Origin of the sequence: Providencia sp. PROV272 (assembly GCF_049901975.1) — a bacterium.
Lineage (GTDB): Bacteria > Pseudomonadota > Gammaproteobacteria > Enterobacterales > Enterobacteriaceae > Providencia > Providencia stuartii.
This window is the reverse complement of record NZ_CP096291.1, coordinates 1,614,801-1,845,486: the sequence shown is the minus strand read 5'-3', so window position 1 is coordinate 1,845,486 and position 230,686 is coordinate 1,614,801. Positions and strand designations below refer to the sequence as shown.

The 230,686-nt window shown below is 41.5% G+C and carries 204 protein-coding genes, 13 tRNA genes and 4 pseudogenes (2 of these 221 only partly in view); 79 read left to right on the top strand and 142 right to left on the bottom strand.

The window, feature by feature from the left end:
* Nucleotides 1–475: the 3' portion of a dimethyl sulfoxide reductase anchor subunit family protein gene (locus M1E93_RS08300; protein ID WP_004920946.1), read on the top strand. It extends 302 nt beyond the left edge of the window; only the last 475 of its 777 coding nucleotides appear in the window; its start codon lies beyond the left edge, outside the window; the stop codon is at nucleotides 473–475.
* Nucleotides 476–1,249: 774 nt separating this feature from the next.
* Here M1E93_RS08300 and M1E93_RS08295 read toward each other — a convergent pair.
* Nucleotides 1,250–1,792: a DUF924 family protein gene (locus M1E93_RS08295; RefSeq protein WP_004920950.1), complete on the bottom strand. Its 543-nt coding sequence runs from the start codon at nucleotides 1,790–1,792 to the stop codon at nucleotides 1,250–1,252.
* Nucleotides 1,793–2,486: 694 nt separating this feature from the next.
* On the opposite strand from M1E93_RS08295, the gene fumC reads away from it, so the two are divergent.
* Both fumC and M1E93_RS08285 read left to right on the top strand, forming a co-directional pair.
* Nucleotides 2,487–3,938 carry a class II fumarate hydratase gene (gene fumC, locus M1E93_RS08290; RefSeq protein ID WP_053110985.1) on the top strand — a complete coding sequence of 484 codons (1,452 nt, stop codon included), beginning with the start codon at nucleotides 2,487–2,489 and terminating at the stop codon, nucleotides 3,936–3,938.
* A 665-nt stretch (nucleotides 3,939–4,603) separates the two neighbouring features.
* Entirely contained in the window at nucleotides 4,604–4,873 is a 270-nt protein-coding gene (locus M1E93_RS08285) for a hypothetical protein (RefSeq protein WP_014656212.1), read from the top strand.
* Between the two features lie 44 nt (nucleotides 4,874–4,917).
* Here M1E93_RS08285 and M1E93_RS08280 read toward each other — a convergent pair whose 3' ends face one another.
* The 5 genes from M1E93_RS08280 to M1E93_RS08260 are packed head-to-tail and all read right to left on the bottom strand — an operon-like array spanning nucleotide 4,918 to nucleotide 11,097.
* Nucleotides 4,918–6,657, bottom strand: coding sequence for an acetyl/propionyl/methylcrotonyl-CoA carboxylase subunit alpha (locus M1E93_RS08280; RefSeq protein WP_104873648.1), 1,740 nt, complete (start codon nucleotides 6,655–6,657; stop codon nucleotides 4,918–4,920).
* Entirely contained in the window at nucleotides 6,650–8,257 is a 1,608-nt protein-coding gene (locus tag M1E93_RS08275) for a 5-oxoprolinase/urea amidolyase family protein (protein WP_104873558.1), read from the bottom strand. Before M1E93_RS08275 ends, M1E93_RS08280 begins: the two co-directional genes overlap by 8 nt.
* A 9-nt stretch (nucleotides 8,258–8,266) precedes the next feature.
* On the bottom strand, nucleotides 8,267–9,073 hold the full coding sequence (locus M1E93_RS08270) for a putative hydro-lyase (protein WP_004920961.1): 807 nt from the start codon (nucleotides 9,071–9,073) through the stop codon (nucleotides 8,267–8,269).
* Nucleotides 9,070–9,843 (bottom strand): LamB/YcsF family protein, encoded by a 774-nt coding sequence (locus M1E93_RS08265; protein ID WP_060561101.1) that lies wholly within the window; start codon nucleotides 9,841–9,843, stop codon nucleotides 9,070–9,072. The genes M1E93_RS08270 and M1E93_RS08265 overlap by 4 nt, the downstream gene beginning before the upstream one ends.
* A 15-nt stretch (nucleotides 9,844–9,858) precedes the next feature.
* A complete protein-coding gene (locus tag M1E93_RS08260; RefSeq protein WP_014656216.1) occupies nucleotides 9,859–11,097 on the bottom strand; it encodes an NRAMP family divalent metal transporter in 1,239 nt (412 codons plus the stop codon).
* Nucleotides 11,098–11,483: 386 nt separating this feature from the next.
* Between M1E93_RS08260 and M1E93_RS08255 the strand changes: the two genes are divergently transcribed.
* The 4 genes from M1E93_RS08255 to M1E93_RS08240 all read left to right on the top strand — a co-directional run bounded on the left by M1E93_RS08255 (nucleotide 11,484) and on the right by M1E93_RS08240 (nucleotide 16,046).
* Nucleotides 11,484–12,146: a GntR family transcriptional regulator gene (locus M1E93_RS08255; protein ID WP_104873559.1), complete on the top strand. Its 663-nt coding sequence runs from the start codon at nucleotides 11,484–11,486 to the stop codon at nucleotides 12,144–12,146.
* A gap of 589 nt (nucleotides 12,147–12,735) precedes the next feature.
* A complete protein-coding gene (locus M1E93_RS08250; protein ID WP_426207264.1) occupies nucleotides 12,736–13,212 on the top strand; it encodes a pentapeptide repeat-containing protein in 477 nt (158 codons plus the stop codon).
* Nucleotides 13,213–13,260: 48 nt separating this feature from the next.
* Entirely contained in the window at nucleotides 13,261–14,208 is a 948-nt protein-coding gene (locus tag M1E93_RS08245) for an IS30 family transposase (RefSeq protein ID WP_140035165.1), read from the top strand.
* A gap of 890 nt (nucleotides 14,209–15,098) precedes the next feature.
* On the top strand, nucleotides 15,099–16,046 hold the full coding sequence (locus M1E93_RS08240) for an IS30 family transposase (protein WP_140035165.1): 948 nt from the start codon (nucleotides 15,099–15,101) through the stop codon (nucleotides 16,044–16,046).
* Here the strand turns inward: M1E93_RS08240 and M1E93_RS08235 are convergent.
* Together M1E93_RS08235 and M1E93_RS08230 are read right to left on the bottom strand one after the other, a co-directional pair.
* Nucleotides 16,000–16,548 carry a hypothetical protein gene (locus tag M1E93_RS08235; protein WP_426207263.1) on the bottom strand — a complete coding sequence of 183 codons (549 nt, stop codon included), beginning with the start codon at nucleotides 16,546–16,548 and terminating at the stop codon, nucleotides 16,000–16,002. The genes M1E93_RS08240 and M1E93_RS08235 overlap by 47 nt on opposite strands.
* A 148-nt stretch (nucleotides 16,549–16,696) precedes the next feature.
* Nucleotides 16,697–17,263 carry a DUF3828 domain-containing protein gene (locus tag M1E93_RS08230; protein ID WP_232006106.1) on the bottom strand — a complete coding sequence of 189 codons (567 nt, stop codon included), beginning with the start codon at nucleotides 17,261–17,263 and terminating at the stop codon, nucleotides 16,697–16,699.
* A 645-nt stretch (nucleotides 17,264–17,908) separates the two neighbouring features.
* Between M1E93_RS08230 and gltP the strand changes: the two genes are divergently transcribed.
* Together gltP and M1E93_RS08220 are read left to right on the top strand one after the other, a co-directional pair.
* Nucleotides 17,909–19,216 carry a glutamate/aspartate:proton symporter GltP gene (gltP, locus tag M1E93_RS08225; RefSeq protein WP_004920976.1) on the top strand — a complete coding sequence of 436 codons (1,308 nt, stop codon included), beginning with the start codon at nucleotides 17,909–17,911 and terminating at the stop codon, nucleotides 19,214–19,216.
* A 441-nt stretch (nucleotides 19,217–19,657) separates the two neighbouring features.
* Nucleotides 19,658–20,236, top strand: a complete 579-nt coding sequence (locus M1E93_RS08220) for a glycoside hydrolase family 6 protein (RefSeq protein WP_426207262.1) — start codon at nucleotides 19,658–19,660, stop codon at nucleotides 20,234–20,236.
* Here the strand turns inward: M1E93_RS08220 and M1E93_RS08215 are convergent.
* Nucleotides 20,190–21,137, bottom strand: coding sequence for an IS30 family transposase (locus tag M1E93_RS08215; RefSeq protein ID WP_140035165.1), 948 nt, complete (start codon nucleotides 21,135–21,137; stop codon nucleotides 20,190–20,192). The two genes, M1E93_RS08220 and M1E93_RS08215, sit on opposite strands and share 47 nt — an antisense overlap.
* 69 nt (nucleotides 21,138–21,206) lie before the next feature.
* On the opposite strand from M1E93_RS08215, the gene M1E93_RS08210 reads away from it, so the two are divergent.
* Nucleotides 21,207–21,692, top strand: a complete 486-nt coding sequence (locus M1E93_RS08210) for a glycoside hydrolase family 6 protein (RefSeq protein ID WP_426207261.1) — start codon at nucleotides 21,207–21,209, stop codon at nucleotides 21,690–21,692.
* Nucleotides 21,693–22,254: 562 nt separating this feature from the next.
* Here M1E93_RS08210 and M1E93_RS08205 read toward each other — a convergent pair.
* Nucleotides 22,255–22,920: a hypothetical protein gene (locus M1E93_RS08205; protein ID WP_014656221.1), complete on the bottom strand. Its 666-nt coding sequence runs from the start codon at nucleotides 22,918–22,920 to the stop codon at nucleotides 22,255–22,257.
* Nucleotides 22,921–23,354: 434 nt separating this feature from the next.
* Here M1E93_RS08205 and M1E93_RS08200 point away from each other — a divergent pair, with 434 nt between their 5' ends.
* A complete protein-coding gene (locus tag M1E93_RS08200; RefSeq protein WP_004920986.1) occupies nucleotides 23,355–23,828 on the top strand; it encodes a hypothetical protein in 474 nt (157 codons plus the stop codon).
* A 367-nt stretch (nucleotides 23,829–24,195) separates the two neighbouring features.
* Here M1E93_RS08200 and M1E93_RS08195 read toward each other — a convergent pair whose 3' ends face one another.
* The 20 genes from M1E93_RS08195 to M1E93_RS08100 all read right to left on the bottom strand — a co-directional run bounded on the left by M1E93_RS08195 (nucleotide 24,196) and on the right by M1E93_RS08100 (nucleotide 38,437).
* Nucleotides 24,196–24,813, bottom strand: a complete 618-nt coding sequence (locus M1E93_RS08195; RefSeq protein WP_104873562.1) for a tail fiber assembly protein — start codon at nucleotides 24,811–24,813, stop codon at nucleotides 24,196–24,198.
* Nucleotides 24,813–26,303: a tail fiber protein gene (locus M1E93_RS08190; protein ID WP_104873563.1), complete on the bottom strand. Its 1,491-nt coding sequence runs from the start codon at nucleotides 26,301–26,303 to the stop codon at nucleotides 24,813–24,815. The genes M1E93_RS08195 and M1E93_RS08190 overlap by 1 nt, the downstream gene beginning before the upstream one ends.
* The gene (locus M1E93_RS08185; protein WP_104873564.1) at nucleotides 26,290–26,946 is read right to left on the bottom strand and encodes a DUF2612 domain-containing protein; all 657 of its coding nucleotides are present in this window, start codon (nucleotides 26,944–26,946) and stop codon (nucleotides 26,290–26,292) included. The genes M1E93_RS08190 and M1E93_RS08185 overlap by 14 nt, the downstream gene beginning before the upstream one ends.
* A complete protein-coding gene (locus M1E93_RS08180; RefSeq protein WP_426207260.1) occupies nucleotides 26,939–27,079 on the bottom strand; it encodes a hypothetical protein in 141 nt (46 codons plus the stop codon). The genes M1E93_RS08185 and M1E93_RS08180 overlap by 8 nt, the downstream gene beginning before the upstream one ends.
* A 38-nt stretch (nucleotides 27,080–27,117) precedes the next feature.
* Entirely contained in the window at nucleotides 27,118–28,062 is a 945-nt protein-coding gene (locus M1E93_RS08175) for a baseplate J/gp47 family protein (RefSeq protein ID WP_426207259.1), read from the bottom strand.
* Nucleotides 28,046–28,408: a hypothetical protein gene (locus M1E93_RS08170; RefSeq protein ID WP_004920995.1), complete on the bottom strand. Its 363-nt coding sequence runs from the start codon at nucleotides 28,406–28,408 to the stop codon at nucleotides 28,046–28,048. The genes M1E93_RS08175 and M1E93_RS08170 overlap by 17 nt, the downstream gene beginning before the upstream one ends.
* Nucleotides 28,408–29,064: a Gp138 family membrane-puncturing spike protein gene (locus M1E93_RS08165; protein WP_014656228.1), complete on the bottom strand. Its 657-nt coding sequence runs from the start codon at nucleotides 29,062–29,064 to the stop codon at nucleotides 28,408–28,410. The genes M1E93_RS08170 and M1E93_RS08165 overlap by 1 nt, the downstream gene beginning before the upstream one ends.
* Entirely contained in the window at nucleotides 29,061–29,885 is an 825-nt protein-coding gene (locus M1E93_RS08160; protein WP_040133272.1) for a phage protein, read from the bottom strand. Before M1E93_RS08160 ends, M1E93_RS08165 begins: the two co-directional genes overlap by 4 nt.
* Nucleotides 29,860–30,198, bottom strand: coding sequence for a phage baseplate plug family protein (locus M1E93_RS08155; RefSeq protein WP_036940883.1), 339 nt, complete (start codon nucleotides 30,196–30,198; stop codon nucleotides 29,860–29,862). Before M1E93_RS08155 ends, M1E93_RS08160 begins: the two co-directional genes overlap by 26 nt.
* Nucleotides 30,195–30,926: a phage baseplate protein gene (locus M1E93_RS08150; RefSeq protein ID WP_053110979.1), complete on the bottom strand. Its 732-nt coding sequence runs from the start codon at nucleotides 30,924–30,926 to the stop codon at nucleotides 30,195–30,197. Before M1E93_RS08150 ends, M1E93_RS08155 begins: the two co-directional genes overlap by 4 nt.
* 82 nt (nucleotides 30,927–31,008) lie before the next feature.
* On the bottom strand, nucleotides 31,009–32,793 hold the full coding sequence (locus M1E93_RS08145) for a hypothetical protein (protein ID WP_104873565.1): 1,785 nt from the start codon (nucleotides 32,791–32,793) through the stop codon (nucleotides 31,009–31,011).
* A gap of 144 nt (nucleotides 32,794–32,937) precedes the next feature.
* Entirely contained in the window at nucleotides 32,938–33,330 is a 393-nt protein-coding gene (locus M1E93_RS08140; protein WP_004921014.1) for a phage tail assembly chaperone, read from the bottom strand.
* Entirely contained in the window at nucleotides 33,330–33,764 is a 435-nt protein-coding gene (locus M1E93_RS08135) for a phage protein (RefSeq protein WP_004921015.1), read from the bottom strand. The genes M1E93_RS08140 and M1E93_RS08135 overlap by 1 nt, the downstream gene beginning before the upstream one ends.
* 9 nt (nucleotides 33,765–33,773) lie before the next feature.
* Nucleotides 33,774–35,285, bottom strand: a complete 1,512-nt coding sequence (locus tag M1E93_RS08130) for a DUF3383 domain-containing protein (RefSeq protein ID WP_040133275.1) — start codon at nucleotides 35,283–35,285, stop codon at nucleotides 33,774–33,776.
* Entirely contained in the window at nucleotides 35,282–35,782 is a 501-nt protein-coding gene (locus M1E93_RS08125; protein WP_014656235.1) for a phage neck terminator protein, read from the bottom strand. Before M1E93_RS08125 ends, M1E93_RS08130 begins: the two co-directional genes overlap by 4 nt.
* 98 nt (nucleotides 35,783–35,880) lie before the next feature.
* A complete protein-coding gene (lysC, locus tag M1E93_RS08120; RefSeq protein ID WP_104873566.1) occupies nucleotides 35,881–36,060 on the bottom strand; it encodes an Rz1-like lysis system protein LysC in 180 nt (59 codons plus the stop codon).
* Nucleotides 36,032–36,343, bottom strand: a complete 312-nt coding sequence (locus M1E93_RS08115; RefSeq protein WP_014656237.1) for a hypothetical protein — start codon at nucleotides 36,341–36,343, stop codon at nucleotides 36,032–36,034. The genes lysC and M1E93_RS08115 overlap by 29 nt, the downstream gene beginning before the upstream one ends.
* Nucleotides 36,344–36,405: 62 nt before the next feature.
* Nucleotides 36,406–36,801, bottom strand: coding sequence for a M15 family metallopeptidase (locus tag M1E93_RS08110; RefSeq protein WP_004921025.1), 396 nt, complete (start codon nucleotides 36,799–36,801; stop codon nucleotides 36,406–36,408).
* Nucleotides 36,801–37,142 (bottom strand): phage holin family protein, encoded by a 342-nt coding sequence (locus tag M1E93_RS08105; protein WP_014656238.1) that lies wholly within the window; start codon nucleotides 37,140–37,142, stop codon nucleotides 36,801–36,803. The genes M1E93_RS08110 and M1E93_RS08105 overlap by 1 nt, the downstream gene beginning before the upstream one ends.
* A gap of 860 nt (nucleotides 37,143–38,002) precedes the next feature.
* On the bottom strand, nucleotides 38,003–38,437 hold the full coding sequence (locus M1E93_RS08100; RefSeq protein ID WP_040133276.1) for an antiterminator Q family protein: 435 nt from the start codon (nucleotides 38,435–38,437) through the stop codon (nucleotides 38,003–38,005).
* A gap of 205 nt (nucleotides 38,438–38,642) precedes the next feature.
* Here M1E93_RS08100 and M1E93_RS08095 point away from each other — a divergent pair, with 205 nt between their 5' ends.
* From M1E93_RS08095 to M1E93_RS08070, 6 genes are all read left to right on the top strand, one after another.
* Nucleotides 38,643–39,266: a LexA family protein gene (locus M1E93_RS08095; protein WP_004921030.1), complete on the top strand. Its 624-nt coding sequence runs from the start codon at nucleotides 38,643–38,645 to the stop codon at nucleotides 39,264–39,266.
* A gap of 367 nt (nucleotides 39,267–39,633) precedes the next feature.
* Entirely contained in the window at nucleotides 39,634–40,311 is a 678-nt protein-coding gene (locus M1E93_RS08090) for a hypothetical protein (protein ID WP_041705003.1), read from the top strand.
* Between the two features lie 53 nt (nucleotides 40,312–40,364).
* Nucleotides 40,365–40,607, top strand: coding sequence for an ANR family transcriptional regulator (locus tag M1E93_RS08085; protein WP_004921036.1), 243 nt, complete (start codon nucleotides 40,365–40,367; stop codon nucleotides 40,605–40,607).
* A 272-nt stretch (nucleotides 40,608–40,879) separates the two neighbouring features.
* Nucleotides 40,880–41,125 carry a hypothetical protein gene (locus M1E93_RS08080; RefSeq protein WP_104873569.1) on the top strand — a complete coding sequence of 82 codons (246 nt, stop codon included), beginning with the start codon at nucleotides 40,880–40,882 and terminating at the stop codon, nucleotides 41,123–41,125.
* Nucleotides 41,126–41,194: 69 nt separating this feature from the next.
* A complete protein-coding gene (locus M1E93_RS08075) occupies nucleotides 41,195–41,572 on the top strand; it encodes a hypothetical protein (protein WP_014656241.1) in 378 nt (125 codons plus the stop codon).
* Nucleotides 41,573–41,891: 319 nt separating this feature from the next.
* The gene (locus M1E93_RS08070; RefSeq protein ID WP_225829657.1) at nucleotides 41,892–42,269 is read left to right on the top strand and encodes a hypothetical protein; all 378 of its coding nucleotides are present in this window, start codon (nucleotides 41,892–41,894) and stop codon (nucleotides 42,267–42,269) included.
* Between the two features lie 244 nt (nucleotides 42,270–42,513).
* On the opposite strand, the gene M1E93_RS08065 is transcribed toward M1E93_RS08070, so the two are convergent.
* The 6 genes and pseudogenes from M1E93_RS08065 to M1E93_RS08040 all read right to left on the bottom strand — a co-directional run bounded on the left by M1E93_RS08065 (nucleotide 42,514) and on the right by M1E93_RS08040 (nucleotide 46,258).
* Nucleotides 42,514–42,987 carry a hypothetical protein gene (locus tag M1E93_RS08065; protein WP_230084764.1) on the bottom strand — a complete coding sequence of 158 codons (474 nt, stop codon included), beginning with the start codon at nucleotides 42,985–42,987 and terminating at the stop codon, nucleotides 42,514–42,516.
* Between the two features lie 482 nt (nucleotides 42,988–43,469).
* Nucleotides 43,470–43,805 carry a hypothetical protein gene (locus M1E93_RS08060; RefSeq protein WP_014656243.1) on the bottom strand — a complete coding sequence of 112 codons (336 nt, stop codon included), beginning with the start codon at nucleotides 43,803–43,805 and terminating at the stop codon, nucleotides 43,470–43,472.
* Between the two features lie 150 nt (nucleotides 43,806–43,955).
* Nucleotides 43,956–44,705: a hypothetical protein gene (locus tag M1E93_RS08055; RefSeq protein ID WP_014656244.1), complete on the bottom strand. Its 750-nt coding sequence runs from the start codon at nucleotides 44,703–44,705 to the stop codon at nucleotides 43,956–43,958.
* Nucleotides 44,706–45,042: 337 nt separating this feature from the next.
* Nucleotides 45,043–45,285, bottom strand: a pseudogene (locus M1E93_RS08050) (integrase core domain-containing protein); the annotation flags it as partial.
* Nucleotides 45,286–45,431: 146 nt separating this feature from the next.
* Nucleotides 45,432–45,758: a hypothetical protein gene (locus M1E93_RS08045; protein WP_040133280.1), complete on the bottom strand. Its 327-nt coding sequence runs from the start codon at nucleotides 45,756–45,758 to the stop codon at nucleotides 45,432–45,434.
* A gap of 122 nt (nucleotides 45,759–45,880) precedes the next feature.
* Complete coding sequence (locus M1E93_RS08040; protein WP_255532014.1) at nucleotides 45,881–46,258, bottom strand: phage antirepressor KilAC domain-containing protein; 378 nt, start codon at nucleotides 46,256–46,258, stop codon at nucleotides 45,881–45,883.
* A 267-nt stretch (nucleotides 46,259–46,525) separates the two neighbouring features.
* Here M1E93_RS08040 and M1E93_RS08035 point away from each other — a divergent pair.
* A pseudogene (locus tag M1E93_RS08035) lies at nucleotides 46,526–46,771 on the top strand (hypothetical protein); the annotation flags it as partial.
* A 61-nt stretch (nucleotides 46,772–46,832) separates the two neighbouring features.
* Here the strand turns inward: M1E93_RS08035 and M1E93_RS08030 are convergent.
* A tRNA-Thr gene (locus tag M1E93_RS08030) sits at nucleotides 46,833–46,908 on the bottom strand.
* Between the two features lie 5 nt (nucleotides 46,909–46,913).
* Nucleotides 46,914–47,001 (bottom strand) — tRNA-Ser (locus tag M1E93_RS08025).
* A 215-nt stretch (nucleotides 47,002–47,216) separates the two neighbouring features.
* Between M1E93_RS08025 and rcsD the strand changes: the two genes are divergently transcribed.
* Both rcsD and rcsB read left to right on the top strand, forming a co-directional pair.
* Nucleotides 47,217–49,928: a phosphotransferase RcsD gene (gene rcsD, locus M1E93_RS08020; protein ID WP_104873571.1), complete on the top strand. Its 2,712-nt coding sequence runs from the start codon at nucleotides 47,217–47,219 to the stop codon at nucleotides 49,926–49,928.
* 1 nt (nucleotide 49,929) lies between these two features.
* The gene (rcsB, locus tag M1E93_RS08015; protein ID WP_426207258.1) at nucleotides 49,930–50,580 is read left to right on the top strand and encodes a response regulator transcription factor RcsB; all 651 of its coding nucleotides are present in this window, start codon (nucleotides 49,930–49,932) and stop codon (nucleotides 50,578–50,580) included.
* Between the two features lie 78 nt (nucleotides 50,581–50,658).
* Here rcsB and rcsC read toward each other — a convergent pair whose 3' ends face one another.
* Nucleotides 50,659–53,439: a two-component system sensor histidine kinase RcsC gene (gene rcsC, locus M1E93_RS08010; protein WP_420372098.1), complete on the bottom strand. Its 2,781-nt coding sequence runs from the start codon at nucleotides 53,437–53,439 to the stop codon at nucleotides 50,659–50,661.
* A gap of 192 nt (nucleotides 53,440–53,631) precedes the next feature.
* A complete protein-coding gene (gene gyrA / locus M1E93_RS08005; RefSeq protein WP_426207257.1) occupies nucleotides 53,632–56,235 on the bottom strand; it encodes a DNA topoisomerase (ATP-hydrolyzing) subunit A in 2,604 nt (867 codons plus the stop codon).
* 243 nt (nucleotides 56,236–56,478) lie between these two features.
* On the opposite strand from gyrA, the gene ubiG reads away from it, so the two are divergent.
* The 4 genes from ubiG to yfaE all read left to right on the top strand — a co-directional run bounded on the left by ubiG (nucleotide 56,479) and on the right by yfaE (nucleotide 61,242).
* On the top strand, nucleotides 56,479–57,201 hold the full coding sequence (gene ubiG, locus M1E93_RS08000; RefSeq protein ID WP_004921073.1) for a bifunctional 2-polyprenyl-6-hydroxyphenol methylase/3-demethylubiquinol 3-O-methyltransferase UbiG: 723 nt from the start codon (nucleotides 56,479–56,481) through the stop codon (nucleotides 57,199–57,201).
* Nucleotides 57,202–57,536: 335 nt separating this feature from the next.
* Nucleotides 57,537–59,828: a class 1a ribonucleoside-diphosphate reductase subunit alpha gene (nrdA, locus tag M1E93_RS07995; RefSeq protein WP_004921074.1), complete on the top strand. Its 2,292-nt coding sequence runs from the start codon at nucleotides 57,537–57,539 to the stop codon at nucleotides 59,826–59,828.
* A gap of 11 nt (nucleotides 59,829–59,839) precedes the next feature.
* Nucleotides 59,840–60,976 (top strand): class Ia ribonucleoside-diphosphate reductase subunit beta, encoded by a 1,137-nt coding sequence (nrdB, locus tag M1E93_RS07990; protein ID WP_004921075.1) that lies wholly within the window; start codon nucleotides 59,840–59,842, stop codon nucleotides 60,974–60,976.
* 2 nt (nucleotides 60,977–60,978) lie between these two features.
* Nucleotides 60,979–61,242 carry a class I ribonucleotide reductase maintenance protein YfaE gene (yfaE, locus tag M1E93_RS07985; RefSeq protein WP_014656251.1) on the top strand — a complete coding sequence of 88 codons (264 nt, stop codon included), beginning with the start codon at nucleotides 60,979–60,981 and terminating at the stop codon, nucleotides 61,240–61,242.
* 62 nt (nucleotides 61,243–61,304) lie between these two features.
* Here the strand turns inward: yfaE and M1E93_RS07980 are convergent, their stop codons facing one another.
* Nucleotides 61,305–62,645: an anaerobic C4-dicarboxylate transporter gene (locus M1E93_RS07980; protein WP_004921077.1), complete on the bottom strand. Its 1,341-nt coding sequence runs from the start codon at nucleotides 62,643–62,645 to the stop codon at nucleotides 61,305–61,307.
* A 486-nt stretch (nucleotides 62,646–63,131) separates the two neighbouring features.
* Between M1E93_RS07980 and tyrP the strand changes: the two genes are divergently transcribed.
* Nucleotides 63,132–64,292, top strand: a complete 1,161-nt coding sequence (tyrP, locus tag M1E93_RS07975; RefSeq protein ID WP_230084765.1) for a tyrosine transporter TyrP — start codon at nucleotides 63,132–63,134, stop codon at nucleotides 64,290–64,292.
* Nucleotides 64,293–64,433: 141 nt separating this feature from the next.
* Here the strand turns inward: tyrP and M1E93_RS07970 are convergent, their stop codons facing one another.
* Entirely contained in the window at nucleotides 64,434–64,982 is a 549-nt protein-coding gene (locus M1E93_RS07970) for a YfaZ family outer membrane protein (protein WP_004921080.1), read from the bottom strand.
* Between the two features lie 298 nt (nucleotides 64,983–65,280).
* On the opposite strand from M1E93_RS07970, the gene M1E93_RS07965 reads away from it, so the two are divergent.
* Nucleotides 65,281–66,720, top strand: coding sequence for a catalase (locus M1E93_RS07965; protein WP_004921082.1), 1,440 nt, complete (start codon nucleotides 65,281–65,283; stop codon nucleotides 66,718–66,720).
* 153 nt (nucleotides 66,721–66,873) lie between these two features.
* On the opposite strand, the gene menE is transcribed toward M1E93_RS07965, so the two are convergent.
* From menE to M1E93_RS07930, 7 genes are all read right to left on the bottom strand, one after another.
* A complete protein-coding gene (menE, locus tag M1E93_RS07960; protein ID WP_104873572.1) occupies nucleotides 66,874–68,310 on the bottom strand; it encodes an o-succinylbenzoate--CoA ligase in 1,437 nt (478 codons plus the stop codon).
* On the bottom strand, nucleotides 68,298–69,269 hold the full coding sequence (gene menC / locus M1E93_RS07955; RefSeq protein ID WP_040133286.1) for an o-succinylbenzoate synthase: 972 nt from the start codon (nucleotides 69,267–69,269) through the stop codon (nucleotides 68,298–68,300). Before menC ends, menE begins: the two co-directional genes overlap by 13 nt.
* A complete protein-coding gene (gene menB, locus M1E93_RS07950) occupies nucleotides 69,269–70,126 on the bottom strand; it encodes a 1,4-dihydroxy-2-naphthoyl-CoA synthase (RefSeq protein WP_004921088.1) in 858 nt (285 codons plus the stop codon). The genes menC and menB overlap by 1 nt, the downstream gene beginning before the upstream one ends.
* 12 nt (nucleotides 70,127–70,138) lie before the next feature.
* Complete coding sequence (gene menH / locus M1E93_RS07945) at nucleotides 70,139–70,903, bottom strand: 2-succinyl-6-hydroxy-2,4-cyclohexadiene-1-carboxylate synthase (protein ID WP_014656254.1); 765 nt, start codon at nucleotides 70,901–70,903, stop codon at nucleotides 70,139–70,141.
* Nucleotides 70,903–72,576, bottom strand: a complete 1,674-nt coding sequence (gene menD, locus M1E93_RS07940) for a 2-succinyl-5-enolpyruvyl-6-hydroxy-3-cyclohexene-1-carboxylic-acid synthase (RefSeq protein WP_014656255.1) — start codon at nucleotides 72,574–72,576, stop codon at nucleotides 70,903–70,905. The genes menH and menD overlap by 1 nt, the downstream gene beginning before the upstream one ends.
* Before the next feature lie 119 nt (nucleotides 72,577–72,695).
* Entirely contained in the window at nucleotides 72,696–74,027 is a 1,332-nt protein-coding gene (locus M1E93_RS07935; protein ID WP_104873573.1) for an isochorismate synthase, read from the bottom strand.
* A 266-nt stretch (nucleotides 74,028–74,293) separates the two neighbouring features.
* Nucleotides 74,294–75,241, bottom strand: coding sequence for an IS30 family transposase (locus M1E93_RS07930; RefSeq protein ID WP_140035165.1), 948 nt, complete (start codon nucleotides 75,239–75,241; stop codon nucleotides 74,294–74,296).
* A gap of 670 nt (nucleotides 75,242–75,911) precedes the next feature.
* Between M1E93_RS07930 and M1E93_RS07925 the strand changes: the two genes are divergently transcribed.
* Nucleotides 75,912–76,901 (top strand): alpha-xenorhabdolysin family binary toxin subunit A, encoded by a 990-nt coding sequence (locus M1E93_RS07925; RefSeq protein ID WP_426207256.1) that lies wholly within the window; start codon nucleotides 75,912–75,914, stop codon nucleotides 76,899–76,901.
* Here the strand turns inward: M1E93_RS07925 and M1E93_RS07920 are convergent.
* Nucleotides 76,884–77,829: pseudogene (locus tag M1E93_RS07920) on the bottom strand (IS30 family transposase). The gene M1E93_RS07925 and the pseudogene M1E93_RS07920 sit on opposite strands and share 18 nt — an antisense overlap.
* 377 nt (nucleotides 77,830–78,206) lie before the next feature.
* Here M1E93_RS07920 and M1E93_RS07915 point away from each other — a divergent pair.
* Nucleotides 78,207–79,214, top strand: coding sequence for an alpha-xenorhabdolysin family binary toxin subunit B (locus tag M1E93_RS07915; RefSeq protein WP_426207255.1), 1,008 nt, complete (start codon nucleotides 78,207–78,209; stop codon nucleotides 79,212–79,214).
* A 53-nt stretch (nucleotides 79,215–79,267) separates the two neighbouring features.
* On the opposite strand, the gene nuoN is transcribed toward M1E93_RS07915, so the two are convergent.
* From nuoN to M1E93_RS07845, 14 genes are all read right to left on the bottom strand, one after another.
* A complete protein-coding gene (gene nuoN, locus M1E93_RS07910) occupies nucleotides 79,268–80,731 on the bottom strand; it encodes an NADH-quinone oxidoreductase subunit NuoN (RefSeq protein ID WP_104873576.1) in 1,464 nt (487 codons plus the stop codon).
* 6 nt (nucleotides 80,732–80,737) lie between these two features.
* Nucleotides 80,738–82,258 carry an NADH-quinone oxidoreductase subunit M gene (gene nuoM, locus M1E93_RS07905; protein WP_004921104.1) on the bottom strand — a complete coding sequence of 507 codons (1,521 nt, stop codon included), beginning with the start codon at nucleotides 82,256–82,258 and terminating at the stop codon, nucleotides 80,738–80,740.
* A 19-nt stretch (nucleotides 82,259–82,277) separates the two neighbouring features.
* Nucleotides 82,278–84,134, bottom strand: coding sequence for an NADH-quinone oxidoreductase subunit L (gene nuoL, locus M1E93_RS07900; RefSeq protein ID WP_014656259.1), 1,857 nt, complete (start codon nucleotides 84,132–84,134; stop codon nucleotides 82,278–82,280).
* A complete protein-coding gene (nuoK, locus tag M1E93_RS07895) occupies nucleotides 84,131–84,433 on the bottom strand; it encodes an NADH-quinone oxidoreductase subunit NuoK (protein WP_004921109.1) in 303 nt (100 codons plus the stop codon). Before nuoK ends, nuoL begins: the two co-directional genes overlap by 4 nt.
* A complete protein-coding gene (nuoJ, locus tag M1E93_RS07890) occupies nucleotides 84,433–84,978 on the bottom strand; it encodes an NADH-quinone oxidoreductase subunit J (RefSeq protein ID WP_004921110.1) in 546 nt (181 codons plus the stop codon). The genes nuoK and nuoJ overlap by 1 nt, the downstream gene beginning before the upstream one ends.
* A 12-nt stretch (nucleotides 84,979–84,990) precedes the next feature.
* Nucleotides 84,991–85,533 (bottom strand): NADH-quinone oxidoreductase subunit NuoI, encoded by a 543-nt coding sequence (gene nuoI, locus M1E93_RS07885; RefSeq protein WP_004921112.1) that lies wholly within the window; start codon nucleotides 85,531–85,533, stop codon nucleotides 84,991–84,993.
* A gap of 14 nt (nucleotides 85,534–85,547) precedes the next feature.
* Nucleotides 85,548–86,525: an NADH-quinone oxidoreductase subunit NuoH gene (gene nuoH, locus M1E93_RS07880; RefSeq protein WP_014656260.1), complete on the bottom strand. Its 978-nt coding sequence runs from the start codon at nucleotides 86,523–86,525 to the stop codon at nucleotides 85,548–85,550.
* A complete protein-coding gene (nuoG, locus tag M1E93_RS07875; RefSeq protein WP_071821155.1) occupies nucleotides 86,525–89,257 on the bottom strand; it encodes an NADH-quinone oxidoreductase subunit NuoG in 2,733 nt (910 codons plus the stop codon). Before nuoG ends, nuoH begins: the two co-directional genes overlap by 1 nt.
* Nucleotides 89,258–89,347: 90 nt before the next feature.
* The gene (nuoF, locus tag M1E93_RS07870) at nucleotides 89,348–90,706 is read right to left on the bottom strand and encodes an NADH-quinone oxidoreductase subunit NuoF (RefSeq protein ID WP_004921121.1); all 1,359 of its coding nucleotides are present in this window, start codon (nucleotides 90,704–90,706) and stop codon (nucleotides 89,348–89,350) included.
* Nucleotides 90,703–91,245: an NADH-quinone oxidoreductase subunit NuoE gene (gene nuoE / locus M1E93_RS07865; RefSeq protein WP_004921124.1), complete on the bottom strand. Its 543-nt coding sequence runs from the start codon at nucleotides 91,243–91,245 to the stop codon at nucleotides 90,703–90,705. The genes nuoF and nuoE overlap by 4 nt, the downstream gene beginning before the upstream one ends.
* Before the next feature lie 2 nt (nucleotides 91,246–91,247).
* Nucleotides 91,248–93,047 carry an NADH-quinone oxidoreductase subunit C/D gene (gene nuoC, locus M1E93_RS07860; RefSeq protein WP_004921126.1) on the bottom strand — a complete coding sequence of 600 codons (1,800 nt, stop codon included), beginning with the start codon at nucleotides 93,045–93,047 and terminating at the stop codon, nucleotides 91,248–91,250.
* A 73-nt stretch (nucleotides 93,048–93,120) separates the two neighbouring features.
* Nucleotides 93,121–93,795, bottom strand: coding sequence for a NuoB/complex I 20 kDa subunit family protein (locus M1E93_RS07855; protein ID WP_004921127.1), 675 nt, complete (start codon nucleotides 93,793–93,795; stop codon nucleotides 93,121–93,123).
* 18 nt (nucleotides 93,796–93,813) lie between these two features.
* A complete protein-coding gene (locus M1E93_RS07850) occupies nucleotides 93,814–94,257 on the bottom strand; it encodes an NADH-quinone oxidoreductase subunit A (protein ID WP_014656263.1) in 444 nt (147 codons plus the stop codon).
* Nucleotides 94,258–95,004: 747 nt separating this feature from the next.
* Nucleotides 95,005–95,934 carry a LysR family transcriptional regulator gene (locus tag M1E93_RS07845; RefSeq protein ID WP_014656264.1) on the bottom strand — a complete coding sequence of 310 codons (930 nt, stop codon included), beginning with the start codon at nucleotides 95,932–95,934 and terminating at the stop codon, nucleotides 95,005–95,007.
* A 772-nt stretch (nucleotides 95,935–96,706) separates the two neighbouring features.
* On the opposite strand from M1E93_RS07845, the gene M1E93_RS07840 reads away from it, so the two are divergent.
* Nucleotides 96,707–97,921: a pyridoxal phosphate-dependent aminotransferase gene (locus M1E93_RS07840; protein ID WP_014656265.1), complete on the top strand. Its 1,215-nt coding sequence runs from the start codon at nucleotides 96,707–96,709 to the stop codon at nucleotides 97,919–97,921.
* Between the two features lie 527 nt (nucleotides 97,922–98,448).
* On the opposite strand, the gene M1E93_RS07835 is transcribed toward M1E93_RS07840, so the two are convergent.
* Entirely contained in the window at nucleotides 98,449–98,808 is a 360-nt protein-coding gene (locus M1E93_RS07835) for a hypothetical protein (RefSeq protein WP_004921139.1), read from the bottom strand.
* A 212-nt stretch (nucleotides 98,809–99,020) separates the two neighbouring features.
* Here M1E93_RS07835 and yfbR point away from each other — a divergent pair, with 212 nt between their 5' ends.
* Nucleotides 99,021–99,602 (top strand): 5'-deoxynucleotidase, encoded by a 582-nt coding sequence (gene yfbR / locus M1E93_RS07830; RefSeq protein WP_014656266.1) that lies wholly within the window; start codon nucleotides 99,021–99,023, stop codon nucleotides 99,600–99,602.
* A gap of 337 nt (nucleotides 99,603–99,939) precedes the next feature.
* Here the strand turns inward: yfbR and M1E93_RS07825 are convergent, their stop codons facing one another.
* The 4 genes from M1E93_RS07825 to yfbV form a co-directional block, all read right to left on the bottom strand.
* Nucleotides 99,940–101,769: an SLC13 family permease gene (locus M1E93_RS07825; RefSeq protein WP_014656267.1), complete on the bottom strand. Its 1,830-nt coding sequence runs from the start codon at nucleotides 101,767–101,769 to the stop codon at nucleotides 99,940–99,942.
* Between the two features lie 87 nt (nucleotides 101,770–101,856).
* On the bottom strand, nucleotides 101,857–102,531 hold the full coding sequence (locus M1E93_RS07820; RefSeq protein ID WP_014656268.1) for a sugar phosphatase: 675 nt from the start codon (nucleotides 102,529–102,531) through the stop codon (nucleotides 101,857–101,859).
* Between the two features lie 20 nt (nucleotides 102,532–102,551).
* A complete protein-coding gene (locus M1E93_RS07815) occupies nucleotides 102,552–103,046 on the bottom strand; it encodes a YfbU family protein (RefSeq protein WP_014656269.1) in 495 nt (164 codons plus the stop codon).
* Nucleotides 103,047–103,173: 127 nt separating this feature from the next.
* On the bottom strand, nucleotides 103,174–103,629 hold the full coding sequence (yfbV, locus tag M1E93_RS07810; protein WP_004921149.1) for a terminus macrodomain insulation protein YfbV: 456 nt from the start codon (nucleotides 103,627–103,629) through the stop codon (nucleotides 103,174–103,176).
* A 603-nt stretch (nucleotides 103,630–104,232) separates the two neighbouring features.
* On the opposite strand from yfbV, the gene ackA reads away from it, so the two are divergent.
* The 4 genes from ackA (at nucleotide 104,233) to M1E93_RS07790 (ending at nucleotide 109,006) form a co-directional block, all read left to right on the top strand.
* Nucleotides 104,233–105,435: an acetate kinase gene (gene ackA / locus M1E93_RS07805; RefSeq protein WP_426207254.1), complete on the top strand. Its 1,203-nt coding sequence runs from the start codon at nucleotides 104,233–104,235 to the stop codon at nucleotides 105,433–105,435.
* Nucleotides 105,436–105,517: 82 nt separating this feature from the next.
* The gene (gene pta, locus M1E93_RS07800) at nucleotides 105,518–107,662 is read left to right on the top strand and encodes a phosphate acetyltransferase (RefSeq protein WP_014656270.1); all 2,145 of its coding nucleotides are present in this window, start codon (nucleotides 105,518–105,520) and stop codon (nucleotides 107,660–107,662) included.
* 190 nt (nucleotides 107,663–107,852) lie between these two features.
* Nucleotides 107,853–108,089: a hypothetical protein gene (locus M1E93_RS07795; RefSeq protein ID WP_014656271.1), complete on the top strand. Its 237-nt coding sequence runs from the start codon at nucleotides 107,853–107,855 to the stop codon at nucleotides 108,087–108,089.
* 2 nt (nucleotides 108,090–108,091) lie between these two features.
* Nucleotides 108,092–109,006 carry a hypothetical protein gene (locus M1E93_RS07790; protein WP_426207253.1) on the top strand — a complete coding sequence of 305 codons (915 nt, stop codon included), beginning with the start codon at nucleotides 108,092–108,094 and terminating at the stop codon, nucleotides 109,004–109,006.
* Between the two features lie 119 nt (nucleotides 109,007–109,125).
* Here the strand turns inward: M1E93_RS07790 and M1E93_RS07785 are convergent, their stop codons facing one another.
* From M1E93_RS07785 to yfcD, 4 genes are all read right to left on the bottom strand, one after another.
* Nucleotides 109,126–110,580 (bottom strand): sodium:solute symporter family protein, encoded by a 1,455-nt coding sequence (locus M1E93_RS07785; protein ID WP_060561123.1) that lies wholly within the window; start codon nucleotides 110,578–110,580, stop codon nucleotides 109,126–109,128.
* Nucleotides 110,577–110,774 (bottom strand): DUF3311 domain-containing protein, encoded by a 198-nt coding sequence (locus M1E93_RS07780; protein WP_004921159.1) that lies wholly within the window; start codon nucleotides 110,772–110,774, stop codon nucleotides 110,577–110,579. The genes M1E93_RS07785 and M1E93_RS07780 overlap by 4 nt, the downstream gene beginning before the upstream one ends.
* 18 nt (nucleotides 110,775–110,792) lie before the next feature.
* On the bottom strand, nucleotides 110,793–112,028 hold the full coding sequence (locus M1E93_RS07775) for a M24 family metallopeptidase (protein WP_004921161.1): 1,236 nt from the start codon (nucleotides 112,026–112,028) through the stop codon (nucleotides 110,793–110,795).
* Between the two features lie 203 nt (nucleotides 112,029–112,231).
* Nucleotides 112,232–112,774, bottom strand: a complete 543-nt coding sequence (gene yfcD / locus M1E93_RS07770; protein ID WP_004921163.1) for an NUDIX hydrolase YfcD — start codon at nucleotides 112,772–112,774, stop codon at nucleotides 112,232–112,234.
* Between the two features lie 298 nt (nucleotides 112,775–113,072).
* Between yfcD and M1E93_RS07765 the strand changes: the two genes are divergently transcribed.
* Complete coding sequence (locus tag M1E93_RS07765; protein ID WP_004921167.1) at nucleotides 113,073–113,990, top strand: TIGR01777 family oxidoreductase; 918 nt, start codon at nucleotides 113,073–113,075, stop codon at nucleotides 113,988–113,990.
* A gap of 85 nt (nucleotides 113,991–114,075) precedes the next feature.
* On the opposite strand, the gene M1E93_RS07760 is transcribed toward M1E93_RS07765, so the two are convergent.
* Complete coding sequence (locus M1E93_RS07760) at nucleotides 114,076–114,648, bottom strand: UbiX family flavin prenyltransferase (protein ID WP_004921169.1); 573 nt, start codon at nucleotides 114,646–114,648, stop codon at nucleotides 114,076–114,078.
* Between the two features lie 73 nt (nucleotides 114,649–114,721).
* On the bottom strand, nucleotides 114,722–115,546 hold the full coding sequence (locus tag M1E93_RS07755) for a YwqG family protein (protein WP_004921171.1): 825 nt from the start codon (nucleotides 115,544–115,546) through the stop codon (nucleotides 114,722–114,724).
* A gap of 103 nt (nucleotides 115,547–115,649) precedes the next feature.
* On the opposite strand from M1E93_RS07755, the gene M1E93_RS07750 reads away from it, so the two are divergent.
* The 8 genes and pseudogenes from M1E93_RS07750 to M1E93_RS07715 all read left to right on the top strand — a co-directional run bounded on the left by M1E93_RS07750 (nucleotide 115,650) and on the right by M1E93_RS07715 (nucleotide 120,282).
* Nucleotides 115,650–115,832, top strand: coding sequence for a hypothetical protein (locus M1E93_RS07750; RefSeq protein ID WP_040133295.1), 183 nt, complete (start codon nucleotides 115,650–115,652; stop codon nucleotides 115,830–115,832).
* Between the two features lie 329 nt (nucleotides 115,833–116,161).
* Nucleotides 116,162–116,536: a hypothetical protein gene (locus M1E93_RS07745; protein ID WP_104873578.1), complete on the top strand. Its 375-nt coding sequence runs from the start codon at nucleotides 116,162–116,164 to the stop codon at nucleotides 116,534–116,536.
* Between the two features lie 249 nt (nucleotides 116,537–116,785).
* Nucleotides 116,786–117,591, top strand: a pseudogene (locus M1E93_RS07740) (IS5 family transposase).
* Between the two features lie 206 nt (nucleotides 117,592–117,797).
* Nucleotides 117,798–118,118 carry a hypothetical protein gene (locus M1E93_RS07735; protein ID WP_239543063.1) on the top strand — a complete coding sequence of 107 codons (321 nt, stop codon included), beginning with the start codon at nucleotides 117,798–117,800 and terminating at the stop codon, nucleotides 118,116–118,118.
* Entirely contained in the window at nucleotides 118,118–118,264 is a 147-nt protein-coding gene (locus M1E93_RS07730; protein ID WP_232626190.1) for a hypothetical protein, read from the top strand. Before M1E93_RS07735 ends, M1E93_RS07730 begins: the two co-directional genes overlap by 1 nt.
* 251 nt (nucleotides 118,265–118,515) lie before the next feature.
* A complete protein-coding gene (locus M1E93_RS07725; protein WP_104873580.1) occupies nucleotides 118,516–119,310 on the top strand; it encodes a hypothetical protein in 795 nt (264 codons plus the stop codon).
* A gap of 121 nt (nucleotides 119,311–119,431) precedes the next feature.
* Nucleotides 119,432–119,725, top strand: a complete 294-nt coding sequence (locus tag M1E93_RS07720) for a DUF1240 domain-containing protein (protein WP_174822185.1) — start codon at nucleotides 119,432–119,434, stop codon at nucleotides 119,723–119,725.
* Nucleotides 119,726–119,886: 161 nt separating this feature from the next.
* The gene (locus tag M1E93_RS07715) at nucleotides 119,887–120,282 is read left to right on the top strand and encodes a hypothetical protein (protein WP_426207252.1); all 396 of its coding nucleotides are present in this window, start codon (nucleotides 119,887–119,889) and stop codon (nucleotides 120,280–120,282) included.
* On the opposite strand, the gene M1E93_RS07710 is transcribed toward M1E93_RS07715, so the two are convergent.
* Nucleotides 120,279–121,226 carry an IS30 family transposase gene (locus tag M1E93_RS07710; protein ID WP_140035165.1) on the bottom strand — a complete coding sequence of 316 codons (948 nt, stop codon included), beginning with the start codon at nucleotides 121,224–121,226 and terminating at the stop codon, nucleotides 120,279–120,281. The genes M1E93_RS07715 and M1E93_RS07710 overlap by 4 nt on opposite strands.
* 137 nt (nucleotides 121,227–121,363) lie before the next feature.
* Between M1E93_RS07710 and M1E93_RS07705 the strand changes: the two genes are divergently transcribed.
* Nucleotides 121,364–121,510, top strand: a complete 147-nt coding sequence (locus M1E93_RS07705) for a hypothetical protein (RefSeq protein ID WP_426207251.1) — start codon at nucleotides 121,364–121,366, stop codon at nucleotides 121,508–121,510.
* Between the two features lie 138 nt (nucleotides 121,511–121,648).
* Here the strand turns inward: M1E93_RS07705 and purF are convergent, their stop codons facing one another.
* From purF to M1E93_RS07655, 10 genes are all read right to left on the bottom strand, one after another.
* The gene (gene purF / locus M1E93_RS07700; RefSeq protein ID WP_036940930.1) at nucleotides 121,649–123,166 is read right to left on the bottom strand and encodes an amidophosphoribosyltransferase; all 1,518 of its coding nucleotides are present in this window, start codon (nucleotides 123,164–123,166) and stop codon (nucleotides 121,649–121,651) included.
* 14 nt (nucleotides 123,167–123,180) lie between these two features.
* Nucleotides 123,181–123,684: a colicin V production protein gene (gene cvpA / locus M1E93_RS07695; protein WP_004921179.1), complete on the bottom strand. Its 504-nt coding sequence runs from the start codon at nucleotides 123,682–123,684 to the stop codon at nucleotides 123,181–123,183.
* Between the two features lie 179 nt (nucleotides 123,685–123,863).
* A complete protein-coding gene (gene dedD / locus M1E93_RS07690) occupies nucleotides 123,864–124,544 on the bottom strand; it encodes a cell division protein DedD (RefSeq protein ID WP_004921181.1) in 681 nt (226 codons plus the stop codon).
* A 5-nt stretch (nucleotides 124,545–124,549) separates the two neighbouring features.
* Nucleotides 124,550–125,839 (bottom strand): bifunctional tetrahydrofolate synthase/dihydrofolate synthase, encoded by a 1,290-nt coding sequence (gene folC / locus M1E93_RS07685; protein WP_183124486.1) that lies wholly within the window; start codon nucleotides 125,837–125,839, stop codon nucleotides 124,550–124,552.
* Nucleotides 125,832–126,815: an acetyl-CoA carboxylase, carboxyltransferase subunit beta gene (gene accD / locus M1E93_RS07680; RefSeq protein WP_036943936.1), complete on the bottom strand. Its 984-nt coding sequence runs from the start codon at nucleotides 126,813–126,815 to the stop codon at nucleotides 125,832–125,834. The genes folC and accD overlap by 8 nt, the downstream gene beginning before the upstream one ends.
* Nucleotides 126,816–126,974: 159 nt before the next feature.
* Entirely contained in the window at nucleotides 126,975–127,661 is a 687-nt protein-coding gene (locus tag M1E93_RS07675) for a DedA family protein (RefSeq protein WP_036943938.1), read from the bottom strand.
* 128 nt (nucleotides 127,662–127,789) lie between these two features.
* Nucleotides 127,790–128,605, bottom strand: coding sequence for a tRNA pseudouridine(38-40) synthase TruA (gene truA, locus M1E93_RS07670; RefSeq protein ID WP_004921188.1), 816 nt, complete (start codon nucleotides 128,603–128,605; stop codon nucleotides 127,790–127,792).
* A complete protein-coding gene (locus M1E93_RS07665; RefSeq protein ID WP_014656277.1) occupies nucleotides 128,605–129,615 on the bottom strand; it encodes an aspartate-semialdehyde dehydrogenase in 1,011 nt (336 codons plus the stop codon). Before M1E93_RS07665 ends, truA begins: the two co-directional genes overlap by 1 nt.
* 100 nt (nucleotides 129,616–129,715) lie before the next feature.
* Nucleotides 129,716–130,846 carry a 4-phosphoerythronate dehydrogenase PdxB gene (gene pdxB, locus M1E93_RS07660; protein ID WP_040133500.1) on the bottom strand — a complete coding sequence of 377 codons (1,131 nt, stop codon included), beginning with the start codon at nucleotides 130,844–130,846 and terminating at the stop codon, nucleotides 129,716–129,718.
* A 132-nt stretch (nucleotides 130,847–130,978) separates the two neighbouring features.
* Nucleotides 130,979–131,770 (bottom strand): AraC family transcriptional regulator, encoded by a 792-nt coding sequence (locus M1E93_RS07655; RefSeq protein ID WP_004921194.1) that lies wholly within the window; start codon nucleotides 131,768–131,770, stop codon nucleotides 130,979–130,981.
* Between the two features lie 99 nt (nucleotides 131,771–131,869).
* Here M1E93_RS07655 and M1E93_RS07650 point away from each other — a divergent pair, with 99 nt between their 5' ends.
* The 4 genes from M1E93_RS07650 (at nucleotide 131,870) to M1E93_RS07635 (ending at nucleotide 137,609) form a co-directional block, all read left to right on the top strand.
* Nucleotides 131,870–132,799: a DMT family transporter gene (locus M1E93_RS07650; protein ID WP_014656279.1), complete on the top strand. Its 930-nt coding sequence runs from the start codon at nucleotides 131,870–131,872 to the stop codon at nucleotides 132,797–132,799.
* Nucleotides 132,800–133,192: 393 nt separating this feature from the next.
* Entirely contained in the window at nucleotides 133,193–133,597 is a 405-nt protein-coding gene (locus tag M1E93_RS07645; protein ID WP_426207250.1) for an SEL1-like repeat protein, read from the top strand.
* Nucleotides 133,598–133,686: 89 nt separating this feature from the next.
* Nucleotides 133,687–134,634 carry an IS30 family transposase gene (locus M1E93_RS07640; protein WP_140035165.1) on the top strand — a complete coding sequence of 316 codons (948 nt, stop codon included), beginning with the start codon at nucleotides 133,687–133,689 and terminating at the stop codon, nucleotides 134,632–134,634.
* The gene (locus M1E93_RS07635; protein ID WP_426207249.1) at nucleotides 134,577–137,609 is read left to right on the top strand and encodes an SEL1-like repeat protein; all 3,033 of its coding nucleotides are present in this window, start codon (nucleotides 134,577–134,579) and stop codon (nucleotides 137,607–137,609) included. Before M1E93_RS07640 ends, M1E93_RS07635 begins: the two co-directional genes overlap by 58 nt.
* Nucleotides 137,610–137,667: 58 nt before the next feature.
* Here M1E93_RS07635 and M1E93_RS07630 read toward each other — a convergent pair whose 3' ends face one another.
* Together M1E93_RS07630 and tctD are read right to left on the bottom strand one after the other, a co-directional pair.
* Complete coding sequence (locus tag M1E93_RS07630) at nucleotides 137,668–139,086, bottom strand: sensor histidine kinase (protein WP_014656281.1); 1,419 nt, start codon at nucleotides 139,084–139,086, stop codon at nucleotides 137,668–137,670.
* Complete coding sequence (gene tctD, locus M1E93_RS07625) at nucleotides 139,083–139,751, bottom strand: transcriptional regulator TctD (RefSeq protein ID WP_004921202.1); 669 nt, start codon at nucleotides 139,749–139,751, stop codon at nucleotides 139,083–139,085. The genes M1E93_RS07630 and tctD overlap by 4 nt, the downstream gene beginning before the upstream one ends.
* A gap of 291 nt (nucleotides 139,752–140,042) precedes the next feature.
* On the opposite strand from tctD, the gene M1E93_RS07620 reads away from it, so the two are divergent.
* From M1E93_RS07620 to M1E93_RS07605, 4 genes are all read left to right on the top strand, one after another.
* Nucleotides 140,043–141,017, top strand: coding sequence for a Bug family tripartite tricarboxylate transporter substrate binding protein (locus M1E93_RS07620; RefSeq protein WP_004921205.1), 975 nt, complete (start codon nucleotides 140,043–140,045; stop codon nucleotides 141,015–141,017).
* Between the two features lie 12 nt (nucleotides 141,018–141,029).
* On the top strand, nucleotides 141,030–141,461 hold the full coding sequence (locus M1E93_RS07615; RefSeq protein WP_004921207.1) for a tripartite tricarboxylate transporter TctB family protein: 432 nt from the start codon (nucleotides 141,030–141,032) through the stop codon (nucleotides 141,459–141,461).
* A 10-nt stretch (nucleotides 141,462–141,471) separates the two neighbouring features.
* Complete coding sequence (locus M1E93_RS07610; RefSeq protein ID WP_004921210.1) at nucleotides 141,472–142,989, top strand: tripartite tricarboxylate transporter permease; 1,518 nt, start codon at nucleotides 141,472–141,474, stop codon at nucleotides 142,987–142,989.
* A 177-nt stretch (nucleotides 142,990–143,166) separates the two neighbouring features.
* Nucleotides 143,167–143,610, top strand: a complete 444-nt coding sequence (locus tag M1E93_RS07605) for a hypothetical protein (protein ID WP_060561129.1) — start codon at nucleotides 143,167–143,169, stop codon at nucleotides 143,608–143,610.
* A 59-nt stretch (nucleotides 143,611–143,669) separates the two neighbouring features.
* Here M1E93_RS07605 and fabB read toward each other — a convergent pair whose 3' ends face one another.
* Nucleotides 143,670–144,884: a beta-ketoacyl-ACP synthase I gene (gene fabB / locus M1E93_RS07600; RefSeq protein ID WP_060561130.1), complete on the bottom strand. Its 1,215-nt coding sequence runs from the start codon at nucleotides 144,882–144,884 to the stop codon at nucleotides 143,670–143,672.
* A gap of 204 nt (nucleotides 144,885–145,088) precedes the next feature.
* Here fabB and mnmC point away from each other — a divergent pair, with 204 nt between their 5' ends.
* Complete coding sequence (gene mnmC / locus M1E93_RS07595; RefSeq protein WP_426207248.1) at nucleotides 145,089–147,143, top strand: bifunctional tRNA (5-methylaminomethyl-2-thiouridine)(34)-methyltransferase MnmD/FAD-dependent 5-carboxymethylaminomethyl-2-thiouridine(34) oxidoreductase MnmC; 2,055 nt, start codon at nucleotides 145,089–145,091, stop codon at nucleotides 147,141–147,143.
* Between the two features lie 135 nt (nucleotides 147,144–147,278).
* Here mnmC and M1E93_RS07590 read toward each other — a convergent pair whose 3' ends face one another.
* The 12 genes from M1E93_RS07590 to hutI all read right to left on the bottom strand — a co-directional run bounded on the left by M1E93_RS07590 (nucleotide 147,279) and on the right by hutI (nucleotide 160,612).
* Nucleotides 147,279–147,803 (bottom strand): GNAT family N-acetyltransferase, encoded by a 525-nt coding sequence (locus tag M1E93_RS07590; protein WP_104873584.1) that lies wholly within the window; start codon nucleotides 147,801–147,803, stop codon nucleotides 147,279–147,281.
* Nucleotides 147,804–147,861: 58 nt separating this feature from the next.
* Nucleotides 147,862–148,134: a YfcL family protein gene (locus M1E93_RS07585; RefSeq protein WP_004921219.1), complete on the bottom strand. Its 273-nt coding sequence runs from the start codon at nucleotides 148,132–148,134 to the stop codon at nucleotides 147,862–147,864.
* 29 nt (nucleotides 148,135–148,163) lie between these two features.
* Nucleotides 148,164–148,712 (bottom strand): elongation factor P hydroxylase, encoded by a 549-nt coding sequence (locus M1E93_RS07580; RefSeq protein WP_004921221.1) that lies wholly within the window; start codon nucleotides 148,710–148,712, stop codon nucleotides 148,164–148,166.
* A gap of 16 nt (nucleotides 148,713–148,728) precedes the next feature.
* On the bottom strand, nucleotides 148,729–149,532 hold the full coding sequence (locus tag M1E93_RS07575) for a TSUP family transporter (RefSeq protein WP_014656286.1): 804 nt from the start codon (nucleotides 149,530–149,532) through the stop codon (nucleotides 148,729–148,731).
* A 170-nt stretch (nucleotides 149,533–149,702) separates the two neighbouring features.
* Nucleotides 149,703–150,800 (bottom strand): chorismate synthase, encoded by a 1,098-nt coding sequence (gene aroC / locus M1E93_RS07570; RefSeq protein ID WP_104873585.1) that lies wholly within the window; start codon nucleotides 150,798–150,800, stop codon nucleotides 149,703–149,705.
* Between the two features lie 74 nt (nucleotides 150,801–150,874).
* Nucleotides 150,875–151,807 carry a 50S ribosomal protein L3 N(5)-glutamine methyltransferase gene (prmB, locus tag M1E93_RS07565; RefSeq protein ID WP_004921227.1) on the bottom strand — a complete coding sequence of 311 codons (933 nt, stop codon included), beginning with the start codon at nucleotides 151,805–151,807 and terminating at the stop codon, nucleotides 150,875–150,877.
* A gap of 161 nt (nucleotides 151,808–151,968) precedes the next feature.
* Nucleotides 151,969–153,366 carry an amino acid permease gene (locus M1E93_RS07560; RefSeq protein WP_014656287.1) on the bottom strand — a complete coding sequence of 466 codons (1,398 nt, stop codon included), beginning with the start codon at nucleotides 153,364–153,366 and terminating at the stop codon, nucleotides 151,969–151,971.
* Nucleotides 153,367–153,572: 206 nt separating this feature from the next.
* Nucleotides 153,573–155,105 (bottom strand): histidine ammonia-lyase, encoded by a 1,533-nt coding sequence (hutH, locus tag M1E93_RS07555; protein WP_104873586.1) that lies wholly within the window; start codon nucleotides 155,103–155,105, stop codon nucleotides 153,573–153,575.
* A 12-nt stretch (nucleotides 155,106–155,117) separates the two neighbouring features.
* Nucleotides 155,118–156,803 carry a urocanate hydratase gene (gene hutU, locus M1E93_RS07550; RefSeq protein WP_004921233.1) on the bottom strand — a complete coding sequence of 562 codons (1,686 nt, stop codon included), beginning with the start codon at nucleotides 156,801–156,803 and terminating at the stop codon, nucleotides 155,118–155,120.
* Nucleotides 156,804–157,183: 380 nt separating this feature from the next.
* Nucleotides 157,184–157,927 (bottom strand): histidine utilization repressor, encoded by a 744-nt coding sequence (gene hutC / locus M1E93_RS07545; protein ID WP_004921235.1) that lies wholly within the window; start codon nucleotides 157,925–157,927, stop codon nucleotides 157,184–157,186.
* Nucleotides 157,928–158,171: 244 nt separating this feature from the next.
* Nucleotides 158,172–159,119 carry an IS30 family transposase gene (locus tag M1E93_RS07540; protein WP_140035165.1) on the bottom strand — a complete coding sequence of 316 codons (948 nt, stop codon included), beginning with the start codon at nucleotides 159,117–159,119 and terminating at the stop codon, nucleotides 158,172–158,174.
* A 254-nt stretch (nucleotides 159,120–159,373) separates the two neighbouring features.
* Nucleotides 159,374–160,612 (bottom strand): imidazolonepropionase, encoded by a 1,239-nt coding sequence (hutI, locus tag M1E93_RS07535; protein WP_014656290.1) that lies wholly within the window; start codon nucleotides 160,610–160,612, stop codon nucleotides 159,374–159,376.
* Nucleotides 160,613–160,855: 243 nt separating this feature from the next.
* Here hutI and smrB point away from each other — a divergent pair, with 243 nt between their 5' ends.
* Nucleotides 160,856–161,398, top strand: coding sequence for an endonuclease SmrB (gene smrB / locus M1E93_RS07530; protein WP_004921238.1), 543 nt, complete (start codon nucleotides 160,856–160,858; stop codon nucleotides 161,396–161,398).
* 97 nt (nucleotides 161,399–161,495) lie between these two features.
* Here smrB and sixA read toward each other — a convergent pair whose 3' ends face one another.
* The 4 genes from sixA to M1E93_RS07510 form a co-directional block, all read right to left on the bottom strand.
* Nucleotides 161,496–161,981 carry a phosphohistidine phosphatase SixA gene (sixA, locus tag M1E93_RS07525; protein ID WP_004921240.1) on the bottom strand — a complete coding sequence of 162 codons (486 nt, stop codon included), beginning with the start codon at nucleotides 161,979–161,981 and terminating at the stop codon, nucleotides 161,496–161,498.
* 424 nt (nucleotides 161,982–162,405) lie between these two features.
* The gene (gene fadJ / locus M1E93_RS07520; RefSeq protein WP_004921242.1) at nucleotides 162,406–164,595 is read right to left on the bottom strand and encodes a fatty acid oxidation complex subunit alpha FadJ; all 2,190 of its coding nucleotides are present in this window, start codon (nucleotides 164,593–164,595) and stop codon (nucleotides 162,406–162,408) included.
* Nucleotides 164,595–165,914 carry an acetyl-CoA C-acyltransferase FadI gene (gene fadI / locus M1E93_RS07515; protein ID WP_004921245.1) on the bottom strand — a complete coding sequence of 440 codons (1,320 nt, stop codon included), beginning with the start codon at nucleotides 165,912–165,914 and terminating at the stop codon, nucleotides 164,595–164,597. The genes fadJ and fadI overlap by 1 nt, the downstream gene beginning before the upstream one ends.
* A gap of 386 nt (nucleotides 165,915–166,300) precedes the next feature.
* Nucleotides 166,301–166,597 (bottom strand): YfcZ/YiiS family protein, encoded by a 297-nt coding sequence (locus M1E93_RS07510; RefSeq protein WP_004921249.1) that lies wholly within the window; start codon nucleotides 166,595–166,597, stop codon nucleotides 166,301–166,303.
* A gap of 352 nt (nucleotides 166,598–166,949) precedes the next feature.
* Between M1E93_RS07510 and fadL the strand changes: the two genes are divergently transcribed.
* Entirely contained in the window at nucleotides 166,950–168,290 is a 1,341-nt protein-coding gene (gene fadL / locus M1E93_RS07505; RefSeq protein ID WP_426207247.1) for a long-chain fatty acid transporter FadL, read from the top strand.
* A 918-nt stretch (nucleotides 168,291–169,208) separates the two neighbouring features.
* On the opposite strand, the gene mlaA is transcribed toward fadL, so the two are convergent.
* On the bottom strand, nucleotides 169,209–169,961 hold the full coding sequence (gene mlaA, locus M1E93_RS07500) for a phospholipid-binding lipoprotein MlaA (protein WP_014656294.1): 753 nt from the start codon (nucleotides 169,959–169,961) through the stop codon (nucleotides 169,209–169,211).
* Between the two features lie 557 nt (nucleotides 169,962–170,518).
* Here mlaA and M1E93_RS07495 point away from each other — a divergent pair.
* From M1E93_RS07495 to M1E93_RS07465, 7 genes are all read left to right on the top strand, one after another.
* Nucleotides 170,519–170,593 (top strand) — tRNA-Arg (locus M1E93_RS07495).
* A gap of 175 nt (nucleotides 170,594–170,768) precedes the next feature.
* Nucleotides 170,769–171,032, top strand: coding sequence for a hypothetical protein (locus M1E93_RS07490; protein WP_426207246.1), 264 nt, complete (start codon nucleotides 170,769–170,771; stop codon nucleotides 171,030–171,032).
* A gap of 507 nt (nucleotides 171,033–171,539) precedes the next feature.
* Entirely contained in the window at nucleotides 171,540–171,752 is a 213-nt protein-coding gene (locus M1E93_RS07485) for a HEAT repeat domain-containing protein (protein WP_104873590.1), read from the top strand.
* Between the two features lie 1,494 nt (nucleotides 171,753–173,246).
* Nucleotides 173,247–174,479 (top strand): YjgN family protein, encoded by a 1,233-nt coding sequence (locus M1E93_RS07480; RefSeq protein WP_004921259.1) that lies wholly within the window; start codon nucleotides 173,247–173,249, stop codon nucleotides 174,477–174,479.
* Nucleotides 174,480–174,484: 5 nt separating this feature from the next.
* Nucleotides 174,485–175,516, top strand: a complete 1,032-nt coding sequence (locus M1E93_RS07475; RefSeq protein WP_426207245.1) for a M48 family metallopeptidase — start codon at nucleotides 174,485–174,487, stop codon at nucleotides 175,514–175,516.
* Between the two features lie 346 nt (nucleotides 175,517–175,862).
* Nucleotides 175,863–177,176: an NAD(P)/FAD-dependent oxidoreductase gene (locus M1E93_RS07470; protein WP_426207244.1), complete on the top strand. Its 1,314-nt coding sequence runs from the start codon at nucleotides 175,863–175,865 to the stop codon at nucleotides 177,174–177,176.
* A 373-nt stretch (nucleotides 177,177–177,549) separates the two neighbouring features.
* Nucleotides 177,550–178,800, top strand: coding sequence for an SLC13 family permease (locus M1E93_RS07465; protein ID WP_036940952.1), 1,251 nt, complete (start codon nucleotides 177,550–177,552; stop codon nucleotides 178,798–178,800).
* A gap of 41 nt (nucleotides 178,801–178,841) precedes the next feature.
* On the opposite strand, the gene M1E93_RS07460 is transcribed toward M1E93_RS07465, so the two are convergent.
* The 4 genes from M1E93_RS07460 to M1E93_RS07445 all read right to left on the bottom strand — a co-directional run bounded on the left by M1E93_RS07460 (nucleotide 178,842) and on the right by M1E93_RS07445 (nucleotide 182,402).
* The gene (locus tag M1E93_RS07460; RefSeq protein ID WP_426207243.1) at nucleotides 178,842–179,636 is read right to left on the bottom strand and encodes a MoaF C-terminal domain-containing protein; all 795 of its coding nucleotides are present in this window, start codon (nucleotides 179,634–179,636) and stop codon (nucleotides 178,842–178,844) included.
* A gap of 9 nt (nucleotides 179,637–179,645) precedes the next feature.
* Nucleotides 179,646–180,425 carry an SDR family NAD(P)-dependent oxidoreductase gene (locus M1E93_RS07455; protein ID WP_426207242.1) on the bottom strand — a complete coding sequence of 260 codons (780 nt, stop codon included), beginning with the start codon at nucleotides 180,423–180,425 and terminating at the stop codon, nucleotides 179,646–179,648.
* Nucleotides 180,426–180,609: 184 nt separating this feature from the next.
* Nucleotides 180,610–181,347, bottom strand: coding sequence for a cyclase family protein (locus M1E93_RS07450; protein ID WP_040133306.1), 738 nt, complete (start codon nucleotides 181,345–181,347; stop codon nucleotides 180,610–180,612).
* 209 nt (nucleotides 181,348–181,556) lie between these two features.
* The gene (locus tag M1E93_RS07445) at nucleotides 181,557–182,402 is read right to left on the bottom strand and encodes a MetQ/NlpA family ABC transporter substrate-binding protein (protein ID WP_426207241.1); all 846 of its coding nucleotides are present in this window, start codon (nucleotides 182,400–182,402) and stop codon (nucleotides 181,557–181,559) included.
* A 214-nt stretch (nucleotides 182,403–182,616) separates the two neighbouring features.
* Between M1E93_RS07445 and M1E93_RS07440 the strand changes: the two genes are divergently transcribed.
* From M1E93_RS07440 to M1E93_RS07420, 5 genes are all read left to right on the top strand, one after another.
* A complete protein-coding gene (locus M1E93_RS07440; RefSeq protein ID WP_426207240.1) occupies nucleotides 182,617–183,741 on the top strand; it encodes a CMD domain-containing protein in 1,125 nt (374 codons plus the stop codon).
* Between the two features lie 4 nt (nucleotides 183,742–183,745).
* Nucleotides 183,746–185,206: an NAD(P)-binding domain-containing protein gene (locus tag M1E93_RS07435; protein WP_426207239.1), complete on the top strand. Its 1,461-nt coding sequence runs from the start codon at nucleotides 183,746–183,748 to the stop codon at nucleotides 185,204–185,206.
* A 3-nt stretch (nucleotides 185,207–185,209) separates the two neighbouring features.
* Nucleotides 185,210–186,223: a methionine ABC transporter ATP-binding protein gene (locus M1E93_RS07430; RefSeq protein ID WP_004921283.1), complete on the top strand. Its 1,014-nt coding sequence runs from the start codon at nucleotides 185,210–185,212 to the stop codon at nucleotides 186,221–186,223.
* On the top strand, nucleotides 186,220–186,888 hold the full coding sequence (locus tag M1E93_RS07425; RefSeq protein WP_004921285.1) for a methionine ABC transporter permease: 669 nt from the start codon (nucleotides 186,220–186,222) through the stop codon (nucleotides 186,886–186,888). The genes M1E93_RS07430 and M1E93_RS07425 overlap by 4 nt, the downstream gene beginning before the upstream one ends.
* A gap of 486 nt (nucleotides 186,889–187,374) precedes the next feature.
* Nucleotides 187,375–189,102: a potassium/proton antiporter gene (locus M1E93_RS07420; RefSeq protein WP_004921290.1), complete on the top strand. Its 1,728-nt coding sequence runs from the start codon at nucleotides 187,375–187,377 to the stop codon at nucleotides 189,100–189,102.
* 367 nt (nucleotides 189,103–189,469) lie between these two features.
* Here the strand turns inward: M1E93_RS07420 and M1E93_RS07415 are convergent, their stop codons facing one another.
* From M1E93_RS07415 to M1E93_RS07380, 8 genes are all read right to left on the bottom strand, one after another.
* Complete coding sequence (locus tag M1E93_RS07415) at nucleotides 189,470–189,763, bottom strand: helix-turn-helix domain-containing protein (RefSeq protein ID WP_426207238.1); 294 nt, start codon at nucleotides 189,761–189,763, stop codon at nucleotides 189,470–189,472.
* A 1,859-nt stretch (nucleotides 189,764–191,622) separates the two neighbouring features.
* Nucleotides 191,623–191,698: transfer RNA gene (locus tag M1E93_RS07410), tRNA-Lys, on the bottom strand.
* A gap of 29 nt (nucleotides 191,699–191,727) precedes the next feature.
* Nucleotides 191,728–191,803 (bottom strand) — tRNA-Lys (locus M1E93_RS07405).
* 29 nt (nucleotides 191,804–191,832) lie between these two features.
* Nucleotides 191,833–191,908 (bottom strand) — tRNA-Lys (locus M1E93_RS07400).
* A 29-nt stretch (nucleotides 191,909–191,937) separates the two neighbouring features.
* Nucleotides 191,938–192,013, bottom strand: a tRNA-Lys gene (locus M1E93_RS07395).
* Between the two features lie 52 nt (nucleotides 192,014–192,065).
* Nucleotides 192,066–192,141 (bottom strand) — tRNA-Val (locus M1E93_RS07390).
* Between the two features lie 34 nt (nucleotides 192,142–192,175).
* A tRNA-Val gene (locus tag M1E93_RS07385) sits at nucleotides 192,176–192,251 on the bottom strand.
* A gap of 37 nt (nucleotides 192,252–192,288) precedes the next feature.
* A tRNA-Val gene (locus M1E93_RS07380) sits at nucleotides 192,289–192,364 on the bottom strand.
* A gap of 444 nt (nucleotides 192,365–192,808) precedes the next feature.
* Here M1E93_RS07380 and gltX point away from each other — a divergent pair.
* The 4 genes from gltX (at nucleotide 192,809) to M1E93_RS07360 (ending at nucleotide 194,739) form a co-directional block, all read left to right on the top strand.
* The gene (gltX, locus tag M1E93_RS07375) at nucleotides 192,809–194,230 is read left to right on the top strand and encodes a glutamate--tRNA ligase (RefSeq protein ID WP_004921297.1); all 1,422 of its coding nucleotides are present in this window, start codon (nucleotides 192,809–192,811) and stop codon (nucleotides 194,228–194,230) included.
* Nucleotides 194,231–194,435: 205 nt separating this feature from the next.
* Nucleotides 194,436–194,511 (top strand) — tRNA-Ala (locus M1E93_RS07370).
* A gap of 38 nt (nucleotides 194,512–194,549) precedes the next feature.
* Nucleotides 194,550–194,625: transfer RNA gene (locus tag M1E93_RS07365), tRNA-Ala, on the top strand.
* A 38-nt stretch (nucleotides 194,626–194,663) separates the two neighbouring features.
* Nucleotides 194,664–194,739, top strand: a tRNA-Ala gene (locus M1E93_RS07360).
* A gap of 203 nt (nucleotides 194,740–194,942) precedes the next feature.
* On the opposite strand, the gene M1E93_RS07355 is transcribed toward M1E93_RS07360, so the two are convergent.
* Nucleotides 194,943–195,695 carry an SDR family NAD(P)-dependent oxidoreductase gene (locus M1E93_RS07355; RefSeq protein ID WP_426207237.1) on the bottom strand — a complete coding sequence of 251 codons (753 nt, stop codon included), beginning with the start codon at nucleotides 195,693–195,695 and terminating at the stop codon, nucleotides 194,943–194,945.
* Between the two features lie 132 nt (nucleotides 195,696–195,827).
* On the opposite strand from M1E93_RS07355, the gene M1E93_RS07350 reads away from it, so the two are divergent.
* Nucleotides 195,828–196,244 (top strand): MarR family winged helix-turn-helix transcriptional regulator, encoded by a 417-nt coding sequence (locus M1E93_RS07350; RefSeq protein WP_004921302.1) that lies wholly within the window; start codon nucleotides 195,828–195,830, stop codon nucleotides 196,242–196,244.
* Nucleotides 196,245–196,254: 10 nt separating this feature from the next.
* Here M1E93_RS07350 and M1E93_RS07345 read toward each other — a convergent pair whose 3' ends face one another.
* The 4 genes from M1E93_RS07345 to zipA form a co-directional block, all read right to left on the bottom strand.
* On the bottom strand, nucleotides 196,255–196,470 hold the full coding sequence (locus M1E93_RS07345) for a DUF3820 family protein (RefSeq protein ID WP_004921304.1): 216 nt from the start codon (nucleotides 196,468–196,470) through the stop codon (nucleotides 196,255–196,257).
* Between the two features lie 70 nt (nucleotides 196,471–196,540).
* The gene (locus M1E93_RS07340; RefSeq protein WP_014656308.1) at nucleotides 196,541–197,725 is read right to left on the bottom strand and encodes a NupC/NupG family nucleoside CNT transporter; all 1,185 of its coding nucleotides are present in this window, start codon (nucleotides 197,723–197,725) and stop codon (nucleotides 196,541–196,543) included.
* Between the two features lie 231 nt (nucleotides 197,726–197,956).
* Nucleotides 197,957–199,972 (bottom strand): NAD-dependent DNA ligase LigA, encoded by a 2,016-nt coding sequence (gene ligA, locus M1E93_RS07335; protein ID WP_053110519.1) that lies wholly within the window; start codon nucleotides 199,970–199,972, stop codon nucleotides 197,957–197,959.
* Between the two features lie 57 nt (nucleotides 199,973–200,029).
* Nucleotides 200,030–201,043, bottom strand: coding sequence for a cell division protein ZipA (gene zipA / locus M1E93_RS07330; protein ID WP_151207855.1), 1,014 nt, complete (start codon nucleotides 201,041–201,043; stop codon nucleotides 200,030–200,032).
* A 348-nt stretch (nucleotides 201,044–201,391) separates the two neighbouring features.
* On the opposite strand from zipA, the gene cysZ reads away from it, so the two are divergent.
* The 5 genes from cysZ to crr all read left to right on the top strand — a co-directional run bounded on the left by cysZ (nucleotide 201,392) and on the right by crr (nucleotide 206,429).
* Nucleotides 201,392–202,156 (top strand): sulfate transporter CysZ, encoded by a 765-nt coding sequence (cysZ, locus tag M1E93_RS07325; protein WP_426207236.1) that lies wholly within the window; start codon nucleotides 201,392–201,394, stop codon nucleotides 202,154–202,156.
* 277 nt (nucleotides 202,157–202,433) lie between these two features.
* Nucleotides 202,434–203,387 (top strand): cysteine synthase A, encoded by a 954-nt coding sequence (gene cysK / locus M1E93_RS07320; RefSeq protein WP_426207235.1) that lies wholly within the window; start codon nucleotides 202,434–202,436, stop codon nucleotides 203,385–203,387.
* A 355-nt stretch (nucleotides 203,388–203,742) separates the two neighbouring features.
* Nucleotides 203,743–204,000, top strand: coding sequence for a phosphocarrier protein Hpr (ptsH, locus tag M1E93_RS07315; protein WP_004921318.1), 258 nt, complete (start codon nucleotides 203,743–203,745; stop codon nucleotides 203,998–204,000).
* 142 nt (nucleotides 204,001–204,142) lie between these two features.
* Nucleotides 204,143–205,870 carry a phosphoenolpyruvate-protein phosphotransferase PtsI gene (gene ptsI, locus M1E93_RS07310; RefSeq protein WP_004921320.1) on the top strand — a complete coding sequence of 576 codons (1,728 nt, stop codon included), beginning with the start codon at nucleotides 204,143–204,145 and terminating at the stop codon, nucleotides 205,868–205,870.
* Between the two features lie 49 nt (nucleotides 205,871–205,919).
* Complete coding sequence (gene crr, locus M1E93_RS07305; RefSeq protein ID WP_004921322.1) at nucleotides 205,920–206,429, top strand: PTS glucose transporter subunit IIA; 510 nt, start codon at nucleotides 205,920–205,922, stop codon at nucleotides 206,427–206,429.
* Nucleotides 206,430–206,600: 171 nt separating this feature from the next.
* Here the strand turns inward: crr and cysM are convergent, their stop codons facing one another.
* The 8 genes from cysM to M1E93_RS07265 all read right to left on the bottom strand — a co-directional run bounded on the left by cysM (nucleotide 206,601) and on the right by M1E93_RS07265 (nucleotide 214,146).
* Entirely contained in the window at nucleotides 206,601–207,485 is an 885-nt protein-coding gene (gene cysM, locus M1E93_RS07300) for a cysteine synthase CysM (protein ID WP_004921324.1), read from the bottom strand.
* Nucleotides 207,486–207,783: 298 nt separating this feature from the next.
* Nucleotides 207,784–208,872 carry a sulfate/thiosulfate ABC transporter ATP-binding protein CysA gene (gene cysA / locus M1E93_RS07295; RefSeq protein WP_014656309.1) on the bottom strand — a complete coding sequence of 363 codons (1,089 nt, stop codon included), beginning with the start codon at nucleotides 208,870–208,872 and terminating at the stop codon, nucleotides 207,784–207,786.
* A complete protein-coding gene (cysW, locus tag M1E93_RS07290) occupies nucleotides 208,869–209,735 on the bottom strand; it encodes a sulfate/thiosulfate ABC transporter permease CysW (RefSeq protein WP_004921327.1) in 867 nt (288 codons plus the stop codon). Before cysW ends, cysA begins: the two co-directional genes overlap by 4 nt.
* Nucleotides 209,735–210,565: a sulfate/thiosulfate ABC transporter permease CysT gene (gene cysT, locus M1E93_RS07285; RefSeq protein ID WP_004921329.1), complete on the bottom strand. Its 831-nt coding sequence runs from the start codon at nucleotides 210,563–210,565 to the stop codon at nucleotides 209,735–209,737. Before cysT ends, cysW begins: the two co-directional genes overlap by 1 nt.
* Nucleotides 210,565–211,587 (bottom strand): sulfate ABC transporter substrate-binding protein, encoded by a 1,023-nt coding sequence (locus M1E93_RS07280; RefSeq protein WP_004921332.1) that lies wholly within the window; start codon nucleotides 211,585–211,587, stop codon nucleotides 210,565–210,567. Before M1E93_RS07280 ends, cysT begins: the two co-directional genes overlap by 1 nt.
* Before the next feature lie 263 nt (nucleotides 211,588–211,850).
* Nucleotides 211,851–212,747 carry a Dyp-type peroxidase gene (locus M1E93_RS07275; RefSeq protein WP_426207234.1) on the bottom strand — a complete coding sequence of 299 codons (897 nt, stop codon included), beginning with the start codon at nucleotides 212,745–212,747 and terminating at the stop codon, nucleotides 211,851–211,853.
* A gap of 277 nt (nucleotides 212,748–213,024) precedes the next feature.
* Nucleotides 213,025–213,621: an RpoE-regulated lipoprotein gene (locus M1E93_RS07270; protein ID WP_004921336.1), complete on the bottom strand. Its 597-nt coding sequence runs from the start codon at nucleotides 213,619–213,621 to the stop codon at nucleotides 213,025–213,027.
* A gap of 93 nt (nucleotides 213,622–213,714) precedes the next feature.
* Nucleotides 213,715–214,146, bottom strand: coding sequence for a GNAT family acetyltransferase (locus tag M1E93_RS07265; protein WP_014656314.1), 432 nt, complete (start codon nucleotides 214,144–214,146; stop codon nucleotides 213,715–213,717).
* Between the two features lie 136 nt (nucleotides 214,147–214,282).
* On the opposite strand from M1E93_RS07265, the gene hemF reads away from it, so the two are divergent.
* Entirely contained in the window at nucleotides 214,283–215,200 is a 918-nt protein-coding gene (hemF, locus tag M1E93_RS07260) for an oxygen-dependent coproporphyrinogen oxidase (RefSeq protein WP_004921339.1), read from the top strand.
* A 155-nt stretch (nucleotides 215,201–215,355) separates the two neighbouring features.
* Nucleotides 215,356–216,504, top strand: coding sequence for a M4 family metallopeptidase (locus M1E93_RS07255; protein WP_060561143.1), 1,149 nt, complete (start codon nucleotides 215,356–215,358; stop codon nucleotides 216,502–216,504).
* A 79-nt stretch (nucleotides 216,505–216,583) separates the two neighbouring features.
* Here the strand turns inward: M1E93_RS07255 and rluF are convergent, their stop codons facing one another.
* From rluF to M1E93_RS07200, 11 genes are all read right to left on the bottom strand, one after another.
* Nucleotides 216,584–217,459, bottom strand: a complete 876-nt coding sequence (gene rluF / locus M1E93_RS07250; protein WP_004921343.1) for a 23S rRNA pseudouridine(2604) synthase RluF — start codon at nucleotides 217,457–217,459, stop codon at nucleotides 216,584–216,586.
* A gap of 148 nt (nucleotides 217,460–217,607) precedes the next feature.
* Entirely contained in the window at nucleotides 217,608–219,080 is a 1,473-nt protein-coding gene (der, locus tag M1E93_RS07245; protein WP_004921345.1) for a ribosome biogenesis GTPase Der, read from the bottom strand.
* A 138-nt stretch (nucleotides 219,081–219,218) separates the two neighbouring features.
* On the bottom strand, nucleotides 219,219–220,391 hold the full coding sequence (gene bamB / locus M1E93_RS07240; protein WP_004921347.1) for an outer membrane protein assembly factor BamB: 1,173 nt from the start codon (nucleotides 220,389–220,391) through the stop codon (nucleotides 219,219–219,221).
* 142 nt (nucleotides 220,392–220,533) lie between these two features.
* The gene (locus tag M1E93_RS07235) at nucleotides 220,534–221,157 is read right to left on the bottom strand and encodes a YfgM family protein (protein WP_004921349.1); all 624 of its coding nucleotides are present in this window, start codon (nucleotides 221,155–221,157) and stop codon (nucleotides 220,534–220,536) included.
* A gap of 10 nt (nucleotides 221,158–221,167) precedes the next feature.
* A complete protein-coding gene (gene hisS / locus M1E93_RS07230) occupies nucleotides 221,168–222,460 on the bottom strand; it encodes a histidine--tRNA ligase (protein WP_014656316.1) in 1,293 nt (430 codons plus the stop codon).
* A 215-nt stretch (nucleotides 222,461–222,675) separates the two neighbouring features.
* Nucleotides 222,676–223,797 carry a flavodoxin-dependent (E)-4-hydroxy-3-methylbut-2-enyl-diphosphate synthase gene (gene ispG, locus M1E93_RS07225; RefSeq protein ID WP_004921354.1) on the bottom strand — a complete coding sequence of 374 codons (1,122 nt, stop codon included), beginning with the start codon at nucleotides 223,795–223,797 and terminating at the stop codon, nucleotides 222,676–222,678.
* 153 nt (nucleotides 223,798–223,950) lie between these two features.
* Nucleotides 223,951–224,895, bottom strand: a complete 945-nt coding sequence (rodZ, locus tag M1E93_RS07220) for a cytoskeleton protein RodZ (RefSeq protein ID WP_004921357.1) — start codon at nucleotides 224,893–224,895, stop codon at nucleotides 223,951–223,953.
* A 193-nt stretch (nucleotides 224,896–225,088) separates the two neighbouring features.
* The gene (locus M1E93_RS07215; protein ID WP_004921358.1) at nucleotides 225,089–226,270 is read right to left on the bottom strand and encodes a bifunctional tRNA (adenosine(37)-C2)-methyltransferase TrmG/ribosomal RNA large subunit methyltransferase RlmN; all 1,182 of its coding nucleotides are present in this window, start codon (nucleotides 226,268–226,270) and stop codon (nucleotides 225,089–225,091) included.
* A gap of 152 nt (nucleotides 226,271–226,422) precedes the next feature.
* Nucleotides 226,423–226,848 carry a nucleoside-diphosphate kinase gene (gene ndk / locus M1E93_RS07210; RefSeq protein WP_004921360.1) on the bottom strand — a complete coding sequence of 142 codons (426 nt, stop codon included), beginning with the start codon at nucleotides 226,846–226,848 and terminating at the stop codon, nucleotides 226,423–226,425.
* A 243-nt stretch (nucleotides 226,849–227,091) separates the two neighbouring features.
* Nucleotides 227,092–229,413, bottom strand: a complete 2,322-nt coding sequence (gene pbpC / locus M1E93_RS07205) for a peptidoglycan glycosyltransferase PbpC (protein ID WP_088499176.1) — start codon at nucleotides 229,411–229,413, stop codon at nucleotides 227,092–227,094.
* Between the two features lie 73 nt (nucleotides 229,414–229,486).
* Nucleotides 229,487–230,686, bottom strand: the final stretch of a protein-coding gene (locus M1E93_RS07200; protein ID WP_426207233.1) for an alpha-2-macroglobulin family protein. The gene runs 3,849 nt beyond the window's last position; the window shows 1,200 of its 5,049 coding nt (coding positions 3,850–5,049); the start codon falls outside the window, past its right edge; the stop codon is at nucleotides 229,487–229,489.

Here is a 230,686-nt window from a genome sequence, read left to right as displayed (position 1 = left end):
TAAACAAGCATTACTACGTGAATTAGCGAATATTGCCGCGGTTATTTCAGGTGTGGCGTTTGTTTGGTCAATTCCACAGGTTTATAACATTGCTTCAATCGCAAACTGGAATACGGGCTATACTACGCTGCAAATGTGGATGACCATGTTAGTTGGCGGTGGTGCTTTAGCAATAGCTATTGGCGCTCGTGGATTAGGGATCGCCTCTTTCCTTATCGGTGCGTTGGTTATTTTCGCTAGCCGTGCGGGGTATCAAGCGTTCTTATCCGAAACCGGTCCAGCATTGAGCGCTGAGCAAACTGGCTTCTGGGGTTTCCAAGTCGTTGTCTTAGTTATTGCTTTGGCAGGATTTATCGGTATGGCATTAAAACAACGTGCACCAAAAGCGACATTAGCGACATGTGCGGGTGCTGTTTTACTGGCTGAACTTGCAGGACGTATTGCCTTTTATAACTTATGGCAAATCACCATGTAGTTCCACGAGTATCAATTTAATAATCACGTTAAGAGCCTGCGAATGTAGGCTCTTTTTTTAATTAGCGTATAAACACAAAAGTAATAATTAAAGCCACCAGCATCACTGCAACCTTCTCAATACAGTATTCCATTTTAAGGCAATTTTCTGCATTAAAAAATCACACATTACCGCAACTAGCGCGATAATAAATGTCCCCCCTATAATATAAGCGAAGAGGATATCCGCTACTATAATTTCAATTATTAGACCCTCTACTTGATGGCTGTGTGGTAGAAGTTCTATGAACCAAAGGAGTATAGAAAAAAGGCCTGGGATCAAAAAGTACAATAAGTAGCGGTGAAAATGATTCAAACTTTTTTTGAGATAAAAGTAAAATACAGGTATTAGAAAGAGCCAATAACCGAGTAAATATAAACTCATTGATTTGTAGTACGCTAGCAATAGCAGATAAGTATTTGCCCCTTCTCTATAAAAAGGAAAAAATAGCTGCTGTACAGCTTGAAGATAATAACAAATTATACCAAAACAAAGTGATAGACATGATATCAACGCATTATGGTTATTAGAAGGCATTAGAGAGATCCTTTTCACCTGTTTAAAATAACCTTAGTAATAAATCTTTTAATAAAGCGAAAGAATGCAGCAATACATTCGCCTTTTTTCTCACAATAATCAATAAGTGATACCACTAAATCTTCTTCATTTTGTCAACAGGGGTTTGCAGTGTTTCCATTCACGGCAAACCTAGCCACCCCAGCGTTTAGAAACTACCTAAAAAGCGGAATTTGGTTGCTGTAAAAAGGCAATTTCCTCTTTAGTAGAAGGACGCCCCAATATCTGGTTTCGATGTGGATAACGACCAAAACGATCAATAATCGCCTTATGTTGCATTTCATAATTTAGCGTATTGTCATCCCCTAAGCCACGAAATAGCTCAACCGCTTGCTGATGAATAAAGCTTGATTCAGAGTGCATAAACGGCATTAAAATAAATTTGCGTTGAGATAGTGGCAGCAAATTATAATCTGCTTGTTTTATCGCTTCTTGAGCCAATACCAGTGCCATTTGGTCTTGGGCAAAAGCTTTCGGTGTATCACGCCACACATTGCGAGAGAACTGATCTAAAACGATAATCTCAGCTAAGCGCCCACGAATAGAAATACGCCAATAAGCTAACTCTCCTTTTGCTGCACGCTCTAGTGTTCCGCCGAAACGCTGCATAATAAGAGCATCAAACTTTTCATTTTTTTCAAACCACTGTTTTGAGGTTGACTCCTCAAACCAAAATGTTAAAACGTTTTCCATGGTATTCATAATCGTTATAAGCCTAAATTTGTTAGTGATAAGTTATTTTTTATCGTAAATAAAACCTTATAGTATTGTTATGAGCTACTTCTTAAAACTGCAATCTTCAGATAAATATTTTGTATTTTTGCGAAGCGCTTCCAAAATCAGCGAGTAATAGTGCATATAAATTAATCATCAAGGATAGATAGTCCATTAAAAATCTGATAAAAAATAATCAGATCCCATGTGTTAACTTGTTCTGATAGGTATTATTAATAATCCAATAATCTTGAGACTAAAGGAATGTTACTAGACACCGTTTATCCCCCTTATGAATAACGTATTCATCGCGGCATTGTTACATGCTCAATGATTTTTTACTTCACTGATACGATTCTCACTATTAATACAACCAATATGGGTTATCTAGACAATGTTTTGAGAAGAACATAAGTAAGTCTACTTTTGCCATTTAAACTATTTGACTTAATATTAAATAAATTTATTTCTCCTTTTCCCTCTATTTATTTTTCTTTTTAATATTTATTTTTGTTGCATAGAATTTTTTCACAGTTAATTTCTGTTAATTTACAAGTGAAATCGAAATCAAATCATCATTAATTGATTTTTTATTTATTTTTTATAAATGATTTGAACAAAAAATATATATCCTAAATAATATTCCCTAGATATACATCCTCTCATCATTTAGGAATTTATAATGGAAAATAAATACAGTCTAAATAAGACATTACCAATCGGTATTAATGAGACAGGTTTTCGTGAAGAATTCGATAGTATGGGGAAAATAAATGTTCCTGCCGACCGTTATTGGGGAGCACAAACTCAGCGTTCATTACAGCATTTTAATATTGGCAACGATTTAATGCCAAAAGAAGTGTATCACGCTTATGGTTATATCAAAAAAGCTTGTGCGTTAGTTAACTGTGCTGCTAACCGACTTCCTGAGTGGAAAAAAGAGGCGATTGTTATCGCTGCGGATGAAACTATTAATGGTCAATTGGATGAGCATTATCCTCTTTATGTTTGGCAGACTGGCTCTGGCACACAATCGAATATGAATGTGAATGAAGTTATTTCCAATCGTGCAATTCAATTGCTTGGTGGAACGTTAGGAAGTCAATCGCCCATAGGGCCAAATGATGATGTCAATATGGGGCAGTCATCTAATGATACCTTCCCAACCGCGATGCATATTGCTGCCATTTTTGCACTTGATGAGCAATTAATCCCAAGTATTGAAAGTTTAATTGATGTTATTGAGAAAAAAGCCAGCACTTGGATGAATGTAGTGAAAATTGGCCGTACTCATCTGGAAGATGCCGTGCCTTTAACTGTTGGTCAAGAGTGGTATGGTTGGGCAGGTCAACTCAGAGATGCTCTCGAAGATATTAAACGTAGTAAATTAGATCTTTATAAGCTCGCGGTTGGCGGCACCGCGGTTGGTACAGGTCTCAATGCACCAGCCGGTTTTTCAAAAGATGTTGCCGATAAAATAGCTGAGTTGACTCAAAAACCCTTTATTACTGCACCCAATAAATTTACTGCGCAAGGCTCTCTGGATGCGTTAGTTCGCACACACGCATCTATTCGTGGATTAGCTGTCGCACTCATTAAGATCGCCAACGACATGCGCTGGTTAGCTTCGGGTCCTCGCTGTGGCTTTAGTGAGTTAATTTTACCTTCTAATGAACCAGGCTCTTCAATCATGCCAGGTAAGGTTAACCCAACTCAATGCGAAGCAATTGTGATGATAGGTATTCAAGTGATGGGCAATGATACTGCAATCGCCATGTCAGGCAGCCAAGGTAACTTTGAATTAAATGCGATGCGCCCTGTTATTATCAATAACTTGCTACATTCAATTCGTATTTTAGCTGATGGTTGCCATAAATTTAGAGAGTTTTCTGTTGAAGGTACGCAATTAAATACCACTAAAATCACTGAGTATGTCGATAACAGTGTGATGTTAGTTACCGCTTTGTCACCTATTATTGGTTATCAAAATGCGGCGCATATTGCAGAAAATGCCATAGCCAAAAATATCACTTTAAAAGAATCCGCTATTGCTTCAGGAAAAATAAGTGAAGAAGACTTTAATAAATATGTGAATCCAATCGATATGACTGGCAATGGTTTATCGGGTGCTTAACCCATCTTTTTATGATGATTAAAATAGCAATACCACAGTAAGCAAAACAAGATCCCCCCTTGAAATAACATTATTATATATTTCAGGGGGAATAGCATAAGTGATATATTACCACCTAGTGACATTAAAATTTAGCTTAACCGGATTTTGGCTTGGACCTATTATTTTCGCTGAGTTCACCCACAAAAAATACAACTGTGTGGCGTAATTTTGGAATAATCCGCCCTTTACACTATTCGCCCTTCGCTGACGTCTATTCAATGTACACCACTGTTCTATAATAGAAGCGATATGTATTATGGTAGTTTGATCAAGCATTTTATTCACTATGCTGTCGCGGCCGATACACCTATACTCGTTGGCTAGTTCGCTGTAGAACCAAATTGTTAAAAATAAAATACGTTCGATTTAACCCTTTTTACGGTTGCCATTCCAATAATTTTATTGATTTGCTATTTAATGCCAATTTAAAATGATTTTTCACGCAATTACATACATTTGATAAATGCAATGGTAAGATCCGCGTAAACCCAATTAATGCTCGTTTATATCAACATTTATCGGGTTAACAATTGTCATTGCATTATTTAGATCATCAACAGTCAATTCAGCCACCACACTGTGGCATGGTATTAACCCAATACTCGTTGGAGGAGCGGCTCGAAATGGCAGGACATATGGTACTCATTGGCTGGGCATTATGGGTAAGTCCTTGTGGCACAGATGCCTGTGATGCATTGCCTGTGACTGAGACCATTTTTACACAAGATCAGTGTATCACCCGTAAATCTTATCTCGAATCAAAGCGCCCTAACCTCTATTTTATGTGTGGTGAAGTCTATCGCGATAGCGAAGAAATCAAAAAAGACGATAAGCACAGTGTGCCCGCCCCTAACCCACCATTGCGTGCACTCCCTGAACGTATTTCGCGATAATGGTTATTTAAACGGGAGCAAGTAAACACTTGCTCCAGAGTGAACTAGTCATTTATTTCTGCAATTACGCTATCTGCATCAATATAATCACCCTTATTGACAATATATTTCAGCGTACCGGCACGGTGAGCGATCACCTGTACTTCCATTTTCATCGCTTCCATGACACCAATAACCTCTCCTTGAGCAACCGTGTCGCCTTCTTCAACTAACCAACTAAACAGTACGCCTGAAATAGGGGCATTCACTTGCTGATCTTGTGCGACCGCTTGATGATTCGTTATTGAAGCCTGCTTTGTCGATGGCATCGCTAACCCAGCTAACCATTGTGTCGGTAAACCAAGCTCACAGCGCTTCCCATCGATTTCAATAAAGGTACGCGTTATTTGTGGGTTATTTTGTGGTAATTGCCGTTTTGCTGGTGCAAGCTCAACAGAAAATTCAGTTTCAATCCAGCGAGTATGCACATTAAACCTTTCACAAAAGTCAGCATGCTCCATCACCGCACGATGGAAAGGCAGTACGGATGCCACGCCTTCAATCGAAAATTCGCCTAAAGCACGGCGAGCGCGCTGGATAGCTTGTTCGCGTGTATTGCCAATGACAATCAGTTTTGCCATTAAAGAATCAAACGTACTTGGGATAGTCGCCCCTGCCACAACACCACTGTCTAAACGGATACCCGGGCCGGATGGGGGATCAAATTTAAGGATAACCCCCGGTGTGGGTAAAAAACCATTTCCTGCATCTTCTGCGTTAATACGAAACTCAAAAGCATGCCCTCGTGGTTTAGGGGTTTCGCGGATACTTAATGGTAAACCTTGTGCTATCCGTAATTGCTCAATGACTAAGTCAATCCCTGCGGTCTCTTCGGTAATAGGGTGTTCAACTTGTAAACGCGTATTCACCTCAAGAAATGACAATTTGCCATCTTGGCTTAACAAAAATTCGACGGTTCCCGCCCCCACATAATTGGCGTGACTACAAATATCGACAGACGCTTTAATCACTTGTTGTTGTAATTGTTCTGATAAAAATGGCGCTGGTGACTCCTCCACTAATTTTTGATTTCGTCGTTGTAAAGAACAATCACGCGTTCCCACGACAACCACGTTGCCAAATTTATCCGCAATAACTTGCGCTTCAATATGCCGAGGATTATGTAAAAACTGCTCTAGGAAACACTCGCCTCGCCCAAAAGCCGCTGTCGCCTCTCGCACCGCAGAGTGATATAGCTCCTCTACCTCTTCCATGTGCCATGCTACCTTTAAGCCTCGACCGCCACCGCCATAGGCCGCTTTAATCGCAATCGGCAAACCATTGGTATGGGCAAATTCAACGACTTCTTTGGCCTCTTTGACAGGCTCTTTGGTTCCTGCCACTAAAGGTGCGCCGACCTGCATCGCAATTTGACGAGCTTTGACTTTATCACCCAATATGTCAATGGTTTCAGGTTCTGGGCCAACCCAAATCAAGCCCAACCCTTGTACCGCACGAGCAAACTCTGCACGTTCTGATAGAAAACCATAACCAGGGTGAACCATGGTTGCCCCTGATTTTTTCGCTACCTCAAGTAATTTATCCATATCCAGATAGCTTTCGGCGGGTGTACTTCCCGATAATCCATATGCTTCATCCGCCATCTGAACATGCAATGCGTTAATATCGGGATCCGCGTAAACCGCGACTGAATCGAAGCCAATATCCCGACACGCACGAATAATGCGAACTGCTATTTCGCCACGGTTTGCGATCAATACTTTATGTTTAGTTTGATTATTCATTGTAGGCATAAGTATCCCGACTCCCTTCATATTCTTTAAATACCCCGATTGGGTTAAATTGTATTTGGGCATTAACGGGTAGCTGCCCCGCTAAATCCAAGTGATATTCACATACCGCACCAATAACCGGATAACCTCCAGTTAACGGATGGTCATTCAAAAATAAGACCGGTTGTCCATTCGCAGGGATTTGAATTGCCCCAATACACGTTCCCTCACTGGGTAACTCTTGATGTATTGCACGCTCAATAGCCGCATCGCCCGCCAAGCGTAACCCGATACGATTGGATGCTGCCGTAACCTGCCATAATTGTGACGTTAACTGTTGTACCGCCTGTGGAGTAAACCAATCAGTTCGAGGCCCTAAAATGATATCTAGCACCACCACATCACTCGTACTTGGGTAGTTAAATGCAGGTTGTTCATCAAGTGAAATAGCCGTTGGTTGTTTAAGTGATTTAACCGCTAATGTCTGCCCTACCGTTAATGGTGCAGGCCCTACCTGTGCTAATGTGTCAAAAGAACAGCTACCAAGAACAGGCGTACTTTGGATGCCACCGCGTATCGCAAAATAGCTACGCACGCCTTTTGTTGCCGTTCCTAAGCGAATAATATCCCCCGAGGCTAAATGAATCGCTTGATATTGCTGTGCGCAATAGGTAACACCTTCGGCTGTCGTAATTTCGATATCACAACATGCCCCTGTGACTGCTACCAATAACGGTTTATTTGCCTGTGCTTTAAAACCCCCCTGGGTAATTTCCAGCACTGCTTCATGGATTGCATTTCCTACCAACCGATTTGCGCTTCGTAGCGCGCCTTTATCCATAGCTCCGGATTCAGAAATTCCCAATGCAGCCTGCCCTATTCGCCCAATATCCTGTAATAACGTTTGTAATCCTGTGGCAAGGACAGTGATATCACTACGTTGGCTATCCTTATGATGCGCAACTGTTGGCTGAGGTAGGCTATAGGTGATCCCCGTTTTCGCAGCATCAACAAAATTGACACGATACCCCGGTTTTAACAGTGCAGGCTCTGTGCGATGTAAATCCCATACAGCCGTTGGTGTAACGCCAATTAATTGCCATCCCCCTGGACTTGCTTGAGGATAGACGCTACTGAACTCGCCAGCTAAAGCAACAGAGCCAGCCGGAATTCGGATCCGTGGTGATGGCCGACGTGGTACATTTAATTGGGCATTTTTTGCAACCATATAAGCAAACCCTGGTGCAAAGCCACAAAAAGCCACTTGGTATTCATTGTTAGTGTGTCTTCTTATTACTTCATCAATTGACACCCCTAGGTGTTCAGCAACATCAGCAAGATCTTCACCGTTATAATGAACAGGGATAGTCACCAACTGGCCTAATTTAAGATCCGCCTTCGAAATATCTAACCTTTCAATTTCATCAATGATGATATTGGCATTCGTAATAACAGGATTAAAGCGAACTAAAACGGTTCTTGCTGCTGGTGTAATTTCTTCAATCGCAAGCTGACGTGACATGTTACGCAGTACATCCGTCAGAGCCATTGTCTCTTCAAGACTTTGTAGCTCAATCATAAAAGTGCTTAAATTGACAGGTAAAAATCGCATTAAACCCCCTTATACATGATAGGCTGCATCAGGAATATCCGTTATAAACATATGCCCCGGCGCATGGCTTAAGGCAAATGGAACGCCTGATTTCATCACGGCTGCTTGTGGCGTTACACCGCAAGCCCAAAACACAGGTATTTCTCCCTCTTCAATGCGAACTGGATCGCCAAAATCAGGTTGCATAATATCGACAATCCCTAATTGTTCAGGGGCGCCAATATGAACAGGGGTTCCATGAACCGATGGAAAACGCCCTGTAATACTGACCGCATCCGCTACACGATCCGCAGCGATAGGCCGCATTGAAACCACGAGCTCTCCATGTAATCGCCCCGCTGGACGGCATAACCGATTGGTTTTATACATTGGCACATTGGTTTTATCCGTGATATGCCGTACATCAATACCCGCTTCTATCAATGATGTTTCAAAAGTAAAGCTGCAACCGATTAAAAAAGTCACTAAGTCAGTGTGTTGATGATAAATCTTGCTGGCATCCGTGATCTCATCCACCAGTTTCCCCTGTTGCCAAACGCGATAACGAGGAATATCCGTTCGCAAATCGGCCCCTTCAGCCAAAATGGTTTGCCAACTCCCCGCTTCGCATACATCCAGTACAGGGCAGCTTTTCGGATTGCGTTGTGCATACAATAAAAAATCAAAGGCCCAATCACGAGGCAACGCAATCATATTGGCTTGAGTCAATCCAGCAGCCAAGCCCGCCGTCGGTTTATCAAAACCTTGTCGAATAGCTTCTCTTGCGGCTCTTGCTGCCATAATCGCTTTTTCTGACGCCTTAAATAAACTTGTCATAGGGCCCCTCCCGAAAAAGCTCTGATTTCAACACCATGCTGTTGTAATAACTCACGCACATTTTGCGCCATCGCTAATGCCCCAGGGCTATCACCATGAACACAAATAGAGCCCGCTTCGATCGGCGTAAAATCCCCTTCAATTGATATTACTCCCCCTTCATTCACTAATTGCAGCATGCGCTGTGCAACTTGCTCAGGATCATGTAATACCGAACCGGCTTCCCGACGGGAAACCAAAGCACCATTAGAGTGATAAGCCCTATCCGCAAATGCCTCTGCAATAACGGTTAGCCCTCGCTCTTTGGCCCATCCAATCAGTGGCGAGCCTGCAAGTGCAACCAAAACTAACTGTGAATCGATAGCGCATATTGCATCAATAACAGCCATTGCTTGACGCTTATCATGGGCGATGGTGTTATACAGTGCCCCATGAGGCTTAACATAGCTGACTTGGCAACCAACCGCAGTTGCAAGCCCTTTAAGTGCACCTATTTGATAAATAACATCAGCGCTCAGTTCATCCGAGGCGATATCCATATTGCGCCGCCCAAAGCCCACTAAGTCTGGATAGCCTACATGTGCCCCTACCGTAACATGGTTCAATTTCGCCGCTTTTAATGTTCGCAAAATACCTTCTGGCGAGCCTGCATGAAAGCCACAGGCGATATTTGCACTACTGACAATTTTCAGCATGGCTGTATCATTGCCCATTTTCCATTGACCAAAGCTTTCCCCGAGATCACTGTTTAAATCGATGATTTTTTTCATTGTTCTATTTGACCTCTATTTCAAGTAGTTAAAAATTGCTTCAACCGACATAGCCCCCATATACCATGTTAATGCACAGACAATGATACCGGACCATAACAACCAACGTGGATAGTGATAGCCGGACATCAAATCGGCACGTTTCCACCCGATATAAACAAAGATGGTTAAACCAATCGGTAAGATCAGACCATTAAACCCACCAGCAAAAACTAATAATGCGGCAGGTGCGGTTCCCATCATTAAGTAGACCGCCAGCGATATTGCGATAAATAAGATGGTGGCAATATTACGTTGCCTTTCTGTAATGGATTTTTTAAACGCGGTAATGAAACTCATGGAGGTATAAGCAGCACCGATAACACTCGTTAATGCAGCCGCCCATAAAATCAACCCGAAAATGCGTAAGCCAAAATTCCCAGCTGCCGCTTGGAAAGCTTGAGAGGCAGGGTTAGCAGCTTGGCCTGATATATCAATTGTCACGCCACTTGCCACCACACCAAGAATGGCAAGAAATAAAATATAGCGCATTAATCCGACAACTAAGATCCCTTTAGTTGCAGCGCTTGAAACAACATGGATGTTTTCAACTCCAACAGCCCCTTTATCTAGTAAACGATGGGCACCAGCATAGCAGATATAGCCCCCTACCGTACCGCCAACAATGGTAGTAATCATCGCAAAATCAACGGTATCTGGTAGCACGCTTTGGCGTAATGCTTCACCAACGGGTGGATTGGAAGCAAAGGCCACAAACAGCGTTAAACCGATCATGACTAGGCCTAACAAAATGATCACGCGGTCAATGAAGGTACTCGCTTTACGGGAAGAGAAGATATATATCGCTAACAGGGCACTGAGCAGCCCGCCCCATTTGGGATCTAACCCAACAAGGGCATTTAACCCTAATCCAGCCCCTGCGATATTACCGATATTAAAAATCAAACCACCAAAAATCACCAATACTGCAAGTAGATAGCCACTTCCGGGGATGGTGGCATTAGCGATATCCGATGAATGCATTTTGGTTAGAGTAACCACTCGCCAAATATTCTGCTGCACCACAAAGTCAATAATAATGGATGCCAAGATCCCAAAAGCAAACGCGGCTCCTAAGGTAACAGTAAAGGTTGCTGTTTGAGTAATAAAACCTGGCCCTATTGCAGATGTCGCCATTAAAAATATTGCCCCAATCAATGAGGTACGCCTATTTTTTATGAACTCTGCTGTGCTGGTACTTTCTTGAGCTGCCATGTGCATACTCCTTTCGGATTGTTTTTGTCGTTATCGATGTTGTGTTAGTTATAAAGGCAATAATCATGCCATTGTTCTACCAATACACATTATTGTTAATCTATCTTTAATATATTGTTGAACAATTAATAGTGAATGGCGAATTAACAAGCAATCAAAATCGTGGTTTGCGATTTAAAAATCAAAGACCGATCACTTTTTTAACAAAACACATAAATAATTAACATTTTTTGAATGCTAATTACGGCGAAATGCACCATATGAGTGCAAAAAACGATAGATTTGTGCTGAGCATGCACCAAAAGGAGCCTTGAAGCCGACTAGGGAATATGTGAAGATAAACTCTTACACTGTTCCTCATTGGCTCATACCTAAAACCTATTGATATGACTAAACAACCTGTTGTTCAGACCTTAGCTGTTACTATCGCCGAAACGATCCGCTACAAAATCACGGTTGGGGAACTTACGCCAGGCCAACGTTTGTCAGAAGCCGCTCTTAGTGAAGAGTTAGATATTTCTCGTAATACTCTGCGCGAAGTATTTCGTGTTTTGACACAAGAAGGGTTACTTACTTATGCACCAAATAAGGGCGTATTTGTTTCAGTACCCGATATGGCTGCTATCATCGACATTTACCAAGTACGCCGATTAATTGAATGTGATGCATTGAAGCAAGCCTATGCCATGCATCCTGCCGTACAGAAAATGAAGCAAGCCGTCAACGAAGCTCGCGAACAAGAAAAGATGGAAAATTGGATTGGTGTGGGAACAGCCAATATGAAATTTCACACTGCCATTGTAGAGTTGTCTGATAGCGAAAGACTAATTAAGCTCTACCGTAATATCGCCGCTGAACTACGTCTAGCTTTTGGTCATCTTAATGATCCTAAGATTCTATATGCCCCTTATATCGATAAAAACCAATCGATATTAGAGTTATTAGACGCCGGGTGTAACCTTGAAGCGGCTGACACATTGAGCCGTTATTTAGATTTATCAGAGCGAACCTTGCTCGCCGCCTTTAAACGAAAACAAGCCGGCTATTAATTCTCTTTATTAATAAAGTGTGAAAGCCATCAATCTAGTACTGGTCAATCCTGAGGAATTCAGAGCCTGTTTACACAAATAGGATCCCCTGCTTTTCTGTTATCAACTATATTGGTAAATAGGAGCAAGATTTCAATAACTCAGTGCTAATTCTTTCTGGTAAGAGACATTAATCTATTTTTTGCGATTTAAAGAAAAACTTATCTAAAAGGAATAACTTGAATGATTTTACGAGCAGAAGACTTCCCTAGATAGTAATAACCTAAATAGGGTAATTACAATGATATATTGTTGAGTATACTATGACGGCGACTATTATATTTTTTAGTAACTTAGTTTCATCTTTACCCGTTTTCTAGTTTCTGCTATTTGGTTATCTAACTCTATATTTTCTACTAGCGACATAGAAGCAAGTTCAGATACACTGACATTAAAAACAGAAGCCAATGCACTAATTGTCTCTATATTTGGGACTTTATTATCTTCAATTCGCTGAATAGTTCTAGTGATGTTAGTTGAACGAATTGTGCTTGAGACTACGCTCTTTCTAATTCTTATTTGTTTAACTTTGTTTTCAAGGAAAAATTACATGAAGAAAACATTCGATGAAACTATAAATACCTTGCGGGAATTAGGCTTAATTTATGATGACCAATCTCCACGACTTCCTGAGGCTATGCCCAAGTTTGATGATCCTGATCCATGTGGATTCAGTATTTTTCGAATGGGCATAGAAGACCTAGACCTAAGCGCCTTAGACATGAGAAGGACATTTTTTTCTCGTTCAGAAATAGTCGGCTGTAACTTCACAGACACTGACTTAGCTGAGTCAAATATGTGTTGGAATGATTTTATAAGCGTCAATTTTACACGCGCTAATCTAGCAGGTGCGGATCTTCGTGCGTCTATTTATGAAAATACAAATTTTACAGAGTGTAACTTATCCGGTTCCGACTTAAGGCTAGCTGAATTTAATAATTGCATATTTACCTTAGCTAATATGCAAGGAGCGCGAATTCAGATAATAAGTGCAACGCTCGGTCATGTTAGATGGAAGGACGGTTAGCTACTGATAAGCTATCCTGCTCTTCCGACCAAAGATGAGCGAGTAAGTATGAAGTATCAGCAACTAACCGAAGGACAACGATACCAGATATCGATACTGCGTGAGGATAATTTATCCTGCCATGAGATAGGTATCCGTATCGGTGTAAGCAAGTCCACGGTCTCCCGTGAACTGAGGCGTAACACTTCAGATACTGGTTATAACCCACAACAGGCACACCAGAAGTGCTGTGATAGGCGGCTGTCATCTGCCAAAAGGACAATTCCTCAGCAGACCATAGATTTCGTGATATTTGCTCTGGAGTGGAAGTGGAGTCCTGAGCAAATAAGTGCAATTGGCAGCATTATTGGTCTTAGCGTCAGCCATGAATGGATTTACCAGTATATCTATGCGGATAAGCGTAGCGGTGGCGAGTTGTACAGGCATCTTAGGCAGGGCAAACGGCGATATCGTAAGGGCTACGGGCAGAAACGAGGGCGCATCCCTGATGCGGTATCCATTGAGCTACGGCCGTCAGTCGTCGATGACCGTAGCCGTCTGGGGGACTGGGAGGCCGATTTGGTGCAGGGTAAACAGGGCACTGGTGCTATCGTGACACTGGCAGAACGCAAAAGCCGTATTTACCTGACAAAAAAGGTGTTTTCAAAGGATGCGGTGGAAGTCAGTAAGGCCATTATCTCACTGCTGAGTGAGTATCAGGATGTATGTCACACAATAACGTTCGATAACGGTCTAGAGTTTAGTGAGCACAAGGCGATAGCAGAAGCACTGAACGCAGATACGTACTTTGCCCATCCGTATGCCTCGCATGAGCGTGGGCTGAACGAGAATACGAATGGGTTGTTAAGACAGTTTATCCCGAAAGGAACAGACCTGCGGACAGTGACAGAAGAAGACTTACAACGCTATCAGGGAGCGTTGAACAGCAGGCCACGCAAGTGTCTGGGGTTCAGACAACCTTCGGTGGTGTTTGCGGAGCTAAGAAAGGCGGCTTAGCGTTGCACTTCGGACTTGAATCCGCCGAGCAAAGCTGACTAAAACAGCTGGAGAAGCTCTTCCTCTTTCAATACAGCAAAAAAAACAAATAGATTGGCAAGACACTGAAGGCGAGGAGCCAAGCGGAGGTTAACGATTTATAAAGAAAAAAATCATCATTTGATTGCAAATCATGATTTATCAGTATGGTGTAAGCATCATACTGATCCTGATTTCATGTATTCTTACATTCGCACGAATGAGATCAGATGGGTGAGCTTACCTATAATATTAAACTCAATCTTTTACATGTCATATTTTGAAATTAAGTTAAGCATTCAATATATAGTCACACAAAATAAATTGTATGCATATCCAATGATATTATTATATTTCAAGTTCTTTTTAGTTATTAAATTGATCTAATAATCCGTTAAATAAAGTATATTATCCCTACAAACTTTGTATGATTAACAATCGAATAGTACTTAAAAAATAGAATCACAGGTTATTAGAGGGCTCACCATCTCATGCACCTAAAATAACGAGTTAAATTGACTTTTAATCTGTATTTCCTCTTGTACATAATTTTAGCTACATCAAGCAGCATAAAAGAAGATAAATTAATTTTTATCTATAACGCTAATGAGATATCGCTTGCTGCTTTTACTTTTTGCTCGTATAGATACCTTACTAGGACGAAGTAAAATTTGGATATTCAGCGTCTTATTTTATTGTTCTGAATATAAGTATTCAGGACAGTTACTTTCAACGCCATAACCGAGAGAGTAATATAGTTTAAGAGCTCGCGAATTCAGATAATAAGTGCAACGCTCGGTCATGTTAGATGGAAGGACGGTTAGCTACTGATAAGCTATCCTGCTCTTCCGACCAAAGATGAGCGAGTAAGTATGAAGTATCAGCAACTAACCGAAGGACAACGATACCAGATATCGATACTGCGTGAGGATAATTTATCCTGCCATGAGATAGGTATCCGTATCGGTGTAAGCAAGTCCACGGTCTCCCGTGAACTGAGGCGTAACACTTCAGATACTGGTTATAACCCACAACAGGCACACCAGAAGTGCTGTGATAGGCGGCTGTCATCTGCCAAAAGGACAATTCCTCAGCAGACCATAGATTTCGTGATATTTGCTCTGGAGTGGAAGTGGAGTCCTGAGCAAATAAGTGCAATTGGCAGCATTATTGGTCTTAGCGTCAGCCATGAATGGATTTACCAGTATATCTATGCGGATAAGCGTAGCGGTGGCGAGTTGTACAGGCATCTTAGGCAGGGCAAACGGCGATATCGTAAGGGCTACGGGCAGAAACGAGGGCGCATCCCTGATGCGGTATCCATTGAGCTACGGCCGTCAGTCGTCGATGACCGTAGCCGTCTGGGGGACTGGGAGGCCGATTTGGTGCAGGGTAAACAGGGCACTGGTGCTATCGTGACACTGGCAGAACGCAAAAGCCGTATTTACCTGACAAAAAAGGTGTTTTCAAAGGATGCGGTGGAAGTCAGTAAGGCCATTATCTCACTGCTGAGTGAGTATCAGGATGTATGTCACACAATAACGTTCGATAACGGTCTAGAGTTTAGTGAGCACAAGGCGATAGCAGAAGCACTGAACGCAGATACGTACTTTGCCCATCCGTATGCCTCGCATGAGCGTGGGCTGAACGAGAATACGAATGGGTTGTTAAGACAGTTTATCCCGAAAGGAACAGACCTGCGGACAGTGACAGAAGAAGACTTACAACGCTATCAGGGAGCGTTGAACAGCAGGCCACGCAAGTGTCTGGGGTTCAGACAACCTTCGGTGGTGTTTGCGGAGCTAAGAAAGGCGGCTTAGCGTTGCACTTCGGACTTGAATCCGCCGCTTTAAAGTTTATTTTATCATAAAAATAAAGCCCTTCAGTACTTAAACAAGTCGCAAGATTTAAAGTGTGATGACTGTAACTTACAGTGAAATTTGATGCATCTTGGGCTGTAAAATGAATATTCATCTTATTGTTTTCGTCATAAATAAAAGCAAAAAACAGACCATTATTGTTATCATGCAATTCTTTTTTGTAACTATATTTAAGTAATAAATCGCTATTTATCGAGTTATATCCATCATTACCTTTTTCAGTCTTTTGAAAGTCACGCCCATTCATATGGTAACACTTGACTTTATTATTGCGTTCATTATTTATACAAACCGTGACCGTTTTGTTGTTTAAATTACTTTCAGTTGAATACAGTATGATTTCATTAGGAAAATAGGATAAGAAGCCAGCACTTAAGATATTGTTATCCATTGCAAATGTCATGCTGCTGAATAAAAATAAAATTGACAATTTATAATTCATTTTATTAATAGCCCGCCTCATATACCGATAAGAGTACCATACTACCCTCACTTGGCTTTAATGTATATATTATTTCTTCCATATCATGATTTATTTTTATTTCTAGATTGCTTTTGTTTTTCCATGTATAACTTCCCCTTTCTTTTCTTTAAACTTTCGTAACTCGATTTATTTTCCAGTTACTTCCCTGCTTAACTAAGATAATCTGTAAATTTAATTTTGGCTCAGTGCCGTCACCTAAAATTAAACTTATTTTTGAGTAAGCATCAGTTTGCTTAATTTTCAATATCTTTATACTTTTTTCCCAAGAGGGATAATTATCCTGAGATTTTATAAAATAATTAACATCTGTCTCAATCCAAGTTCCATCCCAGTTACAAACAATATTCCCTCTATTTTTTCTGCACTCTTGTTCTTTTTTACAAATTTTTTCCAACTCTTTTTCATCTACATCCGAATCATAGTGACATATTGACGAATAGTATAATTTTAATGCTAATTCAGGGGTTACATAGTTCTCCACTAGACTTTCTTCATTTATATTTTTGAAATAGCCTTCATAAAAATTCACAACAACTTCTTCGGGAGATAACCCTGAACTTGCAGTTGATGAAACATTATTTGTCCTAGAATTGTCGTTAACATGCCCATTAGCTATGCCTATTAGTGGAAGTAATACTATCGAGAAGATAAAAATGTTAATTCGATTAAACATACCAAGTACCATCACCAATTAATCTTAAAATTTCCCAATGAATAAAATACACATAATCTCAGTGGTGCTAAATGCCCAATGAAGTTCTAAACAGCACCCGAAAAGTTGTCAACCCATATCAGGGCTAATCAAAGCTCAATCAATAATCTATTATGTTTCTTTCTCATACAATAGGTACTCCATCCTCCCCTGTTGATCAAGTGCCTCTATCACACAATTCCTTGACTTAGATTTTACATTATTTTAAAAAATTAGTTTTTTATAATTGCCTTTTTCTGCCTATAACTTATTTTCCTTATCCATTAAATAGATAAATAGAAACAATCTATTCATTCGTTTTATTTAGAATGATCCTCACTCAGCATTTAACATTTTAGTTACACCACGAAAACAATTAATTAATATTGATGGTTAAGCATTTAACTACCAAGCCCATTCTTACTCCACCGTGGCAAATCAATTATGAAAAGAATTATTACAATTTAATACAAATCAACGATAAATAATGATTGCCATGCTCAATTAATCGACTAAACAACTCAATATTTACGATCTAACAGTTGTAGTTTTAACGAATATTCGCTATAAAAATTGCGATAGAAAAAGTACAAACATAAAAATTATTAATATATTTGAGATTTCATTATGACTTCAAACCACATTTCGACAAAAAAACCATTTAAATTTGGCCTAGGATGGCAAATTTTAGTCGCACTGATTTTAGGTGTTATCGTAGGCGCTTTTTTGCATGAAAGCGTAGAATATAAAGATTGGTTAATCGTTAATGTTCTATCACCCGCGGGTAAAATATTTATACAATTAATTAAAATGATCGTTGTTCCGATTGTAATTTCAACATTAATTGTCGGTATCGCGGGGGTAGGAAATACGAAACAACTTGGGTCACTCGGGTTTAAAACCATCCTCTATTTTGAAATTATCACCACTATTGCAATCGTTGTCGGGATAAGCTTCGCCAATATCTTCCAACCTGGTGTTGGTATTGACATGTCACAGTTGACACAAGTTGATATCTCCCAATATGAAAAAACCACCCAAGAAGTTGAAAGCCACCCTTCGGGTATTATCAATACCATTTTAACCATGGTGCCGAGCAATATTTTTGCCTCTATGGCCAGTGGGGAAATGCTACCCGTCATTTTCTTTGCCGTCCTGTTTGGTTTGGGCCTCTCCTCATTACCTAAAGAGAAGAAGCAACCATTATTAGACGTTTTGCAAACCTTTTCTGAAACCATGTTCCGCGTCACTAATATGATCATGTTGTATGCCCCTATCGGGGTTTTTGCACTGATCTCCGTGACTGTCGCCAACTTTGGTTTTACCTCTTTAGTACCACTACTAAAATTAGTGATTCTGGTTCACTGTGCAATTTTGTTCTTTGCCATTGTGGTACTTGGCATTGTCGCTCGTTATTGCAAAATTAATATTTTCACCTTAATGAAAATTTTAAAAGACGAGCTACTTTTAGCCTACTCCACCGCAAGCTCTGAAACCGTGCTTCCACGTATCATGGATAAAATGGAAAAATACGGTGCACCTAAATCAGTAACCAGTTTCGTTATACCAATTGGCTACTCATTTAACCTCGATGGCTCAACACTCTACCAAAGTATTGCCGCCATCTTTATTGCTCAGCTCTATGGAATTGAACTGTCTATTGGTCAGGAGCTTATCCTTGTATTTACCTTAATGATCACCTCTAAAGGTATTGCAGGCGTACCTGGTGTCTCCTTCGTCGTTCTCTTAGCCACTTTAGGCAGTGTCGGTATTCCACTGGAGGGCTTAGCCTTTATTGCTGGGGTTGACCGTATTCTCGATATGGCTCGAACTGCACTAAACGTTGTCGGTAATGCCCTCGCAGCCTTGGTAATTGCCAAGTGGGAACATAATTATGATGAAGAAAAAGCACGTGAGTATGAGCAAACCTTTTAACGGTTGATAATCCACAATCCCTTTCCACACACCGAGCAACGACTCGGTGTGTTTTTATCTATTTCCTAAAAATTATAATCTAACATCGATTGAGATCTTATTAATATATTGATTAAATTTCATCTTAGATTATTAATGTAAAACCGTGATAAACAACACAATTTTTAATAACAGCGAGTAAGTATATTTACTTTACTGACTAGGCATGTTAAAAAATCAGCTTATTCAAATTATAATATAAATATATTCTATTATTTGTTTTCTAACTTACTGTTTTATTAACATATCGCTGTTAATTTGAATTATTCAATCCGGTTTAGTATGGCACGTTAAATAACGATCTATTTATATCGTTTTAACTGTGGCAGAAATTAATTTAAGCTATTTACCAATATTAATAATTAATAGCCATTTTTTCTTATTAAATCCGGAGTCGATTTTATGTATAAAATACTTTTCTTAAGCTTAATTACAGCTTGCTATACCGGAAACCTAATGGCAACTGAGTATTTCGTTGATCCCACCTCGTCTGCCGCATTGTGGGTAGAAAAAAACAAGAGCGATCCCAGAGCACTGGCTATTCGGGCTAAAATAGCGTCTGTGCCTACGGCTATTTGGCTTTCTAAAATCCATGAAAATGAGACTGAATTAGCCCAGCAAATAACAAGTTATATTTCACAAGCTGATAAGCAAAAAACTCAGCTTATGTTTGTGTTATACGCTCTACCTAACCGCGATTGCTCAGGCCAAGCCTCCGCCAGCAACACTACTAATAGCCAAAAATATCGAACATGGATTAATCAATTAACAAAAGCAATTTCAAACACTGAGCTTACCATTATTTTAGAGCCTGACGCCTTAGCGGATATGAGTTGCCTAACGCCATTGCAGCGCAAAGATAGAACAGATTTACTCAAATATGCTGTGACTCAATTTAAAATAAAAAGGGCGGATTCAAGTCCGAAGTGCAACGCTAAGCCGCCTTTCTTAGCTCCGCAAACACCACCGAAGGTTGTCTGAACCCCAGACACTTGCGTGGCCTGCTGTTCAACGCTCCCTGATAGCGTTGTAAGTCTTCTTCTGTCACTGTCCGCAGGTCTGTTCCTTTCGGGATAAACTGTCTTAACAACCCATTCGTATTCTCGTTCAGCCCACGCTCATGCGAGGCATACGGATGGGCAAAGTACGTATCTGCGTTCAGTGCTTCTGCTATCGCCTTGTGCTCACTAAACTCTAGACCGTTATCGAACGTTATTGTGTGACATACATCCTGATACTCACTCAGCAGTGAGATAATGGCCTTACTGACTTCCACCGCATCCTTTGAAAACACCTTTTTTGTCAGGTAAATACGGCTTTTGCGTTCTGCCAGTGTCACGATAGCACCAGTGCCCTGTTTACCCTGCACCAAATCGGCCTCCCAGTCCCCCAGACGGCTACGGTCATCGACGACTGACGGCCGTAGCTCAATGGATACCGCATCAGGGATGCGCCCTCGTTTCTGCCCGTAGCCCTTACGATATCGCCGTTTGCCCTGCCTAAGATGCCTGTACAACTCGCCACCGCTACGCTTATCCGCATAGATATACTGGTAAATCCATTCATGGCTGACGCTAAGACCAATAATGCTGCCAATTGCACTTATTTGCTCAGGACTCCACTTCCACTCCAGAGCAAATATCACGAAATCTATGGTCTGCTGAGGAATTGTCCTTTTGGCAGATGACAGCCGCCTATCACAGCACTTCTGGTGTGCCTGTTGTGGGTTATAACCAGTATCTGAAGTGTTACGCCTCAGTTCACGGGAGACCGTGGACTTGCTTACACCGATACGGATACCTATCTCATGGCAGGATAAATTATCCTCACGCAGTATCGATATCTGGTATCGTTGTCCTTCGGTTAGTTGCTGATACTTCATACTTACTCGCTCATCTTTGGTCGGAAGAGCAGGATAGCTTATCAGTAGCTAACCGTCCTTCCATCTAACATGACCGAGCGTTGCACTTATTATCTGAATTCGCGAAGTCCTAATGCGCATGTATACCTTGATGCTGGCAATATGAAGTGGCAACCCGCAAAAACAATGGCAGAACAACTCATTGCAGCGGGAATAAAAGATGCATCAGGTTTTTCACTCAATATTTCTAATTACTATGCGACCGAGCCCACTATAAAATATGGTGAAGACATTAATCGATTTTTAATGGCGCTGATAGGGATAAAATCCAATATGATTATTGATACCTCACGCAATGGTCATGGTGCACCAGCATTGCCAAATCAATGGTGCAATCCACTTGGCCGTAAGATAGGTGAAGGCCCAAAAGATATTTCAGCAACCGTTAAAATCGCTTGGATAAAGCCACCGGGGGAATCAGATGGCGACTTTTCTCCAACAGCTAATTGCCATGGCGGCCCTAAAGCAGGGGTTTTTAGCCCTGATTTAGCGATACGCCTGATTAAAGGGGAATAATAGATACAAGACCAAGGCGAGAAAGTCAGCGCAGGAGAAGTGCCGATAATAGGTTATGGGTATTGGCATTTTTCCGATAAATTATTTTGTGTCAATTTATCACTACGATAATTTAACTTAATGCTGTACCATGAGTGCCAATAAAAACAGTGGAGAATAGGGATAAAATATGGATGCTCTTTTCGAGGCCGTCGCTAGGTTTTTTGCTTTTTGTATTGAACTCTTGTTAAATCTTTTTCAACTTTTCGGTATTAGAATTACAATATTACTCATTGCTTTTATTGGCCTATATTTTCATGGGTTTCAACTCAAATGGGTATTAGGCTATATCATTCTAGCTATCGTTTTATATAGCCCATTCATCTATCGGAAATTGAAACAAAGGCAATAACGCTATTTGACTTAGCCTATTTGTTCTCTTTATCGTAAAGTTAACTCACTATCAATTATCTTTCGTTAAGCATAAAAAACGCTGTGCTACGCGGCGTTAATCGCAGATAATAGGGGGATTGTATCGAAAATATCTATATTAATCCCCCAATAGCATGATATTTCAATAGTATTATGACTCTTCTTCGAACTCTTTTTTATTCAAGATCCTATAATATAGGCTAGATTCCCAATAAGATAAGCCCATCGGATAACCTGCATCAACATAGTCACATTCGCTATTAAAATTGATAGCAGAAAATAAATTTTCTGGGTCAGATGCTGCCCATTTAATTACCTCAATTGCCGTTTCTTTATCATCTGGTATTGCATCAATGCCCCGCCCCACCAGTAAACATCTTTGTATTTCATCTTCAACTGCTTGACGTAAATTATCCGCTCCTTCCGTCAGCATCATATCTAATTCAATCGTTTCTAATAGCAAAAATGGCTGTTTATGCTGCTCTAAAAATTCAAGGGCTTCTTTGATTTCTTTACTCGCATCATAACCATTTTCTAAAAATAACGGTTCAATTGAGGTAAAAAATTTCTTTAATCTTGCAAACCCGATATCAAAATCACTTGTCAACGCATAAAAAGGTGTTTTTTCCCCTTCTTCTTCATGATCGTACCCATGATATAGCAGTGACTCACATAATTTTGGGTTTCCAGACATCAATATACGATAGGTCATTGGTATTGCATATGACCATTCAGAAAGTCCATTCGCAATATCTGGTCGGTCATAATAAGAGCTTGGTTGATTAGATATACTATAAAGGTAAGAGCGGTTTGCCATAAAATATCCTTTTATATAAAAATGCTTAAGCGAAATGACTCTAGCAATCTCAAAGTGATATAGCAATAACTAGGCCTAACTTTATTAGCCGATAATTATTTTTGAATATCATTAGAAATATTTTCAGGAATTATCTGATGATTTACTTATTTCCTACCGCAATACACTATTTTTCAGTGGAGAATAAATACGGTGATACGTATCGCTGATCACTTCTTAACTTTATAATCAATATACGTATTTTTTTAAAGGATCCTTTAAGGGCATCGATACAACTTACAGGCGCTCAGCTCATAAAAATAACAGAAAGTATAGGCGCTGTTTTCCCCGATAAAGCATCTTTTGACCCTAAACAAGCTTTTCAAATAGAAGAAAATGCAACGGTACAAACAGCTCAAGGCAAATATTACGGTACAGTTTTATACGCTTTTATTGTGAACTCAACCCTAGAGATATCTGCAACATTACTTGAGTTCGATGAGGCTCCTTATATCCGAGCAGCGCAACACAATGCCCAAATAAATAACAATAAAGACCTTTATCAGGATGATTTTGAGCAATTAACCAATAAATATAGCCATTACACTAGTTTTCAAATTAATGTGACTTGCGGATTTCGACGTAACGGTTCTGAATACTATTATCATATCGATACAATGAAGGTTTACGACTCAATGGGGGAGCTATTTGATCTTATTAACGATACTCAAGAAGCGATGAGTGTGATGGGCGGTTGTTCAATGACAGTCACAAAACTTTATAAAAGCAATATTTGGGAAGTTCGTTCAACGGAAGGGGATATTGTGCACCATAAGGTACTTAATAGGGCCATCACAGAATGCTTTTTACTTTATACTGACCATCTATATGATGACTGGCCTAATGATGCAGAAAGGCTATATTTATAAAATAAGCCAGCTAATCAATTAATATATCAGCCATTTTATGAATTGAATAACTAGCAATACTCTGTTAATTGGTAATCACTGGAAAATGATACGCGTAATACTAGTATGGTGGACATATAAAAATATTTAGTGTGTATTTGATAAAAAGTCCAGTTTATTCTTGTTTAAAGGGCTTATCAGTGGCTTTCACTACCATGTCATTACACTCCGCATAAATAAAAAATAATTTATCGGAATGCCTATATTAGGAATAAAGCTGCTTCTCTCAATGTGACTAAAAGGACATAATAAGGCTTTTTATGAAATAGAATAGCCGATGCATTTTAAAATAGCCGCTTTTCATAAAGCGGCTATGGATAAGTAAAAATTACGGTTTTTCCGGCCACTCAATATTAGGTGCTAAAGAAGTATCAACACGATTTAGTAAAACGCGGTATTTTTTCCACGCTTGCAGCGCTGCGGCTTCTTCATCGGTTGCCAGTCCTGTATCGATGGAGTCTTGCAGATAAGTCAGCATATTATTTGCTTCATCCAGTCGTTGTGATTTCTCCTGTTCAGCCTGCGCGATTAATGCGGCTTTTTGGGCTTCTGTGTCAGTGACCCATTTTTTACCGTTCCATGCATCGAATTCCGTTTTTGGCTCTAAAAGTGTGAGTGTTTCAGGTAAATCGCCCATAAAATCGACTTCAACAGGCTGACGGGTCTCTGTGTTGTACGCTGTTTTGCCACGATAATCAGCCACAATTTCCCATTTTGAGCCATCTTCACTACGCACAATGGCAAAACCTGTTTTGGTTGGTAGTTCAGGTGCATCGGTATAAGCTCCCGCGGACACGCTGACATCAAAGTAAATATATTCCATATTTGCATTGAGATATTCACGAGTGGTCGGGTCTGCAATATACGTTTTAATCCAACCGGCTTTTGTTGCTAAACCATTTTGACCGATTTCTGCTTGTTCAATTTCTAAATTGTAGTTTTTCATTATGCTGCTCTCACGATATATAAAAATGCAATGTTACGGGGGCGAGTTTCATTTGCCATAATTCCTGTAGAATTTGGATTACTGCCTTGGAACTCTGAACCATCATTTGTATAAAATAAGTAGTTATCACGATCGGTACTAGCTGAACCTACGTATCCATTTTTAACAGTCTTACCAAATATTGCATTCGCATTACTTGCTTCCCCCCATCCTGAAATATGTTTGTGATGTTCTGTGGCACAACGCTGGAATGATAAAACTACTCGCCCATTATCAATATTCCGACCAGCATCAAGACCTCGGATAAACTCACCACGTAGATCAGGCAGCTGACCAGATGGATAAGCAGCGGCTAGCAAGGGATATGACGTTTTATTAAACCACTGCCCATTACAAATTAAATAACCAGCTGGCGCTGTTGCTTGAGGCCACGGTAAAGGCACACCGACACGACAATCGCTAAGGTGTTCTGCTGTTCCTGAAGCTTTTAAATAACCATTACGATCAACTGCGGTATTTGCTTCGTTATAATCTACTTTCCACTCCCCCCAAGAACCATTATCAAAAGAACGCCTATAAGTTAGCGGCAGTAAAGCATTTGCTCTAAAGCAAACTTGAGTTGCGTTAATTGAAGTTTGCATGTGAATTAAGCATAAATACCCTGCTCGCACAGGTAATTCTGGTTGTTCACTTGATGAATTTGTATAGATACCTGTTTTATTAATTAAATCCCAATTATTACTTGTTATTACATTTGCACCGATTCCATAATCGCCAGCTCTTGCTATTTCCTTATCACCAATTAACGCTTTACCACATGCCGTTAATTTTAAGGTTATTCCGGAACGTGTATTACTCAACACAAAATCATTTGTCGCGTTTGTATAACCAATCAATCCACGGCGATTACCCGATGAGTCAAGAAAACCAATACTATGTGGCTGAGTGTCATCTGTATTTCGAAGCGCTATAGCTTGACCACTAGCAGTGATTACCCCTCCCGCTTTATCAAACTTCTTACCAAGGCCGTTATTGAGCGCCGTATTTGTCGCATAATCTCCCGCTGGTTGATAATTACCAGCAGGGGCATAGTTGCCTTTCGGTTGAAACTTGACGTCAGATTCAGTCTTGTTGTAATAATTACCCAACCCCAAAAACACACCCAGCGTAGACCATGCAGCTTGCGATTTATCAGGTTGCTCACCTTTGGTTTCTTTATTGGAAACATAGATAACCCCATTCCACTGAACGATGGCCGTTTTTGGGTAAGATAGCGTCGCATCCCACTCAGCGACGCCACGCTGCGTCAAATACATCAACCACTCATCAACACGCTTACCTATGGCGTTAAACCATTCCAATGGCGGCTTGCCAGCAGTTCTGTCTAAAGTAATCCCCCACCCACGCAATACATCTGGGAATGTTTCAATTTCCCCCGTTTTCGCATCTTGCGCGAATATTTTTAAGTCTGGCTTTTTAATGACTGACATTCATTAACCTCGTGAATTTTCCATCGTTAAAACCAAATGCCGATTGATCCCCCGCCCAACCAAATGGGTGTGCATCGGTAATAACGAGATATTGATAATTAACCCCTATAGGCCTCGATAAAATATCGAGATCTTTGATGGCATGGATCCGAAACGGTGTTAAATAATTGGCAGGGATAACCACATTCATCGACATATCATAATTGTCGATAATAAAGGCTTGCTCCCCCAATAAGTGACGTAAGGAATAGGTAATATTGGCGATATCGGGTTTTTGGTAATTTTTAATGATCTTGGCTTTGATAAAAAAGCGGTAATCATCATCCCCCAATACCGATGATCCTTTGAGTGAATCACCATAACGATAAAAGGCCCCAATATTGAAGCCTAGCGCGCCTTCAATCCCCCGAAAGCCAAAATAGTCTTTCGGCACCAATGATTTCATGAGCCGATGAAGACCGACATGTTTGCCGATTAAATCGAGTCCATACCCCGTAGCAGTGTCGATATTTAAAATGGTCGATAACGTAATGACCGATTCAAAGAGTTGCTTTGTTTCAGAAAGCAAAAGCCCGACGGTTTGTCGGGCTTTAGGTTTTCCTCGGTACTGCCAAATCAAAAAGTCTTCGCGTGGTTTACTCAATCAGCACCTCCACATCTTCTGGCCTGATTTGTGCGCATTGGCGAACCCCTATTGAAACAGCATCGCGCCCATTTACGGTAATTGATTTAATATAAAAGCCTTGTACTGCATTTACTTGGCAAGTTAAACGCATCGCATAAACCGATTCACCAATATCAAATTCAGTGGCGGCTAACGCGGCTTTAATGGCATCGGTATCGATATCATGGAAGCCCCCACTCGTTCAAGTAGTAATTTGACTTTAACATTCACCAAAGCGGCGCGATCAAAATAGACAGTTCGCGGTGCGCCAGCATACGTTTGTGTATTACTGATACGCCCAAATACCCCACACCCGCCCACTTTCTTACTTAAAATCGTTCGCCCAATATCATTATCATGGCCACCAATAACAACGGCATTTAATGTGTGCGGTGGAATGCCTTTTTCATCCGTTTGATTGGTGTAGTTTTCGTAGACCTTAGCTTGTTTTACATCCGGTAAATCAAGCAGAGCGCCTTCTAGTCCTTGATAATCATCATGATTATTGATGGCATGCGAACGCATAAAACGTAATAACAAATTGCCATCCGTTTCCTCAAAAGCGCCCTCTTTTGCCGCTTTTGTGGTTGTGATGCTATCAACCCCAATGGTCACCGTGTCCATGGTTAAGGGGCGATTTGCTGGCAACGAAAAAGCGCCAAGCTCCTGACTTCGTAGATCCACTCTTGCGGAGCCGTTACTCCCTAACGTGACATCCGCCAATGTGACCCACTTGGTGCGATTATCATCAGACAATAAGCTCCCTTTATGTACGGTAACGCCCTGTTTACCCGTGATCACCACCTCATTGAGATAACTGTAATCGGCCCCTCGGCGAACAATGCCGGCATACATTGCGCGTTGTTCTAGCCATGACCCAATGGCCTTATAGGGGTCAAGCATCTGCGCTATCAGGGCAATTGCTTGATTAATATTATCTATCTCTTGAGAAAATAAGCCGATCATTTGGCCGTCAGGGCTATCCGCATCCAGATTGATGTCATCCCCATAGATACGTTTAAACCCTTCCGTTAAGCGTTGGTGAACGTCAGTCAGCTTATCAATCACTATGCCCGTTTCAGTAATTTGGAGCATCTGTCATTACCTCTTTTTTATGGCCGTAAATATCAATATAAGTGACTGATATCGCCATCAACCTTGTATCAGGATTGAGTTGAATATCAAATTCGGTAATTTGCTCAACCCCTTGCGTATTTAATACACTCGCTTTTATTTCAGCCTCCATCGCTATCAAATTAGGGTTTTTGCGTAAATAATCGAACCATTTAATGCCATGTTCGCGATTAAGAAACCAATCCTGTTTCAATGACAATAGGCGAGTTAGCACCGATTGTGCGATAGCTTCCGAGCGAATGTTGTAATCTGCTCTCCCTCGCCCAAAACACCAATCATGGTTATCATCAAGCCGACGTACTTTCATTAGTTAGGACCTCCTGTATTGCCTCCTCCCGTTTGCACTCCGCTGTGCGTGTGGGTATCGCCAATATTTTTGCCATTATGTTTAAGTGTGCCGCCGGATGATTCACTATTACCATTCACTGAATGGTTACCTTTAATCAACGCATTACCTGTTAACTGATAATTACCTTGGTGTTCAATATCGCCTTTAATCATGATCTTTCCCGACTGCATACGAATAAACGTTGAGCCATCATCCGTTTGTAGCGATAGTGAATCACTCGAATAATTAGGAATTTTATTGGGTTGACTACTGCCTTGAGGTAAAAAGAAGGCATCGGATAGGTCATGAAAACGGTGATCAAGCGGTTGCGACTGTTTACCGGAAACATACCAGCCGTCAATGCAACGCTCGGCAAAAATCACCAGCCCCTCATCCCCCTCACGTACAGGCACTGTGACACAGAAACCACCTCCCCGATAAAATCCAACCGGAACATCAACTAACGGCGGCAACGCAATCACTTTTCCCTCTTTAGTGACATGGCTGATCATTAATTCAACCGTCGCACTATGCCCATTGCAAGACAGTAATTTACCAGGCAACGCAGTATGAATATCGTAGCGCTGGTTCTGAGCGTGTTGATTCATCACATCAAGAAGTGTTGGCTGTTTCATTGTTTCACCTTATCAAACGTACCATCAACACAAACGAGCCTGCTATACCAATCCCTCTCCATAAAATCGCCCGTATGACTTAGCTCCGTAATTTTATAGTCACCATTAAATTCAGATGTAATGGATTGAAGCCGAATGAGGGCACCAATTTTTAATGTAGGATGACATAAACAGGTTATCGTCAAGCCATCTTCACTTTTTTCGGGTTTACCAATTAGCCCCGTTTCTTGCGATAAAACAAAACTTTCGTTATCCGTTATCACCTTTTGTTTTGGCAATAACATGAGTTGTCCATCCTGAATAGACCAATCTGACTGGTTATTTTTCGCGATTTTATGCAGTAATTCCCTTGCATCACCAAACATCACTTTTGCACGCGGAAGTTGACGATCATTTGGCAACTCTATAACACCAATATCAATATCCATCGCCTGCGCATTTTCTGTTAAAATATCACGATCGCGATTACCCGAAGATAATGTTTTATTAACTAACGTACAGGTATAAGCCTTAAATCCATCGCCACAAATTAATTCACAAATAATATCTTCCGCACTTTCAGTTACCTTAACCTCAATAATATCCCCTGCATAAATTAGTTGCAGCTCTTCATAACCAACCGAAAGTGCTGCCCGATTAAATACCTTGCTGGTTAATAAGTTTCGATGTGACGCATTAAGGTTGTAAATACGGATAACAGCAGGGTTAGGCTCTGGTGTTAATGTTTTTTTGATATCAAACGTGACGCGTAATTGTGTTATTTCGAAAGATTCATCATCATTACCAATAACAAGCTTAAGTTGTCTGCCTAATTGTTTCATACCAAAATCCTTTATCAACAATATAGAGCAAAAGCCTTTCACCTAATTCACTTTGTGATATTGAATTAATACCAAAACGTGATTTATCACTTAACGTCAAAATAAAGGGGAGATTTTTCTCTATTAATGAAGGAGCATTAACAGCTAATCCTTGCATTTGTGTAATAACTTTATTCTCATTGATGTCGAATAAATCAAACTGCCAATTTTTTGAAATTTTGTTGTAGTACAAAGTTAGCTTTAAGGCCTTACCAAATAAGGTAAATAATTGCTCTTGGATCGGCTCGTTAGATACGGGTATTTCATAAATCATGAACGTCCCCCTAATGTTTCACGGAAAGTATGGGCAGATTTGGCCTCAGGCTGAGTTCTTCCCATATTACTTTTTTGAGGTTGTTGTTTTAAATCAGGGTGTAATCCTTTTACCGTCTGACTCTCGACAATAAACACTTCCTCTAAATTTAAACTAAATTCAACCGCCCCAGGCTTATCCTGTGTCGCGCCAATACTGGTTAACATCATATTCTTGTACAAACGAAGCCCTGTTTGTACATCAATCGGCTCCCCCATTTTTTGTATTGCCAATAATGATTCATAAGCACGACCAGCACGATCTAATGTCTGCGAACTATCAGCAAAAGGTTTCAATACATCCGGATACCAAGGTGCAATCACCTTCTGCACTTTATTGGCTAACACCCGTCCTATCGTTATATATTGCCCCAGCATCGCTTCCGCTTGCCGTATTGATGACGATATTTCTAACGGCAGAGGGTATTCCCCCATAGCCTCGGTATCGAACCCTAAAAAATCATTAAAATATTTCGCAGGTTCATAGCCCACTACCGTTCCCGTAATACTCAGTGATTTCGGCTCAAGAAATGCGTGATCAGCAATATCAGCCCCCGATTCAACGGGGTTTTTTGTGATCCTTAATGCAGAGGTATGAGTCTCGCGGATCGTACAATCAAGTTCAAACTGACCAATCGTTCTTGTAATAACAGACGCTCGACCAGTAAATATTCCGCTTGTAATATCCATAATCTATTGCCTAAATAAAAAAGGCCACATTAAGTGACCTTATCAGTTGAATTGAACCCAACTCATTCTTTAAAACGGCGGGTTAATCAGCATTCGCACTCTTTAAGGAATGGTATGCAATCTCATTAACATATTGATTGATCCCCTCTACCGCCAATACACCCGCTTGTCGGCTATCCATGGTATGAATATCTTGTTTCACATTAACATCCCCTTGGTTAACAACAATGCTCTTATGATTGCTAGTTGTGACATTAGATAAATTGGGATCAGCTAGGTTTTGCTTAATTAAGCCGCCAGCAAGATTTGAGATTTGTACTAATTTTTTTTCACTTTGATATTTATCGTCAATAATACCCAGTGCTTTTAATATTGAAATAATACCCGATGTCAACTCATCAAGCTTTTGGTTTACCCAATTAAATGCCAACTCGAAAGGCTTTTTAATTAATTCAGTCACCCCATTAAACGTATTCGCAAGATCATTAATAAACTTGCCAATATCGGTATCACTGAGATCAAAAAGATTTCTAATAAATTCCCATCCCGCTTTAAATGGTGCGGTTAAGAATTCCTGAATTGCGGCAAATGCTAAATTAAGTTTTTCCGTCCATGACGTTGAATCGTCGGTGAATATTTCATATAACGATTGTATCAAATCAAACGCTGACTGAAATGGCGCCAATAGGTAATCGATAATCGCAAAAAATACTGTACTTAAACCATCAATAAAGGTTTTTGCAACACTCAATACCCATTCAAAAGCCATTTTCGCTGCATTTTTAATGACATCCCAAGCCTGAATAACCCCTTGGATAAGCACTTGCCATAATGCTAAAAATGCCGTGGCAAAACCATGAAAGTAGTGTTCAAATCCTGCCCAAATCTCCTTCAATCCCTCGGTCATGCCCTCCCATGCTTCCCCCATCATCGCCGTATTACCACTGAATAAGCCAAAGAGTAGCTTTAAGGCATTACCTATATATTTAAAGAAGCCACGGAAAATCATCACAGCACTATCGATAGTGAGCGCCCATGCTTGAGCAATGCCATCGAAAATCAGTTTATTTTCAGCATAAAAAGTATTCCACCAAGCTAATACTGACTGTATCCATTCAATGGCTGGCGCCCAAAACTCACTAAATTGTGACTCACCACCGTCTAGATAAGCCATGAGATCCCCGAGCAGCACCATCAGTCCAGCCACCGCAGCCGCAACCCACATGACAGGGTTCGCGGCAAAGGCTATTAAAGCGGCTTTTTTAAAGGCCGCTAACACCGCTATAACGCCAATGATTGCCGCTTTCCACCCTATGGTTTTTTCGACTAAGAGATTAATGGCACGACCCGCATTCCCTATCGCTTGTATGCCTTTACTCCCCCACACGACCAGCTGAGTTAATCCCTCTGATATCAGTGTCTTATTCGCATCTAGCCATTCATTAAAGCGATTAATCACCTCCGTTAAGTTAGGGAGTAGCCCTAGTACGAGTTTCGTTTTTATTGACTCTATTGATAAGCTAGTTTTCTTCGTGACTGATTGATATTCATCAGCTTGCTGTAATTCTTTCTCAGAAATGGTAAATAACACACTTTTTTCCTGAGAGAGCTCTCTCGCCCCTGCTACCGCGCCACCAATAAAGCTAAAGAATTTATTCGACATAAAATCAATAGCCGTCACGAGACCAGAAACCACTGCTTTCAAATTATCAATCGTTAAACCCGCATTACTTAATTTCTCACCTAATTGGCCAATAACTGTTGCCGTTGAAGTCGCCGCCGCGCCGAGGGCAGTGACGACACCTTTTAGTTTAACCACTTGCTCTTCATTAAGACCGATAATGGTTAGAAGTTGTTCGATTCCCATCTTCTGCCCTCTGCTGAGACAACAAACGCTCGACATAGGCCTCATGAAAATCAAGCACATCGCCGAGCGTTGCTGTCGTTCTAAGATCATGACCGGTATATTTGCCTTCCATAATGGGCAGCATTTTTAACCAATCTACATCTGTTATGCCGTTAGATTGACCAAACTGGGCATATTTACCTTGGATGCGACTCCATCGGGCAAAAAATCAGCAAAATGAAAGACTAGGCCATTAACAATAAGTGGATAATAATGGGAACGATAAGTATTAAAATGGGTATTAAACACATCCACTTTATCAAGCTGAATAACATTGCCATCGGCATCTTTTGCTATCACCCATTTTAAGATGAATTTTTCGATACCTTGCATTTCTGTGGAGCCAATATTGGCAAGTACGCCCCCCACATCGATATCAACCTGTTCACCATTCATTGCAATGCAACCTTTTAGCATCCCCAATAGCTTCATGGCATGGGTTTTCGCTTCGATAAAGTTGCTATGACGATGCTCATAAGTGATGTTATCTTTTTCCATCAGTTAAAGGCTCCTTTACCCAATTTAGTGATCACACGTTCAAATTGGATCACCCATGACTGCGCATTATGGCCAGCCCCACGTGTTTGCGTCGGCGGTGTTGTGAAAAAGCCAACATGCCCCACAATCTCATCACCGTTCCACGTATCCTTGATATACAATTCAAGCGGCGCGGGAGCAGATTGGCTGCTGAGCATTTGATTACGTAGATTCGATAAAAAATGATTATCTGCAGAGTGTTGCAGTAACTTCAGTGTTAATATTCCCGACTGGTTACCACTAAAAACATAAACCCCACGCCCATTAGCGCCGAACGTCCAAGCACCATCATCACCTACAGGAGCAATTGATAGCGCATCTGCAGATTCATCAAAGGCTGTGATTTCATAACCATTGATACTAACCATAAGACTTTTGTGATTATAAACAGACATAGTGACCTCTTAGCGGTTGAATTGAATTAATAAATCTGCTGAATGACCCGCACCCGCGAGCTTAATTGCACACATAATCGGCATCATTTTGCGTGCTTCTCGATCCGCTTGTGACTGAACATCAAAGCTATCCGAATAAAAATAGAAACCTTCATCTAAGCGGTCACCAAAAGTCACCTCGCCAATATCACTGCCACGCCAGATCCCCCCTGCTAAGAAGCCATTGCGTTTAAATTCGTTGCCAATGACAATCAAGGAGCCAATTAGCATCGCTTGGCCTTTATCGGTTTGAGGAATTTTTGTAGGGCTTGCTTGTAAGGTCGTGAAGGCTTGTTTTTGGCACGCATCGATAAACGCATCCAGCCCCATCACTTCATCAATAAATGTGCCGCCGAGCATCGTGCCTTCAGCTAACATATTGATACCGTCATAATCGGTATAAAAATTGATCCCCAAACGACGGCATTTTTGTGCCGCATCTTGAGTCACGCGATCGTCAGAGCGTACCGACGTTTGTTGCTTAAATTTGACAGTTTTTGCGGTGTTCTGTCCTTGCCAAACCGTTGAAACAGCAATCGCCAACAACTCAGCACCGGCATGGTTATCTCCCGTTTTGTTGAATTGCACCATCAACCGACCACTGTTTTTATCAAACAGCTTTTTCAGTATGTTACTGTTGTTCCACTCAATCTGCTCATCACGCGTCGCGGTATAGGCCATAACTTTTAAGTCAGCCGCGGTCACCCATGCATGAGCATCATCAAGCTGTTCATCGGTGAGAGAGTCTGCGAAATAGACGCCATACCAGTTTTGATAGACATTTTGTAGTTTATGCAAGGCTTCGGAAGGTAGTTCTGCATTAACAGTTTGTGCGGCGGCTCCCACCGTTAGCGTAGCTTGGCCTTCTTCCAATTTGAGTAAATTACCCACATAAGTACCGCTAGTGGATGGCTTCACATAACCGAAACGCGTTTTTGCATCTACTCCTGCCGTTTTCGATTGAATGATCATGCGCTTACCGATGGCATCCCACACCGCTTGTACGTTGGCATCACTAGGTAGCTTTTGATTAATAACTTTTGCAATGTCTGAAAAATCAATAGCTTTACTAAAGTCGAGGGCCGACAGTAAAATATCAGAGCCCGCAAGGTTCAAAGTCATTGCACCATCAGTAATCGCCTTTAATACATTCAGTCCAACAGAAATCGTTGAGCCTTTTAGCGCATTCGCGGTTGCGGCAATTGTCTGTTTCTCTTTCGCAAAACGCGCGATCATCGCACGCTTCAATTTAGGGCGCGCAGAAAACAGTGCTTGTGCTGCTTTATAGGTTGCCGATTTTGTACCAAATAAATTAGCAACATCTTGTTCATTAGAAACAAATACATAACGCGAAGATGCATCAACAAACGCATTGCCCATTTCAGACGTAAAAATCGCAATCATACTTAGATCACGACGTTGTACGGCTGCCGCTTGGGGTAAAATTTGTGCATTAATGATCTCTTTAATAGATAAACTCATAATGGTTCCTTTAGCGTGGTTATAACGACCGATTCACCATAAGTCAGTGATGATTCGATACGATGAATATGTGATAGTGTTAAATTGAGCTGTGCTCTTTGTTGCTTTCCTTCAGGCTCCTCCTCGGGGAAATATTGAATTTCTGATCCGTGAACTAATCCCGCCCCCATAGCTTTAAGTTGTTGCAAAGCAAGGTATGTGTGCATTTGCGCGGCTAAATCTTCAATCAATAAGAATGCCTGCTTACCTTGTGCGGTAATCGAAACCGTGGTTTCCCGTGTCGTCGTCACCACTTCTCTACTGTTTTCTGCTTCGAATTTAACTTCCGTACCGATAGAATGAGATACCAATGGCGTGACAGTGATAAAGTCATCCCATTTCGATACATCGGTATAAACACTGCCATCAAGAACGCGTTCTTCCGGTAGTCGTGTGAGCAGCACGATAATTTGGCGCAATTTATCTAGGTTGAGCCGTGAAAGCGTTGTTGTTTCCATGTGAATTCCCAATAATTAGGCATAGACAATCTTCCGCGCTATCGGTGATAGTCGGTTGTTTTATCTGCTATTCAATTAGTTAAAGATGTAATAAACGCTTACTTGAAAAAGAGGGTATGGCGTTGTTGTTCAATCACTCTGATGGCTTGCTTATCTAAATTACATTGTTCGATAATAGTTAATAATGTTTCATTCAGTAGAAGCGAATCACCCCAAGTTAATTCGAGAGGAATAATCGGGGGTAAACAATCATCGAGTAAATAAGCTGGGATCGCCATTTGCGGCTGTGGAACGTATTCTTTCTGAATGTTTGTGCAACTGGACAGTAGCATCACTAGGCACACGATGAGTGGCACAAATAGTGTCAGAAAGCCTCTTTTTAATAACTTCTTTGGTTTGTTCAGAACTAAGATCCACCTCATTTCGTTGGTTAAGATGATTTTTGGTAATTTTATTGAGTTGTGCTGAAAATTTTAAATACCCATTAAATAAAGCCTGTTGCGCTGCCATTTGATGATTCAGTGACATATATTGGCGATTTAACTTGTCATAATCACGCATTACCCACCACAACCAAAAAGCTAGGATCAGGCTGGTCGCCGTAAATACCTTGGTTAGCGATGTCATAGAGGGTAAGCGCGGTATGACAATTGAAAATGTGGCCCGTCTTTAAAATTAACCCAGTCACCTCCCCATTCAATTTCCACGTTTAATTCCGCCGCGGCCTTTTTCATTGCTCGAGCAACCAGCTCGAACTTAGACCAATCATTCCATGGAATTTGACGGTGAATTAATGGAGCGCAGTCGACGGCATGCCCTGTTAGGTGCCGACTATTCATCGTTTGACTTTGTCCATTAGCCACTAATTGCCGTTGGCGAGCTTCATTGCGTTTTCCTTCAATAACCATGAAATCAACACGGCTCAATTTGATCGCTCGGCGCACCACTTTGACTAAATCAGGATGCACACCCCGTAAGTTTTGTTCACTACGCTGGCTAAGAAAAAATTGATTCATCATTAAACTCCAAATCGATTTTTAATAAATTGGATGATCATCTCAAAGATGCCATAGAGTTTTTTTGTTCCTAAAAAACCGATCACAACACCACAAAATTCGGCTAATAAGCTCCAAGACTCGGTATTGCCATTTTGTGCTAACCACCATTCAATAAACCGGATTGTGCCCACACTCAGCAAACCACACATCAACGCTTCCAATAAAGATTGTTTCCAAAGCATCCCTTCGCGTCGTTCACGAATATAGGCAATCGTTGTTGCAATAGAAAATCCGCCAATAAGCGGAAGATAATATTGTAGCCAACGCAAAATTGGCTCCCACCATTCATATTTGTCAGGCATAAATCTATTCACTTTATATAAGTGTTCTAATAAAAGCTTCTTTTACCATGATAACTTTATTGAACCATACTGAATAATTGATAGGCATTATTTTAAATAAAAGGCATATAACAAAGAGATAAAGTTTTCATTCAGTAAAATACTCTTTTCATAAACATAGTTTCATTAATCAGTAAAAAACATCAGTCCTATTCATTAAGGATTCATTCATAATTGACCTGATTGAAAACGCTCAGTATTAACAGATTAATTCCTTTTTTGCGCGCGCACAAATTTTATTACTAAGACTTTATAGCCACCCTATTTTCTAACCTTTTACGTTGATGAACAGCTTATTTAAAATAAAAAAAGCCTCTAAAGCGAGACTGTTTGTTATTGGAAATTTTCAGTATTAGCAGATTAACCCCTTTTTTGCGCGCGCACAAATTTTATTACTAAGGCTTTCTAGCTATTCTATTTTCTAACCTTTTACGTTGATGAATAGCTTATTTAAAATAAAAAAAAGCCTCTAAAGCGAGACTGTTTGTTATTGGAAATTTTCAGTATTAGCAGATTAACCCCTTTTTTGCGCGCGCACAAATTTTATTACTAAGGCTTTCTAGCTATTCTATTTTCTAACCTTTTACGTTGATGAACAGCTTATGTGAAATAAAAAAAGCCTCTAAAGCGAGACTGTTTGTTATTAGAAATTTTCAGTATTAGCAGATTAACTCCTTTTTTGCGCGCGCACAAATTTTATTACTAAGGCTTTCTAGCTACCCTATTTCTAACCTTTTACGTTGATAAATAGCTTATTTAAAATAAAAAAAAGCCTCTAAAGAGAGGCCTATCATTTGTCAAAAACGTTCAATTATAATATGTTAATATATGTTTTGCGCGCGCACTCGTCGTTCTGATTTTATTACTGGCTGAGCGCATAAAATATCAATATCTAACTGAATATTTAATGTTTCTAAACAGCCTAAAATAAAACTTTCGGCAACTTGTATTCTCTCACGTATTTCCCCTTCCCGTACTTTATATTTCCGACCAATAGCCCGCTTTGAATAACCTTTAACATAATAGTCTTCAATATAACTACGTTCACGCTCCATACCAACAACCCCAAGTTTGGCAACACATAAATCGATAACCAAACCATCTTCATCACTACACATTGGCCTACTCTTGCTTGTTGATGTTACCAAATCACGAAAACCAGCGGAGACAGATGACCAACCTATCACACCACAATGATCGCCATATGACCAACCACCCCAATATGTAAGAATTTGTTGTATGTTTCTATTCATCATTTGCAACCTACCTTTCCTACACTGTTTTTAACTAATAACCCAACTCATACTGCACCTTAAGCTCAGCTTTAGACGCTTTTATATTCAACTCACCAATAACAATATAAGTAGTATTAAACTACCAATATTTTTGTTTGTCAATTACAATAAAAATTGTATTATATCTAATAACAATAATTTTTATTCTTTATAAGAGGTTAACCTCATGTCACTAGCAAGCAGGATCCGGCAACGCCGGCAAGAACTAAACTTAACCCAGACTGAGTTAGCAGAAAAAGCGGGGATCAGTCAGCAATCAATCGAATCCATTGAAAATGGTAGAACCAAAAAACCAAGAAATATTATAGAGATAGCAAAAGCTCTTCAATCTCATCCTGAATGGCTACTCAACGGCAAAAGCATTATGCCAATATCCGAGGTCAATAGCCGACGAATTCCACTATTAAGTTATGTCCAAGCTGGGTTATTTAAGGATGCCAACCCGATCACTGACTATGAAGGGAATTTCGAATACATCTTAGTTGATGACGATATCAGCGCGAATGCATTTGCATTACGGGTTGAAGGCGACAGCATGACACCTGAGTTTAAAGAAGGTGACATCGTAGTGATTGATACCGAGATCTGGCCTAACCCAGGTGAATTTGTGTTTGCGAAAAATGGCGGGAACCAAGGAACATTCAAAAAATATCGGCCTACAGGTATTGGTACTGGTGAGTTTGAATTAGTGCCTCTTAACCCTGATTACCCAACGTTGAACAGTCACGATTATCAAATTTCACTCATTGGTGTCATGGTTGAGCACCGCATTTACCGCCGCAAAAGATAATTCTCTAGACCCCTCTCTTAACGCGTTTTCTCTGCAAACAAGAAAACGCGTTATCAAACATAGTAATTTTCTTTCTATTAAAAACAAGCAAATAGGTTACTCAACCGATAAATTACTACATTCATAGTTTACATTTACTATTTATATAGTAATATAACCATCGTAATACTAATTATACTGTAATAAAGTCAGCCTTCTTCAACCTAGGAGAACAAAAATTGAACGATGCATCAATAAAGGGATAGACGACTAACATGAATTTGCAGGTGAACTGTATTGGGTCGGTAATACCAGTGTTTAGTCTTGTAATACCGACAAAATCAAAGTTCAGTGAAAACATCTTGTTCACTTAATCATTTGAGGTTTTATGATGGATTTAGAACATATTATTAAAGAAAACACACAGGTAATGCGCCAATTAATTGCCATTCTACAGTCTAAGGGAGGCTGTTTTAACAGCGATAATATTGAAAATAATGCACATCAATCTTTTGTTTACTCTCACACAGGTGCAACAGATTCACCTATAGAAAAAGATATTGATATTAATAGCCTTACATTAAAACAAATTATTGCATTATGTGTAATATATAAAGGCAATTTTGAGCAACTCACAGGATCACATATTAAGAAAATCAATCAAATATTAGATTTAAATACTACAGAGCAGCATAGGCAAATCGAAGCTTTACATATGACACTGGTAAATTTAGAACAAGTTACAAAATTGCCGAATATTGCTATTCATAATTTATGTATAGAAATTTTAGCAAATTGGGGTAACTTACATGGCATTGCTGAACGTTGTGAATTTGTCCTATCCCTTATCAGTTCTAAACACGTAATTGAAGATAAAACAATTCATGTTGACCCTAATATTCTATTTTCACAAGCAGAGAGCCTTATACTGCAATTAGCCAAAAATGGATATCGAAATGAAGCAGTGGAAATTCTTAATCAATTTAAAGCAAAAAAATTAAATCAAGTCGCCATAGAACATTTACCTGAGGTCATCAAAATAGCAAAAGGTATATTAAAAAATTAACCCTCTGCATTTTATCTCGTCGCAAAGATTTATTTTAATATTTAGGAGTTTTTATGGTGAATCAAAATAATGATAGTCCGCTCTACCTTAAAGTCGCTCGTGACGCGATACGTCTCGAAAGATCAGGTAAATACTTTGAAGCGTCCAAAGCATGGTCACAAGCTAATCGATTATCGCGTGTTTATCGTAACCAAATATGGTGTGAGCGCCGTGCTGATTTTTGTTATATGCAGATTCAAAGAGAAAAATATAAACTCATGGCTGACGATGAGTCTACAGAAAATTCTCTGATATGACACATATCAGCAGTATCTTTCATATAAAAATCGTTTAAACAACTCGCTATTTTTAATAGCGGGTTAATATTGTTAGCTTTTTATGCTAGCTGTGAAATAATGTTTTTATCTTTGCAATAATGCAGGAGATTATCTCTGTTGTTATATGTTTTTATACTTTTCACAGCCTATTATCATGACTTTTTCAATAAACCCACTTATCCTTAAGTGGAATATATTTCCTTCGCAAAAAATATCGGGTAAATTATATAGATATAAAATGGAGTGATCATATGAACCCGATAGTAGTAAAGACAAGAAAAAATCTATTAAGATTACAAGCAAAATACCTAGCCCAAAATAAAGGTATTACTATCGATGATGCTTTTGATCTTTTATTAAAGCCTAACAATGACGCTAAAAATTCGCTCACATACACTCATCGTGTAAGAAAAGGTAGGCGGCAACATCAACCCTCTTCACTTTTAACCGGCTTACTCAATAAAACCTATGTAAGAGATTGGACAAAAACCAAATAATATTTCATCCGCCTATTAGATATGGTAACTAATAAGCTACTAGGGGGGTTTACTTAAAAGGAAGTATCAATGAGCGTATTAAAAAGGGTTGTTACAGGGAAGTATTCTCTCGCTGTTACAGTTTGGGGTTTTTGGCTATTTTTAGAGCTATGCAGCTCCGCCGTATTTTTACTAATGAAAAGTAGTGATGCTATTCCAATCAAAACACAGCTTTTTCTTATCTTTTTTCTATTCATATTTAAAACATCGTATTCTATCGCCATTATAACGGGCGTTTTTCACATGTTAAAAAGCAAAGTGACGATTTGGCGTGTCGTTGTTATCCTGTTGTTAAGTGTTCAAATTATCTGTTTAATAATCGCGATGATAAATTGGTGTATGGTCGCCCTACCTGACATTATTAATTATCAGATATATGAAGAAAGTACTAAAAGCCTGTTTCAATGACAGGCTATAATTTAATACTGTCTGCCGGCATTAATCTGGCAATGCCCTAGGAATAGAGTATCACCTATTTGACTATGTTATTTCTATAAAGATTATATAGGCTCTAAATTCTCAAATTTATACAGTGCCCTCAATTTAAAAGGGGAACAAAAATAGTTTAACCCCATTGAAATCTTTATGCTTGAGTCTATAAATAGGCTTTGCATTGCTTTGATGGTGTCTTGTTGGGCTTTTATTACCCAGCTAATGAGTCTTTAGTGACATTTACCCCCCTATATGTTTTAATTTAACTTAAGGTTTGATGGTAAAAGAAAATTTTATGGGTTCATTAAAAAAACTTGTTCAAGGTGAATATTCAATTCATCTTTTATTCATTATAATTTGGTATGTTGGAACTGCATCTATTCAATTTATTTTTGAAAAATACCCAACAGCTCAGGGCATATATCGAATAGATACAATGCTTTATCTCTTTGCGACTTCAAGATTTCTTCAAGCTTTATTATCTTTAATTGCTTTTGTTGGTATTTTTTCGACACAAAGGAAGCAATTAACAAAAGTAGGGATGATTTATTTAATTATTATCGCACCAGCGTTATCCTTTTACATCGCCTCGTTTTATGATCTCATAATATATATCAATGCTGGTGATTGTGAGTCATCACCTTGGTGCATGAGGACTTACTTTACTAAATAGCAGGCATGATGATATTTGTCTGCTCTTCGTTTTTACACAGCCAAATCAGATTATCAGAACATTAATTTAAACTTATCATAATGCAAAAATCTGATTACACCATAATAAGTCCATCAGTTCCTAAAAATTACGACCAAGAGGATATGCCACCAAAAGACAATGGTCATGAATAACGTTGTCAATTACACACGCCAGATAATCTCGAGGAAAATGGTGAATATTCAGCTAGGTATTGATGTGTAATTTATTTTCTAGCATTTTCTTTCGCTTTCTGGTGAATTTTATCTTTCATTTCTTTTGTTATTTTTTGGTAAGTTTCTACAGTGCCATCATCAGAAACAGTATTCATAAAAATATCATCACCTCTTTTTTTAATTGTCACAGATACTTTTACAGGCTCGACCTCACCAAAATCTATTGGTTCTATTTTTCCATTGATTGTATAAGTCATTTTGGTCACTTTTTGCGTTAACACGCTAGAATTCGGGTCAAATTTCCACAAAGATTCTTGTTTGATTTCTTCTACATTATCACCTAGTTCAATCAGCAATGCATCTCTCGCAACACCATTCGGAGCTAGGATCATCAGTTTAAGAATTCTTACTTCGGGTGTATTATTTGTATCAAACCAATAGCCATATAAATCACTTGTTGAGTATGGTTGCGGGAGCACGTCAATTTTTGTCTTTTTTTCCGCTGTTTCATTTTCACCAGCCATACTGACACTGGTGATACAGAAAAGAGCGCATAGCATAACAATCAAAGAGAATATTTTTTTCATTATTTAAATACACAAATTTATTTATAGAGCCTTAGAGCCTATCTCAATAGGAGGTAAATTCATCACCTTACCCAGCCATATCGATGTTTAAAAGTCAGGCTGTATAAGGTTTTGGTTACAGTGATAATATATTTTTTATGCGGTAATTAATCCCTATTGAGATAGGCTCTTAGTCGCCAACAAATATCGACTACACCTCAAACAATCCATTTTTATCAAATCTTAATGTGCTGTAATAGGACAGATCATTAAATAGCTTTCCATTACCAAGAGTTGTCATTCCAGCTTTTTTCTCACAGTCACCATCTTTAACAAAACTCACGCTATCTACTCTTCATTTCAAGCCGAACGGAGCATCTGGTTTTCTGCCGCAGCCTACCAATAATGCAATCAGAGCAGCTGCCACGAATATTTTTCCATTATTCGTACTCTGCCCCTGAAACTATTTTTTGACCATTGGCACATTTAGCTACCACAAATCCATCATTTGCCCACATTTTTACCACATATGAGTCTGGGCTATTCTGAATTACTTTAACGGGATATTCACCAATTAATTGATTATACATCTTATTGACATCTGATTTGCATGGCGAAAATGGCATAGTGTCAGTTCCAAGTATTTGCTCATATTTTTCTTTTGGCGGATTGCCTGAATCTACAAGTTTATTTAATTCCTCCTTTGTATAAGATGTTCCTGCATAAACGCTAAAACCAATACAAGATAAAACAATTGCAATTATTGACTTTTTCATCATCCCATCCTCACACTCAGTTTTTTATTAATTTAATTGATGTTATACCGAAAGCAGCGTAAAACAAAGCAAACAATTAGGTACAAAAAACCTGCCGGAGCAGGTTATTCACTAGTGCTTGAGCTACCAATTCACTTGCTATTCAGAAAATTACTTACTAAATGCAATCAAAACAAAAATAGCAAGAGGAGGTGTGATGACTACATCTGCTACAACGGTAAATGGTGTAGCTATTATCTTTGCAATCAAATTACCTGCATTAAATGATTTCTGTTCTTCGGAAGCATACAGTTCAACAGTATATAATTCATTTAGTTTTGCATTGGAAGTTACTGGTAAGCTTATATCATTCCTATCAATAATATACCCTTTAATTGGCACAGTTCTTACCCAAGATGATTTATCATTTCCTTGTGCCCTATTCTTAAAGCCTGCCTGCTCTAAGGCCTTTATTTGTGCGTCAGTAAATTGAAATTTGGGATCAGTGTATACAAAGTAATTCTGCATAAATTCGATCGGTGATTGACTGTTGCTATTGGGAAGTATTTTAATTCGAATTATTCCCTTGGGATTATCAAATGCAGTTAATGGGATTATTTTCACTAATTCATTTAACTCCATTAATTCAGAAGAGCCACTGGTTAATAAATAGGCGTACTTTTCTCCTATAAAACCGAATCCAGAATCCGGAAATTTGATATCATTTATATCGTTTTTTGTTGTTTTACTTTCAATTTTAATATTTTTATATTCAAAACTGGCAATTATTTTATCTGTTAACTTAACAACATTTTGTGATTTGGTTTCGACTGTTGGGTTATCTTCCCAAAAGTTTTTTGTTAAACATCCCGTAGAGCTTAAAATCGATATGCTCAAAAAACACGCTAGTAATTTTTTCATTCCATTGCCTCAATAAGTTTAGCTTAAGTCCAATGAATATTAGGGCAACACCTCATTTAAGGCAATAAAAAACCCACCGAAGTGGGTTCATTTGATTTTACCATGACAGTGTTTATATTTTATATCCATTATTACAATCGCAAAGGCTGTTTCTATGTGGAGAGAGTTTTTTCTTTTCACCAAAAACGCCATTTTGTGGCTGCCAATTTGGTATTGTAATTTTCTTTACTATCTCACTAAAGCCAAGAATTTCAGATGCGTGTATAACAAACCCTAAATTTAACATTGTACTATTGGTAACTTTTGCATTTTCTTGTGCGGGTATGTCCACTCCACATTAATTGAGACACACTAAATTAAAGTTTTCTAACTGTTTACGATAGGCCTCCGGAGGGAGGTGATTTAAACTTTCGTGCGTTCGGTTTTGGTTATAATCTTGCTGCCAATACCACGCTAATTCTCTAACTTGACTCAATGATTCAAATAAATACGCATTTAAAAATTCACGATGGAACGAGCCATTAAAACGTTCGATAAAGCCATTTTATTGCAGTTTGCCCAGTTGAATATGGCACAGTGACGCAGCCACTCAATAATCTAGATACTGTCAAACCTAATAAGATGCGCTTCATTCCTATCCCCACATCAACTTAGAGGAGCCTTTCACCATAGCCTATATGTTATATAGTGCAATGGGGAGCAAATCGTTATTTATTCTTAGTGGAGTTACTCCAGGTCTTTATCAAAATAATCATCTAATTTACTCACATGCTCACAGCGACTTTCAAACCCATTAGGGATACCTCCATTTCTCATCCATTCTTCGCATGACGCAGCTACTTTTCCATAGGTATATGCCCCTGTCATTGCTATGTATACAAACCTTTCACATTTTTGTTTATCATTCTGATCGTCACATATCAGCTTTTTCATTTCTTCCATTTCATAAACGCCACCAACACCTGTACCTTCAGGTGCTAGTACAGTTGCATTTGCAGGAACTGATAGCAATGAACCCAATACAAAAAAAGTGCTTAATAAGATTTTATTCACGTTACCCCCTACTTGTTTTAAGCCATGGTAACTAACGTAAAGAACAAAACAAAGCAAAAGACCTCAGTTAAGAAGCGTAATATGTGATCTGGATTGCAAGCCCATCCTTGGGCTATGTGTGGTTAGGCTACGGCTTTGTATTCTTTATCGTGAATAACTAATCCATTCCAATTCTTTTTCATTGGTAACTCACCTGCAAGATAAAGCTCATAAAGACGTTTAGCACCTTTCTTCAATGATACAGGCTGATATTTGATGAATGGCTCATGACCGTGAGGATTAATTTCACTCTGATTTTCAGTCATGTATTTATCACAAGCATATGAAGCAACGCGCCAGAGAACATTTTTACCTGATTTGGTCTCGTGATATAACCAGCTGCGTTCTGCTAGCCACATTTGAACCTGTTGAGTATTTACGCCATTAAGCATTTTACAGAATTGTGTTGGTGTCATGCCTTCTTTGAACAGGTTTGACATGCATTCAACTTTGTTGTTCAGTTCTTTATTAGTGTGTTCAAGTACAATAACTTTTTCTGAATACGTGAGTACTCCACACTAAAAAATGGATTAATACTGGATGGATAAGCGGGTCTCGCAAAGACCCAAAAAAGAAAAAGCCACCTTGGCCATTTGCTAGAGCAAACTGTATTGAAGCTTTGAATGACAGCATGCACAATAACACTGAAAGTGTGTAAGAAGAGGAAATAAGATATCAATCTTCCGAAGGGGTAAGATTGGTATGTGAAGTGGCATTGTTAATTTGCTAAAGCCATTGGCGTCGCGTTAAACGATACTGCGTGCAAGGTTCTTCGCAGTTAGATTGGGAACCATCATAGGTATGTGTTTGTGCATAAGGAGGCGAAAAATAGAGCGGATGGAACATTAACGCCAGCAGTGAGAAGGTATGCTCATTTAGCGCCGAATCATCTAACTGAACATGCAATGAAGATAGACGAGCTAATGTCACACGATGACACAAATATGGCACAACCGCTACTTAGGGCATTGTAATTATGCGCACAAATAAAAAGAAAAAACCCGCTATCTGGTTGAGAGATAGCGGGTTCTTATTTGGTGCCGGCTACCGGAGTCGAACTGGTGACCTACTGATTACAAGTCAGTTGCTCTACCAACTGAGCTAAGCCGGCGAATTTGGCGGAAGGATAGAGATTCGAACTCTAGGATGGTTTCCCATCGGCGGTTTTCAAGACCGCTGCCTTCGACCGCTCGGCCATCCTTCCATGGGGCGCGATTATGGAGGAATCGGCGCAGCTTGTCTACCCCTGAAAGTAAAAAAATTGATTTTTTCGTTCTGTTTGGCTAATCTTCACTCAATTGTTCTCTATTTCATAATAAAAGTGCTAATATCTGTGCAAAATCGGTGTCTCAATTTTTCATAGGCGTATGATTTTTAGTCAATTAATATATTTTTGCCGACAGGACAGTTCACCACAATATGTACAGACAATCTTTGATAAAAACCATTTTACTCTCACGCCTATTTTACGTCTTTATTCTGCTACTTGTCGTGATGCTCTCGCTGTCGCTATATAATTCGTATCACTCGTGGCTACTTAGCCGCCAATCCTCCTTGAATACCATAGCGAAACAATTGGCCTACCAAATAGAGGATTATCGTTACCAAGCTAACTTGATGTATAAACAGGTTAACGAAAAACCAGCCACTACAAACTTAAATACGACACCGGCCTCCCCTGCCCGTATTACGAAAATTCGTCATGACGTTTACTGGCTAGGCAGTACAAATCAAACCATTGATGCAATTTTATTTGGGAGTGATAGTGAGCGAAATAACTTATTAGCAACAAAATTAGCTAACTACATGGAAATCGTCTGGGGGGCGCGAAATGAATATAACTCGATGTATTACCTCAATGGCACTGATAACACGCTGATCTTGGTCACCACGCACTCTATATTAAAGCCCGAGTTACGTTATAAAGAGAGCTATCTGACAATGACCGCTGAAGAAAAGCGTACAGATATGCTAACTCAGTCGACACTCTTAGATAGAAGAGAGATCATTTCTAACCTACAAAAGCTGGCACCTGAGAATATCTATTATTATACCTATCGTCTGATGTTTAATTCACCTGGCCAATTAACCAGCGTGATTTCGTTTGATATATCGATCAACTCGATACTCCCAACAAACCTGAAAGGCGATAATATCTCGTTATCGCCACGTAATAATGATACCGCTAAAGGAACAAATGTTGAGGTGCGAGGAACGAGCTTAGTTTTCGCACAGCATATTGAAGGTAGCAACTATCAAGTTTATTACCGAGTACCGTTAAAAGACCTGATTGTCGGTGTTATTGGCTATAATATATGGCTGCTTACTTGTATGGTTGTCGTGATATTGCTTGTCTTCTTTACAAGCGTCTTTATCCGTAACCGGATCATTTCACCGAACTCAGTCATGCAACACCAATTAGAGCTTCAAGAGACACTGAATAACGATATTATCAATAATATTAGTTATGGCATTCTAGTGTATGATTTTACATCAAATAAAAAATTACTGAGTAATAATGTGGTAAACGCCTTATTGCCTTCGATGGATCTCAACCATATTAAAGAATTGGCGACCCATAACCATGATATGATCCAAATCTCGATTGAGAATAACGTTTATGAAGTTATCCTCGTCAATATCAGTATGCTAGAAGATACTTATCTCTTCATTATTATTGATAAAGATAAAGAGGCATTAACTCAACGCCGACAAGAGATGGCTAATCGCGAATATAAGAAAAATATTCAACTGAGAAAAGTGGTGTTTGAGAACATGCAACATGAAGTTCAACCTTCATTAACCGAGCTGAATAAAGCGGTGGGTGGGCTGATTGAAGCTTCTGAAGATGATAAGCACGAATTTATTGATACGATAGTCGCCCAAACGACCCATATTAATCGTTGGTTTAATAATATTAACTTATTAAACTCCTTAGAATCTTCCTCTGGAAAACTACAAACTGAAAAAATCTCAGTGAGTTTGCTGCTTACTCAATTCTTAAAACAAAACCTTTTCCGCCTTAAAAATAAAGGGTTATCGCTCTACTTCTATAATAATATTAATCCAGATTCTCTATTTTCATTAGAGCCGACCTACTTAAAACATCTATTGCAGTTAATCCTAGAGTATTCCGTTGATACCACTGCATTTGGGAAAATTGCCGTTAGCCTGAATTATCAGGAAGATAAAAAAACCATCATTATTGATATTAAAGATAGCGGTATGGGCCTGACAAACCAGGAGTTAGCCAATATTCAGCATCCATTCTCAGGGCAAGTATTAAACGCATCACGGTTTAACCGCTCAGGGATCACCCTATATTTATGCAAGGCTATCTGTAAAAAGATGAATGGCAGCTTTACTGTTAAAAGCAGCCCTGCAATAGGCTCTCACTATCAATTAACTTTACCTACAAAATCAGCAATCATTGCCGATAGCTATCCTACATTACTCGAAGATATTCATATTCGTTTAGCAATTCACAATATTGATACATCACGAATTGTCAGAAATATCCTATCTAATTATGGTGCAGACTTTTTAGATTTACACGAAAGTTCACCGCATACGGATTGGGATCTATTGATAACAGATAATGATGATAATCAGTTTAAAAACATAATAAAAATTTCTGGAACAACGTCAGGTGTCAACTCAATCACACCACAGCACATAGAAGTTAACTATAACTTTGCAGATGAGCTGATTGATGCTATATCTTTGCTTATTGAAAATGCACAAGCCGATGATGACGAGTTGGCGTCGGTGGTCGGAATTCCACTTTCCCAGCACGATACGACACCAACAACTGATGAATCGATGGAAAGCATACTTCAAACTTATCAAAATATTTTATCAAATAGCGATTATAAGGATTTGTTTATAACAACAGTTCCGATAGATATTAATAAACTGTATACTAGTGAAAGTCTTGAGGATTTGGCCGAATTGAAAAACACAGCACACCGTTTAAAAGGAGTTTTTGCTATGCTAGATTTTAGGTTCCTTCACAAGCTTTGTGAAGATTTGGAACTTTACATAGCAGAAGGAAATAGCTTAAAAATAAGTAATTGCATTAGAGAGCTGGATGTTTCAGTGGAAAAGCTAATGCCAAAAGGTAACCAATAATATGAATAACCTAAATGTCATTGTTGCCGATGATCATCCTATTGTTCTTTTCGGTATCAGAAAGTCACTCGAACAGATTGAATGGGTCAATATCGTTGGTGAATTTGAAGATTCAACGTCTTTAATTAATAACTTAGCGCGTTTAAATGCCGACGTCTTAGTCACTGATTTATCAATGCCTGGTGATAAATACGGCGATGGTATTACGTTAATCAAATATATTAAACGTCACTGCCCTGATCTTTCTGTCATTGTTCTCACCATGAACAATAACCCTGCGATTTTAAGTGCAATCCTTGAGCTAGATATTGAAGGTATTGTTTTAAAACAAGGCGCGCCTGCTGATCTACCAAAAGCTTTAGCCGCATTACAAAAAGGGAAAAAATTTACCCCTGAGAGTGTGAGTAAGCTACTTGAGAAAGTGAATGCAAGTGGTTATGGAGATAAGCGCTTATCGCCAAAAGAGAGTGAAGTTTTACGCCTCTTTGCAGAAGGCTTTTTGGTCACAGAAATAGCTAAGAAATTGAATCGTAGTATTAAAACGATTAGTAGCCAAAAGAAATCAGCAATGTTGAAACTCGGTGTCGACAACGATATCGCATTACTTAACTACCTGTCTTCTGTTAGCATCGATAACTCATCTACCGATTAATCGATAAATCACCTTTATGTTATTGCTGAAAAACCCGATACAAACGGGTTTTTCTCTTTAACGCTTTTACCGGGTAGCTTATTTATTACCCACGAATTTCAATAAGGTTTCTTTCAAGGTTGTGATTTTGGTTGGCTTAGATAGACAGCCATTCATACCTGCATCCCGGCAACGTTGCTTCTCCTCCTCCATTGCATTTGCTGTTAATGCAATAATTGGAACTGTTGAACCTAAGTTTCGTAACGCTTTAGACAGCCCATAACCATCCATATTTGGCATATTCACATCGGTTAAAACGATATCAACCGTATGGTTTTCTAGATATTTCAGTGCATCAATACCATCAACGGCAGTACAAGTGCTAAAACCAATATTGGATATTTGATCGCTTAACATCACCCTATTGATTGGATGATCATCAACAATTAATACTTGGTATGAACTCAGTGAACCATCTATCTCAAGGGAGTTTGCTTTATTGCTCTCTTCTTTTGCAGCCTGCTCACCTCGTGATTTCGAAATAAATTTATCGATGATTGATGGTAACTTTTCATTCTGATAAGTGTTATATAACCATTTGTTAGGCGACTCTTCACGCAAATCACCAACATATAGATTACACAGATGAAGTACTTTTTTACTCTTTAACTCATGAGAGTCTTGGTTATCGGTGATCAATAAATCATAACTTTCTGCCTTATCAATTTCTTTATCAACACAGACAACAAAATGGTTATGTCTAAGTAGTCTGGTTAAAAAGCTAGAAAGACATTGGTTCCGGCAAATAATCGCTATCCGATAATGAAAGCGGTATTCCGGAATAGTATGTTCGGTATACTTTTGGCCATAAAGTGGGATACGGATAATAAAGGAGCTACCCAAGCCTATTTGCGAATTAACTTCAATATCTCCATCCATCAAGTTAATCAACTTTTCACAGATTGCTAACCCTAAACCTGTACCTTTATGCTCCAAATTATTTTGGTCATGCACTTGGAAGAAGGGATCAAAAAGTTGTAACACAACCGCTTGCGGCATGCCTATCCCTGAGTCTTTAATTTCAATCTTTAAATAGTTTTCGTCACGCCAAACATAGAAAAAGACAAAACCAGAATCTGTGAATTTAATACTATTATTGATGATATTCGATATCACCTGCTGTAGCCTTACCGCATCACTCAATAGCAAATCAGGCACATTAGGTTCAATAAAGGAATAAAGCGCTATCTGTTTTTTCGCGACTAAAGGCAAGTAGTTAGCTAAGACAAAAGCAAAAACATCGCGGCAATTAAATAGTTTATATTCAATGTTTAGTTGATTAGATTCAATTTTTGAAAAATCCAATATATCACTGATAATTTGCAGCAACAGTGAGGATGAATTATCCATCGTGGTTACAAGACGATTCGCTTTATCGGATAACTCAAGCCGCTGTAATAATTCAATATTACCGATGATACCATATAGTGGCGTACGTAATTCATGACTCACCGTTGCCAAGAACATGGATTTAGCATGGTTAGCCTGTTCCGCAGCATCAGCCACATCTTGTAAGGATTTCTCCATCTGAACACGGATACTAATATCAATCAGTACGCATATAGCAACATCTTCGTTTTGATAACGCGAATTAACAAAGCTTATTTGTAGATGCGTACTACTACTAGTCACAACATCAATGTAATTACTCGATTTTTGGCGAATAATTGTCAGTATGCGCTGTTTATCATCTTCACTTAATAAGCGGAAATAATCGTGAGCTAATTCATTACTCAGAATGTTGCCACCATCACTTAACCTTAGAATGATGATGCCGACAGGCGCCGATGCTACAATTTTATGGTTAAACTGTTCATGCTCTTCAAGGCGAATAGCGGTATTCGCGGCTGGCACTAGCATTTTGCGCTCTAACAACCAAATGAGGAAAAAGATCAGGCAGCCAGAGGTGATATTAATAACGATACTATAAAAAATGGACGCTCTATGCTCTGCAAATATCTCGCTGGTGGGAACAGCATACACCACTGTCATTAATGATGGCGATAAGCGCTTTTTAAAAATCAGTTTTGAATAATCGGAGCTAAAGCCAAAAAAACTAGGCTCAGAAATAGAGAGTAAATTGGAATTTTTAGGATTCAAGTCCGTTGGGTAATATAAAACCGGTTGGTTATACGAATTAAGGACGACCACTTCAAAGGATTTATTCGAACGTTGTATAAATTGATTTAAGCTGATTGTTCTCTCTAAACCAATAAACCCATACAGAAGGCTACTCACATAAATAGGTTGGATCAGATACAACTGCCCTGAATCGGTTTGAGCACCATGAACAATCGTATATAAGTTACGCTCTTGCCCTTGTAATCTTAGGCTTTGATAGGAACGTATATTTTCGTAGCCAACCTTTTTTAAGATCTCAATGTCAGATACGGTCGTACGGATTGGAAAATCCATCATGCAGTAACTTTTAGAACCTATTACAAAGACATGATTTAACCCTTGCGGAGCAGCAATACTGTCTTTCCAAAAATAAATGAGTTGTTCGAATGCGTTTAGGTAATCACTGGTTCTATTTTTAAAATAGGTACAATCCGCCTCGGGTGATAATGGGTACAGGCTATAGGAACCAGTGGCAGGTAATGTGACGTAATTTGGTTCATTTTCCAGTCGCTCTTCATGTTGTTCAGTCATAAACTGGATAGAGCGCAATGTGGTACCGGTTTGCAAAATGAACGCCTGCATATTTTCAAACCCTGAATAAAACTGCTGGCGTATATCTGACTTGCTTTCATTAAATTGGGTATAAAGGAAGAATAAGGTAATAAAAACCCCCATTCCCCATAGCATTAAGCCGAGGATACGGAATAAATCACGGGATAATCGTAATGATGTTCTAAATGACGGTAAATATCTCAAGATCTATCCTACACAGGCTATGTTACTGTGACTGAGTATACTCGATAAAAGTTGTAAAAAGCGATAGTTGTTAAACTGGATGGTTAGATAGCAAAACGGGCGGTAAACCGCCCGTCGAATCAATGACCCATACATTTATTCAGGCGTATTGGTTCCCATGTCTGTGCTAGGTATATCCTCTGCACCTGCTTCATCAGAGTTTTCATCTTCCTCTGTTTCAGCGACACGTTGTAAACCAACAACTTTTTCTTCTTCCGCTGTTCTAATCAGCGTCACACCTTGTGTATTACGGCCAACAACACTAACTTCCGAAACGCGTGTACGCACTAAAGTACCAGCATTCGTAATCATCATAATCTGATCGGTTTCATCCACTTGGATAGCCCCAACCACATTACCATTACGCTCACTGACTTTAATTGAGATCACACCTTGAGTTGCCCGCGATTTCGTTGGGTACTCTTGCTCAGCCGTACGTTTACCATAACCGTTTTCAGTCACAGTTAAGATATGGCCTTCGCCGCGAGGGATAATCAGTGAAACCACTTTGTCTTCATCGGCTAGACGAATACCACGTACCCCAGTTGCAGTACGTCCCATCGGGCGAACCGCATCTTCGGCAAAACGGACAACCTTACCTTGAGCAGAGAACAGCATGACTTCATTTGAACCATTGGTTAAATCAACACCAATCAATTCATCGCCTTCATTGAGGTTAACGGCAATAATACCGGCACTTCTTGGGCGGCTAAAGTCTTGCAATGCCGTTTTCTTCACCGTACCACTCGCCGTTGCCATAAAGACATAGTAGCCTTCTTCGTATTCACGAACTGGCAAGATAGCGGTAATACGCTCATCTTGTTCAAGTGGCAACAAGTTCACAATTGGACGACCCCGTGCTCCACGGCTGGCCTCTGGTAATTGGTAAACTTTCATCCAATATAGGCGACCACGGCTAGAGAAGCATAGGATGGTGTCGTGGGTATTCGCCACCAGCAAGCGCTCAATAAAGTCTTCTTCTTTAATGCGTGCTGCCGATTTACCTTTACCGCCACGGCGTTGCGCTTCGTAATCAGACAGTGGTTGATATTTCACATAGCCTTGGTGAGACAGTGTTACCACCACATCTTCTTGGCTAATCAAATCTTCAATGTTGATATCCGCTGTATTTTCGGTGATCTCAGTACGACGAGCATCATTATACAGTTCACGGATAGCTTCTAACTCTTCGCGAATAACTTCCATTAAACGCTCAGGGCTACGTAGGATATACAACAGTTCTTCGATTTGCTTCAGAAGATCACGGTATTCTTCCAGCAGTTTCTCATGCTCAAGCCCGGTCAGTTTTTGCAGACGCAAATCCAAAATCGCTTGGGCTTGTTGCTCAGTCAGATAGTATTGACCGTCGTGTACGCCATATTGTTCTTCAAGCCATTCTGGGCGTGCTGCATCATCACCGGCACGCTCAAGCATCGCTGCCACATTACCAAGATCCCAAGGGCGTGCGATCAACCCTGCCTTCGCTTCTGCTGGCGTCGGTGCACGACGAATTAACTCGATAATAGGATCAATGTTAGCTAATGCAACGGCTAATGCTTCAAGAATATGTGCTCGTTCACGTGCTTTACGCAATTCAAAAATAGTGCGGCGAGTCACCACTTCACGGCGGTGGCGAACGAACGCAGCAATAATATCTTTTAAATTAAGGATTTTTGGTTGGCCTTGATGCAAGGCTACCATATTAATGCCGAACGAGACTTGAAGCTGAGTCAGCGAGTAAAGATTGTTAAGGACAACCTCTCCTACCGCATCACGTTTCACTTCAATCACGATACGCATGCCGTCTTTATCAGACTCATCGCGTAATGCACTAATTCCTTCAACACGTTTTTCTTTAACGAGTTCAGCTATTTTCTCAATAAGACGAGCTTTGTTTACCTGATAAGGAATTTCGCTGACAATAATCGTTTCGCGGCCATTTTTTTCGTCAACTTCGACCTCAGCACGCGCACGAATATAGACCTTACCACGGCCAGTACGGTACGCATCGATAATTCCACGGCGACCATTAATGATAGCGGCAGTCGGGAAATCAGGCCCTGGGATGTGCTCCATCAGACCTTCAATGCTAATATCTTCATCATCTATATAAGCAAGGCAACCGCTGATCACTTCCCCTAGGTTGTGTGGAGGAATGTTCGTTGCCATCCCAACAGCAATACCTGACGAACCATTAACCAATAGGTTAGGGATTTTCGTAGGCATAACTTCAGGGATTTGCTCTGTACCATCATAGTTTGGGACGAAATCAACGGTCTCTTTTTCAAGATCCGCTAACATTTCATGGGCAATTTTCGCCATACGGATTTCCGTATAACGCATTGCAGCTGCGGAATCTCCGTCAACTGAACCAAAGTTCCCCTGACCATCTACCAGCATATAACGCATAGAAAAAGGCTGAGCAAGACGAACGATTGTCTCATAAACAGCGCTATCACCATGTGGATGGTATTTACCGATAACCTCCCCGACTATACGGGCAGATTTTTTATAGGGTTTATTCCAATCATTTCCCAATACATTCATCGCAAACAGTACTCTGCGGTGTACTGGCTTCAGTCCATCTCGAACATCTGGAAGCGCGCGCCCGACAATAACGGACATCGCATAATCCAAATACGAACTTTTGAGTTCTTCTTCGATATTGACCGGTGTGATTTCTCTGGCAATGTCGCTCATGGAACCACTGTCCCTCATAACTTCGGATTCAAAGGTTTAGAACTATACCACAATTCGCCAATTTAATAAAAAAAATGAGAAGTGAGTATTTGTCTTTCAAGCTATGTATAATAGCGGAAAAATGTCTTTATGTGTCCGTATACTTTGAGTTTATTGCGTAAGAGCAACAAAAAAACGTTTTATGGCCTCAATAAATTCGCGTATTAACGTTTGGACACCTATCTAGGAACAGGAGCTCCACTCATGAATGATACTTCAACCCCCGCGTATCAGAACGTCGATAAGCATGAAATTGAGAAGTTTGAAGCTATTGCTTCTCGCTGGTGGGATCTCGAAGGTGAATTTGCCCCACTTCATCGCATTAATCCGCTTCGCCTTGGCTATATTATGCAACGGGTTGATGGTTTATTTGGTAAGAAAGTACTTGATGTGGGCTGTGGTGGCGGAATTTTATCTGAAAGTATGGCACGTGAAGGTGCCGATGTGACGGGACTTGATATGGGGGCGGACCCACTGATGGTCGCACGCCTGCACTCATTAGAGTCAGGGATCCCTGTTGAATACGTACAAGAAACAGTAGAGCAGCACGCAGACAAATATCCACAAGCTTATGATGTCGTGACCTGCATGGAGATGTTGGAGCATGTGCCTGATCCACAGTCGGTCGTACGTGCGTGTGCTAAATTGGTCAAGCCCGGTGGGCATGTTATTTTTTCGACGATCAACCGCAATAAAAAAGCGTGGTTAATGGCGGTCGTTGCGGCGGAATATGTGATGAAAATGGTTCCGAAAGGCACCCACGATGCGAAAAAATTTATTCGCCCTTCTGAACTGATTTCGTGGGCAAACGAGGCTCAGCTAAAAGATAGGCATATCATGGGGTTACATTATAATCCACTTAAAGATAAATTCTATTTAGGCCCGAATGTGGACGTTAATTATATGCTCCATACTGTCAACGAATAAATAGCAAGCGTTACGTTCAAGAAAACAGCAAACGATCGCATTTTGCAAAATTTATTTTCGTCACCCTGTTGCGAGTTTCCACTTATAGAATTCCTTTTCTAGTGCAGCTTACCGACAAGGTGACGTTTTTTATCCCTACAGTTATCCACAGAAGACTCAGATTTGTGCACTTGATAAAACCGCTTATTAACATTATCTTGTTATAGTAAAATCAACAAACCACTACATATAGTATGTAATTTGAATCTAACACTACAAGTCTCATAGAGTTAATCTATGAGCTTTTTTGCGTTAGCAATATGCTATTTTGTAGGTCAACCAAGGTGTACTTGCTCATGAACCAGAGTCTGTTAGTCACAAAACGTGATGGACATAAAGAACGCATTGATCTCGATAAAATCCACAAGGTAATCACTTGGGCTGCTGAAGGCCTGAATAATGTATCTGTTTCTCAGGTGGAGTTACGTTCACAGATTCAGTTTTATGATGGGATCAGAACGTCTGATATTCATGAAACCATGATCAAAGCGGCTGCTGACCTTATTACTGGCGATACGCCTGACTATCAATATCTTGCGGCGCGTCTTGCAATATTCCATCTACGTAAAAAAGCGTATGGTCAATTTGAGCCACCCGCGCTGTACAAGCACGTCACTCGCCTTGTTGAAATGGGAAAATATGATAAGCATTTGCTGGAAGACTACTCACAAGAAGAGTTCGAGCAAATGGATAGTTTCATTGACCATTGGCGTGACATGAATTTCTCCTATGCTGCCGTCAAACAACTTGAAGGTAAGTATTTAGTACAAAACCGTGTTACGGGCGAGATTTATGAGAGTGCACAGTTCCTCTATATTCTCGTTGCTGCATGCTTGTTCTCTCATTATCCAAAAGAGACTCGCTTAGACTACATCCGTCGTTTCTATGATGCGGCTTCCACATTTAAGATTTCGCTACCAACACCAATCATGGCTGGTGTTCGTACACCAACTCGTCAATTCAGCTCTTGCGTATTGATTGAGTGTGGCGATAGCTTAGATTCTATCAACGCAACATCCAGTGCGATTGTTAAGTATGTGTCTCAACGTGCAGGTATCGGTGTAAACGCAGGCCGTATCCGTGCTTTAGGTAGCCCGATTCGTGGCGGTGAAGCATTCCATACTGGTTGTATCCCTTTTTATAAGCACTTCCAAACCGCCGTTAAGTCTTGTTCACAAGGCGGTGTGCGCGGTGGTGCAGCGACACTTTTCTACCCTTTATGGCATTTAGAAGTTGAAAGCCTATTAGTGCTGAAAAACAACCGTGGGGTTGAAGGTAACCGTGTTCGCCATATGGATTATGGTGTCCAAGTCAACAAATTGATGTATGAGCGTTTGATCAAAAACCAAGATATTACGCTGTTCAGCCCTTCTGATGTGCCTGGTTTATATGATGCTTTCTTTGCTGATCAGGATGAATTTGAGCGCCTGTATCTGGCTTATGAACAAGACGACAGCATCCGTAAATCCAGTGTTAAAGCGGTTGACCTCTTTTCATTAATGATGCAAGAACGTGCATCAACAGGTCGTATCTATATTCAGAACGTTGACCACTGTAATACTCACAGCCCATTTGATCCTTTAGTTGCACCAGTGCGTCAATCAAACCTGTGTTTAGAGATTGCACTGCCGACAAAACCATTGAATAACATCAATGATGAAGAAGGTGAAATTGCGCTTTGTACGCTGTCAGCCTTTAACTTGGGTGCGATTGAAAACCTTGATGAATTAGAAGAGTTGGCCGTGCTTGCTGTACGTGCATTGGATGCCCTTCTCGATTATCAAGACTACCCGATTATTGCCGCGAAGAAAGGGGCAATGGGTCGCCGTACTTTAGGTATTGGCGTCATTAACTATGCTTATTATTTAGCCAAGCATGGTGTTCGCTATTCCGATGGCAGCGCCAACAATTTGACTCACAAAACCTTTGAAGCAATTCAATACTATCTATTGAAAGCCTCTAACGAATTGGCTAAAGAGCAAGGCGCTTGCCCTTGGTTCAATGAAACCACTTATTCAAAAGGTATTCTACCAATTGATACCTATAAGAAAGAGTTGGATAAATTGACTGATGAGCCTCTGCATTATGATTGGGAAACGTTACGTAAAGATATCCAACAATATGGTCTGCGTAACTCAACCTTATCAGCGTTGATGCCATCGGAAACATCATCACAGATCTCTAACGCAACCAATGGTATCGAGCCACCTCGTGGTTATATCAGCATTAAAGCATCTAAAGATGGTATTCTACGCCAAGTTGTACCTGATTATGAGAATCTTAAAGGCGCCTATGAGTTGTTATGGCAAATGCCTTCAAACAGCGGCTATTTGCAATTAGTCGGTATTATGCAGAAGTTTGTTGATCAGTCTATTTCTGCAAACACCAACTATGACCCAACGCGCTTTGCAACAGGCAAAGTACCAATGAATCAATTGCTAAAAGATTTATTGCTCGCCTATAAGTTTGGTGTGAAAACACTTTACTACCACAACACCCGCGATGGTGCGGAAGATGTTCAAGGTGATCTGGAAGAAGTTGTTGAGTCAGCGGATTCAGATTGTGAAGGCGGCGCGTGTAAAATTTAATAGGAATTGTCATGTCACATACTTACACCATTTTCTCACAAAAGAGAAATGACCAATTACTTGAGCCGATGTTTTTCGGTCAACCTGTTAACGTTGCTCGTTACGACCAACAAAAGTATCCGATTTTCGAAAAGTTAATCGAGAAACAGCTTTCATTTTTCTGGCGTCCAGAAGAAGTTGACGTTTCCCGTGACCGCATTGACTATAATGGCTTGCCTGATCATGAGAAACACATATTTATTAGTAACCTGAAATACCAAACGCTGCTGGACTCTATTCAGGGTCGCAGCCCGAACGTGGCGTTATTGCCACTGATTTCAATTCCTGAATTAGAAACTTGGGTTGAAACTTGGTCATTTTCAGAGACGATCCATTCACGCTCTTACACTCATATTATCCGTAATATCGTGAATGATCCGGCAATCATCTTTGATGATATCGTTGAAAACGAAGAGATCTTAAAACGCGCTCGTGACATTTCTGCTTACTATGACACGCTGATTGAGATGACCAACTATTACCATATGTTTGGTGAAGGTACTCACACCTGCAATGGTAAACAAATCACAGTATCACTACGTGCACTGAAAAAACAGTTGTACCTGTGCCTAATGAGCGTAAATGCCTTAGAAGCTATCCGTTTCTATGTCAGTTTTGCTTGCTCATTTGCCTTTGCAGAGCGTGAGCTAATGGAAGGGAACGCAAAAATTATTAAACTGATTGCGCGTGATGAAGCCCTTCACTTAACAGGAACCCAGCATATGCTGAACTTGTTACGTTCTGGGCAGGATGATCCTGAAATGGCAGAGATTGCTGCTGAGTGCGAAGACGAGTGCTATAAACTGTTCGTGGATGCGGCTGAACAAGAAAAAGAGTGGGCTGAATATCTGTTCAGTGAAGGTTCTATGATTGGCCTAAATAAAGATATTCTGTGCCAATACGTGGAATATATCACCAATATCCGTATGCAAGCTGTTGGGTTAAAATTACCTTTTGAGGCACGCTCAAACCCAATCCCTTGGATCAACGCATGGTTGGTGTCTGACAACGTTCAAGTTGCGCCGCAAGAAGTCGAAGTTAGCTCTTATCTGGTTGGTCAGATTGACTCTGAAGTCAACACTGATGACCTGAGTGATTTCGAACTCTAATCATGGCTAGCCATAAAGTCACCCTGCGGCTCTCGCAGGGTGTGCAAGTACCTTACCACACCGAGATCCACACAAGCCTGCTTGAAGCACTTGAAGACAGCCGTATTCCTGTTGAATATCAGTGCCGAGAAGGCTATTGTGGCTCATGTCGAGTCATGCTATTAAAAGGGAAAGTGGGCTATAAACAAAAACCGCTTGCCTTTGTACAAGACGGTGAGATTTTACCTTGTTGTTGCCATCCCCTTTCTGACATCGAAATCGGTTAAAACCTCACAGCGATGACGCTCTCTTTACGCCATCGCTGTTAATTAAACACGTCACTTACAGATTATAGATAACCATATAATCCTGCAAATACCCATCCAAACACACAAGAGACACCAACACCAATGAGGCCGGGTAGAATGAAGCTGTGGTTAATCACAAATTTACCTATCCGAGTCGTACCGGAACGGTCAAATTGAATAGCGGCTAAATCACTTGGATAAGTCGGAAGAATATAATAACCATAGCAAGCAGGCGCAGATGCGATGATATAGGCAGGATCAACACCAATGCCGAGCGCTATCGGAACGACCGCAGCTAAAGCGGCTGCTTGTGAGTTCACAAATTTAGAGACCAATAAGAGGATCACGGCATAAGCCCATGGATAGTCTTTGACTAATGCCCCAAGCGTGCCTTTGATTTGATCCATATGCGCGCCAAACATTGTTTCTGCCATCCAAGCGATACCATATACGGCAACAATGGCAATCATTCCTGAACGAAAAACCTCATTTTTCGAAATCTGTGCCGGATTTGTTTTACAAATAATGATGATCAGCGCACCAGCGAGCAGCATAAACATCTGTATCACAAGTACCATTGACAGTGGTTTGCCATTAACCAATGGCCTTAATTCAGAAACCGCCCCCAAAATTGCAACAACCCCAATAGAAGCGAGGAAAATCCACATAGCAACCCAATTGATTTTCGGTAACTTTTTATCGAGTAGTGTCGCGCTGTCGCCATACACATATTCGTAATTTTCATGTACCGAAATAAACTTTTGGAATTCCGGATCTTTATCGAGATCTTTCCCTCTGAACCAACTGAAAATACCGATTGCCAGTATCCCGATTAGGGTCGATGGAATGGTAATCGCCAAGAGATCTAAAAATTCGAGCGATTTACCATTAATGGTGATGCCATTTAACATCGCCACTAAAGACACCACTGCAACAGAGACAGGGCTGGCAATAATCCCCATTTGTGCACCAATACTACTGGCCGCCATCGGCCTTTCAGGACGAATATTATTTTTTATCGCCGCGTCATAGATAATAGGAAGGATGGTATACACCACATGCCCTGTACCACACAAAATGGTTAAAATACAGGTAACAAAAGGTGCCACAATAGAGATGTATTTTGGATTTTTACGTAGTAGTCGTTCTGCAATTTGTAGCATGACATCCAAACCGCCTGATGCCTGTAGAGTCGCTGATGCTGCAACAACAGCGATGATCACAAGCATAACATCAACAGGCGGTTTTCCAGGAGGTAAACCAAAACCAAAAACGAGTATCACTAAGCCAACGCCGCCTAGCAGCCCGAGAGCCATTCCCCCTTTTCTTGCTCCGTAGAACAAGCAGACGAGGATAATGGCAAGTTGTATCAAAAAGTCCATAAGTTCATCCTTTCAATTAATGTTTCCTTACATTATCGGGATGAAAGATTGACACAAATTTGATTTATATTAACTGGTTAAAGAATTTAATCTTATTTTTCAATTCGATTTTCCCACCCCGTCACAAAATTTATCTTAGGTTCCTGAGATACTGTCCTGTTAATCTAAAACATCATATATATCAATCAATTAATTAACATCCATTAACATTTAAAATCCGATGTATTTACCTTTAATCACCATATCAATAACGATTATTCATTAACTAGGACGAATAATTCGTTGCTATTTTCACCGTTGCTTTATAAGAAAAATGCGCGTGTGTAATTTTATGTTTACACTCATTGTAATTTAGATTTGACAGAAAAACTGTGATCGCATAATCTGCTCAACTAATAAATCCACGACTTTTAATCAGAGGAATTTGTGAAAAATCGCACGCTAGGTAGCGTTTTAATCGTTGCAGGAACAACAATAGGTGCAGGGATGCTGGCTATGCCACTTGCCGCTGCGGGTGTCGGTTTCACAGGTATTGCATGCCTACTTGTCGGCCTATGGATGTTAATGAGTTATACCTCATTACTGCTCGTTGAGGTTTATCAATACAATCCACCAGATATGGGCTTGGGATCAATCGCGAAAAAATACCTTGGGCCTATTGGACAAATCGTCACAGGCTTAAGTATGTTACTTCTGATGTACGCGCTGACTACCGCTTATATTGGTGGCGCAGGTGTCCTGATCTCCAACAGCCTACTCTCGTGGTGGGATATTCATCTGTCGACCAAAACATCAATTATCTTATTTACGCTTATCGGTGGTGCTGTTGTTTGTATCGGTACGCACTCTGTCGATTTTATTAACCGCCTACTATTTACAGCTAAAATTATCTTTTTAGTCATTATGTTGGCTGTTATGTTACCCCACGTTGAAACCGTCAACTTAGGCAGTATGCCTGCTGAAAAAGGGCTACTGCTGGCGGCAGTGCCAGTCATCTTCACCTCATTTGGTTTCCATGGTAGCGTGCCTAGCCTTGTGAATTACATGAATGGCGATGTGCGTAAACTTCGTATCATTTTCATTACAGGGAGTGCGATCCCTTTAGTTGCCTATATCTTGTGGCAGATAGCCACTTTAGGGTCGATCCCTTCTAACACATTTTTAGGGATTTTGGCGCAAAAGTCTGGCCTAGATGGCTTACTCACCGCCATTCGTGATGTCGTTACGGCTCCACGCGTTAATATTGCCGTTAATCTGTTTATGGATTTAGCGCTAGCCACATCGTTTTTAGGGGTTGCTCTTGGTTTATTCGATTACCTTGCTGATTTATTTAAACGGAATGATAGCCTCATTGGGCGTATTCAGACAGGCTTGTTAACTTTTTTACCTCCGTTATTAGCAGCGTTATTTTTTAGTAGTTTCGTACAGGCGTTAACTTATGCGGCGGTTGCATTGTCTGTATTAGCCCTGATCATCCCCGCATTATTGACAATGCAAGTTAGAGCCGTTGAAAAACCTATCGATAAGCAAGCTCATTACCGAGTTAAAGGCGGCTCTACTCTGCTCCGTCTGGTTTTATTATGCGGTTTTGCAGTGATCATTATTCAATTTGCTATCGTTGCGGGCTACCTACCTAATGTAGGCTAAATTTAGCGTCAAAAACAAAGCTCGTACCGTTCACTAAACGGAAAAGCCCCCCAATAGCAACCAACTATTGGGGGGCTTTTGATATCCGATTTTATAGCGTCACTCCAAACTGTACGGGTTCCGCTATATTACAACCAGTAATTAGAAGCTTAGACCTGCTCCCACATACCAACCGTCAGCAATTTTGTTGCTTGGGTTGTCATGCGTACCTTTAATATCGATGACACGGTAGCCTGCATCAACTGAAAGCGGTTTAAACACAGTATAGCGTGCGCCGACTTTTGCTTCGGTATAAGATTGACTTCCCGATGTTAATGATGCCGGAGCACCATAAGCTTCACCATAAATATTCAAAGAAGGCATCACTTGCCATCCAAGACCGGCTCCACCTGCTAGCGCCATACCATCTTTATTGTCTTCAGGTGATAAATATAAGGCTTTACCACCAACATAGGCTGAAAATGGACCTAGAGGCAAACCAAAGGTTGCGCCTAAGCTACCCATTTGACCATCATGATCACTACGCGCCCATGAGCCATCAAATGCAAGGCCTGCGCCTTTAGTACCAATGCCTGCATTGAGTTCAGTATAATGCTTACCCACATTTGCATTAACAGAAACAGCTTGTGCAGCCCCGACGAACATCATTGATGATGCTGCCGCTGCAACGAGAAATAATCCTTTACGCATATCATTGCCCCATTAATAGAAGTTATTTAGTCATACTACAATATATAAATCCAATTCTCAGTAGTTATTACTGTTTTTTACTTTTCAGTCATTAAAACAACACCATTCACAACGACGCTGAGTATTCCTATTGATTTTTAATCAGTTATCACAGTAATTGGTACTATGTATTAGTTATACTTTAACTAATCAACTATAATCCAATGATAATAAGGCATTATGCATGGAAAGCATTGTATTTCGAACGGAATAAATGCATTTTTTAGTTTTATTGTCTATAACTTACTGGAGTATTGTGATGAAAAAGAAAGGTCTCACGACTGCATCTGGCGCACCTGTTGTTGATAATAATAATGTGATGACGGCAGGCCCTCGCGGCCCTATGCTATTACAGGATGTTTGGTTTTTAGAAAAATTAGCCCATTTTGACCGTGAAGTTATTCCTGAGCGCCGTATGCATGCTAAAGGTTCAGGTGCATTCGGTACTTTTACTGTTACACATGATATTACCCGTTATACCCGTGCAAATATCTTTTCTGCTGTCGGTAAACAAACGGATATGTTCGCACGCTTTTCAACGGTTGCTGGTGAACGTGGTGCGGCAGACGCTGAGCGTGACATCCGTGGTTTTGCATTAAAATTTTACACAGAAGAAGGTAACTGGGATCTGGTTGGTAATAACACCCCTGTGTTCTATCTGCGTGACCCGCTGAAATTTCCGGATTTGAACCACGTGGTTAAACGCTGCCCATACAGTAATATGCGTTCAATGGCTTATAAATGGGATTTCTTCTCTCATTTACCAGAATCACTTCATCAATTGACCATTGACGTGAGTGACCGAGGTATACCTCGTAGCTACCGTCATATGCACGGTTTTGGTAGCCATACTTATAGCTTTATCAATGATAAAAATGAACGTTTCTGGGTTAAATTCCACTTCCGTAGTCAGCAAGGCATTGAGAACTTGATGGATGATGAAGCAGAAGCGATCATCGGTAAAGATCGTGAAAGTTCTCAGCGTGACCTGTTTGATGCCATTAATAAAGGTGACTACCCACGCTGGAAGCTACAAATTCAAGTGATGCCAGAAGCCGAAGCGTCAAAAGTGCCTTATAATCCCTTTGATCTGACTAAAGTATGGCCTCACAAAGACTATCCATTAATTGATGTCGGTTACTTTGAATTAAATCGTAACCCTGCTAACTATTTCTCCGATGTTGAGCAAGCTGCCTTTAACCCAGCAAATATTGTTCCAGGTATCGGTTTCTCTCCGGATAAAATGTTGCAAGGTCGTTTGTTCTCGTATGGCGACACTCAGCGTTATCGTTTAGGTGTTAACCACTACCAGATCCCTGTTAACGCACCACGTTGCCCATTCCATAACTATCATCGTGATGGTGCAATGCGTGTTGATGGTAACAGTGGTAATGGTGTGACCTATGAACCAAACAGTGCAGGTATGTTCCAAGAGCAGCCTAATTTCAGTGAACCACCATTGACGCTTGAAGGTGCAGCTGATCATTGGAACCATCGCGAAGATGAAGACTATTTCAGCCAGCCGCGTGCATTATATGAACTGCTTGATGATGCAGAGCATCAACGCATGTTCAAACGTCTTGCAGGAGAGTTGATTGAGGCTTCTGAAGAGACACAAAAACGCCAAATTGACCTGTTCAAAAAAGTTCACCCTGAATATGGTGCGGGCGTAGAAAAAGCGTTAAATGCCCTTAAATAATCACGCTTAGTTAAACGTCAGGCTCTTATCTTGAGCCTGATGTTTATTATGAGCCATGCCGGAAATCAGTGATTAGTTTGCACTATTGACGAAACAAGCCCATCTGACTCTGACGATGCTTTATCACCCCTGTTTTCATCAAAAATAGATAAACTACAGTCCTGAATTCTCTTTTGACTGAATAAGGTCGGGTTGCTGTAACACCCAATTTTTCACTTGCTGGCGCGATACCTTAATACCGCTTCCTTTTAAGCTATTCTCTAATAGAAAAAAATGAGCAGGATATTGAAAAGGCGCTAGTTTGCCTTTTAGCCAACCTTGAATGGTGTCTAATTCACATTTATCGCTGAACTCAATCACGGCAACAGGCCTTTGACCAAACTCCACATCATCAATTGGAATAATAAAGCTTTGACTCACCGCTGGATGGTTATTAATCACCGCTTCAATATCTTCCGGTTGAACACACTCTCCACCACTAATAAATAAGTTATCCAGCCGCCCGATCACATGATACTCATCGTCGATATATGCGCCTCTATCATTGGTTTTGAACCAACCTTCGATAGTTTTTAATGGAATCATTTTTCCATCAAACCAATATCCCATCGCTTGGCTCTGTGAACGAACCTGAATTTCTCCCTCGACTAAGCGCAACTGTTTCCCTTTAAGTGGAAGGCCAACCCCTTTCTTACCATCTGCACGTTTTGCACAGACGGTCGAAGCCATTTCTGTCATACCATAACCACTCCAGCAATCAATGCCTCTATGTGAGGCAAGATCAGTCAATGCAGTCGGGATCGTCGCGCCACCAAGTAAAACCTGTTTTAAAGATAGTGATAATGTTTCCGTTTGATTGAGTAACCGCCACAATTGTGTCGGAACCAAAGACGCATGGGTAACCGTTTGTAATGCTTCGATAAGCGGTGTTGAGCGTATTGCTAGTTGCGCTCCGCGCAGCAACCAACGCCATAAAATACCTTGCCCTGAAACATGAAATAACGGTAAAGAAAGCAGCCAGCAATCATGCTGTTGGTAATCCATCGCCTGTAACACACCATTTGCACTATCGAGGTGAGCAAGCACATTATGCACTGCCGCCTTTGGTAACCCCGTAGAGCCAGATGTTAAGATCAAAGTGGCGGGTTGGGTCTTCGCATGAGAAAAGTGAGGCAGATGGTGTTCCCACTCATGCGCCGTTACCGCTCGCTCTGACACGGCTAAAATTGGGTAAGTAAACTTAGCCAGTAAACCATCATCAAAATCGATAGCAAAATCAATATTCAGATGTGGTAACAGTTCTGCCAGTAAAGACTCAGGTAAACGAGGGTTAAGAGGCAAAACTTTCGCCCCACAATACAATGTTGCAAGTTGGCTCAATAACAGTTCTACACTATTTTTACCGCGCAACACTACGGTTTGTCCGTCACGTAAACCCTGTTGAGTAAAGTGATAAGCGAGCCTCATCACTCGTTGATTCAGTTGTTCCCATGTCAATGGCTCAATATCGGTAATTAATGCCACTGCTTCAGGTCGATGACTGGCCCAATGTTGCCAAGGCCAGTCTTGGAAAAATACTAACTCTGCCATTCGATAGTCAATTCATCTAATTGCTTCACTGGAAGTGAACTATTTGGCCACGTGCGTATCAGTTGAGACTGGATCAAATCTAATGTGTCCAACCCTGGTAGCGTATTAGGCGTTAATGCATTAGCAATGCGCGCTAACTGAGTCAAACCAAAACTACTTTCAATCGATGAGCTGATCACCGCTTGCAGACCGTGATGATGAGCCTCTGTGACTAATTGGCGGCAATAAGCAAGGCTACCGGTTAACATCGGCTTGATCACAATCGCCGCAACTCCCGGTTGAGGCTCCACCCTAAAACCAGCCTCACGCACACTTTCATCCCATGCAATGGCAATGCCAGTATCTGCGGCATATTGCAGTGATTCTTCCCGTGTTTTACAAGGCTCTTCAAGGAAGTCAATACGATCGCGATAAGCAGGGTTTACATATTTCGCAAAGCCATCTGCTTTTGCACGCGTCCAGCTACGATTAGCATCAAGACGTAATTTTAGGTCAGGCACCGCTTCCAGTAATAGGTTCGCCACCATGCCATCACGTACCGCCTCATACAAGCCGACTTTGACCTTAGCGATTTTTTCGCCTTCCATTGCACTTAGACGCAAAATCAAGTCATCAGGATCACCACTACACAATGGTGCTTTGCGGTAGTCGGCTTGCTCAGGAAGTTCCCCCGATAATTCGGCCAATGCACAACTACAACCAAAAGCTACCGACGGTAACAGGCTTTCCGCTAGTGGCTTACCACTTACCCACTCGGCAAGCCGATGTTTGGCTTCTTCTGTTGCCTCCGCCAGCGTTTCTTGGCTAAATTCGGGGAGCGGTGATATTTCCCCCCACCCTTCATTATCCCCTTCTTGTAAGCGAACCAACAACCCATCGCGAGTTTTCAGGCGTTGGTAGCGCAGGATAACGCCTGCCTCCATCGGCAGGCTAAACGCGTAAAGTGTTGCCTTACGCATTATGGATTACGCTTATATTTAGAGAAATCTGGCGCACGTTTTTCATTAAACGCATTGCGTCCTTCTTGACCTTCTTCTGTCATATAGAACAGCATAGTTGCATTGCCAGCCAACTCTTGTAGGCCTGCCTGACCGTCACAATCTGCATTGAGTGCCGCTTTCAAACAACGTAGTGCCATTGGGCTATTTTCAAGCATTTCACGACACCAGCGTACGGTCTCTTTTTCAAGAGAGGCATATGGTACAACCGTATTCACTAAGCCCATTTCCAATGCTTCTTGAGCGTTATACTGGCGGCACAGGAACCAAATTTCACGCGCTTTTTTCTGACCAACAATGCGTGCCATATAGGATGCACCCCAGCCACCATCAAAAGAGCCTACTTTAGGACCTGTTTGACCAAAAATCGCGTTATCCGCGGCAATCGTTAGGTCACACATCATATGTAATACGTGCCCACCCCCAATAGCAAAGCCAGCCACCATCGCCACAACAGGTTTTGGACAAGTACGAATTTGGCGTTGGAAATCTAGGACGTTGAGATGGTGAGTACCACTTTCATCACGATACCCGCCGTAATCCCCACGAATTTTTTGGTCTCCCCCTGCACAGAATGCTTTTTCGCCTTCACCCGTCAAGATAATAGTACCGATTTTATCGTCATAACGCGCATCAGCTAACGCTTGGATCATCTCTTTTACGGTCTGTGGGCGAAATGCGTTACGCACCTGTGGACGGTTAATCGTAATCTTTGCAATCCCTTCTGACGACTTGTGATAGAGAATGTCGTCAAACCCTTCTGAGCAATCTTGCCATTCGATTGGGGCATAGAGTTTTTCTTCGCTAGGATAAATCATTATCAAGTTCCTTTAACCACAGTGTGATAAAAAATGATGAAGTGCAGTGGCATAGCCATACGGATTTTCCCGATGAGCATTATGCCCTGCATTATTAATTAGCGTAATCGGCAAAGCATATTGTTGCGAAACGCTTCGAAATTTTTGATCTTGTTCACCACAAAAGTAGCGAAATGGCATCGTAAGCTGATACAGTTTGTCCACCAAAAAAGGCTGTTTAGACAAAGAGGTACTTTCTAACATATCAGCGACAGCTAAGGGGTTATTGTGCTGTCTTAACAAGATTAATTGTTGGCGTTGGCTCGCAGTTAAATGTGCAAATACAGGTTGTTGATACCAATCATTTAACACTTGGCAAATCGGCTCGTGGCGAAAACGTTGCGCCCAATGGTGGTCGTTGGTGTAACGAGACTCCCGCTCCGATGAGCTATTTAGCCCAACATTTCCTCCTTCAATTACCAACCCACTTAAACCTGCTGGTTGGCGATAACAAGCCGTATGCATAGCAAGGCGTGCACCCAACGAATATCCAATAAGGTAATAATGTTGAATACCATGATGTTGTAAAAGTTGAACCAACTGCTCATCAAAATCAGCAAAACTTTGGCAGCTTATAGACTGAGATAATCCATGACCGGGCAAATCAACACGCAATGACGGGAAGTTAGGGCACAGTTCCACCATCGGCAGCCATTCATCGGCGCTACCGAGCAGCCCGTGTAACCACACTAACCAAGGCCCCGAATGATGTTCATTGTGTCGATAAGCCGCTAACATCAGAAACTGCCTACCTCATCAAGTAACTGTTTTAAAGTTCGCGCACCTTCGTCACTCTCGGTGTTTAATTCAATCAACAATGTCCCTTGTTGGTTATACCAAAATTGTTCAACAGTGTTTTTTAGAGAGAGCCAATCTTTAGGTGCTGCGTACTGCAAGCCAAACATCAGTGCCGCATGCTGAAAGTGAATATTTTGTGGCATACAATAATACTGCTGCCTTGCCGCTTCAGGCGTAGGTAGCATAGAAAATATCTGCCCACCGTTATTATTCACCACAATTAAAATTGTTGGCGCTGAAGGCGCTCGCAATAAAGCGAGGCTATTGAGGTCATACAGTGCCGAAAGGTCACCAACAATCCCCAAGGTCGGCTTGGTGGTTGCCCGCTGGACACCAGACATTGTTGAAATTAGACCATCGATACCACTGGCCCCCCGATTACTATAAACCGGATAACCCACGGGTAATTGCGCCAAAGCATCAATTAGCCGAACAATTAAGCTATTACCCACAAATAACTGCCCTTTTGGCGGCAGTAGCGCTGGTAATTGATGCGCAATCGCGGCTTCAGAAAAGTGATTGCGTAACTTTGTACTCACATGCCGTTGTGTCTGCTCAGCCAACGAGTAAAGATCTTCACACCAAGCCCCTCTTGGTTGAGCGGGATGAGCATCAAGCCACCCTTTAATTGAGCATGTTAATTTACGTCCGTAGTGATGAGCGGGATCAAGGCGTTCTGGGATCGTATCAATGATCCAGTATTCTTGTGGATGGCACTGCGCTTGCCATTGAAGTAGGCGTTTTCCTGTTAAGCTCGAGCCGAATTGTACCACCAGTTCAGCTTCATTAAGTCGCGCTTTGGCCTGTGGATGAGCTAACCATAAATCTGCACAAGGATAAGGTTGCCCTGTTTGTGACAACACATCGCTAATTAACGGCCAGCCAAGTTCCTTCGCCCAGTTTGCAACACGCTCACCATCTTGACTATTCATACGGCCCGCAATAACAACCCCTTTTTTCTGACGCCAAAAATACCAGTCAGAAATATGGGCAACGGTGTTGGTTAAAGGCTCGCTTAACCAAGGTAAATTAGAATGCCACCAATCGCCAAGTTGTTGCTGCCATTCATAATCTCCTTCCGTTTCACCATACAGCGGCTCAGCAAATGGGCAGTTAATATGGAAAGCGCCGTGGTGTAGTTGATTCATCCCATTATCAATGGCACTGACTAACCATTTCGCCGAAATATCACGAGTTGGTCGGGGTAACATCAAACTTTGTGATGGGTGTGACGCAAAGATATATGTTTGGCGAATAGCCTGATTCGCGCCACAATCGATAAGCTCCGGCGGTCTATCTGCCGTCAAAAAAATGACTTTTTCGCCAGTCAGTCCGGCTTCAATTAGGGCAGGATAGAGGTTAGCCACTGCGGTTCCTGAAGTGACGATCACGCCGACAGGCTCAAGGCTTGCTTTTGCTAAACCTAAAGCTAGATGCCCCAAGCCTCTTTCATCAAAATGAGTATGGCAGTGAAGCTTATTGTTATTCGCTGCTGCTAACGTCAAAGGTGTAGAGCGAGAACCAGGCGCAATACAAATATGTTTCATACCGTGGCGGGTGAGTGCTTCGATAATAATCTCAGCCCAACGCATATTAAAAACAGAATTCGACATAATGAGCTCAATAAGTTGTTTATTATCAGTAAGTGTAATGCGCTTGATATAAATTTCTTGATCTTAGAACAATTTTTAGTGAACTAATTGAAACCAAAAGAAAAATAACCATATTATATTTATGGTTTTTCAGGGGGTTCAAGTAGAGATTTAAGCCCCGCAGCTTTATTTTCAATTTCAATCCATTCTTGTTCCGGATCAGAATCACTGACAATCCCAGCCCCCGAGAACAATGACAACCGTTGATGTTCAATTTGAGCACAGCGTAAGGACACGGCGAACTCACTTTTATTTAAGCTAACGAAACCTCCCGTTCCAGCGTACCAGCGGCGCGAGAAAGGCTCATGTTCCGTTAAAAACTGACGAGCAACCGTTCTCGGCAACCCACATACCGCAGCAGTAGGTTGTAAACGCTGTAAACATTCACTGTCTGAAGGTGACACTAAAGTTGCGGCAATCGAACGATAGAGGTGTTGGATCTTGCGTAGGCGAATCACTTTCGCGGGTGAAACATCAATACCCGTTACAATACCTTGTAACTGCTGGCAAATATCGTCCACGACCACTAAGTTTTCGTGTTGGTTCTTACTGTCTTCCATCAACCATTTTGCTTTTTCAGCAGCAATCGCGTCATCAGGATGATTCGCGACTGTACCTGCAAGTGCCTCCGAATTGAGTTGTGTACCTTGTCGTAGATACAAACGCTCCGGTGTTGAGGACAGAAAACCTGTTTCTTGGCTTAATGCCATCATAAAATGGTAGCATTGAAAATTAACTCGTTGGCTTGCCGCTAAAAATTCCGCCACAGAAACGGGTTGTGACAACGTCAATTTCGTTTCACGCGCCATCACAACTTTTTCCATCTCCCCGGCTCTCATTTTCGTGATAGCTTTATTTAATAGGTGGCACCACTGCGCCTTTTCAGGGAAATGTTCATGACCGATAATTTGTGTATTTAAAGGTGGCAATGTTGCCGCTGGCTTGAGCTGCTTTAAAAATGCGATTGCGGCTAAACGGTCATTTTCACCTTTGATATTAAGATAGACTGATATTGATGAACGAACGCGAAAAATTTCTAAACGCGGTAAAAAGTAAAACGTTGCCTGTTGTTTATCGGCCAATGAAATTCCTTCACCAACCGCGTTCCAGCCATTTAAGCCCCATAAACGCATATCGGGATACTGGGCATGTAAAGACAAAAACTGTTCGGCCTCAGTGATTGCGTTAAATTCATATACGGTTCCCAGAGCGCTACACTCATCCGTTCCCGTGCGCTGATACCAATAGAACTGCGGATAACAGGATTGAGCCGATAGCCAAGCTAACCCAGGAAATGTAGAGTGACCATCCAATTGCCAATGTAGACGTATGAATTCTTGATTGCCCAATGCCAATGTTGACAGTTGATGAAGAATTTCAGTTATTAAATTATCTATTTTTTTATATACCACTTTAGATCCCTACTGCCACACTCAACAAAGACTATCGATAATTATATAGTGCAATATAATTTATTAATACATTGATTATTTCTGACAATAGGTGTTACGCCTCGTAAAATCAAATATGTATTAGTAATTTTTTATTACATCACCAATAAATCACTACGCATCTTATTGTATAGATTAAAAAATTTAACTTTAATTATTTACTTGACTTATATCAATCTTTATCTTCAAGATCACACAAAAGGCGGATTCAAGTCCGAAGTGCAACGCTAAGCCGCCTTTCTTAGCTCCGCAAACACCACCGAAGGTTGTCTGAACCCCAGACACTTGCGTGGCCTGCTGTTCAACGCTCCCTGATAGCGTTGTAAGTCTTCTTCTGTCACTGTCCGCAGGTCTGTTCCTTTCGGGATAAACTGTCTTAACAACCCATTCGTATTCTCGTTCAGCCCACGCTCATGCGAGGCATACGGATGGGCAAAGTACGTATCTGCGTTCAGTGCTTCTGCTATCGCCTTGTGCTCACTAAACTCTAGACCGTTATCGAACGTTATTGTGTGACATACATCCTGATACTCACTCAGCAGTGAGATAATGGCCTTACTGACTTCCACCGCATCCTTTGAAAACACCTTTTTTGTCAGGTAAATACGGCTTTTGCGTTCTGCCAGTGTCACGATAGCACCAGTGCCCTGTTTACCCTGCACCAAATCGGCCTCCCAGTCCCCCAGACGGCTACGGTCATCGACGACTGACGGCCGTAGCTCAATGGATACCGCATCAGGGATGCGCCCTCGTTTCTGCCCGTAGCCCTTACGATATCGCCGTTTGCCCTGCCTAAGATGCCTGTACAACTCGCCACCGCTACGCTTATCCGCATAGATATACTGGTAAATCCATTCATGGCTGACGCTAAGACCAATAATGCTGCCAATTGCACTTATTTGCTCAGGACTCCACTTCCACTCCAGAGCAAATATCACGAAATCTATGGTCTGCTGAGGAATTGTCCTTTTGGCAGATGACAGCCGCCTATCACAGCACTTCTGGTGTGCCTGTTGTGGGTTATAACCAGTATCTGAAGTGTTACGCCTCAGTTCACGGGAGACCGTGGACTTGCTTACACCGATACGGATACCTATCTCATGGCAGGATAAATTATCCTCACGCAGTATCGATATCTGGTATCGTTGTCCTTCGGTTAGTTGCTGATACTTCATACTTACTCGCTCATCTTTGGTCGGAAGAGCAGGATAGCTTATCAGTAGCTAACCGTCCTTCCATCTAACATGACCGAGCGTTGCACTTATTATCTGAATTCGCGAAAACACCATTTTGTTTTTTTACTTGATGGTTATTTGTTAATCATATTTGTACAAAGTAAAATAATCATCATCGGGTAACAATACGGTAAGTATTCAAATACGTCACATCACACTAAAAAAACATTAATTATAATTACGATATTAAAAAATAAAAAAATGATATGACAAAAACAATGCTCGCAGAGTTAATATTTATTAATCACTCTCTTAACGCGTCAAAGAGTGACATAATATTTTTATCTTAGAACATTTAATATAACTTCCTGCACTTTTATGATTAGACATTTCAACATTTAATCATAATGAATTTATTATCGATTATATTAGGTCGTCAATTTATAATATATATTTTCATATTTTAGTATCTACTTTTAGGCGATCCTTAAAGTAATTTATTCTTAACTATACGGGGTAAATGCGAATCTAATGTTTTACCATGGGTGATAAATTGCTTAGAGATAATACTATTTTTAGCTCTATCATTTTTATCGCATCACTCATATTTGTGATTTTCTGTTGTCTACCTTTTATTTCAACCACAATACTTAATTGGAAATGAACCATTATGAGTGAAATAACTTATGACAAAATAATTGAAAAAGAGAATATAGGAGCGGCAACTCTTGCATTATTAACCAACCAAGACCCTCACTCTGCTCGCCCCGCCGGCATTTTTACTCACCAAGATTTAGTGAATATTCATCGATATACCCATTTTGCCCTTTCATTACCAACATCAACATTAGAAATCCATTCATGGCTAAAAATTAATGAATCAACTGATTTACCCATAAAAATTAGCGCACTGACTGAGGTTATTCAATTAATTCACAACCATGCCAGTGGTTGGGATGGTGTCGAACAAGAAGTTAAACAACAATCTATTAATTTATCACTGATTAGTCGAAATATTGTTCAGACTGGAAATCAAATCATTGAATACATTAATGATATGCCTATTATACAGCAAATAGCCAATAGCATTGACGACTTGTCAGCCGAGGCGCTAGATGGGCTTACTTACCAAAATGATGACCAGCAAATTGCCACAGAATTATTAAGCATACTGAATCTCATCCAAGATGATATTAAAATGCAAGCCAATAAAACTTCTAGGATTAAAAATACTATTTCTGACTTTCGAGCACATATTATTGGAGGTGCTTTATCTAATAATCAACATGTTGATTCTTTATTATTTAAAGTTAAGTCAATTTATTTGCAATTAGATTCTATTGATGATATTAATTCTGAATCACATCTTTTTGAGAAAGTCACTTTACTCAAAAAAGAGGTATTAACACTCGAAAAAGAATATGACCATTTTGTTAAGTTAAGCTTTACAGGCCTTGCTGGTGGTTTAATTGGATTACTGATTACAGGAGGGATATTCGGCAGCAAAGCTGAAAAAGTCCGCCATAGAAAAAACGCATTACTTAAAGAAATTGTTGAAATCAATAACAAACTCAATAAAGATCGCTTTATTAAAAAAGTTATTTTTGATATTCAAGGGCGGATTCAAGTCCGAAGTGCAACGCTAAGCCGCCTTTCTTAGCTCCGCAAACACCACCGAAGGTTGTCTGAACCCCAGACACTTGCGTGGCCTGCTGTTCAACGCTCCCTGATAGCGTTGTAAGTCTTCTTCTGTCACTGTCCGCAGGTCTGTTCCTTTCGGGATAAACTGTCTTAACAACCCATTCGTATTCTCGTTCAGCCCACGCTCATGCGAGGCATACGGATGGGCAAAGTACGTATCTGCGTTCAGTGCTTCTGCTATCGCCTTGTGCTCACTAAACTCTAGACCGTTATCGAACGTTATTGTGTGACATACTCCTGATACTCACTCAGCAGTGAGATAATGGCCTTACTGACTTCCACCGCATCCTTTGAAAACACCTTTTTTGTCAGGTAAATACGGCTTTTTGCGTTCTGCCAGTGTCACGATAGCACCAGTGCCCTGTTTACCCTGCACCAAATCGGCCTCCCAGTCCCCCAGACGGCTACGGTCATCGACGACTGACGGCCGTAGCTCAATGGATACCGCATCAGGGATGCGCCCTCGTTTCTGCCGTAGCCCTTACGATATCGCCGTTTGCCCTGCCTAAGATGCCTGTACACTCGCCACCGCTACGCTTATCCGCATAGATATACTGGTAAATCCATTCATGGCTGACGCTAAGACCAATAATGCTGCCAATTGCACTTATTTGCTCAGGACTCCACTTCCACTCCAGAGCAAATATCACGAAATCTATGGTCTGCTGAGGAATTGTCCTTTTGGCAGATGACAGCCGCCTATCACAGCACTTCTGGTGTGCCTGTTGTGGGTTATAACCAGTATCTGAAGTGTTACGCCTCAGTTCACGGGAGACCGTGGACTTGCTTACACCGATACGGATACCTATCTCATGGCAGGATAAATTATCCTCACGCAGTATCGATATCTGGTATCGTTGTCCTTCGGTTAGTTGCTGATACTTCATACTTACTCGCTCATCTTTGGTCGGAAGAGCAGGATAGCTTATCAGTAGCTAACCGTCCTTCCATCTAACATGACCGAGCGTTGCACTTATTATCTGAATTCGCGAAGTACATTTACAGAAGATTGAAGGCTATTTTAAAGATGCAAGATTAGCAGTTGACCATTTAGACTATATGTGGCTTGTTATTTTGACCGAAATTAAGCAGTCAATAGAAACTTTTGCGCGTATTGATAATGCTGCCAACCTTTTAAAGTTTATTGCTCGTTTCAAAAAAATTATCACCGCATGGGCGTCTGTGCAAACTTACTCAGAACAACTCATTGAACTATTTGATATTAAAATGACACATTACTCTCATGCTTAATAAAGGTAATACTATGCACCAAACCGTAAATTTCCCAGTTTTACCTGCTATTGAGTTTTATCAGGTAAGAATGCTCATTAATAAAATTAATAATTTTAATCATAACATTCTAAGTTACGATCCGAGCATTTTTAATCGAATAAAACGGATTGCTACTCAGGCAGAAAGTCTCAATGAGCAAATCAGAAACTCATTGCCAATAATGAAATTAAAAACTCGTTATATCATTGATAGTACGATTAGTGAGCGATTTTCAAGTCAGGATGTTGATGACTTAAAGGGAGGTCAACAGGATTTAGAGTTAACAGAATTTATCGATGACTTTACTGAGCTTAAAAATGAGCTAGAGAAGCTAACAGCACCTTTACGTACCACAAGCGATTATCTATTGGCATTACAATTAGAAGAAGCAAACCACCTTAAAAGTGAGAGCTATCGTAACCTACAAAATCGCCTTTTATTACTGGCTAACAATAATCAAAAGACATTGGATGAGTTTAACCAAGAGTTAATTGCTATTGTTAAAGCTGAAGAAGTTATCTTAAATTACAAGCTAGCGGATTTATTTGAGCATGTTTTTCCTGATATATCGCTCATTGAATCATTAAATATCCCTCCTTCTAAAAAAGATCTGCTAAAAATTGCGATTGCCTGTGCCAAGCGCTTACTCACTATCCTTGACAATGGCTTAGATTTTATAAAATTGGTCAATGTTCGACTCTATTTGGTCGATCAAATCGCTGTTTTAAATGAGAAAAACCAGCAGTTTAAAAAGCGCATTGATAAGCTGACACACCTACTTATGCTCACTAAAGATATTTCAAAAATAGATGAGCAACGACAAGATGTGGCTGCCCATTTTCAGCAGTTACAATCTTATTTAACGCAATGGATTGACTATATGCAGACATGTTTAGACGAGCAGACGTTTAATATCCATAATGCCATCAAATCTTGTGAAGCCTTTATGGACTTTATTAATGAAGCCGAATATCAATATCAGCGCCAATTAGCTGATTAAAAAAAACGGCTACTGAAAAGTAGCCGTTTATTTTACTGTGATGGCGGTGAAGATTAAAGCGGGCTCACAGCCAATACCATATAGGAGAGATTGATAAGCGGTTGCGGCCATACCCCTAGCAGGATCACGATAATTGCACAGATAGCAGCAACAACTGTCCCGAAAGTGGCTTTTTCTGGCCCAGTATAACGATCTGCATGTTCTGCATCACGGCTATACAAGCTTGCCATAAAGCGTAGATAGTAGAATAGACCAATCGCACTACCTAAGACCACGGCACCAGTTAACCACCATAGCTCTGCCTTCACTGCGGAAATAATCACATAGAATTTACCAATAAACCCTAATGTAATCGGTATACCAGCCAGAGAAAGCATCATCACGGTAAGCACTGTCGCAAGTACAGGCTTATGCCAGAACAGCCCGCGAAATGCACTCAAGTCATCTTGGTCATCGCCACGATATGGGCTAGAAATAATGCTGATCACACCAAAGGCGCCCAAACTTGCAAACAGATAGCCGACTAAATAGATAGCGACAGTGACTTGGGAATCTGTTGGGGCGGCGCGTAATGCAACTAAGGCAACCAGCAGGTATCCCATGTGAGAAATGGACGAATAACCAAGTAGGCGTTTGGCACTTTTCTGAGTGATAGCCATCAGGTTACCAAACAGAATCGAAGCAATAGCGACGACGCTAACAACAATCGCCAATGTATTACTTTGAGCAGCAGGCGCTTCCATAAAGATACGCATTAATACTGCAAAGATACCAATTTTACTTCCCGTTGCTAAGAACGCGGATACCGGAGCTGGAGCACCTTGGTAAACGTCTGGAGTCCATAATTGGAATGGGAACAGTGATAATTTAAAACCGAAGCCTACAATCAACATCCCCAAGCCAATCAACACCAATGGCGCATGGATTTGGCTATCAGAAAGACTCTGACCCACAGCCGCAAAGCTTAAGCTGCCTGATTCTGCATACAGTAAGGCGATACCAAAGAGCAAGAAAGAAGAGGCAGCGGCAGATAACAGCATGTATTTGATACCTGCTTCCAGCGAACGTTTACGTTCAAAGGTGTAAGCCACAAGACCGAACAAGGGTAAAGAGATCAATTCAATACCAATGAACATGGATGCCATGTGGTTAGCCATTGAAAGTAAGACGCCCCCTGTTACCGCAATCGCCAGTAACAGATGGAATTCTTCTTTATTATCATTAAAGCCTTCCAACCAATGGAAAGCAAAAATGCTGGTTGCCATACCCGCAATCAGGACCAATGCGCTGTAGAACATCGCATAGCCGTCAACACGAATAAGCGGAGTGACTTCTATTGGCAGACCCTCTGCAATAAAGAACAGAGATAGCAGCGCAACGGCGAAGCCGAATACTGTCAGTGTGGCACTTGTTAGGTGATCGCGTCGCCACGCAATGGACAGCATCACAACCACCGCCGTCAATCCGACGATCAATAGCGGGAGTATTGCGATCAATTGTTGAAGTGTTATTGTCATGGCGAATTACGGCCTTAATGTTGTAAGTGAAGCAGTGTACAAGTTATGTAATGTTTCCATCGCACCCTCTGAAGTATCCAAAATTGGTTGTGGATAGAAGCCAATAATAACCAGTAAAACAGCCAGAGCCAGCAGCACACCAAATTCACGTGCTGTTAACCCTTTCATTTCGCTCTCGGATTTTGGTGTACCGTAGTAGGTTTGTTGCATCATCCACAATGAGTAGACAGATGCGAACACCACACCAAAGACCATGATGCAAGTCACCAGCGTAAATTGGCTGAATGTACCAAACAGGATCATGAATTCACCGATAAAGTTACCTGTGCCCGGCATACCTAAAGTTGCAGCGGCAAAGAACAGTGATAAACCCGGTAACCATTTAATACGTTTCCATAATCCACCCATCATGCGCATATCACGGGTTTGTGTACGCTCATACAACTGCCCGCTGATGATAATTAATGCTGCACCTGACAAGCCATTTGTGATCATTTGGATCACTGCACCTTGGTATGCAAGAACAGAGCTAGCGTAGATTGCCACCGTCACAAATCCCATGTGAGACAAGCTACTGTATGCAGCAAGACGCTTAATGTCTGTTTGTTTAAATGCAAGCCATGCACCGTAGAAAATGCTGATCACACCAAGTGTCATCGCAATAGGTGTAAACTCGATCGATGCTTCAGGGAACAGAGGTAGTGTAAAACGCAACAGGCCGTAAGCCGCTGTTTTCAACATGATACCTGAGATATCCACAGAGCCTGCTGTTGGCGATTGCTCTTGGGTATCCGCCATCCAACCGTGGAATGGCACTAATGGCATCTTAACCGCAAAGGCAATAAAGAAGCCTAACATTAGCATAAAGCCAACGGTGCTAGACATCTGAGTACCAAGCAACTCATTGTAGTTAAATGTCCACACAGAGGTGTCGCCGAAGTGGACTAATGCTAATCCAACAATCGACACCAACATAATCAAGCCACTCGCTTGTGTGTAGATAAAGAACTTAGTGGCAGCGTTAATATGCTGTCTGTTTTCTGCTCCTTTGTGCCCCCAGTTAGCAATCAGGAAGTACATTGGGATTAACATCATTTCCCAGAAGAAGAAGAACAAGAACAGGTCAACCGCCGTAAAAATCCCCATCACACCTGCAATAATCCACAGCAGGTTAAAGTGATAAGCACCTTGGTTGGCTTGGTTTTCACTCCACGAACTGAGGACTGAGAAAGCCCCCATGATCGCGGTTAGTACCACCATTAACAGTGATAAGCCATCAATCGCCAGATGGAAATTAATACCCAGCATTGGGATCCACGGCATTGAATATTCCACTTGCCATTGTGGAACACCTTGTGGATTTACCAGAGAGTAATCTCCCTGTAGCCATAACAAGATTGATAATATTAATGTTATTCCCATTGAAGCCAGCGCAACCCAACGTGGTGCGCGGTGGCTAAACCGGTCAGCCTGCCAGCTTAGCAGGCCACCGATGAAGGGAATGAGTATTAGCCAGGGTAATAGCATGGCGCAATGTGTCCCTTAATTAAACCAAAAGCAGCAGAGCAAGAATCAGCACTGCACCCAGCCCCAATGAGGCAACATACCAACGGACCTGACCGTTCTCACTAATTGCCAACCCTTTGTTTGCCCAACGAGACAAGCAGGCAGGTAGGTTCATCAATGAGTTCACAGGATCGCTTTCCAGTAGCCATGCAACACCCTTGAAAGGTTTTACAAAGACAACGTCATACAGCCAGTCGAATCCCCACGCATGATACCACCATGTTGAGAAGAAACGGCCTGGTGCACTTTTCGCGATAACTGTGGCGATAGAGCGTCTGTACAGATAAATGAATGCCACAATCAACAGTCCGATAACAGCAAGGCTACCTGAAAGCATCTCCAACTGTAGCTTACCAGCTTCATGCTCCAGTGGATTAACAGGGAATACGCCTTCTAACGGCTGGTGAATCTGCGCACCAATAAATGTCGCTAAAATTGCCAAAATGCCCAATGGTATGGAGTGAGTAAATCCTTTGACCTTGTGCGCTTTAATTTTCGCTTCGCCATGGAAGGCGATGAAAATCATACGGAAAGTATACATTGCTGTCAGTAGTGCACCGATGAGGCCAGCCCATAAGAGAACCGTTTGGCCATCCACTTCTGCACCCCACAAAATAGCGTCTTTACTGTAGAAACCGGCCGTGAATAGAGGTAGTGCAGCCAGTGCACTTCCGCCGATTAACATCACCGTATAGACGTATGGAATTTGCTTACGCAATCCACCCATTTTGAAAATATTTTGTTCGTGATGACAAGCAATGATCACCGAACCTGCTGACAAGAACAACAGCGCTTTAAAGAAGGCGTGCGTCATCAGGTGGAAAATAGCTGCATCCCACGCCTGAACACCTAGAGCCAAGAACATATAACCAATTTGGCTCATGGTTGAGTAGGCCAATACACGTTTGATATCGGTTTGAACCAATGCTGCACAGCCTGCTAACAACAGGGTGACACCGCCCACAATGCCGACCAGATGTAAGATTTCTGGTGCCATCAAGAACAACGCATGGGTACGAGCAACAAGATAAACACCCGCAGTTACCATGGTTGCTGCGTGGATCAGAGCAGAGACCGGAGTTGGACCCGCCATCGCATCGGCTAGCCATGTCTGAAGTGGTAATTGAGCAGATTTACCTACCGCACCACCTAAGATCATTAAGGTTGCCCATGTGATTGCACTGCCACCTTCTGCCATTTTTTGTGGTGCCATTACAGCCATTTCGCTGAAGTTCAAAGTACCGAGTTCATTCCACAGAATAAACATACCGATAGCTAAGAACACGTCACCAACACGCGTAATGAAGAAGGCTTTCATTGCCGCTTTGCCGTTATCTGGATTGGTGTAGTAGAAACCGATCAACAGGTAACTGCACAGCCCTACCCCTTCCCAACCGAGATACATCAGCATCATGTTATCGGCGAGTACTAAAACCACCATGCTCGCGATGAACAAGTTAGTGTAAGTAAAGAAGCGTGAATACCCTTCCTCACCACGCATATACCAAGAAGCATAAACGTGGATCAGGAAGCCAACGCCCGTTACAACACCTAACATCGTCAGTGAGAGGCCATCAAGGCGAATCGTAAACGGGATATTGAAATCTCCCACTGACATCCAAGTCCAAAGCAGATCGGTGTACGGAGGATATGCACCATTTGCAAGTACAGGTTGTTCTAAAAACTCAATACCCGCATACAATGCAACAACCGCTGCAAGGCCGACGACTCCAGCCCCAATAATAGCTGAAACATTTTCTGACCAACGACCGCGGGAAAATGCTAATAGCACTGACCCCAGAAGCGGAAACAGAATTGTTAAATAGAGTAAATTCATCCGCGCATCTCACTGACTTTATCAATATTCAGGTTCTGACGATGACGATGGAGTTGCAGTAACAACGCCAATCCAATACTCGCCTCCGCTGCAGCCAGTGCAATTGCCAGAATGTACATTATCTGGCCGTCTGGTTGCCCCCAAAAACTCCCAGCGACCACAAAAGCGAGCGCTGTTGAGTTAATCATGATTTCCAGTCCGATCAGCATGAAAAGCAAGTTGCGGCGGATAACAAGGCAGCTTAGCCCCATCACAAACAAAATAGCCGCTAAAATCAGACCATGTTGAAGAGGTATCATTATTGTTCCTCCGCTTTCGCTTTCGCATTGCTAACAAGATCAGCACTGTTTTCAGTACGGTCACGACCTACGTGGAACGCAACTACTAAGCCTGCTAGCAGTAACAATGATGCCAATTCAACCGCTAGGACATAAGGTCCAAACAAGCTAATTGCCACCTCTTTCGCACTAATCACCGTGCCAGTAATACCGTCTTGGTATGACAGGCTGGTAATGCCGTAAACCAGAAGTGCCAGCAATACTGCAGATAACAGTGCCGGCCCAATCCAGTTTTTCGGTGCCAGCCATTCACGCTCTTGCTCTTGAACAGAGCGCCCAAGGTTGAGCATCATCACCACGAAAACGAACAGTACCATGATGGCACCCGCGTATACGATGATCTCCAAAGCCCCCGCAAAGTATGCGCCGAGCGAGAAGAACACCATAGACAGTGCCAGCAGAGAAACAACCAGATACAACAACGCATGTACCGGGTTAGTATTGGTTATCACCCTCAAAGTCGCTAAAACAGCAACCAGACCGGCGATATAAAATGTAAATTCCATGAATATCGCTCCTTATGGCAACAGGTCTTTGACGTTAATTGGTTTGGCTTCGTTATCCGCTTCACCTTTGTCTTTACCTGCAATCGCCATACCCGATTTACGGTAAAAGTTATAATCAGGATATTTACCCGGACCTGAAATTAATAAGTGATCTTTTTCATAAACAAGATCTTGACGACGCCATTCACCCATTTCAAAGTCAGGTGTTAATTGGATTGCCGTTGTTGGGCAAGCCTCTTCACACAACCCACAGAAAATGCAGCGTGAGAAGTTAATGCGGAAAAATTCAGGATACCAACGCCCATCCTCATGCTCCGCTTTTTGCAGTGAGATACAGCCCACTGGGCAAGCAACCGCACATAAGTTACAGGCAACACAACGCTCTTCACCGTCTGGGTCACGGGTTAATACGATACGACCACGGTAACGGGGCGGCAGGTAAACTGGCTCTTCGGGATACATTTGCGTTTCACGTTTTTGGAACGCATGCAAACCGACCAACCAAATACTGCGTACTTGAGTGCCGAAACCGACCAATAAATCTTTCAATGTCATGGTTCAATCACCCCTTACTGAGCGTTGTATAAAATAACTGCTGCGGTACCCAGCAGGTTAAGCAGAGTCAGCGGCAGGCAGATTTTCCAACCGAAAGACATCACTTGGTCATAACGTGGGCGTGGTAAAGATGCACGGATCAGGATAAACATCATCATGAAGAAGGCAGTCTTAATCGCAAACCACAGGAATGACGGCAAGAAAGGTCCATGCCAGCCACCAAAGAACAGCGTTACAATCAAGGCAGAGACTGTAACAATACCGATATACTCACCAACGAAGAACAGGCCGAATTTCATACCTGAATATTCAACGTGGTAACCATCCGCAATCTCTTGTTCAGCTTCTGGTTGGTCAAACGGGTGACGGTGACATACCGCAACACCTGCAATCGCAAACGTCACAAAGCCAAAGAATTGAGGAATGATGTTCCACATACCTTTCTGAGCGTCCACAATATCAATCAAATTGAAAGAGCCTGCTTGAGCCACAACCCCCATCAATGAAAGACCTAAGAACACTTCGTAGCTCACCGTTTGTGCGGAGGCACGCATCGCACCTAGCAGTGAGTATTTGTTGTTACTTGACCAACCAGCAAACAGAACGGCATAAACCGCAAGACCTGCCATCATCAGGAAAAATAAGATCCCGATATTCAGGTCAGCGACATACCATGTTGGGCTGACAGGTACGATAGCAAAAGCGAGGAACAGCGAACAAAACGCAATCACAGGTGCTAACGTAAAGATTTTTTTGTCTGCAAACTGTGGGATCCAGTCTTCTTTGAACAACATTTTGAACATGTCGGCCATTAACTGCCCCATGCCGAATGGTCCAACGCGGTTAGGGCCATAACGATTTTGGAATAAACCGAGAATACGGCGTTCACCCAAACTCATGTATGCCCCACAGATCACAACAACCAATAGGATGACAATCGATTTAAGGACGGAAACCAAAATTTCCATCACTTCTGGGGATATCCAATCCATCATGCCCCCCTCCGCAGATTATTGACTGATACACCCGCCATGGCTGGTGCAATACCTGGCATACCCAATGGCAGACCGATTTGACCACTCGACAGATTTTTACTCACACGCACCGTCAGATTAAAGGTTTGTCCTTCATAACTGAACTCCGCTTGAGTACCTGCTGCAAGGCCAATCGCCGCGGCATCTTTTTCATTCAACATGATATAAGGTTCCGGCATGCGCTGCTGGATCACCTCAGAGCGTTGTGACATCTCATCACTGCCGAACAAGTGATAGTAAGGCGCAACCACCCATTGAGCTTCAGTCGCCTGATAAGCCGCTGGGATCTCCGTGAAATAACCCAGTTTACCTTCTGTTGAATTAAACAAACGAACGCCCGGATCACCAAAACGCAGATGGCCACCCACTTCACTTTGGAATTTGTTCCAAGCTTGTGGTGAGTTCCAACCTGGTGCCCATGCAAATGGAATTTGCTGACGTGGTGCCGTTGGGCTGTTGTTCCCTTCCATAGAGAACGCAAACGCCGTGTCTTTATCTTGCGGTTGGCGCTGTTCATGAACCGATTGATTCGCTAGCATCGCCGTACGCCCACTATAACGGTGTGGCTCACGAGCAAGTTTCTGACCACGAATACGGAAAGATGCTTTTGGTGCCGCATCGACAATACCTTCAAACTGAGGTAACGCAGCCACACAATCCGCAATAACATGATCAAGCTGAGACCAATCTGCATCACGTGCTTGCGCTTCTGTTTGCAGTGAATGCAACCAGCGCCAGCTTTCGTTCATGACGATAGATTTATCGTAGAAAGATGGGTCAAAGACTTGGAAGAAGCGTTGAGCGCGACCTTCTTGGTTGATCAAGGTTCCATCTGCTTCCGCAAAACTTGCCGCAGGTAATACCAAGGTGGCTTTATCCATAATGGCAGTATGTTGATGATCCGCCACAATGAGGTGCTTCAGTTTCGCCAATGCACTATCGACAGCGTTAACACTGCTATGACGGTAAAGGTCATTTTCCATCACAATAGCGACATCGACTTCATTTGCATTAATGCGCTCAAATGCACTATCCAACGGCTGTGCTTTCATCATTGCGAGACCAAAACTATTCGCGTGGGAAGCAAGGTAAGATAGCCCCACTTGAGCACCTTTTGCTTTGAGTGCAAACGCAACGTTAGCAGCCGCTTGGATCATCGCATCGCTTGCTGAGTGGCTACCACTGATAATCAATGGTTTTTTCGCACTGGCCAGCGCTTGAGCAATGGTTTCAACTTTAGCTCGTAAATCAGCAGGTAAATCTGTTACAGCCGGTGCATCACCATTAATCATGTTCGCAATAGCGAAACCAAAACGCGCTTGGTCTGCAACAGGAGCACGGTAGTTAAATGCCGCGATATCATCTAAACGCGTATCATCAACGTTAGTGATAAACAGAGGGTATTTCGCGTGTTGGCCGATATTCATGATCGCCGCTATTTGCCAGTCTGCCACTTTTTGGGCCGCTGCCATTTCACGAGCTTTACCTTTAACGGCTTGGCGAACCGAGAGTGCCATACGAGCACCCGTCTGAGTTAAATCTTCACCCAGAACCAATACTGCATCGTAATCTTCCACTTCGCGTAAGCTTGGTGTATAGATCCCCCCGTTTTGCAGAATGTTGTGCATCAATTCAAGGCGACGCTGTTCATCTGCCGAAACACCTGAGTAGAAGTTTTCCGCGCCAACTAATGCACGGAGTGCATAGTTACTTTCGACACTGGCACGTGGAGAGCCGATACCAATCACTTTTTTCGCTTGATTGATGATCTGTGCACCACTTTGCATCGCTTCAATGGCTGAAATCACTTGTTTCACGCCATCTTTATTTAACAGTGGCTGGCGAGGTCTATCTTTACGGTTAACATAACCATAGCCAAAGCGCCCACGGTCACACAGGAAATAATGGTTTACTGAGCCGTTGTAGCGGTTTTCAATACGGCGTAATTCACCATAACGTTCACCTGGGCTAGTGTTACAACCGATGCTGCACTGTTGGCAGATCCCCGGTGCAAACTGCATATCCCATTTACGGTTATAGCGTTCTGAATGTGTTTTATCGGTAAATACCCCCGTTGGACACACTTCAACTAAGTTACCGGAGAATTCACTCTCCAGAGTGCCATCTTCAGTACGACCGAAGTAGACATAGTTGTGTGCGCCATACACGCCTAAATCCGTACCATCTGCGTAATCTTTGTAATAACGCACACAACGATAGCAGGCAATACAGCGGTTCATTTCATGGTTAATGAAAGGCCCCAGATCCTGATTGATGTGAGTACGCTTGGTAAAACGGTATTTACGCATATTATGACCGGTCATTACCGTCATATCTTGTAAATGACAGTTGCCCCCTTCCTCACAGACTGGACAGTCGTGTGGGTGGTTGGTCATTAGCCATTCCACAACACTTTCACGGAATTGTTTGGCCTCTTCATCATCGATAGAGATGTAAGTCCCTTCCGTTGCCGGTGTCATACAAGACATCACGAGACGACCACGAGTGTCATCCGCGTTTTGATATTGCTTAACCGCACACTGGCGGCAAGCGCCAACGCTTCCCAGCGCCGGATGCCAGCAAAAATAAGGAATATCTAGCCCCAGAGAAAGGCAGGCTTGTAACAGGTTTTCAGACCCGTTTACATCATATTCTTTGCCGTCTACATATATTGTAGCCATAGTCAGCATGCTTCCCAAAGGCCCGCTCAACAGCAGGCGTTAATCAAAAATACGTTCTTCGTGAAAATCGATTTTTGCGGTTGCTCATTCGCAAAAATATTACCAACGCTGTTTTAATAGGTTGGGCTGGATACCGGCTATCTGAGCAATATTGCGCAGATCTTTTTGCGAGATACCCGCTTCGAATTCTTCACGGAAATATTTGATGGCGCTCTGTAATGGCTCTACCGCACCCGGTGCGTGAGCGCAGAAAGTTTTACCCGGACCTAAGAAACGGCAAAGTTGCTCTAATGTTTCAATATCGCCCGGCTGCCCTTCCCCTTTTTCTAACGCCTGCAAAATTTTCACGCTCCATGGCAAACCATCACGGCAAGGCGTACACCAGCCACAGGATTCACGAGCAAAGAAAGTTTCAAGGTTACGAACCAGAGACACCATGTTGATTTCATTATCCACGGCCATCGCTAACGCAGTACCTAAACGGCTCCCTGCTTTACCGATAGATTCAAAATCCATTGGTAAATCAAGATGATCGCCAGTTAAAAAGTCAGTACCCGCGCCGCCGGGTTGCCATGCTTTTAATGTCAGTCCATCACGCATCCCACCTGCATAATCTTCCAACACTTCGCGTGCTGTTGTGCCAAATGGCAATTCCCATAAGCCTGGATTTTTCACTCTGCCTGAAAAGCCCATCAGCTTGGTGCCCGCATCTTTACTCTTGCCAGCACTGAGGTTGATATACCATTGCTCACCATGCTCTAAGATGGCAGGAACGTTACAGATAGTTTCAACGTTGTTTACGCAAGTAGGTTTACCCCATGCACCTGACGTTGCAGGGAATGGTGGTTTTGAACGTGGGTTCGCGCGACGCCCTTCAAGGGAGTTAATTAATGCCGTTTCTTCACCACAGATATAACGACCAGCACCGGTATGCACGAACAGTTCAAAGTCAAAGCCTGAACCTAAAATATTTTTACCGAGTAACCCAGCCGCTTTCGCTTCTTCGATGGCGCGACGTAGGTGTTTGGCCGCCTCAACATATTCACCGCGTAGGAAGATATAACCACGATAAGCTTTTAGCGCATAAGCCCCGATGATCATGCCTTCAACTAAAAGGTGAGGCAGTTGCTCCATCAAAAGACGGTCTTTATAGGTGCCTGGCTCCATTTCATCCGCATTACATAAAAAGTAACGCAGTTTCATGTTTTCGTCTTTTGGCATCAGGCTCCATTTCAGACCAGTGGAGAAACCTGCACCGCCGCGGCCTTTTAGCCCAGCGTCTTTGACAAGGCTAACCACCTCGTCGGGTGCCATGCCTTTAAGTGCACGTTCAACACCTTTATATCCATTCTTACTACGATACTCATCCAGCCAAACAGGTTGTTTGTCATCACGCAAACGCCATGTCAACGGATGTGTTTCCGCAGTACGGATCACTTGTTTAAAGGAGTTTGTCATGGATACTGCTCCAGTAACTTTTTAATATCTTCAGGCTGTACGTAGCTGTGAGTGTCCTCATCAATCATCATAGTAGGACCCTTATCACAGTTACCCAAACAACAGGTTGGTAGCAGCGTAAAGCGGCCATCTGCCGTTGTTTGCCCTGGACGAATATTTAACTGATTGATAATTTCAGCTTCTAATCCTTGGTATCCCGTAATATGGCAAACCACACTATCGCAATAACGAATAATGTGGCGTCCTACAGGTTGACGGAAGATTTGGCTATAGAATGTCGCCACACCTTCTACATCACTCGCGGGGATACCTAGTACTTCGGCAATCGCGTAAATAGCACCGTCTTCAACCCAGCCACGGTTTTTTTGCACAATTTTTAGTGCTTCAATTGAGGCAGCACGCGGGTCTTCATAGTGGTGTTTTTCACCTTCGATTTCAGCACGCTCGGCTTCCGTTAAAACGAAACCGTGCTGTGTTTCTTGCGGTTCAAAAACATTTACGCCATCAAGACTGGTCTGCTTATTATGTTCATTATGCATGGTTAGCGATCCACATCCGACATTACAAAATCGATACTACCCAGATAGACAATCAAGTCGGAAACCAGACTACCTTTGATCACCGCTGGAATTTGCTGCAAATGCGCATAGCTCGGTGTACGAATACGAGTACGGTAGCTCATTGTGCTGCCATCACTCGTTAGGTAGTAACTGTTAATCCCTTTAGTTGCTTCGATCATCTGGAATGATTCATTCGCAGGCATAACTGGACCCCAAGACACTTGTAAGAAGTGGTTGATCAGGGTTTCAATATGCTGCAACGTCCGCTCTTTCGGTGGCGGCGTCGTCAATGGGTGATCGGCTTTGAAAGGCCCTTCTGGCATATTCTTCAAACATTGTTCAAGAATACGCATACTTTGGCGGATCTCTTCCACTTTGATCATCACACGGTCATAACAGTCACCGTTGTGAGCAATAGGAATATCAAACTCAAAGTTTTCGTAGCCTGAATACGGACGCCATTTACGCACGTCAAAATCAAGACCTGTCGCACGTAAACCAGCACCAGTAACCCCCCAAGCCAAGGCTTCTTCTTTTGTATAAGCAGCAACCCCGATTGAACGGCCTTTCAAAATGGTGTTTTTCAGTGCTGTCGTGACATAAGAGTCGAGGCGTTTTGGCAGCCAATCTAATAATTCACGTAGTAATTTATCCCAACCGCGTGGTAGGTCATGCGCAACACCACCGATACGGAACCAAGCTGGGTGCATACGGAAACCGGTAATGGCTTCAACGACGTTGTAAACTTTTTGGCGGTCTGTAAACGCAAAAAACACAGGGGTCATTGCGCCGGAGTCTTGAATATAGGTACTGATATAGAGTAAATGGCTGTTAATGCGGAACAGCTCAGATAGCATCACTCGGATCGTTTTCACGCGATCAGGAACTTCAATGCCCGCCAGCTTTTCAACGGCTAACACATAAGGCATTTCATTCACACAACCGCCAAGGTATTCAATACGGTCAGTATAAGGAATGTAGCTATGCCAAGACTGACGCTCACCCATTTTTTCAGCACCACGATGGTGGTAACCGATATCTGGTACGCAGTTTACGATTTCTTCACCATCTAGCTGCAACACAATACGGAAGGCACCGTGTGAAGAGGGATGGTTAGGTCCTAAGTTAAGGAACATGAAGTCTTCGTTTTCATTACCACGCGCCATGCCCCACTCTTCTGGTTTGAAAGTTAGTGCTTCCATTTCCAGATCTTGTTTTTGCTTAGTTAGCTCAAATGGGTCAAATTCTGTAGCGCGCGCTGGGTAGTCTTTACGTAATGGGTGACCTTCCCAGCTTGGTGACATTAGCAGGCGGCGTAAGTTTGGGTGACCTTGGAAGGTAATACCAAACATATCCCACACTTCTCGCTCGTACCAGTTAGCATTTGGGAACAGTGACACGATAGAAGGTACATTCAGGTCTTTCTCATTTAATGCGACCTTCAACATGATATCGCGGTTGCGATCAATCGAGATGAGGTGATAGAAAACACTAAAGTCTGCCTCTGGCAAACCTTGTCTATGTATTCTCTGACGCTCATCCACCCCATGCAAGTCAAATAACATGACATAAGGTTTTGGCAATTTTTTCAAAAAGTCTACGACTTCCAGTAACTGCTCACGTCTTACCCAAATAACTGGCATTCCAGTACGGGTAGCTTGAACAGAAAAGGCATCCGGGCCAAATTGGTTGCGCAGTTCCAGAAGCACAGGATCATTTAAATGTTCCTGTGTCTGCCATCCTGGCAGGGTACTCTCTTGCGCTATCTGATCTGTCATCATTCTTCACCATAACGCTTGATCAGGTTTATCATTTCGCAACACATTGCTCTGTTACGCTGTATGGCTTTAAGCCTTAAATTTCGTCTGGGGTTCGCAAGTTAGTCACTGCGATACGTTCACCGTGCTTTCTTTCTCTTTCTGATTGCATATTGGCACGATAAACCCCCTGATCACCAACAACCCACGATAGCGGACGACGCTCTTTACCGATGGATTCCTGTAACAGAAGCAGAGCTTGCATATAAGCTTCAGGACGTGGTGGGCAACCGGGAATATAAACATCCACAGGAATAAATTTATCTACACCTTGGACGACAGAATAAATGTCATACATACCGCCAGAGTTAGCACATGAACCCATGGAGATGACCCATTTTGGTTCAAGCATCTGGTCATAGAGACGTTGAATGACGGGAGCCATTTTCGTAAAGCAGGTTCCTGCAACGACCATAAAGTCGGCTTGACGAGGTGAAGCACGGAGAACCTCTGCCCCAAAGCGGGCTACGTCATGAACTGCTGTGAACGACGTCACCATTTCAACATAGCAACATGAGAGACCAAAGTTATATGGCCAAAGAGAATTTTTGCGCCCCCAGTTAACGACATCGTGTAAGGCATGAGAAAGTTTACCCATGTAAACACTGTTTTTAACTTGCTGCTCAAGTGGATCGGTAACGATTTCTTGAGTTTGCAGGGGATAACGGTCGTTCTCACCGTTCGGATCTATGCGGGTGAGCGTATAATCCATTGTATAATGCCTCGCTTGTTACTGCGGATGACGATTGCTGATTTTAATAACTTCACTAGGACCTTTAACTGCGCGACGTGAACGGACAGGAGTCCAATCCAATGCACCAACGCGAACCAGATAAAACAGTCCAGCCAACAATACCAAAATGAAAATTGCTGCTTCGATAAAGCCTAACCAACCGACTTCACGGACGGCTACAGCCCATGCAAACAGGAACATGGCTTCCACATCGAAGACAACGAAGAACATGGCAACCAAGTAGAATTTCGCCGACATCCGAAGACGGGCACTCCCTACTGAATCAATACCTGATTCATAAGGTACGTGTTTTGTTCTGGCTTTGGCACGGCTGCCGAGGAAATGACCAGCGACCAACATAAACGAACAAAGGGCGATGGCGCCGACAAAGAATATCGCAAAGGCCCAGTTATGGGCTAACGCTAGGATAGATTCAGACATACTCGTTGCTTACTCATTACACATGGTGCGTGAATCTGCTCTTAACGGCAGTATTACACCATAATTGCCCAGTTAACCGAGAAGAAAGACCAAAAATCATCACCAAACATAAAAAAGCAGTCTGAAGACCGTGTTTGGTTTGTCCTCTCTCCGACTATTTATTTTGCTCAACTTAAGCAAAATAACCCGTACTTGCTACAATTCGTTGACCTACCAAAAACAAGATTGCAACAAAAAGTACTCAAAATCAGCTAAAACGTGTCAGTGTGTAAATACACACAATAAACGCAATGACTAGTCTAACTGATTATTCGCTTTTACTACACTATTATCTCAGGAAAAACCTGTCTTACCAGATGAAAACTTGCTCTTTTTATTTGATCTAGCGCACAGTTTTATTGAAAATTTGCTCATACTGTTTACAGAATATTCAAATTTAGTCTAAGTCACATTAACTGTTTTTTATTCACTAAATCAAGTAACTGTCTGACTAAGCAGTCCTATTTTATCAATTCAGCAAAATATGATTGTTAACAAGATAACAATTTTGTAACTAAAAAATGAAATTCATGTTCTGCCATCTACATCACAATTATTTCACGTAATATTATTTTAAACCATACTTATTAAGTGGTTACTTTGTCCTTTTTTGCCCCGTTTTGCTCAAAAAAAAACCGCGAAGTTATCGCGGTTTTTTCCATTGAGTTTGTACTAATCAATTAATAATCATCAAATAATTATTGGTGCTTAAAATGACCCTTCACTTTCGTTAACAATGACATCGTCACTGGTAGGTGCAACAGCATAAGGGATCTTTTTGTTTTCAATTGCACTAAATACTGTTAACACTGAATCCTTTTGTTCATCAGCATTTTTATACAGCCAATATTGGATATCAGGCAAACGAGGCAGACCATCCGTTTCATTTAAAATGCGCAGATCCGCATTTTGCATTTCCATCGGTCGCGCTGTCACGCCGACTTCTGCATTTACAGCCGCTCTGACAGCAGGAAGTGATGCTGCTTCATACGCAATATGCCATGCAAGCCCCGCATTATCTAAAGCATCAGTACTCAGTTTGCGGTATGGGTTTGTTTCATCCATAACTACTAATGGAATCGGCTCATTAGCGCGCAACTGGAAATCAGGGGCACTGTGCCATAACACCGGTACTGTTCTTAATGCTGTTTTTGGATGATGGCTAATACGCGCCGTCGTCAAAGCTAAATCAATCTCATGATTATCTAGCATCGACTCAATAAATTGTGCGCGTTTGATCCTGACTTCAACAGCAAGACGCGGGAAAATAGACGCAATACGGTTGAGTAAAAATGGGAGTAAGATATCAACCGTATCATCGGATGCACCTATTCTCAATTCACCTTCAGCGTCGTTATACGTCAATGATGCTGTTGCGTCATCATTTGCACGCAAAATTTGTCTTGCGTAGCCGAGTAATTGTAAACCATGTGCGGTGAGTAATTTATTCCTCCCGTGGCGAGCAAATAACTCACGACCGACTAATTGTTCTAAGCGTTGCATTTGCTGACTGACAGCAGACTGGGTTCGACATACTGCAGCAGCAGCGGCAGCAAATGTATTTAGATCGGCAACTGCGACAAATGTCCTCAGTAGGTCCAGATCAAGGTTCATTATTGGACGATTGGAATTTATCATCTTTAATTCTCTTATATAATTTTATGTTACCTGGTGTTCCTGCTCTCCTCCTTGAGATCAGCTTGTTTAATTACTGAAATAACTTGCTTGATGTTTATCTAATCCTTAGACTCACATTTATTACACTTTATCCGAGTGGGACAATCTTAAAATGAACGTTCCACCGAACGACAAAGAAGCATGTTAACCAATCGATTTAATTTAAATCGTAAAAACAACCTTCTTATTTGCCGTCCTCTAAATACTAACATATTTAATGTAATTGCAATTATTTTAATGTAAATGCCTTTAAACATGTACTCACGCCCTAACTCAAACGTTTATTTTTCAGTTAGTTATAGTTTTATCATTCATTTTTATTCATTATTTTCTCACTAGAACAATCAATATTACTAACAAAAAGAGCTAATTTCTGTTGAAATTCCACGGAAATTTATGAATTTTTATTTCTATACATCCAATTTCGTCATCAATCTTACAATTTGATACAATCTTTTTGTTTCTAGCCATTATTTGCCCATAATTTCTATTTTTTCCTCCAAAACAGCCAGAATTGACAACAGATAACTTCAAATTAATTAATATTATTGGCATCTACATTCAACTTAAGTGGCATGTTTAGTTATCAACAGTCACATCACAGCATAAACCAACCTTTTTCACCAAAAATTATCTCCTATCTTCAAAAGCTTCCGTGGTAAGAGTAGAGTAGTAACAGATAAGCCGGAATCCCCCTACTTAAGTCTTCCCAAATAGGGTAATGAGAGAACGAATGAATAACATTAAAAAATCTAACAAGCTTGATAATGTCTGTTACGACATTCGCGGGCCTGTATTAAAAGAAGCAAAGCGCTTAGAAGAAGAAGGTAACAAAGTCCTCAAGCTAAATATCGGTAATCCGGCACCGTTTGGCTTCGAAGCCCCAGATGAAATTCTGGTCGATGTATTGCGTAATCTACCGAGCTCGCAAGGTTATTGTGATTCAAAAGGATTATATTCCGCACGTAAAGCCATTGTTCAGCACTATCAGGCTCGCAATATTCGTGAAATGACGGTTGAAGACGTTTATATTGGTAATGGTGTTTCTGAACTGATTGTGCAAGCAATGCAAGCGCTGCTCAATAATGGTGATGAGATGCTAGTACCTGCCCCTGATTACCCGTTGTGGACTGCGGCAGTTTCTTTATCCGGTGGTAATGCAGTTCATTATATGTGTGATGAACAGCAAGGTTGGATGCCTGATATTGATGATATTCGTAAAAAAGTTACGCCTCGCACTCGCGGAATTGTCATCATTAACCCAAATAACCCAACCGGCGCGGTTTACAGTAAAGAGTTATTGTTAGAAATCGTTGAGCTTGCACGCCAACACAACCTTATTATTTTTGCCGATGAGATTTACGATAAAATCCTGTATGACGGTGCCGTGCATCACTCAATTGCGGCATTAGCGCCAGATTTACTGACCGTCACTTTTAACGGATTGTCAAAAACCTATCGTGTGGCAGGTTTCCGCCAAGGTTGGATGGTATTAAACGGGCCGAAACAACAAGCTAAGAGCTATATTGAAGGTCTCGAAATGTTAGCATCAATGCGCCTGTGTGCTAACGTTCCTATGCAGCATGCTATCCAAACAGCACTCGGCGGCTATCAAAGCATCAGCGAATTTATTCAACCCGGTGGTAGGTTATATGAGCAACGTGAACGTGCTTGGCAACTAATTAACCAAATCCCAGGGGTTTCTTGTGTAAAACCACAAGGCGCGCTGTATATGTTCCCTAAAATCGATATTAAGCGTTTCAATATCCATGATGACCAGAAAATGATCCTTGATTTATTACTACAAGAAAAAGTGCTTCTTGTACAAGGTACTGCATTTAACTGGCCAGAGCCGGATCACTTCCGCATCGTGACCCTGCCTTATGCAGATGATCTTGAAATGGCAATTAATAAATTTGGTCGTTTTATCGAAAATTATCGCCAATAATGCTTCATTAATCGTTAAGACAGAAACACTCCCTCAAAAAAGGGAGTGTTTTTTATGAATCGTCTGTTACGGCTTAACATTTATTACTTTTCCAATTTAAGCTAGAAAATAAAAAAGCCCTGCTGTCTTATTGAGACAATAGAGCTAAGCATTCAGCAAACACAATAGACGGCCTATCACCTCTTTATTGAACAACGTTTTGTTAATACTCTTAAAAAGATGATTCAGACTTATTTATTATCGTTTATCAATAATCATATAATAGAAATAAAATAAACTGCTGCTAAAAAGAATAGCAATAATATAATTGGAAAGTATTTCATATTATCCCCTACCATTATTTATTAAGAATGTTATTCCTGATTATAGATTTTTATCACCGCAGATCAAACAATAATTAAAAACAAATAAAACAACAATAAAAGAGCATCATAAACAGACGCTCTATAAAAGTATATTGGCCTAATAAAATTAAAGCTACTATCTTATTATGATAGCATTATCACGTCTCTTTTAAATTAGCTTTACTAGGCTCTTAGTAGTTTAGTTTTGCAACCACTTGAGTGAGAAAATGCAATATACATGGTTCTTGCATCACCATTAACACCAACAATAACTGTTGGGTCATCATCTTCAGTAATAGAACAGTAAAAATTATTTTTTGTAATAAATCTTTCTCCTCGCTCTGTTATTATTTCTAGTCGCCAATAATCTTCATAGCCAGAATACTCAAATGAACCTGCTTTTTTTATAATCTTCCCATGCTCAATATTATAAAGTGTCATATCTGTTGGCTTACCATGAGCGGCCGTATGATGTAATCTGACATATTTTAATTTTTCATGCCAAAAATTTTCAAATGTAATAAACCCCAAATTCCAAGGCATAAACCCTCCATATAGTTTCTCATGCTATCAATAGAAATAAATTTAATTAATGCTGTTTTACAGTAGATATAAAATAAATGAATGATTAGCGATATAAAACCGCTTAAATTATTAATTTACTTCTATTTTAATTTCCTTAACCTTTGACAAACCAATATCTATTTTAAATAGACTATAATATAATCATTTCTTTGCCCATTTAATGAGGTTTTATGAGCTACTTTTTTGCCCACCTTGCACGAATGAAACTCATCTATCGCTGGCCGCTAATGCGTAATGTCCGTACTGAGAATGTCTCAGAGCATAGCTTACAAGTTGCCATGGTCGCTCACGCGCTGGCGATTATCAAAAACCGCAAATTCGGTGGTCACGTTAACGCTGAACGCATTGCTTTATTAGCAATGTACCATGATGCCAGTGAAGTGATTACGGGTGACCTTCCCACCCCGATTAAGTATCACAATTCACAGATTGCGCATGAATATAAAAAGATAGAACAATTTGCCCAGCAAAAATTGCTAGATATGCTTCCAGAAGAGCTACAAGAGGATTTCAAGCCACTTCTCATTGAAGAGTTGCAATCGGATGAAGAGCACAGCATTGTTAAACAGGCTGACTCGCTGTGCGCTTATTTAAAATGTTTAGAAGAGTTATCTGCCGGAAATAGTGAATTTAAATTAGCCAAAAAACGCCTTGAAAAAATCCTTGCTGAGCGACAAAGCCCCGAGATGGATTATTTTATCGAGATTTTTGTACCTGGTTTTAAACTATCTCTTGATGAAATTAGCCATTAATCTTCAAAACTGGAATGGTACTTTTCATTCCAGTTTAATCAATAACACTCACTCTCATTCTTTTAATACTGTCGGGAAATCGATATTCAGTCGTCTTGAATCACCATTAATACCTAATATAACTTTTCCATGATCACTCTCTATGAGAACAATAGAAATTGTTTTTTGTTTGCTATTTTTTTGCCACTTTTAATCATGTATTTTACAGGCCAATTATCATAAGCGTTAATCTGAAGTCGGCTTAAGCCGATCTCAAGTTATTTAAGCTATTAACGGTTACGTTTTTTAATGAATACAAAAAGAAGTAGAAGCCCTCTGATAAAGGGCTTCATTCTCATTAGAAAGGAAAAAGAATAGGTACTAATAATACGCTTATAATCATCACGATGATGGTAAATGGCACACCAATTTTGACAAAATCACCAAACTTATAGCCCCCAGGGCCTAGCACTAATGTGTTCACTGGTGACGAGACTGGCGTCATAAATGCCGCAGAAGCTGCAATCCCAACAATCATCGCAAACGGTAATGGTGAAACCTCCATCTGACGTGCCGCAGCAATCGCGATAGGCGCCATTAAAACGGCCGTAGCGGTATTAGAAATAAATAAACCTATTGTGGCACAAAGTATAAATAGACATAGCAGCATGACATGTGGCCCCAAATTACCCGCGACTTCCATGAGGGCATCAACCGCCAATGAGATCCCGCCCGTTTTTTGAAGCGCCAATGCAAACGGCATCATCCCAACAATCAGAATGATACTGGGCCAGTGAATAGACTTATAGGCGCTCTCCATATCAATGCAACGGAATTTCCCCATTAATAAACACGCAATCAACGCTGCAACAAAGTTAGGAATTTCATTTGTTACCATCATAGCGACCATCAATGCCAGACAAAACAGCGCATGGGGAGCTTGTGAGGCGGCTGGAGCGACTGCCTCTACTTCAGCAGCAAGGTTTAACACAATAAAATTGCGCGGTTTTGTCGACAAAATGCGGATCAGTTTCCAATCCCCAATGACCAAGAGAATATCACCGAGCCTCAATGGTTCATCAACTAATTTACCATCCATGGCCTTGCCATCTCTGCGGATCCCCACAACATTCAGGCCATAACGAGTACGAAACTTAATATCGCGAAGACTTTTACCCAATAATTCAGAATCTGGGTTCATAGACACTTCCGCCATACCAACATCTCGAGATTGATCAGAAAAATAGTCACCGCGTAAAATCATCGGTTCCAGTTTCTGTTCAAAACAGAATTGGCGTAACTCATCATCACTGACAGAAATATCTACCAGCAATACATCTTGCTCTCTAAGTTCTGTTCCCCCTGTTGCACTGACCATAACACGGCGAAATTTCCGCCAGCGCTCAATGCCTACCACGTTAGCTTCATAGCGAGAGCGTAAATGCAATTCATCAAGGGAATGACCAATTAATGGCGAGCCTTTACGGATGGCAAGACGGCGCGCTCTACCGGTTAATTTATAGTCACGAATGAGGTCACGAAAGGTACGTTGATAACGTTCGGGGAGCTTATCGGGTTCACTACTTCCTAACCAGCGGCGGGCAACCCACATATAGGCGATACCCGCCAATAAAATCACAATACCAATTGGTGTAATGGAGAAGAATTGAAACCCTTTGATGCCTTCCCTGACCAATTCACTATTGACCACCATGTTCGGTGGTGTCGCAACTAATGTCATCATGCCACTAATTAAGCCCGCAAAGCCTAATGGCATCATCATGCGACCTGGAGAGATTTTCATGCGGGCGGCAACACTCAGTACAACAGGGATGAAAATAGCAACCACCCCTGTAGAACTCATAAAAGCGCCTAGCCCAGCAACCGTTAGCATTAAAAATACTAACATCTTGCTTTCACTACTACCTGCAACACGAACCAGCCAATCGCCCATTTGATAGGCGATCCCTGTTCGAACCAAGCCATCACCAATCACAAATAACGCCGCTATCAATAATACGTTAGGATCGGCGAAACCCGCAGTGGCTTGCTCTAAAGTTAAAGTATCACTTAGAACAAATGCAACGATAACCAATAACGCGACCACATCCATCCGAATTTTGTTTGTGGTAAACAGTACGATAGCTATCAGTAGCAGGGTTAACACCCACAGCAATTCTCCGTTCAAAGCATCCCCTTTCGACGAAAAAAACAGTGCTAATCAATTCCTTTAGTTAACCATGTTTAGCGGAGAATTTCTTTGATTAATTCGGTATTAAACATTTTTTGATACAGATAGTGTGAAAACACCATTTTTGTCTGGGCCAGATACCGAAATTTGCGTTAATGAACTGATTATTGCATGAATTTGTTCTCTTCTTGGCATACTCTCTGGGGCATGAACAGCGACCACTTGGCAGCCTGCATCAAGGGCTGAGTGAATGCCTGCTTGTGCATCTTCAAATGCAATACACGCTTGTGGATCTAAATTTAGGCATTTTGCCCCTAATAGGAAAGGTTCAGGATCAGGCTTACCTTTTGTCACTTTTTCAAATGTGACCCAATGTTTGGGTTCGGGTAATCCTGCTGCTTGTTGACGACCATGCGCTATCGGTACGGTTCCTGAGGTTACGATAGCCCAAGGCACCCCTAATTCCTCTAAACGGGTGAGCAGTGCAACGGCGCCTGATAACGCAATAACACCTTCAGTGTCGGAAGCTTCCATTTCTTCTAACCAGCGAAAACGAGCATTAATTTCGTCTTCACTGGCATCAGGCATAAAGTGGCGTAAACTGGTTAGCGCAGGTTTCCCATGGATAAAACGAATGATTTCTTCTGGCGCTACCCCTATCTCTTTACCAAATAAGCACCAGCAGCGCTCAACAACAGCTAATGAATCGACAAGTGTACCATCAAGATCAAATAGTAAACCTTTTGCTTTTAACTCCACTTTTACCCCTTACAAACGCATTATGCGTTAATAATTTGACTAATCTCTACCGCAGATAGGTGGTATTGGCGAGGACATGCACGCCAGATCCCCAGCATCCGCACATATTTATCCCACATTGGTGTTTGTGAGTTGAAACCATGAGTTCCGCTATCGAAATGCGTATAGCGACCTTCCGTATTAACCATAAAGCGAACATAACTCAAATAACGCGCCTCTGTTGCTGCATCAAAACCTAAAAATTGTACTCGACGCGCGTCAATGCCTTGTGGGTCACTCATATTGCCATATGAGACCTGTAAAGCATGATACATTTCCATAATATCAATGACGGTACGGCAAGTGCTTTCACTTAATTCACCAAAATCTCTATCAAGCTCACGCATTTGCAAACCAAAACCCCGCTCTACAATCGTTTGTAGACGGCGATAACGATCCGCATTTTCAGGATCGAGCATAGTCATCATTTTATATTGGTTAGATAAAATTAGGCGTTGTGCGTTGGTCATTTCCATCATGCTTCTCCTCGGAAAATTTTTAGCTCATCTTCGCATTCAAATTTCATGATGGACAGTGAAAACATCACTTTTATTGATCTAGACAGGCTTTTTGCGTTACTTGTTGTTAAATCGGACTTTTAATTTAAATATCGTCCATAAATGACTTATCTAATTGCTTAAATGCTCGTTGTAACAATTGTGCTAATGCCAAGTAATCAGGCTGCCCTTCTACAGGTGCCATCGCAATCCCTGCTTGTACAAATTTTTCTCGAATTTCGTAGAACCAACTCAACAAACTGGCGGGAAGTGGAGTTGATGCTCTTTTACCAAGCCACCACAAACCCTGCATCGGTAAACTGCAAGCAAATAGTGCTGTTGCAACCGCAGGACCGAGGTCTCCCCCTAGTGCGATTTGCCAAGTCAGTGTAAAGATAGCAATAGGCGGCATATAGCGAATACCAAACCGAGTCGCCTTGATCATGCGCAATTCAGGGAAGATAGGGGTTAACTTTTTCTCCATAGGAAACGTTTTTAGGTACAGGTTCCCCAACCTAAATCGTTTAAAAAAACCCGATGGTGAGTTTTGTAATGTACTCATACATTCCTTCCTATGACTCGCAAACCTATATAAAGAAATAACACATTTAATACTTACCTTACGCCATTTTAACAGCAATGCCTATGAATAAGCACAAATAGATAATTTTCAATTATTGCCGCACTAATCTGATCATTTTTGGCGAAATCAGCTATCCTGATTGATAGGTAAATTTGCATAAAATGCGTATTTTTTACGGTGCTTATGATTTTAATCAATCAAACCGGCCATTTCTAAAAAAAACATACAAAATATAAAATAATTTTAGTAGAATTGGCCGCATTTAGCATCGCTGTAGAAGTCTGTTAATTTATGCTTGGTTTCAATTGTTCTACAGCTTTGATATATATTGGGGTTTTTGCGTGTTATTTCAACGCCAGTCATTAAGTTCACTCATCATGCGCTTAATGCAATTAAAAACACGGCTTTTTTAACCCTTTATTAGGCACCGATACATGTAGTTTTGACATTATCATTGATATCAATCATGAAATATCAGGTGTCAAATGCGCTAGTCTCTAGCGATACCATACTTTTTACAAAGTCTTTTTATGCTTTTGCAACTTAAAGGCTTCACAACAACAATTAACGATAGGTATTTCCATGTCAAGTAAGCTGGTACTGGTACTAAACTGCGGTAGCTCCTCACTGAAATTCGCCATCATCGATCCAACCAATGGCGATGAATATTTATCTGGATTAGCTGAATGCTTTAATCTGCCTGAAGCTCGTATTAAGTGGAAAATGGACGGCGCTAAGCATGAAGCTGAATTAGGTGCAGGCGCGGCACACAGTGAAGCACTGAATTTCATTGTTAACACTATTCTTGCAGCAAAACCTGAGTTGTCTGCTCAAATTTCTTCTATTGGTCACCGTATTGTTCATGGTGGCGAGAAATTCACCTCATCTGTTTTGATCAATGACGACGTCGTTGAAGGCATTAAAGCAGCAGTGCCATTTGCACCTTTGCATAATCCAGCTCACTTGATTGGTATCGAGGAAGCGAGAAAGGCATTCCCTCATTTAGTACACAAAAACGTAGCGGTTTTCGACACTGCGTTCCATCAAACTATGCCTGAAGAAGCTTACCTATATGCACTACCATATGAATTATATGAAGAGCATGGTATCCGTCGTTATGGCGCTCACGGAACTAGCCACTACTATGTCTCCCATGAAGCGGCGAAAAAATTGAATAAACCGGTTGAAGAGCTTAACGTTATTACCTGCCATTTAGGTAATGGTGGCTCGGTGACGGCGGTTGTTAACGGTCAATGTGTTGACACCTCTATGGGTCTGACACCATTAGAAGGCTTAGTCATGGGAACGCGTAGTGGTGATATCGACCCTGCGATCATTTTCCATCTACATGACTCACTCGGCATGAGCGTTGAGCAGATCAACAAGTTGCTAACAAAAGAGTCTGGCCTTCTCGGCTTAACCGGTGTGACTAGTGACTGCCGTTATGTTGAAGATAACTATGCAACCAAAGCCGACGCTAAACGCGCTATGGACGTTTTCTGCCATCGCTTAGCGAAATATGTCGGTGCATACTGTGCATTGATGGAAGGCCGTCTTGATGCCATTATCTTTACTGGCGGTATCGGCGAAAACTCTGCGCAAGTACGTGAGTTAACGCTGAAGAAACTGGCTCTACTTGGCTTCGAGTGCGACCATGAGCGCAACTTAGCTGCACGTTTCGGTAAAGAAGGCTTAATCACCACAGATAACAGCCGCCCAGCGCTGGTTATCCCAACTAACGAAGAGTTAGTGATTGCTCAAGATTCAGCACGCTTAACCGCTTAAGATTCTCTACCGCCAGCCTAACCCGCTGGCGGTACTACTTTATGATACTGTTTTATTAGAGTAACCGATTAAAGAGGTTCCCGTGTCTCGTACAATTATGTTAATTCCTACCGGCACTAGCGTTGGTTTGACCAGCGTCAGCTTAGGTGTCGTTCGTTCAATGGAACAAAAAGGTGTCCAGTTGAGCGTATTTAAACCTATCGCTCAGCCACGTATTTCCGGTAGTAAAGATCAAACCACTGAAGTTTTACGCTCTCATTCAAGTCTCACCACTATCGTCGAACCATTAAAAATGGAATATGTAGAGTCACTACTGACCTCTTCAAAAAAAGACGTGCTTATGGAAGAGATTGTTGCCCGTTATCATGAGCAAACTAAAAATGCTGAAGTGGTATTAATCGAAGGTTTAGTGCCAACGCGTAAGCACTCTTTTGCACAGTCTCTGAACTATGACATCGCAAAAACCTTAGGTGCAGAAATTGTGTTTGTCACCGCACCGGGTAACAGCAATATAACTCAAATGAAAGAGCGCCTTGAGTTAGTACGTAACGAATTCGGCGGCCAACGCAATAAAAATATTATCGGGGTTATCGTCAATAAAGTGAATGCCCCTGTTGATGAGCAAGGTCGTACTCGCCCTGACCTCTCTGAAATCTTTGATGATTCGACCAAAGCAACCATTGCGAATATCACAGCAAAAGATTTAGAGTGCCTAAGTCTACCGGTTCTAGCATCAATCCCTTGGAACTTTGACCTGATTGCAACGCGTGCCATCGACATGGCAAGACACTTGAATGCCGACGTTGTTAATGAAGGTGAAATCAATACTCGCCGCGTGAAATCAGTGACTTTTTGTGCTCGTAGTATTCCTCATATGCTTGAGCATTTCCGCCCGGGTTCACTCTTAGTGACTTCGGCAGACCGCCCAGATGTATTAGTTTCTGCGTCTCTTGCGGCAATGAATGGCGTTGAAATTGGTGCAATCCTGCTAACTGGCGGCTACCAAATCGACGAGCCTATTCGCCAACTTTGTGAACAAGCTTTTGAAACAGGTCTACCTGTATTTATGGTGAAAAGCAATACATGGCAAACTTCACTGAATCTACAAAGTTTCAGCTTAGAAGTGCCTGCGGATGACCATGAACGTATTGAAAAAATTCAAAACTACGTTGCTCGTCATATTAGCAGTGAATGGATTGAATCACTCGTGGCTGATTCTGAGCGTCCTAACCGCCTATCACCACCTGCTTTCCGTTATCAATTAACTGAACTAGCACGTAAAGCCGGTAAGCGTATTGTTTTACCAGAAGGTGATGAGCCACGTACGGTTAAGGCTGCCTCTATCTGTGCAGAGCGTGGTATTGCAACTTGCGTACTGTTAGGTAATCCAGAAGATATTCGCCGTGTCGCTGCTGCGCAAGGTATTGAGCTTGGTACAGGCATCGAAATCGTTGATCCTGTGAAGGTACGCGAAGATTATGTTGCTCGCCTAGTTGAGCTACGCAAAAACAAAGGCATGACCGAAGTTGTTGCTCGTGAGCAACTTGAAGACAATGTTGTTTTGGGTACATTAATGCTCGAAAAAGGTGAAGTTGATGGTCTCGTATCCGGTGCCGTCCACACCACAGCAAATACTATCCGCCCACCTCTGCAATTGATCAAAACAGCGCCGGGTAGCTCATTAGTCTCTTCTGTCTTCTTTATGCTACTCCCTGAGCAAGTCTTCGTTTATGGTGACTGTGCGATCAACCCAGACCCAACCGCAGAGCAACTGTCAGAGATTGCTATCCAATCAGCAGATTCCGCGAAAGCCTTTGGTATCGAACCTCGTGTTGCAATGATCTCCTACTCTACTGGTAATTCAGGTGCAGGAAGCGACGTTGAGAAAGTGCGTGAAGCGACTCGTTTAGCACAAGAAAAACGTCCAGACTTAATGATTGATGGTCCATTGCAGTATGATGCGGCTGTGATGGCAGATGTCGCGAAATCGAAAGCACCAAACTCACCTGTTGCAGGTAAAGCTACCGTGTTTATTTTCCCTGACTTGAACACGGGTAACACGACTTATAAAGCGGTTCAGCGTTCAGCCGACCTCGTTTCTATTGGTCCAATGCTGCAAGGTATGCGTAAACCGGTTAACGACCTATCACGTGGTGCATTGGTCGATGATATTGTTTACACCGTTGCTCTGACAGCGATCCAAGCCGTACAAAATGAAAATGCCTAATATAAATTATTAGCATTTTGTCTTAATTAAAAAGCCAACTGAACAAAAACGGTTGGCTTTGTTTTATCTAACAAAAATACGCGAGACGCTTTTCCTCATCTCCTCTTAACTGCTGAAAATTGCAAGATTAATTACCATTAATAGTAATAATAAAGAAACATTTAAAATATAATTAAGCGCGGAGATGAGCATGCTAGATGCTTTTAAATATTCAGTAAAATTTGAGCAAGTTGATATTATCAACCATTTTAAAAACACCTCAAAAAATAATTTTTCTAAAAAAATAATTGGGGTAGATAATATGAAAAGTTTACAAGATGGGATCTGTTATGGGCTAACTAACTCTTTTTTATATTATGCTCATGCAAACCAAGAAGAGATCTATGTCACTGAGACATATAACGCTTATAAAAACATAAAAAAATAAAGTTGGTTGATTTTTTAAAAGACACCTATCATTATAAAGCCTTTAAAAAACATAGTGAAGCCTTGTTAAATCAGAATTTCAATAAAGCTAGGAACATTCAAAATCATCATCACATGATTTATTTTTTAAGAGATATACTGAATAAATTCAATAAAATAAAAAAAGAATATAATGAAGATGACTGTGATTACATAAATAGGTTATTTCAAAAAAACACGTTATCAATTAAAGAGGATGAAAAACATTTATATCTAGAGCTACACGAGTTTATCAATAAAGTTTACCATGATGCACTTAATCCTCCTCTTAAGTTAGAAAAAAACCGTTATAATAACTTAGTTAGTGATGTCTCTTCAAAATGTTTTCAGAATGAAAGCGAAATAGACTCACTGCGCTTTCCACTATTTTTCTCTTTAGTGAAAGATTATTATTTAGAGCTTACAAAAGAAAGATTAACACAGCTTGAAAATATACATTATGACTCAATTACATCTATTGATTTCGATATCACCTTTACATCCAAAGAATTAAAAGCACACATTGAAGATTGCTTAATAAAGAAAAAGGATATTATTGGTAACCTGTGCAGTCAAACGCACTCAATGGGAATTGTCGTTAAATATAGAAATGGTAAACCTATTTTTGAATTTTTCGAACCGAATAAAGGACTATTTAAAACAACCGATAAAAGTCATTTTTTTAACTTCTTAGATGCTCTGTTTAATGATAAGTCCTATAAGTTTGAAATGAGAGCCAAAACTGAAGAAAAAACTGTCAGTTTGTCTAGCTCACTGGCTGCAAATCAAACATTCAATTATATCCAAGCACCAAGAATAGATGAGCGCTTGGTAAACCAAGATGCAAAAGCATTAAGAATGAAAAGTAGCAAATTAAAACATCACAGAAAAACAATTTAACTTATGGGGTTATAAAACTAAAATATTAAAAACCATACCAGCAAATAACCACTACACCACCTATTAGAAATAACTAACTGATTGATAGGGCAAAAACACTGCCCTATCAACAATAGCATCTAAATCGCTTTTTGCTTTCTACACATCAATAACGATACGACCGTTGCAACAATAATATTTAACACAAATGCAGCGATACCGATATTCATAAATTCAAGCCCTTTGCCTAACCAAGGGAACAGTTGCGATAACGAAATGTGCTCAATATAAGTCACTGCAAGGAAAATGACCCCTGCGATAATACCAGCCATTGCCCCCGTCGCCGTCATAGGGTTATGTTTTCTAAAGCTCATCAATAACGCGGGAAAAAATTGTGCGACAATATTAACACCTAATAACATGATAGCCACTAATGTGTCGTTGCTGTGAAAAATAAAGTACAAACTCACTAACGCAACCAAAGGCACCATAAAACGCGCATAAATTCCTGATTGACGTTTCTCTTCACTCACATTTAATGCTTTTTGTACCACTCCCGCCAACATATTAGACGTCGTCAATAATAACATTGAACCAGGTACTAATGCCGTCAGCATACCCGCGGCACCAATAAGACCAACAATAAGCGGTGAAAATGTGGTTTTAGCGATCTCAAATAACGATAAATCCACCATTGAGCCATCAAGATGCGGTATTTGTAATATTGCAGCATAACCAACAAAGAACGCAAACAGCATAATCAAGCTGTATGCAGGAATGAGAATACTATTACGCTTTAATGACTTTTCATCTTTAGCTGTAAATACGGCGGCCATATAGTGCGGCCAGCAAAAATAAGCCACTACAGATAAAAAGATAGTTGAGATATACCACGGAATATTCAATCCCTGCTCAGAAAATGTCAGAAAGCCTGGGCTAGCCGTATCGATAGCACGGAACATATCGCCAAAACTACCGTAGTAATGCAAGGGAATATAAACACCGATAAAGACAACAACAATTAAGATCATCAAATCTTTTAATGCCGATGTCCATGCTGAACCATGAATACCTGAAATCATCACAAACAAGGTCACTGCAATGATGCCTATCCAAATCGCCATATCTGCGGGAATAGCACCATAAGAGGCTTGAGAAACAATAATACCAAGCCCTTTAAGCTGCAATACGAAAAGGGGTACCATCGCCACAATGGAAATTAGGCTAATCAATAGTGCTAAGCCTTGGCTTTGATATTTTGCCCCAAAAAAGTCAGAGATGGTTCTAATATCATTCTGCTTAGCAAATCGCCATACACGAGGATGCACCCAATATAGAAATATCCCCATAAAAGCGTTAACCGCCAATGTGTATAATATGGCAGGCCCTTTCCCATATGCCCAGCCACTCCCCCCTAAAAAAGTAAAGGTAGTATAAATTTCACCTGCACTGAGTAAAAAGACTAATAAAGCGCCATAACTACGTCCACCAACAGACCACCCTTCGTGATCCATGGTTTTACCTTTTTTCGACCTCAATGCAAGGTAGATACTCAATAGGAAAAACAGTGTAATGACAACTAAAGCGTAGCTCATTGTTTTTCCTTATTCTTTTTAGAGTCTAAAATATTAATTAGCAGCATAATTAAAGCGCTGATCACCACCCAAGCCACAATCCAAAACATTAAAAAAGGCAATCCCATAACAAAAGGCTCTACGCGATTGGCATAGTAAATACCCACAGTTAGAGCCAGTAGCGGGAAGATCACCAAAAAGTGATACCATTTCATACATTAATTCCTTCTTACTTAACCACCAGAAACCAAATGACGTGGCAAATGGCTGAGCATTTCAACTCCCTCTTCAGTGACTAGCAGCATGTCTTCAATCATAATGCTGCCAATGCCGATACCGTAATAAGGTGTTTCTAGGCTCATCACCATTCCCGGCTGAAACACATCAGTCGTCGCTGCACTCACAAAAGGGGCTTCTTCTAACCCGACAAATACGCCATCTCCATGCCCTAAGTGACCACGGTTATAGTGTGGTAAGCCAGAACAGCGAATTAATGCCATAGTTTCATTGAACACATCACTTAAACGTACCCCAGGAGCGACACGGTTGAGCATGTATTCATGGCCTTTATGTATGGTTTGATAAATCTCTTTAACTTTATCGTTAGCATTGCCAACAACAAAGGTTCTTGCAATATCAGCCCCATATCCCGCAACATCAACACCACAATCGAATTTAATAAGATCCCCTTCTTTCGCAGGCACATTTTCCGGTAGCATTTTTGGGGAGAAATCACTGCCGACTGAAATTAAATTGAAACGACTGTAGTTAGTTTCTGGAAACTCCATCACTTTAGCTTTAAAAGCTGCGGTTAATTCAGCGGAAGTACAACCCACTTTGATTAATTCGCTAGCAGCTTGAATACCCGCTTCTGTAATTTGAGCACTTTTTCTTAAGTGAGCGATTTCCCATTCACTCTTGATAACGCGCAATTCATTGAAGAGCGGAGCGGAATCCACTAGATTTAATTCTGGGATCACCTTGTCTAGCCACACTTTCCCCATATGGCTGATTTGACCCAATTCAATGGCGACAGGTTTACCATATACATCGGCTTCGGCCAGCGCATCTTTTAATAGCGTAAAGATAGTCTCAATCGGGCTATGAATAGGCCTTTGCTTAACAACTTTGCCATTATCAGGGTGATAAGGATCATCCACATCAACCCATATTGGGAATGTACGCACTTGTGCATTAGGCATTTCCAATTGCAAATTTGCAGCCTCAAATTCATTCATAATCACCAGCGATTTCACTGATGGGTCACGAAAAATTACCGCGATCGCCGAGCCTGTTTGCCTAAAGGTATACATGAAGAAACTAGCAAAACCGGTTAAGTGATAAAAATTATCTCCCACGGTAGCTACGAGGGCTTCAATCCCCTCTCGCTCCATAATCGCACGGGCTTTATTCGTGACATTTTGTAGGTGTTGTTGTTTTAAAGAAGATACATCTTTATGAATTGTCATTATTTATTCTCTCGGATGGTGCAACATGGTGACCAAGAATTAATTAGCAGGAAGGCATAATTCAGTGGGCATATAAATATATCAAATAGCCCACTTATTAATTATAACTAATAGTTATAATATAGTATCAGTAACACTATAGAATAGAAGACAGTATGAATTAAAGGGCTAAAGCATAGCCCTTATCAATTTAAGTCGTTAAGTTACGAATTATTTGCACACGAAATAGCTTTCTCAAACTCATTATTCCGTGTTAACCATAAAGAGAGCGCTTTTAAGGAGTCAGGGGTAAATTCATCACAACGAGCACTAATTTCGGCTGGCGTTAACCAATTCACCTCAACCACCTCAGACTCTTGCAATGCAAAAGGGCCATGGCTCACACAACTAAACAGACCGCCCCATATACGGCAGTTTTCGCCTTCATAATAAAATAAGCCATGTTCAGCAAACGGCACGCCTGCAATGCCTAATTCTTCTTCTGCTTCACGCTTAGCAGAATCTAAAATATTTTCACCTTGAGTCACCACTCCGCCAGCAGTCGCATCTAAGTAGCCCGGATAGAAATCTTTACTATCCGTTCGCCTTTGTACCAATATTTTGCCCATTCCATCATGGACAACAATGTAAGTAGCACGATGGCGCAAGTTCTCTGCTCGCATCTGGCTACGTGTGGCCTGAGCGATAACCTCATTGTTCTCATCAACAATGTCAACCCATTCAACCACTTCGGTTTGTTCTTCCATCCTTAAAACCTTTTTTTAACCTGTTAACACAGTTTTTATGCCATAGAACTATTGCCGAAATCGGTCAAGCAAACAGTCTGTAACAAGGTATGCTTTTCACGTTCCCCTTGCAAGTGATAGCACACAAATTTGAGTATTGATTTCATGTTGCAGGAGCTTTAATAATAGGCTATTTACAGCAACAACAAGCGAATTTTTAGGAAATACAATGCAGTCTCAGCAAATTTTCTGAGTAGCTGCTATAGTTAGCTCAGATAAGCTTTACACTGATTAGTCCAATTTTTCACAGGAGGCGATTATGCGGATACTTATTACCGGTGGTACCGGTTTAATTGGTACACCTCTCGTACAACGGCTTGTTGCTCGCTCTGATAAGGTAACAGTACTAAGCCGTTCCCCGCAGAAAGTCTACAGCCGCTTTTGTAAGGCTATCGAATGTTGGACTTCACTACAGGATAAGCAAGATCTCAATGATTTTGATGCTGTGATTAACCTTGCTGGGGAGCCTATCGCTGAAAAGCGCTGGAGTGATGAACAGAAAAAATTGTTGTGTGATAGCCGATGGAAAATTACTCAACGCTTAACTGAATTAATCGCCGCAAGTAAAACACCACCGCATACTTTTTTATCTGGCTCTGCGGTTGGTTATTATGGCGATCAAGGCCAAGCCGTTGTCACAGAATCAGAGCAGCCACACGATGAATTTACTCATCAACTCTGCCAACATTGGGAAGCCCTTGCTCAAAATGCGCAATCACCATCGACCCGCGTTTGTTTATTACGTACAGGCATTGTGATGTCATTAAACGGAGGTGCGCTCGCAAAAGTCCTTCCTATCTTTAAAATGGGGGCTGGTGGCCCAATTGGTCATGGCAAACAATTTATGCCATGGATACATATTAACGATATGGTCAATGCTATCTGTTTTTTGCTTGATAACCCAACTTTATCAGGCCCCTTTAATATGACAGCGCCTTATCCTGTCCATAATGACCAATTTGCCGCTATTTTAGGCGAGGTCATTAACCGCCCCGCTTTTGTTCGAACTCCCGCCTTTATGATTAAGGCCATTTTGGGTGAAGCAGCGACGTTAGTGCTTGGTGGGCAGCAAGCTATCCCAAAACGCTTGGAAGAGGCGGGTTTTCAATTTGAATATATTGAGTTAAAAATCGCCTTAGAAGATTTATTTAAAACGCGTGATAGTTCAACGAGCTAGTTTGAGCAGGCTACTGACCATTCAATGCGTCATGGTCAGTAGATTAACTAAACGGCGACAATTTATAACTGGCAATCGAATAAAACTACTTCCCTCCCTGCCAGCGGGTAAATAAATCTTGGTCTAATTCAATATCAAATTGATCGAGGATTCGGTTCACTGTTTGGTCAACAATATCTTGAATGGATTTAGGCTGATGATAAAAGGCTGGCATTGGAGGCATAATGACCGCTCCCATTTCAGCCGCTTGCACCAGTAACTTTAAATGCCCTAAATGCAGCGGTGTTTCACGTACCCCTAGAACGAGTTTTTTACCTTCTTTCAAGACCACATCGGCAGCACGAGTGACTAATGTATCGGTATAGCTGTGTACAATGCCAGAAAGTGTTTTCATGGTGCATGGCATAATCACCATACCCGTTGTACGAAAGGAGCCGGAAGAAATAGCCGCGGCGATATCGCGGCTATCATAATGATGATCAGCTAATTGCTGAACCTCTTTGACACTATAATGTGTTTCTAATGATAAGGTTTGACGGGCCGCTGCGCTCATCACTAAATGGGTTTCCACATTCTTAACAGGTTTTAGCACCTCTAATAACCTAACGCCATAGATTGCGCCACTTGCTCCTGTTAACCCAATGATTAGCTTCTTCATTCTGCTCCCCGCACGATTCGATATCACCAACAACCATAGTAGCAATTATCGCAATGAAAAGCCCTTAAATCTATCAACCACAATCCCAGTTATAGACCACTTTGCTGAAATCTTTATTTTTTAAATCTTCAGGATGAATAAAAAAGTTACCGACGCCAATATCGCCCCATAAAATGCCAGTTTCATAATCACTGTCGATTTGCAGTAACAATACATAGTCCTGAATTTCTTTACGATACTCTCTAGGATCGGTTTGAGTAAAGAAAGGATAGCCGCCAATACGATGACCGTTCGACGCAAAGTGTTCATTGTAGGGTTCTAGCCATTCATCGTAAAAATCCTCGCCTTCAAACTGATCTTCGTAATCATACAGATCATCAACATCTAAAATTTTGCGGCCAAACTGAAAGTCGTTCGAGCTGATATATTGTGTCGCGGGTGTGAATTCGAGACTAAACTGCCCTTCTATTGGTGAGTAATACTCATCTTCATAAGCGGCTTCAATGGTGGAGAAGTCTTGTTGGAGTTTTGCGTTATCTTCAATAACACTCTCCCAATAGATGACGCGAAAACCGTTTTGGGTTTGTAGATCATCAAAATCCGCACCATACAAATCATCACCGCCGATAAAAAACTGCAATAATCCAGTTGTTGGATAGTTTTCAAGTGGCGGCATTTGTGCGAAATTAATTTGTGCCAATAGTTTTAAAGGAATGCCATCACTATCGACAGGAAAATCTGAGCCTAAAGGCAAATAAGGCATGCCACCAATACGACTTTCCCACAAAATCGGCTGTTCAACAGGCGTGAGTTGCATCTCTATGGTTGGTTTAGCTGTGGCCGTGATTTTATCAACAAAAGGCTTTAAGTTATCGGGTAAGGCTGTTAGGTCAATCATGAGAACTCCAGATGGTATAGAAATATTAGGCAAATCTAATAAAGCAAATCAACAAACAGTAATTTATGAGGTTCTGAAAGTTTTTGGTAGGAAAAAATGATTCATGAACCTAGATATTAAAATTTTTAGTGGTGACAAGCAGCTTGTTCCTAAAAATGATAATGTAGAAGTAACTTTAAATGATGAGAGAAGATATTCATCAATTTTTTTCACTGTTAACAATATAATTTCTATATTGAAAAATTATAAGGAAACGGGAAAGTGCTGCCATGGTTTATATTTTTGAGCTTCTGATATAATTATTGTGGAAGTATTAACAAAAGATGTTATCAACAAAACCATTATAGGCTTAATTAACTGTGGTGAATTCTATTCTTGTTTTTCACTATTAAAGTATTAAATAATTTATAATATATGGCTGCAAAGAATTTTATCATCTTTCGGACTTATTAATAATTGTTTTATAATTCCCTTTCAATTGTAAACGTCTGGGGATTATTGACATTATACCTATAATAATACGTTTGGTCGTCGGTTAAGCAAAACCAAGACTGTAGATAACGAAATTGCAACTGTAAACTCGCGATTTCCACAACATAGCCCGAAAGCGATGGCATGGCACTACTTACGGCCGGAGACCAAATAGTGGAAGAAACATCGGTGTATGCAGATAGGATGGTAACCTATGATTCGGATATTCAGTGGCTCTACCAGCCGGAACACATCACGCCTACCGCGCGTTATCAGAGTGGCAAACCGCACTATATCACCGCCGACCATCAAGGAATGCTACGGGAGATATTTATCGAAGCGGGTCAGGCGAGCTGCGCTGGCTGGTTGAATACGTGGGGCACATCCAGTTTTGGCGGTTACAAGACAAGTCAGCAGATAATGACCCCAATTATACCCAGTGTCATTTTCGTTTTGCAGGCCTGTACGAAGATAGTGAGCCCAGCTTGTATTATCACCGCTTTCGGTACTAGAGGATAAGGGTACCGGGCAATATCGCTGCCCTGACCCAATAGGGCGACTGGGTAGGTTCAATCCGTATAGGTATGAGCATAATCCGACAGGGTTTATTGATCCGTTTGGGTTGAGTGGCACTTCAAAACTTGATGACGCTTCAGGGGAAAATAAAGCCCGATTCTTGGTTGACTCGAAAGGTCACATTTTAGATTTAGAACCTATCCCAAAAGGAATTGTCAGATAATACATAATGATAATTTATGAGGGCAACGTATGGTAGGTAATAAGTGGCAAATCAGTGATGAACTCTGGGAGAAAATGGCTCCTCTCATCCCGGAGCATAGAACTCAACACCCGCTGGGTACGCACCACAAGCGGGTTGATAATCGCGCTGCAATGAACGCCATTTTCTTCGTACTCAGGACGGGTTGCCAGTGGAATGCGCTAAATGCCACCGGTATATGCTCGTCAAGCTCTGCTCATCGCCGATTTCAGGAGTGGCGGGATGCTGGCGTATTTGAACGCTTCTGGCAAAACGGGTTGCTTGCTTGCGAACAGTTGGACGCTATTGACTGGTCGTGGCTGTCGATGGATGGTTGTATGACCAAATCACCGCTGGCAGGCTCAAAAAAACAGGCAAGAACCCAACAGACCGAGGGAAACGGGGCGTAAAGCGCAGTCTGATGACTGACGGGAACGGGCTTCCGCTTGCACTGGTTGTCGCTGGAGCAAATACGCACGACATAAAGCTGGTTGCGGATACGCTCGATGCCCTCCAGACGGGCAGACCGGGCAAGAGGCTCCGGTTGTGCATGGACAAAGGGTATGAAGCGGAATGGTTGGGAGCGTATCTGAAAAGTCGTCGCTATGAACCTCATATCCAGTCACGGAAGGATGAATCAGAAGCCATCAAAAACACGGATTTTAAGGCCCACCGCTGGGTTGTAGAGAGAACACACAGTTGGATGAATCGCTACCGTCGTGTCCTGACTCGTTGGGAGAAGAAGGTCGAGAATTATGAGGCAATGCTGCATCTTGCCTGTGCCATCATTGTCTGGAATAAAATCCTATTGGGATAGGTTCTTAGATTATTTTAGAAATTTAAAATTTGATGGTCAGGTAATTAGTCGTAATAAGTTACCAACTATGGGAGAACCAGGTACTTACTCTAAAACTACGGGAGGTCATGTAATTGTTTTTGACCCTGATGGGCGAAGGATGGCTAATATATCTAAAGAAAGAATTAAAAAATACCTGATGAAATAAAAAAATTATTGGAGTAAAAATGAAAAAATATCCGAGCATAGTATCTAATGATCTCATTGCTATATTTCCTACACCTTTTCCACTTGATTATAGTTTGCCTAATTTTGTTTCAAACTGTGTTGGGTTAGAATCTATTCTCGCATGTGCTGGCCTGTTTTGCCCTGAAATTATTGAAATTGATGGTGTTATATACAGATGTGAGAACAATAATGGAAAAATAGAGCCATATGATGGTTATGGTAAGGATAAAAGAACATTAGAAATGGTCAATAATGTTTTTTCATTTAACGACTTTTTTTATCGACAATTACCGATGCGGCCAGCGATAACGAAGTTTTAATGACCGAATTTAGTAATGTTCTTAAATATTTTTGGGGAATTAGATTAAAAAGCCTTTATCCTAATAAAACATTTGAATTTATTATTACAGATGATGGCCTATATGGTGAAGAAGGTTTTTGCATGACCTTTTATGAAGTTGAATAGTACTAATTACTTGGAATTTCTTGGATTACACCGTCGAAAGAAGCCTAACCTAAGCAAACTTAGTTAGATTAACCCGCTAAGAAACCATGCCCCAATAACCCATCATGGAGAAAAGCAAAGACAAAATGATGTTGTCGCTTCGCTCCGTTTTGGTGAGTACCACATTGGGGCATTAGCTGTTTTATTGTCGAATATACAGCGTCATTAATGCTATAGTTCTCTCCCATAACCTAAATTAAAGAAAAAACCACATGGCGTATAAATACGACCCTATATCAAAAACACTCATTGATGCGGACGCAAAATTTAGTTTCGAAGAAACACCTAATGATGATAATGTCACAGCAGTTATCACTATTGAAGAAACTGATTATATTTTAAAAAATCTATCGACTCCAACCCCTTTCAAAGATCCGAAAGAAACACTATTTGGCATTGGAGATATAATATCTTCATTTTCAGAAAATATTTATGAAGCCTACAGAATAAACAGAATTGTTAACGAGTTTGAGAATCTCAATATCAGAGCAACTCAATATACAGGGCCAAACGATAATGTTTATATTCGCCTATCAGGCCATGCTGGAATAAGAGCATACTTAAATGGAACTCGTTATTTAGTCAACAACCCTCGTATTTTATACATGGGAGTAGGCACTCAAGGCATGAATAATATCTCTGTAGGCGCAGCTCGCTTTGCGATAGTTTTCTCAGCAGCTTATAGAACTATTGAATTAATATTCAAGAATGAATATACCTTGGTTGATTTTTTTGTGAATATACCCATGGACATGGCAAAGCTAGCTATCAGCACTCAAATAACGACAGCCATAACTGGAGGTTTAGCTACTGCTGCTTTAACGACTGGAACAAGTGTCATACTTGTAGCTTTAGAGGTGTTTGCTGTAGGTGTATCTGTAGGGATACTATTGTACTGGTTAGATAATAAATTCCAAATTAGTACAACTATCATTAAAGGCTTAAAAACTCACAGAGCAAGAAAACCAGAAACACCTTACCATCCAGACCAATTTTTTACTCTGTAGGGGAGATTCAGTCGTGGTTAAATTAGAGCCCACAAAGTTAATCTTATCATCTATAGCGCTTTTACTTTTAGCAATCTTCGGGATCTATCTATCAACAACATATTATATTGATTACTTTCAAATGAAGCCTAGAATTCTATTCTCATTTCAAACAGGGTTCCTGTGTTTTTCAGCTCCTTTGATACTATATTTTTCATATTATAGTTTTATATTGGGATATAAAAAAGAACTACAAAAAATGAATAATAGGATAGCTGGATTTTTCGCTGTTATCTTTATAATAGGCATAGTGTTTAGCTTTTTCTTTTCGACCTATGTCAGTATTGATTTAACCTCAAAAGGCTACTACACATGCTACAAATCATCTATTTTCGCACCAAATGAATACGTTATATCAAAAGATATGTGTAAGTAGCACATATCTTTTGATGCTAAAAACTACTTAACCATCTCACTATTAATAGTGTAGCTTGATGTATTCGCCATGTTGATTTTGCTCAATACGCAATTCCTGTACTAAGCACTCCCCATATTAGTAGTGGTGATGTATGGCATACAAAATAAAGAGGATTCATTGTGTTGCTAACATTAGAAGAAATACGTGAGCAATTGGATAATAAATTTTCTCCATTAGGTAGTGATTTTGATGATTTAAGGTTATTGAAACGTGATCAGCCATTATTGAATCTTAAGTCATCAGAAGAACTCCTTAATATTACATTCCCTGATAAATTTTCTTCATTTTTAGATAGCTACAATTTAGATAATTTTTCGCTATGTAATATCTCATTCGGTAATGGCTCTGATTACCTTAATATGTTAGTTAGCATAAATGATAGAGATAATGTTAATAAATGGTGGACTGGAAAAAATAGACCTGCTGAATTTATTGTTATAGCAATATCCGATCCTTATACCATAATTTTAAATGTTAATACAGGTGGCGGATTCAAGTCCGAAGTGCAACGCTAAGCCGCCTTTCTTAGCTCCGCAAACACCACCGAAGGTTGTCTGAACCCCAGACACTTGCGTGGCCTGCTGTTCAACGCTCCCTGATAGCGTTGTAAGTCTTCTTCTGTCACTGTCCGCAGGTCTGTTCCTTTCGGGATAAACTGTCTTAACAACCCATTCGTATTCTCGTTCAGCCCACGCTCATGCGAGGCATACGGATGGGCAAAGTACGTATCTGCGTTCAGTGCTTCTGCTATCGCCTTGTGCTCACTAAACTCTAGACCGTTATCGAACGTTATTGTGTGACATACATCCTGATACTCACTCAGCAGTGAGATAATGGCCTTACTGACTTCCACCGCATCCTTTGAAAACACCTTTTTTGTCAGGTAAATACGGCTTTTGCGTTCTGCCAGTGTCACGATAGCACCAGTGCCCTGTTTACCCTGCACCAAATCGGCCTCCCAGTCCCCCAGACGGCTACGGTCATCGACGACTGACGGCCGTAGCTCAATGGATACCGCATCAGGGATGCGCCCTCGTTTCTGCCCGTAGCCCTTACGATATCGCCGTTTGCCCTGCCTAAGATGCCTGTACAACTCGCCACCGCTACGCTTATCCGCATAGATATACTGGTAAATCCATTCATGGCTGACGCTAAGACCAATAATGCTGCCAATTGCACTTATTTGCTCAGGACTCCACTTCCACTCCAGAGCAAATATCACGAAATCTATGGTCTGCTGAGGAATTGTCCTTTTGGCAGATGACAGCCGCCTATCACAGCACTTCTGGTGTGCCTGTTGTGGGTTATAACCAGTATCTGAAGTGTTACGCCTCAGTTCACGGGAGACCGTGGACTTGCTTACACCGATACGGATACCTATCTCATGGCAGGATAAATTATCCTCACGCAGTATCGATATCTGGTATCGTTGTCCTTCGGTTAGTTGCTGATACTTCATACTTACTCGCTCATCTTTGGTCGGAAGAGCAGGATAGCTTATCAGTAGCTAACCGTCCTTCCATCTAACATGACCGAGCGTTGCACTTATTATCTGAATTCGCGGGTGAGGTTTTTTCTATGACAAATGAGTCATCAATGGATGACTTTGAACAAATTGCATCTGATTTTATATTATTTTTTAGGGGGCTTGGTACTCTTTTTATAAATAAAGAATCACCAATGACTATAGCAAAATTAGTTTCATCTCAATCTATTGAATTTTGGGATGAATTATCCAATTAATAGAATAAATCATAACCATCCGCATAGAGGGCTGCCTTTTATATAGAAGTCTTTCACATGATGTGAGAGACTTTTATTGTGCATAGAAAAACGCCAGCAATCATCTCGCTGGCATTCTTAATATGTATAAAGAAATGATTAACCTTCGTTATAAATTTCTAGGTTCTCAATTTCATTTTGATCTTTAATTTTTAATTCATCGTCTTTACGGAGATTTTCTAAATAATCTAAATAAGTTTGATCAATATCTTTTGTGACATAGATACCATCAAATACAGAGCACTCGAACTCATTAATTTCTGGATTCTCTTCACGAACGGCATCAACCAAGTCATTCAGATCTTGGAAAATTAATCCATCTGCCCCAATCAGTTTACGAATTTCATCGACTTCACGCCCATGGGCGATCAATTCATTCGCGTTCGGCATATCAATGCCATACACATTTGGGAAGCGCACTTCTGGTGCAGCGGAAGCAAAATAGACGTTTTTCGCGCCAGCTTCACGAGCGAGTTCGACAATCTGCTCTGAGGTCGTGCCACGCACGATAGAGTCATCCACTAACAATACGTTTTTATCACGAAACTCTGCACGATTTGCATTGAGCTTACGACGCACCGACTTACGACGCTCCTGCTGGCCTGGCATGATAAAGGTGCGCCCCACATAGCGATTTTTGACAAATCCTTGGCGATATGGTTTATCTAATATGTGGGCAATTTCTAGGGCGATATCGCAAGAGGTTTCTGGAATTGGAATAACCACATCAATTTGCAGATCTTCCCATTCACGGGCAATTTTAGCACCTAATTTCTGCCCCATACGTAGTCTCGCATTGTAAACCGAGATCTTATCAATAAAAGAGTCTGGACGAGCAAAATAGACGTATTCAAATAAACAAGGCGTTAATTGTGGGTTTTCTGCACATTGGCGAGTATACAACTGCCCCTGCTCTGTCACATAAACCGCTTCACCGGGTGCGACATCACGTAAGAATTCAAAGCCTAACGTATCCAACGCAACACTTTCTGAAGCGACCATGTACTCTTGTGCGCCGTTTTCTAATATGCGGCGCCCCAAGACCAATGGCCGGATACCATAAGGGTCACGAAACGCCAACATACCGTGCCCAATAATCAATGCAACACATGCGTATGCGCCACGCAACCTTTTATGCATTGCCGCAACCGCCGTAAACACATTGTCTGGCTCTAACGGAAAGTGGTCAAAACGGTCTAATTCATAAGCCAAGATGTTCAACAAAATCTCAGAGTCGGAGGTTGTGTTGACATGGCGGCGGGCGGTTTCAAATAAACGGCGCGTTAATTCATGCGCATTTGTCAGATTACCATTATGAGCAAGGGTGATACCAAAAGGTGAATTCACATAGAAGGGCTGCGCTTCTGATGCACTCGAACTACCTGCGGTTGGGTAACGGACATGACCGATCCCCATATTACCTTGTAGTCGGAGCATGTGCCGCGTTTCAAAGACATCTTTGACGAGGCCATTCGCTTTACGTAAGCGAATATTATTTTTGCCATCAATGGTAGCAATCCCTGCTGCATCTTGCCCACGGTGCTGAAGCACCGTCAAAGCATCATAAATTGATTGGTTAACCGGCGTAACACCGGCGATACCGACAATACCGCACATTTAGTCTTTCCTCATCAGCCAGACGGAGAAATATTCTCCGGTAGGAAACTTGACGCATTTTGCAGGTAGTCAAAGAACCACCTGATTATATGACTGAACTGCGGAATAAGTTCCGAACGTTGCCAATCCTCACTTTGAGGTAGAGGCGTAAAAGTATCGAGAAAAAAGAGTAATGCCGATACAATCAATACCCCACGCAACGCTCCGAAGCAGATCCCCAGAACACGATCTGTACCCGATAAGCCAGTCTTTTGAACCAGAGAACTAATGACATAGTTCACAACAGCACCGACAATTAATGTCGCAATAAATAATGCTGCAATGGCGATACCATTTCGTACCAGTATATCCTCAAAGCGCGTAAAGTATTCCGCCAAGTAAGGATAAAATGTACTAGCCACAAAAAAAGCACAACCCCATGTGATTAGTGACAACGCCTCTCGAACAAACCCACGGATCAGGCTTACCAATGCCGAGAAGCCAATGATGGCAATAATTGCGTAATCTAACCAGACCATATCTTATTCCAAAATTCGCACCCACGGCAGTGGCTGGAGTGCATTCTAACAGAAAACGAAAACGTTTGCGTAACCAATTTACATACAATTTAAAAAAACCAGCGGCGAAAAGAAAAATTCATCTTCGCCGCTGTAATTGATTAAAAGCTCAGGCTTTTTGTGATATTCCTATTTTAATATCATGGCTTAAAAGCCCTAATCTCTCCCTGTAGCCCCGTGATTGAACGTAGCTCAGGCAGTGCGCCTTCTAACAATTGCCTTGAAGCTTCTGGTCCGACAAAAATTCGCGTCAGTTGCCCATTGACTGGCCGTGAAGGTACGGTATAAACCTGATACCCTGACAACCTCAATTTTGCGACAATTTCCTCAACTTTTGCTGCATTTTTCAACGCCCCAAGCTGTACCACAAAAGCTTTACCTTGTGGGGCCTGTACTTCTGGCTTAGGCTCAGGTTTTGGCTTCGGCTCTACTTTAACCTCAGGTTTTGGCGTTGGTTTAGGTTCAGGCTTTGGCTCCACCTGTTTAGGTGCCTCAGCAGGGATATTCGGCACCTCTTGAGGTTGAGAGGCAGAATTTGCAGCGGCTTGTTGCTCACGCTGTCGCTGTTGCTCCTCCTGCTTCTGCTCGGAAATCGCTTCTGACAGCATAGCCTCAGAAGCTTGGCCTGACGCCGGATTTTGTGCCAGCGGTGCAATAGCTTCGATATCCTGTTCATCACCAGGTTTAGGAATAATAGGAATGGCCGCAAATTCATTTTCATTATATTTCTTATCGCCATCAAGTAGCGCAGGCAATACAATGACCCCCGCCGCGATTAAAACAATGGCACCGACAAGACGATTCTGAAATTTACTCGCCACCGATTTTATCCTTTTGAATTTTCTAACAACATCATTACGTGAGCGACCGTATGGAATGAGCCACAAACAACAATGATGTCGTTATCTGTTGCATCAAGGCACGCTTTTTGCCACGCGTCATCGACTGAATCAAATACTTGTGGTGAATCAAGATATTGACTCAACTGCGAGGCAGGCGCCCCACGAAACTCAGTAAGAGGAGCCACATACCAATCCGTCACTTGCTCTGATAAACAGGTGAGTGTACCTTGAATATCTTTATCTCCAAGCATTCCCACCACGGCTCTGACACGACGCCCTTCCACAGCAGGCAGTTGTGCTAAGCGGTTTATCAAATATCCAGCAGCGTGCGGGTTATGCGCGACATCCAAAATCATTAATGGCTTTTCACCAATAATTTGGAAGCGCCCCGGTAACTGAGCCGATCGCAAGCCGTCATGAATTGCCTGATCAGTGATTTTAGTCGCAAGTTGGCTATCAATCTCTTTAAGGCAACATATCACCCCCAATGCGGTCGCTGCATTTGCTAACGGCACATTAGGTAGTGGTAAATTCAGCCATTGGCATTGACGACTCTGCCATGCCCAACAATCTTGCTGTTGTTCAAATGACCAATCTTTATCCCGACGAAACAGCAACGCACCGATATTTTCGGCATGTTGACCAATTGACTGAGGCATATCAGGTTCACCGACAACCGCATAGCGACCACCGCGGAATATACCCGCTTTCTCAAAACCGATATGTTCCCTATCTGACCCTAACCAATCGGTATGGTCGAGTGCAATACTGGTCACCGCCGCGACATCTGCATCGACGATATTCGTCGCATCCAAGCGACCACCTAAACCCACTTCAAGGATCACGACATCCAATGAGGCTTGCTTAAATAACGTTAATGCCGCCAGCGTGCCATATTCAAAATAGGTTAAAGAGATATCGCCTCGCTCTTGTTCAATCTCGGCAAAGGCACGGCAAAAGTCGGACTCGGCCAATTCCGAACCTTGGATACGAACACGTTCCGTATAACGAACAAGGTGTGGTGAGCTGTAAACACCGACTTTCAGACCGGCAGCCATCAAAATAGATTCAATCGTATGGCAGGTTGTACCTTTACCATTAGTACCACCGACGGTAATGACGCGAGGTGCGGGTTGTGTTAAACCCATTTTGCGGGCGACTAAGCCAACTCGCTCTAGCCCCATATCAATATTTTGGCTGTGCAAGTTTGTCTGATAAGAGAGCCAAGCCTCCAGCGGAGACTCGGCATTAGGGATTGTAAACTGATTATTCATCATCTTTTTTATGCTTAGCAGAGTCCTTTACTTGCTCAGGAGCATCGATGACAGCATCGTCACTGGCGATATCGATTTTCACATCCTCTTCTTCGACGACTAATGTATCTTCAGTGGTATTAAAACTTGGCTTGTTAGTCAACATTGCCAATACATCTGCCAAGGTATCACGCATTTCAGGGCGACGAACAATCATATCAATCGCCCCTTTTTCCAGTAAGAACTCACTACGCTGGAAGCCTTGAGGTAGCTTTTCACGCACAGTTTGCTCGATAACGCGAGGACCTGCAAAACCGATCAGCGCTTTTGGTTCAGCCACGTTGATATCACCTAGCATCGCCAAACTTGCAGAAACCCCCCCCATGGTTGGGTCAGTTAACACAGAAATGTAAGGTAACCCACGCTCTTGCATTTTGGCCAATGCCGCGCTGGTTTTTGCCATTTGCATCAGTGATAACAGCGCTTCTTGCATACGCGCACCGCCACTAGCAGAGAAACAAACCAATGGGCAGTTATCTTCTAGAGCTTGTTCAACCGCACGCACAAAACGTGCACCTACCACGGAAGCCATAGAGCCTCCCATGAAAGAGAACTCAAAAGCCGCCACGACAACTGGCATCCCTTTTAACGTTCCTTTCATTACGACGATAGCATCTTTTTCACCGGTCTCTTTTTGAGCCGCTGAGAGTCTATCTTTATATTTTTTGGAATCACGGAACTTCAGCGCATCTTTTGGCTCAAGCTCACTGCCTAATTCTGTTGTCGAGTTTTCATCGAGGAAAGCTTCAAGACGCTGGCGTGCATGAATACGCATGTGATGATCACATTTAGGGCATACTTGTAAGTTACGCTCTAATTCAGCCCCATAGAGGACTTGCCCACAGCTATCACATTTTGTCCAAACACCCTCTGGGATGTTGACTTTGTTTGATTGGGTCAAGTTACCTTTTTTTAATATTTTTTCAATCCAGCTCATTAATGGACCTTTTCGTCTGATTGATCTCTGACTTTCCTTAGCGAATTCAAGCAACAAAAATAATTGCCACATCAACTCACTCAGGTAAAACGCCAGTATGTAATTTTGTGCCATTAAACCACAATGGTACACCACTGTGGATAAAAACTTTTAAATCCGTTATGGATTATCACTTTTTTCAACCGCAACACGTTTTTCTTTCGCGGCTGCACGACGATGACGAATCACTTCGATCACCCCCGGAAGAATTGAAATAAAGATAATTGCCACTATCAATAATTTCAAATTCTGTTGTATAACGGGTAGATCACCAAACAGATAACCTGCATAAGTGAATGACAGTACCCATAATAACGCCCCTGTCACATTATAAAAGGCGAAATGACGATAAGACATTTTGCCCATTCCCGCAACAAATGGCGCAAATGTTCTAACAATCGGCACAAAACGAGCCAAAATAATTGCTTTACCACCATGCTTCTCATAGAAAGCATGGGTTTTTTCCAGATAAACACGACGGAATATTTTTGAATCCGGGTTTTTAAACAGTTTATCGCCGAAAATACGCCCGATCGCATAATTAACAGCATCACCAAGAATAGCGGCTGTAATCATCAATGCGACCATTAAATGTACGTTTAAATCATTGCTATCTAACGCGGAAATAGCCCCTGCGACAAACAGCAGCGAATCTCCCGGCAAAAATGGGGTAACGACCAGCCCAGTTTCGCAAAACAAGATCAGAAATAAAATACCGTACACCCATACACCATACTCAGCAACTAACTCTGCTAGATGGACATCGATATGCAAAATAAAGTCGATAATAAAACTGATAAACTCCATACAAACCTCATTATCAATAGCATCCATGCTATACTCATGATACCTTCAATGACGGCACTGTTGACTCTGGACATCCACACAAGTCACCTAGCTGCTTCTGAAATTATTTAGAGTATATAAAATTAGATTCACATCAGTTCGTCCGCTAAGAACAACGGCCCCATCACATTCGACGGTAAAGCGAATTTTTCAGGATAATCAACGGATACTAAATACAAGCCATCAGCTTTGGCAGTTGCCGCAGCTTTCGTTCTGTCTTTTAGTTCGAGCAATTGTGCCATCCAATTAATATCCTGATTACCGCAGCCAATTTCTAGCAAACTTCCCACTATATTTCTGACCATATGGTGAACAAAAGCATTGGCTTTAATATCCACCACGACATAATTACCGTGACGTGTGACTTGCACATGCATCACATTACGCCAAGGTGTCCGCGACTGACACTGGACTGCTCTGAATGAGGTAAAATCATTTTCCCCCAACAGAGCTTGCGCCGCTTCATGCATCTTTTTTTCATCTAGTGGATAGTGAAAATGTGTCACTCCACTGGACAAAATCGCTGGCCGATAACGGTGATTAAAGATGACATAACGGTAACGGCGTGCTGTTGCACTAAACCTCGCATGAAACTCTTCATCGACAGGTTTACACCAACGTACCGCAATATCCTCTGGCAAATGGGTATTGACTCCCATTGTCCATGCGGCTTCTTTGCGGATCACAGGGGTATCAAAATGCACCACCTGCCCCGTTGCGTGAACCCCTGCATCCGTGCGACCTGCACAAAATACATTAATCGGATGATTCGCCACTTTTGACAAAGCGTCTTCAAGACAGCCTTGCACACTTTTCACTTCCTGTTGGCGCTGCCATCCATAATAACGACTCCCATTGTATTCGATGCCTAACGCAATGCGAGACAACTTTGTTGACTCTGACATCAGTAAAACAACTCCTGAGCCAGTTTTTCAGCCGTTTCCACTGCCATTAAAGCGCCACCGAAACGCACATTATCGGCCACCGACCAAAATTGCAAAATTTCAGGGATACCATAATCATTACGAATACAGCCAATACTTAAGCGATCATTACCCGATGCTTCAGTGACCTGAGTTGGATAATCACCTTCTTCTGAGACCTGAATATCATCAAAACGTTCCAGTTCATCTCGAGCTTCTTCTACTCCAACAGGACGCAATGTTTCGAGATACACCACTTGAGCATTGCCATAAAACACAGGCGATTGAATAAAACTCACCGCAACAGGTAGTCCATCGTCTTGTAAAACTTTTCTGACTTGTTCAACTAAACGGCGTTCTTGCTGTACGCTGCCTTCCATATCTGCCAGCATAGGCAACATATTAAACGCCAATTGTTTACTAAAACGCCCTTCTTCCGCAGGAATACCGTTTAATAAGCGAGCACTCTGCCCCGCTAACTCATCAACAGCCGCTTTGCCATAGGAGGAAACAGACAACATGTTCGTTAAGGTGATACGGCCGATACCCGCCGCTTCAATCAATGGCTTCGTCGCACTAAGTAACTGACTTACATAACTATCCGCTAGTGCAATAATATTGCGGTTACGGTAATCAGCAAGCACATGAGGGTTCACGCTGGGAACAACTAAAGGTACGTCAGGTTCAAGCGCAAATACACCACTCGTATCAATCACGATGCACCCTTCTTGGGCGGCACGCTCTGCATAATATAAACTGGCTTCTTCCCCAGCGGCGAAAAACGCGATTTGAGCTTGTGACCAATCAAAATCGGTAGCGTCTTGAACTTGATAACTTTTATTATTAAAACGCAGGCTTTCTCCAGCGCTTCGTTCACTCGCCAATAGATGCAATTCGCCAACAGGGAACTCGCGTTCTTGTAATAATGCTAAAATAGCTTCACCGACAGCCCCGGTAGCTCCCAATAACGCAATATTCCAACCTTCAGTCATTGCTGTTTCTCCAAAAATATAACCATTAAATGAAATCATCTACGCGTCTTAATAAAAGGTTGATGTTACATTCACCAACCTTTATCGAGACACGCTGTGATCACTTAATTAAATGTGCATTAAAACCCAGTGCAGCAAGTTGAGATACCGTTTGTTCATCATCACAGTGCACTTCAAGAGAGGACCACTCACGGCGTTCTTGGTAGTGTTTACGTAATTTGTCAAATTCACCAGGGATTGCCGCTACTTCACGTAGAGCGGCATCATCGCGACGCACATCATACACCAGATGAACTAACCTTTTGAGTTGACTTTGCGTTAATTTACCGAGAAAAGTGATGGCGCTGATCTCCGGTTTCGGTAATAACGATGATAGCGCGATACGGTCCGGTTGACCTAAAAATTGGCAGTACGCTTCATAAACTTGAGTCGTACCGCGCGCTTTCCCTTCTAAGGTATAACCTGCGATATGCGGTGTGCCAATATCTACCCATTCTAATAATTCAGTGTCTAAATTAGGCTCTGGCTCCCAAACATCTAACACAACGCTCATGTTTTTGCCTTGCTTTAACAAAGACAATAGTGCTTGATTATCAACAACCTCACCACGACTCGCATTAATTAAAATCGTACCATCACGTAAGTTAGATAAGCGTTCAGCATCCATTAAATGATAGGTTTTATCTGCGCCATCCATATTCAATGGGGTATGGAACGTTAGGATATCCGCATCAGCTAACAAGGTTTCCAGCGGTAAAAACGCCCCTTGTTCCCCCTTTGCTTTACGAGGCGGGTCACATAAAAGCGTTTTCACTCCCCAAGCGGATAATCGGTTAGCGAGGCGTCCACCCACATTCCCGACACCAACAATACCGACCGTTTTATCACGCAAATCGAAATGGTCACGTTCAGCAAGCATCAATAAGGCCGAAAAAACATACTCAACCACCGCAATGGCATTACACCCCGGAGCCGAAGAAAAGGCGATATTGGCTTCCTTCAACCATGCCGTATCTACATGATCAAAACCTGCCGTGGCAGTACCAACAAATTTGACAGGCGTTTCACTTAATAGTGCTCGGTTAACTTTTGTTATCGAACGTACCATTAACGCATCTGCATCCAGAAGCTCAACTTCAGGTACTGGACGCCCAGGTACGGCTTTAACCTCACCCAGTTTGCTAAACAACTGCTGAGCATACGGCATATTTTCATCAACCAAAATTTTCACTTTATTCGCCCCAATCATGTCATTGTATGCTCAATGATCAACATACAAACTACTGTATGGTTGTTTCATTTTATGAGTGCTTATTTTGCCACGTTCCACGCACATTGCCTATGTGCGATTACTGTGATTTCACTATTCTTTCGCACGGAAACGGTCGGGAGTTACCCCTGAGATCTGTTGGAACATCGCAATAAATGCAGACGCTGAGCTATAGCCAACATCCAGTGCGACTTCATGTACGCTTTTCCCTCGTTCCAGTGCAGAAACGGCGTGCAAATAGCGTAAACGCTGACGCCATTCGCTAAACGACATTCCCAGCTCTTGCTGGCAACGACGCGACAATGTACGCTCTGAGGTGTAACTCCGTTTCGCCCAATCCGCAAGTGTGGTGTTATCGGAAGGGTCTTTTTGCAAAGACGCTAGGATTGGCGATAAGAATTTATCTTTGGTGATAGGCAGATACGTTTTTTGGCAAGGTGACACTGCAAATTGGTCAATCAGTACACTGGCTAATCGTATGTCCTCCTCCGTTTGTGGCTCGACGACCCCCCTTTGATAAAGATCGGCCATAATTGTTTGAAAGATAGGACTGAGCTTAATCACACCAGCACGGGATGATAATTTATCGCTAAAACGTTGCGCGAAATCGATAATACGAAATTTCACACTCTGCTTATTAAAGCTTGCATGCTGTGTATTTGCGGGGATCCAAACACAAAATTCCGGTGGTGCAAGGTAGTGTTTGCCTTCGACTTCCATTTCCATAATGCCACACACCACATATAACAATTGACCAAATGGATGGGAATGCGATTTGTACTCGCTTTGAGTATCAATTTGTTCATGGCGCAATGCAATGAATGCAGGTTCGATAATATTGCATTCATTAATCAGCCATGTTGGTGATTTTTGATCTTGTTGCATAAATGTTGTCTGAAAACCGTTATCGAATGTCTGGATATCAGTATATATAAAAAATCTGACAACGGTATACTAACGCCACTCATTAGGGAGAAACTTTTAATGAAAAATTTATTATTTCCGCTAATAGCGGTTTTACTTTGGTCAATGAATGCGATAGTGAATAAAGCCGCGGCAACCGCTATCGATCCCGCCGCAATATCCTTTTACCGTTGGGCATTAGCTCTGCTTGTCATGACTCCATTTGTGCTACGCTCTGTCTTGCGTCACTGGTCGATAGTCAGAAAACATTGGTGGCAACTCGCCATTTTAGGGGCGCTGGGTATGATGCTCTACCAAAGCTTAGCCTATTATGCCGCTCATTCTGTCAGTGCAACCTTTATGGGAATTATGAACTCCTTAATCCCATTATTAACCGTTGTCATCAGTATTTTTGTCCTGCGAGTGATCCCAACCGTTGGTATTTTTATCGGTACTCTGTTATCGCTGGCGGGTTTAACTTGGTTAGTCAGCCAAGGTAACCCTGCAACGCTCTTTTCCCAAGGATTAGGCACCGGTGAACTGTTGATGTTGATTGCCTCTGCCGCTTATGCCTTATATGGCGTCTTAACTAAGCGTTGGGCTATTCAATTATCAAGTTGGGATTCACTGTATGTACAAGTTTTCTTTGGCGTTATTTTATTAATTCCCAATTTCTTATTGGCAGATGACGTGTCGCTTAACCGTCACAACATTGGTCTTGTGGCCTTCGCGGGTATTGCAGCCTCTATCCTCGCACCTGCATTGTGGATCCAAGGGGTTATGCGCCTAGGCGCCAATACGACCTCGATTTTTATGAATTTAGCGCCAGTATTTACAGCAATCATCGCTATCTTTGCGCTCGGTGAAGAGCTGCAAAGCTACCATTTAATTGGTGGTGGCGTGGTATTATTAGGTGTTATGTTAGCACAGCAATTACGTACCCCTCTGACTCATCTTTTTAAGAGCAAGAAAAAAATTGAGCAGAAAAAAGATTGCTTAAACGACTCCTAGCAGTAAAATTAAGCTTCAAGCAATGCAATGTCGTAATCCATATGCCCCACACTTGTGGGGCTATGTTTTTTATTATGACCTATTAATTAGAATAGTTTGAACTAAATATAAATAAGCAAAACATTCCGTTTTGGACAAGTTATTCGCTAAGCAATTAATATTATCAGGAAAAGGAAATTTTTTATTCCACTGCCGTTAGATATCGTGCAAATCACGGCATGCTGGCTAAAACAACCTGACGCAATTTTTGCTTCAGGTTTTCCTGAAAAAGATCAGTTTATTCTTTAATACCCCAAGCGTTAACAACTGTAAACTAGCATTGGTAATATATAAGTAATCGCGTTTAAAATAATAGTACAACTTGATTTATGATGAATATGAAAAAGGATAACCATGCTCCCTAATATTAAGCCACTGATAACACCGACTGTGCTTTTAACTGCATTGATAAGCCTAAGTTTTATTCCATCAATAAGTCAGATATCACCACTATCACCTAGTTATGCATTTTCTCAATCCGATGCCCCCCAAAAGGATCTAATATCACTGACCGAAAGTGCCAATAATGACTTATCATCAACGGTTAATCTCCCTACTATTTTCTCAATGATTGTTGACGATCATTATGCAAAAAAAGCTTATTTACTGTATCAAATCTATAATGGTGACAAATATGGAAAAAGTTTAAAACCCGATCAATTGCAGGCTCAAAAATACCTTCAGCTAGCTGCCGAACTTGGGCATCAAGATGCATTAATCGAAATGATTGACCAATCAACCAACCGCGAATTCAGATAATAAGTGCAACGCTCGGTCATGTTAGATGGAAGGACGGTTAGCTACTGATAAGCTATCCTGCTCTTCCGACCAAAGATGAGCGAGTAAGTATGAAGTATCAGCAACTAACCGAAGGACAACGATACCAGATATCGATACTGCGTGAGGATAATTTATCCTGCCATGAGATAGGTATCCGTATCGGTGTAAGCAAGTCCACGGTCTCCCGTGAACTGAGGCGTAACACTTCAGATACTGGTTATAACCCACAACAGGCACACCAGAAGTGCTGTGATAGGCGGCTGTCATCTGCCAAAAGGACAATTCCTCAGCAGACCATAGATTTCGTGATATTTGCTCTGGAGTGGAAGTGGAGTCCTGAGCAAATAAGTGCAATTGGCAGCATTATTGGTCTTAGCGTCAGCCATGAATGGATTTACCAGTATATCTATGCGGATAAGCGTAGCGGTGGCGAGTTGTACAGGCATCTTAGGCAGGGCAAACGGCGATATCGTAAGGGCTACGGGCAGAAACGAGGGCGCATCCCTGATGCGGTATCCATTGAGCTACGGCCGTCAGTCGTCGATGACCGTAGCCGTCTGGGGGACTGGGAGGCCGATTTGGTGCAGGGTAAACAGGGCACTGGTGCTATCGTGACACTGGCAGAACGCAAAAGCCGTATTTACCTGACAAAAAAGGTGTTTTCAAAGGATGCGGTGGAAGTCAGTAAGGCCATTATCTCACTGCTGAGTGAGTATCAGGATGTATGTCACACAATAACGTTCGATAACGGTCTAGAGTTTAGTGAGCACAAGGCGATAGCAGAAGCACTGAACGCAGATACGTACTTTGCCCATCCGTATGCCTCGCATGAGCGTGGGCTGAACGAGAATACGAATGGGTTGTTAAGACAGTTTATCCCGAAAGGAACAGACCTGCGGACAGTGACAGAAGAAGACTTACAACGCTATCAGGGAGCGTTGAACAGCAGGCCACGCAAGTGTCTGGGGTTCAGACAACCTTCGGTGGTGTTTGCGGAGCTAAGAAAGGCGGCTTAGCGTTGCACTTCGGACTTGAATCCGCCAACCTTTATAATGCACCAGGGAAGTATCTTGATAGTCAAGCCCAAAAATATATCAATATGCTGCTAGAAAAATATCCGAATTCTCCAAAAACACTGATCACTGTAGGAAACCTCTATGCAGACTATAGAAAGCATTTTTATAATCCTGAAAAATCATTTGAACTAATTCAAAAAGCTAGTGAAATCTCACCATCAGCAGAAATCAACTATGATCTCGCAAAAAAGTACGCTCTAGCGCTAGGTACAGAGCAAAATTTAAAAAAGGCGATCAGTCTTTTACAAGAAAATATTACGAATGATAAATTGGTACAAGATAGTCAATATGCACTAGCACGACTCTATTTTCAATTTGATGTATCCGATGAAATTGGAAAAGATTTCGTTATGGATATACTCAGAGAAAGTGTTGAAAGAAATAAGTCCGCCTTGTTTCCAGATTATAGCTTAGCGTATTACTATGCAGACTACCTTTTAGAACAAGATCCGATTAATAATAGAGAATATGCTTTTTCCTTATACAATAAAGCAAGTCATTATTTTACTGATGCGAATATACATCATGCATTAGCGCTAATAAAATATGAAAAACACGAAAAAGAACAAGCCGCCTACCTTATTTTATCAACTTTAAAAGCGGATCAAAAATATCATTATCTCACCACAATAGAGCGTCAAAACGCTTATAACTTGCTCTTTAAACACTTTCTTGACTATCCTGGAACAATTCAATTTCTTGTTGAACAGTCACTTAATAATGAGCAAGTAAAATCAGCTATTCAACCTCTATTAAAGCAAAACCCTGACGCAAAGTTTAAATATGCCATAGCGAATGTTAACCGTATGAGCATCAAGAATACAATTGATGACAAGGCGTTAGCATTACATTATCAAGACATAATTACAGCCGCAGAACTGGGTTCCATTGATGCAATGCTGTTTATTATTCATGGTAAAGTCGATGATGACCGTCTACCCGGAACTCTTTTTGATGATAATAAATTTGACCAACTCACGGGGATAACGAATGATGATCGTTGGATGTGGCACAATAAATGCGCTGACCAAGGAAGTAACCGCTGTTTAGCCGAACTTGGTTATCGCTACCAATATGGTAAATTTGGCGTCGAAAAAGACTATTCAAAAGCACTTAAATATTATAAGCGCATTCATATTACACCGGATAATTATGAATTTCTTAATTATGAATCCGATATGAAGCTTATTGAAAAAGAACAACAAAAATTCAATGAGCTACTCAATCAATACAACAATAATGATGCCGAAGCCGCCCACAGGCTAGCCGATGTCTATCGATTTGGTAAATATGGGCAAAAAGAAGACAATGTTAAGTGGCTTAAATATCTAGATCAAGCAGCAAACTTAGGTAGTGCTAAAGCATTACATGAATTATGGTCCTATTATGAGGATGAAGGTCAGCTTGAAAAAAACAGAGCTAAAATCATGAGCTATTATAGCAAGCAGATCGCCTCTGGGAATCAATCTGCTGCTCTCACCTTAGGCTTAAATTATTTATATGGGTTACACCTTGTTAATGCGAACCGAACGAAAGCGCGTGAATTATTGAAGAAATCAGGTAAAGATGGTGAGCGCTATCTCGCTGAAATGGATAAGTTTGATGAGAAATATACATTAAAAGATAAAGATGCCACCACTAATTATCAACTAGGCGTTGCACACACATATGGTCGGGGCGCCAGCATTGATCATTTAAAAGCGAGGCAATTTTTTAAAACCGCAGGAGAACAAGGCCATCAAGAATCTGCTTACACATATATTAGGTCATTGCAAAATGGTATTTATGATTATAAAAAAAATCGCTGGATCGCAGAACCTAATTGGTATGAAGCTATTTCGTGGCTAAAACAATACCCTCTCGCATGTTGTCAGGAAGATGAACTGCTTCGCTATAATACACTGGTATTACCGGCTTTAAATAATGATATTAATGCGACATTAAAACTTTCTCATTGGTATATTGAGCAACAACAACATACTGCTGCGGCCTATTGGTATAACAAATTACTTGATAAAAAAGATTTAAATATCATTATTCCTGCGCTTGATAAAATCATTACGAATGATGGCAAAAAGCGTGAATTGTACTCAGCGGGAACCTTGAAAAATGACTTATATTCTAAAGTACACTTTGCGTCTTTAGCTGTAAATAATAAAAAAGTCGCTGCAAACCCTGAACTCTACCAGTCTATGATTCAATTTCTACATGAGGGATTAGGCTCAAGCGATCCTATCATTTCAGATCTTGCATTTAACTCTTTACTTACTGCCTATAGAGATGGAACCGAACAGTATAGTTATATATTCCGTCGCCCGATAAATGAGAAAGCGTATGTAGAATTATTGGAGTCACAGTCTAAAAATCGTGATGATGTTCTCATGTTATTGTCAGAATATTACACAACCCAAAATCCCCAAAAGGCTCTAGATTATGCTCAAAAGGCTTATGAAAAAGGTGATATCAGAGCAGCTAAATATCTATATAATTTTTATTATGCTCACCTTGATGTCAATCATGAAAATCTTAAGCGTACTACTCAATATCTCAAAAAATATCTCAATATGAGGGAAAGTGCTGATGAGAAGATTATCAATGAGCTTACTCTTCCTACTGAACATATAATCGGCATTGCTGATATCTATTTCGAAGGCTTTTACGATATGCCACGAGATCTAGATAAGGCAATTGAGATGTATCAATATTTATTAAAATATGAACCTGAAATTGCTTTAGAAAAACTTTATGAGTCACATATCCTAAACGGAAATACCAATGAAGCTTATTACTATGCATTAATTCTCAATAAAGATACGGATAATGTCACCATGTTTAATACGCTAACAGATGTACAACGTGAATCTATCAAAACACGTGTACAAGATTATTTTGATAACAAAAATACGAATAAATAAGTTAATTACAGCAATGAGGGTGCTAATGTTGATTATATTAATACCCTCATCTGACTTATCACTGGCTAGTTTGAAACACCACCTTTGCCAACAAACCACCGAGTTCTCTTCCCTTCAATAATTGCAGGTCGGTACCATGATAAATTGCAATATCTTTCACTAACGCAAGCCCGAGACCTGATCCTTCCATAGCTAATGCATTATTTAAGCGTGTAAATGCTTCCATTGAGCGACTGATTTTTTTATCGGGGATACCGGGTCCTGAATCTTCAACTTCTAATATGGTATGCTGTTTGTTTTCACTTAATAATATCCGTACCGTTACAATACCGTTATCAGGGGTATATTTAATGGCATTATCGATTAAGTTCGCACACATTTCTGCCAATAAAATAGGCTCACCTTTAATCCATGATTGCTCTTGTCCTTCATAACCAAGGTCAATTCCTTTACTTTCGGCTTGCCCCAATCGTGTAAAACAAGCCTGTTGGACTAACTCCACTAAATTAATCGCGCGATAGTGACGAATAGCCTCTTTCTCATGCGCTTTTAAACGCGCGAGTTGCAATAACCTATCAGTTAAGACAATCGTACTGTCGAGGGTTTTATTAATCGCATGCAGACTTTGCTGCCGCTGAACTTCATTTGTACTATTCAGGGCAACCGACACTTGGGTTTTAAGTACCGTTAAAGGTGTTTTCAATTGATGAGAAGCGTCGGCACTAAAGCGCTCTTGGCGTTTAACCATCCGTTTTAGCCTTTCAATATAGCGATTCAGGGCGTCCACGAGTGGCGATAATTCAGACCATGGCAGAATATCAGGAATAGGTGTGAGATCATTAGCAGAGCGCCCCATCATTAACTGAGATAACTTTTTCAACGGCGTTAATAGCTTACTCAGTAATAAATAGGCCAGCACTAATGTCAGGAACACGACTGTACCTTGGCTCATTAATGAGGATATTAATAGTTGACGAGCAAACTCATGCCGCGAAGAGACTGTTTCAGCAACGCGAATTTGCACCATTCCCATCATGCCACCTTCATTTATCGGTTGATAAAACGTGGCCACACGGATAGGCAAACCTTTATATTCGGCATCATAAAAATAGACCAGCGCCGTATAGTACTGAGAGCGCATCCAATTTGGGGGAATTTCAGGTAGGTCATCATAGCCAGAAATCGTTTCACCATTAGGCGCAATCACTTGGTAAAACAATCGGTCATTAATATTTCGTTCGAAACTGTCTAAAACGACATAAGGAACATCAACAATCAAATGACCGTTTTCAACCTTTAGCCGCTCGGCAACAGTACGAGCCGAAGCCAATAATGTCCGATCATAGGCCTGATTTGCCGCGTTTTTGGCACTGTAATAGTGAGTATAAACGGAGAATCCCCCCAACATAATGAGGGGGATACCGAAAAAGAGCAGTAACTGATGAAAGAGAGAGCGTGGATGAGAGACTAATTTCATACACTACACTGCTCTAATCGGTATCCTAATCCGCGAAGCGTATTGATATTGACATCGGTTCCTGTGAGTTTTTTCCTTACTCGATGCACATACAATTCAATACTCTGTAAGTTAGCTTCATCGGACAATGAAAAAACCTGTTCGAATAATTGTGTCTTTGAGACAGGCCGCCCACGACGATGAAATAATGTATTAAGTACTGCGAATTCTCTTGGTGTTAAGGCCAGCGGCTCTTTATCCACTAAGAAATAGCCTTCTTCATGGTAGCAAAGTGAACCAAAACGTTGTGGCTCATTCACCTGCCCTTGGCTCCGCCGTAATAATGCTCTGATCCGAGCTTCTAATTCCGCTAAATCAAACGGTTTAGTGAGATAATCATCTGCCCCTGCATTTAACCCTTTGACCCTATCTGAGACATCTGAGTTTGCCGTTAACAACAACACGGGGATCTCTTGACCCCGTTTTCTCATTTGGGCAAGTACTTCTAACCCGCTGAGCCTTGGCAACGACACATCTAATACCACTAATGAGTAGCTTTCTGTTTGTAATAATTGATCAGCAATTGCGCCATCACTCGCAATATCGACAGCAAAGCCGGTCGAACTAAGCGCTTTTTGTAACCATAACGACAACTCGTCATGATCCTCAACCAATAATATTCTCATTTGTATGCTCTCAATTCATTCAATACTGAGTATACGTTCGCATTAACCCCTGAGAAATAAAATACTTAAGCACAATATTTTCAAGGTGGCTCACAAGAATATTATATGAATACAAATTAACATTAAATTAACAAGTTAAAACTACTAATAATAAACAATCTGATATTCATCACAAAAAAACAACTTCGTTTGTTAATGAAAGGTAAATGAAAGCTTTATGAGCCAATGATGATGATTAGAAAAACAACAATGACATCTCTTTTTGTCTGCTTTTTTGTGAGGAAATAAAGAATGAAAAAAACATCATTAGCGACACTCGCTGCTGCCCTTTTCTTTGCTGGTCTTAACCAAGCTGCGGCTCTACCTGAGCGTACTGAATGTATCGCACCAGCAAAACCCGGCGGTGGATTTGATTTAACCTGTAAGTTAGTGCAAGTTTCCCTACTCGAAACCAAAGAAATTGAAAAACCCATGCGTGTTACCTATATGCCTGGTGGTATTGGCGCGGTGGCTTATAATGCCATCGTTGCACAACGCCCAGCCGAAGCTGGCACAATCGTTGCTTTCTCAGGCGGCTCACTGCTTAACCTAGCACAAGGGAAATTTGGTCGTTACAACGAAAATGATGTACGTTGGCTCGCCAGTGTGGGAAGTGATTACGGCATGATAGCTGTTCGTGAAGACTCTCCTTATAAAAATCTAAAAGATCTGATGGAAGCATTCAAAAAAGACCCTAACAGTATCGTCTTTGGTGCTGGTGGATCGGTAGGTAGTCAAGATTGGATGAAGACGGCATTACTCGCGAAACAGATTGATGTGGATCCGCGCAAAATGCGCTATGTGGCCTTTGAAGGCGGTGGCGAAACTTTAACTGCACTGTTAGGTAATCACATCCAAGTCATGTCGGGTGATATGAGTGAAATGGCTCCTTACCTTAATGATGGGAAAGTGCGTGTATTAGCCGTTTATTCCGATAAGCGCCTTGGTGATGGCCTTGAAAATATTCCAACAGCGAAAGAACAAGGTTACGACATTGAGTGGCCGATTATTCGTGGTTTCTATATGGGGCCAAAAGTCTCAGATGAAGATTATAATCAATGGGTTGAAGCCTTCAAAAAACTCCAACAAACCGATGAGTTCAAGAAACAACGTGAGCTACGCGGGTTATTTGAATATAACTTAACAGGTCAAGAGCTGGATAGTTATGTCAAAAAAGAGATCGAGCAATACCGCGAACAAGCTCGTTCATTTGGCTTAGCGAAATAACGGAGGCCAATAATGAGCCAACGCATATTCGCCATTGTCTGGCTAATATTGTGTGGTATCGGCCTCTATATTGGCTGGGGGATACAAAGTGAATACGCCTATGAACCACTTGGCCCCCGCCCTTTTCCGATAGCCATACTTTCGTTAATGGCTTTATGCGCATTCATCTTACTTGTTGGTAAACAAGAAGCGATTGAATGGCCTAAGGCATATGTGTTACGTCGCTTAGTATTACTCATCCTTTCATTGGTTATCTATGCTTGGGTATTTGAGTGGCTAGGCTTCCCGTTATCGACCTCTCTATTGACTATCAGTATTGCGTTGCTGTTTGGCGCGACACCTATTGCTGCCATCATTTCCGGCCCAGTATTAGGTATCACGCTTTTTTATGCTTTCGACAAGCTACTGGATGTCACTTTGCCAATTGGCAACTTGTTTAATTAAGGAGATAGCCATGGAAACTTGGATGTACCTTTCACAAGGCTTTGAAGTGGCACTAATTCCACAAAACCTAGTGATCGCACTTATCGGTTGCTTTATTGGTACGGTTGTCGGTATGTTGCCTGGATTAGGGCCAGTAAACGGCGTTGCAATACTTTTACCGCTCGCTTTTGCCCTTAAACTGCCTGCTGAATCGGCTTTAATATTGTTGGCAACCGTCTACCTAGGCTGTGAATATGGTGGTCGAATCTCGTCTATTTTATTAAACGTGCCCGGTGATGCTGCCGCGATTATGACAACCCTTGATGGCTACCCTATGGCAAAACAGGGTAAAGGTGGGGTGGCGTTATCAATTTCAGCGGTAAGTTCCTTTATCGGCTCTACCATCGCTATCTTCGGGATCATTCTATTCGCCCCATTACTTGCACAATGGGCGCTGGCGTTCGGCCCCGCCGAATACTTTGCGCTCATGGTATTTGCCATCGCGTGCCTTGGCAGTATGATGAGCCAAAACCCAGTTAAATCCCTACTGGCTGCATTAATTGGCCTCGCATTCGCCACGGTGGGTGTTGATGCAAACTCTGGTGAGTACCGCTTTACTTTCAATAGTGTCAATTTATCGGATGGCATCCAATTTATTGTGCTCGTTATTGGGCTATTTTCCGTTAGTGAAATTCTATTGATGTTAGAAGGAACTGCAACAGGCCAAGGGCTGATCCGTAAAACAGGCCGTATGCTGTTCAATCGTAAAGAGGCTAAAGCTTGTGCTGGCCCTACGTTACGCTCCTCTTTTATCGGTTTTTTTGTCGGTGTCCTCCCCGGCGCGGGTGCTACCATCGCCAGTGCTATCACCTATATGACAGAGAAAAAAATCAGTGGGGCTAACAACCAGTTTGGTAACGGTGATGTACGAGGTGTTGCAGCGCCGGAAGCCGCTAATAATGCTTCAGCCTGTGGCTCATTTATCCCGATGTTGACCCTTGGTGTTCCCGGTTCAGGTACGACCGCCGTTATGATGGGCGCATTAACACTGTATAACATTACTCCAGGTCCTGGCATGTTCACGGAACAACCGGATATTGTGTGGGGATTAGTCGCGGCATTGTTGATAGCCAATATCGTTTTATTGATCATGAATATTCCATTAATTGGGCTATTCACACGCATGCTCTCTGTGCCACTTTGGTTCTTAGTACCGACAATCGCCACCATATCAGCCGTTGGAGTATACGCGGTTCACAGTACTACATTTGACTTACTACTCATGATGGGACTTGGCATATTTGGCTATATCCTACGGAAAATGAATTTCCCATTATCGCCGTTGATCCTTGGCTTTGTTCTTGGCGAGATGTTGGAACAAAATTTACGTCGCTCTTTATCTATCAGTAATGGTGATTTCGATATTCTTTGGAGTAGTTCGATTTCTCAATGCTTACTGGTAATGGCTGTACTTGTTCTCGCTCTACCACCAATTATTAAATTAATACGTAAAAAGCGCCAACACCAACCATCCACCCTCTCGGATTAAGCTTATATTATCTCATCGATTTCTCTGTAAACTTTGCCCCGACCGGTAGTTAGGGGCATTTTTTATTACTGAGCATCACATTGCATTTAGTACAAGGCGTTAAACATTCAGCAAGTCAGCCAATGTTCCCTTTACCTATTTATACTCAGTGAGCACTCTTAGACGACATTATTTGTTATGCTTAAATTGTTACAAGCTTTTTTTAAATGGCAGCCTAAGCCACTTCATCATAATCAATTTGTGACTGTATTCAATAACCTATACCAAATCAGTAGCGAGTACCCTGCCACAATAACGTATAAAGATAATGGTGAGCTATTAGCGAAAACGGTTGGTAAAGTCCATCTGTATTGCGATGGCAAATTGGTACTACGCCTCACTAAGAATGTCAGTGTCATTACAATTGGCGTAGTGGATAACAAAGCAAAAGTGATTAATATTAAAAAAGATGTGTTCCGTTTTCCGTCAAATACATCATCATCACATCCGCCCTATTTATCACCAAGCAGTGATTCAGACAGCCATCATCATACAAGTCGTTCTGACGATAACCATAGTGGCCACTTTTCAGGCGGTGATTCAGGTGGAGGAGATTGTGGCGGTGGCGGCGGCGGTGATTGACCATAAAAAAAAGCGAGAATCGAGGTTCTCGCTTTTAATTTGATAGCGTGAAAGACCAATTAGCCTTTATATTTGCTCATCACTAACGTTGCGTTAGTCCCCCCAAAGCCAAAGCTGTTAGACATAACTGTCTCTAATGCTTGCTCTGTCGGTTTCGTAACAATATTCAGCCCTTGAGCTTTAGGGTCTAAGTTTTCGACGTTGATACTTGGTGCAATAAAGCCATGCTCTAACATTAATAAGCTATAAATGGCTTCGTGAACACCCGCAGCACCTAAAGAGTGCCCTGTCATTGCCTTAGTGGCAGAAATAGCGGGTGAGTCATTACCAAATACTTCTTGAATCGCTTCGAGCTCTTTCGTATCACCCACAGGGGTAGAAGTACCATGTGTATTGATGTAATCAACCTTACCATCAATGCTTTGCATAGCCATTTGCATGCAACGTACTGCACCTTCACCTGAAGGGGCAACCATGTCAGCACCATCTGACGTTGCGCCATAACCAACAATTTCAGCGTAGATATGGGCACCACGAGCGAGCGCGTGCTCAAGCTCTTCAACCACCACGATACCACCGCCACCTGCAATAACAAAACCATCGCGGTCAGTATCGTAGGTTCTTGATGCTTTGCTTGGAGTATCATTGTATTTTGTTGACAATGCACCCATTGCATCGAATTCACAGGTCATTTCCCAGCTCAACTCTTCACCGCCACCTGCAAATACAACGTCTTGTTTACCTAACTGGATCAATTCAACTGCATGACCAATACAGTGTGCAGAAGTGGAGCAAGCAGAGCTGATTGAGTAGTTCACCCCTTTAATTTTAAAAGGTGTTGCTAAGCAAGCTGAGATCCCAGATGCCATAGCTCGTGTAACCATGTAAGGGCCTACACCACGAAGGCCTTTTGCACGCATACCATCAGAGCCAGCAACTTGGTTACGCGGAGAGCCCCCGCCAGAACCAACCACTAAACCAGTACGTAAATTCGAAACTTGTTCGTCTGTTAAACCCGAATCACTAATTGCCTGCTCCATAGACAGATAGGCGTAAACTGAGCAATCACTCATGAAACGGCGGATCTTACGATCAATCAGACCGTCAGTATCCATTTTTACATTACCCCAGACGTGGCTACGCAGCCCCGCCTCTTTGAATTCTTCTGAGAAAGTGATCCCGGAACGACCTTCCTTCAGAGAAGCCAGTACTTCTTCCTGGTTATTACCAATACTGGAAACAATACCCAGGCCAGTGATGACTGCACGCTTCATTCATTACCTCATGTCTTTTAATAATGTGAGTACGGGATTACAGGTTGTCACTTTAGCTTACACTTGTAAGCTGAACAAGTCCGATCAGGGTAAATATTTGTATTTTTTTTTCATCGAACATAATAACATTTTTGTTCAAAGGTAGCCTTGATGCCTGTTCGGCGCTAAAATTCAATGATTATTTGGATAAGAACAGGCATAAGTGTGAAAAAGTCAGCCGTGCAAACAGCCCGCCTTAGCTGGAATGATGAAGGTACGCCAGTATCAGAACAATTTGATGATGTCTATTTTTCTAATCAAGATGGACTTGAAGAAACTCGCTACGTTTTTTTACAAGGAAATCAATTTCCAACGCGCTTTGAAACACATCCTTTTGAAACCTGTGTTATTGCCGAAACAGGCTTCGGTACTGGGTTAAACTTTCTTACTTTATGCCAATGTTTTGAAGAGTTTAAGCAAAATCATCCCAACGCAAAACTACAACGCTTACACTTTATCAGTTTTGAAAAATACCCCCTCAGCCAAGAAGACCTAAAAGCAGCCCACAGCCGTTGGCCTGAGCTAGATCCACTCTCCCAAATGCTCTGTGAAAAATGGCCTGATCCCCTACCCGGTAACCAACGTATTATCTTAAAAAATGGGGAAATCATTCTTGATTTATGGTTTGGTGACGTAAATGAACAATTACCTCTACTTAATAGCAATTTAAACAATAAGATAGATGCTTGGTTTTTAGATGGATTTGCACCTTCTAAAAACCCACAAATGTGGAGCGAACAACTGTTCACTGCAATGGCTAAATTTGCCCGCCAAGGAGGCACTTTTGCGACCTTTACCTCTGCGGGTTTTGTGAAACGCGGATTACAACAAGCGGGTTTCACTATCAAAAAAATTAAAGGTTTTGGTCGTAAACGGGAAATGTTAACAGGCAGCTTAGCGGATAAGCATGACGAAATGATGACACCTTGGTTCGCTCGTCAGCCAGCTGCAATACCAACCGATGTTGCTATCATAGGCGGAGGTCTCGCCAGTTTAACCACCGCCTATGCCTTAAATCAGCGCGGTGCTAACGTCACGCTCTATTGCAAAGACCAACAAGTGGCACAAAATGCTTCTGGCAACCGCCAAGGGGCGGTCTACCCACTTCTCAATGGGCGTGATAACCCTCTAGAGCGTTTTTTCGTCAGTGCGTTCCCTTATGCGCACCGCTTTTATCGTCATCTTTCCCAATCGGGGATCCCATTTGATAGCCAGTGGTGCGGTGTTTCTGAGCTAGCCTACCATGAAAGAAGCCGCAAAAAGATTGATGCGATGCTGCAAACTGAGTGGCCTGCTGCGTTCGCGGCTGCAAAGACACGTGAGCAGTTAACCGAGTTAGCAGGTCTTGATGTTAACCATGCTGGTATTCATTATGCTAAAGGGGGATGGCTTTGCCCCGCTCAATTATGTGAAAGCCTTATGCGCTATCTCGCTGAAAAAGGCGTTCAATTTCATTTTAATCACGATGTTGAGCAATTACAGCATTCTGAGGAAGGGTGGACTTTATCTGCGAATGTTTCCGGCAAACAGCAACAATATTTACATCAAACGGTTGTCATTGCTAATGGTCATTTACTTACCCAGTTTCAACAAACCCAACAACTTCCAGTGACCCCCGTGAAAGGGCAAGTGAGTCATATCCCAACGACACCATCATTAAGCCAACTTAACAATGTATTATGCTATGAAGGTTATTTAACCCCAGTAAATCCCAATAACCAGCAGCACTGTATTGGGGCAAGTTATCAGCGTAACCACTTAGATTTTGCATACAGTGAAGTAGACCAGCAAGATAATCGCCAAAAACTGCTCAATAGTTTGCCCGATGTGAGTTGGCCAGAAGAGGTTGATGTTTCTGCTCAACAAGCTCGCCAAGGGATCCGCTGTGTGATCCGCGACCATATGCCACTAGTGGGGAATATCCCTCACTTTACGCAATTAATGGCAGCTTATGAAAATTTACCTGAACAGATGGAAAAACAGGCAAATATTATACTCGCCCCAACCTATCCTAATCTCTTTATCTTAGGGGCGTTAGGCTCACGAGGGCTTTCAACCGCGCCTTTGTGTGGTGAGTTACTCGCCGCACAAATCTTTAATGAACCACTGCCTTTAGATGATGAAACGTTAGCCGCATTGCACCCTAACCGCTTTTGGGTGAGAAAATTGCTCAAAGGCCGTGAAGTTAAAGTGATGCCACAAGAAAACATCATAAAATAACAGAATCCTGTGCTCTATTGACGTAATAATATCGAGCGCTTTATCGCTTAAAAAGCGATATGAATGAACAGCAAAAAATAGCCGCATTCGTTCAATGCGGCTATTAACGTCTAAAAACAGTAAGTTACTGCTATCTTAATTCGGACGGACTGTTTTAATCCTCATTGCACAACGATCAGCAGCATTAAACCCAGCATCAATTTCTTGTTGTAGAATTTCTTCTAACTCAGTGGGTAGAGCCTCTTCATCAATGATAGAAAATCCAAAACGCTGATAATACGGTGCATTCCAAGGGATTTCACGGAAAGTGGTTAGCGTCACATAGTCAAAGTGATGTTGTAACGCATATTGGAGAATATGCTGAATTAATGCCCGACCTACGCCCTTACCCTGCCACGATTGGCACACAGAAATTTCACCAATATGGAGGCTATGCGTTAATTTGTCGACATTAATAAAGCCAATGGGCTGATCGTCATTATCTACCGCCACCCATTCCCTATTGTCCTGAATAAACTGTAGATGATCTTGCTCTGATTGCACTTCATCGTCAGCAATCCAAGCAAATTGATGATGACCACGAAATACTTGCGCGGCAGAGCGCTCGATAGTAGGGAGTTTTTTTGCGTCGCACGGCTGTGCTTGGCGAATATGAAACATAAAATAAACCTATAAAAAAGAGGAGCTTCCTCCTCTTAATAATCAATATAGTGTGTGATTAACGCACGTCATCCAGTAAGGATTTCCACATACCTAAAACCAGCACTTGATCTGGTGGGGTGAGCTCTCCCCCTTTAATTGCCTGCTGAATACTCTCTTCAACACGTTGATAAAGTGCATCAACACTGGTTTCATTCTCTTGTTCAAGCTCTGCGACAGCAAGGGTTAGATGCCCACGCAAATAGCCGCCCGCAAATAATTCATCGTCACTTGCGTGTTCGACCATATCATCAATTTTTGTCAGTATGCGTGTTTCAAAATCCGCAAGCATGCTTAATCCTTACTCTCGTTAATGTGTCATTAGGCAAAAATATCTTCCGGATAAGGGAAGTCTTCTGCACAAAGTGGTGGAGTATTGTAAAACGTTTGTAACGCGTTCACAAAGCGTAATGGCCTTTCAGGAATACCATTTGCTAAATATTCCATCACTTGGCCATGTACTTTGCGCTGAAATGCGATACGGTCAGGCTCAAAATCCCCTTCTAGATTGTCGCAACTGACATTAAAAGGAATGCCAGCCGCTACACAAAATAACCAATCTAACGCCTGAGGTTTGATTTCAACGACTTCAAATGCACATTGCGTTTTTTCATCACGACCATCGGGGCAATACCAGTAGCCATAATCGACTTGCTGGCGTCTTGCCTCTCCCGCAATGCACCAATGCGAAATTTCATGCAGTGCGCTGGTGAAAAAACCATGTGCAAAGACAATGCGATGATAAGGTGTTTGCTCATCGGCCGGTAAATAAACTGGCTCATCGTCACCTTTCACCAATTTGGTGTTGTACTCTTCGCCAAAGCACTGTTCAAAAATATCAATCAACTGCTGATAATGATGTTTAATCATGGAAATTCAAATCATTTTAAAATAATGAAACAACCCAAGCTTTGATAGCATCGCCATGGCTGTCATGGAGCAATTTAATACTCATCAGCAAAGAGATGATCACAATCATTGGCCTGATCAGTTTTTGCCCTTTCGTTAACACCAAGCGAGCGCCTAGTCTTGCGCCAACCATTTGGCCGATAAGCATAACAAAACCGAGCACCCAAAGAACATGACCTCCGATAATAAAAAATATTAAAGAGCCAAAATTTGAGGCAAAGTTCAGTAACTTAGCATGGGCAGTCGCTTTAGCAAGGTTATACCCCAACAATAACACATAGCCTAATGCTAAAAATGACCCAGTTCCCGGCCCAAATGCACCATCATAAAAACCCATCGTCATACCAACAGCAACCCCAAAAACAGGCATACTAATACGTTGCTTACGATCTTGTGCACCAATTGACGGTGTTAACAAAAAGTAAAGGCCAACGCAGATAACCATGATAGGCAAGAGCTGTTTGAGAAAATCCGTATTAATCATTTGGATCAAGATGGCGCCTAACATGGCACCAATGATCGTCATGATAAAGGGGAACATTTGCTCTCGTAAGTTAATCGCTTTACGTCGAACAAAATAGAGTGACGATGAGAACGAACCTCCAACTGCTTGGAGTTTGTTAGTTGCAAGTGCCTCAACAGGCGTTATACCGACAGAAAGTAATGCAGGGATAGTTAATAACCCCCCGCCGCCAGCTATGGAGTCAATAAATCCCGCGAACAATGCAACACAGAAAAGTAATAAATAAATTTCAGGTGCAACAACAGTCAGCCAATCCATTTTTAATCCAAGTAACAGAATTGCCATTACGGCGATACGTAATCTACTCTGCCGCTGATAAACAAATACAAGCCCACAGAGTATCACTGCCCAGATGAGGTATTTTTAAGGAGGCGTCATCCAAACCTTCATATTAACAATAAGGGAGACTATGCCCCCTTACGCACTCTTTACGACAATCCTGAAAATGGTTTCATTGTGGGTATAACATCAGCACATTGCCCACGGTGACGTAAATAGTGATCCATCAATACAATCGCCATCATTGCTTCTGCAATAGGTACGGCTCGAATACCAACACAAGGGTCATGTCGACCTTTGGTGATCATTTCGACTTCTTCACCATCACGATTTAGCGTTTTACCTGAAACGGTAATACTGGAGGTTGGCTTCATCGCGATATGCGCAATAATAGGTTGGCTGCTACTTATCCCCCCTAAAATTCCCCCAGCGTGGTTTGAAGTGAAGCCCTCGCGAGTGATTTCATCGCGGTTTTCACTCCCTTTCAGGCCAATTACTCCAAAACCATCCCCAATTTCAACCCCTTTAACAGCATTAATACTCATTAAAGCATGAGCAATATCTGCATCTAAGCGGTCAAATACAGGCTCTCCCAATCCTGCTGGTACATTCTCAGCCACGACAGTCACTTTCGCGCCAATCGAATCTCCCTCTTTTTTTAGCCCTCTTAGTAACTCATCTAGCGCTTCTAATTGACTAGGGTCAGGGCTGAAAAAAGGGTTTTGCTCAACAATAGACCAATCTTTGATTTCACATTTCACTGACCCCATTTGTGTCAAACAGGCACGTATCGTGATCCCCAATTTTTCTTGTAGGTATTTTTTAGCGATTGCTCCAGCCGCAACACGCATAGCCGTTTCACGAGCAGAAGAGCGCCCGCCTCCACGGTAGTCGCGCTGACCATATTTTTGTTCGTAGGTATAATCTGCGTGCCCTGGTCTAAAGACATCTTTAATTGCGCTGTAGTCTTGAGAACGTTGATCGGTATTTTCAATCAATAGGCCTATGCTGGTTCCCGTAGTGACACCATTAAATACCCCAGATAGAATTTTGACCTGATCAGGCTCTCGACGTGCAGTAGTATAACGAGACGTTCCCGGACGGCGGCGGTCAAGATCCCCTTGTAGATCGGCTTCTGTTAATGCTAGCCCTGGTGGCACACCATCAATGATGCACCCCAAAGCCAAGCCATGAGATTCCCCAAAAGTGGTAACCCGAAACAGTTGCCCTATTGAATTTCCTGCCATACCAAATTCCTAATTAATATTTCATGATTGTTATTTTGATGTTGTGGTTGATTAGAATGCCGCGCAATATTTTCTTAATCAATATAAAGTTGAAAATGAGCATGATGTTCAACTAATTGCTCACGCGTCAACATAAATACTCCATCACCACCATACTCAAACTCTAACCAAATAAAGGGAATTTCTGGGTATTGTTCAATCAGATGTACCATACTGTTACCGACTTCGCAGATCAATACACCCTCATCACTCAGAAAGCGTGGTGCATTTGCTAAAATACGACGCACCAATTTTAAACCATCGCTTCCCGCCGCTAGCGCCAATTCAGGCTCAACGCGGAACTCTTCCGGTAAATCATCCATATCCTCAGCATCAACATAAGGTGGATTAGTCACAATTAAATCATACTTAACGTCAGGCATATCCCTAAACAGATCAGAGCGGATAGGAATAACGCGGTGCTCTAAACCATGATTCGCAATATTGTGTTCAGTAACGGCAAGCACATCGGTCGAGATATCGACCGCATCCACTTCCGCTTCAGGGAATTCATACGCACAGGCGATTGCGATACAGCCACTCCCTGTACACATATCAAGTATCGTTCGCGGCTCATCAGCCAACAAGCCAACAAAATGGTTGTTGATAAGCTCTCCAATTGGTGAACGAGGAATTAATACACGCTCATCCACATAGAACTCATGTCCACAGAACCACGAACAGTTAGTCAGGTAAGCCACTGGAACACGCTCATTAATACGACGCAATACACGTTCAATGATACGATGACGCTCCGTTGGGGTCAGGCGCGAGGTCAATAGTTCATCCGGTACATCAAGAGGTAAGTAAAGCGTTGGTAGCACTAATTGTAACGCTTCATCCCATGCATTATCAGTACCGTGACCATAATAAACATTGGCAGCATTAAAGCGGCTCATTGTCCAACGTAAAATGTCCTGAATGGTATGAAGCTCAGCAACAGCTTCATCAACGAAGATCTTTTCCAAGAAGGGTTTCTCCAGACTGTATATCGAAAGTGTTCAAGTTTGCCACGAAGTGAGACACAAATCAGCAGATTAATACAATAAAATCGCGAGGAAAACAGAGGGGAAGCTATTTAATGTCAAGAGGCCCCCTGTTTAAACTGGAGGCCTCTTAGGATAAGTCGTTATTCTACCGACTCAGCGTTGTAATTTACGTCAGTCTCCGCATTGGGTTGTTTAACCCACAGTGCATAAACGACGGCTAAAATCACCAACCAAACAATACCCACATATAAAGCAATACGTGTATCTTCAAAATAACCGAGTACCCCAAAGATAAATAGCATAAATATGATGGCAAGTGCTGGACCAACTGGCCATAATGGTACAGGGAATTTCAGTTTACTCACCTGCTCTGGCGTCATTTTGCGGCGCATGGCTACCTGTGATACCAAGATCATCAGCCATACCCAAATCGTGGCAAAGGTTGCAATCGATGCAATCACTAAGAACACTTTTTCAGGGATCAGATAATTCAATACCACCCCAACCAGCAAAATAATTGACATCACCAGTACGGTCATCCATGGCACACCATTTTTGGTCAGTTTAGTGAATACTTTCGGTGCCTGCCCTTCGTGTGCCATACCATACATCATACGGCCCGCCCCAAAGATGTCACTGTTGATAGCGGAGATTGCTGCGGTGATCACTACCACGTTCAAAATGTTTGCAGCCGATGCAATGCCTAGGCTATCAAAAATTTGTACGAATGGACTGCCTTGGTGACCAATTTGATTCCAAGGGTAGATACACATTAAGACAAATAAAGTTAAGACATAAAAGAGTAGGATACGAATTGGTACCGCATTGATAGCACGAGGAATTGTTACGTCAGGATTTTTAGCTTCACTTGCCGTAATACCAATGACTTCAATGCCCCCAAAGGCGAACATTACCACGGCAAACGATGCGATAACCCCTCCGATCCCATTTGGCATAAAGCCACCGTGCTCAAATAGGTTTGTAATACCGACTGCATGCTCAGAGGCTTGCCCAAAGCCAAACACCATAATCGCCGCACCGCCGATGATCATCGCGATAATTGCAACAATTTTGATGATAGAGAGCCAGAACTCCATTTCACCAAATACTTTTACATGACAAAGGTTAATTGCCCCGATAAAACAGATGATACTCAAAACCCAGATCCACTGAGCGACCTCAGGAAACCAGAGCTTCATATAAAAACCAAATGCGGTGACGTCTGCTAAGCAGACAATGAGCATTTCAAAAACATATGTCCAACCAGCAAAAAAACCTGCTCGTGGACCTAAATAGTGACTTGCATACTGTGAGAAGGAGCCAGCAAGGGGGTTATGTACCGCCATTTCCCCTAGGGCGCGCATCACCATAAAAACTGCCGCGCCACCAATAATATAAGCAATTAAAACCGCAGGGCCTGCCGTTTCAATCGCTTTTGCTGAACCATAAAAAAGACCTGTACCAATCGCTGCCCCGAGGGCCATAAACCGGATGTGACGCGCAGAAAGTCCACGCGTAAGTTTTGTTGTGCTTTGCATGATTTATCCTTCGTTTTTTATATACCCTAAATCATTCAAGCTACTTATCAGAATGATGAGTAGACACTAGCTCACTAAGGTGACAGACAGATATCTATCTCTCATGTCGCTTGAAGATTAATGGGTACTATTTTTAATAATGGTCGTGCAGATAAATACTACAAGCGGCCGATACATTGCCGACCGCTTATTATTTGCGTGATGTATTATTTAGGAAAAACCGAGTTTTCAGGGAACAATGTTGATAGCTTTTGTTCCGTAATGAGCTGAATTGCCGCATCAATATCAGGGGCAAAATAGCGGTCTTTATCATAATACGCGACTTTATCACGCAATATGTGACGGGCTTTTTCTAATACCTCGCTTGATTTTAAGCCCTCACGAAAGTCGATCCCTTGACATGCCGATAACCATTCAATGGCTAAAATGCCTGTCACATTTTTTGCTATTTCCCACAAGCGGCGGCCTGCTGCTGGCGCCATAGAGACATGGTCCTCTTGGTTTGCCGAGGTCGGTAAACTATCAACACTGGATGGATGTGCTAATGCTTTATTTTCACTCGCCAATGCTGCCGCAGTTACCTGAGCAATCATAAAACCAGAGTTGACCCCGCCATTATTAACGAGGAATGGTGGCAATTGAGACATGTGCGTATCCATCAATAACGCAATACGTCGTTCAGACAGTGCACCGATTTCGGCTAAAGCAAGCGCGATGTTGTCCGCAGCCATTGCCACTGGCTCCGCGTGGAAGTTACCGCCAGAGATAATGTCACCATTATCAGTAAAGACTAATGGGTTGTCAGAAACAGCATTCGACTCGATTAAAATTACCTCAGCCGCTTGACGAATTTGCGTCAAACAGGCCCCCATCACTTGAGGCTGGCAACGTAACGAATAAGGGTCTTGTACTTTAACGCAATTTTCATGAGATTGAGCCAACTCACTCGTTGGTGTTAACACCTCACGAAATAGTCTTGCAACATCAATTTGCCCTTTTTGACCACGCACCTCGTGGACGCGCGCATCAAATGGTTTGCGTGACCCCAATGCCGCTTCCACACTCAGAGAGCCACAAACAATACCGCTTAGCAGCAAGTTCTCAGCTTCAAATAACCCTTTTAGCGCAAACGCCGTTGATACTTGGGTGCCGTTTAATAGTGCTAGACCTTCTTTCGCTTCCAGTTTCAACGGTTTTAGCCCTGCTTTTTCAAGTGCCGATTTAGCGCTGAGCCATTTACCTTGATAGCGTGCTTTCCCTTCACCAAGTAGCAGCAAACTCATATGCGCTAAAGGTGCTAAATCACCAGAGGCACCAACTGAACCTTTAGCAGGAATAAAGGGATAAACTTGGTGATTCACTAACGCAATTAGGGCTTCAATCACTTCTAATCGAATACCAGAGAAGCCACGAGCTAAACTATTAATTTTTAAAACCATAATCAGACGAACCAATTCGTCATCAAGCGGTTCACCCACGCCCGCTGCATGTGACATCACAATAGAGCGTTGCAGCGATTGCAGATCTTTTGCAGCGATTCGGGTATTGGCTAATAAACCGAATCCTGTATTAATACCGTATGCCGTCTTATCTTCAGCAATAATCTTATTTACCGTTGCCACACTTTTTTCGATTGCCAAATGAGAGCGTTTATCGAGAGCAACCGTTACAGGCTGTGCAAGTACAATACGCAAATCATTCAGTGACATTTTTCCTGGATGGATAGTTAACTTAGTCATGCCCGGCTCCTCTTAGCGTGTTTTTAACATCGGTAGGTTAAGATTTTTTTCTTGTGCGCACTGAATCGCTATATCATAACCCGCATCAGCATGGCGCATGACACCTGTCGCAGGGTCATTGTGTAGAACACGAGCAATCCGCTCAGCAGCTTCATCAGTGCCATCGCACACAATCACCACCCCTGAATGTTGAGAGAAGCCCATACCGACCCCTCCACCATGGTGTAATGAAACCCATGTTGCTCCACTTGCTGTATTTAATAAGGCATTCAGTAAAGGCCAATCAGAGACGGCATCTGAACCATCTTTCATCGCTTCTGTTTCGCGGTTTGGGCTAGCAACTGATCCTGAATCAAGGTGATCTCGACCAATCACGATCGGCGCTGAAACTTCACCGCTTCTTACCATTTCATTAAAAGCTAAACCTAATTTCGCCCTATCCCCCAAGCCAACCCAACAAATACGTGCGGGTAAGCCTTGGAAACTGATACGTTCACGCGCCATATCTAACCAACGATGTAAATGCTTATCGTCAGGTAAAAGCTGTTTTACTTTTGCATCTGTTTTATAAATATCTTCAGGATCACCGGATAACGCCACCCAGCGGAAAGGACCAATACCGCGACAGAATAATGGGCGAATATAAGCAGGTACAAACCCTGGGAAATCAAAAGCATTTTTGACGCCCATTTCAAGGGCCATTTGACGGATATTGTTACCATAATCAAATGTTGGAATGCCTTGTTTTTGGAAGGCGAGCATCGCTTTAACATGTTCAGCCATCGATGCTTTTGCTGCTTTCGCTGTGCCTTCAGGATCTTTCACGCTACGCTCGCGATACTCTTCCCAACTCATCCCAACAGGTAAATAACCATTGAGAGGATCGTGAGCACTCGTTTGGTCGGTAACCATATCTGGGCGAACGCCACGTTTCACTAACTCTGGTAAGATTTCAGCCGCGTTAGCACATAAGGCGATTGATACAGCTTTCCCTTCCGAGGTGTATTTTTTGATACGCGCCAATGCATCATCCAGATCGGTCGCTTGCTCATCCACATAACGGGTACGCAAGCGAAAATCAATACGGCTTTGTTGACATTCGATATTCAGTGAACAGGCACCCGCGAGTGTTGCTGCTAACGGCTGCGCCCCGCCCATACCGCCTAACCCTGCCGTGAGCACCCAGCGCCCAGTTAAGTCACCATTATAATGTTGGCGCCCTGCTTCAACGAAAGTTTCATAAGTCCCTTGAACAATGCCTTGGCTACCAATGTAAATCCAGCTACCCGCCGTCATTTGGCCATACATTGCCAACCCTTTCGCATCCAATTCGTTAAAGTGTTCCCAGTTAGCCCAATGTGGTACAAGGTTTGAGTTTGCGATTAATACGCGAGGGGCATTTTCATGGGTTTTAAAGACGCCAACGGGCTTGCCAGATTGGACCAGTAGAGTTTCATCACTCTCTAAATTTTTAAGTGTTTCAACAATTTTGTCATAGCACTGCCAATTACGTGCCGCACGACCAATACCGCCATAAACGACCAGTTCATGTGGATTTTCGGCAACATCAGGATCTAGGTTATTCATCAGCATACGTAAAGGGGCTTCAGTCAACCAGCTTTTCGCGCTGAGAGTGTTACCTCGTGGTGCTCTGATATCACCATTTCTGTATTTATTATTTATCGTTGTCACATTCATACCCTCTTTCGATAGATTCAGCTTGTACTGATAACGTCTTTATATAGGTATAGTTGTATATACATGTACAATCAATACCCTATTTAACATCAAAATTGAGAATGAAATGCAGATAAATAATAATTACATATTATATTTCAATGGATTATGAAAAAACCACATCAAATTGGTGGTTAAATTTTCTTCTAAATCTGCCAGTGAGATCACATTAAATTTACAATTAATTCACATCTTTCAAGGGTTTTAGCGGGAAATATCAAAATTCACCATGAGATTAAGATAAACCTTCTACTCATGGTCAATATAGACGTAATTTTCAACATTTATTCGATAAAATACGCTAGGAAAGCAACCCCATAAAATAGCGTTGCCTTGAGATACTAAGAGGTAAAATGCCCTTTCAATTTATAGCGATGCCCCGGAAATAATAATTTCGTGCTAGTCACCACAAATGATTGGGACCATGTACGTCTTGAAATTAATAAGCAAGAAGAGCCTAACGCAATATTCAGCCATTTAGCGGCGCGCTCATCGGCTTCAATGGCCTCAACGATATGCTCACCTTCTGTTAATGGCGCCACCATTGAAAGGTAGTCATGAGGAGTGATGGTCAAAAAGTCTTGTTGTAGATAATCAGGAGCCGCTAGCGCATTGACATACCGATCTTCAATTTGCACTGGTACATCATTTTCGTAATGAATAATAATTGAATGGAATACCCTTGTTTCAGGGGCGATATTCAATTCCGCAGCCAACGAAACCGATGCAGCAACCTCTTCTAGCTTGATAATTTTACAGCTATATTGATGATTTCTTGCCAGAATTTCGGACTCAATGCTATGAACTTCAAATAGCGCTGATTGGCCTTTTGGCTCTGCGACGAATGTACCGACCCCTTGAACCCTAACTAACAGCCCTTCTGCTGTCAGCTCCCTTAATGCACGATTTGCCGTCATACGGCTACATTCGAATTGTTTGACCAATTCAGATTCCGAGGGAACACGATCATTCGCCTGCCACTCACCTGTATGGATTTTTTCTGTTATTAACTGTTTTACTTGCAAATAGAGCGGGATCGGGTTGTCTCTATTACCTTTTTTTTCTGCTGTCACAATCGTTTCCATTTTAAAAAGTAAAATGCCAAACCCTTAAAGTAAAAACTTAGGGTTACCGTTATACTATTAAGTTGTGCTATCAAATAGCGGATATTCTGACAGTCGCAAATAAAACTTAACCCTCTGTAAATATCCTACAAGTCTATTTACCAATTAAAGGCTAACAAAAACCCCTTACAGCATATATTACCACACAACAAATTGATAATGTTGGCAACACCAAACAAGGCGGATTCAAGTCCGAAGTGCAACGCTAAGCCGCCTTTCTTAGCTCCGCAAACACCACCGAAGGTTGTCTGAACCCCAGACACTTGCGTGGCCTGCTGTTCAACGCTCCCTGATAGCGTTGTAAGTCTTCTTCTGTCACTGTCCGCAGGTCTGTTCCTTTCGGGATAAACTGTCTTAACAACCCATTCGTATTCTCGTTCAGCCCACGCTCATGCGAGGCATACGGATGGGCAAAGTACGTATCTGCGTTCAGTGCTTCTGCTATCGCCTTGTGCTCACTAAACTCTAGACCGTTATCGAACGTTATTGTGTGACATACATCCTGATACTCACTCAGCAGTGAGATAATGGCCTTACTGACTTCCACCGCATCCTTTGAAAACACCTTTTTTGTCAGGTAAATACGGCTTTTGCGTTCTGCCAGTGTCACGATAGCACCAGTGCCCTGTTTACCCTGCACCAAATCGGCCTCCCAGTCCCCCAGACGGCTACGGTCATCGACGACTGACGGCCGTAGCTCAATGGATACCGCATCAGGGATGCGCCCTCGTTTCTGCCCGTAGCCCTTACGATATCGCCGTTTGCCCTGCCTAAGATGCCTGTACAACTCGCCACCGCTACGCTTATCCGCATAGATATACTGGTAAATCCATTCATGGCTGACGCTAAGACCAATAATGCTGCCAATTGCACTTATTTGCTCAGGACTCCACTTCCACTCCAGAGCAAATATCACGAAATCTATGGTCTGCTGAGGAATTGTCCTTTTGGCAGATGACAGCCGCCTATCACAGCACTTCTGGTGTGCCTGTTGTGGGTTATAACCAGTATCTGAAGTGTTACGCCTCAGTTCACGGGAGACCGTGGACTTGCTTACACCGATACGGATACCTATCTCATGGCAGGATAAATTATCCTCACGCAGTATCGATATCTGGTATCGTTGTCCTTCGGTTAGTTGCTGATACTTCATACTTACTCGCTCATCTTTGGTCGGAAGAGCAGGATAGCTTATCAGTAGCTAACCGTCCTTCCATCTAACATGACCGAGCGTTGCACTTATTATCTGAATTCGCGCCATAGGAATTTTATGATTTAATGAATTTCTAACAAAAATAACTAATAATCAGCTGATTTTATCGACATTATTCTATTTGAAGGAACGGTTTATATTCTCATCCCGTTCCTACTCCACCAGCGTGCAAACTATCTGATACTTTAATTCACTTATGAGTTATGATGACTAATATTGCCTTGATAAACTCGCATATATAATGGCTGGCTACCTTGCTCATAAATCATCTCAACGGGGTCAACCGCATTCCAAACCACAAAGTCAGCCTGATAGCCGACCTTAAGCTGTCCATGGCTTGCCTCGCGACCTAATGCTTTCGCAGCATGACAAGTAACTCCAGCCCATACTTCTTCAGGTGTTAATCTAAATAGTACAGCAGCCATATTCATGATCATACGTAGTGAAGCGAAAGGGCTTGTGCCAGGGTTAAAATCCGTTGATACCGCCATTGGTATTTGATGTTCACGCAACAGTTCTATAGGTGGCAATTTTTTCTCTCTCAAGAAATAAAAGGCGCCCGGAAGTAAAACGGCTACTGTTCCACTCTCTTTTAGTGCACGAATACCATTAAGATCAAGATACTCAATATGATCAACCGATAATCCCCGATAACTAGCAACCAGTTCGCTGCCTCCAAGGTTGGACAACTGCTCAACATGCCCCTTGACTGGGATCCCCAATTTTTGTGCGGCTGCAAATAGTTTTTGGCTCTGTTCTAGCGAAAAGCCCACCGTCTCACAAAAGACGTCAACGGCTTCAAATAACCCTTGCTGCCACAATGTTGGCATAATATCCGTACAAATTAGATCAATATATTCATCAGCTTTATCTTTATACTCAGGCGGTACCGTATGCGCTGATAGCAAAGTTGAACTGACTGTTACTGGGTATGCTTCGGCTAATTTTTTGGCAACCATGAGCTGTTTTTGCTCACTCTTCAAATCCAAGCCATAGCCTGACTTCATCTCAATGGTTGTGACACCTTCACGGATCAGCGCCTCTAATCGCGGTTGTGAAACCTGATAGAGTTCATCTTCATTTAACGCTCGCGTGGCACGTACAGTAGAGTTAATCCCACCACCTTGTTGGCTAATAGTCTCATAAGAGACACCATTCATCCGCTGCTCCCACTCGGCCGCACGATTGCCACCAAAAACCAAATGCGTATGGCAATCAATTAAACCTGGTGTAATTAAGCGCCCTTCTAGATCCACTACTTTACAATTAGCTGTATCTAACTCACCTTTTGGTTCAATCGCCACGATCTTATTCTCTCGCGTGACCATATCGTGATTTTCTAAGAGTCCATATGCCACGTTAGATCCCAGATCCATTGTAGCAATGCGGCCATTTCGCCAGACGACATCATGAGCAAGTGTTTTAAATGACATAACAGATCCTATGGGTTTAATAAGTACATTTACCACTGCAATAGATAACAGGTATATATATGTATATACAATTAGTCAATACAGCTACAATTGTCAATGTAAACTGCCCATAACGTTAAAATTTTGTTAGTTAAATCTTATAATCCACAGCTATAACCTTCGTCACCAAAAATAGGTTACACTAATGTAGATAAGTACTATCTGAAAAAGATAATTAAACAGCTAGCTAAGATAATTAATCGAATGAAAAATAAATTTGAATTAGACAAAGATGACATTCATCTATTTAAAGAAGCTATTCGCGGCACAAAAAAGATAGCACAAGATCAAATCTTGCATACTCCTGTGCGAACAAAAGTCACTCATCCTTCAAGTAAAAAAGTCCAACAAGAACAAATCGATGCTTCATTTTATTTTTCAGATGAATTTCAACCTCAATTGGAAGATGAAGGCCCAACTCGCTATTTGAAACCCGGCTCTAGCCCTTACGAACTGAAAAAATTGCGTCGAGGCGATTATGTTCCTGAACTTTTTCTTGATTTGCATGGCTTAACGCAATTAGAAGCGAAACAGGAAATTGGGGCGCTGATTGCCGCATGTAAACGCGAAAATGTCTTTTGTGCGTGCATTATGCACGGCCATGGTAAGCATATTTTAAAGCAGCAAACGCCACTGTGGTTAGCCCAACACCCAGATATTCTTGCTTTTCATCAAGCACCTAAAGAATGGGGCGGGAATGCGTCACTACTCTTATTAATTGAAACTCAAGAACACATTAGGCGCTAGCAATTTTCAGCGTCTTCATATTACACAATACAACGTTAGCCATTTTTCATCACGACAACAGACCGTTTAAAAGCCCCTAGGGGCTAACTGGTCGCCATTACTGATTGACTGAGAGTAATTGAGCTGGGCTGAGCATCCAATCTAAATGGGCTTTATGGTGCTTCACATCCATTTCAATGCAGGCAATCGAAGAAGTGATAAACATCGGAGGTGCTTCATGAGGGCATAACTCTGAAACTAAATACCCGACAAGAGGTAGATGAGACACCACCAATACGGCATTCGCTCCCATTATTGCTAGGTCACGAATATGATCTGCCACAAATGCCGCATTCCCACCGGGTGTTAACATCTCCATTACCGTAGCTTGTTCAGGTAGGCTAAGATGCTCACGGACAGTTTGTAGTGTTTGCTCTGCTCGAAGATAAGGACTTACTAGGACATGATCAATCTCTGGATGACGTTTATTCAACCATTGAGCCATCAATACCGAATCATCTTTCCCTTTTTGAGTTAACGCTCTTGCCGCATCACTTGCGGCCTGTAGTGCGGCATCACCATGACGCATAATATAAACTTGCATAATCCACCATCTGAGTAGCCTAGCAAATAGCACTGGCTAATCTTTTTGTTAAAATAATTTATTGTCAGAGTCACCATCAGTGGGGCGAAAAGTGATTCTGCATCAAACTACCGACAAATAAAATGATTTAAGTAATTTTTTGCGTTTAATTTTGTCTGAAAAGCATGCAGCAGTGGCCTAATTACCTTATTGCTCCCGCTCCCATCGGCCCCTCTGACCTACCAATTAACTACATTAGAGACCATCTAGCTTTTTCTATTTTCAATCAATAAAAAACCCGATGATTGCTATATTAAAGCAAATACATCAGGCTTTTTGGTTACATCATCGTACCTTAAAATACACAGTTGTACGCTAAGTGGTATTTCAGGTTGTTAATTAAAGAAGCCACCGTTATGGCTGCTTGAAAGTGGCTTCACAATACTCAACTTTTGTTTGCTGGAAAAAAGGTTTCATTTGTTTGTGCCATCTGACACAAGCGTTCACAAGGGCGGAATTTATCACCGTAACGCTCAGCTAACTGATTCATCGTATCTACTGTTTTTTGAATACCTAAGTTATCCATATATCGGAATGGCCCACCAAAAAATGGCGGGAAGCCAATACCAAATACCGCGCCAATATCCCCATCTCGTGCATTTTGGATAATATTCTCATCTAAACAGCGAACAGCCTCATTGAGCATCAACATCACACAGCGTTCAGCAATATCAATTTTGCTCAAATGATTTTGTGGCTGAATACCGATTAATGAATAGATACTGCTATCTACCTGACGCTTTTTAGATTTTTTCCAGAACATCAATTTAGATGCGGGTTGATGCCCATACAAATAAAAGCCTTTCCCATTTTTCTTGCCTTTACGGTCGTCTTTATTCACTTTATCCAGAAGCTCAGGAGCCTTAAACCTATCACCAAAGCGATTGACTAAAATAGGTAAAATTTTAGTTCCGACATCAATACCGACTTCATCTAATAAGTTAAATGGCCCAACAGGGAAGCCAAAATCAACAAGCGCACTATCAATATGCTCAATTGATTCGCCACTCATTAAACATTCAGCCGCTTCACACAAATAAGGCGCTAAAATACGATTCACATAAAAGCCTGCATCATCCCCCACAACAATGGCCGTTTTACCTTGGCGTTTCGCAAAAGCCACCACCGTCGCAATGGTTTCTGCATCTGTTTGCTGATGAGGGATCACTTCAACCAGAGGCATTTTGTCAACAGGGCTAAAATAATGTAGGCCAATCACTTTTTCAGGGTGGGCTGCATTTTCAGCGATTTGATGAATAGGTAATGAAGAAGTGTTCGAGGCAAAAATCGCCTTCCCGTGAGTGACCTCTTGTACCTCTGCAACCATCTTTTGTTTTAGTGAGAGATCTTCAAAGACAGCTTCAACCACAATATCAGCATGCTCAAACCCTTGATAATTTAGCGTGCCTGATATTTTTGCCATCACTGCATTACGCTCGCGAGCAAGCATGCGCCTTTTATTAACTCTTTGCGTTAATAGATCCCAGCTATAACGCAGTGAATGGGTAATGCCTTTCTCATTAATATCTTTAATACGGACAGGAAGATCACCTTTCATTGCGGTGACAAATGCAATCCCCCCTCCCATTAAACCGCCACCTAACACACCAATCTGCTTAAATGCGAGTGGTTTTGCACTAGACCCCGTTTCATTTTTTAATGCCGTTGTCGCAAAGAATAAGCTTCTTAGTGCGGCTGACTCTGGTGTCATCACTAACTCGCCAAACGCTTTGGCTTCTGCCTCATATCCGGCTTTAGCCCCTTTTTCTACCCCTGTTTTGACAACCTGAATAATTTTCTCTGGAGCAGGATAATGGCCTTTCGTTTTGCGCATTACGGTTTGTTTGGCGCTGGAAAAGACTTTATTACGTAATAAATTACTGCTTAATAAACGATGTTGCCAATGAATAGGCGCGCGTTGGATTTTACCTTTTTTCGCCATTGCAATAGCGACATCTAACAGAATGGTTTCAGGCACGACATCATCCACTAACCCCATTTTTAGTGCCTGTTTCGCGCGTAACTGTTTACCCGTTAACATCATATCCAGTGCATTTGGTATGCCAATTAATTTTGGTAAACGTTGGGTTCCACCTGAGCCGGGAAGTAAGCCTAATTGGACTTCAGGTAGGCCTAAACGCGTTTTATCGTCATTCGAGCACACTCTGACATGGCATGCTAATGCAAGTTCTAACCCACCACCGAGACAGGCTCCATGGATTGCCGCAACAATAGGTAAAGGATAGTTTTCTAGCTTTTCGAAAAGCAGGTGCCCTTCTCGAGATAACTCACTGGCTTGCTCTTTACTTTGGCAGTTAGCAATCATGCTAATATCCGCGCCCGCGATAAAACTGTCTTTTTTCCCAGAGGTGATCACCAATCCTTTTAAACCAGGTGTCGACTGTGCTTGCTGTAAAATAGAGAGGAACTGTTGTGCAAACTCAGCCTTCAATGTGTTGACCTTTTCATTTGGTACGTCAATGAAAATGACACCCACTGTTTGGGCATGAACTTCAAGGCGAAAAGCTTCATGCACGAGGCCGGCTTGAACCCCTGTTTCTGAATGGTGCGTCATTATTCCACCTCCAAAATCATTGCAGCGCCCAACCCACCAGCAGCACATGCTGTTGTTAAACCAAACCCACCACCTCGGCGACGTAATTCATGCAGTGTTTGTGTCACCATACGCGCTCCTGTTGCAGCGAATGGATGACCATAAGCAATAGACCCACCAAGCACATTGAACTTATCCATATCTACTTCACCAATTTCTTTTGATAACCCCAATTTTTCTTGAGCAAATTGGCGACTAGAAAAGAGTTTAAGATTCGCTAGCGTCTGAGCGGCAAAAGCTTCATGCATATCGATTAATGTCAAATCTTGTAGCGTCAACCCCGCACGTTTAAGCGCTATTGGTGTCGCATAAGAAGGGCCTAACAGCATATCTTGCCAAACATCAATAGCAGAGAAAGCAAAGCTACGTATATAACCTAATGGGGTATAACCTAATGCTTTAGCACGAGATTCCGTCATCATTAGCACGGCGGCCGCTCCGTCGGTCAGTGGTGTACTATTGGCTGCCGTCACCGTACCGTGTTTACGATCAAATGCAGGTTTTAACTTTGCATAAGAAGATAAAACTGAATTTGTACGGATATTATTATCTTGAGTGAAGGCTTGTTTGAATGGCGGCATGTAAGCACTCATCACCTCTTGCTCCAAAACACCACTTTCCCAAGCTTTGGTCGCGAGCAGATGTGAGCGATGCGCAAGTTCATCTTGCTGCTCACGAGTGATATGATACGTTTTCGCCATTTGCTCCGCCGTATCCCCCATCCGTAAACCTGTCGAATATTCTGCAACGGCGGGTGCGACAGGTAACAGATCTTTTAGACGTAATTTCGACATCAATGAAAGCTTTTGCCCGAATGACTTCGCTTTACTTAATGACAAAAGCGTTGCTGCAAGTTTCTTGGAAACCCCGATAGGTAATACAGAAGATGAATCTGCACCTCCAGCAATACCAACTGAGATATGACCAGCCATCATACTCTCAGCAATATTTGCCATAGCCTGAAAACTCGTCGCACAAGCGCGAGAAACACTATAGGCATCCGTCGAGACACTCATACCTGTACCGAGCACTATCTCCCGCGCAATATTCGGGGCTTCTGGCATTTGTACCACTTGCCCAAACACCAGCTGTTCAATAAGTTGTTTTTCAATACCGCTTCGACTTAGCAGTTCTGCAACAACAGCTTTTCCCAGATCAACCGCAGCAATACCTTGATATGCTGTGGCTTGCTTGGCAAAAGGTAAACGGAGGCCGCTAATAATTGCTATCCTCTCTTTTGCTGCATAAGTGCTTTCGCCATGATGGGAAAGTTGATTCATGGTAGCTCCTGCTAAAAAGTGATAAACCGTTTTTTATGACCTCTAAACCTTTCATGCTGGTTTCTGTAGCCACAAGTGAAACCCGCACTTTAAAATAATAGGTGTAACTTATTTATATTTAACCGATTCTCGTAACCTGTTAAAAAAGTGCTTGTGGCTAGCTGACCCTCGCTAAAGAGGTCTGACCTGTTTAATATTGTTAACATAAACGTTACATTCAGAAAATAGCGACATTAAGAAAATGCGAGCTTGCACACAACTTAATGAATATTAATGAAAGCAGAAAAGAGTTGAGCAGAAAATAAAGGGAATTAAATAGAAAAACACCTTCACTATAGCGCAATTAGACTATAGTGAAGGAGATAAAGAGTTAATCAGTTGTTTGATTAGCGTAAGCCTAATTGAAAAATCAGACTTTCTGCTTCACAACTAAAAGTAAAGTTTGCAGACAACTCAACACCACCTTCAACATTGGTGATGGAATGGTCGATAGCACAAGGTTCTGACTCAACAGATTTGGCCTTTTCAGTTAGCTGTTTCAACATAGATTCCGCTTCTTCATGGCTCGCGAAAACATGCTGATACGATGCAGTGCAATCTTTATTATCTAAAACTGTACCCACATCTACACAGCAGCAAGCAGCAGTTTCTTCCGCGCTACAACGGTTAATCGCATCAGTCATTTTACTCTCCAAATCAACAAACTGTTAAGTTGCTATCATAACGCTGAAAAAGAGAGAAAAACCAGTGTATATCAAGCCTATTCCCTGACTATCTGAGATAAGTTTGATCTAACCCCATAAATACTCATCAATGACAGAATTACGCCCAACGGATGTTGCCATTTTGTTAAATACATCGCAATTTTGAAAACAATTTGTATATAAACGAAAAACATGCTTGCAACATATGAGGTGGTCAGACCTATACTCTAGTAACTGGTCTGATTTGTCATAGAGGCAAGCGACCCTACAATTCTGCGCTTCTTGCGATAGAAGTCGCCTAATATACATAATAAACAAGAGGGTTTTGGTCATGAGCCAGAAAAACCTATTTACTCGATCAGCTTTAGCAATAGCAGTGGCAATAGTTTCATCTAATGCGGGCGCCGCTGGTTTTTTGCTTAATGAATATTCCACATCTGCGCTCGGACGTGCATTTTCGGGAGCCGGCGCACTCGGTGACAACGCAAGTGAAGGTAGTCGTAACCCTGCTGCAATGATGTTATTTGATCGCCCAGCCATTTCAGTCGGTGCAGTTTATATTGACCCAAGTGTTGATATTAAAGGGCGTGGAGCATCTCCTTTAGGCAGTAACTTAACCGCAAATGATATTGCACCAAGCGCTCTCGTGCCTAACGCGCATTTCATTTTCCCTATCAATGATAAGTGGGCGGTAGGTACATCAATGACCACCAACTTTGGCCTCGCAACTGACTTTAGTAAAAACTATGCAGCAGGCCCTATTGGCGGTAAAACTGACCTGAAAACAGCCAACTTAAATTTAAGTGGTGCATACCGTTTAAATGATAACTTTAGTTTTGGTTTAGGTGTCAATGCGGTTTATGCCGATGCTGAAATCACTCGCCATGCAGGTGATTTAGGTAAATTAGGTAAATTAACACCAAAACTTGAATTACCCCCTATTCCTGCTAGTACCACAATGGCAAAACTGACAGGCGATGATTGGGGCTACGGCTGGAACGCAGGTATCCTCTACGAACTCAATCCAGATAACCGTTTTAGTTTAACCTATCGTTCTAAAGTTACCGTCAAGTTTAAAGATGGTAAGTACTCAAGTGACCTTCCAAGTAATAACCCTTACCTTAATGGCGCTGGTATTGTCGGCACTGATGGTGAAAAAATCAAAGGTAAGCTTGACCTAAACCTTCCTGATATTTGGGAGTTCTCAGGTTACCATAAAGTTGCTCCAAAATGGGCATTGCACTACAGCGTAGCTTATACTGGCTGGAGTGAATTCAAAGATTTAACAGCATATCGTAGTAGTGATGGAAAGCGATTATTCCACAAGGCTGAAAATTTTAAAGATGCTTGGCGTTTCGCAGTAGGTACAACCTATTACTATGATGATAACTGGACATTCCGTACAGGTATCGCCTATGACGAAAGCCCTGTACCGACAAAATACCGTTCAATTTCCATCCCAGACCAAGATCGCTATTGGTTAAGTGCGGGTACAACCTATGCATTTAATGAAAATGCTTCTGTAGACTTGGGTATTTCTTATATGTACGGTAAAAAAGTCAACATATCTGAGAAGCTAGTAGAAACTAACGCACTGCCACTTCCTGCTTATGAGTTTAAATCTGAAGGGTCAGCCTGGTTGTATGGTGTGAACTTCAACTACACATTCTAATTGTGTCGATGCAAATAAATAACAGGGGATGATCCCTCTGCCAAACCGTTAGCTAACCCCATGCTTTTCTACATGGGGTTTCTTGTTTAAGGAACATAATCGTTAAAATGATTCTCCCATTATCTTCTGAACGTCATTAATGAAAACGATAACTCATTTTAATTGGCACCAATCTCTCTTTTTAGTCCTAAAAGGATAAAAAAGAGTGTTAACCTAGTTACTGTCTCCATCTTATATGTCGTAGCTGCAATAAACCTAAAACACGGACAAACAGAAATAAAAACTCTCACACCAAAAATTTACCTTTATACAAAATAATTAACTAATATCCATTCGGTTTTCTTGAAAATAAATACCCATTAATTATTAAAACAGAAAAATACACTACTTTAAATCCCCTTAAAAGTGAGTTTGAGGCCGTTCAGACCTGAAGTGCTCTTGACTTTTATCCCTGTAAATCTATAAATTAAATTGTGGCTTGAATGTTATCTTAGTATTAACTAATGATTTATCGGGCTTATCACTGTAAAACTATTTCAATTTCTTCTTTCTCGATCACTTCGTTGTAAATAGTTTTGCAATTCATTTTCATAACATCACACACCCTGCATGTTCTTGTCACTACGTCTAGTACAATGTAGTCATTGTCTGGTTCGGCGTAGCGCCGCTAGCATATAGGAAAAATAAATTAACGTTTAAGCAATAATCGTAAGCTAACCGTTAATTCTAAAGAGGTTAATATGACGATATAGAGAGGAGGTATTTATGGGAACACTGTTTACGGTTGGCTTTATTGGTGTTTTAGGTGTTATTGCTCTGATTGATGCAATCACTTCTCGAGGAAAACGAGGCAATGAATAATACTCTTATCACTCTCTGATGCCATACATAGCAAAAGAGAGTGATAGCTTCCTGTCATTAATCGATAGAATCTAAATCATCTTCGATAGCTGAGGCATTTGGATTTTCCGTCGCTTTTAACTCCCCACCACTTGATAAGAAATCATTTCGCTGGAAATATGCTTCACGCATCAACAAATAAGGATCAGACGAATTTTTCAGCAATCCATCCGAATCGAGTAGCTGGGAACGTGTTTCGATGCCTTCTAAGGCCCATTTACCTGCCGACATCCAGAATGTCAGATAGCTCAACATTGGGTAAAGATCATCAACTAAATTACCGCCCTCTTCACGTGGTGTAAAACTACCGTAACCAGGTAACACCACATAAGGACCATAACCTACATCATAGTAACCCAATGTGTTACCAAAACGTTTAGGATCTTCTTTTGCTAACTGCGGGTTAGCCATTGAAGCTACATCAATGAGTCCTCCAACACCAAAGACGGTGTTAAGGAAGAAACGGTTAAAGTGTTTAAACCCTTGGCTGACTTCACCTCGTAAAAAGCTGTTCAGCATGCTGGCTGGCTCTTCAAGGTTGACAAAGAAGTTCGTTAAACCATTTCGTGCAGGCATAGGTACATAATCGCGCCAAGCAACGGCAACCGGCCTTAAGATATAGGGATCTAACACATTGTAGTTAAAATTGAACATCGCTCGGTTAAAACCTTCAAGCGGATCTGAGCGCTCCTGAGTTTCAGGATTAATTGAGCTTGAACACCCAACAAGCAAAACCCCCGCAAGAAGAACGCCACTCATGCGAAACTTCATAATACTCTCCATTCCCTGTACCACCAGCCATGGCACTTCAATTCAAATTATAAACCAATGCGTTTATATTAAAACCAAATAAATATAATTGTTAACCAATTTGAGTGCTCAATATGACCAAGCAACCATAACGCTAAGTATACATTATTAAGTATATTGTTTTTATAAGAAAAGTGATCAAATGCACGATTGGCTAACTGTATCCGTTACAATGGAGTAATAAACAGTACAGTATTCACGAGGCTTAGAATGGGCTTTTTAAGATAAGCGATAAACATCGGCGCTCACTGAGTTTACTAAGCATTACTCATCAAAAATGGTTATTCAGCGCAAAAATGCGAATCTCGATTTACGGCTTATCCCTGCATAGGATGAGCAATTCACGCCATAATTACCCTCAATAATAACATTACGTGTTTTTATAGTTTCATTAACATATCGCGCAAAAGATCACCTAAAACTATAGTTTATTACTCTTTTATCAAAGAAATTCCACGTAACAACTTGATTCAATTAGAAGTCAGAAGTAGAATGCCGGACGTTGTAACATAATTTATGTCCCCTTAGTTAAATGGATATAACGAGCCCCTCCTAAGGGCTAGTTGTAGGTTCGATTCCTGCAGGGGACGCCACTGTAAGCCAATAAACCCGCTATCCTCCCACTAAAAACCTGCTTTACCTGTCCGTTGAGTTAAATAATACTAAACTGAATAAATATTTCTCAGGGGAATATGGGGTCTCACACACTTTTATTACCCCAATGAAACTAAACGTAATTCCAAGATAACGCCTATAAACAAACCGATGATGATGGTTGATGTTTTAATGTATCGTCCACTGGCGCAAAGTTTTAATAGACTCGATAAAAAGAAAAACTTCATACTATCGAGTTATATCCTGCCATTAGTTTTGCGTGTCTTGCTGCACGATAAAACTGAAACTGCTCTGGCAAATTCTGTTCGTTACCCTATAGCAGCAATGATTTTCTCTTGTACACCATTAATCGACATTGAGTATCAATGCCCTAATGTGGCTAAGTCTGTTCAGCTCTTCATGCTATCAATTATCTAGCATTACTGCGGCATTGGCTGTGTTTTGTCGGCTTTACATCACCGCATAGCGTATTAGCACATTAGGCACTAACAATAGTAATCAACTTGCCAGCTAATACCCTCTAAACCATTTTTTATACGTCAAGCCTGTATTTTACTTTCGGCCTCTTTTCCGGTTTCATCTCGTCATGAATAAGTTAACACTGTTCCTTGTTGCTTGCGCGCGTGTAAAAGGTTTTCATCTCAAAGTCACTTATTAGCCACCATAGCTAATAGACAACATTAATCAAGCCCCCCATCAAAAAGCGATTGATTCTTCAAAGGCATGTTATTCAAGGCCCCACATTGCTTTAACTAAATCCCAGCACTGTGACATCCATTACCCGTTTAAGTTAGATTCCAAACATATTCCGAGTTAAAATAACAATTAATTTCATTTAGTGCTCAATAAATGAATGAAAATATTCTTTAATTCCATTTAATATATCAAAATGAGAAATCAAATATGGATTTGAAGGTAAGTTATATGGAAAATAATATAATTCATACACTCGTTGAATTAACAAATAGAGGTAATGACGATGTTAAAATAGCCGCAATCACCGCTCTCGGAGATTACAAGGCAACGATTGAACAGCAAACTGCTATTTCTAGGCTTATTGAGTTGTGCAAGGACCCCAATAAGGATGTGGCAATTTCAGCCATAAAAGCCTTAAGTAAGCTTGCAGAATTCTTTTAACTTATTGTAAACACTCCGTTCTAATGTAATTTAGCAAATACATCGCCTGCTGTTCGTTCTCAGCTATCATCACTAATCTTGTTCAACTGCTACATTAGGTCGTGCGGTATCTCCATGATTCTGTTTTGTCAATAACGAAGCCGACATGACCATCTCCGATATGTGAAAAAACACAATACAACCGCATTTAAGTTAAAATAAGTTTACGCCATCGCTAAGATATGAGCGAGGAGAATGAATGCCATAACGCGCTATCATTACATTGGCGAAGCCTACTCATTAAGGAGCTGGTTTAGCTATCCCAACTAATCCACGACGTTTGGGTCGATAGAAAATAAATCTAATTACAGGATAAATAGCATCCTCCATGAATGCATTCACCTGCCTAACGCAATGCTTTGCAACGTCTAAGTTTATCACTGTTTTTTCTGATAACGCATCTAAAACATTTTATGAGCTTTTGTATTATGTATAGCATTTAATAACAGCCTCACGAAAGGGATTACTGCTTAGTAAAAATTATTATTAATACGCATTTCAACAAACTCAAATTACCTTTTATCACCTATTCCGCTTATCATGGCGTCCCCTGTAGGAATCGAACCTCCAACTAGCCCTTAAGAAGGATTCGTTATGTCCATTTAACTAAAGGGATATAAATTACCTTACAACGTTCGGATATTTCTTACTTCTAACTCATTCTCCATTTTGTGTGGAGAGTGAAAGTAACCATCATTAATATCTGAAATTACATATCTTCTAATCTAAATAACGTATCCGTATTTTTTACTATTCATTAGCTAAGTCACATCAATACAAATCCTCTATCCCGATGGAATATATTTTTTGTCTTTGGTAGTTGTTGCACTCCCTATTAACTGTGCGGCCTATCATTTTTATTTCCTTAGATAAAGAGATTTTTACTGTTATCAATGTTGAACCAACAGAGTCGATAAATCAAAAATGCTATTGTCACTCGCTATAAACGAACCGCTATAGTATCGGTAACCCCAATAATCTAAAAAAGAAAGCTTTCCATTTCATGATAAAAATCATCAAATCCAGACATGTCCCATATAAAGTGTGAATCATACAGTACATTCACTCAAAATAGGATAATTCTTGAATTAACTCTTTTACTCTATTAAAGCTAATAAACAACCATAAGTTGTCCCTTTATGAAGATAAAAATTCTCATATGATGATTTATTTATATTGAGTTTTACTTAATAATAATTTAGATTAAGTCACAAAATTTGTGATTGGTAAAGCTGGGAATTTACATTTTTAACGAATAAACCGTTGTATCATATTTAGCTTGCTGTATTTTATACTTGAAAATTCACTAACCACTGTCATTTTCATCTAAATACACATCACTATGCGTTATATCTCATTAGTTTCAGCCTAATTGTCTACGTATAGCGTTTTAAAATGTAAGTTACTTTTTATATCCCCAGCACACTGTAAATAAAACATAAATAGAGTAACCTTATGGAAAACGCAACAAAAAACCTTTTGGATATCGATATTGAAAAGGAAGATATACGTAGTCAAGTTCATCATGTTAAATTTCATGGTGACAATACTGAGTATTTCTTTATATGGATAGTGAATGTTTTATTGACGATACTCACTCTAGGTATATATTCAGCTTGGGCCACCGTCAGAACCCGACGCTACTTCTTAGGTAATACTGAGGTTAATGGCTCACGTCTTGAGTATCATGCTTCACCTGTAAGGATTCTAGTATCTAGGCTTATTATATTTTTCTTTTTTGCATTATATTTAGCCGTTAACTATCTTTTCCAACCAATAGCATATGTTATTCTGTCCCTGTTTTTCTTGATGCTACCTTACTTTATTATTCGCTCATGTCGTTTCCATGCCATTATGACAAGCTATAGAAATGTAAGATTTAATTTTCTCGGCAGTTATAAAAAAGGGTATTGGTACTTTTTTATCCTTCCATTATTACTTTTATTAGGTGCAATTGCTTTTTCATTCTTGGTAGGACAAGTCATAGGTTTAATCGCTATCTTTAGTTCAGCGAATACCAATGAACATATAAATCTGAGTAGATACTTTATCGGCACATACGCGACTTTGTTATTAATAGCGATTTCTTTATATGCCATTTTTGCAATAAGAACCAAACAATTGTATGAGTATTTCGCAAATAACTTTTACTTTGGCAAATCTGCATTTAAGCTAAAAATGAATTATCGGGCAGTGGCTAAAATTTATAGTATCGCTTTTTTAATACTGGTTCCTTTCATCATCTTAAGCGGGTTTAGCATCATCTCTATGATAAAAACCGTTATCATACACGAAAGCAACTTCAGTGAGTTAGAACCACCTGTTTTTTTGTTTTTATTCATATATTTATACTTATACGTAGGGTTTTTCTTCTCTTATAGTTACATTCATATCATGATGAGACGTGAGTTTTTCAATAAATTAGAATTCAGTAACGAGCTAAAATTTAGCTCATCCATCACCTATTTTTCTTACCTAATTCTACTGTTCTCTAATAGTCTTATTATTATATTTACGCTAGGGTTAGCTACACCTATTGCTCAAATTCGCCATGCACGATATTTCGCCATGAACACTAAAATTACAGGCGATATGTCTCTAGAGAATGAACTCGCTCATGATGAGACTCACTCTAATTCTTTTCATGATGAAACGCTTGATTCCTTCGACTTTGGATTATCGTTGTGAACATAGTGGGTGAATATACTTATAATAAAAAGGCACTGAAACACAGTGCCTTTATTGAGTTAGATAATGATAAGCATCAAATTACTCTTCACGTTAACGATGAAGTTAAAACATATCTATACCAAGATATTCATTTATCAAAACCACTAGGAACACTACCAGACTCTATCTATTTTTCTGATGGTGGATGTTTTACCTGTGATAAAGAGCAACATTTACGTAACAAACTCGTTCTGAAAAAAGGCAAACTCCATTTTGGTGTTATTCACTTTTTAGAACGTTATAAAATGGCTAGCCTGTATTTACTAGCCTGTATTATTCCTATGGTATATCTCTTTTTCCAATTCTTTCTACCATCAATGGCATCGATTATTGCTAAAGAGACTCCTGTTCGAATTCAAATGCACCTTGGCCAAGAAACACTCGTACTCTTAGATGAAAGTGTACTTGAACCAAGTAAATTGCCATTAAAAAAGCAGCAAGAACTTAAGGCGCTATTTGAAAGAATTACACCTCAAGAATTTAATAATTATGATTTAAAACCACGGCTTATTTTTAGAGACTACCCGAAACAAGCCAACGCATTAACATTAACTGACGGTACAATCATCATTACTGATGAGTTAGTTAACTTAATTGAAGATGAAAATGAACTTGTTTCCGTTTTATTACATGAAATGGGCCATCATTATCATCATCATATAATGAATTCTTTAGTGAGTTCATCATCGTTAAAATTTGTCAGCATGTGGATACTGCGCAAATCATCAGGGATTGAAGACATATTGTTAAATTCAGGTAATCAATTAATGACATTGAGCTACTCTCGGGATATGGAATTAGAAGCTGACCAATTTGCTATTGAGTATATGTTAAAACAAGAACGCCCTTTAGAGATGATGGAATCAATATTTATCAAGCTGGCTAACATATCACCTGAAATGAAGAGTAAGCTATTAAGTACCCATCCTCTATGGAAAGAGCGCTTAAATGCGATAGATGCATCTAAACCCTATAGTCAGGATAAAAAACACTAATCACCTCGCTAACATCCCTTTTTATCAATCACTGAATAGAGAATCCCCAATAATATGGAAATTCTCTATTTGCCTTATTGGTAAAAAAATCAACATATAACTGATTATTAATGGAATATTTATACGTTCGATATAGATAGCGTTTATGAAAACAATATGCCGCGTTTTATCACTCTGTTACCACACGAACATCGCTCTGTTTTATGTGAAATTGAGTTTTCTTCACTATCAAAAAATCAAATTTACGTTATAGTCATGATCTTTAAGTGTTATTTAACCTTTTGATTATGATGTCAATACCCATCATATATCGTCGCTAGCACAAGATATTATTAGGCAAAATTAGATGAAATACGCATCCGTGCCATTTAATCAAAACGAAAATGGTTGGTTAAATGAAACTTCACGCACTCCCCGATATCCGACCTTAAATCAAAATACCGACGCAGATTGGGTAGTTATAGGTTCCGGCTACGCGGGTTTATCTTTTGCAAGAAGACTTGCACACAACAATCCGAACCTTAAAATTATTCTCCTTGATTGCGCAACGGCAGCCGAAAGTTCATCTGCTCGAAATTCAGGATTTATTATTGGGTTACCTCATAATATTGGCAGTTCAACGGCCGAACTAAAGAAAGCCCAATTTTATCGCACGTTGCTTGAAGAAGGCATTCATCAGCTCGCGACATTAACTGAACAGTTTGCGATTGAGTGTGACTGGGAAAGTGCCGGCAAATATCATTGCCAAGTTGATAAAAAGAATGAAGGTGTTTTACAAGAGTATGTCGATAATCTCAATACAATGAGTGAACCTTATCAATTACTCGATAAGGAGATGCTCTATCACAAATTAGGTACGCATTTTTATCATAAAGGGATATACACACCAAATTCAATTCTCGTTAATCCAGCAAAATTGGTGGTAGGCTTAGCACGCTCATTACCTGAGAATGTAAAGGTGTATAATTACACTCCCGTTATGGCAATACAGCCTGGCGCCACCATACAGGTACTGACTCCTTATGGCAATATTCGTACAGCAAACATTATGTTAGCAACGAATGCACTCTCTAGAGAATTAACACCAATTAATCATAACCAAGCAGCAATGGCGACATTTGCCAGTATCACAGCCCCACTTTCTCTCGAACAACAACAACGCTTACCAGCGATGAAGAGCTGGGGCTTAACACCTGTGAATGCTATTGCTGGCGCAACGTTACGCTATACCAAAGATCAGCGTATATTGATCCACCAGCATGTTACCCCTGCGATATGTGGGCGGATCAGTGCAGAACAAACTTATCGAGTGACACAACAGCATCAACAGCTATTCAATAAAATCTACCCGCAATTAGCCGACGTTCCGATAACAAATACTTGGTCCGGTACAATCAGCGTTACCAGAAATGGTGCTCCTATTTGGGGCAAACTCATGAAAGGCGTGTATAGCGCGGGCGGTTGTAATGGCGCTGGGATCTCAAAACAAACCATAGCAGGAACATTATTGGCAGATTATGCTTTAGGAATTGATAACCCTTTAATTGATGCCATGCAGCAACTTGGGCAAGCGAACTATTTGCCACCATCACCGATATTGGATATTGCAATCCACGCCTCATTACTGAAAGAAAGATATATTGGGAGAACGGAAGTATAATGGCAATCGAGTGAACTCTCCCATTCTAGTTTGATCTACATTCCGCACTAACCAATGGAACCCTTTTATCGCGTCATTTATTGGACCATTGGTTTCCCATCAGTAAGAAATTTTACTGCAATTTGCTGCCTATTCATGCTAACACCATAGCCTATGTTATGTGATTGAACCTTTGCCCAATAAACCTGCTGTGAATGCTATTCAACGGTTATGATCGCCATCCATCGAATATTTTTTATTTAAGCCAGACTGATTAGGATTATCATTAAATGACTTTTCACAACTTATTATTATTTAAAGGTTATTCTAACTTGCTTCATTGATCCTTCACCGCTAAATTACCCGTAATTTTACTAATATGAGTGAATGGTTTATGAGCCTCACAATCATTATCTTTTTACTTGTTTATATTGCGATGGGGTTTGGTAAGCTCCCCGGTTTTAAAGTGGATAGAACCGGTGCTGCTGTTATTGGTGCCTTAGCCATGATGGCTGTCGGTAGTATTACCCCTCCTCAAGCATGGAATGCGATCGATTATCGTACTATTGGCATGTTATTTGGGTTGATGGTGGTTTCCGCCTCTTTTGTCGTATCTGGATTTTACAGCTGGACGGCAAACCGTGTTGCCATGCTCAAAGTCAGTGCCCCTGTGTTACTCGCTGTACTCATTGCTGTAGGTGGTTTACTTTCTGCTTTATTGACCAATGATGTTGTTGTGGTGGCAATGACCCCATTATTAGTTTCTATTACATTGTCACGGGGATTAAACCCTGTGCCTTTTTTGTTAGGGTTTTGCTTTGCTGCAAATAATGGCGCTTCTGGCTCCTTGATCGGTAGCCCACAAAATATGATCGCAGCCCAAGGGCTAGATATTTCATTTGTTGGGTTACTCCAGGCTTCGGCTGTACCAGCCTTACTCTCATTACCACTGACTTGGGCTGTTTTAGTTTTTCTTTATCGGAACCGTTGGTATCTGGCGAAAACATCCGTGGATGGAGCCGCGGCCCCCCCTACTCCATCTACTGATCCTGCAACAAAACTTGATGTATGGGAAACCAGTAAAGCGGGCATTATTACGTTAATTGTTATTATCGCTTTCGTCATCAGTGATATTCCAAGAGAGCTTATTGCATTAACTGCGGCTGGGTTTTTATTGCTAAATCGCTCGATTGCATCAAGTGATATGCTGAAATTAGTTGATGGTAATCTGTTATTACTGATTATGGGATTATTTGTCGTCAATGCTGCATTTGCATCAACGGGATTGCCTCAGCAAATGTTAAATGATTTACGGAATAACGGTGTTGAGCTAAATAACCCTATCGTACTTTTCTTGATCACTGGTGTGTTAAGTACCATTGTTGGTAATAACCCCGCAGTAATGTTACTGGTGCCTTTCTTATCATCCAGCGGTAATACCGACTCATTAGGTGCCGCCTTAGTACTTGGCTCGGGTTTTTCAAGTAATTTATTCGTCTTTGGTAGCCTTGCCGGTATCATTGTAGTCGAACAAGCTGCCGCTTATGGCGTGAAAATTTCATTTTCGGAATTTGCCAAATCAGGCGGGATCGTCGCTTTATTATGTATGCTACTAGCAGCAGCATGGATAGTCTTGGTGCTTTAAGCAGAATGCCACTCGCGTAATAGCGAGTGGCATATAAATAATTATTTCGGATAGCTGGTTTTATTTAAAATAGTGGCATGCGCCCCAACGGGAAATAGGCTAACCGCACTAAAGGCCTGATCCTGATACCCCATGATCCCACCATCCGTCCTCATCATATCTAAATCAATCAGGATAATGCCGAGTGTTGGAATAATTTTCTCACGCCAAATAAATAAATATAACTGCTCTGACACCTTAATATAGTGGCAGCGGTCAACATCAGCTAACCCCTTTTCGACCCCATCTAAACAATGCCACGCATAAAACTGTTCGTTAAGATAAACATGTTCATAGCGCTCTTTTGGATTATAGGTATACATATTGCGCATACCAATTAATTCAGATGTGTAGGCTGGTAAGGAGCGTTGAACCTCTCCTAAAGTGCCAAAATAAATCTCCACTTCGACATCTGTCAAAGGGCGATTTTGCTCTACTTTACTAAAGGCAGAAATGCGAATATCTGCTTCGTCAGGGAGTTTACCTTGCACTAATACACAGTTACCGTCTTTTTCATTGATAATTAAGGTAACACTGGCTTGCCAATCATCTGGGGAGATAAAATTGACGAAATAAACCCCTGAACGAATTGAGGTAACACGGCAATCAATTGTCACACCTTGCCATTCAATTTGTTGATCTGCTGGAAAAGAAATATCTTCTTGTCGGTCTTTTTCAGCGAATCTCAATTGAAATGTTTTACCTGTTAATTGGTTATTGGTTTCTAAAATATAGCTATCTGGAGCAAAACCATCTGACAATGCGCCAACTTGGATAAAAGCCACTTCTTCAATCATAATAGCTCCTTAAGTAAAAGCGAGTGTAGGTAAATCAACGACGCTTGCACCACCATCAATAACCAGTGCAGCACCTGTAATCATTGATGCGTCAGTAGAGCATAAGAATCGGCATGCCAATGCGACCTCTTTTGCCGTTGCAGGGCGCTGTAACGGTACATCACGGAATACATATCGATAAGCGTCATCTAATGTAAATTGATGCTGCTCCATTAAAGGCTGCATCTCTTCATCTGCCATTGGTGTTCTAACCCAGCCGGGACAAACCGCATTCGCTCTGACACCTTGATGACCATAATCACGTGCAACGGAGCGCATCAATCCTATTAAGGCGTGTTTGGCTGTCACATACCCACACGCTTCCGGACCTGCGGCCAACGATGCCAGTGAGCCGACAAATAAGACATTACCGTGACTTTGCGTTAATAGGGGTATACAACCACGAACACTCGCAAAAGCACTATCAAGATTAGCTTTCATCGCTTGATGCCACTGTTGGTCATTCATATCTTCAACACGCCCCAACCCCATTCCGCCTGCATTACACACCAGCACATCAATAGTGCTCGTATGTTGCTTAATTTGTGGCAAAATAATTTCGTTCCATGAAGTTTCAGTTGAGACATCAGCAACGATAGCAATGGCACCTGTTTCAAGTGCAACTGCATTTAGCGGCTCTGCACGCCGTCCAACAATAAAAACTTGATCCCCTTGCTGTGTGAATAGTTGCGCACACGCCGCACCAATCCCTGTGCCACCTCCTGTAATGATGACGGATCTTGAGTTCATTCAACCCCCCTATCGCTGGAATTGTTAAAGCAACGTTAATTTATTTATTAATATAGAAATAAATAGCCTTCGTTGACCATCGATCTAAGGAACGATATTCAGCAAAATACGGAGGTCGCGAACAAATTTATCGCTAAAAGGTATCAACCTGCCTCACAACAGGTTGATAAAGATAAGGGAAGCATTAAGGTAAGATAGCAAAAGAACGCACGGGAAAACCGCTCGCATTATTAGGTTTGGCAACAATATTAAAAATAACCGCCCCTCTCGTCGGTAATTTGTCCAGATTGGTCATCAATTCAATTTGATAGGTGTCCTGCTCTAGAACATAGTATTCACCTAATAATGCATTATGGCGACGAAAATCCTTAGCCGCATCGGTGTCAAAGGTTTCATGGCCTATTGCTTTGATCCCCCTTTCCTCAAATAAGAATTTCAATGCATCAATCCCCCAACCCGGTATCTGATTATTTCCCTCTGCATCTTTGTTATCCATCGCCTCCTGAGATGGCCAACGATGACTCCAGTCAGTCCGTAGTGCAACAAAAGTATCAGGCTCTATTTTTCCGTACTCTTGTTCAAAATTGAGTACATCTTGACGTGAAAATGCAAACGTAGGGTCTTGCTTCGCTCTTTTTGATTGGTCAATCACAATTAGGGGTAAAACTAACTCTTTTAGTTCTAATTCATGCAGATAGCGTTTCCCTTCAACGAAATGGCAGGGGGCGTCAATGTGTGTGCCATATTGGCCTGGAAAAGTAAATTGTTGGGCAAAAAAACCATCTGGATAATCAAATAATGTCTTTATGCTTGCCGATTCAAACATAAAAAAATGCGGTGAATCTTTATCAAAAGGATGCGTTAAATCAACCCATGTTTTTGACTTTAATAATTTAAGTGCTGTGATTAAGTCATTTTCCATAATATTCCCCTGATGATGTGTTAATTCAGTTTTTAATTTTTAACTTGTTCAATAACTAATTAACGAAAAAAGCACAATTTGTCTAGATCAGTAAAGAGAGGAATTTTCATATTAAAAATAGAAGAGAAAATCGTATCACTCAAATAAAAAAACCACCTAATATAAATATTAGGTGGTCAAATGTAACATAATAAAAAATAATAAATAGACTAGGGTTTTGGATAATTAGCCCATGCTTGAGGTTCAATAAAACCATCATAAATAGACTGAGAACGAATGTAATCAGCGTATTCTTTAGATTCAAAAGCCTCTTTTAAATCTTTTGCCCATTGGGAATTCACATTGTCTTGCATAACAGTCACAATCACCCGATGCTCTAATGGTGAATTTTCTACAACCAGCCCATCGGCAATACGCTGACCAGCGCTGGCAACATAGTTGCCGTTAACAACAACAAAATCAACATCATCTAATAAACGTAACCCCTGAGCTGCATCGGTTTCACGTATATCTAAACGATATTTAGCAGGTTCGATATCATTAACACTAAAGGTTAATGTGCTGATATTCGGTTTTATTTTTATCCAACCTAACTCTTCTAAAATACGTGCGCCGCGCTCTGCATTTACGGGGTCATTGGATAAAGCAACGATCATACCGTCTTTCACTTCGTCTAATGATTTATGTTTATTCGAACGTAAGCTTTGTGGTGCACTCGGAGAATCGGTTAATGCCACCATATTAATATTATTTTTCTTATTATAAGCTTCCATATATGCACGACTCTGGTTTACCGAGGCATCGATAGAACCTTCTTCAAAGGCGGGATTTATTTGTCTATTTTGCGAAAATTGGCGTAAATTGACTTTATAACCCTTCTTTTCCAAGATGGGTACAATCCCTTTCTCAACTTGGTCGATATAATTACCAACCCCAAAACCTATAGTGATCTCTTTTTTATTCGGATTATCCTTTTCACTATTATCATTACATGCAGCTAATGCAATAACAGCGGTAGCAATAAGCGATAAGTATTTTATTTTTTCTTTCAACATGATGTTACGACCCTGTGTAAATAATGTGGCCAGTATAATCATATTTTTTACATCTTATTTAGATCATCTCGTTATAACTTAATACAAAAAGAATATATAATCTATTTTATATGCCTTTTAGGCATATGAATATAATAATTTGTTCGTTCGAATAACGATTCGCTTGATATGTAATGAAGGAGATAAAAAACGTTAAAAAAAAGTGAGTTATGAAATGCCGATTTTAAATTATGATTTAATTGATGCGCTAATCAATATAACACCAGAGTCTACCTTAGCAGACGCAAGGAAAGAACGTTCAAACGCGACAGAAAATACGCAAGCTGCTTTTGAAGCGATTTTTTCCGCACCGTCACCCCAATTAACCGGAGAAATTAAGTTTTTATTTGCGCGAATTATCGCTGAACAGACAGGTAGCTATGTGCTAGCCGATTTTTACAATCAATTATTAGGGCAGCGCTCACCTAACTTGAATACGCCAGCGCTTCAAGCCGCTGAACACTATTTACGCATATTGGTGAGCCAGCCAAAACAAACTCATTACTCCCTCATTCATGCCCTTATTGAACAAGGGTGGCACGAAGCGGATATTATCCTACTTGCGCAATTAATAACTTTTGTCACCTATCAAGCCCGTTTAATTGAAGGGTTAAGATTATTGCAAGGTAACAGTACTATCACCAAATCTGCTGAGCCAGTTACTGCTGGACAATGGAATAGCAACTCACACACTCATCAAGGCCAACCCGCTCCGACCGCCTTCACTCAAGATCAACTTGGATGGGAATCATGGCTACGAGCGAGAGATCCACAGACGCTAGAAGCAGATGAAGCTCAGGTGATGAAAAAATTCGGCCAACTTAATTCTGAATATTTTTTGCTGCTCGCCCATCAAAGTCACATTCTAACACTACGTACGCTTATCGATCGTGGCGTCTTTTATACCCTCGGCGGCTTACCTCGTTGGGAACGTGAATTTGCTGCTGCGGCGGTTAGCAAGGTGAACGGCTGCATCTATTGTGCTTCGGTACATGCTCGTAAAGCCAGCCAATATGCCAAAGAGCATAAAGCGGATGTTGAGAAGCTTATCGCAACGCCAGTAGGCGCGATTTTAGCTGAGGGTTTTGATGACCGTTTAACGGCGATTACGGATTTCACAACAGCGCTATCAACGACACCAATACGAGCCACGCATCAACAGGTTGAGACACTACGTCAACTAGGGCTAAGTGAGCTAGAGCTACTTGATTTGATCCAATCAACCGCCTTTTTCTCTTGGGCTAATCGACTGATGCTCTCACTCGGTGAACCATTTGAACTTAAACAGGACAAGGAGTGATCTCGTGACACAGCTAAAAGGGTTAAATGCTTTGGAAGAGCAAATCACTCAAGACCTACAAAACCTTAATTTGCCATTAAACCGCTGGTCATTATCGCCAAACCAGTCTGATGACCATCAATTAGATGTTGCAATTATCGGTGCGGGCATGTCAGGGGTCACGGCAGCCTTTGCCCTTAAATTACAAGGGATTGATGCGATAGTTTTTGATCAAGCCCCAGAAGGTCAAGAAGGCCCATGGCAAACGCCGGCCTTGATGGAAACATTGCGTTCACCAAAACAGGTGGTTGGCCCAGCACTCGCGTCACCCTCTTTAACTTTTCAAGCTTGGTTTAAAGCTCAGTTTGGTGACGATGAGTGGGAAGCACTTGATAAAATTCCTCGTTTACAATGGGGGGAATATCTACAATGGTTTAAAACCATGACGTCGCCAATGGTTTTCAATCAATATCAATTAACTGATATTCAAGTCAACCCACAAGGTTGCCTACTCACATTTGCAACACCTAACGGTAAACAGCAATATCAAGCACAACACGTGATCCTTGCGACAGGTATGGAATCCTTTAGCGAACCTAATATTCCAAGCTTTATGGCGGAGATCCCTTCTGCTTACTGGGAGCACTCTTACGCCGGTAGTGATTACAGCCGGTTTAAAGGGTTAGATATTGCGGTCGTAGGATACAGTGCCGGTGCTATGGATAGCTCAGCAACAGCACTTGAACAGGGTGCGCGCTCTGTTGAATTATTGATCCGAGCGAAAGATATGCCAAGGGTGAATCGCGGAAAAGTCGCAGGCAACCCCGGCTTTACTCAAGCTTATCACCAGCTTACCGATGCACAAAAATGGCATTACAGTGATTATGTTGCTAAAGCAAAAACGCCGGCCCCGCATGGCAGCACGCTGAGAGTCTCTCGGCATGAAAATGCTTATTTTAACTTTAATACACAGGTCAAAAAGATAGACGTCAATGGTAAGAAACTGCATATCGCCACAACCACAGGGGAATATGTGGTCGATTACCTGATCTTAGCGACCGGATATCGTATTAATTGGCAGCGCCACAGTGCATTTAATCACATCGCACCTTTTATTCGTAAATGGGGTGATGTGTATACCCCTTCTAAAGCTGAACAAAATAGTGAGTTTGCCTCCTATCCCTATTTAGGCCATCACTTTGAATTTCTCCCTAAAACCGATTGTGAGTTACCTAAGCTCAGTAATATTTACTGCTTTAACTTAGCTGCATCCTTAAGTATGGGGCCACTTATTGGTTTGATCCCTAATACCAATACAGGCGCGCAGAAACTGGCTGAACATATCGCTGCTCAGTTGTACCTCGCTCATCATGAGCAACATTTAGAGCAGGTAAAAAATAGCACTGAAGCGGAGCTACTAGGTGATGAATGGCAACCTGCTCTCCCCTATAGCCAACGAACACCACAAACGAGTAATGTGGAGTGATTGATGATTACATTTAAAAATATTCAGAAGGTCTATGAAAAAGAAGGCCATTCACTCACTGCCTTACAGGATGTGAATTTGCAGATTCATGAAGGTGATATTTTTGGGTTTATTGGCTATAGCGGTGCAGGAAAAAGCTCCTTGATCCGTCTCGTCAACCAACTTGAAAAACCCTCGTCAGGTGAAGTGATCATTAATGGGAAAAATATTGCTCACCATAGTGCAACTGAAATTCGAGCCCATAAAAAAAGCATCGGCATGATCTTCCAGCACTTCAATTTGTTAGAAACGAAGACCGTTGCACAGAATATCGCCATGCCGTTATTGCTATCAGGAGTCGACAAAAAAGAAATTCAGCGACGCGTGGATGATATTTTAGCCTATGTAGAGCTGAGTGATAAAAAACACCAATATCCTGGGCAACTATCAGGCGGACAAAAACAGCGTGTCGGTATTGCTCGAGCATTAATCAATAATCCGAAAATTTTATTGTGTGATGAAGCCACTTCTGCACTTGACCCACAAACGACACAATCTATTTTGTCATTATTAAAAAAAATTAATCGTGAACAAAATATCACCATTTTGTTGGTAACTCATGAAATGGAGGTGATTGAGCAGATATGTAATCGTGTCGCGGTAATGGAAGCGGGTCGAGTTGTCGAAGAAGGCACTGTTTTAGAGATTTTCTCAGAGCCACAACATCCGACGACAAAAAAGTTTGTCCGTACCGTACTTAACGAAGAAATCCCTGAACGTGTCTTGCACAATTTAGAACATCAAAGCAATGTTTACCGCTTAGAGTTTTTAGGTGCTTCCGCACAGCAACCCGTTGTGAATGAACTGATCTTACAGGATAAAGTTAAAATCAATATTTTGTTTGCCAATATGAAAGAGATAAGTGGTGTCGTGTTAGGCAGTATGTTTGTCCAGATCGTCGGCCATGATGAAGATATCGACCAAGGGATCGCATTTTTACGTCAGCGCGGTGTTGCTGTCAATAAGGGGGTACTATGACACAATGGCTTGATACCGCATTAACGAGTAAACAATTTTTACTCGCGATGTCTGAAACCTTCACTATGGTTTCAATTGCACTGGTTATCGGTTCCCTATTGGGGATTTTGCTGGGGATTGCACTCGTTGTGACGCGCCCTGATGGGATTTGGGAAAATAAATGGGTTTATCGCATTATTAACCCAATAATCAATACGGTCCGTTCATTGCCTTTTATTATTCTACTCGTTGCAATGATCCCTCTAACACGTTTTATGGTTGGCACCTCTATCGGCACTACGGCTGCCATTGTGCCCTTAGTTATCTATATTGCACCTTATACGGCTCGTTTAATTGAAAACTCATTATTAAGTGTGCATTCGGGGATCATTGAAGCCGCAGATTCAATGGGGGCGACCAATTGGCAAATTGTTTGGCACTTTATCTTACCTGAGGCTAAATCATCGCTAATCTTAAGCTTAACCGCAGCCAGTATCACTTTAGTGGGAGCGACAGCCATGGCTGGAGCGGTCGGTGGTGGCGGTGTCGGTGACCTAGCACTCAACTACGGTTACCAACGTTTCGACAACGTTGCTATGGCAATCACCGTCGTTACATTAGTCATTATTGTTCAAGGAATACAAATGATTGGTGATTATCTTGCTAAGAAAGCAAGATTCCACTAATTCTAGATGACCGATATATCAGATTATATCGGTCAATCTACTCTTTTCCGTCCAATGCATCATTTTATTGATAATCTCCGCATCTTTTTCGCCTGTTTTCCTCTAAATAATTATTTTTCTAATTTATAGCTTATTGATTAGCGTGAAAATTACACAAAACGCCAACCTTTACTAACTTTAAAGTTAAATCCCACAAAAAAATATAAATGAAACCGCTGATTCCACCAAACAATGCATTCAAAAGCTTATAAAAATAGCATAAGCATGTCATAACAATTTAAAAAAATGCAGTTAATCGTCAATTTATTTGTTGTTATCTGTTGTATAATCATAATGATATGTCAATGGAAATGTTTTTAAGTCGTTTTAAACAAAAACATTATCAATGCCATGTTAATCTGAGTTTTTTCTTCTTATTGCTGATTACTTTATACGCAACACTACTGCATCATCAGCGTTTTATTAACCTCTAACCTAAATCTGATTATGCCAACAATAGAACAACTGATATTACTGACATCCATACTGATTTTACTGGGTATTTTTTCTAGCAAACTTTCTGCTCGGCTAGGCTTGCCTATGCTTGTTATGTTCCTGTTTATAGGAATGTTAGCGGGTGAAGATGGCATAGGCCAAATCGCGTTTAACAACGTGAATGTTTCCTATGCTGTAGGTTCACTCGCATTAGCCTTGATTTTGTTCGACGGTGGCCTACAAACATCAGTTAAATCGATTCGACTTGTTTGGAAGCCTGCATTTACCTTGGCCACCTTTGGGGTGTTAATTACCGCGGGCATCACCGGACTCGCCGCGGCTTATATTCTTGGCATCCCCTTGCTTGAAGGGCTGTTGCTTGGCGCCATTGTCGGCTCAACAGATGCGGCGGCGGTATTCTCCCTATTGCGTAACGCGGGTATCTACCTTAATGAACGTTTACAATCAACGTTAGAAATTGAAAGTGCTACCAACGACCCAATGGCAATTTTCTTAACCGTGGGCTTACTGCAACTCCTCATGAATCAAAGCGCTTCTGGTAGCGAATTATTATTACTGTTCGTTAGCCAAATGGGGATCGGTACACTTGTCGGCCTAAGTGTTGGTTGGATTTCAATCAAGATCATTAATAAAATTAAGTTACTGGCAACAGGGTTATACCCAGTATTAGTGGCGGCGTGTGGTCTATTATCATTCGGTCTAGCCAGTAACTTGCAAGGTAGTGGCTTTTTATCTATCTTCGTTACAGGCGTTGTGATTGGTAATGCTCGCTTTGTTTTCCAACGTAATACCTTTTTATTCCATGATGGGCTGGCTTGGCTCAGCCAAATCATCATGTTCGTTATGTTAGGCTTGCTAGTTAACCCAAGCTCTTTATTAGAGGTCTGGTTTGAAGGGTTGGTGATCGCACTGGTACTCACCTTTATCGCTCGCCCCATCGCTGTCGTGCCTGTATTAAAATTCTTTAAATTCAGTCGTGAAGAAATCACTCTGGTTTCTTGGGTTGGTCTGCGTGGCTCTGTTCCTATTATCTTAGCGATCTTCCCTTTTATTTATGGTCTACCAGGCGCTAACTTAATTTTTGATGTGGTTTTCTTCGTGGTATTAATCTCAGCGACGTTACAAGGCTCTACCCTACCTTATGTCGCACGCAAACTTAATTTAATGCAGCCACCACCATTACTGCCCGCTGCGACTTTGGACATTACCGCTGTCGATCAAATTGATGCTGACCTAGTAGAGTATACGTTGGGTGAGGACTGTTCTGCTGTCGGCCGCCGTCTATCTCAATTGGCACTACCTGACCAAACTGTCATCGCAATGATCACTCGTGGTAAAAGCGTGCTCCCCCCTCGTGGTTCAACAAGACTAATTGCCGATGACCATTTGTTTGTCGTCTTGAAACCAGAAAATCGTTTATTCCTCGAACGGCTGTTCTCTGAACAAGTCTCTCCTGATTTAACCCCGATAGAATTACCCACTTCTGGGCTCAGTCTAAAGGGCACAACAAGGTTAGATGAGATTTATGAGTCTTATGGCATTTTAATCGATAATGAGAATAACCAGACACTGGATCAATTTATTTATAGCATTTCAGCAAATGAGCCAGTACAAGACACCGTCATTAGCTTAGCGACATTACAGATAAGAATTAGTGAGATGATCGGCTCTCGAATTGTGACGGCAGTATTAGAGCCCCTTCCACAAGAAGATAATTAGTTCAACGGCAAACATCAGTTAATTCGATTTACAATGAAATTAACTGATGTTTATATCTGCCGGCCTCTTTTATTGTTTGGATGTGCGATTTTATCTGGGTGTATTGTTGATAGCTTTATCTTCTTTAGACTATTTGATGAGTTGTTATTTTTACTCATATAATTTTCTAGATTCTTAGCTACAAAAAATAAAAGCCCGTAAACGGGCTTTTATTTCGCAAAGTATAAATAAAGATAGCTACAATAAATTATCAGTATACTCAATAGAGAGAATTCTCAATTGTTATTAGCATATTAATGTTCTTAATTGAAACAATTAAGTTTTAATTGCTTAATTAAGTTCCACTTTGGAACATAATAACTGATGATTAAATGAGTGAATAAATAGAGTCATCAACCCCTTTAGATTCTTTGTCCTCATTAGCATGAGTATCATCTTGCAGGATTTCACTGAAGAATTCGCCCATATTTACATCTAATACTTTTAGTACTCTAACTAGACAATCAATATCTATACGATTTACCCCACGTTCATAACGAAATAGTTGTTGCTCACTGATATCAATCTCTTTAGCTAACTGAAAAACGGTATAGCCTTGAGATTTTCTTAACGATTTAATTTTTTGTCCAACTGCACAAGCGACAGGATATTTTGTATTCATAAACATTCTCGCTTCAACTTATATTATTAATGAAATAAAAAATCAGCAGGTGATTCTCTGTGTTTTTCTATTGTTATCTTTATTTATGATATAGCCATTTGGGTGTATTAACGACGATTCAGCATATATCTTGAGAGGGATGATATACTAGCCATATAATTAGTTTCAACTAATCCAAAAATGACATTGCAAATGTGTAACTAAATATTATCAGAATCACAAAAAGCCCACCACCTAAGTATTATTCTTTAATTTCAATAAGTTAATCTGTTTAACAATTAATAGTTGTTGTTCTATGCAGACATAGTCTAACAGGTAGCGGTAGAATTATAATCTAAATTAACCTCATTTAACCGATAAAAAATCTAAAAATAAAAGAAATAAACAGAATAATTTAATACTGTAACACTATTAATGATTTTTCAAATCAATATTCATTTTATGAATACGCATAATAGGATAATTACAGCAATACTGTAAAACAAAGTAAAAAATGGAAATTTTTCCCATATTATCATTTTGATAACTTAAATATCAATAACTTATAACAATAGTCCTTTTGTTACAATCGGCAGAAAATACTTAATTTTTAAAGCAGCACAAAAAAAACAGACTACAGCTATCATAGCTAACATAACAAAACATTAACGTTAAGTATCTTTTTGCTTTGCTATACATGAAGCATATCACAAAAAACAAAAAATTAAATTCCCACAAATAAACGGGTTTTTATATCGCCACAACACTCTAAAAGTGATATTTTTCTTATAGATTTTTTACATATATTAAACATGGGGAGTTTATGTCTACAAAATTTTTATCGGCAGATTTTTATCATGTTAAGCTCGACTGATACTCCTACAATTTTTTTGTTTTTAGCATCTGATATAGACAAATGAAATCTAATCCTCAACAAAAAGAACATCTACAGCATTATAAGAGTAACAATGTAGATTTTATCTAACCATTATTCTTAGCCCAATAAGAAGACTATTTCTAGCAATAATCATTCGAAATTTATTTCCTTTTTTGATCCTATCTTCCTTATAACTCATATACAGCGTAGATACAGCGACAAATAAACACCATGCAAAATCATCTTTTAATGACGATCATTTATTGATGATCATTTTTGAACCAAACATTTTTATTAATACATATTTTAGGTGGTTTATTAATTACCTGATTAGTGACTAATAGCAACTTAATGAATATTTTTCGATATTGTAAATATTAAAACTAATTATCATTAATATTTTCATTAAATAAAATAACGGTAAGTGATAATAAAGCAAAGATAATGCGCTCGAGTTAATAAGAGATTATTTTCATCAATTAGCACATTGGGTAATATTTAATATCTAAATTTAGGTTTAGACGTTGCTTTCAGCGAGTTTAATGACTGCGTTCAATTTGCACTCAACGCGTTTACAAGTTTTTTTATTATTATGCCCAGCTAACAGTCAATTAAGACTAAAATGCTGAGATATGCGCATTTAGCTCACTCTACAGTGGGAAATTTAATGGAGCTATCCGAGAAATGAATTTCTGTTATTTTATCTAGCACGCTGCGCACTAGAGCAAAATTGAATAAAAATGAGAGGTTGAAGTGATATTATCTATGTGAGTGGTTATTTATCAATTTTACAAGCTAGCAAATCATTAAGCTCGGTGTATTGGCTAAATCTCTGTTTGCTAGCTTCGCAGACATGACAAAAACGCTATCGATAAGCAGGGTTCAATGATCGCAAAGCGGTTACAGTGGGTTTGATTAGAATTTTAATGCGGTTTTTCATTGATACTTAAATAAACATCATGAAAATAAGGTGGTTATTGTTGATTTAGGGGATTTGGTTAGATGGTGGGTCGTGCAGGATTCGAACCTGCGACCAATTGATTAAAAGTCAACTGCTCTACCGACTGAGCTAACGACCCATCTGGTATGACTGGTTTTAATATTAAGATGGTGGGTCGTGCAGGATTCGAACCTGCGACCAATTGATTAAAAGTCAACTGCTCTACCGACTGAGCTAACGACCCATCTGGTATGACTGGTTTTAATATTAAGATGGTGGGTCGTGCAGGATTCGAACCTGCGACCAATTGATTAAAAGTCAACTGCTCTACCGACTGAGCTAACGACCCATCTGGTATGACTGGTTTTAATATTAAGATGGTGGGTCGTGCAGGATTCGAACCTGCGACCAATTGATTAAAAGTCAACTGCTCTACCGACTGAGCTAACGACCCATCTATTAATTTTTATAACCAGTATTTATGAAAATGCGAGTAACTAATGAAGTGGTGGGCGATACCGGGCTCGAACCAGTGACCTCCTCCTTGTAAGGGAGATGCTCTACCAACTGAGCTAATCGCCCACTTCATGACAAGTTTCACATATTTGTAAATAAATGGTGGGCGATACCGGGCTCGAACCAGTGACCTCCTCCTTGTAAGGGAGATGCTCTACCAACTGAGCTAATCGCCCATTTATTTACTTCACTTACTTGTTTCATCGTCGACAGTGGTGGGCGATACCGGGCTCGAACCAGTGACCTCCTCCTTGTAAGGGAGATGCTCTACCAACTGAGCTAATCGCCCTGCCGTCGATGGAGGTGCATTATAGGGATCCCTCGTTCTGAGTCAACGGTTTTTGAATAGATTTTTTCTGTTCGTTGTAAAAATAAGCAAGATGTTCCAATATTCACCAGAAAAGAACCTTATTTAACCAATAATTAAGCTTTTGTATCACCCAACCAATACAATATTAGAACAAAAATATTTTTATGCTGAGAAATTGCCTATCCTTTTTCTTTTTTTACGGATTTTATTTGCATCAACATCGATAACTTGATTGAGGTATCACTTTAGAGTGATAGAATAGAACAACATTTTAGACATGCTGACGTGTTTCTCTGGTGACCGATAGCGAGAAGAAATCTTTCGCTCACATATCAATGATAGGCTGTTTATATTTAACGCCTCCCTATTATTTAGAGAACGTTGGCATGTTAGAAACCACGTATCGCAATTAAGGCAATCTCGATGAGTAAAATTAAAACCCGTTTTGCACCTAGTCCAACAGGGTATTTACATGTTGGTGGAGCGCGTACTGCGCTTTATTCCTGGTTATTCAGCCGCCATAATCAAGGCGAATTTGTTCTGCGTATCGAAGATACGGACTTAGAGCGCTCAACTCAGGAAGCTATCGATGCCATTATGGATGGTATGAACTGGTTAAATTTGAATTGGGATGAAGGCCCTTATTATCAAACGAAACGCTTTGACCGTTATAACGATGTTATTGACCAAATGCTTGAAGCAGGTACCGCTTATCGTTGCTACTGCTCAAAAGAGCGCTTAGAAGCGCTGCGTGATCAACAGATGGCATCAGGTGAAAAGCCTCGCTATGATGGCTGCTGCCGTGATCACGCTCATAACCATACGCCTGACGAGCCGCATGTTGTTCGTTTCCGTAATCCACAAGAAGGCTCGGTTATTTTTGATGATAAAATCCGTGGCCCGATTGAGTTTAGTAATCAAGAGTTAGATGACCTCATTATTCGCCGCACCGATGGCTCACCAACTTATAACTTCTGTGTGGTTATTGATGACTGGGATATGGAAATTACTCACGTTATCCGCGGCGAAGATCATATCAACAATACCCCACGCCAAATTAATATCTTAAAAGCGCTAGGAGCACCTGTTCCTGAATATGCACACGTTTCAATGATTTTAGGCGATGACGGTAAAAAACTCTCCAAGCGTCACGGTGCTGTAAGCGTTATGCAATATCGCGACGAAGGGTATTTACCAGAAGCACTACTCAACTATTTAGTTCGTTTGGGCTGGTCACATGGCGACCAAGAGATTTTTTCTCGTGAAGAAATGATTGAATACTTTAGCTTAGATGCAATCAGCAAATCAGCGAGCGCATTCAATACCGATAAGTTGCTTTGGTTAAACCACCATTATATTAATCAATTGCCACCAGAAGAAGTTGCCGTTCACCTTGCATGGCATATTGAGCAACAAAACATCAACACTGAAAATGGCCCGCAATTAGCTGAGTTAGTTAAATTGCTCGGTGAACGCTGCAAAACATTGAAAGAGATCGCTGAATCCTGCCGCTACTTCTATGAAGAGTTTGATGAGTTCGATGCAGATGCCGCGAAAAAACACTTGCGCCCTGTTGCACGTCAACCATTAGAAACGGTGAAACAAAAACTGTCAGCAATTACCGATTGGACAGCAGAAAACGTTCATCAAGCTATTGAACAAACGGCCGCTGAATTAGACGTTGGTATGGGTAAGGTCGGCATGCCATTACGTGTCGCTGTAACTGGTGCGGGTCAATCCCCTGCGTTAGATGTTACCGTTCATGCGATTGGTCAAACACGTGCTATTGCACGCATTGATAAAGCGTTGTCGTTTATCGCCGAACGTGAAGCCTCAGCCCAGTAATTGATTTAATTAAGCCCCCTGTGATGGTTAGCATCATAGGGGTTCACACCTTATCAACCTTATAAGTACTCCTCTAATCTCTATACACCCCCTTATTCATTGACGAAATGCTCTATAATTCAGCAATTAAACTTAAAACCACATTATTTGATTGACACCCTGACATTGCTTGAATATTATGCCCTCCGTCCAAAAGATTTTGTTTGGGGCTATAGCTCAGCTGGGAGAGCGCTTGCATGGCATGCAAGAGGTCAGCGGTTCGATCCCGCTTAGCTCCACCATCTAATTCCCTGTTAGGTGGTATCAAAATCATTTTGTTGGGGCTATAGCTCAGCTGGGAGAGCGCTTGCATGGCATGCAAGAGGTCAGCGGTTCGATCCCGCTTAGCTCCACCATCTAATTCCCTGTTAGGTGGTATCAAAATCATTTTGTTGGGGCTATAGCTCAGCTGGGAGAGCGCTTGCATGGCATGCAAGAGGTCAGCGGTTCGATCCCGCTTAGCTCCACCACCTTATATCCTGTCAATAGTTAGTCAGCCTATCTCTGTTTTATCCCAATATAATAGATTGGTTCGGGATGTCATCCGGTTTTACTTCAGAAAAATAGCCGCTATTGAGATATAACTCTTCCTCATACTATAGCTGTTTTTGATACACTTCTTGTAAGAAGAAGTGGTTGCAGTTAGCCATGAATATCTATCACCACCGCATCCCTATTGTGCCGTATATCCCCCATCGACGGGTATAAATGCCCCTGTAATAAAACTGCTATCATCAGAAAGTAAAAATGCGACTGTTTTTGCGATCTCTTCACGCGTTGCCATGCGCCCCATTGGGTGAGTCGATGCCATCCATTCTTGAGTTTCTGTTGGTAAATTCATTATATTTGGCGTTGCGACATAACCAGGACCGATAGCATTAATCCTCACCCCTTTTTGAGCATACTCTAGTGCCGTTGCACGAGTTAGACCTAAAACAGCATGTTTTGCCGCTGTATAAGGTGAAATACCCGCAATACCAGTCACGCCATTACATGCAGATAAGTTCACGACAGCTCCGCCTCCCGCCCTGACAATTGCAGGTAATCCGTATTTTAATCCATAAAAAGTTCCACTCACATCAGTTGCGATAACGGCATCCCAATCCGCTACTGGATAATCCTCAATAGTAACGCCATGAGGTCCTGTGATCCCTGCATTATTAACCAAATAGTGTAACGCCCCACACTGCTGCTCAATTTGTGTAATTGCTGCTTTAAATTGCTCGTGACTTGTCACATCCATCACTAAAGGAATAACACGTTCGCCACTTTGGTCTATCTTATTGGCTGCTGTTTGTAATGATATTTCGTTGCGTCCTGTTATAAACACCGTCGCACCACATTGGTATAAATGTAGTGCAATTTCTTCACCAACTCCTGTTGATGCGCCTGTTACTAAAGCGACTTTCTCTTGTAAATTTTGCATATTCCCTCTCAACATGATTAACTAAAGTTAATTAACCACACTGTATATGATTAACTTTAGTTAATCAATAGTCGATTTTATCGGATTGATAAGGCTATACTGTGTCAATAATCACTAACATGATGAAATAACATGGCAAATCAACTCGAAGATGCACTATCACTTTTGCAATGTACCTTGGTTGCGAGGCGTTTAAGCTTTACACCTGAACAGGTCACTTGGGGGCAATATGATGTATTAGAAATACTTCGGCTCAAAGGGGATCAAACACCAGGGCAATTAAGCCAACTGTTAGGCATATCTCGGCAGAATTTATCCAAGTTTCTTCGAGCACTAAAAGCACTTGGGTTCGTGAGCCAATACCAATCTGAACAAGATAAGCGAGAATTAATCACTCACTTAACCGATGAAGGTCGGGATTTTTTACAACGTGCAGCAACAGGCCGAAAAGAAAATGCCGCTAAAGTCAGTAGTGCTTTAACAGCGAATGAACAAGCTTTGTTTATCCAGCTTTCACAGAAAGTCACTGCGGCTTTAGGCCATGACTGACCCAATACAACTAAACTCGTTTTAAAGGCTTTACAAGGCCATCTAGCCCCTCTATTTTTAAGCCTAATGCCATTTCCATCAGTTGCCCTAATCGCCCCTGTGGAAATGCCCCTTTTTTGTAAAACCATAGCAGATATTCTTCAGGAAGATCGATCAATACACGACCTTGATATTTTCCAAATGGCATCCGCGTGTTTGCCATATCAATGAGATCTTGTTTTTCCATTTTTTCCTCCTAAAAGCAAAAACGGCATTCATAATGAACGCCGTTTTACACTTTACCACGCTTTTATGTTTTACAGAATTAAGCCAACAACAGCCGCTGATAGGAAGCTAACTAATGTTGAACCAAACAGCAGTTTCAAGCCAAAACGTGCAACCGTGTTACCCTGTTTCTCATTTAAGCCTTTGATTGCCCCTGCCACAATACCGATTGAGGAGAAGTTAGCAAAAGAGACTAAAAATACCGATAAAATACCGACTGAACGTGTTGATAACGTTGCTGCAACCTCTTTTAGGTCGCCCATTGCGACGAACTCGTTAGTGACCATTTTCACCGCCATGATCCCACCGACTTGCAATGCTTCTTCAGCAGGGATACCTAATATCCAAGCAAATGGGTAGAACACGTAGCCCAGCATGGTTTGGAACTTGATATCAAAAATCGCCATACAGATACCATTTACCATGGCAATCAAAGCGATAAAACCGATTAACATGGCTGATACGATAATCGCAACTTTAAAGCCGGCAAGGATATATTCACCCAACATTTCAAAGAAGCTTTGACCTTCATGAATATTGGTCATCTGTAACTCTTCTTCGGCTTCAGGTGGGTATGGGTTGATTAAGGAAAGGATCACGAAAGTACCAAACATGTTAAGTACCAATGCTGCAACCACAAAACGCGGTTCTAGCATGGACATATATGCACCAACTATCGACATAGAAACTGTCGACATTGCCGTTGCAGCCATGGTGTACATTCTACGTTCAGACATTTTGCCTAGCTGATCTTTATAGGCAATAAAGTTTTCAGATTGGCCTAATAGCAGTGAGCTAACCGCGTTAAAAGACTCTAGCTTGCCCATACCATTGACTTTAGATAGAACCGTACCGATCACACGGATCACAAGAGGCAGCACCTTAATATGCTGTAAGATACCGATCAGTGCGGAAATAAAGATGATTGGGCAGAGGACTTGCAAGAAGAAAAACGCTAGATTGCCTTCGATCATGCCACCAAAAACGAACTTGGTCCCTTCGGCTGCATAACCTAATAAATGGGTGAAAACACTTGCAACGCCTAGTACGAATGAAGAACCGACATTAGAATTCAAGAAGAAGTATGCTAATGCGATTTGAATAACCAGTAGTTGAAAAACATAGCGTAGTCGTATCGCCTTACGGTTACTACTGGCTAAGACTGCAAGAGCGCCAATTACAACAAGGGATAGAACAAAATGCAGGATCGAGGTCATATGCGACTCCATACAAATTTAATAAAGCGGTTTATGTATCTATTCTATGTAATAGCCGACATTTAAATGAGACGGGAATCACATTAGTATGAAAACGACCCCAGTGTATTTTGCAAAAAATATATACCGATCACATTATTACAGTAAATTCTAATTCTTAGGTGGTAGATTGATACAGATCATATCATTACCCATTTTCTGGGTAATGATACTTCAAACTCTCGTTAATTATTAGGCTTCTAATAAGCGAATTAGCTCATTTTCGTCAATGACAGGTATACCTAGCTCATTTGCTTTTGCCAGTTTTGAACCTGCCGCCTCACCTGCAATGACTAAATGCGTCTTCTTAGAGACACTGCCAGAGACTTTAGCGCCGAGTGCCACTAATTTATCTTTTGCTTCATCCCGTGTCAGTTGGCTCAAAGAGCCCGTCAATACCACGGTTTTCCCTGCAAATGGACTATCTATCGTACTCACATCTACCGCAACAGCTTCTGGCCAATGAATATTCGCCTTATCTATTAACGCTTGAATGACAGTTTGATTATGCTCCTCGCGGAAAAAGTTAACGACATGCTTAGCCACCACATGACCAACATCTTGTACCGTTTTGAGTGACTCCTCATCTGCCGCCATTAGGGCTTCAAGGGTGCCATAATGCGCCGCTAAATTTGCCGCGGTAGCCTCACCGACCTCACGAATGCCTAACGCATAAATAAAACGAGCGAGAGTCGTTGATTTCGATTTATTTAGGGCTTCCACTAAATTTTGTGCCGACTTTGGCCCCATGCGATCTAAACCCGTCAATATCCCTGCACTTAATTGGTACAGATCAGCCGGATTTTTCACATATTCTTTTTCAACTAATTGGTCGATGATCTTATCGCCCATGCCATCCACATCCATCGCACGGCGTGAGACAAAATGTTTCAGTGCTTCTTTACGTTGTGCGCCACAAATCAACCCACCAGTACAACGCGCAACGGCCTCACCTTCGACACGTTCCACATCAGAGCCACAGACTGGGCAGTGAGTTGGGAAAACAATTTCTCGGCTATCGGCTGGGCGTTCAGACTCAACAACACTCACAATTTGAGGTATCACATCGCCCGCACGACGGATCACAACAGTATCACCGATATGAACCCCTAAGCGCTCAATTTCATCAGCGTTGTGTAGCGTCGCATTACTGACTGTCACGCCGGCAACTTGAACTGGTTCCAAACGTGCAACAGGCGTAATTGCTCCGGTACGTCCAACTTGGAATTCAACATCTTTTAGCAATGTCATCTGCTCTTGAGCCGGGAACTTAAACGCCGTTGCCCAACGAGGTGCCCGAGACACAAAGCCTAACTCTTCTTGGGTTGCAATGTCGTTAATTTTAATGACGACCCCATCAATATCAAAGCCTAATGTTGGGCGAGCTTTTTCTATCTCATGATAAAAGTCCAATACCGCCTGAGCGCCTTTCCGTAATTGCACATACTCACTTACAGGTAACCCCCACTTCTTAAACTGCATCAGTCGCTCATAATGAGTATCTGGCAGTGTTTCGCCTTCCACCAGCCCCACGCCATAGCAGTAGAACGTTAAAGGCCTTTTCGCTGTAATACGTGGGTCTAATTGGCGTAATGACCCCGCTGCCGCGTTACGAGGGTTAGCGAAAACTTTTCCACCTGTACGGCGCGCTTCCTCATTCAATGCTTCAAAGCCTTTTTGTGGCATAAATACTTCACCACGAATTTCTACCCTAGCAGGAATATTTTCACCCGTTAAACGAAGTGGAATAGCACGAATTGTACGAACATTAGAGGTAATATTTTCCCCCACAGTTCCATCACCGCGAGTAGCGGCTTGGATGAGTTCGCCATTCTCATACAGTAAGCTCACCGCAAGGCCATCTAATTTTAATTCACAACAGAAGGTTTGTTCTTGCTGATCTTTTAATCGGTCTCTCACGCGTTTGTCGAAAGCAAGATAGCTTTCTTCATCAAATACGTTATCAAGCGATAACATCGGTATTTCATGACGTACGGTGTCAAACGCCGCTAATGGAGCCGCACCCACTCGCTGAGTCGGTGAGTCACTGGTGATCCATTCAGGATGTTCTGCTTCGATAGCCTTCAGCTCTTCCATGAGTTTGTCATATTCTGCATCTGGGATTTCAGGTGCATCTAATACATGATATTGATATTCATGATGACGTAATTGTTGTTTGAGTGTATCGAGATGTTGTTTTGTAGTCATGTTTCACCAGTAAAGATAAAAAACCCCCAGTTAAGGGGGTTTCGTTGATTCTGATATTTAATTCAGTGTGTTGCGGATCCGAGCATGGTACACCTCAATTTTCTGAGGTGTGAGCATTTTACGCTCATCATCAAGGACTACGCCCCCCACATCGGAAGCAATACGCTGTGCAGCTTGCAACATCAATTTGAAATTTTGCCCTGCTTCACCATACGATGGCACCATCATAAACATAGAGATACCCGGAGTGGTGAACTCTGACATCGTTTCTGGATCAAAAGACCCCGGTTTCACCATATTAGCAAGACTAAATAAAACCGGCCCTGTTCCCGATGGATGCACATGTCGATGGAAAATACGCATTTCACCGAACTGGAAGCCCGCTTGAAGAATGCTTTGCAACAGCGCTTCACCTTGTAGAACTTGCCCCTGAAGTGCAGCTACATGAAGAACCAGAACCGTCTCCTTGTTGTTCTCTGAAGATTGGTTTTGCGGTTGTTCAGTTTTCTTCTCAGTGTGCGCCTGTTCCTGTTCATGGTGTGTCGGCTGTGGCCCCTCTTGCTCTTCGTGAATGTCAAAATCAAATTCTGGTTGTTCAGGCGCATGCTGAGTGCGCCCATTCGCTGTAGAGACTGGTGTCGCTATTGGTTGAACCGTTGGTTCCACCTTCATCGCGGGTTGTTCATTTACAGCATTAACGCGCGAGTCAATATCAGATTCAACAGGCTCTGAACGCTCAGGCGTAATATTTAATACAGGCTCGGTATCACGAGTAGAAGATGTAATGGGTGGCAAATCAGGTTCGGCACGACGTTCTTCTTGAACCTGACGAGCAGGCTCAGAAACTACCGGTGAAGAGACGGGAGGCTCTACCTTTTGAGTTTCACTGAATAATGCAGAATCATCATCATAATCCGATGATTTATCCTGACTGTCATGTTTTCGGCGTTTTACGGGACGATCACGGAATAACTTAGAGCGCTCTTTACGGCTGGTCCATAAACCATGCAGTAATAACGCAATTATGGCTATCGCACCTACGACCACTAATATCAGACGCAAATCCTGCATCGCTGCTATCTCTAATTGTTGAATGATAATGCCACCACGGCAAAAAATAAGCCAAAATACTTTAAGTTGCAAGCCAAGGCGCACTCCCGCTCCCCTCGCCCCGCATTGCGGTATGATTTTGGGGATTTCAGCGGTAAAACGCCGTCAACCGAAAAACAACTTAAAAAATGACGGATATATCTTAAGATTATTTGTCAAACGTGCTAAGTGCAACCCCCTAAACGATTTTCTGATAAGAAAGAGACAATTCTGCTTTCGTTTGCTGCTTTTTTAAGCAAATACTGACTAGCCAGCCTAAAAACCTATCTATATGATACATAGTCAACCGCAAAGGAGAGAATAAGAAGTATGATACAATCGACAGATTCGCAACAAAAAAGCCATTCGGGTTTTTATTACTTCGTTCAAGGATGGCGTCTTGTTACACGTCCAGGTATTAAACGTTTTGTTATTCTACCACTTTTAGCCAATATCATCTTACTTGGTGGTGCATTTTGGTGGTTATATACCAAACTTGGTGGTTGGATTGACCAAGTCATGAGCTATATTCCTAGTTGGTTACAATGGCTTGATTATCTTATTTGGCCTATTTCCGTTATTTCGATTTTACTTATATTTACTTACTTTTTCAGTACGGTTGCCAACATTATCGCCGCACCGTTTAATGGTTGGTTATCCGAAAAGCTCGAATCAGAATTAACCGGTGTGCCCGCCCCTGATGGCGGTATTGTTGATATCGCAAAAGATGTTCCACGCATGGTTAAGCGTGAGTTTGTTAGGATCGGTTATTACCTTCCGCGCGCTATTGGCTTATTAATTTTGTTTTTTATCCCTGGTATTGGGCAAACTGTTGCTCCCATTCTTTGGTTCCTATTCGGTGCGTGGATGATGTCAATTCAGTATTGCGATTATCCATTTGATAATCACCGCGTTAGCTTTAGTGAAATGAAAAATGCTTTAGCCAAAGACCGCATGAATAATATTCAATTTGGTGGAGCAGTTAGTGTGTTAATGATGTTACCTATCCTTAACTTGATTATTATGCCTGTTGCCGTTTGTGGCGCGACCTTAATGTGGGTTGACCAATACCGCGCTCGTCATGCACGCTATTAATTATTCACTGATTTGATCAAGAGTGCGGGGGGAATTTACACCTCGCACTTTTTCATCTTCAACCTCCCTCAGATCACAGACACAGCGCAACATATTTTATGATAGGTGCTTGTGTCACAACCTTTTACTTATAATTTTTCCACATAAGATAGCAATTCGTTATAAGCTTATACTTAATTTATATTTGCAATAATAGCGAGTTCACGTATGTTTGGAGTCAATCTTATCTATCATTCTCAGTTCTAAATAGGCAACTGCCTGATTATAAGGATATCCCATGAGTAAAATTTATGATGATAATTCGCTAACTATTGGCCATACCCCGTTAGTACGTTTAAAGTATTTCGGCAATGGCAATATCTTAGCGAAAGTTGAATCACGCAACCCAAGTTTCAGCGTTAAATGCCGTATTGGTGCGAATATGATTTGGAATGCTGAGAAAAAAGGACTTCTGACCAAAGAAAAAGAGCTGGTTGAACCTACTAGTGGTAATACAGGGATTGCTTTGGCGTATGTCGCCGCGGCTAGAGGCTACAAATTAACATTGACCATGCCTGAAACGATGAGCGTCGAACGCCGTAAACTGCTTAAAGCATTAGGGGCGAATCTTGTATTGACTGAAGGCGCTAAAGGGATGAAAGGCGCCATTGAGAAAGCCGAAGAAATCGTCAACAGCAATCCGCATAAGTATATTTTGCTGCAACAATTTAATAATCCAGCTAACCCTGAAATTCATGAAAAAACGACAGGACCTGAGATTTGGAGTGATACTGACGGTAAGGTTGATGTTGTTATCGCGGGTGTGGGAACCGGGGGTACTATCACCGGTATCGGTCGTTATTTGAAAAAAACCAAGGGCAAAAATGTCACTCTGGTTGCGGTAGAGCCTGAAACGTCCCCTGTTATTAGCCAAACGCTAGCAGGAGATGAAGTCAAGCCAGGCCCACATAAAATTCAAGGGATCGGGGCTGGTTTCATTCCTGGCAACCTAGATATCACGCTTATTGATAGAGTATTTAAAATCAGTGATGATGAAGCCATTCAAACTGCCCGCCAATTAATGGAAAAAGAAGGGATCCTAGCAGGGATTTCATCAGGTGCTGCTCTTGCAGCCGCAGTAAAACTCGCAGCTGAACCTGAATTTAAAGATAAAAACATTGTTGTTATCTTACCTTCATCAGGCGAGCGCTATTTATCAACGATTCTATTTTCCGATCTATCCGCCGAGTAATTTTAAAAACCGTTAATTAATCGTTAAAAAAGCACCTATTTGGTGCTTTTTTTGTGGAATGGATCAAACTTTAGCACGTATTGAGATGATTTCTGACCTAGGGTTTAGTATTAAACATAGTAATTATTTTGAGCCACGAAATTAATCAACTTTAAGTCAAAGATTTGTTCAATTACTCATATTCTTTGCGATTTAAATTGACATTATTTAGGCCAATAAACTGAAAAAGTGTTGATACGCAACAAAGGTAGGAAACCTTTTTAACAGTTAATAATCTAACAATACGCAAACCTAAGTTTATTCAACTACACTAGCTTAGGTCATTATAAAAAACTAAAGTTATTGAGGAAATAATATGTTCCAGCAAGAAGTCACTATTACAGCACCTAACGGCTTACATACTCGCCCTGCCGCTCAATTTGTGAAAGAAGCCAAAGCATTCTCTTCTGATATTACTTTGACTTCTGGTGGCAAATCAGCAAGCGCAAAAAGCCTATTTAAGTTACAAACTCTAGGCTTAACTCAAGGTACTGTTGTGACAATTTCTGCCGAAGGCGAAGATGAAAAACAAGCAGTTGAGCATTTAGTTAAACTGATGGGTGAGTTGGAATAACCGCACAAGCAAGAGAGCCTGTGTCACCGCATTAATCTTCATCCCTGAATGGCATCATTCAGGGATATCAGTTTACACACAGATAAGCTTACTGTTGTCTTTTCAACATCAGAACACCTACCCGCAGTAGTAAGGTAATATTATGATTTCAGGAATTTTAGTATCCCCAGGTTTTGCTTTTGGTCAGGCTTTAATCCTCAAAGAAGATCCTATCACTGTCAGCACAAAAAAAATTACTGACGACCAGATAGAAACCGAGATCCAACACTTTATTGAAGGACGTAACAAATCAGCCGAACAGCTCAGCTTCATTAAAGAGCGAGCCGAAAAAAATCTTGGTGCAGAAAAAGCTGAGATCTTTGAAGGCCATATTATGCTGCTGGAAGATGAAGAGCTTGAACAAGAAATTGTCTCTCTAATCAAAAGTGATAAAAAAACAGCTGATGCCGCGGTTTACTCCGTTATTGAGGATCAAGCCCAAGCGCTCGAAGCACTTGATGATGAATATTTGAAAGAGCGTGCTGCCGACGTACGCGATATTGGTAAACGCCTATTAAAAAATATCCTCGGTATGCCTATCGTCGATTTGAGTGCCATCGACAAAGAGGTTATTTTGGTTGCAGCTGACCTAACACCGTCAGAGACGGCACAATTAAACCTTGATAAAGTATTAGGTTTCATCACCGATTTAGGTGGTCGTACATCACATACCTCAATCATGGCTCGTTCACTGGAGTTGCCTGCCATTGTCGGCACCTCAGATGCCACCGCGAAAATCAAAAATGGTGACTACCTCATTCTAGATGGTGTCAACAACCACATCTATCTGAACCCGTCAGATCAAGAAATTGATAAGCTGAAAAAATTCAATGAAGAATATCAGCAAGAAAAAAATGAACTGGCAAAATTAAAAGATTTACCTGCAATCACACTGGATGGTCATCAAGTCGAAGTGTGTGCAAACATCGGTACTGTACGCGATGTCGCGGGTGCTGAGCGTAACGGTGCTGAAGGGGTTGGTTTATATCGCACTGAGTTCCTGTTTATGGATAGAGACTCACTGCCAACTGAAGAAGAACAGTTCCAAGCATACAAAGCTGTTGCCGAAGCAATGGGAAGCCAAGCTGTTATTGTGCGTACCATGGATATCGGCGGTGATAAAGACCTGCCATACATGAATTTGCCAAAAGAAGAGAACCCATTCTTAGGCTGGCGGGCAATTCGTATTTGCCTTGATCGCAAAGAAATTCTACATTCTCAGTTAAGAGCTATTTTAAGAGCCTCAAGTTTTGGTAAACTGCGTATTATGTTCCCGATGATTATTTCCGTTGAGGAAGTTCGCGAACTAAAAGCAGAACTTGAGATGCTAAAAGGTCAATTACGTGAAGAAGGCAAAGCCTTTGATGAATCAATCGAAGTTGGTGTCATGGTGGAAACCCCTGCCGCAGCGGTTATTGCTCATCATTTAGCAAAAGAAGTTGACTTTTTCAGTATTGGGACGAACGATCTCACTCAATATACTCTAGCTGTTGACCGTGGTAATGAGCTGATTTCTCACCTCTACAATCCAATGTCGCCTGCTGTATTGAACTTGATTAAGCAAGTCATCGATGCATCACATGCAGAAGGCAAATGGACAGGAATGTGTGGTGAATTAGCAGGTGATGAACGTGCAACCTTGTTGCTGCTTGGTATGGGGTTAGATGAATTTAGTATGAGTGCAATTTCAATTCCTCGTATTAAAAAATTAATTCGTAATGCAAACTTTGCAGATACTAAAGCACTGGCTGAGCAAGCCCTTGCCCAACCAACCGCAGACGAATTGATGAAACTTGTTGATACCTTTATCCAAGAAAAAACGTTATGCTAGGAGCAGCACATTAGTTCGGTCCCATATAAAAACGATTAGGAGAAGGTCCATGGGTCTGTTTGACAAACTGAAATCACTGGTTTCGGATGATAAAAATAGCAGTGGCAGTATTGAAATTATCGCACCTCTATCGGGTGAAATTGTCAATATTGAAGATGTTCCCGATGTTGTTTTCGCTGAAAAAATTGTTGGTGATGGTATCGCCATCAAACCAGCAGGGAACAAAATTGTCGCTCCTGTAGATGGGACTATTGGTAAGATATTTGAAACCAATCATGCGTTTTCTATTGAATCTGATGATGGTATTGAACTATTTGTTCACTTCGGTATTGATACAGTCGAACTGAAAGGTGAAGGCTTTAAACGTATCGCTGAAGAAGGGCAATCCGTTAAAAAAGGTGATTTGGTTATCGAGTTTGACCTTGCATTGCTGGAAGAAAAAGCAAAATCAGTTCTAACGCCGGTTGTGATTTCTAATATGGATGAAATTAAAGAGCTGACTAAGCTTAGTGGTAGCGTTACCGTGGGTGAAACAGTTATTATGCGCGTTAAAAAATAACGGCAATCCCTTTTAAGCTTTTCAAATAAAACCACCAGATAGCGTTGTATGACCTCTGGTGGTTTTTTTATGGCAGGATAAAATCCATCGCCATCATATCTGTTGCAATCAACGACTCACCTATATTCGAGCACATTGATGCTTTTGTCAGTGTCTAGATGGCGATGCTAATTAATCGTCAAACACGCCCGTAGAAAGATAGCGATCGCCTCGGTCACAAATAATGGCAACGATCACCGCTCCCGGATTCATTTTAGCCACTCTCAAAGCGCCCGCAACCGCGCCTCCTGAACTAACACCACAAAAGATACCTTCTTGTTTAGCGAGGGCTCTCATCGTCTCCTCAGCCTCTTCCTGATTAATATCTAAAACGGTATCAACGAATTCCTGATTGAAGATCCCCGGAAGATAGCCTGGCGACCAACGGCGGATCCCCGGAATTTGGCTTTTTTCCGCTGGTTGTAAGCCCACAATCTGAATATGTGATGATTGTGATTTTAAATAACGACTGACACCCGTGATAGTTCCTGTCGTTCCCATACTTGAAACAAAGTGAGTCATGCGCCCATCGGTTTGCTGCCATATCTCAGGGCCTGTGGTCTTAAAATGGGCTAATGGATTATCGGGGTTATTAAATTGGTCAAGGACCTTCCCTTCCCCCTTCGCTTCCATTTCTTGAGCTAAATCGCGAGCGCCCTCCATGCCAACTGAAGTACTGACTAAAATGAGTTCAGCACCATAAGCCTTCATTGAGGCTTGGCGCTCTTTACTCATATTTTCGGGCATCAATAGTTTGAGTTTATAACCTTTGACTGCGGCGATCATTGCCAAAGCAATCCCGGTATTGCCACTCGTCGCTTCAATCAATGTATCACCAGGTTTTATTTCACCACGTTTTTCCGCTTCTGTGATCATTGAATACGCGGCTCTATCTTTGACGGAGCCAGCCGGATTATTACCTTCTAGTTTGACCCAAATTTCAGCGTCCATCCCCTGTGTCAAACGCTGAAGTTTAACTAGCGGCGTATTACCTATAAATTGTTCCAGAGTTGCCACTGTCTATTCCTTATTCTATTTATCTATAATCACCATTTCGAATGATATAGATAGTATCCTAACACCTACAAATTAGCAGCATGAAAAAAATTCACTTATATATCAGTAATTAATAATTCTGGTCGATGTTATTACTAATATCGATAATATGATATGTTTACAGGGAATTTGACTGAAAATAGTCTCAAAAAAATGCCATTGGTCAGATCAAAAATGGTCAGGCAGGCATAAATTACGTTTTAATATCGAGGGATATTGCGTTGATGAAATAACAACATCAACGCAATATTAGAAATGGTTAGGCACTTTTAGCTAACTGGGGAAATAAGAGCTCATTTTCACCTTGGTAAATTTTAGCCTGTTGACTACCAAGGAAATAGTGCTCACCACGCACAGGCGTTACATGAGACGATTGCCAAACTACAGAGAGAGGTTCATGCCCCCAACCTATAGGCTGTACCGTTAACTGCCAGAAATGCCCTCTCGGCCCTGATTCAATCACACGAACCGGTAATCGGTGCTGTTCATCAACGTCTTTCTTCAGTGTTATATCCCATGGACGTAAAAACACATCTACCTCGCCTTGTTGGGCACTTGCATGATGTAGAGGGAATTCATAACCATCAATATGTAACTGAGAACCTTTAATTTGCCCATGGAGTTGATTCACTTCCCCCATAAACTCCAACACAAAACGCGTTTCAGGACGTTGCCAGATATCATCAGGAGTGCCAACTTGCTCAATATGCCCCTGACTCATCACCACTATCCTATCGGCAACCTCCATGGCCTCTTCCTGATCATGGGTGACAAATACACTGGTAAACTTCAATTCATCATGTAATTGACGTAACCAGCGGCGCAATTCAATACGTACCTGAGCATCCAACGCACCGAAAGGCTCATCTAGCAATAAAATTTGTGGCTCTACAGCCAAGGCACGGGCCAGCGCAACACGCTGTTTTTGCCCTCCTGAAAGCTGAGAAGGATAACGAGAGGCCAAATGCGCCAACTGAACCATATCAAGTAATTGCATGACTTTCTGCTTGATAGCTTGCGATGATGGGCGTTGTTTTCTTGGCATAACAGTGAGACCAAACGCGACATTGTCAAACACCGTCATATGACGAAACAGGGCATAATGTTGAAATACAAAGCCAACATGCCTATCTTTAGCATGAATACGGCTAACATCTTGACCATGGAAGCGTAGTAAGCCATGGCTATGCTGTTCTAACCCTGCAATAATCCGTAACAGTGTCGTCTTACCTGAACCGGATGGACCGAGCAGTGCCACCATTTCACCAGATGCAATATCTAATGAAATATCTTTCAACACTTGCGTCCTACCAAACAATTTCCCAATTTTTTCAATTTGAATACTCATGGTAAATGAACTCCTGATTCGGATTGCTGCCGGCTCAAATGCCATTGCAATGCACTTTTAATAATTAAAGTGATAATCGCCATTACAGCTAGGATCGCAGCAGCAGTAAATGCGCCTACGGTGTTATAGTCTTGATGCAATAATTCTACTTGTAACGGTAGCGTATAGGTTTCCCCGCGTATGGCACCAGAAACAACGGACACGGCACCAAATTCACCTATTGCTCGAGCATTAGTCAGAACAACACCATACAATAGTGCCCAACGGATATTTGGTAAGGTAACTCTCCAAAACATTTTCCAACCTGAAGCGCCCAGTAAGACTGCCGCTTCATCTTCGTGACTACCTTGGCTTAACATCAGTGGAACTAATTCCCTAACCACAAAAGGACAGGTCACAAAAATGGTCACTAATGCCATACCGGGCCACGAGAACATTAATTGGATATCATAACTTTCTAGCCAGCCCCCAAACCAACTGTTGGAGCCATAAAACAGTAGATAAAGTAACCCCGCGACCACTGGCGATACCGCAAAAGGAATATCGACTAGGGTTAATAACAGTTGCCTACCAGGGAACTGAAATCGAGTAACTAACCACGCGAGCATGGTGCCAAAGATCAAGTTGACAGGCACCGTTATCAGTGCAATAAGGACCGTCAGTCCAATAGCATGCAACATGTCCGCGTCATTCAAATTCATTAAAACCGCATCAATACCTTTGGAAAAAGCGGTCAAAAATATCCAAATAATTGGCACCACCAGCAACATGACTGAAAACAATATGCCAGTGATAATCAAAGACCATTTAGCCCAATTAATCGGTTGACGAGAAGCCCCCGTGACAGGTGTAACCTGAGCCATTACTTTCCTCCCAACCTTTTGCCAAAGCGGCTTTGTACGACATTGACGCTAAATAGCAGTAATAATGAAACCGCTAAAATAACAGAAGCAATCGCACTCGCTGCTGGGTAATCAAACTGTTGTAACTGACTAAAAATCATCAAAGATACGACTTCAGTTTGCCAAGCAATATTTCCTGCAATAAAGATAATGGCGCCAAACTCCCCCAAACTTCGGGTAAAAGACAATACTGTTCCTGCAATTAATGCGGGAGAAACTTCAGGCAATACCACCCGTCGAAATGTTTGCCAACGGCTTGCACCCAATGTTTGTGCCGCCTCTTCATATTCAGGCCCAAGCTCTTCTAACACAGGCTGTACCGTTCGTACAACGAACGGAATACTGGTAAAAGCCATTGCGACAGCAATACCGAGCCAAGTATTTACTACTTTAATATCAAAGTGATGCAGAAACTGCCCGTACCAGCCAGACGCTGCAAATAACGTAGCTAATGTTAAACCTGCCACCGCGGTAGGTAAGGCGAAAGGCAAGTCAACAAGACCGTCTAAAAAAGTGCGGCCAGGAAAACGATACCGAGTCAAAATCCAAGCGAGCAGCATGCCAAAAACCGCATTAAATAAACTCGCAACCAGTGCAGCCAGTAAGGTGACTTTATAAGCGGCAACGACTTGCGGATAGCTGATCACATCCCAATATTGTTGCCACGTCATTTCAGATAACTGAACGACTAACGCACTCAAAGGTAGCAGCAGGATCAAACAGGTATAAAATAGGCTGCTACCTAGTGTGAGGCCAAATCCTGGCAAAAAGCGTTTCCCTGACTTACGCATTAACGGCGCCCTTCTGCCATCAATTTGTCAAACTCTCCGTTCGTCGCAAAATGGGTCTCCATCACCGCAGGCCAACTCTTAAACTGTGATTCGACCGTAAATAAGCGGGTTTCAGGGAACTTATCTTTATTTGCCGCCATGACTGCCTGATCGTTCACCCGATAGTTAAATTTAGTGATAATTTCTTGAGCTTTTGGACTATATAGGTAATTAAGATAGGCTTTCGCCACCTCTTCCGTACCATTTTTCTGAACGTTTTTGTCAACCCAAGCAACTGGGAACTCCGCCAGAATATCGACAGGAGGAACAATAACTTCATAGTCCGTTTCACCATACTGCTGACGAATATTGTTCACTTCTGATTCAAAGCTAATCAATACATCCCCAAGGCCTCTTTCAATAAAGGAAGTTGTGGCACCACGTCCCCCTGTATCGAACACTTCTACATTTTTCAAAAACTGCTTCATCTGCTCGCGGGTTTTCTTTTCATCACCTTTATTTTCTTGCGCATAGGCTCCCCATGCCGCTAAATAAGTGTAACGACCATTACCCGATGTTTTTGGATTTGGAAAAATCAGCTTCACATCTTCACGCGCTAAATCATCCCACGTTTTAATGCCCTTTGGATTACCTTTACGCACTAAAAACGCCATCGTAGAGTAATATGGTGAGCTATTATTCGGTAATCTTGCTTGCCAATTTTCAGGGATCAACTTGCCTTTATCATGCAAGATTTGTACATCTGTCACTTGGTTATAAGTCACCACATCAGCCTTTAAACCTTGCAAAATAGCTAAGGCTTGTTTCGATGAGCCAGCATGTGATTGCTTGATCGTTAATTTGTCATCAGGGTGCTGTTCATTCCACTGCTTTTCAAATTCAGGGTTTAGTGCAACAAATAGCTCTCGGGCGATATCATAAGAGCTATTGAGCAGTTCAGCCGCTACCAACGGCGCGCTCCCCATCAATGAAAATGTTGCGAGACTCGCTAAGGCTGTTTTCTTTAAAATCGCTTTTTGCATTAGGCACCTACTTATGACTAAACCAAAACTACGCTAATGAGGTTACTTTATCTGCTTTGTTTATAACTGTGTAGCTATCAATTGCCTTTTAATATATCAAATTGGTATATTCAAGAAATTATGGCAATAAGCAAATAAATTATATTAGTTATCATAAAGTTGACTGCGTGAAAGGCCTTCATGAAGGCGCTAAGCAATAGAAGGGAAAAGTAGGATATTGACGCAAAAGTAAATTGCCGCCAGATGGCGGCAATAAGAATAATTTATAACGACAATAAAGTGTCAATTGAAGGGGCAAAATAGTAGCTTCCTGATACTGCTTTGGTCATGCGTAACAGGTCATCATATTTACCATCTTTTTCACCAAACATACTCAAAAGCTGCTGTTCAATATTATGGAGGCGCGCGCAATACGCAACGAAGAATAAACCATGTTTGCCGCTTGCCGTACCATATGGCAAGCTATGACGCATAATCGATAGCTCTTCCCCATCTTCTTCAACCACCACGCGAGAAACGTGTGAAGTCACATTACGTTCGCTTTCATCCAGCTCCACACTGTCTTTTTTGGTGCGACCAATCATTTTCTCTTGTTCTTGTTCAGAGAAACGGTCCCATTTATTGAGGCTGTGCTCATAACGCTGAACAAGAATATAACTGCCTCCCATATCAATGCCATCAGCAATTAATGCAACTTCAGCAATTTCTTCACCTTGTGGGTTTTCGGTTCCATCAATAAAGCCACTTAAGTCGCGCTCCTCAACCCAACGGAAGCCGTGGATCTCTTCTTCGACTTTAATTGCTGAGCCGAATGCTTTTAGTGCCGCCTGTGCCAATGAAAAGTTAATATCATGGCGTTGAGATTGGATATGAATAAAAATATCATGCTGTGTTGCTGGCGCTAACCCTTTACCTAATGGATGAAATGGTTTTAACTCAGGCGCGCTTTCCGGTGTTGATAGCTGTTTCCAGATATCAGAGCCGAAGGCCACTACAGCCCCTAATCTATCTGTTGGATACTGCTCTTGTAATTGAGTCAGTGTTTCAACAAAACGCTGACAACCTGTTTTTATATCAGCCAGAGACCCTTGCACCATTGCTTCAATGAAAATACCGAAACGGCTATGATCTTTCAAAATACCGCTCTGAGAATGAGACATGCTAATCAACCTCTTTTAAATAATTTATTATTTATGTCTAGCGATATAGTATCTCATCGATGACGATTTTCACCTGTTTTAACGCAAATATTGGCTAACATTTAGAAAAATGCACAATTTATTCTTAATAAGATAAGTGGGTTAAGAGGGGATCGTATATTAGGAGGGAATAACAACGTATTTTACCTTAATAAAACACGTTGTTATATCAATTAAATGTTTAGAACATAATCCAAGCTATCGGCCAATAGCTCTCTATCATCACGCTAAATCACCATTATTTTTTCCAAATAATTTGTGATACCGTCCAGCTCTTTAATTCATCATCCGGTGGCATTAAACCTTCTGGCCCTTGCCATTTACCATTAAATCGATAAATGATATGGGATGTTTGCGGGGCTACACATTCAACAGTCGGTTGATTATTAATTGGCTCAGCCATTTTACATGCGCCAAAAGCTTTTTCATAAATACCGCTAAATGATGAACCAATTTTCGTTCCCCATTCAGTTTTAATGTCAGGGTCATCCACAATAATACGTGAAACATAACCTTTTTCAGGGCCAATCACTTCAATTTTAACCGTCTCATCATCGATACCTTGAAACACGGTCACAATTTCACCTTGCTCAGTTTGCATCCCACTTCGTATCGTGTAACGGTTATCTAATCGCTCCTTGATGATGTCAGCTTGCATTGGTGTGAACCCTGTGATCTCCCCCACACCCGCTGCCTTCGCAGTAATAGGGCTACTAAACCAGTTCATTGGTGAAAGTGAAGACCAAAACCCCCCTGAGCCTGCACAACCCGATAGCAAAAACACACCACTTAGCGCGACTATCTGAGAAAGCTTCACAATTACACTTTTGGGCATAACATCCTCTATTTATTGGCTGACTGACTGCTTACTGTGACAACCTTTTTCTGAAAACATTCCAGTTTATAACGAAATAAACACACAACAGCATTAAAAATCCAAATCACGATCCAGTGTTTTTGTATAGATAAGCCTTGCTGGCTGCTCTTCTTCATATAACATTTTTTCGAACATACAGATAGCAGCGTCAGACTCCTCATTCACAAGGAACTCAATTCTGCCGCACCCTCTTGCTCGCAATTTTTTCTCTAAGCGACTAATCAGAGCATTGGCAATACCTCGGCCACGAAACTCTGGATGAACCGCAAGATAGCATGCCGTTCCTCTTATTCCGTCATATCCTCCCATCACAGTGCCAACAACCTCACCTGTCACTTCCGCAACAAGAAAAAGATCTGCACCACACTGGAGTTTTCGTTCAATATCAAGTTCAGGATCATCCCCAAACTCATTTAAATCACAGCGTTCCCACAATGTGATGACTTCTTCAAAATCGCTTTGGCGAAAGATGCGTATTTCCATGTTCATGACCCGTTTTAACTGAGTTTTCTGCCATTATCACCGCTTTTTGCGCACAATCAATATTCAATATGCCTTTTTTAACTCAAAAGGGTATACTTTACTCACTTTTTTTTACCAACCGTTCTATTGGAAAACAATGAATTACCCTGATATTTTTCAAGTAAAAACATTTTTGCTTGAACTACAAGAAACCATTTGCCAAAAAATTACTGAACTGGATGGTAAGGAAACCTTCCTAGAACAAACATGGGAACGCGCAGAAGGTGGCGGAGGCCGCAGCCGTGTGTTAACTCAAGGTGCTATTTTTGAACAGGCAGGCGTTAACTTTTCCCATATTCAAGGAACAAAACTCCCGAGTTCAGCAACCGCTCACCGCCCTGAATTAGCAGGTCGTAGCTATCAAGCTATGGGAGTCTCTTTGGTGATCCACCCTCTGAATCCCTATATTCCAACCACTCATGCAAATGTCCGTTTTTTTATTGCAGAAAAAGAGGGTCAAGATCCCGTTTGGTGGTTTGGTGGTGGTTTCGATTTAACCCCTTACTATGGTTTTGAAGATGATGTGATCCACTGGCACACCATTGCACACGACCTCTGCGCACCTTTTGGTTCAGAAACTTACCGCAAATATAAAGCGTGGTGTGATGACTATTTCTTTTTGAAACATCGCAATGAGCCACGAGGCGTTGGTGGGCTATTTTATGATGACCTAAACCAACCTGATTTCGAGACTTGTTTCGACTTCACACAAGCTGTTGGTCATGGTTTTTTAGATGCCTATGTACCTATCGTAGAAAAACGTCGCCACCATCAGTGGGGAGAAAGAGAGCGTCAATTTCAACTGTATCGACGTGGTCGTTATGTTGAATTCAACCTCGTGTGGGATCGCGGTACACTATTTGGTTTACAAAGTGGAGGACGTACAGAATCCATTTTAATGTCAATGCCTCCTTTAGTCCGTTGGGAATATGACTATCACCCTGAGCCCAATACCCCCGAAGCCAAGCTGTATAGTGACTTTTTAGTCTCTAAAAAAGATTGGCTGGCGAAATAAGTGTAAAAATCATTTTTTATAAAGTCGCCAAAGCACTTGGCGGCTTTAGTAACAAAAAATAGCAAAAATTATCAAATATAATTAATTATCAACTAGTTACACTCATCCCCTTGTAGCTTATAATTCCATTTCCACCCACAAAATGGAGTCTATTTATGAATCATATTCTTGGTCGTTCCTATCTTCCCCCATACCTTGTTGATCACTTATATAAAGAATCTCAATGCCAAAAGCTTAAATCCACACTACTTCATATCAATGAATTAATGAGCAGAGGCTATTCGACGGAAGATAAAGAACACCTAAAACAGTTATTTACTTGTTCAGTCCGCCCAGGTACAAACTACGAACGCATCATCCGCGATGCACAGGAAAAAGCATTTTTACCTAACCATACCCATTCTAACCTACCTATCTGCTCTCGTTCTGACCTTTCACTGGAGCCTACCTATCCGAGTCCTGATGAACTTCATATGCCCCATGAAGACTATCTTATTGTTATGAAAGAAGGTGATCCTGCACAACCATACACACCCGTACAGATTGTTTATGATTCTATTGGCTATGTTAGGCAGTTTTATAAAGAGAAGCTCAACATTGATAAGATCTTTGGTTGTGATTCGCAAATCAATGCGGTAGTTCATTTCGACAAAAATTATCCAAACGCATTCTGGAATTCACAAGCTATCTATTTCGGTGATGGTGATAGTATCTATTTTGGCCCGTTTTATAATGATATTGATATTATTGCACACGAATTAACCCATGGGTTTATTACCTTTACGACTGATTTTGATTATATTTTCCAGTCAGGTGCCTTGAATGAATCCGTTGCCGATGTTGTCGGTATTATGGTTAAACAGTATGTAGCAAATGAAACAGCAGCTGAGTCCAATTGGCTGCTCGGTGAAAACCTTTTTATCAATAAAGCCAAAGCTCCTGCTTTACGTTCTATGGCCGCACCGGGAACCGCCTATCGCCTTTCGGAAACAAACAGAGACCCACAAGTCGGTCATATGAGAGATTACAAAAATCTATCTATTTTCCAAGACAATGGTGGTGTGCATATTAATTCAGGTATACCTAATAAAGCATTTTACCTGCTGGCGACAACGTTAGGTGGTTACTCATGGGAGGTAGCGGGACAGATTTGGATCCGCACTATGTTTGATAAGACACTTAGCACGCGAGCAACATTTGACGATTTCGCCAAAGCAACCATTAGAACAGCGACAGAAAAATTTGACCATCATGTCGTTAATCTTACTCGCAAAAGCTGGGAAAATGTCGGTATCTACGTTTAAGTTTGCAAATAAAATGCCCTGTCACTAACAGACAGAGCTTGTCAGCCATAAAATACGGCTGACATTTTAAAACATAAGGTTAGCGTCTTTTCTTTTTACGGCCTGGTTGAGTGAAACGTTTACGAGACGCAGTATCAGCCATTCCTTTAGGCTTACTACCTGCATTTGGCTTGCTACCCGTTTTCCCTGCCGTTGATGTTTTCGGTTTAGCAGACTTTTTCGGCTTAGCCTCTGATTCTGATTTTTCAATCATCTCAAATAGCTTAATTAGCTCATCATCTGTTAAGTCACGCCATTCACCTAATGGGATCCCAGAAAGATTCACGTTCATAATACGCACGCGTTCTAACTTAGTGACCTCAAAACCAAAATATTCGCACATGCGACGAATCTGACGATTTAACCCTTGAACTAACGTGATCCGAAATACAAAAGGAGCTTCTTTCTTTACTTTACACTTTTTAGTTACCGTGCCTAGGATAGGTACGCCAGCTCCCATACCACGAATAAAATCATCAGTAATAGGCTTGTTAACCGTGACTAAATACTCTTTTTCATGCTCATTACCCGCACGCAAGATCTTATTCACTAAATCGCCATGGTTTGTGAGAAAAATTAGCCCTTGAGAATCTTTATCTAAGCGACCAATAGGGAAAACACGTTTACTGTGATTAACATAATCAACGATATTATCTCTTTCCCCACTTTCCGTCGTACTCACAATACCAACTGGCTTATTCAGCGCAATTAACACTAAGTCTTCTTCATTCCTAGGTTCAATAAGTTGTCCATTTACTTTGACAACGTCACCACTAAAAACTTGATCGCCGATAGCCGCACGTTTGCCATTAATAAAGACATTTCCTTGCTCGATATAACGATCCGCATCACGCCTTGAACAAATTCCACTCTCGCTAATGTACTTATTAAGACGTGTCGAAGATTTAATTTGCATGGTTACCCTCTGTAATCTGCATAGATAGGGAGCCAAACGGTTGAACCTAGCTCACTTTAAATAATAACGGATAGTTATTAAAAAGCCGTAACAGAATAATTTGTTACGGCTTTTTCAGAAGCTTCACGTTGACGTGCGACTTCTTCGCTTAGCGTTTTTTCAAATGTTGCATTAAACGCTTACGTTTACGCAATTGAGTTGCTGTTAGCTGATTTTTCTTATTCGCATAAGGGTTTTCACCTTCTTTGAATTGAATACGAATTGGTGTACCCATCACTTGCAATGAACGGCGAAAATAATTCATCAGGTAACGTTTATAGCTATCAGGCAAATCAGAAACTTGATTACCATGAATAACAACAATTGGCGGATTATGACCCCCCGCATGCGCATATTTCATTTTCACACGACGACCACGGATAAGTGGAGGTTGATGCTCCTCTTCCGCCATCTTCATAATACGTGTTAACAATGCAGTACCAACACGGCGTGTCGCAGACTCATAGGCCTCTTCAACGGATTCAAACAGGTTACCTACACCACTACCATGCAGCGCTGAAATAAAGTGAATACGGGCAAAATCCACAAAGCCGAGACGTAGCTCTAACATGTCTTTCACATGTTCACGATCTTCAGGCTTCATTCCATCCCATTTATTAACCGCAATCACTAATGAACGACCAGCATTAAGAATAAAACCAAGTAGTGACAGGTCTTGATCGGAAATACCTTCCCGCGCATCAATGACCAACAACACCACATTCGCATCTTCAATCGCTTGCAGCGTTTTGATTACCGAAAATTTTTCGACCGTCTCGGTGATCTTACCGCGTTTACGGACACCCGCTGTATCAATTAAAACGTATTCACGCCCGTCACGCTCCATTGGAATATAGATACTGTCACGAGTTGTGCCTGGCATATCAAACACCACAACACGCTCTTCTCCAAGGATACGGTTAGTCAGTGTTGATTTACCTACATTTGGGCGCCCAACGATCGCTAATTTAATTGGTAACGTTGTTGGATCAAACTCCTCGTCTTCTTCATCAAACTCAGCTTCAGCCTCTTGCGCTGCCCAATACGCCGCGTTTTCTTCTTCCTCGGTTAGCTCGACTTCTTCTTCTATTTCAATGAAAGGTTTTAGCGATTTTTCGATTAGCTGGGTCACACCGCGACCATGTGACGCTGCAATAGGGTGGATTTCACCTAAGCCAAGTGAATAAAAGTCTCCAATTACACTGTCAGCATCAATACCATCCGTCTTATTGGCGACCAGATATGTTTTTTTCTTACGGCTACGCAGGTGTTTTGCGATACCTTCATCAGCAGGCATTAACCCTGCACGTGCATCGACCATAAATAGAACCACATCAGCTTCTTCAATCGCTTGTAAGGATTGTGCTGCCATGTGGGTTTCGACGCCTTCCTCAGTACCATCGATACCACCCGTGTCAATAATAATGAACTCATGCCCTTCCACTTCGGCACGACCATATTTGCGATCACGAGTCAGACCAGGAAAATCCGCTACCAGTGCATCACGGGTACGGGTTAATCGATTAAATAACGTGGATTTTCCTACGTTTGGACGCCCAACCAGCGCTACGACGGGTATCATTATTTGATGCCTCACTACTCTAATTAACTAAAAGAATCCCGGTTCTTAAACAAAACCCAACCAGAAAACAAAAAACGAAACGGTTCCTACCACTAGGAACCGTTGATTTTAGCGAGAAATTGACAGCTTGTCAGAAAATTAACGAGTTAACAGATAAACTGTTCCGTTTCTTGCCTGAACCATTAGCTTATCACTGGCAACAACTGGGCGGCTATGCAGACCTGAACTGTTAATTTTGTTTTGTGCTACAAAACCACCAGTGCTCATGTCTAACCAATGGAGGTAGCCTTCTTTATCACCAACCACAAGGTAGCCATTGTACATTTCTGGTGCACTTAACCCACGATTAAGCAGATCTTCTTGTGTCCACAGTGTTACGCCATCGCTCTTACGCACAGACAATACACGATCATTTTGGTCGACCAGATAAAGGTTTTCACCTGAAAGCACCATGTTATTGACAGAGCCGAGATCGCGTTTCCATTTTATTTGTCCTGAACGCATATCAAGTGCTGCGAGTGTACCGTTATACGCAATTGCATAGATAGTACCATCATCAATAATTGGCGTCATATCAACATCATCTAAGCGACCAATTTCTGTAGAGCTAGTCACTTGAGAGATACGTTGTTGCCAAATAAGTTGACCTTGGGATAAAAGTACAGCACTAACGCGGCCATTATCACCACCAACAATAGCGGCACCATAGGCAATACTTGGCGCTGATTCACCACGTAAAGACAATGATGGTGTATCCATATTCACTGTCCACTTGATTTCACCACTGTTCTCATCAAGTGCTTGCAACATGCCATTACTAGTATGAACAATAACTAAGCCATCATTGGCTACTGGGCGAGAGAGGGCTTCACCCGCTACTTCGACATCCCATACCACCGAGCCATCTTCTTTATTCAATGCAATGACTGTTCCGCGTTCAGTACCAATATAAATATGGTTACCCGAAACCGTTAACCCACCCGAAAGCAGTGCGGATAAGTTAGCAGAAAGAAAACCTGTGCGCTTAGAAAGGTCTACTGACCAAATTTCTTTACCGCTCTCCAGTTCTAATGCTTTCACTATTCCTTTACGATCGGCAGCATAAACAGCACTACCATCCCATACTGGCGATAGATCAGAATAAAACTGCTCTACACCATTACCGACTGATTTATCCCAAACGATCGTTGGAGTAAATTGGTTTTCAACCTGAGGAAGTGGTGCCATAACGATAGAATCAGTTTCGCTGGAACAACCGGCAAGTAAAGCTGAAGCGACTAAGCCAATCAAAAGTGTTTTCCGCAACTGCATAATAATCGTTTCCTTTCTTCTTATAAATTATACTCATCCAATTTCAAGCCGTATCCTGTTGATATCCATTGATTTCCCCCTATCGCGTATGTCTATCGCTCTAAGGGGGATTGGCCTACCGATTGGATACGACCCTAATAATTTAGAGTACAGATACGTTGTTCAGTTTAAGGGTAAGAAGTTCTTTAAGCGTCTGTGAGCCTTCACTATCTAGCCCTTGAGTATATGCAGCTTTTGCGCCTGCATTGTCGCCTTTATGAAGTAATGCATCTCCACGAACATCTTGTGCAGCAGCCTGCCATGCCTTTCCTTTGATGTTACCAACAGAAGCTAATGCTGCATCAGCATTCCCTTGTGCAAGCTGCACTCTTGCTAAGCGGAAATTAATTAAATCAAGCATATCATCGGTTTTTGCTTTAGTTAAAGCAGCAGACAATGATTTTTCAGCCAACGCTAAATCGCCTTTATCGACAGCCACTTGAGCCAACTCTAGTCCGATCATCGCGCTGTATACATCTGTTGTATCCGCAGCGAATTTTTGCGCAGCTTCAATACCTTGAGTAGAGCCTGAATGCAGTTCTTCGCTCGCTTTTGCAAACTGTTGAGCGCTTTCTTGCAGCATATTTGTTTTATGTGACTGCCAGTAATTCCATCCCCAAACAGCCCCAACCCCTAAAACAAGCCCGACCACCAATGCCACGCCATTGTTAGCAAAAAAGCGTTTAATCGCATCAACTTGTTCATTTTCGTTTGTATAAACTTCCACGTGCCTCTCCTTAACCTAACAGTTCAGCTAAACGCTGTGCCAATTGCTGCTGCGATACTGTTTCTTGCTCACCTGTTCGTAGATCTTTTACCCCGACTTGGTGATTAGCGATTTCCTCTTCGCCTAAAATCAACGCAACTTTAGCGCCCTGTTTATCTGCACGCGCTAATTGCTTTTTAAAGTTACCGCCGCCATGGTTGGTCATCACACGTAAGTTTGGTAGAGCATCACGTACTTGCTCTGCTAATAACAGCGCCGATTTTTGGCTATTTTCACCAAATGAGGCTAAATAAACATCCGTGACAGATTCATCAGCAATAAAGCCAGGATTTAGGCTTTCAACTAATAGAACCATACGTTCCATGCCCATAGCAAAACCGACTGCTGGGGTTGGTTTACCGCCCAATTGACCGACTAAACCATCATAACGTCCACCAGCACATACTGTACCTTGCGAGCCTAGCGCTGTTGTCACCCATTCAAAAACGGTGCGGTTGTAATAATCCAGACCACGCACTAAACGTTGATTAACACGATACTGAATACCCGCTGCATCTAACAATTTGCATAAACCATCAAAATGCTCACGAGATTCATCATCTAAATAATCAAATAGCTCAGGAGCATCATTTAATAACGCCTGTACATCTTGATTTTTTGAATCAAGCACACGCAATGGATTCGTGTACATACGGCGTTTGCAATCTTCATCGAGTTTTTCTTTATGCTGCTCAAGGAAGGCCACTAATGCTTCACGATAATTTGCACGAGCGTCTAAAGAGCCGATTGAGTTTAACTCTAACGTCACATGTTCGCTGATACCTAATGCGCGCCACCAGCGTGCTGTCATCATTATCAGTTCAGCATCAATGTCTGGCCCCGCCAGACCGAAAACTTCGGCGCCAAGTTGGTGAAATTGACGATAACGGCCTTTTTGTGGGCGTTCATGACGAAACATGGGCCCTAGATACCATAAACGCTGTTCCTGATTGTACAGCAAACCATGCTCAATACCTGCACGGACGCAACCGGCAGTATTTTCAGGGCGTAAAGTGAGACTTACCTCTGCTTTATCTGTGTCGTGACGGTCGATAAAGGTATACATCTCTTTTTCGACAACATCGGTCACTTCACCAATCGCTCTGCTAAATAGCGGGGTGTGCTCTACAATCGGGGTACGGATTTCACTAAAGCTGTAACCCTGCAAAATATTTTTAAGTACTGCTTCAATTTTCTGCCAGACTCGAGTGTCTGCCGGCAGATAGTCATTCATGCCACGAACGGCCTGGATATTTTTTGCCACGTTATGTCTCTATTTTTTCGGAATCGAATAGACTCGATTATAAAAGCGAAATGTCATTGGGTTCAATCGACAAACCACAATATTCCGCTTCAATCGGGAATATTCTGCTCTTTTTGGGTTTGTCCGTTTAATTTTTACATCAAGCTATGCGCTGAACCCCCGTCAAAAAGTCATAAAAACAAAAACTGGCCCTCAATGAGCCAGTTGTTTGACAATTATTTTTCGACTTGGTTTATCTTTATACGGTTATTTTCATCAAGCATTGCTGCTTTTGCGCGAATTTTCGCCTCAAGCTGATCAATAATATTGTCATTATCAAAACGCTCTTTTTGGCGAACGCCATCTTCATAGAAACCACTTTTGGTTTTCGCGCCAGCCACACCTAAAGTAGAAACCTCGGCTTCACCCGGGCCATTCACTACACAACCAATAATAGAGACATCCATCGGCGTGATAATGTCTTCGAGGCGCTGCTCCAAAGCATTTACCGTACCAATCACATCAAATTCTTGGCGTGAACAGGTTGGGCAAGCAATAAAGTTGATGCCACGTGAGCGGATCCGTAACGATTTTAGAATATCAAAACCGACTTTCACTTCCTCAACAGGATCCGCCGCGAGTGAGATACGTAACGTATCGCCGATACCTTCAGCCAACAACATACCAAGACCAATTGCTGATTTCACTGAACCAGAACGAGCCCCACCCGCTTCTGTAATACCGAGGTGAAGTGGTTGATCAATTTTTTGCGCCAATAAACGATAAGAGCCGACGGCAAGAAAGACATCCGACGCTTTAACACTGACCTTGAACTGATCGAAATTCAGCCTGTCCAAGATATCAACATGTCGCATTGCTGATTCAACCAATGCTTCAGGTGTTGGCTCACCGTATTTTTCTTGGATATCTTTTTCCAGTGACCCGCCATTGACCCCTATACGGATAGGAATGTTGTGATGACGAGCACTATCAACGACTTGGCGAATACGCTCTTCACTGCCGATATTACCTGGGTTAATTCGTAGGCAGTCAACACCATATTCAGCCACTTTCATCGCGATACGGTAGTCAAAGTGAATATCCGCAACCAATGGCACATTCACGCGCTGCTTAATTAATTTAAAGGCTTCTGCTGCATCCATCGTAGGAACAGACACGCGGACGATATCAACACCTACACGCTCAAGTGATTGGATTTGCCGCACAGTTGCTTCAACATCCGTCGTGCGCGTATTCGTCATAGATTGGACAGCAATGGGAGCACCATCGCCAATAGGCACGTTACCTACATAAATTCGGGTGGATTTACGTCTTTTTATCGGTGATTCATTATGCATTTTAATTTTACTCTCTGGACATCCATGTGCTCTTAAACACTGTTGTGTAGTTGATAATCATTGCTTCGATGACCACTATACACAAAAACGCAAACTGCAAACTATCACAATTCTAGTTTTAGGATACAGTTTGCGTCTTCTTAATTTGTGACTTTATGCTTCAGGTATTTTTAATTTAGCAGAACGATTCGCTTTAATAAAACGGCTTAAGTCAACCACATTACCATTGAATTTGATATCAACGTTTGCGGGCGCACCAATATTCAAGCGGTAAGGCAATTTACCTTGTAAATCCAAGGTGTCGCCGCTGTTCTTAATACCACTATACAAGACTTTATTATTCGCATCGCGAACTTCCAGCCAACATGAACCTTTAAAGCTCATGGTGAGCGCATCTTGAACGACAGGAGTAGCTACAGGCTCTTCCGTTGATTGAGTGCGATCAACGCTCACGGTTGTATTAGGTGAATTCGGTAACGGAACGGTTTTTACTGGCAAAGATTCAATTGGCTGATTCTCTGTCGCTTGAGCGGCGTTTAAGTCGACAAGGGTACCTTCACCTGTCTCAGATGTATTTGTTGGCGTCTCTGTTGACCCATTGGAAAGCTCAACTGGATTTCCACTTTCATTTTGCTGAGATATAAGCAAATCATTTTGATTTGCCATCGTAACAAATTCATTTTGTTGTTTTTGATGATCTTGCCACCACCAAATACCAACCATAGCAATCAAAACAATGACAATTAGCCAGGTTAGTTTCATTAACCAACCTTCACGCTTCTTACGCTTTTTACCTAAAGAGTAACTCTGCATTGATGAGACTGTTGATGCCGCAATCGGCTCATCATTTTTAAGTAACGCATTCAATTCACTTTCAGGCACATTAACCATACGCGCATATAAGCGCATATAACCGCGTAAAAACGTAGGTTCAACGCCAGCAGGTTTCACATCCTCATCGATTTCCCTTACCGTACTAACTTTAAGACACAGACGCTCCGCGACTGACTCTTGTGTTAATCCCATACGTTCACGCGCTTGAGACAATAATTTTCCTACAGTGATTGGGGTTTGTTCGGTATTGTTATCGATAGTCATTTGCTGGCAACACTGTTTCCGAGTGAATGAAATATAAAGCTATTTTTCCTTAGCTTTACTCGTAATAATCCTAATGTGATAATTATATTAATATCATCACCTACAAAACATTGTAGGTGATGAGGGCCATTTTGCCTATCCATAAATGACCCAAATGATAATTAGACCAAATATTTAGACTTTATCTATAACTTCAGACTGCTTTCACCTTAATAGGTTCCCCAGCCATACGTTTTTTCAAGGTCCGTTTTGTTCGGTCAATCACTTCTCCCGCCAACTGACCACAGGCGGCATCAATATCATCACCACGTGTTTTACGCACAATCGTTGTAAAGCCATATTCCATTAATACTTTTGAAAAACGATCAATACGACTATTCGAACTACGACCATACGGCGCCCCAGGGAACGGGTTCCAAGGTATCAAATTAATTTTACTTGGCGTATCTTTTAAACATTCCGCTAATTGGTGAGCCTGTTCAATACTGTCATTAATGTGGTCAAGCATGACATACTCTACCGTGACACGACCACCATTCGCATTGGATTTGGATAAATAACGTCTTACACTGCTCAGGAATGTTTCTATATTGTATTTTTTATTGATAGGTACAATATCATCACGGATATCATCAGTCGGTGCATGTAATGAAATCGCCAAAGCGACATCAATCATATCCCCTAATTTATCCAGCGCAGGAACAACACCGGAAGTTGACAGTGTGACTCGGCGTTTAGATAAACCAAAACCAAAGTCATCCATCATGATTTCCATCGCGGGAACCACATTATTCAAGTTCAGTAATGGCTCCCCCATTCCCATCATAACCACGTTGGTAATAGGACGACGACCACTGGATTTTAATGAACCAATAATTTTTGCTGCGCGCCAAACCTGCCCGATAATTTCAGAAACCCGTAAGTTACGGTTAAATCCTTGTTGAGCGGTAGAACAAAATTTACATTCCAACGCGCAACCTACCTGTGAGGAGACGCACAAGGTTGCACGATCATCTTCTGGAATATAAACCGTTTCGACTTGCTGGTCACCTACCGTTATCGCCCATTTAATGGTGCCATCTGCTGAGCGTTGTTCTTCAGCAACTTCAGGAGCACGAATTTCAGCGACTTCCTTTAGTTTTGCTCTTAACGCTTTATTAATATCTGTCATTTGATCGAAATCGTCATAACAGTAGTGATAAATCCATTTCATGACTTGATCGGCACGGAATGGTTTTTCACCCATTTGCGCAAAAAATTCACGCATCTGCTTGCGATTCAAATCCAGCAGGTTAATTTTTTGTGTGTTGTTTTCTGGTGTGACAGAAATAGCGGAGGAAGTTGCACATTGTGCACTGGTTGTCATATCGGACATGTTAAGTTGCCTCGTTGTTACACTTTCGGCGAGTGCTACTTTGGTAGCACAACGTTCATAATAAAATCGCCCTGTTAACAATTATATTAACAGGGCGTCGCATTGTACAAACTTTATAAGAATAATGCTAATGCATTACACTAGTTTACCAATTAGCGTGGGCAGATTTCGTCTTCAGTGAAGAAATACGCGATTTCGCGGTTTGCTGATTCAACAGAATCTGAACCGTGAACCGCATTCTCAGTGAAGCTGTCTGCATAGTCAGCACGTAGAGTACCTGCCAGTGCATTATCTGGATTAGTTGCACCCATTAGGTCACGGTGACGTTGAACTGCGTTCTCGCCTTCTAGTACTTGCAGCATAATTGGACCAGAAGTCATGAATTCAACCAGACCTTCAAAGAAAGGGCGGCCTTTGTGCTCTGCGTAGAAACCTTCTGCTTGCTCACGAGTCAAATGCAACATTTTGGCGGCAACGATTGAAAAACCAGCGCTTTCAAAACGATTATAGATTGCACCAATAGCATTTTTCTTCACTGCGTTTGGTTTAATAATAGAAAATGTACGTTGAACCGTCATAAATAACCTCTTAGCGATATCGTGACTTTTACTTTTGTATTCTTAACTTTCATGTTAATCAAAACACAAAGTAGATGTCAGTTGTAGTTTTTTATATTGTTTATCTTCTGATGACGAGCAGCAGAAATTAAGGCGTTGATTATAGGGGCTACGATTACAATTTCCTACAGTCACATCAACATTTTGTTAAACTTTTTATAGCAAAAAACACTATTTTTTTGACTCAGTCACACTTTTTATTTGTTACTTGACTTTAAAATTAACTGACGTGACTTGCCCACCAAGATCTAATACCGAAATTTGATAGTTTCCTGCCTTATCGAAGGTCAGTAAAACGCTACCATTGTGCTCAGTCTCTTGGATCTGTTCACCATTTAAAAACCACCATTGCTGCCCTTGCCCACCTTGTGTCATTAGACGCACATCCAAACTCGTTTTTCCTGGTAGCCGTTGCAGAATTTCCCCATCACGGATGCCCGAAATAAACAAAGGTGGTGTTTCCGTACGCAGTGGAGGACAGGACGAGTCGATTGGCGGTAAACGATTTATCCGTTTTTCACTCTGTGGTAACCAAGACTCTAAGGTAATCGGCCACAAATAAACCTCTTTTTCCACTGCATTAGAGCAATCAGGAGCAACCTGCAACCCTTGTTCATTTACCCATATTTTCTGACGTAACCCCAATAATGATTCTTGATCTTTCGCCATTAATGTTGGCGGGATCGTATTATCTAAAATCCAACTTAAACGGCGTTGCCGACAATTACTATCCCCTTCTGGTAATACAGTGCCGCTAGGCCAACAGATCATCGCTTGACTGACCGTTGATGGCTTGGTGTCTTTTGGCATCAATTGATTCGATTGATACAAACGCCCTAACAATAAATTATTCACTTGATTCATAATGGGGATCGCGGTCGCATAACCTAATTGCCCGGCAACAGGAGTACCATCGGGCCGCCCCACCCACACTCCTATTGTGTAGCGTGGATTTACCCCGATAGCCCAAGCATCTCGATAACCATAGCTAGTACCTGTTTTCCACGCTAAATTAACTTGCGCGGTCAAACTACTATCAGGAACAGGGCGCGCTTCACCACCCATAATACGCCGAATAATCCATGCCGCACCCGCTGACATTAATTGGCGATCACGTATTGTGTCTGTTGGACGATAGCGCAATGGCGACACTTTCCCTTGGCGAGCAAAAGCACTATAAGCCGCAACTAGCTCATCCATACGAGCGGCAGTGCCACCTAAAATTAACGACAAATTAGGTTCGCTAGCTAAAGGAAAACGTAATTCTGTTCCCACATTACGTAATTTCGCCGTAAAACGCTTACTTCCGTAAACGTCAAGCACTTGTACTACGGGTAAATTCAGTGAACGGACTAATGCGTCACTCACACTCACAGGCCCATTAAAACCGCTATCAAAGTTCCCCGGTCGATAATCATCGAAGCGTCGAGGCACATCTTGCAGTAAAGATTCAGCGTGGATCAAGCCATCATCCATCGCTAAAGCATATAAAAAGGGTTTCAATGTTGACCCCGGTGAGCGCCAAGCCGTGATCATATCGACATGACCAAAACGGCCATTATCTTGAAAATCGATTGACCCAATATAAGCTTTCACACTCATATCAGTATGATCTACTACCAATATCCCTAGCGATGTCTGCTTAGGAAGCTGGTTTTTCCAGTTAATTGCCATCTCTTCCAATTGGCGCTGCAACCCTGCATCAATGGTGGTTTCAATGACCGTTTCTTGTGCATCCTTGACAACTCGGCGCGCCAACAAAGGCGCAGAATTCGGATTTTTGCGTGGCGCTAACCAAATCTGTTCTTGTTTAATATCTTCAATTTTATCTGCTGGCCACACCTGATATTCCGCGAGTCTATCGAGCACTTTATCGCGTGCAGCTTGCGCTCTTTCGGGGTAACGGTCTGGCCTTAGTCGACTAGGTGCTTGTGGCAACACCGCAAACAATGCCGCTTCACCCGAGGTTAATTTATCAGGTGCTTTGTTTAAATAGACCCAACTGGCCGCACCGATACCTTCAATCGTACCTCCATAGGGAGCTCGGTTAAGATACATTTCCAGTATTTCATCTTTTGAATAGTGATATTCAAGTTGTGCAGTACGCCATAACTGTTTCAATTTCCCTGTTATGGTGCGGTCATGGGGATCGACTAACCGAGCAACTTGCATTGAGATCGTACTTCCACCAGAGACAATGCGCCCTGAACTGACGTCTTGCCACAATGCTCTCAGTAATGAAAATGGGTTAACACCGGGATGTTGATAAAAATGACGATCTTCGTAGGTCAATAATGCTTCGATAAACTCAGGGGAAACTTGATCCAGTTTTACGGGGTAACGCCATATTCCTTCTTTATCCGCAAAACGCCAAAGTGGTGTACCATCCTGGGCAACGACCGTGCGCGCCATCTCAACTTGTTTTATCGGCAATGGCCAAATCTTATCTGCCAGCAAAAATAAAAGAGGCAAAAAAATCACCAAGCAGAGCAAAACCAACCCAGCGCGTCGTAATCTTTTTTTCATAGATGGATATACCGCAAACAAATAGCCCTTATTCCGAAATCATCACGCATCCAGTATAAGGGCTGATTAAAGATTAACGAACGACTTCTAATTGGCCGTTAGCTTTACCTACCGCACGCCATTCAGGAACATACATCGATTCCACTTGTGGAGCCGGGATAGAATATACCCCCGGTGTCACGGCACGCGCCAAATAGACTAATGTTGTCGGTCTATATTGCTCAACCTCAACGGCTGCCACAAAGCGATCATCCCGATATTCCATATGGTTGACTTGTGATTGTTGCATATCATCAATCACTTCCTGCAAGTTTGGCGCAGTTTCACTCAGATTAGCACTACTATTTGCTAAGTTCTGGTTTTCAAGCTCTAAGCCAGCAGGCAATAAATCAACCACTAAAGCATCAGGTACTCTTTGTGAAGCATTAACTTCTAATTTCACCACGACCATTTCACCTGTTCTTAAACGATCGAGTGAAATTGGACGACCTTGCAGATCTAAATAGGTTCGTTTCACATTCAACACATTCGAACTTGGTGTTGGCGTATACAATGGATAACCCACTACGTTCAATTGGCCATACAACGTGTTCGTTCCTGTATTTTCGATACTATAACCTGTTTTTAGCTGCTCTTTAGTTAAAAACTCATTGATAGGCTTATCTGAGGTCATCGGTGGTTGTTGACCATTAATGACCGCTTTCCATGGGGTTTCTGTATTATTCACATAATAACGTCCCGCCAAGTACAGCGCATTGCTCTCTTGAGTTGAGAAGTACTGTTGAGATACCAAGTTGTTTGAAAGCATTTGCAGTTTTTGATCACGTGCTTTTGTCATCAATTGGTATTCATTCAGTAACGCAACGATCATCGCATCATCACGAATGATTGAGCCATAATCCCCACTGTAGCTGTAACGAGCTCGCTGCTTTTTCAACCCATAAGCAATTACATTATCACCCCGTGTTTTATCGCCCATCAAATTTAAAGCGATACCCAACTGTACTAGTGGCAACCCACTATTGGCTTCCTGACTTCTTGAGTAGAGTTGTCGTAATGCTCCGAGAGGCGCCTTTTGCTGTGTTGCAAGTACTAAGCCCGCATAGGCTTGGGCTGCAAAACGTGCGGCTGATTGATCATCTACATAGGGGTAATTAATTTGATTACCATCTTGTAAATAGCTCAATAAACGACTATTAGCATTGGTTAATGCCTCTTTCGGCACCGCATAACCACGCTGATTTGCTCGGTTAAGGAAATCCGCAGCATATGC

Bases quoted from the DNA above. Each gene is read 5' to 3' on its own strand.
- M1E93_RS08295 (WP_004920950.1), bottom strand. From the start codon at position 1,792: ATGAATACCATGGAAAACGTTTTAACATTTTGGTTTGAGGAGTCAACC.
- fumC (WP_053110985.1), top strand. From the start codon at position 2,487: ATGGAAAATAAATACAGTCTAAATAAGACATTACCAATCGGTATTAAT.
- M1E93_RS08285 (WP_014656212.1), top strand. From the start codon at position 4,604: ATGGCAGGACATATGGTACTCATTGGCTGGGCATTATGGGTAAGTCCT.
- M1E93_RS08280 (WP_104873648.1), bottom strand. From the start codon at position 6,657: ATGAATAATCAAACTAAACATAAAGTATTGATCGCAAACCGTGGCGAA.
- M1E93_RS08275 (WP_104873558.1), bottom strand. From the start codon at position 8,257: ATGCGATTTTTACCTGTCAATTTAAGCACTTTTATGATTGAGCTACAA.
- M1E93_RS08270 (WP_004920961.1), bottom strand. From the start codon at position 9,073: ATGACAAGTTTATTTAAGGCGTCAGAAAAAGCGATTATGGCAGCAAGA.
- M1E93_RS08265 (WP_060561101.1), bottom strand. From the start codon at position 9,843: ATGAAAAAAATCATCGATTTAAACAGTGATCTCGGGGAAAGCTTTGGT.
- M1E93_RS08260 (WP_014656216.1), bottom strand. From the start codon at position 11,097: ATGGCAGCTCAAGAAAGTACCAGCACAGCAGAGTTCATAAAAAATAGG.
- M1E93_RS08255 (WP_104873559.1), top strand. From the start codon at position 11,484: ATGACTAAACAACCTGTTGTTCAGACCTTAGCTGTTACTATCGCCGAA.
- M1E93_RS08250 (WP_426207264.1), top strand. From the start codon at position 12,736: ATGAAGAAAACATTCGATGAAACTATAAATACCTTGCGGGAATTAGGC.
- M1E93_RS08245 (WP_140035165.1), top strand. From the start codon at position 13,261: ATGAAGTATCAGCAACTAACCGAAGGACAACGATACCAGATATCGATA.
- M1E93_RS08240 (WP_140035165.1), top strand. From the start codon at position 15,099: ATGAAGTATCAGCAACTAACCGAAGGACAACGATACCAGATATCGATA.
- M1E93_RS08235 (WP_426207263.1), bottom strand. From the start codon at position 16,548: ATGAATTATAAATTGTCAATTTTATTTTTATTCAGCAGCATGACATTT.
- M1E93_RS08230 (WP_232006106.1), bottom strand. From the start codon at position 17,263: ATGTTTAATCGAATTAACATTTTTATCTTCTCGATAGTATTACTTCCA.
- gltP (WP_004920976.1), top strand. From the start codon at position 17,909: ATGACTTCAAACCACATTTCGACAAAAAAACCATTTAAATTTGGCCTA.
- M1E93_RS08220 (WP_426207262.1), top strand. From the start codon at position 19,658: ATGTATAAAATACTTTTCTTAAGCTTAATTACAGCTTGCTATACCGGA.
- M1E93_RS08215 (WP_140035165.1), bottom strand. From the start codon at position 21,137: ATGAAGTATCAGCAACTAACCGAAGGACAACGATACCAGATATCGATA.
- M1E93_RS08210 (WP_426207261.1), top strand. From the start codon at position 21,207: ATGACCGAGCGTTGCACTTATTATCTGAATTCGCGAAGTCCTAATGCG.
- M1E93_RS08205 (WP_014656221.1), bottom strand. From the start codon at position 22,920: ATGGCAAACCGCTCTTACCTTTATAGTATATCTAATCAACCAAGCTCT.
- M1E93_RS08195 (WP_104873562.1), bottom strand. From the start codon at position 24,813: ATGAAAAACTACAATTTAGAAATTGAACAAGCAGAAATCGGTCAAAAT.
- M1E93_RS08190 (WP_104873563.1), bottom strand. From the start codon at position 26,303: ATGTCAGTCATTAAAAAGCCAGACTTAAAAATATTCGCGCAAGATGCG.
- M1E93_RS08180 (WP_426207260.1), bottom strand. From the start codon at position 27,079: ATGCGTTTAACTTGCCAAGTAAATGCAGTACAAGGCTTTTATATTAAA.
- M1E93_RS08175 (WP_426207259.1), bottom strand. From the start codon at position 28,062: ATGCTCCAAATTACTGAAACGGGCATAGTGATTGATAAGCTGACTGAC.
- M1E93_RS08170 (WP_004920995.1), bottom strand. From the start codon at position 28,408: ATGAAAGTACGTCGGCTTGATGATAACCATGATTGGTGTTTTGGGCGA.
- M1E93_RS08165 (WP_014656228.1), bottom strand. From the start codon at position 29,064: ATGAAACAGCCAACACTTCTTGATGTGATGAATCAACACGCTCAGAAC.
- M1E93_RS08160 (WP_040133272.1), bottom strand. From the start codon at position 29,885: ATGAAACAATTAGGCAGACAACTTAAGCTTGTTATTGGTAATGATGAT.
- M1E93_RS08155 (WP_036940883.1), bottom strand. From the start codon at position 30,198: ATGATTTATGAAATACCCGTATCTAACGAGCCGATCCAAGAGCAATTA.
- M1E93_RS08150 (WP_053110979.1), bottom strand. From the start codon at position 30,926: ATGGATATTACAAGCGGAATATTTACTGGTCGAGCGTCTGTTATTACA.
- M1E93_RS08145 (WP_104873565.1), bottom strand. From the start codon at position 32,793: ATGGGAATCGAACAACTTCTAACCATTATCGGTCTTAATGAAGAGCAA.
- M1E93_RS08140 (WP_004921014.1), bottom strand. From the start codon at position 33,330: ATGGAAAAAGATAACATCACTTATGAGCATCGTCATAGCAACTTTATC.
- M1E93_RS08135 (WP_004921015.1), bottom strand. From the start codon at position 33,764: ATGTCTGTTTATAATCACAAAAGTCTTATGGTTAGTATCAATGGTTAT.
- M1E93_RS08130 (WP_040133275.1), bottom strand. From the start codon at position 35,285: ATGAGTTTATCTATTAAAGAGATCATTAATGCACAAATTTTACCCCAA.
- M1E93_RS08125 (WP_014656235.1), bottom strand. From the start codon at position 35,782: ATGGAAACAACAACGCTTTCACGGCTCAACCTAGATAAATTGCGCCAA.
- lysC (WP_104873566.1), bottom strand. From the start codon at position 36,060: ATGGCGATCCCAGCTTATTTACTCGATGATTGTTTACCCCCGATTATT.
- M1E93_RS08115 (WP_014656237.1), bottom strand. From the start codon at position 36,343: ATGCGTGATTATGACAAGTTAAATCGCCAATATATGTCACTGAATCAT.
- M1E93_RS08110 (WP_004921025.1), bottom strand. From the start codon at position 36,801: ATGATGAATCAATTTTTTCTTAGCCAGCGTAGTGAACAAAACTTACGG.
- M1E93_RS08105 (WP_014656238.1), bottom strand. From the start codon at position 37,142: ATGCCTGACAAATATGAATGGTGGGAGCCAATTTTGCGTTGGCTACAA.
- M1E93_RS08100 (WP_040133276.1), bottom strand. From the start codon at position 38,437: ATGATGAATAGAAACATACAACAAATTCTTACATATTGGGGTGGTTGG.
- M1E93_RS08095 (WP_004921030.1), top strand. From the start codon at position 38,643: ATGTCACTAGCAAGCAGGATCCGGCAACGCCGGCAAGAACTAAACTTA.
- M1E93_RS08090 (WP_041705003.1), top strand. From the start codon at position 39,634: ATGATGGATTTAGAACATATTATTAAAGAAAACACACAGGTAATGCGC.
- M1E93_RS08085 (WP_004921036.1), top strand. From the start codon at position 40,365: ATGGTGAATCAAAATAATGATAGTCCGCTCTACCTTAAAGTCGCTCGT.
- M1E93_RS08080 (WP_104873569.1), top strand. From the start codon at position 40,880: ATGAACCCGATAGTAGTAAAGACAAGAAAAAATCTATTAAGATTACAA.
- M1E93_RS08075 (WP_014656241.1), top strand. From the start codon at position 41,195: ATGAGCGTATTAAAAAGGGTTGTTACAGGGAAGTATTCTCTCGCTGTT.
- M1E93_RS08070 (WP_225829657.1), top strand. From the start codon at position 41,892: ATGGGTTCATTAAAAAAACTTGTTCAAGGTGAATATTCAATTCATCTT.
- M1E93_RS08065 (WP_230084764.1), bottom strand. From the start codon at position 42,987: ATGGCTGGTGAAAATGAAACAGCGGAAAAAAAGACAAAAATTGACGTG.
- M1E93_RS08060 (WP_014656243.1), bottom strand. From the start codon at position 43,805: ATGAAAAAGTCAATAATTGCAATTGTTTTATCTTGTATTGGTTTTAGC.
- M1E93_RS08055 (WP_014656244.1), bottom strand. From the start codon at position 44,705: ATGAAAAAATTACTAGCGTGTTTTTTGAGCATATCGATTTTAAGCTCT.
- rcsD (WP_104873571.1), top strand. From the start codon at position 47,217: ATGTACAGACAATCTTTGATAAAAACCATTTTACTCTCACGCCTATTT.
- rcsB (WP_426207258.1), top strand. From the start codon at position 49,930: ATGAATAACCTAAATGTCATTGTTGCCGATGATCATCCTATTGTTCTT.
- gyrA (WP_426207257.1), bottom strand. From the start codon at position 56,235: ATGAGCGACATTGCCAGAGAAATCACACCGGTCAATATCGAAGAAGAA.
- ubiG (WP_004921073.1), top strand. From the start codon at position 56,479: ATGAATGATACTTCAACCCCCGCGTATCAGAACGTCGATAAGCATGAA.
- nrdA (WP_004921074.1), top strand. From the start codon at position 57,537: ATGAACCAGAGTCTGTTAGTCACAAAACGTGATGGACATAAAGAACGC.
- nrdB (WP_004921075.1), top strand. From the start codon at position 59,840: ATGTCACATACTTACACCATTTTCTCACAAAAGAGAAATGACCAATTA.
- yfaE (WP_014656251.1), top strand. From the start codon at position 60,979: ATGGCTAGCCATAAAGTCACCCTGCGGCTCTCGCAGGGTGTGCAAGTA.
- M1E93_RS07980 (WP_004921077.1), bottom strand. From the start codon at position 62,645: ATGGACTTTTTGATACAACTTGCCATTATCCTCGTCTGCTTGTTCTAC.
- tyrP (WP_230084765.1), top strand. From the start codon at position 63,132: ATGCTGGCTATGCCACTTGCCGCTGCGGGTGTCGGTTTCACAGGTATT.
- M1E93_RS07970 (WP_004921080.1), bottom strand. From the start codon at position 64,982: ATGCGTAAAGGATTATTTCTCGTTGCAGCGGCAGCATCATCAATGATG.
- M1E93_RS07965 (WP_004921082.1), top strand. From the start codon at position 65,281: ATGAAAAAGAAAGGTCTCACGACTGCATCTGGCGCACCTGTTGTTGAT.
- menE (WP_104873572.1), bottom strand. From the start codon at position 68,310: ATGGCAGAGTTAGTATTTTTCCAAGACTGGCCTTGGCAACATTGGGCC.
- menC (WP_040133286.1), bottom strand. From the start codon at position 69,269: ATGCGTAAGGCAACACTTTACGCGTTTAGCCTGCCGATGGAGGCAGGC.
- menB (WP_004921088.1), bottom strand. From the start codon at position 70,126: ATGATTTATCCTAGCGAAGAAAAACTCTATGCCCCAATCGAATGGCAA.
- menH (WP_014656254.1), bottom strand. From the start codon at position 70,903: ATGTTAGCGGCTTATCGACACAATGAACATCATTCGGGGCCTTGGTTA.
- menD (WP_014656255.1), bottom strand. From the start codon at position 72,576: ATGTCGAATTCTGTTTTTAATATGCGTTGGGCTGAGATTATTATCGAA.
- M1E93_RS07930 (WP_140035165.1), bottom strand. From the start codon at position 75,241: ATGAAGTATCAGCAACTAACCGAAGGACAACGATACCAGATATCGATA.
- M1E93_RS07925 (WP_426207256.1), top strand. From the start codon at position 75,912: ATGAGTGAAATAACTTATGACAAAATAATTGAAAAAGAGAATATAGGA.
- M1E93_RS07915 (WP_426207255.1), top strand. From the start codon at position 78,207: ATGCACCAAACCGTAAATTTCCCAGTTTTACCTGCTATTGAGTTTTAT.
- nuoN (WP_104873576.1), bottom strand. From the start codon at position 80,731: ATGACAATAACACTTCAACAATTGATCGCAATACTCCCGCTATTGATC.
- nuoM (WP_004921104.1), bottom strand. From the start codon at position 82,258: ATGCTATTACCCTGGCTAATACTCATTCCCTTCATCGGTGGCCTGCTA.
- nuoL (WP_014656259.1), bottom strand. From the start codon at position 84,134: ATGAATTTACTCTATTTAACAATTCTGTTTCCGCTTCTGGGGTCAGTG.
- nuoK (WP_004921109.1), bottom strand. From the start codon at position 84,433: ATGATACCTCTTCAACATGGTCTGATTTTAGCGGCTATTTTGTTTGTG.
- nuoJ (WP_004921110.1), bottom strand. From the start codon at position 84,978: ATGGAATTTACATTTTATATCGCCGGTCTGGTTGCTGTTTTAGCGACT.
- nuoI (WP_004921112.1), bottom strand. From the start codon at position 85,533: ATGACATTGAAAGATTTATTGGTCGGTTTCGGCACTCAAGTACGCAGT.
- nuoH (WP_014656260.1), bottom strand. From the start codon at position 86,525: ATGGATTGGATATCCCCAGAAGTGATGGAAATTTTGGTTTCCGTCCTT.
- nuoG (WP_071821155.1), bottom strand. From the start codon at position 89,257: ATGCTGACTATGGCTACAATATATGTAGACGGCAAAGAATATGATGTA.
- nuoF (WP_004921121.1), bottom strand. From the start codon at position 90,706: ATGACAAACTCCTTTAAACAAGTGATCCGTACTGCGGAAACACATCCG.
- nuoE (WP_004921124.1), bottom strand. From the start codon at position 91,245: ATGCATAATGAACATAATAAGCAGACCAGTCTTGATGGCGTAAATGTT.
- nuoC (WP_004921126.1), bottom strand. From the start codon at position 93,047: ATGATGACAGATCAGATAGCGCAAGAGAGTACCCTGCCAGGATGGCAG.
- M1E93_RS07855 (WP_004921127.1), bottom strand. From the start codon at position 93,795: ATGGATTATACGCTCACCCGCATAGATCCGAACGGTGAGAACGACCGT.
- M1E93_RS07850 (WP_014656263.1), bottom strand. From the start codon at position 94,257: ATGTCTGAATCTATCCTAGCGTTAGCCCATAACTGGGCCTTTGCGATA.
- M1E93_RS07845 (WP_014656264.1), bottom strand. From the start codon at position 95,934: ATGATAAATTCCAATCGTCCAATAATGAACCTTGATCTGGACCTACTG.
- M1E93_RS07840 (WP_014656265.1), top strand. From the start codon at position 96,707: ATGAATAACATTAAAAAATCTAACAAGCTTGATAATGTCTGTTACGAC.
- M1E93_RS07835 (WP_004921139.1), bottom strand. From the start codon at position 98,808: ATGCCTTGGAATTTGGGGTTTATTACATTTGAAAATTTTTGGCATGAA.
- yfbR (WP_014656266.1), top strand. From the start codon at position 99,021: ATGAGCTACTTTTTTGCCCACCTTGCACGAATGAAACTCATCTATCGC.
- M1E93_RS07815 (WP_014656269.1), bottom strand. From the start codon at position 103,046: ATGGAAATGACCAACGCACAACGCCTAATTTTATCTAACCAATATAAA.
- yfbV (WP_004921149.1), bottom strand. From the start codon at position 103,629: ATGAGTACATTACAAAACTCACCATCGGGTTTTTTTAAACGATTTAGG.
- ackA (WP_426207254.1), top strand. From the start codon at position 104,233: ATGTCAAGTAAGCTGGTACTGGTACTAAACTGCGGTAGCTCCTCACTG.
- M1E93_RS07795 (WP_014656271.1), top strand. From the start codon at position 107,853: ATGCTAGATGCTTTTAAATATTCAGTAAAATTTGAGCAAGTTGATATT.
- M1E93_RS07785 (WP_060561123.1), bottom strand. From the start codon at position 110,580: ATGAGCTACGCTTTAGTTGTCATTACACTGTTTTTCCTATTGAGTATC.
- M1E93_RS07780 (WP_004921159.1), bottom strand. From the start codon at position 110,774: ATGAAATGGTATCACTTTTTGGTGATCTTCCCGCTACTGGCTCTAACT.
- M1E93_RS07775 (WP_004921161.1), bottom strand. From the start codon at position 112,028: ATGACAATTCATAAAGATGTATCTTCTTTAAAACAACAACACCTACAA.
- yfcD (WP_004921163.1), bottom strand. From the start codon at position 112,774: ATGGAAGAACAAACCGAAGTGGTTGAATGGGTTGACATTGTTGATGAG.
- M1E93_RS07765 (WP_004921167.1), top strand. From the start codon at position 113,073: ATGCGGATACTTATTACCGGTGGTACCGGTTTAATTGGTACACCTCTC.
- M1E93_RS07760 (WP_004921169.1), bottom strand. From the start codon at position 114,648: ATGAAGAAGCTAATCATTGGGTTAACAGGAGCAAGTGGCGCAATCTAT.
- M1E93_RS07755 (WP_004921171.1), bottom strand. From the start codon at position 115,546: ATGATTGACCTAACAGCCTTACCCGATAACTTAAAGCCTTTTGTTGAT.
- M1E93_RS07750 (WP_040133295.1), top strand. From the start codon at position 115,650: ATGAACCTAGATATTAAAATTTTTAGTGGTGACAAGCAGCTTGTTCCT.
- M1E93_RS07745 (WP_104873578.1), top strand. From the start codon at position 116,162: ATGGCACTACTTACGGCCGGAGACCAAATAGTGGAAGAAACATCGGTG.
- M1E93_RS07735 (WP_239543063.1), top strand. From the start codon at position 117,798: ATGAAAAAATATCCGAGCATAGTATCTAATGATCTCATTGCTATATTT.
- M1E93_RS07730 (WP_232626190.1), top strand. From the start codon at position 118,118: ATGACCGAATTTAGTAATGTTCTTAAATATTTTTGGGGAATTAGATTA.
- M1E93_RS07725 (WP_104873580.1), top strand. From the start codon at position 118,516: ATGGCGTATAAATACGACCCTATATCAAAAACACTCATTGATGCGGAC.
- M1E93_RS07720 (WP_174822185.1), top strand. From the start codon at position 119,432: ATGAAGCCTAGAATTCTATTCTCATTTCAAACAGGGTTCCTGTGTTTT.
- M1E93_RS07710 (WP_140035165.1), bottom strand. From the start codon at position 121,226: ATGAAGTATCAGCAACTAACCGAAGGACAACGATACCAGATATCGATA.
- M1E93_RS07705 (WP_426207251.1), top strand. From the start codon at position 121,364: ATGGATGACTTTGAACAAATTGCATCTGATTTTATATTATTTTTTAGG.
- purF (WP_036940930.1), bottom strand. From the start codon at position 123,166: ATGTGCGGTATTGTCGGTATCGCCGGTGTTACGCCGGTTAACCAATCA.
- cvpA (WP_004921179.1), bottom strand. From the start codon at position 123,684: ATGGTCTGGTTAGATTACGCAATTATTGCCATCATTGGCTTCTCGGCA.
- folC (WP_183124486.1), bottom strand. From the start codon at position 125,839: ATGAATAATCAGTTTACAATCCCTAATGCCGAGTCTCCGCTGGAGGCT.
- accD (WP_036943936.1), bottom strand. From the start codon at position 126,815: ATGAGCTGGATTGAAAAAATATTAAAAAAAGGTAACTTGACCCAATCA.
- M1E93_RS07675 (WP_036943938.1), bottom strand. From the start codon at position 127,661: ATGGAGTTTATCAGTTTTATTATCGACTTTATTTTGCATATCGATGTC.
- truA (WP_004921188.1), bottom strand. From the start codon at position 128,605: ATGTCAGAGTCAACAAAGTTGTCTCGCATTGCGTTAGGCATCGAATAC.
- M1E93_RS07665 (WP_014656277.1), bottom strand. From the start codon at position 129,615: ATGACTGAAGGTTGGAATATTGCGTTATTGGGAGCTACCGGGGCTGTC.
- M1E93_RS07655 (WP_004921194.1), bottom strand. From the start codon at position 131,770: ATGCAACAAGATCAAAAATCACCAACATGGCTGATTAATGAATGCAAT.
- M1E93_RS07650 (WP_014656279.1), top strand. From the start codon at position 131,870: ATGAAAAATTTATTATTTCCGCTAATAGCGGTTTTACTTTGGTCAATG.
- M1E93_RS07645 (WP_426207250.1), top strand. From the start codon at position 133,193: ATGCTCCCTAATATTAAGCCACTGATAACACCGACTGTGCTTTTAACT.
- M1E93_RS07640 (WP_140035165.1), top strand. From the start codon at position 133,687: ATGAAGTATCAGCAACTAACCGAAGGACAACGATACCAGATATCGATA.
- M1E93_RS07630 (WP_014656281.1), bottom strand. From the start codon at position 139,086: ATGAAATTAGTCTCTCATCCACGCTCTCTCTTTCATCAGTTACTGCTC.
- tctD (WP_004921202.1), bottom strand. From the start codon at position 139,751: ATGAGAATATTATTGGTTGAGGATCATGACGAGTTGTCGTTATGGTTA.
- M1E93_RS07620 (WP_004921205.1), top strand. From the start codon at position 140,043: ATGAAAAAAACATCATTAGCGACACTCGCTGCTGCCCTTTTCTTTGCT.
- M1E93_RS07615 (WP_004921207.1), top strand. From the start codon at position 141,030: ATGAGCCAACGCATATTCGCCATTGTCTGGCTAATATTGTGTGGTATC.
- M1E93_RS07610 (WP_004921210.1), top strand. From the start codon at position 141,472: ATGGAAACTTGGATGTACCTTTCACAAGGCTTTGAAGTGGCACTAATT.
- M1E93_RS07605 (WP_060561129.1), top strand. From the start codon at position 143,167: ATGCTTAAATTGTTACAAGCTTTTTTTAAATGGCAGCCTAAGCCACTT.
- fabB (WP_060561130.1), bottom strand. From the start codon at position 144,884: ATGAAGCGTGCAGTCATCACTGGCCTGGGTATTGTTTCCAGTATTGGT.
- M1E93_RS07590 (WP_104873584.1), bottom strand. From the start codon at position 147,803: ATGTTTCATATTCGCCAAGCACAGCCGTGCGACGCAAAAAAACTCCCT.
- M1E93_RS07585 (WP_004921219.1), bottom strand. From the start codon at position 148,134: ATGCTTGCGGATTTTGAAACACGCATACTGACAAAAATTGATGATATG.
- M1E93_RS07580 (WP_004921221.1), bottom strand. From the start codon at position 148,712: ATGATTAAACATCATTATCAGCAGTTGATTGATATTTTTGAACAGTGC.
- M1E93_RS07575 (WP_014656286.1), bottom strand. From the start codon at position 149,532: ATGGATTGGCTGACTGTTGTTGCACCTGAAATTTATTTATTACTTTTC.
- aroC (WP_104873585.1), bottom strand. From the start codon at position 150,800: ATGGCAGGAAATTCAATAGGGCAACTGTTTCGGGTTACCACTTTTGGG.
- M1E93_RS07560 (WP_014656287.1), bottom strand. From the start codon at position 153,366: ATGCAAAGCACAACAAAACTTACGCGTGGACTTTCTGCGCGTCACATC.
- hutH (WP_104873586.1), bottom strand. From the start codon at position 155,105: ATGACTAAGTTAACTATCCATCCAGGAAAAATGTCACTGAATGATTTG.
- hutU (WP_004921233.1), bottom strand. From the start codon at position 156,803: ATGAATGTGACAACGATAAATAATAAATACAGAAATGGTGATATCAGA.
- hutC (WP_004921235.1), bottom strand. From the start codon at position 157,927: ATGGAAACGATTGTGACAGCAGAAAAAAAAGGTAATAGAGACAACCCG.
- M1E93_RS07540 (WP_140035165.1), bottom strand. From the start codon at position 159,119: ATGAAGTATCAGCAACTAACCGAAGGACAACGATACCAGATATCGATA.
- hutI (WP_014656290.1), bottom strand. From the start codon at position 160,612: ATGTCATTTAAAACACTTGCTCATGATGTCGTCTGGCGAAATGGCCGC.
- smrB (WP_004921238.1), top strand. From the start codon at position 160,856: ATGAAAAATAAATTTGAATTAGACAAAGATGACATTCATCTATTTAAA.
- sixA (WP_004921240.1), bottom strand. From the start codon at position 161,981: ATGCAAGTTTATATTATGCGTCATGGTGATGCCGCACTACAGGCCGCA.
- fadJ (WP_004921242.1), bottom strand. From the start codon at position 164,595: ATGACGCACCATTCAGAAACAGGGGTTCAAGCCGGCCTCGTGCATGAA.
- fadI (WP_004921245.1), bottom strand. From the start codon at position 165,914: ATGAATCAACTTTCCCATCATGGCGAAAGCACTTATGCAGCAAAAGAG.
- M1E93_RS07510 (WP_004921249.1), bottom strand. From the start codon at position 166,597: ATGACTGATGCGATTAACCGTTGTAGCGCGGAAGAAACTGCTGCTTGC.
- fadL (WP_426207247.1), top strand. From the start codon at position 166,950: ATGAGCCAGAAAAACCTATTTACTCGATCAGCTTTAGCAATAGCAGTG.
- mlaA (WP_014656294.1), bottom strand. From the start codon at position 169,961: ATGAAGTTTCGCATGAGTGGCGTTCTTCTTGCGGGGGTTTTGCTTGTT.
- M1E93_RS07490 (WP_426207246.1), top strand. From the start codon at position 170,769: ATGATGGTTGATGTTTTAATGTATCGTCCACTGGCGCAAAGTTTTAAT.
- M1E93_RS07485 (WP_104873590.1), top strand. From the start codon at position 171,540: ATGGAAAATAATATAATTCATACACTCGTTGAATTAACAAATAGAGGT.
- M1E93_RS07480 (WP_004921259.1), top strand. From the start codon at position 173,247: ATGGAAAACGCAACAAAAAACCTTTTGGATATCGATATTGAAAAGGAA.
- M1E93_RS07470 (WP_426207244.1), top strand. From the start codon at position 175,863: ATGAAATACGCATCCGTGCCATTTAATCAAAACGAAAATGGTTGGTTA.
- M1E93_RS07465 (WP_036940952.1), top strand. From the start codon at position 177,550: ATGAGCCTCACAATCATTATCTTTTTACTTGTTTATATTGCGATGGGG.
- M1E93_RS07460 (WP_426207243.1), bottom strand. From the start codon at position 179,636: ATGATTGAAGAAGTGGCTTTTATCCAAGTTGGCGCATTGTCAGATGGT.
- M1E93_RS07455 (WP_426207242.1), bottom strand. From the start codon at position 180,425: ATGAACTCAAGATCCGTCATCATTACAGGAGGTGGCACAGGGATTGGT.
- M1E93_RS07450 (WP_040133306.1), bottom strand. From the start codon at position 181,347: ATGGAAAATGACTTAATCACAGCACTTAAATTATTAAAGTCAAAAACA.
- M1E93_RS07445 (WP_426207241.1), bottom strand. From the start codon at position 182,402: ATGTTGAAAGAAAAAATAAAATACTTATCGCTTATTGCTACCGCTGTT.
- M1E93_RS07440 (WP_426207240.1), top strand. From the start codon at position 182,617: ATGCCGATTTTAAATTATGATTTAATTGATGCGCTAATCAATATAACA.
- M1E93_RS07430 (WP_004921283.1), top strand. From the start codon at position 185,210: ATGATTACATTTAAAAATATTCAGAAGGTCTATGAAAAAGAAGGCCAT.
- M1E93_RS07425 (WP_004921285.1), top strand. From the start codon at position 186,220: ATGACACAATGGCTTGATACCGCATTAACGAGTAAACAATTTTTACTC.
- M1E93_RS07420 (WP_004921290.1), top strand. From the start codon at position 187,375: ATGCCAACAATAGAACAACTGATATTACTGACATCCATACTGATTTTA.
- M1E93_RS07415 (WP_426207238.1), bottom strand. From the start codon at position 189,763: ATGAATACAAAATATCCTGTCGCTTGTGCAGTTGGACAAAAAATTAAA.
- gltX (WP_004921297.1), top strand. From the start codon at position 192,809: ATGAGTAAAATTAAAACCCGTTTTGCACCTAGTCCAACAGGGTATTTA.
- M1E93_RS07355 (WP_426207237.1), bottom strand. From the start codon at position 195,695: ATGCAAAATTTACAAGAGAAAGTCGCTTTAGTAACAGGCGCATCAACA.
- M1E93_RS07350 (WP_004921302.1), top strand. From the start codon at position 195,828: ATGGCAAATCAACTCGAAGATGCACTATCACTTTTGCAATGTACCTTG.
- M1E93_RS07345 (WP_004921304.1), bottom strand. From the start codon at position 196,470: ATGGAAAAACAAGATCTCATTGATATGGCAAACACGCGGATGCCATTT.
- M1E93_RS07340 (WP_014656308.1), bottom strand. From the start codon at position 197,725: ATGACCTCGATCCTGCATTTTGTTCTATCCCTTGTTGTAATTGGCGCT.
- ligA (WP_053110519.1), bottom strand. From the start codon at position 199,972: ATGACTACAAAACAACATCTCGATACACTCAAACAACAATTACGTCAT.
- zipA (WP_151207855.1), bottom strand. From the start codon at position 201,043: ATGCAGGATTTGCGTCTGATATTAGTGGTCGTAGGTGCGATAGCCATA.
- cysZ (WP_426207236.1), top strand. From the start codon at position 201,392: ATGATACAATCGACAGATTCGCAACAAAAAAGCCATTCGGGTTTTTAT.
- cysK (WP_426207235.1), top strand. From the start codon at position 202,434: ATGAGTAAAATTTATGATGATAATTCGCTAACTATTGGCCATACCCCG.
- ptsH (WP_004921318.1), top strand. From the start codon at position 203,743: ATGTTCCAGCAAGAAGTCACTATTACAGCACCTAACGGCTTACATACT.
- ptsI (WP_004921320.1), top strand. From the start codon at position 204,143: ATGATTTCAGGAATTTTAGTATCCCCAGGTTTTGCTTTTGGTCAGGCT.
- crr (WP_004921322.1), top strand. From the start codon at position 205,920: ATGGGTCTGTTTGACAAACTGAAATCACTGGTTTCGGATGATAAAAAT.
- cysA (WP_014656309.1), bottom strand. From the start codon at position 208,872: ATGAGTATTCAAATTGAAAAAATTGGGAAATTGTTTGGTAGGACGCAA.
- cysW (WP_004921327.1), bottom strand. From the start codon at position 209,735: ATGGCTCAGGTTACACCTGTCACGGGGGCTTCTCGTCAACCGATTAAT.
- cysT (WP_004921329.1), bottom strand. From the start codon at position 210,565: ATGCGTAAGTCAGGGAAACGCTTTTTGCCAGGATTTGGCCTCACACTA.
- M1E93_RS07280 (WP_004921332.1), bottom strand. From the start codon at position 211,587: ATGCAAAAAGCGATTTTAAAGAAAACAGCCTTAGCGAGTCTCGCAACA.
- M1E93_RS07275 (WP_426207234.1), bottom strand. From the start codon at position 212,747: ATGTCTCATTCTCAGAGCGGTATTTTGAAAGATCATAGCCGTTTCGGT.
- M1E93_RS07270 (WP_004921336.1), bottom strand. From the start codon at position 213,621: ATGCCCAAAAGTGTAATTGTGAAGCTTTCTCAGATAGTCGCGCTAAGT.
- M1E93_RS07265 (WP_014656314.1), bottom strand. From the start codon at position 214,146: ATGGAAATACGCATCTTTCGCCAAAGCGATTTTGAAGAAGTCATCACA.
- hemF (WP_004921339.1), top strand. From the start codon at position 214,283: ATGAATTACCCTGATATTTTTCAAGTAAAAACATTTTTGCTTGAACTA.
- M1E93_RS07255 (WP_060561143.1), top strand. From the start codon at position 215,356: ATGAATCATATTCTTGGTCGTTCCTATCTTCCCCCATACCTTGTTGAT.
- rluF (WP_004921343.1), bottom strand. From the start codon at position 217,459: ATGCAAATTAAATCTTCGACACGTCTTAATAAGTACATTAGCGAGAGT.
- der (WP_004921345.1), bottom strand. From the start codon at position 219,080: ATGATACCCGTCGTAGCGCTGGTTGGGCGTCCAAACGTAGGAAAATCC.
- bamB (WP_004921347.1), bottom strand. From the start codon at position 220,391: ATGCAGTTGCGGAAAACACTTTTGATTGGCTTAGTCGCTTCAGCTTTA.
- ispG (WP_004921354.1), bottom strand. From the start codon at position 223,797: ATGCATAATGAATCACCGATAAAAAGACGTAAATCCACCCGAATTTAT.
- rodZ (WP_004921357.1), bottom strand. From the start codon at position 224,895: ATGACTATCGATAACAATACCGAACAAACCCCAATCACTGTAGGAAAA.
- M1E93_RS07215 (WP_004921358.1), bottom strand. From the start codon at position 226,270: ATGTCCGATATGACAACCAGTGCACAATGTGCAACTTCCTCCGCTATT.
- ndk (WP_004921360.1), bottom strand. From the start codon at position 226,848: ATGACGGTTCAACGTACATTTTCTATTATTAAACCAAACGCAGTGAAG.
- pbpC (WP_088499176.1), bottom strand. From the start codon at position 229,413: ATGAAAAAAAGATTACGACGCGCTGGGTTGGTTTTGCTCTGCTTGGTG.